This window comes from Stratiformator vulcanicus (genome assembly GCF_007744515.1).
Lineage (GTDB): Bacteria > Planctomycetota > Planctomycetia > Planctomycetales > Planctomycetaceae > Stratiformator > Stratiformator vulcanicus.
Genome location: NZ_CP036268.1, coordinates 2,108,756 through 2,339,441 on the forward strand (window position 1 = coordinate 2,108,756; position 230,686 = coordinate 2,339,441).

The 230,686-nt window shown below is 58.4% G+C and carries 197 protein-coding genes and 7 tRNA genes (1 of these 204 only partly in view); 87 read left to right on the plus strand and 117 right to left on the minus strand.

Annotated elements, in window-relative coordinates:
• Nucleotides 1-21: 21 nt before the first annotated feature.
• Nucleotides 22-2,499, plus strand: a complete 2,478-nt coding sequence (locus Pan189_RS08205) for a transglutaminase TgpA family protein (RefSeq protein WP_145363452.1) — start codon at nucleotides 22-24, stop codon at nucleotides 2,497-2,499.
• Nucleotides 2,500-2,560: 61 nt separating this feature from the next.
• Here Pan189_RS08205 and Pan189_RS08210 read toward each other — a convergent pair whose 3' ends face one another.
• The 6 genes from Pan189_RS08210 to Pan189_RS08235 all read right to left on the minus strand — a co-directional run bounded on the left by Pan189_RS08210 (nucleotide 2,561) and on the right by Pan189_RS08235 (nucleotide 13,812).
• Nucleotides 2,561-4,510: an ABC transporter permease gene (locus Pan189_RS08210; protein ID WP_145363453.1), complete on the minus strand. Its 1,950-nt coding sequence runs from the start codon at nucleotides 4,508-4,510 to the stop codon at nucleotides 2,561-2,563.
• Nucleotide 4,511: 1 nt separating this feature from the next.
• Nucleotides 4,512-5,531, minus strand: coding sequence for an ABC transporter permease (locus Pan189_RS08215; protein ID WP_310821243.1), 1,020 nt, complete (start codon nucleotides 5,529-5,531; stop codon nucleotides 4,512-4,514).
• 83 nt (nucleotides 5,532-5,614) lie between these two features.
• Entirely contained in the window at nucleotides 5,615-8,023 is a 2,409-nt protein-coding gene (locus tag Pan189_RS08220) for an ABC transporter substrate-binding protein (protein WP_145363454.1), read from the minus strand.
• Between the two features lie 190 nt (nucleotides 8,024-8,213).
• Nucleotides 8,214-10,448 carry a VIT and vWA domain-containing protein gene (locus Pan189_RS08225; protein WP_310821244.1) on the minus strand — a complete coding sequence of 745 codons (2,235 nt, stop codon included), beginning with the start codon at nucleotides 10,446-10,448 and terminating at the stop codon, nucleotides 8,214-8,216.
• A gap of 163 nt (nucleotides 10,449-10,611) precedes the next feature.
• A complete protein-coding gene (locus tag Pan189_RS08230) occupies nucleotides 10,612-11,790 on the minus strand; it encodes a VWA domain-containing protein (protein ID WP_145363456.1) in 1,179 nt (392 codons plus the stop codon).
• 114 nt (nucleotides 11,791-11,904) lie between these two features.
• Nucleotides 11,905-13,812 (minus strand): ABC transporter ATP-binding protein, encoded by a 1,908-nt coding sequence (locus tag Pan189_RS08235; protein ID WP_310821245.1) that lies wholly within the window; start codon nucleotides 13,810-13,812, stop codon nucleotides 11,905-11,907.
• Nucleotides 13,813-14,181: 369 nt separating this feature from the next.
• Here Pan189_RS08235 and Pan189_RS08240 point away from each other — a divergent pair, with 369 nt between their 5' ends.
• From Pan189_RS08240 to Pan189_RS08250, 3 genes are all read left to right on the plus strand, one after another.
• Entirely contained in the window at nucleotides 14,182-15,162 is a 981-nt protein-coding gene (locus Pan189_RS08240) for a sigma-70 family RNA polymerase sigma factor (protein WP_145363457.1), read from the plus strand.
• A gap of 88 nt (nucleotides 15,163-15,250) precedes the next feature.
• The gene (locus Pan189_RS08245; protein ID WP_310821246.1) at nucleotides 15,251-15,586 is read left to right on the plus strand and encodes a VOC family protein; all 336 of its coding nucleotides are present in this window, start codon (nucleotides 15,251-15,253) and stop codon (nucleotides 15,584-15,586) included.
• 146 nt (nucleotides 15,587-15,732) lie between these two features.
• Nucleotides 15,733-16,785, plus strand: a complete 1,053-nt coding sequence (locus Pan189_RS08250; RefSeq protein ID WP_145363458.1) for a ribose-phosphate diphosphokinase — start codon at nucleotides 15,733-15,735, stop codon at nucleotides 16,783-16,785.
• 23 nt (nucleotides 16,786-16,808) lie between these two features.
• Here the strand turns inward: Pan189_RS08250 and Pan189_RS08255 are convergent, their stop codons facing one another.
• The 13 genes from Pan189_RS08255 to Pan189_RS08315 form a co-directional block, all read right to left on the minus strand.
• Nucleotides 16,809-18,335, minus strand: a complete 1,527-nt coding sequence (locus Pan189_RS08255) for an ABC transporter permease (RefSeq protein WP_145363459.1) — start codon at nucleotides 18,333-18,335, stop codon at nucleotides 16,809-16,811.
• Nucleotides 18,336-18,395: 60 nt separating this feature from the next.
• Nucleotides 18,396-18,764 (minus strand): four helix bundle protein, encoded by a 369-nt coding sequence (locus Pan189_RS08260; protein ID WP_145363460.1) that lies wholly within the window; start codon nucleotides 18,762-18,764, stop codon nucleotides 18,396-18,398.
• A 99-nt stretch (nucleotides 18,765-18,863) separates the two neighbouring features.
• A complete protein-coding gene (locus Pan189_RS08265) occupies nucleotides 18,864-19,868 on the minus strand; it encodes an ABC transporter ATP-binding protein (protein WP_310821247.1) in 1,005 nt (334 codons plus the stop codon).
• 44 nt (nucleotides 19,869-19,912) lie between these two features.
• A complete protein-coding gene (locus tag Pan189_RS08270; RefSeq protein ID WP_145363461.1) occupies nucleotides 19,913-21,835 on the minus strand; it encodes a hypothetical protein in 1,923 nt (640 codons plus the stop codon).
• Nucleotides 21,836-21,891: 56 nt separating this feature from the next.
• Nucleotides 21,892-23,766 (minus strand): vWA domain-containing protein, encoded by a 1,875-nt coding sequence (locus tag Pan189_RS08275; protein WP_145363462.1) that lies wholly within the window; start codon nucleotides 23,764-23,766, stop codon nucleotides 21,892-21,894.
• Nucleotides 23,763-24,662: a DUF58 domain-containing protein gene (locus Pan189_RS08280; protein WP_145363463.1), complete on the minus strand. Its 900-nt coding sequence runs from the start codon at nucleotides 24,660-24,662 to the stop codon at nucleotides 23,763-23,765. Before Pan189_RS08280 ends, Pan189_RS08275 begins: the two co-directional genes overlap by 4 nt.
• A gap of 88 nt (nucleotides 24,663-24,750) precedes the next feature.
• Nucleotides 24,751-25,329 (minus strand): hypothetical protein, encoded by a 579-nt coding sequence (locus Pan189_RS08285; RefSeq protein WP_145363464.1) that lies wholly within the window; start codon nucleotides 25,327-25,329, stop codon nucleotides 24,751-24,753.
• Nucleotides 25,330-25,574: 245 nt separating this feature from the next.
• Nucleotides 25,575-26,621, minus strand: a complete 1,047-nt coding sequence (locus tag Pan189_RS08290; protein ID WP_145363465.1) for an AAA family ATPase — start codon at nucleotides 26,619-26,621, stop codon at nucleotides 25,575-25,577.
• Nucleotides 26,622-26,670: 49 nt separating this feature from the next.
• Nucleotides 26,671-29,730: a VWA domain-containing protein gene (locus Pan189_RS08295; protein WP_310821248.1), complete on the minus strand. Its 3,060-nt coding sequence runs from the start codon at nucleotides 29,728-29,730 to the stop codon at nucleotides 26,671-26,673.
• Nucleotides 29,727-31,562: an ATP-binding cassette domain-containing protein gene (locus Pan189_RS08300; protein WP_145366134.1), complete on the minus strand. Its 1,836-nt coding sequence runs from the start codon at nucleotides 31,560-31,562 to the stop codon at nucleotides 29,727-29,729. Before Pan189_RS08300 ends, Pan189_RS08295 begins: the two co-directional genes overlap by 4 nt.
• Nucleotides 31,559-33,022 carry a hypothetical protein gene (locus tag Pan189_RS08305; protein WP_145363466.1) on the minus strand — a complete coding sequence of 488 codons (1,464 nt, stop codon included), beginning with the start codon at nucleotides 33,020-33,022 and terminating at the stop codon, nucleotides 31,559-31,561. The genes Pan189_RS08300 and Pan189_RS08305 overlap by 4 nt, the downstream gene beginning before the upstream one ends.
• A 27-nt stretch (nucleotides 33,023-33,049) precedes the next feature.
• On the minus strand, nucleotides 33,050-34,081 hold the full coding sequence (locus Pan189_RS08310) for an extracellular solute-binding protein (protein ID WP_145363467.1): 1,032 nt from the start codon (nucleotides 34,079-34,081) through the stop codon (nucleotides 33,050-33,052).
• Complete coding sequence (locus Pan189_RS08315; RefSeq protein WP_145363468.1) at nucleotides 34,078-35,721, minus strand: hypothetical protein; 1,644 nt, start codon at nucleotides 35,719-35,721, stop codon at nucleotides 34,078-34,080. The genes Pan189_RS08310 and Pan189_RS08315 overlap by 4 nt, the downstream gene beginning before the upstream one ends.
• A 458-nt stretch (nucleotides 35,722-36,179) precedes the next feature.
• Here Pan189_RS08315 and Pan189_RS08320 point away from each other — a divergent pair, with 458 nt between their 5' ends.
• Entirely contained in the window at nucleotides 36,180-38,324 is a 2,145-nt protein-coding gene (locus tag Pan189_RS08320) for a serine protease (protein ID WP_310821249.1), read from the plus strand.
• Between the two features lie 96 nt (nucleotides 38,325-38,420).
• Here Pan189_RS08320 and Pan189_RS08325 read toward each other — a convergent pair whose 3' ends face one another.
• From Pan189_RS08325 to Pan189_RS08380, 12 genes are all read right to left on the minus strand, one after another.
• Nucleotides 38,421-40,124, minus strand: coding sequence for a hybrid sensor histidine kinase/response regulator (locus tag Pan189_RS08325; protein WP_310821250.1), 1,704 nt, complete (start codon nucleotides 40,122-40,124; stop codon nucleotides 38,421-38,423).
• Between the two features lie 335 nt (nucleotides 40,125-40,459).
• Nucleotides 40,460-41,548: a redox-regulated ATPase YchF gene (gene ychF, locus Pan189_RS08330; protein ID WP_145363470.1), complete on the minus strand. Its 1,089-nt coding sequence runs from the start codon at nucleotides 41,546-41,548 to the stop codon at nucleotides 40,460-40,462.
• A 98-nt stretch (nucleotides 41,549-41,646) separates the two neighbouring features.
• Nucleotides 41,647-42,045, minus strand: coding sequence for a YraN family protein (locus Pan189_RS08335; RefSeq protein ID WP_145363471.1), 399 nt, complete (start codon nucleotides 42,043-42,045; stop codon nucleotides 41,647-41,649).
• A 35-nt stretch (nucleotides 42,046-42,080) separates the two neighbouring features.
• Nucleotides 42,081-43,310: a DUF1444 domain-containing protein gene (locus Pan189_RS08340; RefSeq protein ID WP_145363472.1), complete on the minus strand. Its 1,230-nt coding sequence runs from the start codon at nucleotides 43,308-43,310 to the stop codon at nucleotides 42,081-42,083.
• A 170-nt stretch (nucleotides 43,311-43,480) separates the two neighbouring features.
• Nucleotides 43,481-43,933: a 50S ribosomal protein L19 gene (gene rplS / locus Pan189_RS08345; protein WP_145363473.1), complete on the minus strand. Its 453-nt coding sequence runs from the start codon at nucleotides 43,931-43,933 to the stop codon at nucleotides 43,481-43,483.
• 143 nt (nucleotides 43,934-44,076) lie between these two features.
• On the minus strand, nucleotides 44,077-44,790 hold the full coding sequence (gene trmD / locus Pan189_RS08350) for a tRNA (guanosine(37)-N1)-methyltransferase TrmD (RefSeq protein WP_145363474.1): 714 nt from the start codon (nucleotides 44,788-44,790) through the stop codon (nucleotides 44,077-44,079).
• A 134-nt stretch (nucleotides 44,791-44,924) separates the two neighbouring features.
• A complete protein-coding gene (gene rpsP / locus Pan189_RS08355; RefSeq protein WP_145363475.1) occupies nucleotides 44,925-45,311 on the minus strand; it encodes a 30S ribosomal protein S16 in 387 nt (128 codons plus the stop codon).
• A gap of 204 nt (nucleotides 45,312-45,515) precedes the next feature.
• Nucleotides 45,516-47,027: a signal recognition particle protein gene (ffh, locus tag Pan189_RS08360; protein WP_145363476.1), complete on the minus strand. Its 1,512-nt coding sequence runs from the start codon at nucleotides 47,025-47,027 to the stop codon at nucleotides 45,516-45,518.
• A gap of 187 nt (nucleotides 47,028-47,214) precedes the next feature.
• Entirely contained in the window at nucleotides 47,215-48,117 is a 903-nt protein-coding gene (locus Pan189_RS08365; RefSeq protein ID WP_145363477.1) for a hypothetical protein, read from the minus strand.
• A 176-nt stretch (nucleotides 48,118-48,293) separates the two neighbouring features.
• Entirely contained in the window at nucleotides 48,294-48,881 is a 588-nt protein-coding gene (locus Pan189_RS08370; protein WP_145363478.1) for a hypothetical protein, read from the minus strand.
• A 426-nt stretch (nucleotides 48,882-49,307) separates the two neighbouring features.
• Entirely contained in the window at nucleotides 49,308-49,706 is a 399-nt protein-coding gene (locus Pan189_RS08375; protein WP_145363479.1) for a hypothetical protein, read from the minus strand.
• 3 nt (nucleotides 49,707-49,709) lie between these two features.
• On the minus strand, nucleotides 49,710-50,882 hold the full coding sequence (locus tag Pan189_RS08380; protein ID WP_145363480.1) for a hypothetical protein: 1,173 nt from the start codon (nucleotides 50,880-50,882) through the stop codon (nucleotides 49,710-49,712).
• A 514-nt stretch (nucleotides 50,883-51,396) separates the two neighbouring features.
• Here Pan189_RS08380 and leuC point away from each other — a divergent pair.
• The 4 genes from leuC (at nucleotide 51,397) to surE (ending at nucleotide 54,869) form a co-directional block, all read left to right on the plus strand.
• A complete protein-coding gene (leuC, locus tag Pan189_RS08385; RefSeq protein ID WP_145363481.1) occupies nucleotides 51,397-52,818 on the plus strand; it encodes a 3-isopropylmalate dehydratase large subunit in 1,422 nt (473 codons plus the stop codon).
• Nucleotides 52,819-52,836: 18 nt separating this feature from the next.
• Complete coding sequence (locus tag Pan189_RS08390) at nucleotides 52,837-53,301, plus strand: retropepsin-like aspartic protease (RefSeq protein WP_145363482.1); 465 nt, start codon at nucleotides 52,837-52,839, stop codon at nucleotides 53,299-53,301.
• 56 nt (nucleotides 53,302-53,357) lie between these two features.
• A complete protein-coding gene (locus tag Pan189_RS08395) occupies nucleotides 53,358-53,969 on the plus strand; it encodes a 3-isopropylmalate dehydratase small subunit (RefSeq protein ID WP_145363483.1) in 612 nt (203 codons plus the stop codon).
• Nucleotides 53,970-54,128: 159 nt separating this feature from the next.
• Entirely contained in the window at nucleotides 54,129-54,869 is a 741-nt protein-coding gene (gene surE / locus Pan189_RS08400; RefSeq protein WP_145363484.1) for a 5'/3'-nucleotidase SurE, read from the plus strand.
• Here the strand turns inward: surE and Pan189_RS08405 are convergent.
• Entirely contained in the window at nucleotides 54,866-55,939 is a 1,074-nt protein-coding gene (locus Pan189_RS08405) for a hypothetical protein (RefSeq protein ID WP_145363485.1), read from the minus strand. The two genes, surE and Pan189_RS08405, sit on opposite strands and share 4 nt — an antisense overlap.
• Before the next feature lie 208 nt (nucleotides 55,940-56,147).
• Between Pan189_RS08405 and Pan189_RS08410 the strand changes: the two genes are divergently transcribed.
• Nucleotides 56,148-56,813, plus strand: a complete 666-nt coding sequence (locus Pan189_RS08410; protein ID WP_310821251.1) for a thioredoxin family protein — start codon at nucleotides 56,148-56,150, stop codon at nucleotides 56,811-56,813.
• 35 nt (nucleotides 56,814-56,848) lie between these two features.
• On the opposite strand, the gene Pan189_RS08415 is transcribed toward Pan189_RS08410, so the two are convergent.
• The gene (locus tag Pan189_RS08415) at nucleotides 56,849-57,280 is read right to left on the minus strand and encodes a hypothetical protein (RefSeq protein WP_145363486.1); all 432 of its coding nucleotides are present in this window, start codon (nucleotides 57,278-57,280) and stop codon (nucleotides 56,849-56,851) included.
• 135 nt (nucleotides 57,281-57,415) lie between these two features.
• Nucleotides 57,416-57,497, minus strand: a tRNA-Leu gene (locus Pan189_RS08420).
• 572 nt (nucleotides 57,498-58,069) lie between these two features.
• Between Pan189_RS08420 and Pan189_RS08425 the strand changes: the two genes are divergently transcribed.
• The 4 genes from Pan189_RS08425 (at nucleotide 58,070) to Pan189_RS08440 (ending at nucleotide 63,021) form a co-directional block, all read left to right on the plus strand.
• Entirely contained in the window at nucleotides 58,070-59,383 is a 1,314-nt protein-coding gene (locus tag Pan189_RS08425) for a beta-ketoacyl-[acyl-carrier-protein] synthase family protein (protein WP_145363487.1), read from the plus strand.
• A gap of 374 nt (nucleotides 59,384-59,757) precedes the next feature.
• Complete coding sequence (gene murC, locus Pan189_RS08430; protein WP_310821252.1) at nucleotides 59,758-61,206, plus strand: UDP-N-acetylmuramate--L-alanine ligase; 1,449 nt, start codon at nucleotides 59,758-59,760, stop codon at nucleotides 61,204-61,206.
• Entirely contained in the window at nucleotides 61,163-62,041 is an 879-nt protein-coding gene (gene murB, locus Pan189_RS08435) for a UDP-N-acetylmuramate dehydrogenase (RefSeq protein ID WP_145363489.1), read from the plus strand. Before murC ends, murB begins: the two co-directional genes overlap by 44 nt.
• Nucleotides 62,038-63,021, plus strand: coding sequence for a D-alanine--D-alanine ligase family protein (locus Pan189_RS08440; protein WP_310821253.1), 984 nt, complete (start codon nucleotides 62,038-62,040; stop codon nucleotides 63,019-63,021). The genes murB and Pan189_RS08440 overlap by 4 nt, the downstream gene beginning before the upstream one ends.
• 584 nt (nucleotides 63,022-63,605) lie before the next feature.
• Here Pan189_RS08440 and Pan189_RS08445 read toward each other — a convergent pair.
• Nucleotides 63,606-64,094 (minus strand): hypothetical protein, encoded by a 489-nt coding sequence (locus Pan189_RS08445; protein ID WP_145363491.1) that lies wholly within the window; start codon nucleotides 64,092-64,094, stop codon nucleotides 63,606-63,608.
• Between the two features lie 460 nt (nucleotides 64,095-64,554).
• Here Pan189_RS08445 and Pan189_RS08450 point away from each other — a divergent pair, with 460 nt between their 5' ends.
• The 3 genes from Pan189_RS08450 (at nucleotide 64,555) to Pan189_RS08460 (ending at nucleotide 67,170) form a co-directional block, all read left to right on the plus strand.
• On the plus strand, nucleotides 64,555-65,259 hold the full coding sequence (locus Pan189_RS08450; protein ID WP_145363492.1) for a zinc ribbon domain-containing protein: 705 nt from the start codon (nucleotides 64,555-64,557) through the stop codon (nucleotides 65,257-65,259).
• 215 nt (nucleotides 65,260-65,474) lie between these two features.
• Nucleotides 65,475-66,287, plus strand: a complete 813-nt coding sequence (map, locus tag Pan189_RS08455; protein ID WP_145363493.1) for a type I methionyl aminopeptidase — start codon at nucleotides 65,475-65,477, stop codon at nucleotides 66,285-66,287.
• A 154-nt stretch (nucleotides 66,288-66,441) separates the two neighbouring features.
• Nucleotides 66,442-67,170, plus strand: coding sequence for a CpsB/CapC family capsule biosynthesis tyrosine phosphatase (locus tag Pan189_RS08460; protein WP_145363494.1), 729 nt, complete (start codon nucleotides 66,442-66,444; stop codon nucleotides 67,168-67,170).
• Here the strand turns inward: Pan189_RS08460 and Pan189_RS08465 are convergent.
• Together Pan189_RS08465 and Pan189_RS08470 are read right to left on the minus strand one after the other, a co-directional pair.
• Nucleotides 67,139-68,278, minus strand: a complete 1,140-nt coding sequence (locus Pan189_RS08465; protein ID WP_145363495.1) for a hypothetical protein — start codon at nucleotides 68,276-68,278, stop codon at nucleotides 67,139-67,141. The genes Pan189_RS08460 and Pan189_RS08465 overlap by 32 nt on opposite strands.
• 118 nt (nucleotides 68,279-68,396) lie before the next feature.
• A complete protein-coding gene (locus Pan189_RS08470; protein WP_145363496.1) occupies nucleotides 68,397-69,512 on the minus strand; it encodes a hypothetical protein in 1,116 nt (371 codons plus the stop codon).
• Between the two features lie 350 nt (nucleotides 69,513-69,862).
• On the opposite strand from Pan189_RS08470, the gene Pan189_RS08475 reads away from it, so the two are divergent.
• The gene (locus Pan189_RS08475) at nucleotides 69,863-70,618 is read left to right on the plus strand and encodes a carboxylesterase family protein (RefSeq protein WP_145363497.1); all 756 of its coding nucleotides are present in this window, start codon (nucleotides 69,863-69,865) and stop codon (nucleotides 70,616-70,618) included.
• Here the strand turns inward: Pan189_RS08475 and Pan189_RS08480 are convergent.
• A complete protein-coding gene (locus tag Pan189_RS08480) occupies nucleotides 70,608-71,435 on the minus strand; it encodes a DUF1573 domain-containing protein (RefSeq protein ID WP_145363498.1) in 828 nt (275 codons plus the stop codon). The two genes, Pan189_RS08475 and Pan189_RS08480, sit on opposite strands and share 11 nt — an antisense overlap.
• A gap of 179 nt (nucleotides 71,436-71,614) precedes the next feature.
• Here Pan189_RS08480 and Pan189_RS08485 point away from each other — a divergent pair, with 179 nt between their 5' ends.
• Together Pan189_RS08485 and Pan189_RS08490 are read left to right on the plus strand one after the other, a co-directional pair.
• A complete protein-coding gene (locus Pan189_RS08485; RefSeq protein ID WP_145363499.1) occupies nucleotides 71,615-72,529 on the plus strand; it encodes an endonuclease/exonuclease/phosphatase family protein in 915 nt (304 codons plus the stop codon).
• 217 nt (nucleotides 72,530-72,746) lie between these two features.
• Nucleotides 72,747-73,898, plus strand: coding sequence for a S1C family serine protease (locus Pan189_RS08490; RefSeq protein WP_145363500.1), 1,152 nt, complete (start codon nucleotides 72,747-72,749; stop codon nucleotides 73,896-73,898).
• Between the two features lie 48 nt (nucleotides 73,899-73,946).
• On the opposite strand, the gene Pan189_RS08495 is transcribed toward Pan189_RS08490, so the two are convergent.
• A complete protein-coding gene (locus Pan189_RS08495) occupies nucleotides 73,947-74,306 on the minus strand; it encodes a hypothetical protein (protein WP_145363501.1) in 360 nt (119 codons plus the stop codon).
• A 380-nt stretch (nucleotides 74,307-74,686) separates the two neighbouring features.
• Here Pan189_RS08495 and Pan189_RS08500 point away from each other — a divergent pair, with 380 nt between their 5' ends.
• The 21 genes from Pan189_RS08500 (at nucleotide 74,687) to Pan189_RS08605 (ending at nucleotide 99,033) form a co-directional block, all read left to right on the plus strand.
• On the plus strand, nucleotides 74,687-76,360 hold the full coding sequence (locus Pan189_RS08500) for a sigma-70 family RNA polymerase sigma factor (RefSeq protein ID WP_145363502.1): 1,674 nt from the start codon (nucleotides 74,687-74,689) through the stop codon (nucleotides 76,358-76,360).
• A 287-nt stretch (nucleotides 76,361-76,647) separates the two neighbouring features.
• Nucleotides 76,648-76,720: transfer RNA gene (locus Pan189_RS08505), tRNA-Thr, on the plus strand.
• 107 nt (nucleotides 76,721-76,827) lie between these two features.
• Nucleotides 76,828-76,909 (plus strand) — tRNA-Tyr (locus Pan189_RS08510).
• Between the two features lie 136 nt (nucleotides 76,910-77,045).
• Nucleotides 77,046-77,116 (plus strand) — tRNA-Gly (locus tag Pan189_RS08515).
• Nucleotides 77,117-77,301: 185 nt separating this feature from the next.
• Nucleotides 77,302-77,373 (plus strand) — tRNA-Thr (locus tag Pan189_RS08520).
• Between the two features lie 175 nt (nucleotides 77,374-77,548).
• The gene (gene tuf, locus Pan189_RS08525) at nucleotides 77,549-78,745 is read left to right on the plus strand and encodes an elongation factor Tu (RefSeq protein ID WP_145363503.1); all 1,197 of its coding nucleotides are present in this window, start codon (nucleotides 77,549-77,551) and stop codon (nucleotides 78,743-78,745) included.
• Nucleotides 78,746-78,845: 100 nt separating this feature from the next.
• Nucleotides 78,846-79,001 carry a 50S ribosomal protein L33 gene (gene rpmG, locus Pan189_RS08530; RefSeq protein WP_145363504.1) on the plus strand — a complete coding sequence of 52 codons (156 nt, stop codon included), beginning with the start codon at nucleotides 78,846-78,848 and terminating at the stop codon, nucleotides 78,999-79,001.
• Between the two features lie 83 nt (nucleotides 79,002-79,084).
• Nucleotides 79,085-79,157, plus strand: a tRNA-Trp gene (locus Pan189_RS08535).
• 61 nt (nucleotides 79,158-79,218) lie between these two features.
• A complete protein-coding gene (gene secE, locus Pan189_RS08540; protein WP_145363505.1) occupies nucleotides 79,219-79,656 on the plus strand; it encodes a preprotein translocase subunit SecE in 438 nt (145 codons plus the stop codon).
• Between the two features lie 232 nt (nucleotides 79,657-79,888).
• Nucleotides 79,889-80,548, plus strand: a complete 660-nt coding sequence (nusG, locus tag Pan189_RS08545; protein WP_310821254.1) for a transcription termination/antitermination protein NusG — start codon at nucleotides 79,889-79,891, stop codon at nucleotides 80,546-80,548.
• Between the two features lie 89 nt (nucleotides 80,549-80,637).
• The gene (rplK, locus tag Pan189_RS08550; RefSeq protein WP_145363506.1) at nucleotides 80,638-81,063 is read left to right on the plus strand and encodes a 50S ribosomal protein L11; all 426 of its coding nucleotides are present in this window, start codon (nucleotides 80,638-80,640) and stop codon (nucleotides 81,061-81,063) included.
• A gap of 80 nt (nucleotides 81,064-81,143) precedes the next feature.
• Nucleotides 81,144-81,848 carry a 50S ribosomal protein L1 gene (rplA, locus tag Pan189_RS08555; protein ID WP_145363507.1) on the plus strand — a complete coding sequence of 235 codons (705 nt, stop codon included), beginning with the start codon at nucleotides 81,144-81,146 and terminating at the stop codon, nucleotides 81,846-81,848.
• A 97-nt stretch (nucleotides 81,849-81,945) separates the two neighbouring features.
• Entirely contained in the window at nucleotides 81,946-82,485 is a 540-nt protein-coding gene (rplJ, locus tag Pan189_RS08560) for a 50S ribosomal protein L10 (RefSeq protein WP_145363508.1), read from the plus strand.
• A gap of 104 nt (nucleotides 82,486-82,589) precedes the next feature.
• Nucleotides 82,590-83,006: a 50S ribosomal protein L7/L12 gene (gene rplL / locus Pan189_RS08565; protein ID WP_145363509.1), complete on the plus strand. Its 417-nt coding sequence runs from the start codon at nucleotides 82,590-82,592 to the stop codon at nucleotides 83,004-83,006.
• 457 nt (nucleotides 83,007-83,463) lie between these two features.
• Nucleotides 83,464-87,183, plus strand: coding sequence for a DNA-directed RNA polymerase subunit beta (rpoB, locus tag Pan189_RS08570; protein WP_145363510.1), 3,720 nt, complete (start codon nucleotides 83,464-83,466; stop codon nucleotides 87,181-87,183).
• A gap of 75 nt (nucleotides 87,184-87,258) precedes the next feature.
• Nucleotides 87,259-91,557, plus strand: coding sequence for a DNA-directed RNA polymerase subunit beta' (rpoC, locus tag Pan189_RS08575; protein ID WP_145363511.1), 4,299 nt, complete (start codon nucleotides 87,259-87,261; stop codon nucleotides 91,555-91,557).
• Nucleotides 91,558-91,725: 168 nt separating this feature from the next.
• A tRNA-Ala gene (locus Pan189_RS08580) sits at nucleotides 91,726-91,798 on the plus strand.
• Between the two features lie 145 nt (nucleotides 91,799-91,943).
• Nucleotides 91,944-92,822: a leucine-rich repeat domain-containing protein gene (locus Pan189_RS08585; RefSeq protein ID WP_145363512.1), complete on the plus strand. Its 879-nt coding sequence runs from the start codon at nucleotides 91,944-91,946 to the stop codon at nucleotides 92,820-92,822.
• 390 nt (nucleotides 92,823-93,212) lie between these two features.
• Nucleotides 93,213-94,073 (plus strand): hypothetical protein, encoded by an 861-nt coding sequence (locus Pan189_RS21310; RefSeq protein ID WP_310821255.1) that lies wholly within the window; start codon nucleotides 93,213-93,215, stop codon nucleotides 94,071-94,073.
• Between the two features lie 344 nt (nucleotides 94,074-94,417).
• Nucleotides 94,418-97,504: a PSD1 and planctomycete cytochrome C domain-containing protein gene (locus Pan189_RS08600; RefSeq protein ID WP_310821256.1), complete on the plus strand. Its 3,087-nt coding sequence runs from the start codon at nucleotides 94,418-94,420 to the stop codon at nucleotides 97,502-97,504.
• 65 nt (nucleotides 97,505-97,569) lie between these two features.
• A complete protein-coding gene (locus tag Pan189_RS08605; protein WP_145363515.1) occupies nucleotides 97,570-99,033 on the plus strand; it encodes a DUF1501 domain-containing protein in 1,464 nt (487 codons plus the stop codon).
• A gap of 13 nt (nucleotides 99,034-99,046) precedes the next feature.
• Here Pan189_RS08605 and Pan189_RS08610 read toward each other — a convergent pair whose 3' ends face one another.
• Together Pan189_RS08610 and Pan189_RS08615 are read right to left on the minus strand one after the other, a co-directional pair.
• The gene (locus Pan189_RS08610; protein ID WP_310821257.1) at nucleotides 99,047-99,331 is read right to left on the minus strand and encodes a hypothetical protein; all 285 of its coding nucleotides are present in this window, start codon (nucleotides 99,329-99,331) and stop codon (nucleotides 99,047-99,049) included.
• A gap of 108 nt (nucleotides 99,332-99,439) precedes the next feature.
• The gene (locus Pan189_RS08615; RefSeq protein WP_310821258.1) at nucleotides 99,440-100,915 is read right to left on the minus strand and encodes a BBP7 family outer membrane beta-barrel protein; all 1,476 of its coding nucleotides are present in this window, start codon (nucleotides 100,913-100,915) and stop codon (nucleotides 99,440-99,442) included.
• Between the two features lie 229 nt (nucleotides 100,916-101,144).
• On the opposite strand from Pan189_RS08615, the gene Pan189_RS08620 reads away from it, so the two are divergent.
• The 9 genes from Pan189_RS08620 to Pan189_RS08660 all read left to right on the plus strand — a co-directional run bounded on the left by Pan189_RS08620 (nucleotide 101,145) and on the right by Pan189_RS08660 (nucleotide 111,438).
• A complete protein-coding gene (locus Pan189_RS08620; RefSeq protein WP_145363518.1) occupies nucleotides 101,145-102,281 on the plus strand; it encodes a M20 family metallopeptidase in 1,137 nt (378 codons plus the stop codon).
• Between the two features lie 117 nt (nucleotides 102,282-102,398).
• Nucleotides 102,399-102,953 carry a 4Fe-4S binding protein gene (locus Pan189_RS08625; RefSeq protein ID WP_145363519.1) on the plus strand — a complete coding sequence of 185 codons (555 nt, stop codon included), beginning with the start codon at nucleotides 102,399-102,401 and terminating at the stop codon, nucleotides 102,951-102,953.
• 166 nt (nucleotides 102,954-103,119) lie between these two features.
• On the plus strand, nucleotides 103,120-103,617 hold the full coding sequence (locus Pan189_RS08630; protein WP_310821260.1) for a DUF2203 family protein: 498 nt from the start codon (nucleotides 103,120-103,122) through the stop codon (nucleotides 103,615-103,617).
• Nucleotides 103,610-104,218 carry an NADH-quinone oxidoreductase subunit A gene (locus Pan189_RS08635; protein ID WP_145363521.1) on the plus strand — a complete coding sequence of 203 codons (609 nt, stop codon included), beginning with the start codon at nucleotides 103,610-103,612 and terminating at the stop codon, nucleotides 104,216-104,218. The genes Pan189_RS08630 and Pan189_RS08635 overlap by 8 nt, the downstream gene beginning before the upstream one ends.
• 21 nt (nucleotides 104,219-104,239) lie before the next feature.
• Complete coding sequence (locus Pan189_RS08640; protein ID WP_145363522.1) at nucleotides 104,240-104,773, plus strand: NADH-quinone oxidoreductase subunit C; 534 nt, start codon at nucleotides 104,240-104,242, stop codon at nucleotides 104,771-104,773.
• 21 nt (nucleotides 104,774-104,794) lie between these two features.
• Nucleotides 104,795-105,067, plus strand: coding sequence for a hypothetical protein (locus Pan189_RS08645; RefSeq protein WP_145363523.1), 273 nt, complete (start codon nucleotides 104,795-104,797; stop codon nucleotides 105,065-105,067).
• 136 nt (nucleotides 105,068-105,203) lie between these two features.
• Nucleotides 105,204-106,442: an NADH-quinone oxidoreductase subunit D gene (locus tag Pan189_RS08650; RefSeq protein WP_145363524.1), complete on the plus strand. Its 1,239-nt coding sequence runs from the start codon at nucleotides 105,204-105,206 to the stop codon at nucleotides 106,440-106,442.
• 340 nt (nucleotides 106,443-106,782) lie between these two features.
• Nucleotides 106,783-109,887, plus strand: a complete 3,105-nt coding sequence (locus Pan189_RS08655) for a CHAT domain-containing protein (RefSeq protein ID WP_145363525.1) — start codon at nucleotides 106,783-106,785, stop codon at nucleotides 109,885-109,887.
• A gap of 93 nt (nucleotides 109,888-109,980) precedes the next feature.
• Nucleotides 109,981-111,438, plus strand: coding sequence for a sulfatase (locus Pan189_RS08660; protein ID WP_145363526.1), 1,458 nt, complete (start codon nucleotides 109,981-109,983; stop codon nucleotides 111,436-111,438).
• 6 nt (nucleotides 111,439-111,444) lie between these two features.
• Here Pan189_RS08660 and Pan189_RS08665 read toward each other — a convergent pair whose 3' ends face one another.
• Nucleotides 111,445-111,990 carry a DUF2617 family protein gene (locus tag Pan189_RS08665; RefSeq protein ID WP_310821261.1) on the minus strand — a complete coding sequence of 182 codons (546 nt, stop codon included), beginning with the start codon at nucleotides 111,988-111,990 and terminating at the stop codon, nucleotides 111,445-111,447.
• A gap of 90 nt (nucleotides 111,991-112,080) precedes the next feature.
• A complete protein-coding gene (locus Pan189_RS08670; RefSeq protein WP_145363528.1) occupies nucleotides 112,081-112,650 on the minus strand; it encodes a methylated-DNA--[protein]-cysteine S-methyltransferase in 570 nt (189 codons plus the stop codon).
• 177 nt (nucleotides 112,651-112,827) lie between these two features.
• Here Pan189_RS08670 and Pan189_RS08675 point away from each other — a divergent pair, with 177 nt between their 5' ends.
• A complete protein-coding gene (locus tag Pan189_RS08675; RefSeq protein ID WP_145363529.1) occupies nucleotides 112,828-113,571 on the plus strand; it encodes a hypothetical protein in 744 nt (247 codons plus the stop codon).
• Nucleotides 113,572-113,577: 6 nt separating this feature from the next.
• On the opposite strand, the gene Pan189_RS08680 is transcribed toward Pan189_RS08675, so the two are convergent.
• The 3 genes from Pan189_RS08680 to Pan189_RS08690 form a co-directional block, all read right to left on the minus strand.
• On the minus strand, nucleotides 113,578-115,494 hold the full coding sequence (locus Pan189_RS08680) for a hybrid sensor histidine kinase/response regulator (protein WP_145363530.1): 1,917 nt from the start codon (nucleotides 115,492-115,494) through the stop codon (nucleotides 113,578-113,580).
• 103 nt (nucleotides 115,495-115,597) lie between these two features.
• The gene (locus Pan189_RS08685) at nucleotides 115,598-116,176 is read right to left on the minus strand and encodes an ATPase domain-containing protein (RefSeq protein ID WP_145363531.1); all 579 of its coding nucleotides are present in this window, start codon (nucleotides 116,174-116,176) and stop codon (nucleotides 115,598-115,600) included.
• Between the two features lie 36 nt (nucleotides 116,177-116,212).
• Nucleotides 116,213-116,491: a circadian clock KaiB family protein gene (locus Pan189_RS08690; protein WP_145363532.1), complete on the minus strand. Its 279-nt coding sequence runs from the start codon at nucleotides 116,489-116,491 to the stop codon at nucleotides 116,213-116,215.
• Nucleotides 116,492-116,846: 355 nt separating this feature from the next.
• Here Pan189_RS08690 and Pan189_RS08695 point away from each other — a divergent pair, with 355 nt between their 5' ends.
• Nucleotides 116,847-117,254 (plus strand): VanZ family protein, encoded by a 408-nt coding sequence (locus Pan189_RS08695; protein WP_145363533.1) that lies wholly within the window; start codon nucleotides 116,847-116,849, stop codon nucleotides 117,252-117,254.
• Between the two features lie 50 nt (nucleotides 117,255-117,304).
• Here Pan189_RS08695 and Pan189_RS08700 read toward each other — a convergent pair whose 3' ends face one another.
• Together Pan189_RS08700 and Pan189_RS08705 are read right to left on the minus strand one after the other, a co-directional pair.
• Complete coding sequence (locus Pan189_RS08700) at nucleotides 117,305-118,705, minus strand: NADP-dependent isocitrate dehydrogenase (protein WP_375154910.1); 1,401 nt, start codon at nucleotides 118,703-118,705, stop codon at nucleotides 117,305-117,307.
• A gap of 240 nt (nucleotides 118,706-118,945) precedes the next feature.
• Nucleotides 118,946-119,563 carry a DNA-3-methyladenine glycosylase I gene (locus Pan189_RS08705; protein ID WP_145363535.1) on the minus strand — a complete coding sequence of 206 codons (618 nt, stop codon included), beginning with the start codon at nucleotides 119,561-119,563 and terminating at the stop codon, nucleotides 118,946-118,948.
• A gap of 196 nt (nucleotides 119,564-119,759) precedes the next feature.
• Here Pan189_RS08705 and Pan189_RS08710 point away from each other — a divergent pair, with 196 nt between their 5' ends.
• Nucleotides 119,760-121,298 carry a sulfatase family protein gene (locus Pan189_RS08710; RefSeq protein WP_145363536.1) on the plus strand — a complete coding sequence of 513 codons (1,539 nt, stop codon included), beginning with the start codon at nucleotides 119,760-119,762 and terminating at the stop codon, nucleotides 121,296-121,298.
• 60 nt (nucleotides 121,299-121,358) lie between these two features.
• Here Pan189_RS08710 and Pan189_RS08715 read toward each other — a convergent pair whose 3' ends face one another.
• From Pan189_RS08715 to Pan189_RS08740, 6 genes are all read right to left on the minus strand, one after another.
• Nucleotides 121,359-122,462 (minus strand): alpha/beta hydrolase, encoded by a 1,104-nt coding sequence (locus Pan189_RS08715; protein ID WP_145363537.1) that lies wholly within the window; start codon nucleotides 122,460-122,462, stop codon nucleotides 121,359-121,361.
• A 1-nt stretch (nucleotide 122,463) separates the two neighbouring features.
• On the minus strand, nucleotides 122,464-123,750 hold the full coding sequence (gene fabF / locus Pan189_RS08720; protein WP_145363538.1) for a beta-ketoacyl-ACP synthase II: 1,287 nt from the start codon (nucleotides 123,748-123,750) through the stop codon (nucleotides 122,464-122,466).
• Nucleotides 123,751-123,888: 138 nt separating this feature from the next.
• A complete protein-coding gene (locus Pan189_RS08725; RefSeq protein ID WP_145363539.1) occupies nucleotides 123,889-124,368 on the minus strand; it encodes a 3-hydroxyacyl-ACP dehydratase FabZ family protein in 480 nt (159 codons plus the stop codon).
• A 61-nt stretch (nucleotides 124,369-124,429) separates the two neighbouring features.
• Nucleotides 124,430-124,816 carry an acyl carrier protein gene (locus tag Pan189_RS08730; RefSeq protein ID WP_145363540.1) on the minus strand — a complete coding sequence of 129 codons (387 nt, stop codon included), beginning with the start codon at nucleotides 124,814-124,816 and terminating at the stop codon, nucleotides 124,430-124,432.
• Nucleotides 124,817-124,875: 59 nt separating this feature from the next.
• Nucleotides 124,876-125,628 carry a 3-oxoacyl-[acyl-carrier-protein] reductase gene (gene fabG / locus Pan189_RS08735; RefSeq protein ID WP_145363541.1) on the minus strand — a complete coding sequence of 251 codons (753 nt, stop codon included), beginning with the start codon at nucleotides 125,626-125,628 and terminating at the stop codon, nucleotides 124,876-124,878.
• 150 nt (nucleotides 125,629-125,778) lie between these two features.
• Nucleotides 125,779-126,279: a 3-hydroxyacyl-ACP dehydratase FabZ family protein gene (locus Pan189_RS08740; RefSeq protein ID WP_145363542.1), complete on the minus strand. Its 501-nt coding sequence runs from the start codon at nucleotides 126,277-126,279 to the stop codon at nucleotides 125,779-125,781.
• Nucleotides 126,280-126,889: 610 nt separating this feature from the next.
• Here Pan189_RS08740 and Pan189_RS08745 point away from each other — a divergent pair.
• Nucleotides 126,890-127,378, plus strand: a complete 489-nt coding sequence (locus Pan189_RS08745; protein WP_310821262.1) for a PilZ domain-containing protein — start codon at nucleotides 126,890-126,892, stop codon at nucleotides 127,376-127,378.
• 448 nt (nucleotides 127,379-127,826) lie between these two features.
• Here Pan189_RS08745 and Pan189_RS08750 read toward each other — a convergent pair whose 3' ends face one another.
• The 6 genes from Pan189_RS08750 to Pan189_RS08775 all read right to left on the minus strand — a co-directional run bounded on the left by Pan189_RS08750 (nucleotide 127,827) and on the right by Pan189_RS08775 (nucleotide 135,295).
• Complete coding sequence (locus tag Pan189_RS08750) at nucleotides 127,827-128,372, minus strand: class I SAM-dependent methyltransferase (RefSeq protein WP_310821263.1); 546 nt, start codon at nucleotides 128,370-128,372, stop codon at nucleotides 127,827-127,829.
• A gap of 390 nt (nucleotides 128,373-128,762) precedes the next feature.
• On the minus strand, nucleotides 128,763-129,197 hold the full coding sequence (locus Pan189_RS08755) for a secondary thiamine-phosphate synthase enzyme YjbQ (RefSeq protein ID WP_145363545.1): 435 nt from the start codon (nucleotides 129,195-129,197) through the stop codon (nucleotides 128,763-128,765).
• A 136-nt stretch (nucleotides 129,198-129,333) separates the two neighbouring features.
• Entirely contained in the window at nucleotides 129,334-129,522 is a 189-nt protein-coding gene (locus Pan189_RS08760) for a hypothetical protein (protein ID WP_145363546.1), read from the minus strand.
• Nucleotides 129,523-129,868: 346 nt separating this feature from the next.
• A complete protein-coding gene (locus Pan189_RS08765; RefSeq protein ID WP_145363547.1) occupies nucleotides 129,869-130,180 on the minus strand; it encodes a MazG nucleotide pyrophosphohydrolase domain-containing protein in 312 nt (103 codons plus the stop codon).
• The gene (locus Pan189_RS08770) at nucleotides 130,173-133,127 is read right to left on the minus strand and encodes a tetratricopeptide repeat protein (RefSeq protein ID WP_145363548.1); all 2,955 of its coding nucleotides are present in this window, start codon (nucleotides 133,125-133,127) and stop codon (nucleotides 130,173-130,175) included. Before Pan189_RS08770 ends, Pan189_RS08765 begins: the two co-directional genes overlap by 8 nt.
• A 437-nt stretch (nucleotides 133,128-133,564) precedes the next feature.
• Nucleotides 133,565-135,295: a GGDEF domain-containing protein gene (locus Pan189_RS08775; protein WP_145363549.1), complete on the minus strand. Its 1,731-nt coding sequence runs from the start codon at nucleotides 135,293-135,295 to the stop codon at nucleotides 133,565-133,567.
• A gap of 356 nt (nucleotides 135,296-135,651) precedes the next feature.
• On the opposite strand from Pan189_RS08775, the gene Pan189_RS08780 reads away from it, so the two are divergent.
• The 4 genes from Pan189_RS08780 (at nucleotide 135,652) to Pan189_RS08795 (ending at nucleotide 140,418) form a co-directional block, all read left to right on the plus strand.
• Nucleotides 135,652-136,398 (plus strand): family 16 glycoside hydrolase, encoded by a 747-nt coding sequence (locus Pan189_RS08780; RefSeq protein ID WP_145363550.1) that lies wholly within the window; start codon nucleotides 135,652-135,654, stop codon nucleotides 136,396-136,398.
• A gap of 398 nt (nucleotides 136,399-136,796) precedes the next feature.
• On the plus strand, nucleotides 136,797-137,600 hold the full coding sequence (locus tag Pan189_RS08785; RefSeq protein WP_145363551.1) for a hypothetical protein: 804 nt from the start codon (nucleotides 136,797-136,799) through the stop codon (nucleotides 137,598-137,600).
• Nucleotides 137,601-137,807: 207 nt separating this feature from the next.
• Nucleotides 137,808-139,433, plus strand: a complete 1,626-nt coding sequence (locus tag Pan189_RS08790; RefSeq protein WP_145363552.1) for a serine/threonine protein kinase — start codon at nucleotides 137,808-137,810, stop codon at nucleotides 139,431-139,433.
• A gap of 91 nt (nucleotides 139,434-139,524) precedes the next feature.
• Nucleotides 139,525-140,418 carry a peptidylprolyl isomerase gene (locus Pan189_RS08795; RefSeq protein WP_145363553.1) on the plus strand — a complete coding sequence of 298 codons (894 nt, stop codon included), beginning with the start codon at nucleotides 139,525-139,527 and terminating at the stop codon, nucleotides 140,416-140,418.
• 144 nt (nucleotides 140,419-140,562) lie between these two features.
• Here Pan189_RS08795 and Pan189_RS08800 read toward each other — a convergent pair whose 3' ends face one another.
• The 15 genes from Pan189_RS08800 to Pan189_RS08865 form a co-directional block, all read right to left on the minus strand.
• Nucleotides 140,563-141,180 (minus strand): hypothetical protein, encoded by a 618-nt coding sequence (locus Pan189_RS08800; RefSeq protein WP_145363554.1) that lies wholly within the window; start codon nucleotides 141,178-141,180, stop codon nucleotides 140,563-140,565.
• Nucleotides 141,181-141,420: 240 nt separating this feature from the next.
• Nucleotides 141,421-144,990 (minus strand): FtsX-like permease family protein, encoded by a 3,570-nt coding sequence (locus Pan189_RS08805; protein ID WP_145363555.1) that lies wholly within the window; start codon nucleotides 144,988-144,990, stop codon nucleotides 141,421-141,423.
• On the minus strand, nucleotides 144,987-145,676 hold the full coding sequence (locus Pan189_RS08810; RefSeq protein ID WP_145363556.1) for an ABC transporter ATP-binding protein: 690 nt from the start codon (nucleotides 145,674-145,676) through the stop codon (nucleotides 144,987-144,989). Before Pan189_RS08810 ends, Pan189_RS08805 begins: the two co-directional genes overlap by 4 nt.
• Before the next feature lie 78 nt (nucleotides 145,677-145,754).
• A complete protein-coding gene (locus tag Pan189_RS08815) occupies nucleotides 145,755-146,183 on the minus strand; it encodes an acyl-CoA thioesterase (RefSeq protein WP_145363557.1) in 429 nt (142 codons plus the stop codon).
• A gap of 79 nt (nucleotides 146,184-146,262) precedes the next feature.
• Nucleotides 146,263-147,870: a sodium:solute symporter family protein gene (locus Pan189_RS08820; RefSeq protein ID WP_145363558.1), complete on the minus strand. Its 1,608-nt coding sequence runs from the start codon at nucleotides 147,868-147,870 to the stop codon at nucleotides 146,263-146,265.
• The gene (locus tag Pan189_RS08825; protein ID WP_145363559.1) at nucleotides 147,867-148,151 is read right to left on the minus strand and encodes a DUF3311 domain-containing protein; all 285 of its coding nucleotides are present in this window, start codon (nucleotides 148,149-148,151) and stop codon (nucleotides 147,867-147,869) included. Before Pan189_RS08825 ends, Pan189_RS08820 begins: the two co-directional genes overlap by 4 nt.
• 283 nt (nucleotides 148,152-148,434) lie before the next feature.
• Nucleotides 148,435-149,751: an NAD(P)/FAD-dependent oxidoreductase gene (locus tag Pan189_RS08830; protein WP_145363560.1), complete on the minus strand. Its 1,317-nt coding sequence runs from the start codon at nucleotides 149,749-149,751 to the stop codon at nucleotides 148,435-148,437.
• 100 nt (nucleotides 149,752-149,851) lie between these two features.
• Nucleotides 149,852-150,388 (minus strand): hypothetical protein, encoded by a 537-nt coding sequence (locus Pan189_RS08835; RefSeq protein ID WP_145363561.1) that lies wholly within the window; start codon nucleotides 150,386-150,388, stop codon nucleotides 149,852-149,854.
• A gap of 202 nt (nucleotides 150,389-150,590) precedes the next feature.
• Nucleotides 150,591-151,397 carry a DUF1559 family PulG-like putative transporter gene (locus Pan189_RS08840; protein ID WP_145363562.1) on the minus strand — a complete coding sequence of 269 codons (807 nt, stop codon included), beginning with the start codon at nucleotides 151,395-151,397 and terminating at the stop codon, nucleotides 150,591-150,593.
• A gap of 129 nt (nucleotides 151,398-151,526) precedes the next feature.
• Nucleotides 151,527-151,676 carry a hypothetical protein gene (locus tag Pan189_RS21315; RefSeq protein ID WP_310821265.1) on the minus strand — a complete coding sequence of 50 codons (150 nt, stop codon included), beginning with the start codon at nucleotides 151,674-151,676 and terminating at the stop codon, nucleotides 151,527-151,529.
• 287 nt (nucleotides 151,677-151,963) lie between these two features.
• On the minus strand, nucleotides 151,964-153,541 hold the full coding sequence (locus Pan189_RS08845; RefSeq protein WP_145363563.1) for a DUF1559 family PulG-like putative transporter: 1,578 nt from the start codon (nucleotides 153,539-153,541) through the stop codon (nucleotides 151,964-151,966).
• Nucleotides 153,542-153,613: 72 nt separating this feature from the next.
• Nucleotides 153,614-154,924: a coproporphyrinogen-III oxidase family protein gene (locus tag Pan189_RS08850; RefSeq protein ID WP_145363564.1), complete on the minus strand. Its 1,311-nt coding sequence runs from the start codon at nucleotides 154,922-154,924 to the stop codon at nucleotides 153,614-153,616.
• 69 nt (nucleotides 154,925-154,993) lie between these two features.
• A complete protein-coding gene (locus Pan189_RS08855) occupies nucleotides 154,994-156,118 on the minus strand; it encodes an outer membrane protein assembly factor BamB family protein (RefSeq protein WP_310821266.1) in 1,125 nt (374 codons plus the stop codon).
• A gap of 29 nt (nucleotides 156,119-156,147) precedes the next feature.
• Nucleotides 156,148-157,350: an iron-containing alcohol dehydrogenase gene (locus Pan189_RS08860; protein ID WP_145363566.1), complete on the minus strand. Its 1,203-nt coding sequence runs from the start codon at nucleotides 157,348-157,350 to the stop codon at nucleotides 156,148-156,150.
• A 116-nt stretch (nucleotides 157,351-157,466) separates the two neighbouring features.
• Nucleotides 157,467-157,793, minus strand: a complete 327-nt coding sequence (locus tag Pan189_RS08865) for a hypothetical protein (protein WP_145363567.1) — start codon at nucleotides 157,791-157,793, stop codon at nucleotides 157,467-157,469.
• 141 nt (nucleotides 157,794-157,934) lie between these two features.
• Between Pan189_RS08865 and Pan189_RS08870 the strand changes: the two genes are divergently transcribed.
• Complete coding sequence (locus Pan189_RS08870) at nucleotides 157,935-158,819, plus strand: ThuA domain-containing protein (protein ID WP_145363568.1); 885 nt, start codon at nucleotides 157,935-157,937, stop codon at nucleotides 158,817-158,819.
• Nucleotides 158,820-159,028: 209 nt separating this feature from the next.
• Here Pan189_RS08870 and Pan189_RS08875 read toward each other — a convergent pair whose 3' ends face one another.
• Nucleotides 159,029-161,071, minus strand: coding sequence for a hypothetical protein (locus tag Pan189_RS08875; RefSeq protein WP_145363569.1), 2,043 nt, complete (start codon nucleotides 161,069-161,071; stop codon nucleotides 159,029-159,031).
• 290 nt (nucleotides 161,072-161,361) lie between these two features.
• Nucleotides 161,362-162,039 (minus strand): response regulator transcription factor, encoded by a 678-nt coding sequence (locus Pan189_RS08880; RefSeq protein WP_310821268.1) that lies wholly within the window; start codon nucleotides 162,037-162,039, stop codon nucleotides 161,362-161,364.
• Between the two features lie 312 nt (nucleotides 162,040-162,351).
• Here Pan189_RS08880 and Pan189_RS08885 point away from each other — a divergent pair, with 312 nt between their 5' ends.
• The 8 genes from Pan189_RS08885 to Pan189_RS08920 all read left to right on the plus strand — a co-directional run bounded on the left by Pan189_RS08885 (nucleotide 162,352) and on the right by Pan189_RS08920 (nucleotide 172,717).
• The gene (locus Pan189_RS08885) at nucleotides 162,352-162,906 is read left to right on the plus strand and encodes a YfcE family phosphodiesterase (protein ID WP_145363570.1); all 555 of its coding nucleotides are present in this window, start codon (nucleotides 162,352-162,354) and stop codon (nucleotides 162,904-162,906) included.
• Nucleotides 162,907-163,124: 218 nt separating this feature from the next.
• Nucleotides 163,125-163,775, plus strand: coding sequence for a MotA/TolQ/ExbB proton channel family protein (locus Pan189_RS08890; RefSeq protein WP_145363571.1), 651 nt, complete (start codon nucleotides 163,125-163,127; stop codon nucleotides 163,773-163,775).
• Complete coding sequence (locus tag Pan189_RS08895; protein ID WP_145363572.1) at nucleotides 163,772-164,593, plus strand: hypothetical protein; 822 nt, start codon at nucleotides 163,772-163,774, stop codon at nucleotides 164,591-164,593. Before Pan189_RS08890 ends, Pan189_RS08895 begins: the two co-directional genes overlap by 4 nt.
• Nucleotides 164,594-164,659: 66 nt before the next feature.
• The gene (locus Pan189_RS08900) at nucleotides 164,660-165,118 is read left to right on the plus strand and encodes a hypothetical protein (RefSeq protein ID WP_145363573.1); all 459 of its coding nucleotides are present in this window, start codon (nucleotides 164,660-164,662) and stop codon (nucleotides 165,116-165,118) included.
• A 174-nt stretch (nucleotides 165,119-165,292) separates the two neighbouring features.
• Nucleotides 165,293-168,007, plus strand: a complete 2,715-nt coding sequence (locus Pan189_RS08905; RefSeq protein WP_145363574.1) for a PSD1 and planctomycete cytochrome C domain-containing protein — start codon at nucleotides 165,293-165,295, stop codon at nucleotides 168,005-168,007.
• A gap of 75 nt (nucleotides 168,008-168,082) precedes the next feature.
• Nucleotides 168,083-169,489, plus strand: coding sequence for a DUF1501 domain-containing protein (locus Pan189_RS08910; RefSeq protein WP_145363575.1), 1,407 nt, complete (start codon nucleotides 168,083-168,085; stop codon nucleotides 169,487-169,489).
• 124 nt (nucleotides 169,490-169,613) lie between these two features.
• Complete coding sequence (gene asnB, locus Pan189_RS08915; protein ID WP_145363576.1) at nucleotides 169,614-171,539, plus strand: asparagine synthase (glutamine-hydrolyzing); 1,926 nt, start codon at nucleotides 169,614-169,616, stop codon at nucleotides 171,537-171,539.
• The gene (locus tag Pan189_RS08920) at nucleotides 171,536-172,717 is read left to right on the plus strand and encodes a glycosyltransferase (RefSeq protein ID WP_145363577.1); all 1,182 of its coding nucleotides are present in this window, start codon (nucleotides 171,536-171,538) and stop codon (nucleotides 172,715-172,717) included. Before asnB ends, Pan189_RS08920 begins: the two co-directional genes overlap by 4 nt.
• Nucleotides 172,718-172,824: 107 nt before the next feature.
• Here Pan189_RS08920 and Pan189_RS08925 read toward each other — a convergent pair whose 3' ends face one another.
• Complete coding sequence (locus tag Pan189_RS08925) at nucleotides 172,825-174,516, minus strand: sigma-70 family RNA polymerase sigma factor (protein ID WP_310821269.1); 1,692 nt, start codon at nucleotides 174,514-174,516, stop codon at nucleotides 172,825-172,827.
• A gap of 576 nt (nucleotides 174,517-175,092) precedes the next feature.
• On the opposite strand from Pan189_RS08925, the gene Pan189_RS08930 reads away from it, so the two are divergent.
• From Pan189_RS08930 to Pan189_RS08950, 5 genes are all read left to right on the plus strand, one after another.
• The gene (locus Pan189_RS08930) at nucleotides 175,093-176,238 is read left to right on the plus strand and encodes a citrate/2-methylcitrate synthase (RefSeq protein WP_145363578.1); all 1,146 of its coding nucleotides are present in this window, start codon (nucleotides 175,093-175,095) and stop codon (nucleotides 176,236-176,238) included.
• A 24-nt stretch (nucleotides 176,239-176,262) separates the two neighbouring features.
• A complete protein-coding gene (locus Pan189_RS08935; protein WP_310821270.1) occupies nucleotides 176,263-176,655 on the plus strand; it encodes a HEPN domain-containing protein in 393 nt (130 codons plus the stop codon).
• Nucleotides 176,656-176,679: 24 nt separating this feature from the next.
• A complete protein-coding gene (locus Pan189_RS08940; RefSeq protein WP_145363580.1) occupies nucleotides 176,680-176,994 on the plus strand; it encodes a hypothetical protein in 315 nt (104 codons plus the stop codon).
• A 23-nt stretch (nucleotides 176,995-177,017) separates the two neighbouring features.
• Complete coding sequence (locus Pan189_RS08945; RefSeq protein ID WP_145363581.1) at nucleotides 177,018-178,463, plus strand: sulfatase; 1,446 nt, start codon at nucleotides 177,018-177,020, stop codon at nucleotides 178,461-178,463.
• Nucleotides 178,464-178,589: 126 nt separating this feature from the next.
• On the plus strand, nucleotides 178,590-178,937 hold the full coding sequence (locus Pan189_RS08950; RefSeq protein WP_145363582.1) for a hypothetical protein: 348 nt from the start codon (nucleotides 178,590-178,592) through the stop codon (nucleotides 178,935-178,937).
• A 164-nt stretch (nucleotides 178,938-179,101) separates the two neighbouring features.
• On the opposite strand, the gene Pan189_RS08955 is transcribed toward Pan189_RS08950, so the two are convergent.
• Entirely contained in the window at nucleotides 179,102-179,743 is a 642-nt protein-coding gene (locus Pan189_RS08955) for a DUF2062 domain-containing protein (RefSeq protein WP_145363583.1), read from the minus strand.
• A gap of 317 nt (nucleotides 179,744-180,060) precedes the next feature.
• Here Pan189_RS08955 and Pan189_RS08960 point away from each other — a divergent pair, with 317 nt between their 5' ends.
• The 3 genes from Pan189_RS08960 to Pan189_RS08970 all read left to right on the plus strand — a co-directional run bounded on the left by Pan189_RS08960 (nucleotide 180,061) and on the right by Pan189_RS08970 (nucleotide 182,444).
• Nucleotides 180,061-181,293 carry a formylglycine-generating enzyme family protein gene (locus Pan189_RS08960; RefSeq protein ID WP_145363584.1) on the plus strand — a complete coding sequence of 411 codons (1,233 nt, stop codon included), beginning with the start codon at nucleotides 180,061-180,063 and terminating at the stop codon, nucleotides 181,291-181,293.
• Nucleotides 181,290-181,901, plus strand: coding sequence for a YcxB family protein (locus Pan189_RS08965; RefSeq protein WP_145363585.1), 612 nt, complete (start codon nucleotides 181,290-181,292; stop codon nucleotides 181,899-181,901). The genes Pan189_RS08960 and Pan189_RS08965 overlap by 4 nt, the downstream gene beginning before the upstream one ends.
• Before the next feature lie 105 nt (nucleotides 181,902-182,006).
• Complete coding sequence (locus Pan189_RS08970; RefSeq protein ID WP_145363586.1) at nucleotides 182,007-182,444, plus strand: hypothetical protein; 438 nt, start codon at nucleotides 182,007-182,009, stop codon at nucleotides 182,442-182,444.
• Between the two features lie 305 nt (nucleotides 182,445-182,749).
• On the opposite strand, the gene Pan189_RS08975 is transcribed toward Pan189_RS08970, so the two are convergent.
• Both Pan189_RS08975 and cysC read right to left on the minus strand, forming a co-directional pair.
• Nucleotides 182,750-183,106 carry a hypothetical protein gene (locus tag Pan189_RS08975; RefSeq protein ID WP_145363587.1) on the minus strand — a complete coding sequence of 119 codons (357 nt, stop codon included), beginning with the start codon at nucleotides 183,104-183,106 and terminating at the stop codon, nucleotides 182,750-182,752.
• Nucleotides 183,107-183,322: 216 nt separating this feature from the next.
• Complete coding sequence (cysC, locus tag Pan189_RS08980) at nucleotides 183,323-183,934, minus strand: adenylyl-sulfate kinase (protein WP_145363588.1); 612 nt, start codon at nucleotides 183,932-183,934, stop codon at nucleotides 183,323-183,325.
• Between the two features lie 203 nt (nucleotides 183,935-184,137).
• Here cysC and hisG point away from each other — a divergent pair, with 203 nt between their 5' ends.
• The 4 genes from hisG (at nucleotide 184,138) to Pan189_RS09000 (ending at nucleotide 189,441) form a co-directional block, all read left to right on the plus strand.
• Entirely contained in the window at nucleotides 184,138-185,016 is an 879-nt protein-coding gene (gene hisG / locus Pan189_RS08985; protein ID WP_145363589.1) for an ATP phosphoribosyltransferase, read from the plus strand.
• A 369-nt stretch (nucleotides 185,017-185,385) separates the two neighbouring features.
• Nucleotides 185,386-187,530 carry a COG1361 S-layer family protein gene (locus Pan189_RS08990; protein WP_310821272.1) on the plus strand — a complete coding sequence of 715 codons (2,145 nt, stop codon included), beginning with the start codon at nucleotides 185,386-185,388 and terminating at the stop codon, nucleotides 187,528-187,530.
• A 314-nt stretch (nucleotides 187,531-187,844) separates the two neighbouring features.
• Nucleotides 187,845-188,279 carry an adenosylmethionine decarboxylase gene (speD, locus tag Pan189_RS08995; protein WP_145363591.1) on the plus strand — a complete coding sequence of 145 codons (435 nt, stop codon included), beginning with the start codon at nucleotides 187,845-187,847 and terminating at the stop codon, nucleotides 188,277-188,279.
• Between the two features lie 88 nt (nucleotides 188,280-188,367).
• Nucleotides 188,368-189,441, plus strand: a complete 1,074-nt coding sequence (locus Pan189_RS09000; RefSeq protein ID WP_145363592.1) for a deoxyhypusine synthase family protein — start codon at nucleotides 188,368-188,370, stop codon at nucleotides 189,439-189,441.
• Nucleotides 189,442-189,606: 165 nt separating this feature from the next.
• On the opposite strand, the gene Pan189_RS09005 is transcribed toward Pan189_RS09000, so the two are convergent.
• Nucleotides 189,607-193,833, minus strand: a complete 4,227-nt coding sequence (locus tag Pan189_RS09005) for a class I tRNA ligase family protein (protein WP_310821273.1) — start codon at nucleotides 193,831-193,833, stop codon at nucleotides 189,607-189,609.
• 695 nt (nucleotides 193,834-194,528) lie between these two features.
• On the opposite strand from Pan189_RS09005, the gene Pan189_RS09015 reads away from it, so the two are divergent.
• The 3 genes from Pan189_RS09015 (at nucleotide 194,529) to Pan189_RS09025 (ending at nucleotide 198,009) form a co-directional block, all read left to right on the plus strand.
• Complete coding sequence (locus Pan189_RS09015; protein WP_310821274.1) at nucleotides 194,529-195,893, plus strand: trypsin-like serine peptidase; 1,365 nt, start codon at nucleotides 194,529-194,531, stop codon at nucleotides 195,891-195,893.
• A 336-nt stretch (nucleotides 195,894-196,229) separates the two neighbouring features.
• Complete coding sequence (locus tag Pan189_RS09020; protein WP_145363594.1) at nucleotides 196,230-197,492, plus strand: hypothetical protein; 1,263 nt, start codon at nucleotides 196,230-196,232, stop codon at nucleotides 197,490-197,492.
• A gap of 46 nt (nucleotides 197,493-197,538) precedes the next feature.
• A complete protein-coding gene (locus tag Pan189_RS09025) occupies nucleotides 197,539-198,009 on the plus strand; it encodes a tRNA (cytidine(34)-2'-O)-methyltransferase (protein WP_145363595.1) in 471 nt (156 codons plus the stop codon).
• A 2-nt stretch (nucleotides 198,010-198,011) separates the two neighbouring features.
• On the opposite strand, the gene Pan189_RS09030 is transcribed toward Pan189_RS09025, so the two are convergent.
• Entirely contained in the window at nucleotides 198,012-198,518 is a 507-nt protein-coding gene (locus tag Pan189_RS09030; protein WP_145363596.1) for a hypothetical protein, read from the minus strand.
• 172 nt (nucleotides 198,519-198,690) lie between these two features.
• On the opposite strand from Pan189_RS09030, the gene Pan189_RS09035 reads away from it, so the two are divergent.
• Nucleotides 198,691-200,160, plus strand: coding sequence for a sulfatase (locus Pan189_RS09035; protein ID WP_145363597.1), 1,470 nt, complete (start codon nucleotides 198,691-198,693; stop codon nucleotides 200,158-200,160).
• On the opposite strand, the gene Pan189_RS09040 is transcribed toward Pan189_RS09035, so the two are convergent.
• The 4 genes from Pan189_RS09040 to Pan189_RS09055 form a co-directional block, all read right to left on the minus strand.
• Nucleotides 200,129-201,409 (minus strand): acyltransferase family protein, encoded by a 1,281-nt coding sequence (locus Pan189_RS09040; RefSeq protein ID WP_145363598.1) that lies wholly within the window; start codon nucleotides 201,407-201,409, stop codon nucleotides 200,129-200,131. The two genes, Pan189_RS09035 and Pan189_RS09040, sit on opposite strands and share 32 nt — an antisense overlap.
• 86 nt (nucleotides 201,410-201,495) lie before the next feature.
• The gene (locus Pan189_RS09045; protein WP_310821275.1) at nucleotides 201,496-202,239 is read right to left on the minus strand and encodes a DUF455 family protein; all 744 of its coding nucleotides are present in this window, start codon (nucleotides 202,237-202,239) and stop codon (nucleotides 201,496-201,498) included.
• Nucleotides 202,240-202,399: 160 nt separating this feature from the next.
• Nucleotides 202,400-202,942: a PspA/IM30 family protein gene (locus Pan189_RS09050; RefSeq protein ID WP_145363600.1), complete on the minus strand. Its 543-nt coding sequence runs from the start codon at nucleotides 202,940-202,942 to the stop codon at nucleotides 202,400-202,402.
• A gap of 208 nt (nucleotides 202,943-203,150) precedes the next feature.
• A complete protein-coding gene (locus Pan189_RS09055; protein WP_145363601.1) occupies nucleotides 203,151-203,744 on the minus strand; it encodes an RNA polymerase sigma factor in 594 nt (197 codons plus the stop codon).
• A 195-nt stretch (nucleotides 203,745-203,939) separates the two neighbouring features.
• Here Pan189_RS09055 and Pan189_RS09060 point away from each other — a divergent pair, with 195 nt between their 5' ends.
• Complete coding sequence (locus tag Pan189_RS09060; protein ID WP_310821276.1) at nucleotides 203,940-205,178, plus strand: lactate racemase domain-containing protein; 1,239 nt, start codon at nucleotides 203,940-203,942, stop codon at nucleotides 205,176-205,178.
• Nucleotides 205,179-205,330: 152 nt separating this feature from the next.
• Nucleotides 205,331-206,803: a Gfo/Idh/MocA family protein gene (locus Pan189_RS09065; protein WP_145363603.1), complete on the plus strand. Its 1,473-nt coding sequence runs from the start codon at nucleotides 205,331-205,333 to the stop codon at nucleotides 206,801-206,803.
• A 111-nt stretch (nucleotides 206,804-206,914) separates the two neighbouring features.
• On the opposite strand, the gene dcd is transcribed toward Pan189_RS09065, so the two are convergent.
• Together dcd and nth are read right to left on the minus strand one after the other, a co-directional pair.
• Nucleotides 206,915-207,493 (minus strand): dCTP deaminase, encoded by a 579-nt coding sequence (gene dcd, locus Pan189_RS09070; protein WP_145363604.1) that lies wholly within the window; start codon nucleotides 207,491-207,493, stop codon nucleotides 206,915-206,917.
• Nucleotides 207,494-207,565: 72 nt separating this feature from the next.
• Entirely contained in the window at nucleotides 207,566-208,258 is a 693-nt protein-coding gene (gene nth / locus Pan189_RS09075) for an endonuclease III (protein ID WP_310821277.1), read from the minus strand.
• Between the two features lie 306 nt (nucleotides 208,259-208,564).
• Here nth and Pan189_RS09080 point away from each other — a divergent pair, with 306 nt between their 5' ends.
• Nucleotides 208,565-209,263, plus strand: a complete 699-nt coding sequence (locus Pan189_RS09080; protein ID WP_145363606.1) for an LON peptidase substrate-binding domain-containing protein — start codon at nucleotides 208,565-208,567, stop codon at nucleotides 209,261-209,263.
• 280 nt (nucleotides 209,264-209,543) lie between these two features.
• Complete coding sequence (locus Pan189_RS09085; RefSeq protein ID WP_145363607.1) at nucleotides 209,544-212,423, plus strand: FAD-binding oxidoreductase; 2,880 nt, start codon at nucleotides 209,544-209,546, stop codon at nucleotides 212,421-212,423.
• A gap of 46 nt (nucleotides 212,424-212,469) precedes the next feature.
• Here the strand turns inward: Pan189_RS09085 and Pan189_RS09090 are convergent, their stop codons facing one another.
• From Pan189_RS09090 to fusA, 28 genes are all read right to left on the minus strand, one after another.
• Nucleotides 212,470-213,060, minus strand: coding sequence for a hypothetical protein (locus Pan189_RS09090; RefSeq protein WP_145363608.1), 591 nt, complete (start codon nucleotides 213,058-213,060; stop codon nucleotides 212,470-212,472).
• Between the two features lie 102 nt (nucleotides 213,061-213,162).
• Complete coding sequence (locus Pan189_RS09095; protein ID WP_145363609.1) at nucleotides 213,163-213,873, minus strand: bL17 family ribosomal protein; 711 nt, start codon at nucleotides 213,871-213,873, stop codon at nucleotides 213,163-213,165.
• A 127-nt stretch (nucleotides 213,874-214,000) separates the two neighbouring features.
• On the minus strand, nucleotides 214,001-215,005 hold the full coding sequence (locus Pan189_RS09100; RefSeq protein ID WP_145363610.1) for a DNA-directed RNA polymerase subunit alpha: 1,005 nt from the start codon (nucleotides 215,003-215,005) through the stop codon (nucleotides 214,001-214,003).
• A gap of 142 nt (nucleotides 215,006-215,147) precedes the next feature.
• On the minus strand, nucleotides 215,148-215,528 hold the full coding sequence (rpsK, locus tag Pan189_RS09105; protein WP_145363611.1) for a 30S ribosomal protein S11: 381 nt from the start codon (nucleotides 215,526-215,528) through the stop codon (nucleotides 215,148-215,150).
• Nucleotides 215,529-215,630: 102 nt separating this feature from the next.
• Complete coding sequence (gene rpsM, locus Pan189_RS09110; RefSeq protein ID WP_145363612.1) at nucleotides 215,631-216,017, minus strand: 30S ribosomal protein S13; 387 nt, start codon at nucleotides 216,015-216,017, stop codon at nucleotides 215,631-215,633.
• A 30-nt stretch (nucleotides 216,018-216,047) separates the two neighbouring features.
• A complete protein-coding gene (rpmJ, locus tag Pan189_RS09115; RefSeq protein WP_145363613.1) occupies nucleotides 216,048-216,164 on the minus strand; it encodes a 50S ribosomal protein L36 in 117 nt (38 codons plus the stop codon).
• Between the two features lie 211 nt (nucleotides 216,165-216,375).
• The gene (gene map, locus Pan189_RS09120; protein ID WP_145363614.1) at nucleotides 216,376-217,260 is read right to left on the minus strand and encodes a type I methionyl aminopeptidase; all 885 of its coding nucleotides are present in this window, start codon (nucleotides 217,258-217,260) and stop codon (nucleotides 216,376-216,378) included.
• On the minus strand, nucleotides 217,247-218,614 hold the full coding sequence (gene secY, locus Pan189_RS09125) for a preprotein translocase subunit SecY (RefSeq protein WP_145363615.1): 1,368 nt from the start codon (nucleotides 218,612-218,614) through the stop codon (nucleotides 217,247-217,249). The genes map (Pan189_RS09120) and secY overlap by 14 nt, the downstream gene beginning before the upstream one ends.
• 96 nt (nucleotides 218,615-218,710) lie before the next feature.
• Nucleotides 218,711-219,211, minus strand: coding sequence for a 50S ribosomal protein L15 (rplO, locus tag Pan189_RS09130; protein WP_145363616.1), 501 nt, complete (start codon nucleotides 219,209-219,211; stop codon nucleotides 218,711-218,713).
• Nucleotides 219,212-219,330: 119 nt separating this feature from the next.
• Nucleotides 219,331-219,819, minus strand: coding sequence for a 30S ribosomal protein S5 (rpsE, locus tag Pan189_RS09135; RefSeq protein ID WP_145363617.1), 489 nt, complete (start codon nucleotides 219,817-219,819; stop codon nucleotides 219,331-219,333).
• Between the two features lie 101 nt (nucleotides 219,820-219,920).
• The gene (gene rplR, locus Pan189_RS09140) at nucleotides 219,921-220,292 is read right to left on the minus strand and encodes a 50S ribosomal protein L18 (protein WP_145363618.1); all 372 of its coding nucleotides are present in this window, start codon (nucleotides 220,290-220,292) and stop codon (nucleotides 219,921-219,923) included.
• Between the two features lie 104 nt (nucleotides 220,293-220,396).
• Nucleotides 220,397-220,942 (minus strand): 50S ribosomal protein L6, encoded by a 546-nt coding sequence (gene rplF / locus Pan189_RS09145; protein ID WP_145363619.1) that lies wholly within the window; start codon nucleotides 220,940-220,942, stop codon nucleotides 220,397-220,399.
• Between the two features lie 86 nt (nucleotides 220,943-221,028).
• The gene (gene rpsH / locus Pan189_RS09150) at nucleotides 221,029-221,424 is read right to left on the minus strand and encodes a 30S ribosomal protein S8 (protein ID WP_145363620.1); all 396 of its coding nucleotides are present in this window, start codon (nucleotides 221,422-221,424) and stop codon (nucleotides 221,029-221,031) included.
• Between the two features lie 126 nt (nucleotides 221,425-221,550).
• Nucleotides 221,551-222,111, minus strand: coding sequence for a 50S ribosomal protein L5 (gene rplE / locus Pan189_RS09155; protein WP_145363621.1), 561 nt, complete (start codon nucleotides 222,109-222,111; stop codon nucleotides 221,551-221,553).
• Nucleotides 222,112-222,157: 46 nt separating this feature from the next.
• A complete protein-coding gene (rplX, locus tag Pan189_RS09160; protein WP_145363622.1) occupies nucleotides 222,158-222,520 on the minus strand; it encodes a 50S ribosomal protein L24 in 363 nt (120 codons plus the stop codon).
• 1 nt (nucleotide 222,521) lies between these two features.
• Nucleotides 222,522-222,890 (minus strand): 50S ribosomal protein L14, encoded by a 369-nt coding sequence (gene rplN / locus Pan189_RS09165; RefSeq protein ID WP_145363623.1) that lies wholly within the window; start codon nucleotides 222,888-222,890, stop codon nucleotides 222,522-222,524.
• 55 nt (nucleotides 222,891-222,945) lie between these two features.
• Nucleotides 222,946-223,323 (minus strand): 30S ribosomal protein S17, encoded by a 378-nt coding sequence (gene rpsQ / locus Pan189_RS21665; protein WP_145363624.1) that lies wholly within the window; start codon nucleotides 223,321-223,323, stop codon nucleotides 222,946-222,948.
• Nucleotides 223,324-223,391: 68 nt separating this feature from the next.
• Nucleotides 223,392-223,613 carry a 50S ribosomal protein L29 gene (gene rpmC / locus Pan189_RS09175; RefSeq protein WP_145363625.1) on the minus strand — a complete coding sequence of 74 codons (222 nt, stop codon included), beginning with the start codon at nucleotides 223,611-223,613 and terminating at the stop codon, nucleotides 223,392-223,394.
• Nucleotides 223,614-223,678: 65 nt separating this feature from the next.
• Nucleotides 223,679-224,098 carry a 50S ribosomal protein L16 gene (gene rplP, locus Pan189_RS09180; protein WP_145363626.1) on the minus strand — a complete coding sequence of 140 codons (420 nt, stop codon included), beginning with the start codon at nucleotides 224,096-224,098 and terminating at the stop codon, nucleotides 223,679-223,681.
• Nucleotides 224,037-224,738: a 30S ribosomal protein S3 gene (rpsC, locus tag Pan189_RS09185; protein WP_145363627.1), complete on the minus strand. Its 702-nt coding sequence runs from the start codon at nucleotides 224,736-224,738 to the stop codon at nucleotides 224,037-224,039. The genes rplP and rpsC overlap by 62 nt, the downstream gene beginning before the upstream one ends.
• An 83-nt stretch (nucleotides 224,739-224,821) precedes the next feature.
• On the minus strand, nucleotides 224,822-225,163 hold the full coding sequence (gene rplV / locus Pan189_RS09190) for a 50S ribosomal protein L22 (protein ID WP_145363628.1): 342 nt from the start codon (nucleotides 225,161-225,163) through the stop codon (nucleotides 224,822-224,824).
• 63 nt (nucleotides 225,164-225,226) lie between these two features.
• Nucleotides 225,227-225,496 (minus strand): 30S ribosomal protein S19, encoded by a 270-nt coding sequence (gene rpsS / locus Pan189_RS09195; protein WP_145363629.1) that lies wholly within the window; start codon nucleotides 225,494-225,496, stop codon nucleotides 225,227-225,229.
• A gap of 56 nt (nucleotides 225,497-225,552) precedes the next feature.
• A complete protein-coding gene (gene rplB, locus Pan189_RS09200; RefSeq protein ID WP_145363630.1) occupies nucleotides 225,553-226,410 on the minus strand; it encodes a 50S ribosomal protein L2 in 858 nt (285 codons plus the stop codon).
• 95 nt (nucleotides 226,411-226,505) lie between these two features.
• Complete coding sequence (rplW, locus tag Pan189_RS09205; RefSeq protein ID WP_145366141.1) at nucleotides 226,506-226,784, minus strand: 50S ribosomal protein L23; 279 nt, start codon at nucleotides 226,782-226,784, stop codon at nucleotides 226,506-226,508.
• 114 nt (nucleotides 226,785-226,898) lie between these two features.
• The gene (rplD, locus tag Pan189_RS09210; protein WP_145363631.1) at nucleotides 226,899-227,591 is read right to left on the minus strand and encodes a 50S ribosomal protein L4; all 693 of its coding nucleotides are present in this window, start codon (nucleotides 227,589-227,591) and stop codon (nucleotides 226,899-226,901) included.
• A gap of 53 nt (nucleotides 227,592-227,644) precedes the next feature.
• A complete protein-coding gene (rplC, locus tag Pan189_RS09215; RefSeq protein WP_145363632.1) occupies nucleotides 227,645-228,364 on the minus strand; it encodes a 50S ribosomal protein L3 in 720 nt (239 codons plus the stop codon).
• A 130-nt stretch (nucleotides 228,365-228,494) separates the two neighbouring features.
• Nucleotides 228,495-228,824 carry a 30S ribosomal protein S10 gene (gene rpsJ, locus Pan189_RS09220; protein ID WP_375154911.1) on the minus strand — a complete coding sequence of 110 codons (330 nt, stop codon included), beginning with the start codon at nucleotides 228,822-228,824 and terminating at the stop codon, nucleotides 228,495-228,497.
• A gap of 461 nt (nucleotides 228,825-229,285) precedes the next feature.
• On the minus strand, nucleotides 229,286-230,686 hold the 3' portion of the coding sequence (fusA, locus tag Pan189_RS09225; RefSeq protein WP_145363633.1) for an elongation factor G. It continues 690 nt past the right edge of the window; 1,401 of the gene's 2,091 nt are visible here — the last part of the coding sequence; the start codon falls outside the window, past its right edge — the gene reads right to left on this strand; the stop codon is at nucleotides 229,286-229,288.

Sequence of the window (230,686 nt, forward strand, 5' to 3'; positions counted from 1 at the left end):
TCGCAACCTGATTGAATCGTTATGGCCTCCACCCTGGTCCTTAGTTCTCAGGAGAACGTCGCGCCAACAGACCGGGCCGCCGGCCAGCCGTCCGCGACGTTGAGGATGGTGCAGTGGCACGTCTTGGCTATCGTGTGCCTCGCCAATTTCATGCTATCGATTACGGAGTATCCGCTCGTTTCTTCAATGCTGACGATTCCGATCGCAATCGTGGCATTCGTTGTCACCGAGCGGATGAAATTATTCAGCTACTCCGCGACGGTGGCCAATTTTCTCTCCGTGCCCGCGCTCTTGTTGTGTGTCGGAAACCTGTTCTCAGGTAGCGTTGAAACGCGTATTCAGGCAGGGGCGAATCTGCTTGTGCTGCTCACTTGGGTCATTCTATTTCAACGCAAGGAAAGCCGGCATTATTGGTGGCTTGCCTCGCTCGCCATTCTGCAGATCGCAGTCGGAGCCGTGCTGACCACCTCGGCGGGTTTCGGCCTGCTCTTGGCCGTCGCGTTGTTCCTGGCAATCCGTACTGCCACTTATCTGGTCGCTCTGCGAATTGAAGAAGATTGCTCCGAACCGATACCAATTGCGGCGCCGAAAGGTGAGTCGGGTGAGCGACCAAGTGGCCGACAGATACTCGTTGCGGAGAATCGGGTTGTTCCGCAGAGCAGTGGTTTGCAGGCGCAGATCCGCTCGGCGGTTGGTGCGCTCTCGAACGCCGCAACAATTGTCTTCTTAGGATCGTTGTTCGCGGCCGCGGTATTCTTCGCTTTAACTCCGCGTGTCTGGATTGACCGACTCCCGATCGAACAGACTTATTCGTCGCTGGCCGGCCGGTCTTACACCGGCTACTCAGATACCGTGAAGCTCGGCTCATTCGGGGAAGTTCTTGAAAGTCCCAAACTTGTGCTGGAAGTGCGAGCTTTCGAGGGGAACTCAGACAATACCGTTAATCTGGAGGCCTATGCGTCCCGGCTTGGCCTCGACGAGCCCTACTTCCGTGGAGTAACCATGGACTCGTACGATCAGGGAGAATGGGTCTCGGGAATTCCCGAGACCGATGTCACCGACGTTCCGAGACGTCCTCCGGACGAATATGCTGATCAGTTCGTCCGGCAGGAAATTCGGCGTCACCCTATTAATGCTTCAACGGTTTTCGCTGTTCATCCGGTCGGGTTCATTCGGCTGGGTGACGATGTGAAAGATTCTCGAATCGTACGGCGCCGACTCGACTATTCGCTGGTTGGCGAACTCGGTTCCAAGGCCCGCAATCGACCTTACCAGTATGTCGCGTATTCTTCGGTCGACCTTGAGAGCGCCAAGCGACATCCGGCAATCGCAGCCGCAAAATTTTCCCCCGATCGATACCGTTTCGAGTCGGAGATATACACTCGGCTCCCGCCGGGTAAACTGCTTCGCCTTCGCAAGTTAGCTGAAGAGGTCGTTCTCAGTGCCGTGCGTGAAGACAATGCACGTGAACTGGCTGACATTCCTGCGTCTGAGCGGGCTGATCGCATCGTTCGTTATCTTCGTGATTCCGGCGACTATACATATTCGTTAAACATCGAATTAAGTCGTTCGGGTATCGACGAGGTTGAGGATTTTCTCTTTGAAACGCGCAAAGGCCACTGCCAGTACTTTGCTTCGGCATTGGCTTTGATGCTGCGAAGCGTTGACGTTCCGGCGAGATTGGTCAGCGGCTTTAAGGGTGGTAATTTGAATTCCTTTACCGGATCCTACGAGGTCCAGCAACGGCACGCGCATGCCTGGGTCGAGGCACGCATTGACGGGCTCTGGACGACGCTCGACGCTACTCCGGCTTCGTCACGCAGCGCTATTGTCGATGCGAACGCTCCTTATTTTGCCTACGCGAGAAATATGCTCTCAGTTGTGACGGATGCGTGGCAAGACTACGTCGTGTTGCTCAACCTAGAGAAGCAAAAAGAAGGCTTCTATAACCCAGTGGCGAATTCCATTCGCTCAGTCGCCAAGGCAATCAGTCCCGGCGAAGAGGCGGAAGACACCGAGCGGACAACGGCCGTGTCCGCGATGTTTAAAGCGCTGCTCGATCCCAACCTCTGGTTTAGTGGACGGGGGATCGTACTGCTAACGCTGCTGGCCGGTTGCATCACCTTGTTGACCCTGATCAGCCGACGCGTGATTGCATTTCATCGCCGGCGTCGGCGGCAACTTCAGCAGGGGCGCCAAGCGCGTACCGTCAAATTTTATCAGCGGTTCCGAGAACTCTGTAGCCGAATCGGCCTGAACCGTCCGGCCACGGCGACCGAGCGAGAGTTCCTCGCCCATATTAAAGCCGCGTTTAAAAGCCTCGGGCTACCTGAAGAGTTTCAGCCTGTTCCGGTTGCCCTTATTGATGATTTCTACGCCGTGCGTTTCGGCAACCGAGAACTCAGTGAGCAGCGTCTCGGGGAAATCGAAGGCGAATTAAATGCCTTGGAGCGCGGCATTGCCGACCGCCAACGTTCTGGACCGGCGAAAGAAAAGTAGCAGTCGCTGAGTAAGCGTCAATCGAAAATGGCTTGCTGCTCATTAGCTTTAAAGAAGGGCTTTATCGAGAGCCGCGCAATCGCGGGTCTGACACGTCCCGGAGTGTGTCGCCGACCAGATTGTACGATGTGATTGTCATGAAAATCGCAAAGCCGGGAAAGTAAATGAGCCATGATGCGATGCGGATGTAATCGCGGCCTTCTGCCAAGATTCCTCCCCAAGATGGGCGGGGCACCGTGATCCCGAGGCCGAGAAAGGAGAGAGCACTCTCCGTCAAAATAGCACCGGCAATGCCGAATGTTGCTGCAACCAAAACCGGGGCCAGAGCGTTCGGTAAGATGTGCCGGAAAATTAATCGCGATGCCGGGTATCCGAGAGCGCGACCGGCCAGCACAAATTCCTGACCACTGAGCCTTAAGAATTCACCGCGCACTAAGCGAGCGACTCCTGTCCAACCGGTTAATCCAATGACCACCATAATGTTCCAGATGCTGGGGCCAATAAAAGCCACGATGGTCAGGATCAGAAAAAAGCTCGGAAAGACGATGACAATTTCAATAACCCGCGAAAGTAGCATATCGACCCAGCCGCCGAAGAATCCGGCAACGGCACCGACAACAATCCCGATTGCGACATAGATACCGACCGCCACAATTCCCACCGACAGGCTGACTCGCCCGCCCCAGATCATTCTGCTGAGGACGTCCCGGCCAATCTTGTCAGTGCCAAGCCAGTGCGGTTTATCCCAGGTATTAACTACAACGTCGCTAGGCTGCACTGCCTGGTTATTCACTTGGTCTTCCGCTTCGTCTTTCTCGGGCCACCACGGAGGAGCACCGAACTTCTTATTGAGATTGTCTTCGTCAAGTCCGTACGGAATCAGCGGCCAAACGACCGATTGATAAACGATCGGCTTAGCATTCGCCGACTCCGCATCTGCCAATACGCCTTGTTTATAAGGTGAGCGGTCAACGCGATCGGGTACCGCCAGATACCACACGCCCGCAACGACTGCAGCCGAGACTACCGTCAGACTTAAAATTCGCCGGATCGTCCGGCCTCCGAACCACGGGAGTAGAGCGGCAATGAGGGCGAGCACGAGTCCGAACTCCACAATCAGCGCTGCTATATCGCCATAGATCAGCGAGTCGAACACCGGGAAGTGCCAGCGGTTCACCGGCTCGACCTGACGTGTCGAAAATCGACTGCGGAGATCGCGAGCGGCGCTCGACAATTCAGAATTGATGCCCCGAAGTTCGGATTCGATTGCGGTGAGGCTCGTATCAACCGCAGCAATTTTGCTCGCCGAATCATCGGCCGAGCGATTCTTAACGGCATCAACGACGGCCCGTAGGAAACTGGGCTCGCCATCGCGAGTGACCTTAATTAAACCCTGACGACGCTGCTCGTTTAGTGAGGCGGCCTCGTTATTGTCCGTTCCCAGGTCGATCCTTAAATCGGGCCACAGCCGGGTTTTTTCGAGTTCCGGCTCGATTCCCGTCAGCAATCGACGCAATTGCGTCGCGTCCATCTTCTCAAGGAGGTCGGCGAGTGGGTCGGCGACCTGGGGCAACTGCGTTGTGACTTCGCGAAGGTTGTCAATGGGCGCCTCGAGGGACGCCTCGAACTGAGAAACCTTGTCGCCATCTTCGACAGAGAACTGTGACCGTAAGCTCGAGAGTTCGAGACGGACTCCGCGCCATTCTTGATCAGGAAAGTCGTCAGCCGCGATCTTCGTGGGGAGCAACCGCAAAATCGTTCTGGCGTTTCGAACCGACTCCGACTGTTGAAATCGGTTAATACCGTAATAAGCCAATGGTCGATCGTTCGCGATGATCGGCGCGAGAATACTGATGGAGATCAGCAGAAAGATCACGACCGCTGAGACGACCGCCAAATATCGCTGCTTAAACCCTTTCCAGATTAAAGCCGATTGACTTTCTCCGAGCGGGATCTCGTTTCGAATTGAATCCGCCGTGGTGTGCACGGCGCCGGTGCTGGCGACTATCACGTTATTTCCTCCGCGATTCGAAGGAGACCTGTGGGTTTACCAGCACGTAGAGAATGTCGGAGATGAGGATTCCCACAAGTGTTAAAACTGCCGAGAGCATCAGCGTTGCCATGACCGCGTCGTATTCGCGTCGATATACGTTCTCGATCGCGAAGCGGCCCATGCCGCGAATTTCGAAAATGAATTCAATAATTACGCTGCCGCCCACTAAGAACGGCAGAAGACTGGCGAATAGTGTGATGACCGGGAACAGGCCGTTTCGCAAAGCGTGGACCAGCAGCACTCGTATTTCGGAGGCGCCCTTCGCTTTGGCGGTTCGAATGTAGTCCTGTCGAATCACGTCGAGCAGACCCACCCGCATTTGCCGCGACAGGTACGCCAGTGCGACGTACGTCAGGCAGATGATCGGGAGCGTCGCGTGATGCCACCAATCGGCTACCTGCCCCCAGTAACTCAGTTCCTCCCAGTCATCCTGATGCAGGTTGGCGACGGGAAAGCGGATCCACGCGGGCGTCTCGGGACCGGTCAGTCGCAGCCGGAGCATTTCGGCCGCCCAAAATGAAGGGATGCTATAAAGCACAAACAACGCGACGGTCGAAATACGATCACCCCACGACCCCTGTTTGGCGGCGCTATAAATTCCCGACGGGATCGCGATCAAATAAATTAATAGAAAAACAACGAAATTAATCTGCACCGTGATCCAGAGCGATTTGAACAGGTCCCCCCAAATCGGACGTTCGTCCTGAAAAAAGATCATTTCTCCGGTGAAGAGTCGTTTCAGGAAGAAACCGAATTGGACAGGTAGCGAATCGTCCAAGTGGTACTTTTCGCGGAACTTTTTAATCGCTTGCTCGACGCCACGGTCCGCCGCCATTCCACCGGTGGCCTGGCCGAGACCGCCGAACTTTTGCGATGACGGATCGCCCGGCGCGAGTTTAATGACGAGAAACGACACCACGAGGATTCCGACCATGGTCGGAAGCATCAGCAGCATGCGTCGGATGAGGTAGCTTAGCACGTCCGGACGATCGCCAGTTTAGGGCACAAACAGGTTACGACATGAGCTGAGAAGCGCGGCCCGAAGCATCGCGGGGCTTGCCATCAGTTTTGAAGCGATTCGGGGATATACCACTCGCGCAGATCATAACCCGGACGGAGTGCGTAGAACTTCACGCCGCGATACTTCTGGTGATAGACGCCGAGGTCTTGCGTTGTGAACATAAACATATAGGGCTGATCGTGATCAAGTTTGCGGTGCATGGCATGCATAATGGCGTGCCGCTCCTGCTCATCGAGCGTGACGCGAATCTTGGCGATCATTTCATCAACAAGCGGGTCGGCATAGGAGACGTGATTGCTGCCGCGCTTGTCCGGCCCTGCTCCGCTGCTGTGCCAGATTTGATAGGGATCGCCTTCCAGATTCATTGCCCAGCCGAGCCGGCAGACATCGAAGTCTTTCGCGGTGATTCGTTCAATAAACGACGCCCACTCGAGTTCGAGCACATTGACCTCGATCCCCACATCTTTGAGGCGCTTTTGAAATAGCTCGGCGAACGAACGTCCGGCGCTGCTGCCCTGCGGCATTAAAAGTTCGAAGGAGAATTTGTCCCCGCCTTTGTCGAGCCAGCTATCGCCGTCCGTATCGAGCCAGCCCGCATCGGCCAACAGGTCACGTGCTGCATCGAGATCGTAACCGACCGGCTGCACGTCGTGGTCGTAGCCCGGCCCCAAGACGTATTGATTCCCGGAAATGAGAATACCCGCTCCGTACTTCACCTTTTGTAGGTACTCGTCCGAGTCAAACAGCATTGATAAGGCGAGTCGCGTCCGGCGATCCTGAAACATCGGCCGGAGCATATTCCAACCGGCGTAGCTGTAATTCGGGTAATACCACCGGGCTTTCACGTAATTCTTCTTAATCCACTCCGGCGGCCCTTTCAGTTCTTCAAAGAACTTCTCGGGCGAAAGGTCGAGTCGGTTAATAAAGTCGACCTGGCCGCCTCGCAGCGCCTGCATGGCGGTTGATCCGTCGACAATAAATTTAACGCGAATCTGATCAAGATATCCGGCGCGGTTGTCCCGCCAATAGTCATCTCGTCGATCTAATTCGAGCGAGACACCGCGGTCCCAATCGCCAACGACATACGGCCCGACGCCCATCGGTGCGAGATTGTAGCGGTCGTCTGTATTAAAGAACTTGCCGAACGCTTTGCCCGTCACGCTGACCTTGTTCGACTGAGCTTCTTGCTCCTCGGTCAAAGGTTCGAGTGTCAGTTCTTTGCCCATCTCTTTGTAAAGGTCTTCAAAGAAATGCAGCGGCCCGCCGTATAACGCGATCGCCGCCGCAAATTCGAAAGCGAGAAAGTATTGCTCGCGATATTGCATCCGGACTGTCGTCTCATCGATCGCATCGCACAGCACGACATCGGCGTAATAAGTTCGCAGTGATTCCGCATCGACGTAGCGGCTGTTAATCGTGGCATACGCGAACTCGACGTCGGCTGAGGTATAGGGCGTGCCGTCACTCCAAGTCACATCGTCGCGAAGATAAAACGTAAAGATCGATCCACGGTGCACCTCCTGCACGTCGTCTTTAGAAAGGGTGAGTTCGCTCTCGCCCTTCTCGTTCAATAACAATGCAAGAGGGTGACCCGCCGTTTCGGTGGCGAGGGTATATCCCTCGTCGGTTTCCGACACCTTACCGTAGAGCTCGAAGCCGGTCCGCGCTTTGTAATCTCCTTCGGGGACGGCTGAGAGATCGAGCGAGCCGTTCTCGTCGGTCCACACGTGCAGTGTCAGACCCCCATCCGTCGGATAGAGCCCGACCCATGACCGGCCGGCGGGCGAGCCGTCGGCCTTTGTGACTTTCACTGCCGGGGCGATGATCTGCTGGTCATCATCCAGTTTGACCGAAACCTCGGAGTCATTTTCAGCCGGCTCATCATCGATCACCAACGTCAGTTCGTAGCCGGGGTAATCGGGAGCGAGTCGGATCGAATCTTCGATAGTCCAACTCTTGGCAATCGCGGGCTTGTATTCGAAGGTTTCCGGATCCTGGTCGGCGAGCCCGTCATGGATATAGGTGTGAATGACTTGCTGAACGGCGCTGGTTTCAACGATCGGATTGAGCGTTTTTGGCTCATTCGAGAAACGCACGTTGATCGATCCGCCCACGACCGGTTTGGTCGGATTGCCTTTCGCGGCGGGATTATATTTGTCGACCTCGACCGGTCCTCCGACATTGACGTCGGGGCCTGCCGTGTCGACTCGCGGGACGGGGATGCCGTCCACCTCTGTCATGAGCGGATAGGAGGTCAGGTCACCTTCATCGAACTCAGCCGAAGGCTTTAGACCGGACCCGCTGGACGAGGTCGGGTCGGCGCCTCCGGAGGCCGTTTTCGATCCACTGTCACCGCCCGGAGACTTGGCGGTTTCGCAACCGGAGACCAAAATCGCCGTTACGAGTGCGAAGGATGAGAACAGAGACGCCGAGACCCAATTCCGGGACATACGCGGTCAATCCGTTTTGAGCGAGTGTCGATCTTATTCGAGCGGCGCGGTAGCACGCCGCCTTGCGAGCTGTGCTATCTTGTCAGAGCGCTTGGGGCCGAACAACCCCGCGGGATTATTCGGCCCCCTCGAAAAATGTCACGGTCGCCCGATTGCCGACAGGTTATCGGTCCCGGTAGCAGCAAAGACCCTACTTGACCTCGTACCATTCTCCGTCGAGATTGACGACCACGTTACCCAGTGCAAGGTAGCGAGCGGCGAGGGCGTCTTTCTTCAGCAATTCGAAATAGGCGTCGCCGCCAAGCTCAACTGTGTTCAGTTTCGCGACCGCATGATTCGGGAACTCCGCCTGCTCCCAACGCCCGTTCCGCTGGTAGAAGGTGCGATCAGCAATGAACTGCACCGCATCGAGGGCGGACTTCTTTTGCCCCGACAAGCTAGACTTCGAGAGTTCGTCCGCGGCTTGGCGGTAGAGATCGCTCGCGTTCCCGCTGAGTGATGAGTTCTTGCGGGCCAGGGCCGCCGCTTTCGCGTCTTCGACATTCTGTTTTTGGGCTTTTCCGCGGTCAAGAGATGAGTTGAACTCGCTCGATTTGCCCCAGAATCGTCGCAAATCACGTCGAACCCGACCGGCCTGTTCTTCAGCCGCAGCAGCTCCGCCTGAAGTGCCGGGCCGCTCTTCGATCAGGAAGCTCGTGTACGGGGTGATGATCCCGTACCGCGTGGCCAACCCGACCACCTCCTCAATGATTTCAGCCGGCGCCGGGTCCTGTCCGGCCGCGATCGAGAGCAGTTCGTCGATGCGTCGCCCGGCCCACAAGCGGGGCAGGAAGGCATTGTCTTCACTGACGGCCTCTGCGCTAAACTCGACATCGTATTTTAGCACCTGTTCGCCGTCAGATGATTGTCCGCGGAGTACCACTTTGCCTGCTCCGCTGCCACGATATCGGCCCACAAGGATCAACTGCTCTCCTCGATAAAGGTCGGTCACGGTGCGCGGGTAGATGTCATACGTCTCGACGCCCTCGATCTCAACGCTCACATTGCTGAGGACAGGGGTGCCGACGCGATCAAAGAACGGCTTGATGAAGTCTTCGATTTTTTCATCGGGCAGCGCGTAGTCCGCTTCGCCCGAATTTTGCTTTGCGAGTTGGTCGAGCAAACGGGCATTCACGCCGTAGCCCTGCCCGAAGACGAACAGGCGAACTCCGTCGGAATTGAGTTTGGATGTCTCCTTAAGAATTTTGTCAGGCTCAAGTTCGCCAATCGTTGGCAAGCCGTCGGTCACGAATACGATCATTGGCGTGACGGCTGCGTCTTCCGTGCGGCCTGCGGACAATAGCAAAAGCGACTGGTCCAGCGCGTCCTTAATCGCGGTGCCGCCGCGGGCATGCAGGCGGTCGACGTAGTCCAGCGCCGTCGCTTCGGTCTCGTCATTCGACTCGACCAGACCGGACTTGGCCATCGAGCGAACTCCGGTATTAAAATCAACGATGTTAAAACGATCGCCTTCGCGGAGTTCCGATACGCAATACGTCAAGGCTTGCTTAAGCTGTTCAATTTTTCGGTCTTTGAGCATGGAGCCGGAGGTGTCGACACAGAATACGATATCCTTCGGAACGCCGGTTTGCAGCCAGTCGGGAGTCGCGGCGGAGCCGTGCCCCGGTGACAGCAGCAGCATGAATGACCCGTCTTCACCGGGGGGGTGGTGCGTCAGCAGTCCCGCTCCGAGCGCCTGCTTCGCCGACTTAACGTACAATACGAACGGATACTTCGGCAGGTAATCCTCCTCCGACCACTTCACCACGACATCCCAGTCCTTTTCTTCTTCAATCTCGACCGGGTGAGTCGGCGAATAGACCGCTTTGATTGGTTCTGCACTCTTAATGCGGACCTTGACGCCCGCCTTCTTTAACTTCTGCTGCAGCGGTTTGGGGTTCGTGTTAAGACAACGAACCCGCAGGAAGTCGCCGTGCCGCTTTAAGACGGTCGTGTAGCGCAAATCGACGGTCACGACCTGTCCGGCCGGGATGTTCGGCAGTTTGGTGCGAATTAACTGGTTGCCAAAATATTCGAGAAGCGCCGGCGAGCCGCCCTCCTTCACGATGTTCTTAAAGACTTCATTCGCTTCTTCAACCGGCAGAATCTCCGCCGTTGTTTTCGAACCGTCGACGGAAACGGTCAGGGCGTCGACCTGCGAGCCCGGTTCCAGTTCCATATAGCATTCGCCGCCTACGATCGCCCCGCCGTTGGGGTTTTTGAATCCGCAAACGTAGTGTTTCTCAGCGACGTTGCCGCGAATGTCGATCGCGACCTGATCGACCCAAACCTGCACCGGTTGGGGTGATCGAACGAAGCAGGCTGACGCATGATTCGATGCAAAGCTAATTGTCAGCGAGGCGGCAATCGCTATGAGAGTCCGCATGAGTGTGCTCCTGAAAACTGATTTGATAGTGCGGGGGTCAGGTTGACCCGCAACGCAAGCACGAATTTCTAACAGCAGCCTCCGCGCGTGATGCAATGGCTCACTTGGCGAGGCGCTATAACAAAATCCCTCGCTTGCGCGTCGGGCTAGTTTGCGATGCGATTTATTCGCTGAATTGGAAGCCGCGCGATTCGGCTTGCCGTCGCAGCGTGGTTGAAAGGGCTCCTTCCAAGGAATTTTCCTCTCCGTCTTCCGCCAAGCGTTTGCGTTCGCCTGCGACATACTCATTGCGCTGCTTTGAAAGCTCTTGAATACGTGCTTGAATCTTCGCCCGCTCTGCAGCTTTCTTCGCAAGAACTTCTTTCTGCTCTTCGGTCGACTTGCCTTTAAGCTCTTCGGGGAGTTCTTCAGCCTTAAGTTCGTCAAGTCTTACCTTGTTCTTATCGATCGCATCGACGAGGTCGCGGGCTGAATTGTCATAAAGGCCGCCCGCTTTAAATTGAGCTCGCTCTGCCGCTGCGGCGGGTGCCGCCAAAGCGGCATTCGAGTCTTGGGCTTCCTGATTCTGTAAGAATCGTTGCCGTTGTTTTTTTGCCCCGAAGGCCACGTAGGTCTTGTTCAGGTTCCCGCTCAGCGCTGACAGTTCTTTATCGTAGGGCGTATTTATGGTCGCGACGGCTTGATTCTGATCGATGTGCGAGTAGGTTCCGTCGGCGAGGACGGCTCCGTCCTTCCAACTCGTGCGGATGCCTTCTTCCTCAGGGCCGCAGAAGATCGTGTTGATAATCACCCCCTTGGCGATCGCTGCCTTGCAGGCTACCTTGTAGTCGACCGAGCCCTGCGTGAATGGCTCGTTCCCCGCGATCACAATTAACTTGAGATCGTTGTTGGCACTGCTCCAATCGAGCCCCTTCGTTGCGGCGGCGATTACTTGACCGCAATATTCGTCCCCGCCGTTGGTCGTGAGAGCGAAGAGCTCTTCGGAAATTCGATCGAGGTCATCGGTTAGCGACGTGATCTGCCTGAGATAACCCTCTCCGGGCGCCAAAGAGGATTTGCCGTATTCGTACAGGGCCACCCGCAGTTCCGGCGAGGCCCCATCGCGCTCGGCGGTGGCGAATTCATTGACGATCTTCCACAACTGCGCCTTCGCCTGATTGATCAGGCCGTCCATGCTGTTGGACGTGTCGAGCAAAATCGCGATCTCGATCTTCGGAGCTTCACTCACCGGGGCAGGCTTTTCAGCCGGATCATCCGAAATCGCGGATGGAGAATTCAGGCCGAAAACGGCAATCACGCCCAAGGCAGCAAGTGACGAGCGGAAACAGAGCGAAGCGAGCACGGCAACTCCTTTCGAGACGGGAAGGGTCGGATGGAGCCGTCCAGTATCGAAATCGCCGGAGGGCACCAATCATTCTGACGACCTAACGAAGCGAACAGTTCCCGCAAATCCGACTCAACCCGCTTTTTGCTCCGGTGACTTCGCTTCGAGCCGTTCTCGTTGCCGTCGGCGAATGTTCTCCAGGGAGTCGTCCGGAATCGCGGAGATCAGCCGCTTCGTGTACTCGTCCTTCGGTCGGGCGTAGACCGTGTCGGAGGGACCGTACTCGACGATTTTGCCCTGATTCATCACGGCCATCATGTCGGACATGAATTTGACGACGCTCAGGTCGTGGCTAATGAACAGGTATGTCAGCCCGCGTTTTTGCTGCAAATCCTTGAGCAAGTTGAGTACCTGTGCCTGGACCGAGACGTCGAGAGCCGAAACGCTTTCATCGCAGACAATAAACTCCGGCTCGACGGCCAGAGCTCGGGCGATACAGATTCGCTGACGCTGTCCGCCGGAAAACTCATGCGGATAGCGCTGCAGGTGCTCGGCTCCCAATCCGACCTCTTCGAGCAGTGCGGCGGCCCGGTCCCTCCGGTCTTTCGCGTTGGGGCAGAGGTCATGGACCGCCATCGGCTCGACAAGGCACGCCTCAACCGACATTCGCGGATTGAGTGAGGCGTAGGGGTCCTGAAACACGATTTGCATTTTCCGACGCAGGGTTCGCAAATCCGCCCCGCTGACCAACTCGGTTGATCCGCCGCGGTACGAGACGTTGCCGTCCGTCTTGTCGATCAATCGCAAAATGGCCCGGCCGGTGGTCGTCTTGCCGCATCCCGACTCTCCGACGAGACCGAGAGTCTGTCCGGCAAAAATATCGAAAGAGATATCATCAACGGCCCGCACATCGCCGGTACGGCGCCGCAAAATCCCGCTGTAGACCGGATAGTAGACCTTTAGCCCTTCCACGCGCACCAGCGGCGCCGTGTTCTCCGGCACGAAGCTGCCCGGTCCGTCGGTTGTCACCTGCGAGATTTCGTAGCCCAAGTCACGCACGGCTGACTCGGGGGGCCAAAGTCGTTTTGTTGGGGCCGAAGATTCATGCTCTTCGGGAGAATACGTTCGCTCGGTAATGCGAACCGGTCCGTCGGGATCGGAGGACGGCTCCACCCGCATAAAGTCGGCGACGGTCGGCAACCGTCCGAGCTTGCCATCAAGCCGCGGACGGCAGGCCAACAAACCCTTTGTGTAGGGGTGTTGAGGCGACGAGAAAATCTGCTCGACCGACCCGGTTTCCACGATCTTTCCACGGAACATGACAGCCACGTGGTCGGCGATCTCCGCGATCACGCCGAGGTCGTGGGTAATGAACAGCACGGCCATCCCGCGTTCGTCGCGCAGCTTGCGAATCAAATCGAGAATTTGCGCTTGAATCGTCACGTCGAGCGCGGTGGTCGGCTCATCGGCGATGAGCAGCTTCGGGTTGCAGCTCAGGGCCATCGCGATCATGACCCGTTGCTTCTGACCGCCCGACATCTCATGCGGATAGCTGTTGAGGCGCCGTTCGGGTTCCGGAATTCCGACCTCATGAAATAGCTCGATCGTCCTTTTGAGGGCTTCTTCCTTCGAGACATCGTTGTGCAGGCGGATCGCCTCTTGAACCTGCCAACCCGCTTTGTAGACGGGGTTCAGCGATGTCCCCGGCTCCTGAAAAATCATGCTGACATCGCTGCCCCGCAGCGACTGCATCTGGGGTTCCGGCAGCGTGACGATGTCCCGCCCCAGCAGCGAGACCGACCCGCCCGCGATTTTGGCTCCGCGTTCGGGGAGCAGCCGCATCACCGTCAGGGACGTCACCGACTTACCGGAACCTGACTCGCCGACCAATCCGAGCGTCTCCCCGCGACGGATCGTCAGGCTGACGTCGTCAACGGCTTTGGTCGTTCCCGACTCGCCATGAAAGTAGGTCTTCAGTCCGCTGATCTCGAGAATCGGCGGCTCATCTTCGCCGGCGGGAGGGGGCTGCGTCGAACTCACGGTCGAACTCACAGTTGCACTTCGGGATCGAGTGGGGGCCGCAGCCTTAAAGGCCGCGACGAAAGCGATTTTCGAAAGGCTGGATGGGGCGGGGTGTGAAGTCAACCCAGGCACGGGGCGAACCCTCCAATGGTCGACGCGAACAGCCCCTATTTCTCTCGCGTCTCCGAGAGTCGAACGTCGGCGAAATGTGCCGGATTTCGTAAATATGGATGTTTTGGACGTATTTTTGTTAAAGCCGAACCGCGGCCGCGGTTCAAAATACTGCGATCATAGGGGTTTTCTCCAAAAAAGAGAACGCGGGCTTGATCCACGGTTGAACGGTCGGTACTCTTGGTGTGGACGTTTTGAACGATTTAGGAGCTAGTCATGAGCAGTGCGGCAGTCGCTGATAAAAAGAGCGGTGCGCAGTCGAAGTCGAGTCGGCCGAAGCGAAAAAACTCGGCGGCCAGCCGCCTCCGAGCGCGTGCCGAAGAGATCGGCCGGACCGAAGTCGATTACATGTACAACAAAGAGTTTGACGTCGCGGATGTCCAAGTAGAGATCGAGGCGACGTCGTTACTTGATCCGGAGCAGCGGTCCCGCAAAGCGAAGCGGCCCCCCGGCTTGCCGTCGTATCTCGCTTCGCTATATGAGGTTCCGCTCTTGAGTGCGGCCCACGAAGCCGCCCTGTTCCGCAAAATGAACTACCTCAAGCACCGGGCGAATCAAGTACGAGCGAAATTGAACCTCTCACGGCCGTCGAAAGCGAAGATGGCCGAATTCGAGCGGCTGATGGATGAGTCAGAGCGAATTCGAAACAGAATCGCACGCTGCAACCTGCGGCTCGTCGTTTCGATTGCCCGCAAGTTCGCCGATCGCGACAACCCGTTTGATGATTTCGTCAGTGATGGGAACGTCGCTCTGCTTCACGCGATCGCCAAATTCGATTACGGTCGGGGATTTCGGTTCAGCACCTACGCGACGCACGCGATTCGTCGGATGTTCTACCGGCAGGTCCAGCAGAAGAAGCGACGCAACGATCGCGTGATGCTCGGGCCGGGCGAAATGTTGTCTGAAGCGGCCGATGGGCATGAGCAGATCCATCTGGACGCCCGGCAGTACGGCGATGTTTGCGACTTGCTCACGCAGATGAAAGATCGTCTCGACGAACGGGAGCAGGCGATCGTTGAAGCTCGGTTCGGACTGACCGATTCGGAGGAGGCCGAAACCCTGCAACGCGTGGCAAAGCGACTCGGCATCTGCAAAGAGCGTGTCCGGCAATTGCAGAACCGAGCGCTCGACAAGTTGCGAGAGCTTGCCGTCGAATTGCGAATTGAAGCCCCGGTGTTTCTTTCGCCGGAAAACTGACGGCCGCGTCAAACTGCTGCGTTCACGTCCAAAGGGCGGATCGGTTACAATTGCGTAGCCGATCCGCTTTTTTTCATGGAGATTGAAGATGACTGCCAATCCAGACCCGATGCCGATCGGCGAACTTGACGCGCTTCATCACGTCGCGATCGAAGCCGAAGACATCGCCGCAGCGGTCGAGTGGTACCGCAAGACATTCCGCTGTGATGTCACCTATCAGGACGACACATGGGCGATGCTGAAATTTGCCAACATGAGTCTCGCCTTGGTGACGCCGGGGCAGCATCCGATGCACATCGGCTTCGTCACGCCGGAGGCTGAGTCTTATGGCGAACTGAAGACGCATCGCGACGGAACAAAATCGATCTACATCTCCGACCCGACCGGAAACGCCGTGGAGCTCTTGGCCCCCATCAACGTGTAGCGGGATGGAATGTTCTCAGGTCAGCCTTGGCCTCGTTTGCGTCATAGCTCGTTTGTGTCATAGTCTGCCAGAGTTTATGACGGCGGCTTCGTCGCGGCGCATATAGTCGCCGTGTCCCGATTCTTGATGCGTAGCAGCGGCAAGCAGTGAATAATTTTCGGCTTTTCGGCCTCGAAGGCTCCCGGCGATTCGCCCAACGTGTCGCCAAGTATCTCGACGTTCCCGTTTCGAAGCATCGCGAAGACTTCTTCGCCGACCGGGAAACGTACGCCCGTAGCGAGGTCAATGTCCGAGCGTCGGACGTGTACGTCATCAGCTCGCTGTACGCCGACAAGGATCAGTCGGTTCCGGAGAAGATGGTCAAGCTGCTGTTCTTCGTCGGTTCGCTCGTGGATGCGTCCGCCCGCCGGATCACAGTGGTCTGCCCGTACCTCGCATTCGCCAGGCAGGATCGCAAAACGGAGAGCCGTGCCCCAATCAGCATCAAGTATCTGGCCCAGTGCTTGGAGGCCGTGGGCGCGAATCGCGTGTTGACGATGGACATTCACAATCTGTCCGCCTTTCAGAACGCATTTCGTATTCCGACCGACAATCTCGAAGCAAAGAATTTACTGGCCGACTATCTGTGCGGGGTCGATTCCGGACGCGACAGCGACGGCGTGCCGCAACCGGTCGAAACGCACCTGCCCGATCCCCTCATCAATAACCCCGACGATCTTGTCGTACTCGCGCCCGACAGCGGCGGCATGGGGCGGGCGAAACGCTTTCGCAATGCTCTCGAAGAGCGGCTGCAACTTCACAATAAAATCGATGTCGCTTATCTCGACAAAGAGCGGATGGACGGCTCAAATGTTAGCGGCAGCAAAATTATCGGAGACGTTAAAGGCAAGCGGATTATTCTGCTTGACGACATGATCTCCAGCGGCGGCACCGTGCGAATCTGCGTTGAAGCGGTGAAGAGTCACAAGGCGGAGATGTACGCCGTCTGCGCAACGCACGGCTTGTTCGTCGGGGGCAACGTCGAGAAAAATCTGGCCGACGTCCCGCGGCTGGTCATTACCGACACGATTCGGCCGTTTCGCCTGAAGCAATCGAAATGGGAGAATCGGCTGTTCGTCATTCCGACCTCGATGATGTTCGCCCAGGCCATTCGCCGCACGCATGAAGAGGGCGGCTCGATCAGTGACCTGCTGCAATAAGTGTTGCCGTCCGGCGGCAAGACCTATCGCCCGCCGAGAACGATCAGCCGACGCTGGATCGCTAGTTGTAGGGCAAACGCTGCTGCCGCGAGCATTACGACAAGGGGCAATGCCCCAGCCTGCGCGGAGTCGATAATCCCGGCGAACAAGACCGAAAAGAGTGCCAAAGGGCTGACGGCGTAGGTAGCGAAGATGGTCACCAGAAACGCCAGCGGGACTGCACCCCAGCGGACGAAGAGCGACATTAAAACGACGACATGCAGGAACACGATATAGTACGCCACACCCGCATAAAGGTACGAGCTCGATAATAGCTCCTGCGAACCTTCGGTCACGCGCGGCGTTGAGAACATCGCGAGAATTAAGAAGATCAGCACCGGCGTCAAGGTGGGCAGGACGCCCATGACTTTGCCAACTGCAATCTTTGCGATCGGGTTCGGAAGAAGCACCAACGCTTCGAGGTTGTGTCCGTAGACTTCTTCCTTAAATAAAGAGACGGCGACACGGCAGGTTTCGACGACCGCCGCAATGAGCGCCGCACCGACGAGAATGGCGCCAACTTCTTCGATATCGAATCGCCGCGACGAATAATAGACATACGCGTAAATAACGACGGCCAAGGCAACATAGGCGATGACCTTTAAGAGAATTAAAGGGATGCCGCCGCTGAGAAAATAGAACTCTTTCCACGCAAATGGGTCGCCCCATGCCCGTCCTGGGCTGAAAGCCTTAAACCGTCCGGGGCCCTGTGCGACGCGGCCCGGCTCAGCGGTTTCGTCTTCATGCCCTTCCCGGCTAAATAACATCCATGCGGTTAAGAAGAGCACGACGGCTACCACCAAGTTGCTCACGACTTGAGTTCCGAACGGCTGCTCGGCGAAGTTGGTCAACAGAATCTCGTTTAATCGCGTGATAACCGAGAAGTCGGAGACGGCCTCCGCGATCGGACTGATCGGGATGCCGAGCAGGATCAGCGGATTGCCGATCAGCGGCTCGATGACGATCGGCAGCCCGAAGTAGCCGGCCAGCACCACGGCGGAGAGCGCGACCGCCGTTCCCGACCGCTTACACAATACGCTGAAGAATAGCCCGACGTTGCCGACAAAGGCCAAAAAGGCAAGTAGCGATGCCGCTGCCGCCCAAATCTGCGGCATTAAAACTCCGCCCAAGGTGATCGAGAGCAAAAAGAACGGGAATTGCACCACCAACAATAGGCCCGCCCCCACGAGTCGACTCGTCGATTTGCCGAGCAGGATCGCGGAACTGCCGATGCCCGCCATTCTTAATAGACCAAGCGTGCCCTCTTCCTTCTCTTCGGTGATGGCGGTCGCAAAGAAACTCACCCCGGCCAGACTAATAAAGAACACGTTGAGATAGGCGATGCCGGTGAAGAAGTCGAGACCCGGAGCACCGACGGTCGCGATCCGGGCGATCATCCGCAACAGCGCAAACGCGATCATCGCCGCGAACGCGAGCCGAAAGGTATGCCCCTTCCAACCATTCGCATCGACTTTGAGACTGCGAGTAAAAAGTGCGAGAAGACCGCTCATGTGAGGTTGGAGGTAAGTGGTGAGAGGTAAGTGGTGAGAGGTAAAAACTTTACCTGTTTTTTACTGCTTGTTGCTGGGGGCGAGAATGCTTCGCCGCAGGCCACTGAGCATGCGGGCGATCTCCTCGGCGGCATGACGAAGCTTCGCCAGCTCGTCGTCGGAAAGCCATTGACGACGGGCGGCGAGCGTCACCTGTGAAATTGTTTCCATCAGCGAACCGTACGCGATTTCGATGAAACGTGCGTGATCCGTTTTCGACGTACGACCATCGCCTTCGGCAATATTCGAGGATATTGAAACCGCAGCGCGCCTAAGCTGGGCGGTAAGGCCAAATTTCTCGTCTCGCGGAAACCGGTCTGTCAGGTCGTATATACGGTCCGCATAGTCAATTGACTTCTGCCAAACGATCAGGTTCTCAAATTGAAACATTGCAATTTCTCCAAAGTGCTACATTCGAAGCAGTTGCTAGATGCTCTCTCACCCCTCACCTCTAAACTCTCACCCCTCACCTCTAAACTCTCACCCCTGTCACCTAACTCCCGTCTCCGTTAAACTCATAAAGGCGTCGTTAAGATGTCGGGTTTGGCGTTGGAAGGACTCGACGGGGAGGCCGAGGGCGAGGACGCGGGCCAGCAGGTCGTTGACCGTTATTGCGGTCCAATCGATCGAAATACGATAGGTCTTCGGCCGATGCTCGTCGGCTTCCGCCTCCAGCACGCCGTCGATCTCGAGAAGTCGCTCGGCGATGCCCTCTTCGGCACGTCCGAACGTCACGCGGTAGCCGGGGTTCTCCTCCGCTCCGGCGAGCAGTTCCTCCATCGGCCCGCTGTACTTCGTGACGCCGCGATCGATGATCGAGCAACTGTCGCACAGTTCGGCTAACTCACTCAGAATATGCGAACTGATGAAGATGGTTTTTCCCAGAGATCGCAATTCTCTAAGGATGTCCATCAACTCGATCCGGGCCCGTGGGTCGAGGCCGCTAGCCGGTTCATCCAGCAGCAGCAGGTCGGGATCGTTTACGAGCACGCGAGCCAGCGAAACGCGCTGCTGCAGGCCGCGGGACAGGCCGCGAATTAAGTGCTCTCGTCGACCGACCATATCGGTCAGGGTGAGCACGTCGTCGATCACCCGGTCGCGGTCTCTTAACGTCATGCCGTAGGCGGCGCCGAAAAAGTCGAGGTATTCTCCGACCGTCATCTGCCGGTACATGCTGAAGTGGTCCGGCATATAACCGATCCGCTTTCGCACTTCGCGTAAATCAGTGACGACGTCGAGACCGAAGACGCGAACCTTACCTGCCTGCGGCTTCAGCAGGGTGCAGATCAGCTTTAAGGTGGTCGTCTTGCCGGCGCCATTCGGCCCGACGAAACCGTGGATCGAACCTCGGTCAACGCGGAGGTTGACGCTCTCGAGAGCCCGGTGCTTCTTATAGATATGACCGAGGTTCGTAATCTCGATCGCCGGCGCGGCCGCGAGCGGGTCCTCGCCGAGAGCGTAGACCGGTTCGTCATCTTCAAGCATGGTGGACATAATAGTGACTTAGTTTCATTAAGAACTTAATTGGGTCAGGCGGCTTAACCGCCGCTCGTCTTCAAATGATAAACGAGGATGAGCCGACCCGTTTGGTTCGGCAGGATCGTCGAATCGCTTCCGGACCGATACCGGGCATAAAGTGCCTCCGGTAATTCAACTGGCACAAATAAACTGACCAGGCCGGCTTCTTGTTCGAAGACCGCCAGTTCATCCTCGGCCGTCATCTTCCGGGTCATCATACGACCGCTATTGTCCGTAGGGATTGTGCCGTCGGTGTTTCGCACCGGATAGGCACGTTCGTCGGCGGATCGAATCGGCAGGCTGCGGAGGATCGCGGGCTTGGTCATGGCGTCGAACGCCTGCTCCTCCGGTTTCTCGGATTCGACAAAGCTCCCGCCGCGCGCGTAATACTCCGACATCTCAGTCAACCGCAGCCCGGACGGCAACTTCTGACCTTGTGATGCAACGACTAAGCGGTCCGGCTCTCTTGAAACCGACCGCAACTGTCGCCCGACGACTGCATAGATCGGCCCGGTCGCGTCGGGAAAGTCTTCACCGATTGAGATCGCAAGCTGACGACCCCCTCCGGTCGGATTGACGTCGCCCACATCCAGACCGGGAAGTTCGATCCTTGTTCGCAGGGCAAAGGCCCGCGATGAGTAAGGCGGAATATCGACGAGAAATGATCCCAGATCGTCGAACGAGATCGTTCCGTTGACCTTCTCGGCATCTTGCGCGGTGGAATAGATGCGAAAGTCGCCTTCGTGAGTAATGTCGTAATCGCCGCCGAATGTGACGAATACGTTCGACCATTGGGTTGCTACAAACTCCCCGTCACCCATCGCCTCGGCAACGACGAGTGAGCGGACGGACGTCTGCTCGTCATAGCCCCGGCGTCCGACCATAAAGAATCCGAATCCGAAGATCGCCACCGCACCGAGGAGTACGCCGAAAGTATGGCGATAATCGCGTCGCTCTTTCCCCATTAAGAAACAACCGGGGAAGATGACGGCGAGATAGGCGAATGACATTAAGACAATCAGTCCCCAATTGAATTCGGGCCGAATCATATCCTTTAAGTTGGCCAGCACGCCGGATGTTGCATTGAAATCGTCGAACGAGTGTGGGGAATAGCGTTGGTCACTCTCTTGTTCCTCCTTGATTCGCCAAGTCTCCTCCTGCTCCGTCAGCTCCGAGGTTGCGAGATTTTCCTCAATCCACGACCTCGAGTTCAGTACCTGCGCGGTTTTGTCGTGCCGGTAGATCACGCCGGCCCCAATCCGCGACTTACTAACAGGCAGATTTAATTCCGAAAGCTCGCCGGGAAAGACAGGGTGCTCGCCATCGGGTCCTTGCAGCACATGCACCTCGCCCCCGAGACGAATCCAGTCGAGGAATGCCTGCCGCTGCCGTTCGTCCCACCGCGCAGGCATGTGGTCCAGAATCGCGACCCGCAGCGATTCGCAAGCGGCGACATCGTTAGGGAACAGCCTCGCGGGGAAGACCATACCGAACAAACCAAAGCCATCGCCTAAGTCACTTGGCGTCAGGAACGCCACAGAGGTGCGGACGTCATCGATCGGACCGAACGTCGCTTGACCGTCCGGCCATGACAACGCCCAGCGTTCCTGACCTGAGAGGGCGAAGACGTAAAATTGAACCCAACGCTCGGCCCCCGGCGAGAGATAAATCTGCCGGATTAATTTGGCCCCGATCTGTTGCCCCGACAGATTGGTCCGATAGAGGGCGACCTCGCCATCGAATGCCGAGGTCCCGGTGTTCTGCAGCCGGATCGAAACTGGCTGAAACCGATTCGGTACGGCTTGAAGACGCCCCCGGGTATTGAAACCCCAAATCTTGTCCACGACTTTTAATTGGGGATCGGCCCCTGCTTCACCCGCCATTAGCGCGATGCAACCGAGGATCACCGCGAGCCAACGAATGTCCGACAGCCGTAAAATCATGATCTTGATACCAGTCGCACGGTCAGCAATTTTTGGCAAAGCGATTTAGCGACGAACTACGTTGCCGCGGGCCTGCGGTGGAAATACCACCATTCGAATAGAATGAACACCAACGCCCCGACTGCAAAGTAAGGCCACAGCGGCAATTCCGCACCCACGCCCGCATCGCCGACTTCAACATCGATCTCACGGAATCGAAGATTGTCGGTTGAGTCAAGTCCGGTCTCGCGAGCGGACAATAGCGCCACGCCGATCGAACGTGCCCCTGCCGGGGTATCGATGCGATAGAGGCCTACAAGCGGCGCTCCCAATCCGGAGACCGATCCGGCCGCATCGGCCACGGCCGACTCCGTCTTGCCGTCCGGTCGGGTCACGGCCACGCGCTCGCCGGGGGGCACGGTCATCGTCGGCAAAAGGCCGGTTGAGTTCCCGCGGGCCTCATTCAGTTTCGCTTCGACGCGGGCCATTGTGACGAGATTGCTCGCCATAATCGGAAACCCGAGCCGATATGGCAGCGTCGACTGATTGATGTCGAACAGGAAGCGATAGGTCGGTCCAAAATTCTCGCGTCGCTTCACGATCAGCGGGCCGCGCCGGCCGGAGACGATCGGCTCGTACCCGAGCGCTTCGAAGTCGGCGTCGGCTACACCTTCGATTGCCTCCCATGCATTACTAATTTGCACGTCTTCGAGCGTCACGTAGGTCAGCAGCGGGTCGCCACGCAGCCAGTCGACAGGCGAGACCAGGTCGTCCGACTTGGCGACGATCGACCGGAGATCGTCCGGCAGAACATCAATGAAAACGCGAACGCGGGCGTCGGAGTCTTCGTCCGCAGCGTCATTTGAAACCAGAAGGTCGAATTCCTCCGGCACGACGCCGTCACCGGGAAACAGCCGGATGCCTTTTGAAACGGCAAGGGCCTGTCGAAAACTCTCCAACTCCGTCGGACAGTACACGTCGAGCGGCTTCGGCTTGGGCAGCGCGATCCAAGCTTTGTTATCGATTTCAATCGAATCGAATCCGGAAGGAACGACCGTCGCGGCCAGTTCGACGGCTTCTGATGTCGCGACCCGAAACGTGATTTGAGCCGGGGTTTCCGCTTCGGGAACGACGTCTTCTTCGACGAGCAATTCCTCGCCGTTCTTAACGACAATTGTGCCCGACGCCCGGTCGGCCCCGCCGACGGAGGCTTCGACGAAAACCTCCCACGCCGACTCTCCGACCGGCCGAGCATTGAATGATGTGAGTCCCAAGTTTCGACCGCCCGGCTCGACCTTCTGGATGACCAGATCGAACGGCAGGTCGACGCTGACTTCTTCCGGCAGATTTCCGTCGGTAATAAAGACGGCTTTCTTCACGCCGCCCGAACCGGCCGTCCGCGACAGGCCGACCGCCATGCGAAGGGCATCGGTCGGGTCGCTCTCGACCGGCGTGACTTTGAGGTCTTCCAAAGCCGATCTCAGCATGCGTTGGTCACTGGTGAAAGGCGTCAGTTGCCGCGCGGTCCGGTCGCCGGCGATCAATGAGACGACCTGCCCCGGCAGCAGCCCATCAATGACGGCGCGGGCCCGACGCTTGGCGATGTCAAGCCGTGTCTCGCCGCCCGATTCATCGAGCGCCGCCATACTGGCTGAGCAATCGATGATCAGCGGAATCGCTTCATCTCCCCGCGCCGCCGCACTGAGGACCGGCTGCATCGCGGCCAAGCAGATCGCCGCCAGAATTAAGAGTTGCAAAAGCAGCAGCAGGTTTTGCTTAAACTTTTGAAACGGCGAGTTGACCCGCTGGTCGTTGAGCACCTGCTGCCACAAGACGAGCGAGGGGACCAGCGCCCGGGGTCGCCGCAGTTTAAGGAAATAGAAGATAATCACCGGAATGGCCAGTAGGGCCAGCAGTCCGGCAATCGGGGCGAGGAAATTAAAACTGCTCATCGCAGCCACCCCCGCCGACGCAGCGTGTCGAACATCAGCGTTTCGATCGGCTCATCGGAACTGACCGGCAAGAAGCGACCGTTCCGCTTCGTGCATAGGGCGGCGACGCGTTCATTCATCGCGGCGAGATGTTCGTGATACATACCGACGAGGTCTTCGGCCGAGGTGACGTCGAGTGTCGAACCAGTTTCGGAGTCGATCAATCGGACGTCTCCGTCGACTTGAGGGTTCCGTTCATTCGGGCCGAGAATCTGAATCGCACAGACTTCAAGCCCCGCCCCGAACAAACGGTTGAGCGGCCGCCCCAGTTCACCCCAAGTTAAAAAATCGGACAACAAAATCGCCATTCCCCGGCCGGAGTGATTCCTCAGCACCGTTTCAACGGCCCGATCGATCATCGCGTTGCCTCCCGCGTCGAGACCCTCGACGAAAGAGAGCATCCGCCGCATGCTGACCCGCCCGGCGCATTGCGGCAGCACCTTCGGGGCTTTGTCAGCCGCCTGACAGCCGTAAATGCTCAGCCGCTCCCCGCCGAGCAGCGTCATCACGCCGAAGGAGGCCGCAAGCTGCCTGGCCAATTGAAATTTTCCCTCGAAGCTCATCGAGGTCGACCCGTCGACAATCACAACAACGTGCATTTCTTCTTCATGTCGATACAGCTTCACGTAAGGTCGATTGAGCCGGGAGAAGATGTTCCAGTCGACCCGCCGCATATCGTCGCCGGCGACGTAATCGCGGTAGTCCTCGAACTCCGTACTCGCCCCGCCCCGCCCCGCGAGATGTTCGCCCCGACTGTGATTCGTCAACCGCTTCCGCGGCGCAAGCCGCAACCGCTCCAATCGCGTCAACGTCGCGTTGGTAAGGAGAGAGCTAAGTTGTGCGGTCGATGCGGGCATTAAGAGTCGAGAGTCCAGGGTCGAGAGTCGAGGGCTGAGGAAGTTACACTAGCCCGACGCGCAAGCGAGGGACTCAATTATTCCGGTTTTATCGTATCACGTCGTCGCGGCTTCTAAACGGAACATCGTGCGCTGCGGCACGCCGAGTTACCTCGCCGATGAGTGTCTCATTGTCACCATAGGCGATGCGTCTCGGGATGACCGTGGCCAAAGCTCTCGTCGGCGTGAGTACGGTGCAGGCATAAACATGATCTTTGTCATCGACGACCGCGGCAAGGCGGTCCCAATTGCAAGCTCGGGATAGTCCTCCCATCGAGAAGGCGATCTGTGTATCGGTCAGTCGAATGACAGCCGGTCCAACGACGGCATCGCCGTTCGGCCCCTTCGCCGCCTTCTTGAACACTGCTCTTGCTCGATAATTGGCCCACGGCGAAAAGAACTGAGCGAAGACAAATGCCGTAAGGAGGAATGCGGCGAAAATAGTGACCGCGTAAAGACGTTCCTCGGCGCTGAAATGCCAATCGAAGATTACTGAATTTAGCAGGTAGGTTGCGGTTAGCATCAGCAATGTTCCAGCGATCATGATACCAATCAAGCGAACGCGTCGATGTCGTCGGCTGGCGGAGCGAAAATAGTTATTAAACGCGAGATGGTCGTCGATTGTCATTTCAAATTCCACTACGATCTCCGTTGTATCGGTCTCGGTTGAAGGCGAGGTTCTCAAAATTAATCCGCGTAACGTAAGAATCAGAATTGGTGGTTGATAGTGTTTTGATTCTCAGGTGGAATTGATTTCTCTAAGGCTTGCGGTTTACGGGGCCACACAAGCCCGACGCGCAAGCGAGGGGCGTTGCCAGCAGGGTGCCATTGGCGAGCGAATCCCTTGCTGGCGCTGCGGGCTTGTGTAGACGCTCACACCGCATACGTGGGCTCCGCGCTCAACGCCTTCGATGCGTCCTGAACCAGCTTCGCCACCGAGACTTCTTCTGCTTGGCCATCATAGTTCAGCAACACGCGGTGCTGCAGCACGGGAACGGCGAAGTGGCGGATGTCGTCCACGGCAACGTGAACACGTCCATCGGCCAGGGCGCGCACTCGGGCCGCCTTGATTAATCCCTGCGCGGCACGCGGGCTCGCACCCCAGCGGACATATTGTTTGACTTCATCAGCGGCATCGGGTGTGTCGGGATGCGTCGACATCACAAGTCGGACGGCAAAGTCTCGGACTGATTCCGTCACGACCATTTTGTCGAGCGTCTTTCTTAATTCGACGATCTTGTGGCCGTCGAGTATTTTGTCGAGATTGATCGGCTCTTTAAGAATCGTGCGGGTGACGATGTCATTCAATTCGTGCCGGTTTGGGAACGGGACGTTGACTTTAAATAGGAATCGGTCGAGTTGGGCTTCGGGTAGGGGGTAGGTTCCCTCCTGCTCCAGCGGGTTCTGGGTCGCCATCACGAAGAACGGCTGCTCGAGAATGTGAACCGTTCCGCCGGTCGTTACGGAGCCTTCCTGCATCGTCTCAAGCAGGGCCGACTGCGTCTTCGGTGAGGCCCGGTTGATTTCATCGGCAAGTAATAGCTGTGTGAAGATCGGGCCAGGTTTAAATTCGAGTTGATATCGCCCGTGGTCGTCGGCCGCCATGACCGTCGTGCCGATGATGTCAGCCGGCATCAAGTCGGGCGTAAACTGCACGCGGCGGAACTCAAGGTCGAGCACGCGTGAGAGCGCCTTGACGAGTTCCGTTTTACCGAGTCCCGGCACACCCTCCAGTAGCACGTTGCCGCCGCAGAACAGGGCCACGAGCACGCCGTCGATGACGTCGGCTTGACCGACCATCACGCGAGCGACCTCGTCTCGGACTTTGGAAAATGTGCCGCGAAACGCTTCCGCCTCGTTCGCCAGGGCGGAGGTGTCGGTCGAAGCGGTCTCAGTAGGGGCGAAGTCGCCGTCACTCATCTGGTTATCCCTCGGAGAAGCTCTCGGATGTAGGTCTGAAATGTAAATCTTATTCGGATTGGTCGGCATCGCCGCCCTGCTGACGCCGTCGCTTCGCTTCGAGAAGGCGACTCATCGTCGAGCCGTCTTCGTTCGATTCGCCGGGCTTCGGCTGCGGTGGGGGCTTATTCGTCGACTGTGGCATGCGCGGCCGTTGCGATGGCGGTGACTGCTTTTGGGACAGCGGCTTGCCCTCGCGCGTCGGTGGTGTGGTCGTCGGTTTCTGACCACGTTTGCGGTCGAGCAGGCGGTCCATTGTCGCGGTTCCCGACTTGCGGCGGTCCATCCCGAACCAGCCTTTGACGGTCATCCAATCGAGTTGCACCCGCCGGACCGCGACATCGAGCGGGAGCAGAATCGCGACCGCCAGAAGCAACCAGTCGAAGATCGGCCGGGTCGACTTTCGCGTCGCTCGCTCGGCGGGATAAATCTGTTCGGAGGTCGCTTCAGGCGTTAATACGCTTCCCCCGGTGCGCTCGGCGATGTCGGACAGCACAATCGGGTTGGAGCGGAAGCGGGTAAATTCCGGAGAGTAAGGCACGATCAACCCCCCGGCGACGCGGTCGGTCCGCTTGCCGGTCCCTTGGCCGATCGCCATCACCTGATAGCGGCCTTCCCCCCACAGCGGCATTCTCGCTTCATAGCGTCGCGGTCCGACCTGTCGTAATTCGATCGATTCGGCCTTGTCATTCGGTCCCCGAACCAGTGCCGTGACCGAAATCGGATCGCCGCTCGGGTGATAATCCTCAATGACGAAGATTGCTTCATTCCCCTCCGAATCGGCGGACAGCCGCAGTTGCGTGTCGGTCTGCGTTCGTGACAGGTGCGTGACGACCTGTTCCACAAAGGGCTGAAAGCGGTCCCACGTCAACCAATCGCGTCCCCAGTTGGACGACAGATCAGACGCAAACGCCCCGGAGCGACCGATCCCGTATTGCCAGACGCTCAGCAGCGGATCAAGTTCGCCGACGTCTTCGGCGTCTTTGTTCGGGGCGCGCATTAAGAGTCGAGCGGGGAACCCCTTCTGGCTGGAGAGTACATACCCGTGGATCGGCGGCGGATCGGAAATACCCTTCAGGACCGGATGCAAGCCGTCTTCAATCTGCGGCGTGACCGTCTCATTCTCGATCATGCTCCGCTCTAATGTCTTCGCTTCCTTGATGAAGATTGAAGGCAGGCGATTGGCGTTCTTGGGATAGTAGAAGTTCCCTTTGGTCAATGAAGCGATGTCCTGCAGCGAACCCGTATCATTAGGAGTGTGTGGGAAAACTGCGACGGTCGAGATGCTGATCTTCTCAGCGACGAAATCTTGCATTAATTTCGGGGCGGGGATGGATGGGTCGGCGTCCGAAATGATAATCATGTGCTTTGTCGCCGCGTCGCTCTTCTTTAAACCCTGCAGGCCGAGCCGCATTGTTGTGTCGAAGCTTGGCATGTCGCCGATTTGGGCGTTATTAATCAATTTGGCAAGCCGCGGCAGTTCCCCCGCGGGAGTTAATTCGAACAGCCACTTTTCCCCGCCCTGATAGTCGTAGACAAGCACGCCGACTTCGTCCTTGTCGCTGAGGACGCGAATCGCTTCTTTGGTGATTCGTTTCGCGTAGGTGTTGCCCTCCGGGAATTCGCAGGTATGCAAGATGATGGCGAGCGCGCCCTTGGGAAGCACTTTGCGATTGGTGACGTCCATTGAAACCGGCAGCGCGGCTTCGACGAGCGTATTGTGATAACCGCCCGGTCCGAAGCTGTTCGGCCCGCCCAGCATTAAGAATCCCATCCCCAGATCGCGGACACTGTCATGGACCGCCTGGAGCTGCCGGGCGTCGAATGCGTCGGCGCCGACGTTGGCAAATATTAAGAGGTCGTAAGGCAGCATCGCCAGCGGATCGTCCGGCAGGTCGTAGGCGGAAATTAATTTCACGCCGCGGCGTCCTTCGCGGATCGCGGCGACGAGTTCCTTCCAGTCGCGGGCATCGCCATCCGGGTCGGTCACAATTGCGACGACCCCTTCGCCTTGAAGCCTGAGCGCGTTGACCACCTTGTTGTTGTGCTCAACCCGATCCTCGCCCTCGGGCGGAACGATGACCGCTTCGTATTCGTAGTAGCCCGGCTCACGCAGTGAAATCGGAAGCGTGATTCGGTTCTTGCCCGCTTCAAATTCGACGGGAATTTCGGCCAGCTTTTCGCCGTTTTCTCGCACGACGAGCGTTCCGGAACCCGCCTTGAGCGACGACAGCACAACGGCTGCGTCGTAGGTCTCGCCGCGTTTGACATAACGCGGTAATTCCAGCCGCTCCAGCCAGACCTCGTTTTCATAAGCGTATTCGATAGGGAGAACATCGACTTCGATGCCGCGGGAATTCAGTTGTGCGATGACCGAGTCGAGGTCGCCCTGCGTTTGCGCCCCGTCGCTCATCAGCACAATCCGCCCTGGCTGATCGGCAGGAATCATCGCAGCCGACAGTGAAAGCGACGATGCGAGGTCGGTTCCGCCGCTTTCAATCAGCGATCCGACTTGCGGCAACTCGCCCGGTAATACCGTTCGCGGCGGCAGTTCCACGGCGGCGTTGCGTCCGAACACGATCATCCCGGCCTGATCGTCGGACGGCTTTTGATAGACGGTGTCTGCGAAGAACTTTCGGCCCGCTTCCAAGGTGCCGGGGTCGATCGACCCACTGACGTCGAGCGCGTACATCACGGCGAGGTCGTCGCGGAGCCGCACGGCGCGGGGTTCCGCGATCGCGGTAATTAACAGTCCCGCGACCGTCAGCCGCAACAATAGCGCGACCGCCGCGCGTGTCTTCGTCGCGCCGGAACCGCCGGCGACGGAGAGCCACCAGATCCAGGGAAAGATCGGGGCGAGATAGAGCAGCCGCCTCGGCCAAGCGAAATCGATCCGGTCGGTCGCAAAGAGGTACCCGAGTGTTCCGTAGAACGCAGCCAGAAACAGAGCGAGCGGCAACACGTCGGTCCAGCCGACCGCACGTCGCGGAGCGGGAAACACCCACGAAAGCAGTGACCGGATCGCTTTGATCGGTCCGTTGGATTGTTGATTGGTCAGACCCCGGCTCAACGGATCAGCTCCACGATGCGTCGGTTTCCGGTATCGGCCACGACGATCGTGCCCTTCGAGTCGACCGCAAGACCCCACGGCGTGGCGAATTGGCCTTTGCCGCGCCCGGCCGAGCCGAACGCTCCGGTTCGAACGCCGTTCGGGTCGAGACGCGAAACCCGTCCCGCGGCATATTCCACGACATAGAAATCACCTTCAGGCCCCATCTTCAACTCATACGGGTAACCCAATTCGGCCGCCGATTCATCCCCGAGCGTACCGACGTACTTGCCGTCGCCGGAGAAAATCTGAATCCGGCTATTGAACGCGTCCGCGACGTATAGCCGATCGTCGCGCCACACCAATCCGCTCGGTCGTTGGAATTCACCCGCCTCGGTGCCCGGTGTTCCGAACTCCAACACGAAATCACCTTCGAGCGTCAGCTTTTGAATGCGGTCGTTACCGCCGTATTCGCCGACATACAGGTGCCCGGTGTCGTCTCGCTCAATGGCGACGGGGAAGATGAACTGCCCCGGTTCCTCGCCGCGAGATCCGACCGTCTTAAGTACCTCGCCTTCCGGCGAAAAATAAACGAGCCGGTAATAGTGCGTATCCGTAACGATGATCCGGCCGTCATCAAGGAGGCAGAGTCCTTCCGGATTACCCGCTTCGGAATCGGGCATTTCCCACTGCCGGATCAATTCCCTCTCCGAGTCGAAGACAAGCACTCGGCCCGCATTGTCGAGCACGAACCGCTCGTCGTTCGGGCCGATTGCGACCGCCCGCGGGGCCGGAATGAGCGATCCGCTCGGCGGCAAAACGAAGGATCGCTCTTCAGAGATCGGGATCTGTCGAATCGTCTCACTGTCACACCCGAGGCAACTGATGGCCAATAGCAATCCGGTCAGAAAACGCAATGCGATCTTCATCCCCGGGCGGAGCTGTTCTCGCGGCGGACGGTGATAGAAGTCGGCGACCTCACCCGATCCACTGTGTTTCATTTGCGATCGGGTGATGACGCCGTGCGACCGTGTCGAGATGACCTCGATCGGCGACTCGCCGTCGGCCGCAACATCCAGCATCGCGGGGCGAACACCATGCCCTGGGCGGGTATCATGACTGCCCAAAAACTTTCTGGCCTGTTGGTGGCTAATCCAATTGATCGGGCCGAGCAGCCAACCGCTGTCTCGATCGGGTGGGTCGTGATAAAGATCTTCGACGGTGCCGTCATAAACGACCCGTCCCGAGTCGAGCCCGATGGCCCGGTCGCAATGCGCAAGAACCCGTTCTGGTTCATGTGTCGCCATGACGAGCGATGTCTGATCTTCCCGGAGCTTCATGTCGAATCGCTCCCAGTAGCCCTCGCATCGAGCGGGATCGACGTGCGAAAGTGGCTCGTCGGCGATGAGAACAGAAGGCCGCCACGAAAGAGCGCGGGCGAGGGCGACACGGGATCGTTCACCACGCGAGAGTTGGTCGGCTTGACGCTCGGCGAGCGCGTTTAAATCGAACAGTTCGAGGAAATGGTCGATCTCGCTCGACGCGTTCGATTGTTCGGTGAGCCCCAATTCCAAGTGCTGTCGGACGGTCATGTGCGGCCACAGTCCGTCATCGGGCGGCACCCAGGCGATGGGAAGACGTGATTTTTCGAACGACGCGTCAAGCCGTTCGACCCGCCCCTGTTGAGGCCGTTCGAATCCGACGAGGAGGTTGAGCAGTGACGTCTTGCCCGATCCTGACGCGCCGATGATCGCCGTCCGGCCCGCGGGAATGTCGAGCGTGACATCTTTCAACCGCGCGGACGTTCGTACCGGCAGCGAGACGTGGTCGAGATGCCACAGGTCACCAGTCATCGACGCAGCCGAGCGAGAAGTCGCGGAGTCAGGAAATCGACCAAAAAGTAGATCAGCAGTGGAATCGCAACGCACAGTGCGGCCCTTAGCGACAACGACGCATTGTGGCCGTAGTGCATAAAGTTATACAGCCGCACCGCGGGGGAAACGACCGAAACCGGTGCGAGGACCGCCGCCGCATTCACGTCGCTGTAAGCCCACCATGCGAGTAGGCCGATCACCATGAATTTCGGTCGGCTTCGCAACTCCCACAAGAGTCGGCGTGCTCGTGCCCGCACGCTCCGATCGGGCGCCGCAAGCGCGAGTGACGCCTCTCGGATCGAGGATCGTCGCGCCGTCGCGTTGATCACCAGTTGCAAGAGCACGGCCCGCGGGAGCAACCAGACGGCCCACGCGACAACGAGCGGAACGATCGTGTCATAGAACCCCCTCAAGGCGCTGCTGCGAAATAACTCCGCCAACACGATCGACAGCGATAGAGAACCCATTAACGCCACGCCGCACAGAGCCGACAACGAAGTCACGCTCGCAACACGCCCCCATCCGCGGGGAGCGAAGTTCAGCAATTGCACGATTGCGAAAGCGACGACCGCCGCGATGAGGCTCAGGGCCAGAGTCTCAAAAATATCGACGATGAACCGGGTGTAGAGCGACGAATCTTTGATCGCTGCGGGCAGGGCCGCGGTCGATTCGATGATCGTGAGCGCGACAGGAATAGCCATCGCGATCACGCCGATGCCGAGCAGGCTCCACGCGAGGATCGGGCGGTGCCGTGAACCTTGGAACTTGCTGTCGCCTGCTATCGCGTCGGCGAAATCGTCTCGTGCGGAAGAAATTTGCGCGAGCCAAAACATGAGTGGCAGCAGAATCGCAAATTCGACCAGCACGGGCGCAGTCATCAAACTCCACACGGAGACGGTCGGCCCTCTTAGCGACCACTGCTCGAAAAGCGTCACACTCCAACTCACCAGACCCATCAGCGAGGGAATATCGTATTGCTGAAATGTCCAGATAAACGCGATCGCCCCGGGAGCAAGCAACCGTCCCACCGGCCCGCGAATGACGATGCCGAGATGCTCCATCATCGACCGAATGCCGAATCGGGCGGACCCCTTGGAAAGCGACGCCACGTGAACGCCGGCCGCGCTGATGCCGGACGCCGGCGATACTGCGAGCACGGCTGCCGCAAGTGCCGAGGCTTTGATTGCGATCAAAGCCCCGCCGAGGACTTCATTCCACAGCGGCCTCGTCAACAGCGAGAGCCCGAAGTTGGCGTAACCGTACGCGATGAGCCAATCAGGGATGAGAATGATTCCGGTGATCAGTCCCCACGCGATCCGTCGAACGGTCGGGTTCGAACGCGTGAGAACCGGCTCAAACAGCGCGGCCGCGGCTGTCGCGATCGGCGTGATCGCGAGTGCTCGCAGCAGGGTCCACAATGTCGCCACAGCCAGAGACAACAGCTCTTCCTCTCTGACCGCGAACGACTATTCGGAACTCAGCCAAGACAGTACGGCCTCGCGATTTTCCGCCAGTCCGCTCAATGCGATCCCCCGCTTCACCAGCGGCATCAACTCGAGGACCTCCGCCGACAATTGCGTTTCATCAACCGATCCAAGTGGAACCTGACGGGCTCTCGATCTCGATAATTCGAGTTCCACCTGTTCGGAGAGGAGAAAGTCGACCAATCGTTTGGCGGCCGGAAGGTTGGAGGAACCTTTGACGATGGCAACGCTATTGGGGATCGCAATCGTACGTCGCCTGTTCCCGTCAGCTTCGATTTCAACAGGAACGAATGACACCGGCTTTCCCGCATCGACAGCGAGGAAATAGTCGTCCGTGTCGGTCCATCCAAAGGCTGACTTGCCTTCAGCGACGAGATTCTTAGTCGTCGAATTCCCGGCGACGACTTGCGCGCCGCGGCGAGACAAATCCTCGTACCACTGACGCAATTGGTCCGGCCCCCAAACGTCGTGCAACACGCTGAAATGTGTCAGCGTCGTGCCGAACATCGGCTTGGCGAGTACGAAGTCGGTCGGATCGGCTGCGAGCCGCTCGTCGATTGCTTCCGTCGACGCGGTCATCAGATCGGTGTTTACAATGTAAACCCGAAGCCGCGCCGCAAATCCGGCCCAGTGGCCGTCGGGATCGCGATAACGTCCCGGAATCCTCTCGAATCCCGGTCCCTTGTAGGCGTGAAACAAACCCTCTTCGGCCAGCGCGACTGTGCCAAGAACCTGATTGTTCCAGAATACATCGCAGCGTGGTTGGTCTCGTTCAGATCGGATCAGCGCCACGAATCCGACGGACTTGTTCGCTTCGGTGTCGAACTTCACGTCGACATGAATGCCGGTTTCCGCTTCGAAGCGGTCGAGAACTTGCTGCGAATACAGCGCATCGTGCGAGCAATACACCACGAGGCGATTTTGTGCCTTGTGAGTGCAGCCGCCCGAAAACCCGATGACCGCCAATCCCGCAACGGCGGTAACTGAAATCAGCGCCGCGTAGCGTTGGCTCATTCGTAGCCTACGTCCGTGTTCGCTCCGGTCGGAACCGACAGCGTATCGAAATATTTGCGGATATCATCGTGATATCCGGGCGGAACTTGTTCTTTCAGGATCGCTTCGCTGACACCGTCGCGCACGGCTTCGATTTGCTCATCGTAATTGACGACGGCTGCGTTCTCCCGACCCTCCCCCTTTGTTTTGAGGGAAAGGAGTAATTTGCCGGCGAGGAGCGCCGACTTTGAGTTCTCCGGCGTGTAGTCGGTTTCGACGGAATCGTCTTCAGCCGCGATACCACCTCTGCCCTGACCGCGTCCGCCCATGCCGTCACCGTCGCCGCCATTGCCGTTACCCTTTCCCATTTTGGCGAGCATTTCAGCGTAACGTTTCGCATAGTCGGCCATTGACGAGCAGCCTTCACAACTGCCGCCGTCGAGTTTTTCAGCACTGTTGAGTTTCTTCGCCATCTGCATCGCTTTCAGCGATTCCTCCAGCGACTCCAAATCGCGGATCGACTGCGCGAGCGATTCGAATTCCATCCCCGAAAGTTCCATCTCCTCGGCGAGGGCGGCTAGTTCCTCGGAATTCATGCCCTGCTCGGCTTGCGCGGAAAGTTGCTCGGATGCCTTTTTCATCATGTCTGCTACCTGCTGCGCTCCCGACTCACGAGCGAGCTGCTCCATCCGTTCCATCCGCCGACGCAGTTTCTGCAGCGTCTGCTCTTTCTCGACCGGGTCCATCGAGTCTTTGTCGCGGGTCAATCGCTCGAGCTCTTTCTTCATTTCAGAGAGCTCTTTCTGCAGCGACTCCGTTTTGCCCTTCTTCAATTCGTCCGACATTTTTCGCAGCATCTCGTCCTGTTGGCCGCGACCGATCTTCTGGGTCCCCTGCTCCCGGCGCATCTTCTCGGCCAGTTTTTTCTCGGCCCGAGCCCGCCACTCGTCGCTGAATTTTTTCTGCTGCATCGCGAGTTGCCGGGCGTTCTTCTTGACCTGCGTGGGGTCTGTCTTGCGGAAGAAGTTCGACAGCTCCTTCGTCAGCCGTTCGATCTGCTGGGAGTTTTCCGCCTCGGGTGCTTCGCGTTTGAGCTCTTCGAGCCGCGACGTCTGTGCCTCCCGCCGCTGGGCCAGTTCTTCTTTCTTTTCCTCAGCAGCTTTCGCCTGCGTGATCTTGCCGAACGGATCCCACATCGGGGCGAGCAGTGTCGCGCCGACCACGATCAAGGCGGCGGTGACCCCTTTCACCAAGCCTCGCCGCGGATCAAACGGCAATGCCTTCACGACGTTCGCATTGGCCGAGGCCTGTTCCGCCGAGGCGACAACGAGCGGGCCGAAGCCGGCGTTCGCTCGTTCGAGCTCGGTCAGAGATAGGAACAGGTCTTTTGTCCCGGCTGCCCGATCGACCACCCGAGCCCCGTCCGGGGCGGTCGGCCGTCGAAAGAACAGGCCCGCGATCATCGCCGCAACGATCGGCGGGGCAATCAACGCGCCGATGAGAATGGCCTCGGTCTGCTTGGGGTACCACCACAATAAAGGAATGCAGCACAGGGCAATGCCGAAGCAGCCGAGTAACGCATTGACATACAGCCGACCGAACCGGGCCACGGCGATTCGTCGCCGGGCGGTCGCGATGACGCGCGTGCTGTTCGTCCCCATGCCGGACTCCCTTAAGGCTACAGGCGGCTGAAATCGCCAAATCAGAACTCGACTTCAATCGTACAGTAGAAACCGCCGGGGCGGCAATTGGTTCACTTCGGAATGTTGCAATCCGTGATTTTCTTAGAATTCCGTCTCGCCCTAGCCGCAGTTCTCGGCAGGACAGCCCGCAGCCGATCGACTTCTTCTGAAGATCGACTCAGCCAACTTCACAAAAAGATGAGTAAGCCGCATACCTTCGCCGGTTTTCGGAACCGGATTCCATTTTGGACAACCTTCGAACGTCCACCTGAAAAAATAGTGCGACCGGCTCCATGCGGGGGTATGCTGAATTGGCTGCGCTCGCGGTCCAAGTCAACGGCACCGATACGACGTTTTCCGCCCGGCAGGAGCGGCGGCGTCGGAAGCATGGACGCATGCGGTGTCGCTCGCGTCACCCTCGTATCCCGAGGCCATTCATGCTTCGTCCTTCCGCTTTGAACAGCCGCATCTATTCATCGCTTGCCGCGATTCTCGCTTGCCAGTTGATTTGCTCACAAGCGCTGGCCCAGGGGCCGGTCGCCATTCCCGAAGATGGCCGCGTCACTGAGACGGAGGCGATTCCCAGATCACCGATGCCGGAGCGTCCCGCCGGCAATCTCGGCGGCCTCGTCAAACCGCAGCCGAAGGCGATGAAACCGGCTGAGGTCTACAGGCATCTGCTGAAGTCATCGGCGATGGTCTACACCAAACAGAACGAAGAGGGCTATGCCGGAACCGGTACCGCCTGGCTCGTCGATCGGGAGCGAAAACTGTTCGTGACCAATGAGCACGTCGTCGCTGACGTCGCAAAAGCGATGCTGTTCTTCCCGAAGTACGAGGACGGCTATCTCGTGGCCGACCCTGAGAAGTACATGATGTACGAGAGCGTGCCGGCGGAAGTACTTGACGAAGACGGCGACTACGACCTCGCGCTGCTGCAGGCCAAGTCGATCCCCAGTGACTTCGTCGATCTGACCGTGGCCAAGCGGCCGATCTGGCCGGGTGAAGAAGTTTTCACAGTTGCGGGGCGGCCTAGCGGCAGCCACGGGATGTGGGTGTTCGGCGAAGGCAGTGTGCGGCAGGTTTCGCGAGGACCCTTGGCAAACGGATCGATCACGCACGTGATGGAGTCGGACATTCCGATCAATCAGGGAAACAGCGGCGCGGCCGTTGTCGACGAGCAGGGACAGGTCGTCGCCGTAGCCGAGGGCTTTCGCACCAAGGCCCGTGGGACCAGCCTGTTCATCGCCGCCCGCGCCGTGCGCGAATACCTCGACCTCGTGCTGCCGCTGGTTGATCCCGCAGATGCCGATGCCATGGTTACGGCCGGGGCCCGCCACGTCGAGCAGGGGCGCATTCAAAAAGGCTTGGAATTGTTCGCCGATGTTCTCGGCCAAGATCCGCAGCGGGTCGACGCTCTGGCCGAACGCGGGTGGGCATTTCTGCAACAAAACGATCTCGATAGCGCCGAACAGGACTTTCTGGATTCGCTGAAGTTAAACCCCACGGTGCCGCTGGCTCACCAAGGGCTTGGAGACATTTACGGTCTGCGCGGCGAAACGGATAAGGCGATCGATTCTTATACCAGCGCGATTCGAAACGAGCCCACCGCGGGCTTTCTCTATAACTCGCGCGGCGTCGAGTATTATAAGAACGATTACAACCTCGCCTTGGCCGACTTCTCACGGGCGATTAAGCTCGACCCGACCGACGGGCAATTCTATGTCAATCGAGGCTTGGCTCACCGCGAACTCGGAGATCTGACCAAGTCGATCGCCGACCTACAGATCGCGGTGAAGCGGGCACCTCTTGATGACGATTTTCATAACGAACTCGGCATCAGCCTCTTTCAGGCCGAGCGATATTCCGAGGCAGCGGAATCTTTCTTCCGGGCAACAAAGCTTGATGATCAAAATGCGATTTACTTCCAGAATCTTGCCGACAGCTTCTATCGACTCAAGAAGTACGATGCGGCCCTGACCGCGCTCGACAAGTCGGTGAAAATCGACGGCGAGAGCGCCTACGCGTTCTATATTGCCGGCCGTTGTTTCCAGGCACTCGATAAGATGGAGTCGGCCGCTTCGATGCTGCTGAAATCGGTCGAGTTGGATTCTGAAGATGCCGACGCGCATCAGGCTTTGGGCGAGGTCATGCAGTCGCTCGGGCACAGCGACCGCGCACAGGTCGCCTTCCGGAAGGCCGCCAATTTAAACGGCGAGCAGTACGTTGCCGCCTCTGACGCACCCGCGGGTAATCAGCGGGTCGCCCGTAAGCCGGTCGGCGGAAATCATCCACTGAAAGGGGCATGGTCGCTCAATCAGCGGGTCAACGGAGTCTTGGTCAAAGCCGTTACCGCCATCGACGGTCAGGGAAATTATCTGACGGAGTTTTATTCGACCGACGTGAACGGAAACGACGAAGTCACCCGTGAACGCGGGACAATTACGGTCGATGGTCGATACATCGTTATCGACGCCGACGGTCAAGACGCGATGCGACATCAGATGCAGCTTCAAGGCGAGAAGCTGTTCATTAAATACAGCGACGTCAATCAGTGGCTCGTCTGGCGGAAGCAGAATTAAGCCAGCCGTGAATCCGCTTGCGTTCGTAAGCACTTAATTAACGAAGTGCCGAGACGGAATCGTTCGCAAAGCCGGTGAGAGCGGTCGCGATGCCAATTAATCGCGACCGACTGCCGGCTGTTTGCTCGGATCAACCGCTTTTTCGACCTCTTCGAGCAATTGGTCGAGGCGGAATGGCTTATACAAAACCGAACTGAGCCCGGCCTGCCGCGCTTTCACGATGCAGTGGGCCGGGTCGTAGCCGAAGCCGGTCATCAGGATGACTTGTGCATCTTCGTTAATTTCGCGGAGCCGGACGAAACACTCGTAGCCGTTCATGTCCGGCAGCCGAATGTCGACGATTACAGCGTCATAATGGAAGCTGCGCGTCATGAGAAGCGCTTCTTCTCCGTCATGCGCGGTTTCGACGTCGCAACCGAACCGCCCGAGCAGCGTATGTGCGGCTTGGCGAACTGATTCGTCGCTGTCGACGACCAAAATTCGTTTCTCGCGCAATAGCGGTCGCTCCGGACGACTCGGAAGGCTCTTGACCGCATCTTTCGGCTGCATCGTCGCGCCGACTTTTTGTATCAACTGTTTGATGTCGCGGGTGTGCTTCAGGACCCGGGTCAATCGCTCGCAGACCGTCGGTTCATGGCCGATGTAACGCTCGAGAATCCATGCCGCATCATTGAGGATTTCGTCGACCGGTCCGGCGACCTCTCGCATAATCAGCTCGGTGCTTTCGGTCGCAGTTGAAACCTTCTCGGCGACAAGCAATTCAAGCGTGTTCAAAGCGACTGCGACTTCGCGGGTGAACAACTCGAGAAACTGAAGATCGTTCTCATCGAAAGCATGAGTGTGGGGACTTTCGACGTTAAAGACGCCCAGAATTTCATCATGCAGTGTGAGAGGAACCGTCAGTGAACTCCGGGCACCTTCTGCCCCAGGGAGATAGAGCGGGTCCTCCTCGGTGTCTTCACACAAATAGCTCTTCCCGGTTGCCGCGACGAATCCCGTGACACCATTTCCGGTCGGATCGGCAAAGAGTCGCCGCGACTCGGCTTCGGGACGCATGCCCACGCTCAGCAGCGGGTCGAGCCGACGTGACTTCGGGTCGAGCAGGCGAATCTCGGCCGTCTCGAATTCGAGCAAGTCTTGCGTGTAATGCAGAATGCGGGCTTTGAGCAGTTCGATTCGATCGTCGACCGACATGTCGACAAGGTCGGCAGGAGCCAGATCACCAAGGTCGAAGCCGGCCTGATGGATTGCGTGCAATTTCTGACGCTGCAGCACTTCATCGGAGACGTCGTGAACCACCGCGGCGAGATTGCCCGGATTATCTCCGTCGTCGAGGATCGGTCGAGCGTGTACCTCGAAGTATGTTTTCTCGCCGACTCGCAATGTGCTTTTGGCGGGTTCGCCGGTGGCAAGGGCGGTGTGAAACGGACAGAAATCGGGCCCGATCAACTCCGGATTGCCGAAGCAGTCGTAGAACGCCTTACCGTACCCGTCGCCGGCCGTCCCGCTGAGCCGCTGAAACTGCGAATTCGACCAGAGGATCTGCAGGTCTTGATTGAGCAGCACAAAACCGTCGGGGAGTTGCTCCAGCATCCCGCCGGCGTGAAGCAGCGAGCCGGGGCTGGAGGCATCGTCACCGGTGAGAAATATTCCCGCGAATGGCTCCAAGCGGAGCATCGCCAGACCGTCCTCGAACGTCGACGGGTGGACGACCTCGTAATGATCGCCGAACCCCGCGAGTGCGTCAGAGGACGCTGTGCCGTTTTTTCCGAAAACCAATAACCGCGGCCGATCGGTCACGGGCCTCACCCAATCGAAAATAGCGCGAACAACAGCAGTATAGAGACTGCCCAATTTCCCGACAACGAGAGATATCACAGGGCCGACGCCTTATCATGTGTTGATGTATCGGGTTGCGCCGAGCTACGCGTTGCAAAGTTGTGGAATTCTCAGACATCGACACGTTTGTATAGAGCAGATTCCTGCTATCTGTGGCGGCTTTAGGACGCACAACGCCTGCAAATTCTTACGAATCGCCGCCGGAAACCGCTCTACTTACGGGGTATTTGCATTAGCCCAACCCGGTCCGCCACAACGCGTCATCGCCGGCGACGAAATCAACTCGGTCGAACGCATCAGACGTTGAATAGGAAGTGGCAGACGTCCCCGTCTCGCATCGAATAGCTCTTGCCCTCGACCCGCATCCGTCCGGCCTCGCGGATCGCTTTTTCCGATTTCAGTTCTTCGAGATCGTCGACGGAGTAGACTTCGACGCGGATGAAGCCGCGCTGAAAGTCGGTGTGAATGACGCCCGCCGCTTCCGGAGCGGTCGCCCCGATGGGAACCGTCCAAGCCCGAATTTCCTTCGGTCCGGCCGTGAAGTAACTCTGCAGGCCGAGTGTGCGATAGGTCCCGCGCGCGAGTACGGCCAGCGCCGGTTCCTCCAACCCGACACTCTCGAGCATCTCGGCCCGATCGGCCTCATCGAGTTCAGCCAGTTCGGCTTCGAGTTGACCGCACACGGGGACCACCTCGCCTCCCTCCTCGGCGGCACGCTGACGGACGCGCTCGACCAGTTCGCTTTCGCCGGTCAGATCGTCTTCACCGACATTGGCGACGTACAGCACCTTCTTCGCTGTGATGAGTTGCAGGCTCTTCAGTGTTTTCCGGTCCTCGGGGTCGGCAAATTCCATCTGCCGCGCCGGTTTGCCTTCGTCCAGATGGGCTTCGATTTTCTCCAGGAAGGCGACTTTCGCTTTGGCGTCTTTGTCGCCACTGCGGGTCAATCGCGCGGCCTTATCTTTGGCAGAACCGACCGCCTGCAGGTCGGCGAGGATGAGTTCGGTCTCGATCGTTTCGATGTCGCGAATCGGGTCGACCGAACCGTCGACGTGGGTGATCTCGCCTTCGAAGCACCGGACCACATGCAGAATCGCGTCGACTTCGCGAATGTGCGATAGGAATTTATTCCCGAGGCCTTCTCCTTCCGAAGCGCCTTTGACCAGCCCCGCGATATCAACGAGTCGCAAAATCGCGGGCACGACCTTTTCGGTCGGAATGTGCGCTTGAATCTCGCCGAGCCGCTGATCGGGAACGGCGACCACTCCGACGTTCGGCTCGATTGTGCAGAATGGATAATTCTCGCTGGGAATGCCTGCGGCAGTCAGCGCATTAAATAGCGTCGACTTCCCGACATTCGGCAGTCCGACAATACCGGCTTCCATGGATGAATAAGGCTAGGGGCTAGGGGCCAGAGGCAAGCGGAACGACCAAAACCGTGGCAGCCTTTACTCTAGCCACTAGCCGTTAAGCACTCGCCTCCTTAGGAATACATGCCGTCGATGCCCGTGGGCTCGAACGCGTTGGGATAGTAATCGATCTGCGGTCGTTTCGCGCCTTCGGGCCAAGTCACGGAAATCACGTCGAATCGGGAGGGGCGGTCGAGCCAGTTCCGCTGCTTGAGGTACGAGATCGCGATCCGCGTGAGTTGCCGACGTTTGGCCGCTGTCACCGCTTCGGCCGGATGCCCCTTGTCCCAGGATCGTCGGGCCTTCACTTCCACGAACGCGATCGTTCCGTGATCGTCCGCAATCAGGTCAACTTCGCCGAGTTGGCTGCGATACTGGCGGGCGATAATTCGCAGTCCACGAGCCTTCAGGAATCGAGCCGCAGCCCGTTCGCCACGGTTGCCGAACACACGATTGACCAACCCGCGAAGCATCGTCGTTCTCTTGCTAAACGCTCAGATCGGGACGCTCAAAATCCCGCCAGCCGCGAGTCAACGCCCAACTGTTTTAACTGGGCCTCGTCCGGGAAGTCACGCACCCGGTATCGCGGCGGATACAGGTCTTCGACCAGCTCCATGAGGTTGCCCACTTCGGCTCGAACGGAATCAAACCGAGCCGCCGCGAGCGGCGGTGCATCTGCTTTGTCTTTGAGCAGCAGATATTCTGCTTGCGGAAGGATGGAGTCGACCCCCTTGGACCAGAGCGCGAGTTCAATCGACTCTCCGCTTTCCTTCGCTTTGAGCGCGATGTAGTTGGCGAAAAAGACATCTTCGCCGCGTTGCTCGTAAAGCTCTTGTAGCAAAGGAAGCTGATCATTGTAGGTGCTCGCGAGATAGCCGGTTTGAAGCTCCCTCAAGCGCGAGTAAGAGGGATGCCCAACGGGGAAATCCCAATCTTCCCAATGTCCGTCTTCAAAGATGAGGGGGAAGGGACTCAGAGGCCGCGGTTCTTCCGTCAGTGCCGTCTCGCCAAGTTCAACCAATAGCCGCAAGCCCTCGGAATCTTCGGAGCCGGTGAGAAACAGGCTGTCGCGATTTCCGACCAGCACCACCGGTCGGCCCTTCAAATCAAGTCGCTCGAACTGTTCGACGAGGATCAACCGGGACGAGTCGTAGTGGTCACCGGTGTTGAAGATGTAGAAACCTTCGCCCGTGCCCATCAGCGCGAAGGGAATCTGCTCCAACTCATGCTTCGCCGCTTCCAATGCTTCGTAAATTGTGATCCCCCACGACTCCAACCGTTCGTCGGGGATCGACTGCATCGCACGCGGTAGGTCGTAGACGAGCCCGAGATAAAGGTGCTCGCCGAGCGGCATCAGCGGGCCGCCGACATCGCCGGGGCCGCCCTTGAGTCGGCTCTTGAGCCGGGGCAGATCGAGTCCGGCCCGCGACCATACCTTGGGGCGGATATCGGGCTTGGCGTCTTCCCATTCCTCGGGTGGTTCGAGCCGAGCAGATAGAATCGCCCGCACAATCGTGTCGATATGCTCTTTGCGAGCCGAGCGATCGAGCGTCCGATGCTCGGCGTAGAAGTTGGCCAGATTGACGACGTGGTCAGGTTGCTCGACCACAATCGAAAACTGCTCGCGATCGTACGCCGGATCGAGTTCGGCCCCGGCTTGGCGAAACCGTCGACAGACCGCTTTCGCGAATTCGTCGGGCGACGGAGGTCGGCCGAGAAGTCGCCCGAGCAGTCCCATCGTTCGCCTTTATTCAAAGCAGATTCACGAAATCCAATTGGGCTAAAGCGACGGCCGACGTTCCGGTCCGCAACTGGCCGACGCTTAGCCGTTCGCGCGAGCGATAAGCGATTCAGCCCGCCGGGGCCGAGGCCCCAGGCGAGACTGCGCTACTCGCATTCGCAACACGATCAGCCGGCCGATTCTGCTTTTTTCTTCTTCTTCGGTTTTTTACCGGCCCGCTTCACCGTCTTCTTGTGGGCGGTTGCTTCAGCGGCTTCAGCTTCCCAAGGCTTCGGCTGACGCTCACGCAGCCGGACCGCTTTGCCGATTCGATCTCGCAGATAGAACAGCTTGGCTCGTCGGACATGGCCGTGCCGTTTAATCACCAATTCGGCGATCTTCGGGCTGTGAACCGGAAAGGTCCGCTCGACACCTTCGCCGGAAACAACGCGACGGACCGTGAAACTCTCGCGGGTTCCACTGCCGCGGCGGGCGATGATCGTGCCGTTGAAGATTTGAATTCGCTCTTTGTTGCCTTCGAGAATTCGGCAATGCACGTCGACCGTGTCGCCGACGGCGAAGTTGAGCTTCTTTTCCCGCAGGCTCGGCTGCTCGGCTGCGTCGAGAAGTGGATGTTGCATGATTGGCCTTTCCGGCGTCGGTACTATCGACCGGCTTTTCTGTAATGTCGTAACTCTAATCAATTTGTCCGCCGAAGATCGAGCATCAAAGATCGGAGATAGCGTTCTTCAAATCGCTAATCTCTGTCTTCAAGCTCCCACCTTCAGCCTGCGTCGTCTTGCGATTGCTGTTGAATCAAATCCGCTCGCCGTTCCTTCGTCCGTTGCAGGCTCTGTTCTGCCCGCCAGCGGGCAACCTCTTCGTGGTTTCCCCCGATGAGGACCTCGGGCACCGTCATGCCGCGGTACTCGCGTGGTCGCGTGTACTGCGGGTATTCGAGCAAACCCGACTCGGAAAAGGAATCGTACTTACTACTCGTTTCGTCTCCCAACACGCCCGGCAAAAGCCGGACGACGCTGTCGATCACCACCATCGCCGCGACTTCGCCCCCGTTGAGGACGAAATCACCGATGGAAACTTCTCGCGGCTTCAAACCCAATCGAATCCGCTCATCAAATCCTTCGTATCGACCGCAAAGCAGGATGACCCGTTTCCGGGTCGCCAGTTCGGCGGCCAATTGCTGGTCAAGTCGTTCTCCCTGCGGTGTCAGTGAGATTAACTCGTCCGGCTCGTCGTTTTCATCGTCAACCTGCCTGACCGCCTCGACACAGTCGAAGACGGGCTGGCAGCGGATCAGCATCCCCGGCCCGCCGCCGAAAGGCCGATCGTCGACCTTATTGTGCTTGTCGTCGGTGTAATCTCGGAAGTCCCAGCGATGAACTGAGACCAGTTCGCGATCAATCGCCCGCTTCAAAATGCTCTGCCCGAGATAACTCTCGAACATTTCGGGGAAGAGCGTGCAGACGTCGAATCGCATGTCGGTTGAGGAGGTCAGGGATCGGAGATTGAAGATTCGCAGGCAGAACCGGCTTCAAACTTCGGGGCTAGTTGGCCCGGACCGTTTCTATATCCAAACTCCCATCTCCAGTTCGAAAGCAGCTCGAACTGCACTCAGCTCTCGCCGCCTTCGCTTTCCCCTTCCGCGGTTGCTTCCGCCGTCTCGCCTTCGCCCGACTCTGCCGCTTCTTCGGCCGGCTTCTCCGGCTCCTTCTGCGGTGTCAGCGGCGGAGGCGTCTTCACGCTACCGAATTTGTTGGTGCGGACCTTCTTGATAAGCACGGCGACTTTTTCGGTCGGCAATGCTCCCCGCGACATCCAGTGGTCGATGCGCTCCATGTCCAGCGTCACACGGGCCGATTTGTCACGGACCATCGGATCGTAATGACCGACCTCTTCAATCGCCTGACCGTTCCGCTTCTGGCGAGAGTCCATGATGCAGATGCGGTAATACGGGCGGTGGGTTCGCCCCAGTCGTTTCATTCGGATTCGAACTGCCATTGGGTATCGCTGCCTTCTTCAAAATTACGAAGTACTGACGTGTGTTCTCACTGAAATTTCATGGTCAAATTAGGGCGTTGATGAAGGACCCGCCTTCGATTTTGTCGCCCCTGCGTTGATCCACCGGCTTCAAACTTCTGTCACTCATCCTCTGTCTGATCTCGCTGGGCACTAGCGAACGACTCGCCGACGTCCGGTACTCGCTCACCGCTTCTTCTTCCGCTGTTTCTTGGCTCGCTGACGTTCTTTCTTCTTCTTCTCTCGCAAACTGGCTTTGTCCTGCGGGCCCCGTTTGCTGCGCTGCTTGTCTTGCGCGATTCGACCGCCGGGGTTGGCGGCCGCCTGACCGGCCATCTCCTGCACGGCCTTCATTCTGTCTCGCATGCTGCCTTTTTGCGAGATGCCCTGCATCGCGCCGGCCATGCCTTTGAAGTCTTTGAGCAACTTATTGACGTCGGCCGGGTCGCTACCGGCTCCGCGGGCTATGCGATTGCGTCGGCTGCGGTCGATTTGGTCCGGGTTGCGACGTTCGTCGGGAGTCATCGCGTCGATGATGCCGCCGACGTGTCGCAATTCCTTTTCCATATCGACGTTGGGGTCGAGGTCGGCCATCTGACCCATGCCGGGAATCATTTTCATGATGCTCCGCATGGAGCCGAGCTTCCCGATCATCCCCATCTGCTTGCGGAAATCGTTGAGGTCGAACTTGCCCTCAGCCATTTTCCGCTGGGCGTCTTCAAGCTCTTCGCCATCGAACTCGCGCTGGGCCTTCTCCAGCAGCGTGCCCATGTCCCCGCCACCGAGGATCCGCTGCGCCATTCGCGTCGGGTGAAATGCCTCAAGTCCGTCAAGCGTTTCGCCCGTTCCGATGAACTTAAGCGGGACACCGGTCACGGCCCGAATCGACAACGCCGCACCGCCGCGCGTGTCACCATCGGTCTTGGTGAGGATCACGCCGTCAAGTTCGAGGGCATCATTAAACGCGATCGCGCTGTTGACGGCATCCTGACCCGTCATTGCGTCGGCAACATAGATGGCCGAATCGGGAGCGCATTTATTGTCGATCTGACGCAGTTCGCGCATCAGGTCGTCATCGACGTGCAGACGACCGGCCGTATCGAGAATGACGACCTGGGCCCCGGACTTCCTGGCGTGCTTGACGCCGTTGCGGCAGACCTGAACCGGACTGCTGCTCGCCGGGTCCTCGGCGTAGACTTCGACGTCGAGCTGACCGCCGAGCGTCTTGAGTTGTTCGATCGCCGCGGGTCGCTGAAGGTCGGCCGCGACGAGGACGGTTTCAAGCTTCTCCTGCTTGAGCGCCCGCGCGAGCTTGCCGCAGGTGGTCGTTTTACCCGAACCCTGCAGGCCGCACATCATAATGACGGTCAGGCCGTCGCGCTTCACGCCCAGTTCAGCCGACGTGGGTCGCGGCGAGAACTCCGATTCCCTCGGATCGCCGCCGAGCAGGAGTACCAACTCCTGATAGACGATCCCGACAATCTGTTCGCTCGGGCGGAGCGACTTAAGCACTTTGTCGCCGACGGCCTGCTCGGTGACCCGCTTCATAAAGTCGCGGGCGACATCGTAGTTGACGTCCGCTTCGAGCAGCGCCTGCCGAACCTGCTTCATCCCCTCGCGGATGTTCGCCTCATTGAGGCGTCCACGGTTGATGGAGGAAAAGGCGTCGTTGAGTTTTCCGGTGATCGAGTCGAACATCGGACCAGTTCGGCACTTAGGTCAATCGTCGGCAACCGGCCGACAACAAAAGAGTTCCCGCGGGGCAGACCGGGATCGCGAATCCCGAGCGGGGAATCACGTAGCATATCGGGGGGGATTCGATCGGGCAACGGAACCGACAACATCGCAATGCCGTTTCGCCGCGACCTTCGGAAAGCGCCGCGAACTAACGCCCCTTCGCCGCCAATAGGCTTGGGTCGTGTACATCGGCGAGGACGGCATCGGCGAACTCTTCGCGGCCCTGCTTTCGCAGCGCCGCAGCCAAGTGCAGTCGCCAGGCATCGGCGACGTTTCGCGTGTCGGCCCGTTCGATGATTCGCCCGGCGCACTGCTCGACGCGGTCGTAGCGGTCGGCATGGGCGAAGGCCATCACGGCGCGCTGCAGCAGATTGAACTCCGAGTGGTAGTCGATCTTGCTCGGATTCGCCGCATCGAGGTTCGGCAGCAGATACGCCTCGGCGACAAGTTCGGCGAGTACATAGTCCTTCTGCTGAAGGACCGCCGTCGACATGATGCGGGTCACGATCCCCAGCCCGCTGCGTCGAACTCGCAGGTCGTCCTGCGCGAATAACTGCTCGGCGATGCCAAGGTGGCGGGCCATGATCAGGTAACGGTCCTTCTTCTTTTTCGCCGCGGCGAACTCCTTGACCGCGTGCCACGGGTTGGCGGGCTCTCCCTCGGGAATGCTCACCCGAGGCAACTTCCGCAGCCCGGTCTCCCGCAGCAAATGCTCTTCCACCTGCCGCTGCACCTGTGCCAACTCAGCCCCGGCGAGCGGAACGAGGGGAGCGGGCTTGGGCGCGACCGGCTCCGGCAACGGCTGCGGTTCATCCAACGCCGGCTCAACCACGGCAACCGGTTCGCTCGTCGCTTCCTCCGCCACGACCTCTTCCGGCTCCGCGACCGCCGGCAGCTCAATCATCCCCGCCGGCTCAGCCACCGGCGGCGCCGGCTGCACGACCGAAGGCGCACCATTATTAGTCGTCGGGCGAGCCAAGTGAATCGCGACACCGCCGATGAGACAGAGGGCGATGACTGCGATCAGGTTTCGGAGGGAGGGGGTGAGCATACGTGGTCAAATAATTGAGGAAATGGCGATGTGACGTAGCCAGGTTCAAATTAAAAAACACGGCGGCATATACATGCAGCTATAAGATATCCGTGTCCCGATTAGCCTCCCGCCAATCATTTAAAATGAAAGCTGACACACTATTGAAGACGGCAATTTCGGCTGCACATGAATTGTTACTCGCCTTTGATTCGCTCAATAAGGACATAGCCACGGCGTTCTTCACTGTCAGGCACAATATCTTTGATTTTTAGTCGGCGTACGACTTCACCGCGTTTTGCGAAAGTGATTTGATCGCCGATTCGAAAATCTGTCACCACACGGTATTTAGAATAGTCTCTTACGCCTCCCGGGACGGGATGCAGGATTCGAAGTTCCACGCGATGATTATTTTCAATCTTCTCAGGTGAAATAAGCGATCCGCCGAGACCACCCACGAAATCGATTTCTGCGTATGCCGGTAATGCATATTGGCCGGGTGGCAAAGCTTCACCGTTTCCTTCAGTCCGCGAAATCTTCAAATAGTTGTTTGCGCCGCCTCCGCTGATGAGGTCGACGCGGTAAGAATAATCTAGTATCGGGATCGTCTCTCCGGCTTTTGCTACATATAAGCGTGTTCCAAATGTGTCATCGGATGCGGATTTGACCCAATCGGACACTTCACCTCGCGCCTTGTACGCGTTAATCGAAAATCCGAAACTCGCTTCTTTGCGACTATCTGTTCCCGCGACTGATCCGAAGACACCAGGGAAAATTTCATCCAATTCACCTCCACGAAATGCGCTAGGAGACGTGACAACTCCGCTCTTGTACTCATCTTCGCCGAGACAACTGTTATGGGCGAGCAAGTAGAATGCGATGACGCAAACAGAGTGTTGTATGAGAACAGCCTTAGGAGTCATCTTTTTCCTTATTCTAAATTTCCAATAGTGTAAAGTCGACGATCAGTTCGTGTAGCTTAGTGTCCCGAACCCGGACGCGATGTCCAGTTTTATGTGGATTCGTCAACTCAATACTGTCAAATCCCGCGTTTGGTGATGCGACGAAGCCGTTAACAACATATTCATGCGACCTGTATAGTGTGTCGTCACTTGCCTCAAACTCGATGTCCGGCTCTTGGGGCAGCCCATCTGCTCGTGTGCCGACAGTGATCGCCCAGGAATGTCCTTGAGAGACGTCAAATATGTGAATCAAAATGCGAAACCACTAACATCGGTCTTAGTGTGCTCGTGGACTTCTGGGTTAAAGTCGAGCGGTCCTTTGAATTCAAGATACTTTTTCCAAAGCAATACCGTTTCGTCCCACAGTTCGTCTAGGGTGATGTCGCCGTTTTTTTTATGGATAAAGCTCGTAAAAGAATCGGCGTCACTACCGATCATTCCAGCGTACGTCGAGTAGCGGCTCCGACGCGCTGGTGACGAATTCGGGAATGCTTGCGCGCAGCGATCTTCGAGCATATCAATCAGTAAGAGTTTCTCATCGAGTGCATTCGGGGATGACGCATACATTCGCGGCCGCTCCAGCGAATTCGCCTGATACGCCTGCATTTCCCGTGCGATGTAGGTGAAAGGTATGTTTTGCGTTTCCATGTCTTAGCCCGTGAATGGGTCGGTTAAATCAAAACCGGTTGTCGGCTGAAGATTCAATGCTCGCAGCATTTTCAGATAGGCGGCTTGAGTCATTCCCTTCGGCCCGGTGAGGGCATCGTAAATTCTGCCGTTTGACAAGACTGCCTGGTGAAACCCCCGCCGAGAAAAAAGAGTTACACCATCTTTCAGAAAGAAGAATTGCGCACCACCTGCATCGCGAATCTCAATGATTCTAGCATTCGCCCCCGTCGCGACGAACATTTCTCTGACTCGGTAGGCAACTTCATTACAACGCATCGCCTGCGGAGGAATCTTATTGAAAAGTTTCGTCATGTAGCCGGCAACAGGGGCCAAACCGGCCAAGCTGCCTCGTGTCAAGAGCGCAATTTGAACTCCGTTATTCCGTGCCACTTCCGCAATCTTCACGGCCGTCTGCCAGTTGCCGCGACGAACAGCATGCCAGAAGGTTTGCGTGACACTATCCAACGCCACGAAATCACTGCCAAGCTTCGTGCCAGTCGGATCGATAAGTGTAGCCTTCAAATATGAGTAACCGTAGGTGTCTGCTGGTTCGGCTAGGTTTCCGTAGAGCGAAGAAGATTGAAAATCGATTGACGACACCGAGAAGGGGACGCCCACCGGGACCGGAGCCTGTCGATCTTCGTCGTGCCAAATTTCGAGCGGTGGACCAGTGACGGACAGCAACAAAGAACACCCTTGCATCCCGTCTGGAATTGTTAGGGTCAACGCAAACAACGTAGGCAGGTCGTCTGTCGTTGCTGGGCCAGCGATCGGAGCGCCGGGGGTTTTTGCCTCCAAATGATCAACAATTGTCGAATTCAGATCGACTCGCTTGAGTTCATCCAAGTCCCCACCAAACGCGATCAACGTCACCCCGTCGACATCCTTGTTTCCTGTATAAAACAAGTTCCGGTAGTCGATTGTGATACGATAGCTGTGGCCCGGTTCGAATTGTTTGCCGGCATATTTCAGCGATTTGCTGAGAGTGCTGAGCGGCTGGCCGTTCGCGGTGTTGTCGAAGTCTTCGTCCGAGTCGCCGGTGCCGAGGTCTTCCCACGTGAATCTCACGCCGTCATCGCTGAAGGCGGCGACTTCGACGTTTTTCGAGCCGGAGACCGTCAGCTCGACCGAGAGCGTCTGCCACTCGACCTGCATACTGTTGTGCCCCAGCGCGGTTTGCGTCCCCGCATCCTTCCCCGATTTCGCCAGATTGAAAAGTTCTTGGGCGACCGCCTTGACACAATCGCGATCGGCCCCGTCGCCGAGCGAGACGAGCAGGTCGCCGCTCGATCCGCCAGGGACCGTCGAGGCGAAAGCGTTGGCGGAGACGGTAAACGTTACGACCGCACAGGCAGCGGCGGCAATCAGGATTCTTCGCATCACGGACCCGGGAATAATTAGCGGTGGGAACTTTGCAGGAGGTGGGCGATACTCTTGTGTAGTGGTCGGATATGCAAGTGGAAAAATATGAAGTTTTGATTTGTGCAATATCTTCCGCTTACGGGATGCGGTGCGGTTGCTGCGGAAGGCGTGACGATCCCGGCGTTGTCCGCTGCCGTTTCGCGGGTCGAGCGGCTATACTGGGAGGAGCCGACTTCCTCGGGGCGATGTCCTCGGAGGGCACGGTCGAATTCCGTTCTGTTCGCCACTGAAACTACGCAGAAACTCCATGTCCGACCGACGCAATCTGTTCAACAAAGTTTGGGACCTGCACGCCGTTCACGAGTTGCCGAGCGGGCAGACGCAGTTGTTTATCGGCCTGCACCTGATCCACGAGGTGACCAGCCCGCAGGCGTTCGGCATGCTTCGCCAGCGCGATCTGACGGTGAAGTATCCCGACCGCACCATCGCGACGGTCGACCATATCGTGCCGACGGAGAATCAGGCCCGGCCCTTCTTCGACTCACTCGCCGAGGAGATGATGGTCGCGATCGAGAAGAACTGCGACGAGTTCGGCGTCCGGTTGCTCGACATCGACAGCGGCGATCAAGGCATCGTGCATGTCGTGGGGCCGGAGCAGGGGCTGACGCAGCCGGGCATGACGGTCGCGTGCGGTGACAGTCACACGAGTACGCACGGGGCGTTCGGGGCGATCGCCTTCGGCATCGGCACCAGTCAGGTCGCGCAGGTCCTCGCGACGCAAACGCTGCCGATGAATCGGCCGAAGGTCCGGCGGATCGAAGTCAACGGCGAACTTCGCCCCGGGGTGTTCGCCAAAGACGTGATCCTGCACATCATCCGCAGGCTCGGCGTGCAGGGGGGCGTCGGTTACGCCTACGAATACGCCGGCGAGGTCTTCGACGCGATGACGATGGAAGAGCGGATGACGGTCTGCAATATGAGCATCGAAGGCGGGGCCCGTTGCGGCTACGTCAATCCGGATGAGAAGACGGTCGAATACATCCGCGGACGGAAGTTCGCTCCGCAGGGGGATGACTTCGAGGTTGCCGCGAGTTGGTGGACGAGTCTCGCCTCGCCCCCCGATGCGGAGTTCGACGACGTCGTGACCTTCGATGCGGCCGACATCGAACCGACCGTCACTTGGGGTATTACGCCGGCCCAGTCGGTCGGGGTGAAAGAATCGGTCCCGGCTCTTGATGACGTCCCGGACGATGATCGCACCGTGGTTGCCGAGGCCATTGAATTCATGGGCTTCGAGCAGGGACAACCGATCGCGGGGACGCCGATCGACGTCGCCTTCATCGGTTCTTGCACGAATGGGCGGATCAGCGATCTCCGGCAGGCCGCGGAGATCGTGAAGGGACGCAAAGTGACGGATGGCATTCGGGCGATCGTGGTCCCCGGATCGCAAAAGGTCCGCGAAGTCGCGATGGCCGAAGGGCTCGACAAGATCTTCGAAGAGGCCGGCTTCGAATGGCGGGAAGCGGGTTGTTCGATGTGCTTGGCGATGAACCCCGACAAGCTGAAGCATCGCGAGGTTTGCGCTTCTTCGAGCAACCGCAACTTCAAAGGTCGTCAGGGCCATCCCACCGGCCGCACCCTGCTGATGAGCCCCGCCATGGTCGCCGCCGCGGCAATCGAAGGGAAAGTGACCGACGTGCGTGAGCTGATGGAGATGGCGGAGGTTTGAGCCGAAAGGGAGTTAGCTATGTTTGAAACCGAAAAATTTGAACTCCCCGTGCGAGTCAACGAGATAGGGCGCGTTGTTGTGCCGGCAATATTCGAAAACCTCGACGATTTACTTTCCGTTCGCCATGGAACCATGGACGAGCAAGACATCAGGCGGATGAAAATTTCTGAGGCGCTTGTTGATACGGGAGCGTCGCGAATTTCAGTGCCGATCGAATTTATTGAACGACTTGGCCTTAAGCGTCACAAGGAAGTGTCGCTACGAACTGCTAACGGTTGGAGAAAAACGGGGATGTACGAACTCGTGAAGGTCAGCGTTTTCGATCGAGAAACGTTCTCCGAAGTCATTGAACTCCCTTCCGGTTCACCCGTCCTGATCGGTCAGTTGCCGCTGCAGTCGATGGACTGGGTGATCGACATGAAAAATGAGTGCCTTCGTGGCAATCCGGAACACGGCGGGGAGTGGATGGATGAAGTTTGGTAATGCTTGTCCCAGCTTTTTGGGCCGTCAAAACGAACTAACCAATAACGATTAACGACATGAGCGATTCCTCCATTACCTCGATCACCGGCACCGCGATTCCGCTGTTGCTGGATGATATCGATACCGACCGGATCATCCCGGCGCGGTACCTCCGCTGCGTTACGTTCGACGGGCTCGGCGAGCATGCGTTTCGGGACGACCGGGAGTCGCGGGATGATCATCCGTTCGATCATCCGCACCATGCGGACGCCGAAGTGCTCATCGCCGGTCGCAATTTCGGATGCGGCTCGTCGCGTGAGCACGCCCCGCAGTCGCTGATGCACTGGGGGATCGACGTGATCGTGGCGGAGTCGTTCGCCGAGATTTTCTTCGGCAACTGCACGTCGCTCGGCATTCCCTGCGTGACCGCAGCGCGGGCGGACCTTAAGAAGCTGGAAGAATTCGCGAAGGCTTCTCCGAAGACCGAGTTCACCGTCGACCTTGAAACACTGACCGTCAAGGCGGGAGACATCGAAGTCTCCTGCCACATGCCCGATGGCCCACGCAAAGCGCTCATGACCGGCCAGTACGATGCCCTCGGCCAGCTCCTCGAGACAGCCGACGACATTGAAGAGACGGCGCAGACGCTGCCTTACATGACTAACTTCGCTCATCCGACGGTTTCCTAGAAGCGATTTCAATACCATCCAGAGGCGCAAGCCGATGGTCGATCAACCAGCGATTTTCCCGACGGCTGGCGCCTCGGGCTTGTATGACAGACGAATTGAAATTGCTTCCAGGCTGAGGCAAAAGTAAGAACCGATCATTCTCAGGCCGACAATCTCGCGATGAAGTTCCTGCTGACAAATGATGACGGCTACGATGCCCCCGGTCTGGCTCTACTGCGTAGAGCGGCTGAGCAATTCGGGGCGGTCACGTCGGTCGCGCCACTGGAACATCATTCCGGCTGCGGGCATCGGGTGACGACCGATCGGGAATTATCGCTCGTCGATCGCGGCTCGGGTGACTTCTCCCTCGACGGGACACCGGCCGACTGTGTTCGGATCGGGTTGTCGCACGTGGCCTCCGATGCCGAATGGGTGCTGGCCGGCCTGAACGATGGCGGCAATCTCGGAGTCGATACTTATATTTCCGGAACGGTCGCCGCCGCCCGCGAAGCCGTGTTGATGGGTCGTCCGGCCATTGCGTTTTCTCGCTTCAAACGCGGACGAAGCAACGAATGGGAGCGATTGAACGATTTTCTGCCCGGCGTACTTGAGCGACTGAGAGATCGGCCGTTGCCTTCCGGCCATCTTTGGAACGTGAATTTCCCCGATCTGGAGGACCTCAGTTCCGAAACCCGGATGGTCGACTGCCATTTAGAGCCGGCGCATCTTCCCATCGATTTCACCCGCAAAGGCGACGCCTTCCGGTATCGCGGAGTCTATTCGGAACGACCGCAGACACCGGGTAGCGATGTGGCGGTCTGTTTCGCCGGGAACATCGCGGTTTCGCTGATTCCGGTATTGGCTGCCCCGATGTCGACTCCCGGACATGAGGCAAAATTCGAACCGGGTAAGCAGAGCTAGGTCCGGGGCAAATCGGCTTCGCTTGTCTGTTCCGATTGGATTTTGGCGAGAAACTCTTCGGGCGACTCCTGCGGAATGTCGCGAAGCGAATCGAGTTCCTCCTCCGACGCCGTCGTGAGCCGTTCGATATGCTCCTGCTCAAACTTTCGGTCTTCGCTTCGAAATCGCCACAGGAAGACGGCGATTGAAAGCAGCGCCACCACCACGAAGCCGACGACGTACGGGGTGATATCGAAGCGTTCGATGGGTGTTGCGACCGGAGCCGGGCGGCGTTCGATTGTCTTGGCGAGGACTAATGGTGCGACGTGCAATCCGCCGTTCGAAGCATAGCCCTGTCGCTTGAAGACGTAGCCGACGGCTTCGATGTCGATTCCGTCGCCGACCGACTCCCCGACCGGAATATCGGATGCAAGGCCGGTCGCGATCAAATGCACGGGATTGTTGCCCGATTCGGGAGTGAAAACCCAGACGTCGAAAAGCTGTTCGGTCGTCCGTTCGGCTTCGCTATCTCGAAGCTTGAAGGGGGCAATCCGCCTCGCGGTTCCCGAAACGCGAATGAGTCGACCGCGATAGTGATCGGTTTCGATCATCAGAACCGGGAAGGAGACATCGGTTGCGGCAGCCGACTTCAGAACGGTGTCGTCGCTGGCCCGCAAAATATCGAGGGTCTGCAGGTAGGCGTCGCGTTCGTCGTTTCGAATGTTGAGCGTGTCGTCCTCGACGCCGGCGAACATGGCAGCCGGTAACTGTGACAATGCCCCGCGCTTCGTGCGATCAACAACTTCGATTGCGGAAGCCGGCAAAGACCGCTCGCTGACAAATTCGCCGCCGCTGGCTGCACGGACGCCGTCGAGCTGCACGTTGAATCTGACATCGTCGAGCGCAGGACCCGCTTGTGCGGTGACGGGGTTTTTCTGCTCGGCGGGGAACATCCACCACCAGAAATCGGCCTCGGCGGTGACCTTCATCGCGATCAGAATGAACGCCAGCCCACCGACGAGTCGGAGCAGCCGAAATTGATCACGGCGATTGAGCCACGGGTTCTGAGATCGGTTTGAGCGAAACCGCATCGGTGAATTTTTTGTATTTGGTTGCGGAAGGCCGCGTGCGGCCCAGAATCGAAGCGTTAATTCGATCGTATGCTGCCGGCACGCCGCCTTCAATCAGCAAAGAGATTGCAGAAAGTGCGGACGCAGAAATGCTCGACCCCGATTTTTTGACGATTATTCTTCGCGACGATTGTTCCGATGTTCGTTCCGCTTAGAGGGAAGATCGCTGATGAAAGCTGTAAAGCCGCCGCGAATGTCGATCTGCGTCGTTCGGCACGTCTTGGCCACTCTTGTTTGCGCGGCGAGCTTGGGGAGCGTGACCGGAAACGCGTGCCGGGCCGGAGAGTACAATCCGACGCTCTCGATCGGAGACGCCGCACCTTTGTGGAAGCCGCTACCCTCGGCCGACCGTAAACAATTCGGAAGCAAAGATTTCGCCGAATCGAAAGTGTTGCTGGTCGCGTTCACCTGCGAGACATGCCCCTACGCGACCGATTACGTGAAGCGGCTGACGGCATTTTCCGAGCAGGCGGCAAATAAGAAGTGGCCTGTCGCGATCATTGCCGTCAATTCGAATGCGACGCCTCGCGATCAAATCGACGCGATGAAGCGTCGCGAGCCGGCCTATCCGTTTCCCTATTTGAAGGACGAATCCGGTGAACTCGGGAAGGCTTTCGGAGCCACGAGGACCCCCGAGTTCTTCGTGATCAATGCCGAGCGTAAAGTCGTCTACATGGGTGCATTCGACGACAGCACCGATCCCGAAAAGGTCACTCAATCCTACGTGGCCGATGCCGTCGCCGCGGCATTGAAGGGGGAGTCGCCGGAAGTGACGGAGACCGTTCCGATCGGCTGCAACATCCGCTATCCGCGCCGTCGCCGGCCCCGAGATTGAGCGACGTCATCGACTCTCTTGAACCTGCGATCGGATTAACGGTCGACAATCAGCGGATCGGCGCCACGACGAGACCGCAGCCAATTCAAGGTGCGAAGGACTCGTGGGATCGAAACGAGCCGACGCTCTGCCGCCCGTTTTCCGGGGAAGTCGACGAGCGTCAGCCCGATGACCAGCGCGACGAGACCTTGCCCCGGTCCGATCAGCATGACGACCGCGAGGCAAAGCACGAGAATGCCGAACAGATTCTTGAGAATCCGCAGCAGTAGTAGCCCGTGATGTCCGGCCCGCCAATGGTCCCACGGTGACGTGGCCTCGCGGACAAAATAGTCGGCCGGTAGCGCGGCGATCACCCACGGAACCGACACCAGCGTACCAATTCCGAGGACAGCGGAAGTGATCACAACGCTCCACACCGTTGCCGGGTGGGCGGTCATCCAATCCGTGATCTGCTGCCAGACTTCCACAAGCGACAGCTCACCGAGCGATTGGTGTCGGAAGAAATGGAACTGCGACTACTGAGCGAACGTCGTTGAAAGTCGAACCAACCGGTTCAGATTACGTTGGTCGAAACCTGGTCGGCTCAAGTCGCGGTCAAAAATTGGGGCTGACAGGAATCGAACCTGCACTCCCGAAGGAACGGGAACCTAAATCCCGCGCGTCTGCCAGTTCCGCCACAGCCCCGTGGCCTGTTTGCTCAATGGAATCCTATTCTGGAAGGCGTTTTGACGAAAGCGAGAAGCTCTGCCGCCGAAAATGTTTCGAATTCGCAACGACGGCGGAACAGGCCCTTTCCGCAAGGTTGACCTCATTAACCTATGTTACCAATGGCTTTACGCGATCGTTTGCATCGAGCCGTGTTTACGAGAGTCCCCTTACTCTCCGCAGAATCCGCAAATTGCCCCGGAACTGCTTGACTTCCCGGGCTTACCTACATGTAATTTAGTTGGGTCAAGGCACACGGAACCTTCCTTTGAAATCTCGGGATTACGTGAATCGCCAAAACTGTTAAGACGTGTCAAATCGTGACTTGGTTCGCTTCGGTTGGTCATCGAATGCGTTCTAACGATTTGCTCAGGTTTTCTGAGCAGGTCACTTCGGAATGACGATTTGTACGGTGTTGGCATCGGTGATTCGCCTGCGACTTGGTCGGTCGCGGTTATTTCGTGATTTCGGTCCTGTTTTCGGGGCCACCTTCCACTGGGTCTTCTCCAACGAACGACAAGGCCGTGTCTTGTCGATCGGGAGAATTGGGTATGTCTGGGTCACATTCTGTAGTCGGGTCAGAGCCGCGGCGCGTCGTCGTCAGCGGGATCGGGGTCGTTTCGCCGATTGGTATCGGCGTGGACGCGTTCTGGGATAGCCTCGCGGCTGGTCGGTCGGGCATCGGATATCTCTCGGCCTTTGCGACTGAGCACCTGCCGACTCGGCTTGCCGCCGAAGTGAAAGATTTCGATCCGCTCCGCTTGATCCCCGAGAAGCGCAAATATCTGAAAGTGATGTCGCGAGACGTCCAATTGGGCGTGGCCGCGGCGACGCTGGCCATGGAAGAGGCGGAACTCGTTAAGGGTGACGTCGATCCCGCGCGTCTGGGCGTCGTCTTTGGTGCCGGTCGGATGTCTCCCGACCCGAGCGGACTGTTCCGGGCCGTCTCGGCGTGCCGCGCAAATGGTTCTGACGAACTCGACCTGTCACGGTTCGGCAGCGAAGGGCTGGCGGAAATCGAGCCGCTTTGGCTGATCTCGCAATTGCCGAACATGGCGGCCTGTCACGTCTCCATTGATTACGACGCCCAAGGCCCGAATAACACGATCACCTGTCGCGAAGCCTCTGCTCTGCTTGCCTTGGAAGAATCCGTCCACGCGATTCGTCGAGGTCGGGCTGATGTCATGATCGTGGGTGGTTGCGGGTCGGCGATTCACCCGGTCGATATCGCTAAACTCAGCCTCTACGACAGCCTTTCGCGACGAAGCGACGATCCGGCTCATGCCTGTCGCCCGTTCGATTTCGAGCGGGACGGAACGATCGTCGGTGAAAGCGCTGCGGCGTTTGTCGTTGAAGATTACGAACATGCTCGCGCCCGTGGAGCCGATATCTTCGGCGAAATTCTCGGCGTAGGCTCCGGGTGTGACGGCAAAGGCTTCGCCAACGGAGCGTCCGGCATGGGATTGGTCCGGGCCATCAATTCGGCCATCCGCCAGGCACAGATTGGACCGAAGGACCTGGGGCATATCAACGCCCATGGCAAGAGCACCCAGCGTGATGACCTCGTCGAAGCGCGGGCCTATCACCGCGCGTTGGGCGATTCGGCCGATGTGTTGCCTCTGACCGCTCTGAAGAGCTACTTCGGTCACTGTGACTCAGGTAGCGGGGCTGTGGAATTGGCCGGAAGCCTGCTCGCGATGAGGCACGGGGCGCTGCCTCGTACGCTCAACTACGACACGCCCGATCCGCGATGCCGACTTAATGTCGTGCATGACGAACCATATCGGTTGCGAACATCCGCCGCATTGACGGCGAATCGGACGTCATCGGGTCAGAGCGTCGCGGCCGTCGTCCGCGCCGTCTGATCTCGGCAATCCGATTGATCTCGACAGCCGGATCGTTTTCTAACCCTGATACGAATGCTTGCCAGCAAGCTCAGCGTTCTGCCGAAGGCTAATGAGCCGCGAAGGCGTGCTCTGAGTTGGGCATGTCGAAGGGTCGATTTGGTCGCGATCTGATGAATTGCGATCGACGCCGAAGTTCAGGCCAGCCAAGATTGCCCAGTTTGCCCGACCGCAACGACCGTCGCGACCGCGGGAATCGTCGGAGTGGTCGCGATCGTTTTGATGATCATGTTTAATCCATCCGGCCCGACCGTCGATAACACGAATCGCAGTCGGACGGTCGGAGGTTTCCCGTCCGTCGTCACACGATGCTTTTATGGAAGACGCCGCCACGGATGGTGACCGACAATACTCTCCCTGCCCCGATCGATTTCTCAGCCGACAGCCTCTCGAAGCGAGGCGGCGCGGCTCATCTCGTTGGCATTGGTGGCGCCGGGATGAAATCACTGGCGGAACTACTGGGCGACGCCGGTTGGACGGTCACGGGCTCCGATCTTGATGAGTACACATTGTCGGCGATGCGCGACCGGGGGCTGCGAGTCTTCGACGGCCATGACGATGCGAATCTGCCGGAATCGCTCGACCTACTGATTCACTCATTCGCCGTCGACGGTTCGAACCCGGAGCGTGAAGCGGCGGCTCGCAAAGGGATCCCTCAGTTATCATACAGCGAGGCCATCGGGTCGCTGATGCGATCTCGCACCGGGGTGGTTGTCGCGGGAACGCACGGCAAGAGCACAACGGCCGCAATGACGGCCCTCATCCTGCGGCACGCCGATCTTGATCCCTCTGCGGCAATCGGTGCGGCACTGAAGCATCCAGCCGGACCGCGTCCCTTGGGATGGTACGGCACCGGTTCGAAGTTCGTCGCTGAAGGCTGCGAGTACGGGTCGAACTTTCTGTCGCTGCATCCGACCTACGCGGCGGTCCTAAATGTCGAACATGACCATCCGGACTGCTTCGCGAGTTTTGACGAGGTGCGAAGTGCATTCGCAGCCTTCGTTGCCCAAGTCTCAGCGGACGGTGCGGTCGTCCTGAACGCAGATGACTCCAATTGTGCCGCGTTGGCCCGCGAGGCGCAGTGCCGCGTTGTCAACATCTCGAATCGGCCTCACAGCGGATTGTGGATGGGCGACATTCGACCGACCCCTGAAGGCCAACGGTTCCGGGTGTTTGAAGGCGATCGATTTCTGGGCGAAATCCCGCTGCAAGTCCCCGGTGAGCACAACGCATTCAATGCACTCGCCGCACTGGCGCTTTCGCTGGAATGTGATGTCCCGTTTGCGACGTCCCGCGAAGCGCTGTGGGGATTTGAAGGATTGTCTCGTCGATTCGAAGTGCGCGGATCGTGGCGCGGGCGGATCCTTATCGATGACTATGCACATCACCCGACGGCAGTCGCCGCGGCGATCCGGACCGCCCGAGTGATGTATCCGGAGCGTCGCGTGTGGGCGATCATGGAGCCGCATCAGGTGTCGCGCTTGGATATGTTCTGCGACGACTTCGCGACGGCGCTATCGGCGGCGGACGAGGTCATCGTCGCGCCGGTTTTTCGAGCTCGCGAGTCGGATTCCGATGCGGCTCTTTCGGCTGAGCGATTGGTGTCGCAAATAAATCGCAGTGGCACAGCGGGGTGTCTGATCGAGTCGCTTGACCGCATTGTGACGACTTTGGACGATGCTACCGCGCCGGGTGATGTGTTATTGACGCTCGGAGCTGGAACGATCGACCGAGTGCACGATGCCATTTCCCGACGACTTCGCCGACATCACGTTGCAGGATGAGCCGCTGGCTCCTCACACCTGGCTCAAAGTGGGCGGCCCCGCCCAGTTCTTTGTCGAGCCGAGGGAGGTTGATGAGTTGCAGCAGATCGTCCGGGCCTGTCACAAGCAGAGCATCCCGGTCCGTTTGCTGGGTGGTGGCTCCAATCTCTTGATCTCTGACGACGGCGTCAGCGGAGCGGTCATCCGATTGCCGCGTGACAACTTCGGCTCGTTCGAAACGGAAGGGGGCCGAGTCCGTTGCTCGGCCGCGATGCCGTTGTCGCACCTGGTCTCTCGGACGGTCAAGCAGGGGCTCGTCGGGCTGGAGGCATTGACCGGCATACCCGGGACGGTCGGCGGGGCACTGCACGGCAACGTTGGAGGGCGACAGGGTGACATCGGTCGCTTCATCAGACGAGCGACCGTCATGACGATTGCCGGCGAGATATTTACCCGCACGGCCGATGAACTCCAATTCGGTTATCGCGAAAGCAGCCTTGATGAACTCGTCATTCTCGATGCCGAGTTGGAACTCGGTACCGGCGACCCGGACGAGATCGCCAAGCGGATGCGAAAAATTTGGATTGCGAAAAAGACATCGCAGCCGTTCGCTTTCCAATCCGCAGGTTGCATCTTCAAGAATCCAAGAGGCAAGAGTGCCGGAGAGCTGATCGATCGGGCCGGTCTCAAGGGGACGCGGATCGGCGGAGCGACGATCAGCGACCGTCACGCCAATTTCATCATCACGGACGACGGGGCGACGGCAGACGATGTCTCTCGGCTGATTGATTTGGCTCGCTCGAAAGTCGCTGACCAGCTCGGCGTCGAACTCGAAGTTGAAGTCAACCGTTGGTGACGTCGGCGGAAATTAAACGCCTCGCGCAGATATTGCGGAGTCGTCGCGTCGTCGTGCTTGCCGGCGGTTGCTCAGCCGAACGCGAAATCAGTCTGCTCAGCGGAGCGTCAATCGAAGTCACTCTGCGTAGAGCGGGAATCGCAGCAGACGTTGTCGATCCCGGGACCGACGAATCCGAAGCGTTTCGAGTAATCGATGAGCTTCGATCAAGCCGCCCTCTCGTTTTTGTCGCACTGCACGGGGCGTTCGGCGAGGATGGCCGGATTCAACAGCGTCTGGAGCGCAACAAGGTTGCGTTCACCGGGTCGGCTTCGGATGCATCGCGGATCGCTTTCGAAAAGTCGCGGCTGAAGACCCGTTGGGTCGCCGAAGGGGTTCGCACCGCACCCTTCGCGGTCATTGGTCACGATTTCGTAGACCGTCTTGATTTGGATTCAATCTGGCGGCAGTTCGGCGGCAAGGCACTGGTCGTCAAGCCGACCGCTTCGGGATCGAGCCTGGGTGTCGGGCGGGTCGATCGGTTCAGCGACTTCGCTCCTCGAATTCACGATGCCCTTCGCTTTGGATGCGAAGTAATGGTCGAGCCGTTTCTTGCGGGACCGGAATGGTCCGTCGGCTTCTACGACTCGGACTGTATCGGCGTGAACCGGATCACCACGGACGAGACGGCTGGCCTATTCGACTATACTCGCAAGTATTCCAGCGTGGCGTCCCCGTTCGAGCCGATGTCGCCGTCCGCGTCGGGCATTCCCGTGGGACTGATCCCTCTCGCAAAGGATGCAGTCCGCTCGGCGGGAGCGCGGGGGATGTCACGTGTTGACGTGCGTGAGGATTCGTCCGGGCAAATGTTCGTCTTGGAAATAAACACCGTCCCCGGCTTCTCAGCAAAGAGCCAGTACCCGCGGATGGCTGAAACGTCCGGCATTGGTTTCGAGTCGCTCTGCATTCGGGCGCTCGGCGATTGCATACTCGGACATTGAGGCAATTGCCTTGTGCTTTCCGGTAAACGACCGGGGCGAAGCACCGCTATGTCGCGGCGTGATGCGTCGGCAGCAGCGATTGCCGGCTCCTATGTCGAGCTCAGGCATGAAAACGCTCGCGCCGATCGAGTGTCGATCGTTTGCTTGTGGGTCGAAGAGTCTTGGGGTCGGCACTGGCGAAAACGCCTCTCGCGATCGGCCCGAACAAACCGGAACTCCAACCAAAAACGGCAGAGTTGAAAAGTCGAGCCGCAATACAACCGCTACAACCGGACTAGGTGGAATCACAGGGGGACGAAGGCGCGAAATCAAGCGTTGGGACTTCGGACACCGTTTGCATCGGACGAAAACAGAGACAGACATGGCCCACATTTTCAGACGGGCCCTCTCGGGTGTTCCTGGTCGAACCAAGAACACAAGTTCCGGGAGTTCCTCACGGCCGTTTCGTTCCCGCGAAAAATTCGAGGAGTACACGGAGAGATGAAGTACCTGACCCTGACTGCTGCGATCGCGCTGTGTTGTGCCGGATTTGGCACAGCTGACGCCGGTTTGCTCGACATGTTCAGCAAAGACAAAGGCTGCGGCTACGACTGTGCCCCGGCTTGCGAACCGACTTGCTGTGCTCCCGTTGAGCCGACCTGCTGTGCTCCTTGTGAGCCGACCTGCTGCGCTCCCTGTGAGCCGACCTGCTGCGCTCCCGTCGAATGCTGCCCCACCGAATGTGGTGGATGCAGCCTGAAGAAGAAGTTCAGCCTTCCGAACCCTTTCAAGGGTCTTGGCGGAATCTTCAAGAAGAACAAGGGCTGCGGCTGCGACTGTGCGCCTGCTTGTGAGCCGAGCTGCTGTGCTCCTGTTTGTGAGCCTAGCTGCTGTGCTCCTGCTTGCGAGCCGACCTGCTGCGCTCCTTGTGAGCCGACCTGCTGTGCTCCTTGTGAGCCGACTTGCTGCGCTCCGGCTGAGCCGACCTGCTGTGCTCCTTGTGAGCCGACCTGCTGTGCTCCCTGTGAGCCGACCTGCTGTGCTCCGGCTGAGCCGGAATGCTGTGCTCCTTCGGCTTGCCACTGAGCCTGCATAGGTCACTGACTGCTGATTGCGTCACGTGATCGGCCAACTAACTCTTGGCCCTTCGCGAACGAAACCCGTCGGTTCGACCGACACCCGTGGGGCCGTGCCCGGGAAGGTCCCCCTCCCTTCCCGGGCCGGCGCTCCCGGACCGATGCCCGCTCAACGGCGTGTCACGGTCGGCCACGACGCTACGACGAACTGATCACTTCCCAACGACGCCGGAACCGCAATGGCCCGGCGTCTTTCTTTTTGCGCTCGTCGATGATCGATAGCGGCAATGGCCTTGCTTGGCGAAGTCGGAAGCGACTCGCGGCCGGACGATCAGACGCGCGTGACTTTCGACGCGAATGCGTCCATGATGGCCCTCGGGGCGATTGATCATTTCAAAGTGAGTCCATTGACTGGACGCCATGATAGCTCGACCGGCCGCGATGACCTTGCCGGCTGCTCTCGTGACGGAGTGACTTGATGAGTGAGACAGGCAGCGCGCTACGGCGGTTGCATCAGATTTTGACAGCAATGCACCGCATTCGGAGCGAGATCGATCGCGGCCCGAGACTCGTTCGCGTTAAGAAAAAGCTGGCGACGGAGAAAGCGGCTCAGATCGATGAACTCAAGGGCAAACTGACCGACGCTCGCAAGTTTGCCGATCAGAAACAGTTGCAGCTTCGATCGAACGAGGACAAGATTCTCGCGCTGAAAGGGAAGCTGAACGAGGCTTCGAGCAATCGCGAGTTTGACGCGGTCAAGTCGCAGATGGAGGCCGACCAAATGGCCAACAGCGTCCTCGAAGACGAGATACTTGAAACTCTCGAGCGGGTTGACCTGCTGGGAGAAAGCATCAGCCGCGTCGAGGGCGAGAAGCAAGAGGCGGAAGAAGAGGTCAAGAAATTTGAAGCGGAAGTGAAGGCGAAGCAGGGGGACCTGGAGAGCGAGCTGGCCCAATTAGCGCTTGAATTGACCGAGGCGGAGAAAATCATTCCGGACAAGCTGCGCGTCGACTACCGTCGCTTGATCGAGACGCACGGAGCGACGTCGCTGGCACCGGTCGAAAACAAAGCCTGCACCACCTGTTCCACGATGGTTTCGCCGCAAATCGCGATAGATCTCAACGTCGGGAAATTTGTGTTCTGCCGCTCCTGCGGGCGATTGCTTTACAATCCAGAAAGTTGACGTTGTCTGGCGGCGGGCACGATCCGCTTATGTCAGCGAGTGGGACGACAGGCCCTCTCGCCATTTGGGTTTGCGGAGGCATTTCGACTCTGCGTTCCCGTCAAACGTGCCGTTCAAATTGGAATGCTTGCAGTTTCCGTCGCCGCGTTGCACCGCCGGGGGACCTGCCTCAGAATAGTCCGAACTCCATTCCGGTCCGCAGGGATGTACGACTGATGACGCAGCAATTGGCGCCCCCCGCCGGAGCCCCGATCTATTCCGGGGTGGAAATCGAAAAGCTCCGCACCGCGTGCCAGTTCAATGCCGAACTGCTCGATCATCTCCGCGGGTACGTGCTGCCAGGGATTTCGACCGAAGAACTCGACGAGATCGCCTACGACTACACCGTCGACCATGGTCACAAGCCGGCCTGTCTGGGATATCAGGGATACCCGAAGACGATCTGCACCAGCATCAATGACGTCGTTTGCCACGGGATTCCGAACGAGCAAGACGTTCTCAAAGATGGTGACATCGTCAACATCGACGCCACGACGATTGTCGACGGTTGGTACGGCGACAGCAGCGAGACCTTTCTCGTCGGCGAGTGTGCGAAGTCGTCACACCGTCTCGTGCAGGCGGCGTTTGATGCGATGCATGTCGGCATCAGGGCGGCGCGACCGTACGGGACGATCTTCGACATCGGTCGCGCGATATACCTGTTCGCGAAATATCGCGGCTACAGCGTCGTTCGTGAGTACCAAGGCCACGGCCTTGGGACCGAATTCCATCAGGAACCGGGAATCCCGCATTATCCGCATCCGTCCGGAGCCAAAGAAATCCTGCGACCCGGCATGGTCTTCACCATCGAGCCGATGCTCAATCAAGGCCGGTGGGAGACTCGCAAATCGGGCAATCACGAATGGTGCATCCGGACGACCGATCGCAAACTCTCGGCCCAGTTTGAGCACACCGTGGTCATCACCGAAGAAGGGGCCGAAATCCTGACGCAGTCTCCCTTTGGTCCGAAACCGGGATATCGGTTTTGAATGAGCTGTCGGCTCTTAGCTATCAGCTCTCGGCATCTGGCGAAGAGTAAATTGACATGAGGCAGTTGATCGACCTTCGCGTGGCCCCTGCGTGCGTGCGATTTTTCAATCTGAACACCATCCTCTTTTTGCTGACGGCTGAGAGCTAAAGACGATGTTCCTCGACATTCACTCCCACATGCTGCCCGGTGTCGACGACGGCTGTGTCAATCTGTCTGAGTCGATCAGGTGTGTTCGGACATTGATGGACCACGGGTTCGGCGGGACGGTCTGCACGTCTCACATGTGCGTGGCCGAACTTCCCACGATCACACCATCGTTCGTGCATGAGCAGGCCACGTTGTTGCGGCAGGCGCTGCGGCGGGAGGGCCTCGACTATCAAATTTTCACCGGCGGTGAGGTCCGTCTGCAGCCGTTGACGGTCAGTTGGTTTCAGCAGCACGGCGTGCCGTCATTGGGAGATGGCCGCTGCGTACTCGTCGATACGTGGTCGCACTGGGAAGACTATTGCGATGAAGCGATCGACTATTTGGAAGACAATGGCTACCAACCGATCCTGGCCCACCCTGAGCGCATGCCGATCGATGAAGCCGAATGGCATCGGTTGATCGACGATCTGAGCGAGCGTGGCGTTTGGCTGCAGGGGAACCTGAAACCGATCGGCGGCCGAGATATGCCGGGACTGCAGGAGCGGGCCCTCAGATTGCTCGACGAGGGACGCTATAAGGTCATCGCGCTCGACATGCACCGGCCCAAAGGGCTGGCGGAACGACTGGTCGGACTTGATGTGATCCGCGATCGCTTCGGCGAAGATCTCTTAAGCAAGCTACTTGCCGATGCCCCCGCTGAGATCATCGCACCGGCGGCAGAAAGTCATCGCTGAACGACGTCCGCGGGCGTTCTGAAGCCGGTCGCCAGTTCTCGTCATCAATCTCCACATGTGGCGTCGATTGCACGTTATTAGGAGCGGAGCGCAGCGATTGCGATGAGTTGACGAGCGGTTTGTCGTCGAGCGCCGCGAATGGATTGACATCGCCTTCGGTCGCGGACGCGAGGGTGTTCGATGTTTCGGTCGGGCAGGCGGTGCCGCAACTCCCAGTGCCGCTTCCGCAACTCCCGCTTCCGCAACTGCTCGCCGGTCCGCACTGGCAATTGGGACCGCATTTGCAGACTGGCGTGCATTGGCAACCCGCGGCGCGACCGGCGGCCGGGGTGCAACTGTTGGAAGGCCAGACAGTCGAAGCGCCCTTGCCGAATGCCGTGCGATCGACCGGGTGGGGCGATCTCGGCTGAATCGACGCCGTGGTGTTTCGGTTCTCTGTCCGGAACATTCCGGCCGATTGAACCACCGGCATTGTCTGACCGGGCTGATATTGGCTGGTCTGCATACGCTCGGCCTGATGACCGGTTTGTTGAATCCCGCTCGACCGCGGCTGCACTTCGGCAACGCGTTCGAAAGTGGCATCGAAATCGGCGAACGGGTTCGATTCGGTCGCCGCGGGCGGGCGCTGGGTGCTGCCAGCCGCAGCGACAGCCGGCGGAGCCGGACGCATGGCCGTTTGACGCGGTGGTGCGGCGGGCATATCTCCCCACGTTTTGACTGCGACATGACGAGACGCGGTTGTCGGATACGCTGATGACGGGGTCACGGACGACGGAATCTGTTCGGCGGCTCGTTCATTCTCACGAGCGAAAGCCGCGGCCATCGACGCGTTCGATCGAGTGGCTTGGAACTCTGCGGTCTGCGGCGTGGGAGTGTCGTCCAAAGCCACACGCGCGGCAGCCCCCGAACTGCCTCCGTTCATCATTCCCGGATCGCGAAACGGATCGCCGAGCGCTTCGCGTTTTTGCGCAAAGCCGTATGGCAGTCGACCGGCAGAAAACGGCATTGGTGTCGTGCATCCGACGCCGGCGATCGTTCCGACCGCGAGCACCGAAAGGATCGCGAAGCGACGGGTCAATTGGTTCGGCATGTTATGGCGAACGTTCATGCACTCTCTCCCGAGCCGATTGTCGGCTTGTTGGTTTCACGCGGCTGCTCGATTGGCAGAAGATGCCGCAGTGGTTTCGTTCTTTGTTTTTGTTGTCTGTCGAAGATTCGTCGTGGGCTCATTCGCCCGGACCGTGTCGCTGGTTGAAAACGGCCGGGTCAAACGGATCGACGGCCGAGTCTGTTTGAAACGAACGTTGCAAAGCGGAATCGGGCGCAGCGGAATTCGATCCCGTTGGGTTCGATTCCAATGACGCGGCGGTCAGCCCGGATCGGCTTACCTGATCGTCAGGTTTGGAATAGCTGGCAGAGATGACGCCACTTGCCTGAACCGTCTCCGTCGTTTCCGTCGGCGGGTCGGGCAATTCTTTTGCGGCAGCGATCGCCCATTTCGTCAGTGTTTTCCGAATCGATTGGCTGTGGGCCCCGCTAATCGGTGTCGACCGGCTTCCGCCGTGCGCATTGAACGCGCCGGTCAGCAGCGGACTCTGTTTCGGATCGGTCTTGTTCAGTTGGCTCAGCACGGCCGCAAGGTTCGACTCGGTCGACGATCCGCGTCGACGTTCACGAAGGGTCGTGCGGTCGAGATAGAATTCGCTGTGGTTCGGTCGGCCGTGGCACGACGCGTTAGCGCAACTGTTGAGCAAAATCGGCTGAATCGTTCGCGTGTATTCTTCCGCCAATTCAGTCGGTAATCCGCCTGCCGAAACGGTCCGCGTTATGAAGGGGTCGAAGGCGGTGCGAAGCGGCTCACGATATCGCTGCCCGATTTGATCGTCGTCCGCGAGGATCGTATCGAGCCTTTCAAGCATTCGCTTAATGTCTTCGCGATGCGGTTCGAGCTCCAAAGCCCGCCGCAGTTCGATCACGGCCTCGCCGTAGAGTTCCGCTTTGACGCACCACCGGGCGAGGGCCGCCCGCCGACTCGCGGTCTCCGGCTGAACTTCACGCGACAGCCGTTGGTAGACGGCATGTTTCGTCGCCGCCGCGAAGTAGACGTTGACCCGCGGCACCGTCATCGTGCCGTTGGGGCGGATGACTTCGTAGCTGTCGTGGCCGGCGATCAGGCGTCCTTCGATCAGACGCTCCGACTTCAGCAGCAGCACGCCGTCAACCGTCACGCCCAATGGCGCGAAGTCGTCAGGTGTCGATTCGTCGGCCGCGGCCATGTTGGCGACGATCATGCAAAGCATGAACGACACCGCATGAGCGGTGAGCGATGGATGAAAGCGCATGGCGATATCGGTCTGGAGACCGTTCGAAAGCGCGGCGAATTGGAAAGGGGAAATCAGTCAGAGAGAGGAGCCGGAAGCTAGTTCGATCGGCCGCTACGCGTCAAGATGGAATCGCATGTCGTTACTTCCGCGGCGAAAATCGTGCGTTTGATTGACGAGCGATCTCTTCGAAGTCGGTGGCTTAATCGGCTCAAGGCTATAGGAGTGTGATGGACCTCACGTCGACTACGATCGAGATTAACGTGAAGGCCGCGAAGAGACGGCGCAGTATTAGTTGAAGCTTTGTTGAGCGGAATCCCTTGCTTGCGCTGCGGGCTTGTTGAAAGAGATCGGGGAAGGGGGCGACACGTATGAATGAGACGACAGATTATCGCTCGCTGATTGAAGTCCGGGAGATGCGTAATTTATTGCGCACTGACGGACGCAATTACCGCTATCTCTTTGCTGGCGCCGAGAAGATCGAACCGGAGCGGAAATACCCGCTCGTGTTGTTTCTGCACGGGTCGGGAGAGCGCGGCGACGATCCGACAGTGATGATCGAGAAGTATTTCTTCGCGCGAATACTCGCGCCGGAGTTCCGCGCGAAGCATCCGTGCTTCGTGATCGCGCCGCAGTGTCCGGCCGACGAAAAGTGGACGCAGACCGATTGGGCAGCTCGCGAGTCCGTACCGCTAAAGGCGGCTGTCGGCCGGAATTTGCGAGCGGCGATAGAAGTCGTCGAACTCGAAAGACATCAGCAGCCGATCGATATGGAACGTATCTATCTGACCGGCCTGTCGATGGGCGGGTATGGAGCGTGGTATCTCGCGATGGTCGATCCCGCTTACTTCGCCGCCGTCGCCCCGATCTGTGGTGGCGGCGACGAACGCGAAGCCGGAAGAATCGCCCATTTGCCGATCTGGGCCGCGCATGGTGATCAGGACGACATCGTCCCTGTCGAACGCTCACGAAAGATGGTGTCAGCACTGAAAGCGGCTGGCGGCGATCCGGTCTACCGCGAATATCGCGGCGTCGGTCATCGCAGTTGGGAGCCGGCCTATTCCGAAGACGATGGCCTACTGGAATGGATGTTCCGTCAGCGTCGCACTAAGGCGGTCATTCGCTGACGTTGCCGGGCATTAACGCGGCGGTGCTGCGGACATAGATCGGGATGCGGACCAGCGGATGTCGATCATCGTCGGTCTTGGCCGTCAGGAATGCCTGCACGTCGCCTCCGTCGTCGATCGGTTCAGCCCTGACGATCAATACGTGTCTTCCCGGAGCGGACGCGGCGCCCGCTTCGACCACTTCCGCGGAGACGGCCGGCGACGAGGAAATGACCTCGATCACGCGAAACGGTTCTTCGCGGTGATCCGTGATGACGAGCTGCTGCTCGGTCGCTTCGGTCGCATTCTGATAAAACGTCATGCCCCGAGGTTCGACAGTGATGTCAGGACGATCGATCACAAATTTCAGATGGACGCGCGCCGATTGCATCGGGGCGTCATCTGTCTGGGCGGTTCGGTAAAACACGTCAGAGTAGTAATGCTTCGCGCCCGGTTTTTCGTTCAGCGTGTCGACACGGAGGATGACCTCTCCCGTCTCACCCGGTGCGATCTCGCCTTCGGGATACTTGGGAGCGAGACAACCGCAGCTCGGTTTCAATTGTTCAATTTGAACCGGCTCGTCGCCACGGTTCGTAAATCGATATCGGGCTGCCAACGTCCCCGCGCCGCGAACTTCCGTGGCGTTCACGAGATATTCGTCGAACGCCAGCGACTCGCGATCGAGCGGTTCAACAACCGCCGCCGCTTGACTGACGCCAAACTCGGCGACCACCGAGCACACAACGGGAGCCAGCGCTCCGCCGAGCAGACACGAGAACAACATAATGGTTGTTCGTCTCTCGGTGTTCGGCTTGTTGGAATCGAGTTCACTGCTCATCGGTTGGCTCCGCAAAAGTTTCAGGCAGCGGAGTCGTACCAAACGGAGGCGGAATCGGTGAAGGTGAATCGCGATTGAACTCCGCAGCAGACGCTGGCGGGTCGCGGCGCTGTCGGCGAAGATGCCGCCGGACGCTGACCCGTCCACTGAATTAACGAATCGACGATGGATCGACTCAGATGCCGGATCAAACGGAAAATCCCGCCGAAAGTGATGCGAACGTCCCACGGCGAGCACGGCGGGATTCGATTCTGTTGACGTGCGGACTGATCGCAGGAGCGGTTGTCATGTTCGTGATCGATGGCTCACAGCGGAAACCGGCAGAGCCGCGGAGTTGGTTCTCGCAGAACGAATCGGCGATTCCCGCGGATCAATCGCTGAATCTGGTGAGTTTCAACATTCATTACGGCAAAGACGACATCGATTCGGCTTCGATGCCGAGCATCCGAGAACTGATCGCCGCACAAGATCCTGATGTCGTTGTCCTGAACGAAGTACCCAACCCCTTCGGACGAAGCGGCTCGACGGTCGACCGGCTCGGCGAATTGTTGAGCCTCAACTCTTTTTTTCTGCCGGTCGAGCGCCGATGGTGGCACGATCACGTCGGCAACGCATTGCTTCTCGAATTCATACCGAAATCGATTGTCCAAATTCCGCTCCCCTGTTCTCGCGAAAAGGGGTTTCGGGGGGCAGCCGTGACGACGGTGCCTTGGGGGGAGCGTGAGTTTCGGATCATCTCCGTCCATGCCGATTCGCAAGAGGACAACTCGGAGCACCTTCGCATTTTGGGCGAGTTGTTCATGGCCACCGAGACGCCCTGTATTCTGGCCGGTGATTTGAACGCACAAATCGGCGACGAGATTCTCTCCGAATTGATCGCTGCCGGGGCGATCGATGCGGCGACCGAAATGGGCCTCGAGCAGGCTGATCAGTTGATCGATCACATTTTAGTGCGAGGGGTGACTGTCGAAGATGCGGGCATGGAACAGACGACGGCCTCCGATCACCCGCTGCTGTGGGCCCGACTGGCACTTCCGGCACGGGCGATCGAATCCGATTCATCGGCAGGCTCAACGCAGTTGCCCCCGCGGTGACTCCCCGCTGTTCGGACGGTAACGGCGGGCGAAACTCTGACGGCCCTTTGCCGGGGCGGAAGGTCCGTGGCGGGAAATTCCTCAAGTTTTGATTGCCCTTTGTCAATCTCCGGCCAAAATGACTAACGGCACCGAGGATGGGCTACCGGCGAGACGACAGTCGCGGGTGTGACGGATGGATCCGCCAACAGGTTTTCTGAGCCGATGAGGGGATTTTATGTCACGAGGCTTCACGCGACTGCTGACCCGGGGAATCGGGAGTGTGCTGACACTGGGTGTCGGAATCGGCCTCGGGATCGTGATCGGGCAGGGGCTGGCCCCCACTCATGCAACGACATTGTCGTTTGATGAAGCCGCCCGGCTCTACGCGGATCTCGATGGGGAAACCCGGCCGCTTGTTGACGGTGGCACCGCTTTGGCAAAGGTCGCCCGGCTGACCAGTCCGGCGGTCGTGCATATTCAAAGCCGTCGCAAAGATTCCCGTGGAGGGTCGGTCGAAGAGACCGGATCGGGCGTGATCATGCGGCACGAAGCCGTCGACGGAGCGATCGTCGTCACAAATCGTCATGTCATCGCTGGCAGCGCCGCATTGGCAGACATCTCCGTCGGTCTCTCGGACGGCCGCACCGTGATTCCTGTTCGAACTTGGGAAGACGCGGCATCGGACATTGCGGTGCTGCAGTTGAAAGACCCGAACGTCCCCCCGGCGGCCTGGGGTGATAGCGAGGCGCTCGATATCGGGCACTTCGTGTTGGCACTGGGCAGTCCGTTTGGTTTGAGCCAGTCGGTGACCCTCGGCATCGTGAGCGCCAAGGGGCGGCGGTCGCTGGAACTCGGCTCTGATTCGGGCGTCCTCAATAAGGATTTCATTCAGACCGATGCCGCGATCAATCCCGGCAACAGTGGCGGGCCGCTCGTCGACCTGCGGGGCCGCGTGATCGGAATTAACACGGCCATCGCCTCGAACAGCGGCGGCAACGAAGGGATCGGGTTCAGCATCCCGAGCAATCTGGCTCGCCGCGTCGTCGATCAACTCGTGACGCACGGGCGGGTCAACCGCTCGTTCCTCGGCGTCAAACTCGATCCCGATTTCAATCCGGAGACGGCCCGCCGCTTTAATCTCGATCGAGTCCGCGGAGCACGCGTGGTTCTCGTCTACGACAACACGCCCGCGGCGAAGGCTCGCCTGCAGCGCGACGACGTCATCCTGCGGTTTGGTGAGATCGACGTTCAGGACGAAAACCACCTGATCAATCTCGTCAGCCTGACGCCGGTCGGCAAGCGGATTGATCTGAAGGTCTATCGCGACGGTCGAATGATGACGCTGCGGGTCGAACTCGCCGATCGCGCTTCGCTGGCAGAGAAATAGAAGTGTGCAAGAGGGGGAGAGTAGGCGATTTCGGGCGAAGCGATGGAGTTACTCGCCCGAGTCGCCACTCGTTCGTGCTCGGCGGACATCGATGAAGCTTTTGACGCACAAAGCAACGAAGACCGCGCAGATCACGAGCATCGCTGCCTGACTGGCGACGGCCGTCGGACTGCCGAATCCTCGACCGATCCACGCCCCGATCGGTGCCAGCGCACCGAGCAGGCCGAACAGTACCGCTGCATGCATCGCGTGCATCCTGAACGATTCTTTCAGCGCGATGGCCCCCGGGATGCCAATCAGCACCCCGGCAATGGCCGGGATTAAAGAAGTTTTCGCTCCGGTCGCCGCGAATCCGACGATTCCGACAAGAATCAAAAGGGCGGCTGCAATGAGGGCGATCCGAGGCATCTGATCCTGCTTTCGTGACAACGGTGGGGCGGGCCGAAGTTGGGTGTGGCCCCCAGATCGTAGTAAGTCACCGATCCTTCGGCCAATCGCGGTACGAATTTCGCTGAAATTCGATCTCAAGTAACGCCAGAAAGATCGAGCAAAATTTCTTGTCCGTCATCGCAAAGGCGGTCTGTCGCCTCAAAACATGTTGGAACAACAACTTGCGGCGACTGTTCGTCCAACAGACGTACATGAATTCATTGCACCTGCAACAAAATTCCTCGCTCGCGAACGTTTTTGCAAACCAACTGTCTGAATTATGCGTATTGATACTGAGGGCGGCTTGAGGAGATCGTCGTCTGACCAGGTGCTTGACACCCTCGGCAAGGATCAAACTGATGAGTAATTACCAAATACAAGCTGTCGAGTCGCTGCTCGCGGAGTCGGACGACGCACTGACTGCGCTGCGTCGATTGGAGCGCGCTGAGCGTCTCGCCGGGAAGCTCGATTCTGATTCGAAGTATCAGGCCGCCGATCTGATTGCCGAAATTGTGGGCGATGAGGCGGGCAAAGACCGTTCGGACTCGGATGTCGAGCACGCGATTGAAGGCGAACTGGCGATCCGCGATTTGCGACGTTTTGTGGAAGATATGTCTGAGACGGTGAACCAGTCGTCTGACGAGGTCGGCGAAGACGTCTTCACGGTCGATGATCTGAGCCGCGAGTTTCAGGTTTCGACAAAGACGATCGATCGTTGGCGCGATCGCGGGCTCGTCAGCCGGCGGATGAAGGTCGGCGATCGCCGGCGCGTGGCTTTCACACGTTCGTCCGTCGATCGATTCGTCCGAAATCACCCCGACGAGATCGAACGAGGCCGAAGGTTCACTCAACTGACCGGGAGCGAGAAGGACGAAATCGTTGACGCGGCCCGAGCCTTGGCCCGCGAGGGTGGGTGCCCGGCTGAGGTGAGTCGGTCACTCGCCAAGCGATTCAACCGCTCCCCGGAGACAATTCGCTACACGATTCGCCAGCACGACGAGAAGGGGAATGGTCCCGCCGTATTCCCGAACGCCTCGTCGAAGCTGACCGACCAGCAGAAGCAGGAGATCGCATCGAAGCACCGGCGCGGGGTTTCGATCGAACGACTGGCGAAGCAATTCTGCCGGACGAAGTCGAGTGTTTATCGGATCGTCAACGAGATTCGCGCCGAGCGATTACTCTCGGAGCCGATCGACTACATGGACTCGCCCGAGTTCCACGAGGTCGGCGCCGATGAGTTGATTCTCGGCGAGCCACCCGACGTGAAGAAGAAAAAGGGTGTCTCGAGAGCGCCTTCCGGGTTGCCTCCGTATCTCGCGAGTCTGTACACGATCCCGTTGCTGACTCGGGAGGAGGAGCAGTATTACTTCCGCAAATTGAACTACTTGCGGTACCGGGCGGCCGCTTTGCAGGCCAAGTTGATGGATGATGCGCCGAAAGCATCGGAAATGGACGAGTTGGAGCACTTTCTCAACGAAGCGAATGACGTCAAGAATTTCCTGATTCGCAGCAACTTGCGGCTTGTCGTTTCGATCGCGAAGAAGCAGGTCAGTGCGACCAGCAACTTCTTCGAGATGGTCAGCGACGGGAATATGTCGTTGATTCGAGCGGTTGAGAAGTTTGATTACACGAAGGGCAACAAGTTCTCGACCTATGCGACTTGGGCGATCGTCAAGAACTTCTCACGGTCGATTCCGGCCGAGCACAAACGGCTCGACCGTTACCGAACCGGCAAAGAGGAAGTCTTTCAAGGTTCGCCGGACGACAATGTCAGCCAGTACCAGCAGGAGCTGCGAAATACGCAGCAGCACGGTTTGGTGATGGACATTCTCGGGCGTCTCGACGGACGAGAGCGTGACATCATTAAATTTCGGTATGGTCTCGACTATCACGAAGAGCCGCTGACGTTGGAGCAGGTCGGCCATCGCTTCGGCGTGACCAAGGAGCGGATCCGGCAACTCGAATCGCGTGCGCTGCGGAAACTCCGCAAAATCGCGCAGGACGAACGCCTCGACATTCCCGGAATCGTCTGACTTTTCCGGCCGAGAAGTTTCGCAAGTCGCTACATAAGCCGTTGGGATTGATCACGTCAGATCGATCTCAGCGGCTTTTCTCGATGAATCTCTCCGCGTGTTGCCGGGGCGGTCGTGTCGTGATCGGTTGGATGGCGGTGAGACCGATGTGAACCGGCTTGGTCCGCTTTGTGTCCGTGACGAGATGCGCGAAATTGCGACGTATCGACTGTCATACGAACGGCTTCCGGGTTGCGTCAGTTTGCACGTTCGCTATAGTGTCGAGCCTCCGCCGGAGGACCGAAGCCGCTAGCGTAGCTCAATTGGCAGAGCTCCGGTTTTGTAAACCGGAGGTTGTGGGTTCGAGTCCCACCGCTAGCTTTCCTGCGATTTTGACCGATGCGGCTGTGGTCGTTCGGTCAAAGGTTCAATGCAAATTAGAGACGATATTTCACGACTTTGCGGTTTTGAATCGAGGGTCGGAACACGGGGGTGTTCCAGAGCGGTCAAATGGGCCAGACTGTAAATCTGGTGGCTCAGCCTTCGGAGGTTCGAATCCTCCCACCCCCACTCGAAGATTGAGAGTTGATTGCCGAGAGTCGAGAGAAATGCCTTGGATTGTCCGAGTCTTTTTTCGGCAGCGATAATTATCGAGACAGTCCGTCACGAGTTTCGTGCGGCAGCACGGATCATCGGGCGAACGCCCGCGGGTGTAGCTCAATGGTAGAGCCCCAGCCTTCCAAGCTGGTTGTGAGGGTTCGATTCCCTTCACCCGCTTTAGCAGTAGTGACGAGTTGAAGTCGTCCCGCCACCCCGTGGCGCGGGCGACTTGGATTGCTGAGCAGAAGCGACGTTGGGCAGATGCAGTGGTCGGTGTGGCGGCGGTTCGAAGAAAAAATGGGTCGCGACGCTTTTCGCGATCGATCGCTTCGGGCATGATGTCGCGCTCGATCGCAATCCGCGCTGCTGTAGCTCAGGGGTAGAGCGCGTCCTTGGTAAGGACGAGGTCAAGGGTTCAAATCCCTTCAGCAGCTTTCGGTAGTCGTGGTCGAATCGGCCAACCGGTCTGCGGGCGGCGAATCGAAGACAAGGCGGGGTAGGATTGGCTTCGGAGGTCGAAGCACCCTGTCGATATATCGAGATTTCCCCCGGCCTTCCATCGAAGTTGCCGGCTGACCGCAGTGAAGATGAAGAGCGAGAAGGGTAATTATGGCTAAGGAAGTCTTTGAGCGGAAAAAGCCGCACGTTAACGTCGGCACCATCGGACACATCGACCACGGCAAGAGTACGCTCACCGCGGCAATTGTGATGGTGCAATCCAAAAAAGGGCTTGCGCCCGCGATTTCGTACGCGGACATCACCAAGGGTGGTACCGTGCGTGACGAAACCAAGACCGTCACGATCGCCGTCAGTCACGTCGAGTATGAGTCGGAAACCCGGCACTACGCTCACATCGACTGTCCGGGACACGCCGACTATGTCAAGAACATGATCACCGGGGCCGCCCAGATGGACGGGGCCATCCTCGTCGTTGCGGCCGACAGCGGCCCGATGCCGCAGACTCGCGAGCACATTCTGCTCGCCCGTCAGGTCAACGTCCCGGCCCTCGTGGTCTTCATGAACAAGGTCGATCTTGTCGACGATGAAGAACTGCTCGAATTGGTCGAGATGGAAGTTCGCGAGCTCCTCGACAAATACGGGTTCCCGGGCGACGACGTTCCGCTGACGCGCGGCAACGCCAAGGCGGCACTCGAAACACCGGAAGATGAATCGGCCAACGCCTGCATCCAGGAGCTGCTCGACTCGCTCGATGCGTACATTCCGGAGCCGGAGCGTGACACCGACAAGCCTTTCCTGATGGCGATCGAAGACGTCTTCTCGATCGAAGGTCGCGGTACCGTCGTGACCGGCCGAATCGAGACCGGCGTCGTCAAAGTCGGCGAAAAAGTCGCGATCATCGGTCTGCGAGACACCCAGGAAACGACTGTCACCGGGGTGGAAGCGTTTCGGAAGACGATGGATCAGGGCGAAGCCGGCGATAACGTCGGCGTGCTGCTGCGTGGTACGAGGAAGGACGAAGTGGAGCGCGGTCAGGTTCTGGCTGCTCCCAAGACGATCACGCCGCATACCAAGTTTACCGGCGAAATTTACTGTCTCAGCAAGGAAGAGGGCGGTCGCAAGACCCCGTTCTTCAGCGGTTACAGCCCGCAGTTCTATGTTCGAACGACTGACGTGACCGGCGAGGTCAAGTTGCTCGGCGGCGCAGAAATGTGCATGCCCGGCGATAACGTCGAAATCGAAGTGGAAATGCAAAAGCCCGTCGCGTTGACGGACGGCAGCCGCTTCGCAATTCGCGAAGGTGGCCGGACCGTCGGTTCGGGCGTCGTGACTAAGATTCTCGAGTAGAATTCGTTGTGGAATTGAACCGAGGCCCGTTCCGGTGAACCGGGGCGGGCCTTTCGGTATCTTTATTGAGCCCAGTGGTACACAGAGTCGGATTGAAGCGATGGCCCGAGAATACGTCTGGTTGCAATGCACTGAGAGCAACCATTTGAATTACCGCGTCGAAAAGGAAATGCGCGGGACCGAGCGGCTGGAGCTAAAGAAATACTGCAAGTTCTGCCGCAAGCACGTTCCGCACAAAGAGTCACGGAAGAAGTAGCGGTTAGCGGTTAGCGGTTAGCGGTTAGCGGTTAGCGGTTAGCGAAGCTAATGGCTGATCGCTGAGAGCTAATTGCTCGTTAGACGGGCGTAGCTCAATTGGCAGAGCAGCGGATTCCAAATCCGCAGGTTGGGAGTTCAAGTCTCTCCGCCCGTGTTTTTCATCAGGATGCGCGAAGTCGGCTTGCGATGCCGACGCTAAGGGATTTGAGGCCGAAATGGCGAAAGCGAAAGCGGTTGGATCAATCTGGTCCGCACTTCTATCCGCCAATCTTTATAAGCGGAATCAGGGCCGGCTTGTCCGTCAGGTGACGGTGCTCTCGTTGTGCGCCGTGATATTCATCGGGTGTTACATCCTGAGTCAGGGGCCTTTGGCCGATCGATTCGACGAGACTTGGATCAGCGTCGGGATTCCGACACTGCTTGCGGTGGTCGGGGCCTGGATTGCGTTTCGGGTGGTCAACTATCCGAAGTTCGCCGACTTTCTCGTGTCGGTCGAAGCCGAGATGGACAAGGTCAGTTGGCCGTCACGGGCCGAACTCTACCGGTCCACAATCGTCGTCATTGCCGTGATGTTTCTGCTCGCGGGGATGTTATTCCTGTACGACACGATTTGGCTCTGGCTATTCCGTGCCATCAACGTGGTCAAGTTTTGACCGACTGCTGACATCGCACGTATGGCGCTTATTTCGCGGTCGACGGGCGAATTGCGTCGAGGTATTCGGTACGGGTTTTCGGTTGCGAGCCGTATTTCCGTCGATCCGGTACAATTCGGCAGTCCCGGTCGGTTGAATTTCGAACGACTTTCGGCCAGCATGTCGAACTTTCCCCGCTCCGCACTGCGGAGGCGGTCTTGGCCGACCTTTTGCTGCCGGCGAAAAGATTCTGATGGATGAGACTCCAGACTCCGGAACGACCGACGAAGCTGCCGCCTTGCAAACCGAGGATGTGCAGACCGAGGTCGAACAATCCTCTGACTCCAGCGAGCCTTCCGGTTCGCCCGAGTCGGAAATGCAGTGGTACGTTTTGAAGGTGACCAGCAACCGTGAAAAAACGGTGAAGCAGGCGCTTGAGAAGCGGATCAAGCGTGAGGGTTTGGAAGAATTTTTCGGGGAGGTACTGATTCCGACTCGAAAGATTGTCGACTCCAAAGGCGGCAAGAAACGGACGCTCGAGGAAAAAGTTTTCCCGGGCTACATGATGATTCAGATGATCTTGAACGACGACTCTTGGTACCTCGTGCGGGACACCACGGGCGTCGGAGACTTCACCGGTGCGGTCGGCGAACCGACGCCGATGAGGCCGGAAGAAGTCGACCGAATGCTCGGTCGCAGGCGAGATGAAGAGAGCGGTGACGCTGAGCCGACGAAGGTCAAAATTGATTTCTCGGTCGGTGAGATCGTCAAGATTAAAGATGGCCCGTTCGAGAGCTTCGAGGGGACCATCGAAGGGGTCGACGACGTTCACGGGAAGGTCGTGGTCCTGATCGAAATTTTCGGGCGTCCTACGGAGACCGAACTCGACTACTGGCAGGTCGAGAAGGTCTGACGAGGCGCGCTATCTCAACAACGGGACGGCTTCGGCAGGGCTGTCCGGCACAGATGGCGGGACTACTGCCGGTCTATTGAAAGCTGATCATGGCGAAAGAAATTACAGGGCAGGTCAAAGTGCAGATCCCGGCCGGGCAGGCGACGCCCGCGCCGCCTGTCGGTACCGCGCTCGGTCCGCTGCAGGTCAACATCGGCCAGTTCGTGCAGCAGTTCAACGAGCGGACGCGGGAGATGTCCGGCACGACCGTGCCGGTCGTCATCACCGTTTATAAAGACAAGTCGTTCACGTTCGAGGTGAAGAGTCCGCCGGCGGCGGTGCTGCTTAAGCAGGCGGCTTCGATCGCCAAGGGGGCGGCCAATCCTCTTACGGATAAGGTTGGGACCGTCACAGACGCCCAGCTCGAAGAGATCGCGAAGACGAAGATGAGCGACCTCAATGCCGGGTCGATGGATGCCGCGAAGCGAGTCATCGCGGGGACGGCACGCAGCATGGGGATTCACGTCGTCGGCTGAGTCGGCGGCAGCTGAGTCGGCGGCAAAGGCGATAGTGGAACTTATTAAGACGCGTCACGGCAGAATCGGGTGTAGAAGAGATGGCGAAGACTTCCAAGAGAATGAAAAACCTGCGGCAGAAGGCCGAAGAGGTGGGCACCGTCTCCCTCGCCGATGCCGTCTCCGCTCTGCTGGGATTGCAGGGCCAACTTCCCAAGAACGTTCCGCCGGCGAAGCCTGATCAGGTGGTCGAATTGGCGGTTCGACTCGGGATCGACGCCAAGCAAGATGAGCAACGCGTCCGCGGGGCGATCGTGCTGCCGCACGGCATCGGCAAGTCGCAGCGGGTCATCGTTTTCGCGCAAGGTGACAACGTTGCGGTCGCTGAGGGGGCAGGGGCGGATAAGGTTGGCGGCAAGGAATTGGCCGACGAAATTAAGGGCGGTTGGCTCGACTTTGACGTCGCCATTGCCACTCCGGACATGATGGGCGTCGTCGGTCCGCTCGGTCGCGTGCTTGGCCCCCGCGGATTGATGCCGTCGCCCCGGGCAGGAACCGTCACGCCGAACGTCGCTGACGCCGTGCGCGAGTACAAGGCGGGTAAGGTCGAATTCAAAAACGACAAGGGCGGAGTCGTGCATTGCGTCATCGGACGTATGACGTTCGAGCCGGAGCAATTGGTCGGCAATGCCGAAGCCATTCTAAAGCATATCGAGTCAGCTAAGCCTTCGGCTCAAAAAGGCATCTATATGCGGAGCGTCACCGTGACCGCGACCCAGATGCCGGGGATTTCGGTCGCGCTATAGGCGGCCTGTTTCATGGTAATAAATATTCCTTCGCAAAATTGAGCTTGGGGCGGGTCGACCGAACCGGTTCTGTTCGACCAGCCTCTCGGAGAGAATGATGAGTAAAGTCATCAAAGGCATGATAATCGAGGATATCGTCGATCGCCTCGACGGCGCGACCGATTTGCTCGTCGTAGACAGTTCCGCCCTCGACGCGAACACGCAGAATTCGTGGCGAAGGTCTCTTCAGGAAAAAGAGATCAGCGCCCTTTCGGTGCGGAACACGCTGGCGCGGCGGGCGTTGGAGCGGGTCGGCGTCAGCGGGATTGATCCCGTGCTGGAAGGCCCGTCGACGCTCGTGTACGGCGGCCAGGATATTGTCGCCCTCTCGAAAGAGATCACGAAGTGGGCGAAAGATATCGAGAAGCTGCATATCAAAGGCGGCTCTGTCGAAGGGCAGTCGCTAGACGAAGCCGGCGTCGTGGCTCTGAGCAAGAGCCCGAGCCGGGAAGAAATTCTGTCGAAGATCTCAGGGCAGATTCTCTCTCCTGGAGCCAACCTCTCGGCGGCGATGCTCGGGATCGGCGGCACTCTGGCAGGTCAAATTAAACAGATTGCAGATAAAGACGACGCGGAAGGCGAGGCCGAAACGGCCTGAGCCGGCTGCGGCGAGACATTTTCAATCGTCGGGCGTGGGGCTCCGGCGGATGTTTTACTCGAAGGCTTCACCCGGAGCCCACTCAACACTAAGGGGAATTGACTATGGCGACTGACGCACCCGTGCAGGAATTCAGCGACGTGACCAAGGAACTCGGCGACAAGATCGTCGGCCTGACCTTGCTCGAAGCGAAGAATCTTTCGGACTACCTCAAGGAGGTTCATGGCATCGAGCCGGCTGCCGGAGGTGCCGTGATGGCGGTTGCCCCTGGAACGGGCGATGGCGGCCCCGCTGAAGCGGCCGAAGAAAAGACCGACTTCGATGTCATGCTGACCGACATCGGCGGCGAAAAGATCAAGATGATCAAAGTCGTTCGCGGTGCGACCGGCCTTGGGCTCAAAGAAGCCAAAGAGCTCGTCGAAAGTGCTCCGAAGGCGATCAAAGAGGGCATTCCGAAAGAAGATGCCGAAAAGCTCGTCAAGGAAATCGAAGATGCGGGCGGCAAAGCCGAACTCAAATAGGTTCGGTCTCGCCGATCGGTTATCGCTGTCAACCGAGCGCGACGGGCAAGGTGCGTGCCATTTTGCCCGTCGCTGCTTGACTTTTCAGTGAAGTCGATCAAAATCGGTTCGGGTAGCGACGGTTCTCCGCGTCTTCGGGTGGGTTTGAGGTCGATTTGTCGACTCACCGCTGCAGGTTTTGTTTCGGCATCAGCCGGCTAAGATCACTGGGGTTGCTTCTGCAACCCTCGGGGTGGATGGGACATTCTGTCCGCAATATCTGCAACTGCATTGCCCGCTACATCGCCGATTGCTCTGTTCGAGACACTTGTTCCCGCTCTCCGGCTGGTGCGCTGACTGCTCGTGCAGTCGGCACCAATAAAATAGGCTCCGTTTTCGCAGCCGGCGAAACGCGTCCGTCGCCTCTTTCGCTCCGAACTCACCGACACCGACGTCGTGCTCATCAGGTAAATATCGCATGCCGATCCCAGCGACACGGATTCAGTATTTTGACGACAAGCGGAATTTCGGCAGTATCGATTCCGACTTTGAACTCTCCGATCTGACGAAGATTCAAACTGTTTCGTTCGATCGATTCTTGCAACTGGATATCTCGTCGCGAGAGCGGAAAGACCAAGGTCTCGAAGAGATCTTGCGCGAGGTGTTCCCGGTCGAAAGTTACGACGGCCAGTACAAGCTGGAGTACGTGAAGTACGAGCTTGGAAAGCCCCGTTATTCGCCCGAAGAGTGTCGCCAACTCCGGCTCACCTACGGCCGGCCGTTCCGCGTTTGGATGCGGCTCGTCAAAGAGCAGCCGATCGAGGAAGAGGTCTATCTGGGCGACATTCCGATTATGATCGGCGGCGGTGAATTCATCGTCAACGGGGCCGAGCGATGCGTCGTGAGCCAGTTGCACCGCTCACCGGGCGTCGATTTCATCCTCAGCAGCGAGCCCGGGGACGCGAAGACGAATCACTCGTGCCGGGTGATCCCGGAGCGCGGCAGTTGGATCGAGTTCCTCGTCAGCAAAAAGCAGACGCTGCAGGTTCGTATCGATCAGAGCGGTAAGTTCTCGGCGATGACGCTGCTGCGAGCGATGGATCCGAATTTCAGTACCGACCGCGCACTCGTGGAGTTATTTCACAAAGTCAAAGATACCAAGGTCGGGGGAGCCGCGTTCGTTGAGGAGATCACCGGCAAGTATGCCGCCGAAGACATCGTCTATCCCGCCGGGCACGAGCGCGAAGGCGAGATCATTCTCGAATGCGGGCACGTCATTTCGCAGAAGATCGCCGAGGAAATCTCTGAGTCGGACATCAAGAAGATCGGTCTGATCGTTGACGCGAAAGATGAGTTGCTCGTCAATACGATCGCCGAGGACGGCACGTCGAGCTACGAGGAAGCACTGCTTCGAATTTATCAGCGGCTGCGACCGGGCAACCCGCCGGCGCTCGACAAAGCCCGCGATCTGTTCTTTGAGAAGTTCTTCGACGTTAATCGCTACCGTCTCGGTCGCGTCGGGCGGTTCCGGATCAACCGGAAGTTCAATCAAAACGTTCCCGACACGGAGATGATTCTGCGGTCGGAAGATCTGATTAACTCGATCCGCTACCTCTACAACCTCCGCCTCGGCGAGGGTGAGGCCCATGTCGACGACATCGACAATCTGGGTAACCGCCGCTTGCGGACGATCGATGAACTCGCGTCCGAAGAAATCCGCAAAGGCTTCCTGAAGCTCCGCCGCACCGTGCAGGAGCGGATGAGCCTCAAGGACGTCGAGGAGATGACGCCCCGCACGTTGGTCAATCCCAAGAGCGTTTCGGCAGCGATCGAGTATTTCTTCGGTCGCAGTGAACTCTCGCAGGTGGTCGACCAGACCAACCCGCTCTCGACGCTGACGCACGAGCGGCGGCTTTCGGCACTCGGTCCGGGCGGTTTAAACCGGAAACGAGCGGGCTTCGAAGTTCGCGACGTTCACCTCTCGCACTACGGTCGTATCTGTCCGATTGAAACGCCGGAAGGTACGAATATCGGCCTGATTTCGAGTCTCGGGATATTCTCGCGGGTTGACGATTACGGCTTTCTGATCACTCCTTATCGCAGAGTCAGCGACGGCACGCTGTCGGACGAGATCATCTGGCTGCGGGCCGATGAAGAGTCGCAGCACTTTATCGCGCCATGCGATACGCCGGTCAAAGACGGGACGATCACGGAGAACCGCGTCTATGCCCGTCACCAAGGTGAGTTCGTTTGGGTGACGACGCCGGAGGTCGACCTGCTCGACGTATCGACGTTCCAAATGATCGGGGTCTCCGCGGGGCTGATCCCGTTCCTCGAACACGACGATGCGAACCGTGCCCTAATGGGATCGAACATGCAGCGACAGGCGGTTCCGCTTTTAATCGCGGAGCCACCGCTCGTGGGCACCGGGTTGGAGAAGGCCGTTGCTGAGAACTCGGGGATGATCCACAAGGCTGAAAAAGCCGGGACAGTCACCTACGTCGACTCGACCCGTATTGAAGTCGATAACAAGCGATATGACCTGCGGAAGTTCGTGGGCCTCAACGAGAGGACCTGCCTGACGCAAAAGCCGATCGTCAGCGTCGGCGACAAGGTTAAGAAAGATCAGGTGCTCTGCGACAGCGCCGCGACTCGCAACGGAGAACTCGCGCTCGGGCGCAATGTTCTCGTCGCCTTCATGTCGTGGGAGGGTTACAACTACGAAGACGCGATTATTCTCTCCGAACGACTCGTAAAGGAAGACGTTTACACGTCGGTCCATATCGACGAGTTCGACGTCGAAATTCGTGAAACGAAGCTCGGCAAGGAAGAGTTCACCCGCGATATTCCGAACGTCAGTGAGAAGGCTCTGCGTCATCTCGACGAAGAGGGGATCGTCCGCATCGGCACGCGAGTCAAGCCGGGCGATATTCTCGTCGGTAAGGTGTCACCGAAGGCCAAGGCCGAATTAACACCGGAAGAAAAGCTCCTGCACGCGATCTTCGGGCGGGCCGGCGAAGACGTGAAGAACGAATCGCTTGAGGTACCCAGTGGCGTCGACGGCATCGTCATTCACCAGGAGAAGTTCTCGCGGCGGATGAGCCTCTCGGAGATCGAGCGGAAGCAGTTCGAGAAAGAACTCAAAGAGGTTGAGAACGAAGGTGCGAACGCGATCGCGACAGCTTTTAAAGAATTTCTCGACGTGTTCGAGAAGACGATCGATCAAAAGCTTTCGGACGACGACGGGCGGAAGCTGCGTGAAATTGAAGACGATAAATTCGTCTCCGAATACGCGGTCGCGTTTAAAGACAAAGTCGAAAATCTTGACATCCGCTCCCCGGAGAAGAAGACTGCCGTCCGCAAGCTGATGCGAGAGGGTTGGCTGTCGGTCGAAGAGGTCATCGACGAGCGGGATCGCAGGCTTAACAGCATGAAGCGGGGCGACGAACTCCCCAGCGGCGTGCTGCAGATGGTCAAAGTCTACGTCGCCAGCCGTCGGCAGATTTCGGTCGGCGACAAGATGGCCGGTCGACACGGAAACAAGGGTGTGATTTCGAAGGTGTTGCCGATCGAAGACATGCCGTTCCTCGAAGACGGTACTCCGATCGATATCATTTTGAATCCGCTCGGCGTTCCGAGTCGAATGAACGTCGGTCAGATTCTCGAAACGCACCTCGGATACGCCGCGTCCAAGACCGGCTTCCGCGCGATCTGCCCGGTCTTCGATGGAGCCGAAGAAGAAGTGATTCAGCAATGCCTGCGAGATGCCGGGCTGCCCGATGACGGGAAGAGTCAGCTCTTCGACGGACGCACCGGAGAGCCGATGGAGCAGAAGACGACGGTCGGCCAAATCTACATGCTCAAGCTGCACCACCTTGTCGACGACAAGGTGCATGCCCGGGCGACGGGGCCGTACTCGCTCATCACGCAGCAGCCGCTCGGTGGTAAGGCCCGCTTCGGTGGTCAGCGATTTGGAGAGATGGAAGTCTGGGCCCTCGAAGCTTATGGGGCGGCTTACATCCTTCAGGAATTGCTGACAGTTAAGAGCGATGACGTCGAAGGCCGGACCAAGATTTACGAATCGATGGTCAAAGGCGAAAACACGCTCGAAGCCGGAACGCCGGCGAGCTTCGACGTGCTGAATAACGAAATCCGCGGGCTGTGTTTAAACATGCAGCTTGAGAAGGCGTCGGTTTAATGTGGTTGCCACCGCTTTAAACAGAGTTCCAGCTAGCGCTGACGCAAACACCCTCCCGTTTAAAGGGAATATTGAATGAGTACAGTCGAAGCAGCCTTCGATCGCGTTAATGATTACGGTTCGGTGAAGATTAATCTCGCCAGCCCGAATGACATCCGCGGGTGGTCGTTCGGCGAGGTAAAAAAGCCGGAGACGATTAACTACCGGACGTACCGCCCCGAGCGTGACGGTCTGTTCTGCGAGCGAATTTTTGGTCCGGAGAAAGACTGGGAATGTGCCTGCGGCAAGTACCGCGGGATGAAGTACAAAGGTCTCATCTGCGACCGGTGCGGCGTCAAGGTTACGCATAGTCGTGTCCGCCGGAAGCGAATGGGGCATATTGAACTGGCAGCACCCGTCGTTCACATTTGGTTTTTCAAGAGCATGCCAAGCCGCTTAGGCGCGCTGCTCAATATGAAGACGACCAGCTTGGAGAAGGTCGTTTACTTCCAGGATTACGTTGTCGTCGATCCTGGCGAAACGCCGCTGAAGTCAAGACAACTTCTGACTGAGGAAGAAAAACGCGAAGCCGACCGCGCTTATGGAGAAGGCGCGTTCGATGCCGACATGGGTGCCGAAGCTGTTAAGAAGCTGCTCGTCGGTATCGACCTTGTGGCCGAGTCGACGCAATTGCGCGAAGACCTGAAAAACACCGGCAGTCAGCAAAAAATTAAGGATTACATCAAGCGGCTGAAAATTGTCGAGGCCCTGCGCGACAGTGACAACCGCCCCGAGTGGACGGTACTCGACGTCATCCCGGTCATTCCGCCGGACCTGCGTCCGCTCGTGTTACTCGATTCGGGTAACTTCGCGACGAGCGACTTAAACGACCTCTATCGTCGAATCATCAACCGGAACAACCGGCTGAAAAAGCTGGTCGACCTGAACGCGCCGGAAGTCATCGTCCGCAACGAAAAGCGGATGTTGCAGCAGTCTGTCGATTCGCTGTTCGACAACAACCGCTGTAAGCGACCGGTGCTCGGTTCTTCGAACCGACCCCTGAAATCGCTGACCGACATGATTAAGGGTAAGCAGGGCCGGTTCCGTGAGAACCTGCTCGGTAAGCGAGTCGATTACTCGGCCCGTTCGGTGATCGTCGTCGGCCCGGAATTGAAACTCCACCAGTGCGGTCTGCCTAAGAAGATCGCGCTGGAACTGTTCCAGCCGTTCATCATTCGTCGGCTCAAAGAACTCGGGCATGCCGATACGATTAAGAGCGCCAAGCGGATGCTCGAGCGCCGCGACGAAGAAGTGTGGGACATCCTCGAAGAGGTGATTACCAATCACCCGGTGTTGCTCAACCGCGCCCCGACGCTGCACCGCATGGGTATTCAGGCGTTTGAGCCGACGCTCGTGGAAGGGAACGCGATCCGCGTGCACCCGCTGGTCTGTAAGGGCTTTAATGCCGACTTCGACGGCGACCAAATGGCGGTCCACCTGCCGCTATCCATTGAAGCGCAGGTCGAAGCGACGACGTTGATGCTGTCGACCAACAACATCTTCAGCCCGGCGGACGGCAACCCGATTATTGCGGCGACGCAGGATATCGTCGCCGGATGTTACTATTGCACGATTGCTAAAGAGGGACGACTTGGCGAAGGGATGACGTTCTCGTCGCCACAGGAGGTCTTCTTCGCGTTCGACCAGGGTAAGGTCATTAAGCACGCAAAAATTAAACTCCGCTTGCCATCTGACAAGCAGGTCAAAGGCGAGGGCGCTGAGACTTATCAGCCGGGTCGGCCGCTCGAAACGACCGTGGGTCGGGTGATCTTTAATGACATCCTGCCCGACGGCATGGCGTACTATAACCGCACGATGAAGTCGAAGGATCTCGCTCGGGTGATTTCCGATTGTTACCTTGAAATGGGGCGTCGGCACACGATCAACCTGCTCGATCGCATGAAGGATCTCGGGTTCCACGAAGCGACCCAGAGCGGTGTTTCGTTTGCGACAAGCGACCTGCGAACGCCTGATGTCAAAGAGAAGGCGATCGGAGATGCCGAGAAGGAAGTCTTGAAGCAGCAAAAGCTTTACGACCGCGGAGTCATTACGAACCAGGAACGCTACAACAAAGTTCTCGACATTTGGACGCATGCTCGCGAAATCATCACGAACGCGATGCTCGAAGGGATGCAGAACGATTACCGGGACGACGGGAAGTACGTTAATCCGGTCTTCCTGATGGCGGACTCGGGAGCACGGGGTGGTAAAGAGCAGATGCGGCAGCTCGCCGGGATGCGGGGGCTGATGGCCAAGCCGTCAGGTGAGATTATTGAGAACCCGATTAAGGCTAACTTTAAAGAAGGCCTGACGGTTCTTGAGTACTTCAGTTCCACCCACGGGGCCCGCAAGGGCTTGGCCGATACGGCACTGAAGACCGCGGACTCGGGGTATCTGACGCGGAAACTGGCCGATATTTGCCAGAACATGGTGATTACGCAGCACGACTGTGGCACGACGCAGGGTGTGACCAAGGGAGTCGTCTATCGCGGGGAACAGGTAGAGGTCAGTCTGGCGGAGGCCATCCGCGGTCGCGTCAGCCGGACAAATATCGTCAACCCGATTACGGACGAGGTCATCGTCCGTGACGGCGAACTGATTACCCATGAGATCGCCGATAAGATTTCGGAACTCGGATTGGAGCGGATTCAGGTTCGAAGCCCGATGACGTGCGAATCGCGGCTGGGCCTGTGCCGGCTGTGTTACGGGATGGACCTGTCAACCGGATCGATGGCCGAAGAGGGCTTGGCCGCCGGGATCATCGCGGCCCAGTCGATCGGTGAACCGGGGACGCAATTGACGATGCGGACCTTCCACATCGGTGGCGTGGCAACGACCGACATCGAAGAGAAGGACATTCGGGCCAAGCGGGCCGGTGTGGTCCGGCTCGCCCGCGTCCGTAGTGTGGTCAACAATGAAGGTAAAGCGGTCGTATTGACCCGAAACGGTGAGCTGATCCTCACCGACCAGAAGGGACGAGAGCTCGAGAAGTACGACATCCCGAATGGGGCGACGTTGCTCGTCTCCGAGGGGCAGGAAGTAAAGCAGGGCGACGTGCTTTGCGAATGGGACCCGCACTCGGTGCCTGTGATTGCCGAAGTGGGCGGTCGTGTTCGTTATGAAGACTGCGTTGAAGGCCAGACGCTTCGTACCGAAAAGGAAGCGAGCGGCCACATTCGTCGAACCGTGCTCGAACACAAAGGCGATCTGCACCCGCAAATCGTGATCGAAGACGGCGACGGGAAGATCCTGGACTTCTATTATCTGCCGGAACGGGCGAGTATCGACGCTCAGGAAGGCACGCAGGTCACGGCCGGTACGATCATGGCGCGTAATCCGCGTGAATCGACCGGTAACATGGACATCACCGGTGGTCTGCCGCGTGTGACCGAACTCTTTGAGGCCCGTAAGCCGAAAGAACCGGCGGTTATTGCCGAGATCGACGGTGAGGTCGAGTTCGTGCCGGAGAAGAAGCGCGGCAAACGTGTGATTATCGTCCGCGGCGATGACGGCACGGAAGTCGAGCACATCATCCCGCCGGGCAAGCAGGTTATGGTTCATGCTGGCGATGCCGTCAAAGCGGGCGATTCGCTCGTCCGCGGTCCGCTCGTTCCGCACGACATCCTTCGCGTCAGCGGAACGGACGCGGTGCATGAGTATCTGCTGCACGAAATTCAAAATGTGTATCGGGCACAGCGGGTCGAAATCGACGATAAGCACATCGAACTCGTCGTCTCGCAGATGCTGCGGAAGGTCAAGATTGAAGATGTCGGCGACACCAGTCTGTTGCCGGGCGTCCTGACCGATAAACTCGAATTCCGCAAAACGAACGAGGAACTTCAGACGTGCCTGAAAGTCTCTGAGCCGGGCGATACCGACTTCGAAATCGGTGACATTGTTCCGATCGAAACGCTCGAAGAAGTGAATAGCCAAGTCGAGGCGGCTGGTCAGTCGCCGGCATCGACGACGTCTCCGCGTCCGGCGGTTTCAAGCACCCAGTTGCTCGGAATCACCAAAGCGGCGGTGCAAAGCGAAAGCTTCATCTCGGCGGCGAGCTTCCAGGAGACGACGAAAGTGCTGACCGAAGCGGCTCTCGCCGGCAAGATCGACACGTTGATCGGGCTGAAAGAGAACGTGATCCTCGGGCACCTTATTCCTGCCGGTACCGGTTTCCACACCCATCAGGACGCAGAGGTGCGGATTCGACCCGAAGCGATGGAAGAACTACGGGCAGAGAAGGAGCGAATTTTGGCGGCCCGACGCGACCTGCTTTCCGAAGGCGAGTCGGCTGCCGATGGTGAGCCGGGCGAGTCTTCAGTGCTCGACCAGATGTAGGACGCCATCGGCTGGTCATCTGCCATCCATTGATTTGAAACGACGGGCGAACCTTTCGCCCGTCGTTTTCGTCTAACCGGTGGTTGGAAATCGCTGGAGCCAGCGGTACGATCGAGTTGCTGATCGATGGAGAACTCCGTCTCAAACCGGTTTCTTCGAGTGGAATAAGGGGCCGTAGCTCAGTTGGGAGAGCGTCGCGTTCGCAATGCGAAGGTCGTGGGTTCGAATCCCATCGGCTCCACTTGGCCGCCCCGAACGGGCGGCTTCTTTCTTATTACGCAGGTCGGCGAAACTGCCAAGCGTGACGAGGCTGTGGCTCTCAACGGCCGGACTCACTGCGGCTCGGACGCACCGACTTCGACCCACCTTGAAGACGAGAGGATCGCATGATTCGCTTTTGGCAGAGCTTCGGGGCGCGGTCGACGTTGCTATTGATCCTAGTCCTGTTTGCTGTCGGATGCGGGGAGCGTGTTGAACGTTTGACGCCGCCCGAAATTCCGCGTGCACCGCTGGCCCCGCCGGTGACGTCCGGCAAGACGGTGGCGGAGTTGCGGGAGGAGTTGGGTGCGAATGAGAATGCCCAATTCACAAAAGTGGGAGGAAAGATCGTTGAAGCCCAGTTGTTCCAATCCGGCGTCACAGACATCGCACCACTTGAGGGCCTGCCTCTGAGAGTCTTGGACATCGGCGGTCTTCCTGTCGAGTCGATCGCTGTTGTCAGTGGGATGCCTCTGGTCGACCTCACCCTCGAGGAGACCAAGGTCGCTGACCTATCTCCGCTCGAAGGGATGCAACTCGAAATTTTCAAAGCGCAGAACACGCCGGTGGCCGACATTTCGGTTTTGAAGACGATGCCGCTGCGGCAGCTCAATCTGATGGGGACTCAGGTCGCGGACTTTGAAAGTCTCTCGGAGATGCCGCTCGAAACGTTGTGGCTGCCGCAGACGAAATTCGCGGACCTGTCGAAGCTCTCCGGACTTCGTCTGGCCAGTCTTGACGTTCAAGACAGTCTGGTCAGCGATCTTGCTCCGCTGTCGGACATGAAATCGCTCCGCCGGCTCAATATCGCGGGAACGAAAGTAAGCGATTTGACGCCGCTCGAAGGATTGCCGCTGGAGCGGCTGATTTTCAGTCCTACCGAAATCGCCAAGGGACTCGACACGATCCGCAGCATGAAATCGTTGCGGGAAATCGGGGATTCCTTTCAGACGCGGCTGCCGCCGGAGCAATTCTGGATGCAGTTCGATGAGTCCGACAATCTGTAGCGATAGCCGGACCGGAACTACTTCGCGCCCGAAGAGAACGCGGACGATCGCTTACTGTGAAATTGAGTCGCGTGCTTGACGTGGTGGACGGTCATTTCAGCCTCCCGCTAAACCGGTATGTCCTGCATAAAACGCTCTGATTGCTGAAAAGGACGACGGGACCTGAGCAACCGTCAGTTCCGTTCGTTCGGCCGGTCCGGCATTGTCGATACGAAAAACTGCGGCCCGTCCGAAAATGCCCGTTGAAGATCAGCGGAAGTGGACGTTACTGTAGTTGACGAGGCAATTGTGTAGCGCCGCCGATGTATCCACGTTCCGGGGTTGGAACGCCGGTGCAAAGCCAGCGGTCCGCCGTTCGGTCGACCCGCATCTCGAAAATCGGATTTTATTATGCTTGCACGCAAATCGATTCTTGGCGCCGTCGCTCTGGCGGCGGCATTCGCGGCGGCATCTTCCGCCGACGCGGGCGGTCGGCGATATGTGACTGAGCCGTCCTACACACCCGGCGACGAGACCGTCACGATGTTTGACGGAATGGAGTCGGGCGTTATCGAAGCGAAGCTCGTCGCGCGAGATGAGACGGGCGGCAACCTCTTTATAACGAACAAATCGGATCAGCCGCTGAATGTCGAATTGCCCGAATCATTTGTCGGCGTACAAGTGCTCAAGCAATTCGGCGCCGGTGGCGGCTTAGGCGGTGGCGGATTGGGCGGTGGCGGCCTGGGAGGTGGACTCGGCGGTGGTGGCGGACAGGCGGTTGGTGGCGGCGTGGGCGGTGGACTTGGCGGCGGCCTCGGCGGTGGTGGCCTCGGCGGCGGTTTGGGCGGAGCCGGTGGCGGGGCGGGAGGATTCTTCTCGATACCCCCGGACGAAGTCGCCCGGGTGCAGTTCAAATCGGTCTGCCTCGAATATGGCAAGCCGACTCCCAATCCTCGGATGACCTACATTCCCGTCCCCGTCGAGAAATTTACCGACAGTGAAGCACTCCAAGAGTTGATCGCGCTGATCGGAACGAAAGAAGTTCCGCAGCAGGCGGCTCAAGCGGCAGCGTGGCACCTTTCTGACGAGATGTCGTGGCAGCAGTTGGCAACGCTATCGGTCAACCAACTCGGCGGATTCGGACCGAAGCCGTACTTCTCGCACCGTGAAATTCGTGGCGGCCAGCAGGTGATTTCAGCCGTTGCGGCGCGACTGAAGTCGGATGAGAAGACCGACAAACCTGTTTCGCCGCGTGTCCGATCGATTCGCTGAGTCGAATCGGTCGCAGCTAGATTCTGTACGCGAAGCCAAAGAGCCGGGCATGATGCCCGGCTCTTTTTTGTTTGGTTTCAGGCGACTTGGAGGGCGCGCTGAACGTATCTGGCGTCAAATTGCGAATTGAACTTCTGCGACTCGGTATAATCCCTGCAATAGCGGCACGATGCGTGACGGTGTCGTCGCGGCTCAAATTTCCGATCGTCCAATCAGCGGTCTTTGATGATACTCGGTTGCGGTGGTAGAATTTCGTCATAGCGACGATCGAAGCAATGGCGGAGCCGACCGGCTCGCCGGTCGACTTCACTGATATTCTTCCTTTCTTTGGAGCGGAAACGCCCATGCGTTGCGGACCCCTTTTGTCAATGTTCGGCATCGCGTTACTGGTCGGCGCGAACGTGACGGCTGCGGCGGACGAAAAAATCGACTTCGCCGGGCAGGTCGCTCCGTTGCTGGAGGCAAAGTGTTTTGATTGCCACGCCGGCGGCGAACGCGAAGGCGGTTTGCGATTAGACCGCCGTGAGGATGCGTTCAATGGTGGCGACAATGGTCGGGTCATCAGGCCCGGTGCAGCGGCAAAAAGTGAATTGATTTCGCGCGTCTCGGGTACGAGTGAAGGGGATCGGATGCCGCCCGGTGATCCGCTGTCGGCTGAACAAATTGAGTTACTCAGAAAATGGGTCGAGCAAGGTGCCGAGTGGCCGGAGGACTCTTCGGCCGTCGAGGACAGCGTCGACCATTGGTCGTTTCAACCGATTGAACGACTCGCGCCGCCCGAGGTCAGCAGCGAAACGGCCCACAGCCCCGATGATATGCATCCTGTCGACGCGTTCGTCCGGGCAAAGTTAAATGAGAATGGAATTTCGCCGTCACCGCAGGCGGATCGGATCACTCTCATTCGCCGCGTTTATCTCGATCTCCTCGGGTTGCCACCGACGCCTGCTGAGGTAGACGAATTTGTCGCGGACCCGTCGCCGAACGCCTACGAAAAATTGATCGACCGTGTGCTCGCCTCGCCCCATTTCGGCGAGCGGTGGGGCCGCCACTGGCTCGATAAAGCCCGCTATGCCGACAGCGACGGTTATGAGAAAGATCGACCGCGCAAGAATGCCTGGCGTTACCGCGACTGGGTGATCGATGCCGTCAACGAGGATATGCCGATCGATCAATTCACGATCGAGCAACTCGCGGGCGACCTGCTTCCGGAAGCGACGCCACTTCAGCAATTGGCGACCGCTTTTCACCGTCAAACTCTGACCAATAATGAGGGGGGCGTCGATCAGGAAGAGTACCGTGTTGCCGCGGTATTCGATCGAGTAGAAACGACCGGTGCGGTGTGGCTCGGACTGACGGTCGGCTGCGCCCGGTGTCACACGCACAAGTTCGATCCCCTCACGCAGCGGGAGTATTACGAACTCTACAGCTTCTTCGACAACGGGGACGAGAAGACCACGACGGTCGCGAAGTCGGAAGACGCGGTGAGGCAGTATGAAATCGCCAACGCGAAGCACAAGCAAAAACTCGCCGAACTGACGGCCGAACTGCATCAAGCTCGTGAGGAAGTCCGCGGCGAATTTCAGACATGGCAGGCCGAGCGATTGACGGAACTAACTTCGCCGCAGTCGGCCCGCTACCACCTGTTCGACAACGTCGTCGCTGCCGGCCCGGCAGGACTCGAGTTCGAGCGTCTGGCAGACGGGTCGCTGCTCGCCTCGGGCAAACGTTGGCACGAGGCGGCCTACGAGGTCGCCACTGATATCCCGGCTGACGTCACCGTAACGGGGCTGAAACTCGAAGTCATGCCGCATGAGAGTCTGCCGGGTGGAGGACCCGGGCGCGGCGATAACGGGGCGTTCATGCTCAATATGGTGACGGGGTTCGTGACCGACATGGATGGCAAACAGACGAATAAGGCGTTCACCGTCCATAAGCAGCAAGCGTCGAAATCGCGGAAGGGGCTGGGCGCCGACAAGCTCTTCACGAAGGGGAATGAAAAGGGTTGGTCGCTCGATTCCGGTGAAACCGGCCATATTGTGCTTCCATTCCGCGAACCGCTTGAGCTGCAAAAAGATGAGCGATTGCATGTGACGATGCACCAGTATCACGGGGCGTTTCACCTCATGGGGCGATTGCGGTTGTCGTACATGACGGGCGACTACAGCGCGAGCGAACTGCCGGAACGGATTCGGACGGTGCTGTCGAAACCGCTTCAGCGTCGAAGCGAACAGGAAAATGGAGATCTGTTTGATTATTTCGCGTCACGGCATCCGAAGACCGACGCGATTGCCAAGAAGATCGATGCCTTCAAGAAGAAAGCTCCGGAGTCGCCTTACCTCAAGGTGCGGGTCATCGGACAGCGGGAGAAAAAACCGCGGCAGACCCACATGTTCCGGCGCGGCGATTTCCTCCAACCGCTCGATCCGGTTAATCCGGCCGGTCCGGCGGCGCTGCCTTCGCTCAAACCCCGCGACCCTGCGACGGGAGCCGACCGACTCGACCTCGCACGGTGGTTGGTTTCGCCGGAGAACCCGCTGACCGCTCGCGTGTTTGCGAACCATGTGTGGTTGCACCTGTTCGGCACCGGCATCGTGCGAACGCCGAACGACTTTGGAACGCAAGGCGAGCGACCGACGCACCCCGAACTGCTCGACTGGCTCGCTTCTGAATTGCGGGACAATGGTTGGAGCCGCAAGGGGTTGATCCGCACCATCCTGCTGTCGCAAACGTATCGGCGATCGTCAGCCTACCGGCCGGACCTTGAAGAAATCGACGCGACCAATCTGCTGCTCGCGCGTCAGAATCGTTTCCGCGTCGAAGGAGAGATCATCCGTGATGTGTCGCTTGCTGCGGCGGGTTTGCTCTCGCGGAAAGTCGGCGGCCCAAGTGTGTTCCCCCCGATGCCGGCCGATGTCGCGGCCCTCAGTTACGCCAATCAATTTAAGTGGAGTGCGAGCGACGGCGAGGATCGATACCGGCGGGGGATGTACACGTTCTTTAAGAGGACCGCGCCGCATCCCAACCTGATGACCTTCGACTGCCCCGATGCGAATACGACGTCGGTCTCACGGCTGACATCAAACACGCCGCTGCAGGCGTTGCAGACACTCAATAACGTTGTTTACTTGGAAGCCGCGCAAGCGCTCGGTGAAGTGATGCAGCAATCGTCCGAGCAACAAGCGGAGGCCATTGAAACCGGCTTCCGTCGGTGCGTGGGCCGAGCGCCGAGCGAGTTTGAAGTGCGTCGACTTAAAGAACTGTACCAGTCTTCGCTGTCATACTACGAGCAGAATTTGAAGTCTGCGGCGGAACTGGTCGGCGAGGAAGAAGGGAAGAGCGAGGCGGAAAATAAAGCGGTGGCCGATCAGGCCGCGTGGATCGCCGTCGCTCGCGTGTTGCTGAATCTCGATGAATTTCTTGTTCGTAGCTGACAGCTGACAACTGACAGCTGACATCATCGCCTCCGAACTCATACGCACCTTTTGAGCGATTCTTAATGATCGGTCCGCAACTCCTTACTTCTCGCCGCGACTTCTTAACGTCGACCGCAGGGGGACTGGGTCTCGCCGGCCTTTCCTCAATGCTGGGACAGGACATCGCGACCGCCGCGTCGACGCCGCAGCCCGGTGATGTGATTCATCATCCGCCGAAGGCGAAGTCTTGCATCTTCATTTTCATGGCCGGGGCCCCATCGCAGATTGACTTGTTCGATCCGAAACCAACCCTCAACAAATTAAACGGCGAACCGCTCCCCGAATCGCTGACGAAAGGCGTCCGCTTCGCCTTCATTAAGAAAGAATCCGCGACATTGATGGGCTCGTCGCGGAAGTTTCAACCGTGTGGTGAATCGGGCGTCGAGTATTCCGACTTGCTGCCGCACATCCGCAAACATGCCGACGACATTCTGCTCGTGCGTTCGCTTCATACCGAGCAATTTAATCATCACCCGGCCCAGTTGATGATGCAGTGCGGCCGGGGGACATTCGGGCTGCCGACGATGGGGTCATGGATGACGTACGGCCTCGGCAGCGAAACGAAGAACTTGCCCGGTTATGTCGTGCTGACGGCAGGGCGCGGTTCGAGCGGGGGGGCGTCTTTGTGGCAGAGTGGATTTCTGCCTTCGAAATACGCGGGCGTCCGCTTTCGTGCGTCGGGAGAGCCGGTGCTGAATTTGTCGAACCCCGACGGTATTCCGTCCCGAATTCAACGCGAGGGACTCGACGCACTCGGTGATCTGAATCGCCGTCACTACGACATGATCCGGGATCCGGAAATTGAAAGTCGCATCGCCAATTACGAGATGGCTTTTCGAATGCAGACCGCCGCGCCGGAGCTGATCGATCTTTCGAATGAAACTCAGGAGACCCTCGACCTCTATGGTATTGATCGCGAGAAACCGAAGCATCTAACGGGAGGACGCGGCGGACAGAATAATCCGATTAAAGGTTTCGCTCGTAGCTGTTTGCTCGCGCGGAGGCTCGTCGAACGGGGTGTGCGATTCGTCAACGTGATTTACGCATCGTGGGACCACCACGCAAACCTCGACAAAGAACTCGCCTATAACAGTTACGCGGCCGACCAGCCGATCGGCGGGTTGCTCAGCGATCTAAAACGTCGCGGAATGCTCGACGAAACGATGGTCGTATGGGGGGGCGAATTCGGTCGGACCCCGTTGGGAGAGAACCGCCCCGGCTTTAAAGCCGTGACCGGTCGAGATCACCACCCGTTCGCCTTCTCAATGTGGATGGCCGGTGGCGGGCTTAAAGGCGGCCAAGCCTACGGGCAGACCGATGAGATCGGCTGGAACATTACCGAGAACCCGGTGCACATCAATGATCTTCACGCCACGATGCTCAATCAATTCGGAATTGATCATGAGCGGCTGACGCATCGCTTTCAGGGTCGCGACTTCCGTCTGACCGATGTGGGCGGGAAGGTCATCCGCGATTGGATCGCCTGAGGGGCAGGAGGGCTCAGGGAAAGAGTTTGTTCTTCGCCCGCCAGAGCAAGTACGGCACTAGGCCGACCGTTGATCCAACCAGCAGAATCAAGTGGCGGTGACCCGACGGGTCGTTCGTCGCGTTGACCCTATCGCCGCTCCAAGACCGGATCGCCCAATAAGCGAAGATCGCGATTGGGACAAGCAGCGACCAAACAGGCCAATCCCGGTAGTGCCCGCGGGCGAATTCATACAGCATTAAGCCGAGTAGAAAAACCGGCAAGATGCCCAATTCGAAACTGCGAGACGCGGCGTACATGCCGGTAGTCTTAGCGAAAGGTCGCCGCCGGTCAACACGGCTCAAAATTCACTCTCTCAGTGCCGAAATATTCGAAAGCCGGCGCAAGCCGCTCAGGCTCGACTTGGCTTACCAGGGGCCGAATTCGAGGCCGACGCTGATCCCGTCCAGCGACATGACTTTCACCGACTTGCCCGGGGCGAAGTTAATACCGGTGACCGAGTCGCTTCCGTTGTTGATATTACTGATGAAAGCGCGGCCGCCGTTGGCGGTTGTGATGTCATAAGTCGTGTTGTCCGCCGGACGGACAACGTGTGAGAAACGCATTAAATCGTACCCGATGATTAAGCGGGCCTTGGGATTAATTTTGATGCGGGCGTAGACGTCGAATTCGAACACGGGCGAGAACAGGAAATCATTGCGAGACCGGTTGCTGCTGAAACCGAGGAAATTGGTCGCGATGACCCGTGATTTAACATTGTTTACGCCGAGCAGCACCGACGGCTCGGTCCCGAGCGTCAACCACTTGTGAATTAATTCGAACCGAGCACCGACGGTGGGACCCCAGATATTGTTATGGACGTCCGTGGTGATTCCGGTCACCGTTCCGTTGGTTCCATTAAAATTGATATACTCGGCACCCTGCTGCTCTTGGACTGCACGGTAGGCGAATCCGAATGTCGGCTGAATGTGAAATCCGTCGCCCGGCGGGGAAAGCGGATCGATCACGAAGTCGAAGTCGAGTCCCCAAGCATCGGCCGCGTAAGAGTAGACAGCACCTTCCGTGAAGACCGGCAGGATGTCTGTTGGGAAAAGGTTGGCAGTGACGGGGAGTGCCACTGCCGGGGGAGTCGCTCTGGCATATTCGAATCCCCGTTGCTCGAGGACGAAACCGGAAAACTCAAAGGCGGCACCAGTGTTGAGTGGCACACCGAAGGTTCCGCGAATGCCGTTGGTTCCAGACAGCGACACGAGGCCGAGATCGTTTGCTAAGCCATTGGTTAAAGCTGTTCCATCAGATTTAATGACCGAGTTGCCGAGGTTGAATGTGGTCGTCGGGTCGGTCGGCACCGAAGTTCCCTGCGCGTAAAAGAATTGCGCGCCGTACGCATTGTTCGGGGGATCGGTCCAGCCCCAATGCAGATACTCGATACGGCCCCAGACTTCCGCCGGCTTGAACAAGCGGTAGCCGAGGAAGTGAAAATCGGAAGGCGGCACGAAGAGCTTTTTTTCCTTCGGCATCGCCATCGTCGGCATTGTCGACGTTTGCTGGATTGGCGGACAATATCCGGAGTTCTGCTCCGCATGGCCGCCTCTGAGCTGGTGAGTGCCGATGCTCCACGTTTCGCCGAGCGGCTGCGGAATTGGCATGACCGGTGGCCAAGGCGAAGCCGGGTTGATCAGAGCGGAATCGCCCAGATTATAGGGCTTCCAGGTGACCTGTTCGACTTCCTCCGAAGTGGAGCCGCCCAAATGAATGACGCCTTCGTCGGCCGACTGACCGTACGTGGCGGTTGCCGCGCAAAATATTGCGCCGGCAATAAGAATGCAGTGAAGCGGGCAGCGGGTCATCGTCCGTTCCTCAAGTAAGACAACTCGCGACACGAAGACCCGCACTCCACACATTCGAGGAGCGCAGGCCGGTGGTGAGGGTCGTATCAGGTCTATCGGTCATTCTCCCGGTTCTACTTGTCCGAAATCGTCATGCTGAAACGATCGGACCGGTTCCAACGAAAGTTCCGGCCTTCTGAGCCCATTGGGCCTTCGGGCGCAAAGGGTTATGATTCGCGAATACTTGACTGGCGAAGAAAATAACTGGCATAGGATCGATCACATGACGGCCTCGGACTTCGCGCGCGAATTGATTGCGTTTCCCAGCGTAAGTCGTGCGTCCAACGTCGCCGTTAGCGAGTATGTTCGGGATCAACTACTCGAACTGGGATTCGAGACCGAATGGGTCGAGTACCGAGACCCGGCGGGCGTCGTGAAGGCGAATGTCGTGGCACGCCGCGGCGAAGGGAGCGGGGGATGGGCTTATTTCGCCCATACCGATGTCGTTCCCGCCGATGACTGGGGCATCGATCAGCACGGCCCCTTCGAGCCGACCGTCTCTGGTGAACGCCTCTACGGGCGGGGAAGCTGCGACATGAAGGGGTCGCTCGCCTGCGCCCTCGCCTCGGCGGCGTTCACGCAATCGGAGAAGCTTCGCGCGCCGCTCTATTTCGTCGTCACGGCCGACGAAGAGGTCGGATTCATCGGCGCCGAAGAAGTCCGAAACAAATCGCAACTATATCGAGAGCTCGTCGAAGCGCAGCCGGCGGCAATCATCGGTGAGCCGACGGAGTTGCAGATTGTCCATGCCCACAAAGGCTCCTGCCTGATTCGAGCCACAGCCCGGGGGGAGGCGGCCCATTCGAGTTCGGCCGCCGGACGGAACGCGAATCACGATTTGATTCCCTTCCTGCAGCAGATGAAACAGCTGCACGACGAAACGGAGACTGACGCGCGGTGGCATGACGAGAGGTTCGACCCGCCGACGTTGAGTTGGAATATCGGCATTCGCGATCACAACCACGCGATCAACGTGAAATCTCCGCAGAGCGAGTGCCTGATCTACCTGCGACCGATTCCGGGTCTCGATATCGCTCCACTACTTGAGCGCGTCCGCGAGGCGGGTCGGGAGTCGGGAGTCGAGATCGAGATCAAATCGCGTGGCGATGGACTCAGCGTTGCGCCCGATCATCCTTACATCCGCGAGCTTCTGGAACTCGCCAACGGCGACCGTGCACAAACGGTTTGCTACGGGACGGACGGAGCCATCTTCGGCGAAGACCTGGAGCGGATCGCCGTCTGTGGCCCGGGCAGCATCGCGCAGGCTCACACGAAGGACGAATGGATCGCTCTGTTACAGCTTGATGCCGGAACCGAACTGTTTGCGAACCTCATCACGCGCTACTGCATCAATTGCTGAAGCGGGCCGTCGCCACGCGACGTGCGACCCGGCGTCGCACGCGAGTTTGGGTTTGTGGCTTGGCAGTCACTGCATATACTTCGATCAATCCTGGAGCCAACGAGTCGAAGGAATCCGATGCGGGAGTGGTGGGAAAATCTCTGGTCGGCGGTGACGACAGTCGCGGCGGGCATGGCGGTGACGCTGCGGACGATGCTGCGGACCTACGCTCGTCGCGCTCACACCGAGGTCTACGAGTACCCGGAGGTTCCCGTGCCGGTGAAGGCTCGCTATCGCGGGTTTCACCGATTTGACCTCACGACCTGCATCGGCTGCGACAAGTGCGCGGTCGCCTGCCCGGTCGACTGCATCTACATTGAGAAATCGAAGAGCCCCGCCGGCAAGGGCTTCCGAGTCGATGGATTTTTGATCGACTACTCGAAGTGCATGTTTTGCGCTCTTTGCGTCGACCCGTGCCCGGTCGACTGTATTTTTATGGGAGCTAATTTCGACCTGAGCTGCTACAGCCGTGACGGCTGCGTTGTCGATTACGCCAAGTTGCCGCTGGAGATTGCGTGGGGGCGTGCGACGCTGAATCCCTCCGCGGTCGCGGAGTCGAAACGAATCGCCGAACCGGTTTGGATCAAAGGTGAGCCGAATCCTCTCGAAGAAGCCGCCGCGGTCGAAGCGTGACTGGTCGAGTTCTTTGTCTTCTCCTGTTGGACTGGACCGCGGGTTGGAGCGGGGAGTAGGTTGCACTGATGATTCGATTGCATCGATGAGTCAGTTGCAATTATTGAGTTGGTCGAAAACGATTCCAGCAGCGCCGCATTCCGCAGACCCGTTAAAAAAGACCCGTATGTCCGACAAATCGTCGAGCCACGAATCAATGACATTGGCCGGTGCCAATCGCCGATTGCCATTGGTTCGTAAAATCGCAGCGGACATCGTCGCGCTCTCGCACGATCTGGCTGATCGCGAGGATCGTCTCAAAATCCTGCGTCGCCGGGGACGTAAGCAATCGACCGGCTCGTTTCACAGTGACGAGTTGGACTCCATTGAAGAGATCGTTCAACGGGACCAGAAGACGCTCGAACATTACGTCGCAGAGCTATCAGAGGTCGGAGGAGAACTCCGCGATGCGTCGCTTGGAATCGTCGAATTTCGGGGCGACTGGCCGGAACATGACGGTCCTGTCTTTTTCGGATGGTTGCACCCGAACGACGAGATCACCTATTGGCGGCCGGAACGGTCTAAGCTGACGGATCGTCGGTCGGTCTTTGAAGACAGCGTTGCCGGTCGCGAGGAATTTGGCGACGCAGACAGCCCGGAATCGAACGGGAACACGGATGGCTGATCTCGTCCTGCACCTGCTGATCTTTATGGCGGCGGCGATCATCGCGCTGCTCGTGCCGTTGACGATTGGTCGTTTCGTTCGGCCGACGTTGCCGAATCGCGAGAAACAATCGATCTACGAATGCGGCGAGCCGACGATCGGATCGAACTATCTGCAATTCGATCTCCGATTCTATGTCGTGGCCCTGCTATTCATCGTATTCGACGTCGAAGTGGCGTTCTTCTTCCCTTGGGCGACGGTCTTCGGTCCGGCTGTGCAATTGGCGGATGAGCGGCTGCCGCAGGCCGTGGCCACCGTCGAGGGAGAGCCAACTGCGCGGGCGATCCTCAGTTCGGAATTGACGGGTATTCCGCTTGGTCAATTGGGAGAAGCCGAACTGGTCGATGCCGCGACAGGATTAAAGCTTGCTTGGACGGCGTTCGCCGACGTGGCTGTGTTCTTCGCGGTTTTACTTGTCGGATTCGCTTACGTTTGGAGCCGTGGCGATCTCGACTGGGTCCGGACGGCAGCCGATCGCGTCAAGAATGCGGCCGTCGATCGAAGGGGGGTCGGCTACAATCGCGAGCAATCCCCTGCCAATGTCGAAACGACACCTGTTTGACAGGCTTCAGGAATTGAACTGATGGCGATTGAGGAGATATTCAGCACGCTGCAGTCGAAGTTCGGCTCGGACATCGTGCTGAAGCTTGCGACCGACGCAAAAGATCCTTGGATCGAAATTGCAGCGGAACGCGTCGTCGACGTCGCGTTTTTTCTGCGAGATGACCAACGCTACCGGTTCGATCATCTCAACGATCTGACGGCCGTTGATTATTGCGAGCCGGATGAGAAAAAACGGTCGCGATTTCCGTTCGAATTACACGTCGCAGTCGTGTATCACCTGACGAGCTACGAGACGCGAAAGAGTCTCGTATTGAAGGTGCTGCTGCCCCGCTGGAAAGACGATACGCCGGGAGAGTTGCCGGAATGTCCCAGCGTCTCTTCTGTCTGGTCAATCGCCGACTGGCATGAGCGGGAAGTCTACGACCTTGTGGGAGTCCACTTCACGGATCACCCCAACCTCCGTCGCATTTTGACGTCGGAAGACTGGGTCGGGCATCCGCTCCGTAAAGACTACGAGTTTCCGCTCGAGTACCACGGAATTCGTTGCAAGTAGATTCTCAACGGAGCCGCCGCCATGCCGCCCGACGACGAAGGCAGTGACGCCCCGACTGGCGATCCGACGCTGGAGATGGCGACCGGCCTGCTGAAAGACGGTCATAAGATCGCCGCGATCAAGGTCATCCGCGAAGGCTACGGCGTGAGCCTGAAAGAGGCGAAGCAGGCGGCTGATCGGATCGAGGGCGAACTTGGAATCACGCCGACCAAAGTCGGATGCGGGGGGACGGCAGCGCTACTGCTGGTGTGTGTCGGATTGTCCGCGGCGTTAGCAACGGCAATGCCCTGGTGACCACGAAGGTCACGAACTATGGACGATTTCATCTGCCGTAAGGTGGAACCGCATGCATTGGGGCGTAGGATACGCCAGCGGCGCAAGTGTCGCGGAAACAATGGCGTCCTGACGAACTCTCATCCCCTGTTTTCTCATGCCGGTACACGCTGAAGACCCTCGTGTGATCGAGTTCGACGTCCGCACGGACGAGATGCTCATCAATATGGGGCCGCAACATCCCAGTACGCACGGCGTACTGCGCTTACTGCTGCGCACCGACGGCGAAGTCGTGCATGAAGTCACGCCGCACATCGGTTACCTGCACCGCTGTGCTGAGAAGATCGGCGAGAATCTCTCGCCCGCGCAGTGGATTCCCTACACCGACCGGATGGACTATCTGGCCGCGATGAACATGAATCTCGGGTGGTCTCTGTGTGTCGAGAAATTGCTCGAAATGCAGGTGCCCGAGAAGGCGATGGCTCTGCGGGTCGTGATCGCCGAGTTGGGACGCGTCGCCAGTCACCTCGTCGGGATGGGAGCGTACGGGCTCGATCTCGGCACATTCAGTCCGTTCCTTTATGCCTTCCGCGAGCGGGACATCATCCTCGACCTGTTCGAAGAAGCGTGCGGCGCTCGGCTGACCTACAGCTACCTCACGATTGGCGGGGCGACGCATGACCTCCCGCGCGAGATCGAGATACCGCCCGGGCTGGCGCAACTAAGTGGTATTAAACAGGGCAAAAAAATCCAGTGGGTTGATGCCGTCCGACTGTTCTGCGATTGGATGCAGCCGCGGATTAAGGAGTATCACACGCTGCTGACGACAAACGCGATCTTCATCAAGAGAACGGCGGGACTCGGCGTTCTTTCGCGTGATATGGCGATTGACCACGGCTGCACCGGTCCGGTCCTTCGCGGCAGCGGTGTTGATCATGACCTCCGGCGCGACGGGGAGTCGGTCTACACCCGAATGTATGACGGATATGACTTCAAGCCGAACTTCGCGCCTTATGAACTCATGCCGTCGGGCGTCGAGATTGGTGACAATTGGTGCCGCTTCTATCAGCGGATGCTGGAAGTCGCACAGTCACTGGATTTGGTGCGGGCTGCGTTGGACCGTTACGAAGACGCGGATGGTGAGTACCGAGTTCCTCACAAACTGATGGAGAAGTTGCCACGCGACGAGGCCTATCTCGAGACCGAGTGCCCCCGCGGGCAGATGGGCTTCTATCTGATCGGCGACGGTTCGCCGGTGCCGCTCAGAACGCGAGCGAAGAGTTCCAGCTTCTGTAATCTGTCGGTCGTCGGCCCGCTCTCGGTGGGGTGCCTCGTTGCCGATATCCCCGCAATCGTCGGCTCTCTCGACGTCGTGATGGGCGAGATCGACCGGTAGAGCCGAGCAACCCGGTGATCTGCGGCGGGTCACGAACTCACAACGCCAGTCCCAGACCGTTGGAGGTGCTAGCAACGGTCTGATTTCGTCTGATAGACAAGCCCGAGGCGCCAGCCGTCGGGAAGATCGCTGATTGATCGACCATTGGCTTGGCCTATGGCTGGTATTGAAATCGCTTCCAGCGGCTCGGTTTTAGCCGATCCTCTGTAATCTTCAGACGCAGAGTCTTCTCAAACGAACTATCAAACTTCACGGACTCAACTTCAAAAGAAATTGATCTTCCAGCGTCACACCGGGATAAGAAGTACGTCTAGTAACTTCTGTTCATTAAGGGTTCCCGGTGGCGAAATCGCTTGAGACGCTCTCTCCGTACGAATTGACCTCGGTCGAAGTCGATCAACTCCTCCGGACCAATCCGGATGATGCTCGCCTCAAGGCCCATTTCACGGCTGAGGAACTTCACGAATTGCGGAATCTCGCGGGGGCTGCGCAGCAGTCGACCCGCGGTCGCAAGCGAGTGGTCTATGTTCTCCCTGGGATTCTTGGTTCAACGCTGGGCGTCACCAGCGGGGGGAATCGGGACACGATTTGGCTTGATCCGCACTCCATCCGCAATGGCGACCTCACCAGCTTGGCCATGCGAGGGCGTTCTCGGGGCCGCGTCGAAGTGTATGGACAGTTTCCCGGCCTCTACACGCGACTGCGTTGGACGCTCTGGTGGAAAGGCAACGATGTCCGAGATTATGCGTACGATTGGCGACTGAGCATCGACGAGCTCGGCGCAGAACTACTTGAGGCATTCGATTCAGAGGAGGCCGACGAACTTTACGTTGTCGCGCACAGTATGGGAGGACTCGTCGCGCGATCTGCTTACGCGCAGGCTGATGCCGCGATGCGTAGGCGAATCAAGCGGGTCATCATGCTCGGTACGCCAAACCGGGGTTCATTCTCAGTCGTGCAAGTGCTCGACGGCAGCAATGCGACGGTTCAGTTTGCCGGCTGCCTCGACGAGCAGAACGAGACCGAAGATTTGGTCTCCGATATCTTTCGGACATTGCCCTCGATCTATCAGATGCTGCCCCATCGCGACGTCTTCAGCGCTATCGACTTATTCGATACCGATGCGTGGGGCGAAGCGAATCCGATGGGGACGAGGTTGCGCGAGGCGACCGACGTGCAAGAGTCGCTCGCTCCGGCTGATGACAAGTTTTTCCTGCTCGCCGGCGTCGACCAACCGACGGTCGTCTCGGCGTCTCTCAACCAAGAGGGCCGATTCGACTATCAGGAACACGAGACCGGAGGTGATGGAACCGTCCCTCTTGATTTCGCGTTGTATGACGGCATCGATAGCAATACGAGGACCTTCAAAGCTACGCACAATGGTTTGGTAACCAGCAACGACGTGATCAACTCCGCTGCAGAGATCATTGAGCACGGGCGGACGCAGCGTGGACTGGCCTTGCAAACCCGACGTGGCGAAGAGGTGACGACCCGAGGGCTGACCTTCGCTGCGCTGCAAGCGGGAACCTGCTATGGCGGCCGTCGCGGGAACGCGATTACTGACGCCGAAGCCGTTTCGTTCTTTCGGCGCGGCCTCATTTCCGTTCCGGGCGACCGGCTTCCCGCCCCGGGACGCCAAGGCAATAGTGCTGAAAACGAATTCGAAGAATACGGACGAATTCGGAACCTCGTCGTCGGACGTCGAAGCGACTTCCGGCTCGAGTTAGAACTTCAGCATGGCGACCTGTTCGACGTTCCTGTGCGGGCTTACGTGCTCGGTATCTTTGAAAACGTCACGCCCGGTGGACCGGCGAGACAGGTCGATGAGTTGACCGGCGGGGCCGTCACCGAGTTTCTCGAACGACGACTGCTCAACGCCGACATGGGGCGGATCTTCATGATGCCCGTGGGTCGGAATCCGCTATTGGCCGAGTTCGTGGTCTTTGCCGGCCTCGGCAGCTACAGCCAGTTTCGGTCAGACCCGACCTCCGCGGCATCGGTTCAGAAGTTTGTCGCAAGAAATATTGTGCGAACGCTGATTCAGTCCGGCATTGATGAACTGGCCATGCTCCCAGTCGGGGCATCGAGTGGTGCCGACGTCCGATCGACCATCGACAATCTTTTCCAAGGATTTGTCGAGGCGGTCCGGAACGGGACTCGGCAGCAAAAGTTTCGCCGCGTCGTCATGTGCGAAAGCGATGATGCCCGCTACGAAGAAATGCGGGAGCACGTTCTCCGCCGGTCCACGACGTCAAACACTTTGAAAGACGTCGAGATCACGATTGATGAAGTGGAGTATGGAGACCGGAATAAGTCTCGTAGCCACCGTCAATTAATCACCGGCCAGGAACAGCCGGTCTATTTGACGGTCCGGATGCCGGAGGGTTTCGACAGCTCGAAAGGATCGAGCATTGTTCGCGTCGAGTCGTCACTGCTGACCTCGGGGGGGAAAGCAACCGTCTTTAACAGAGCGAAGGATGTAAATCGGCGTGAGCTGGACGACTTATTTGCCACGCTGGATGAACTCAAAGAGAACCCCGGAACGAAATTTGACGTCGAAGATTTCGGACGCAGATTGTGCGAGCTCATTTTCGATCGCGAAATTCGCGAGGCGATGGCGAATGAAGCGATCCTGGACAAGCATCTGGTCGTCATTCACGACTCGGCCGCATCACGGATTCCCTATGAAACGATGCTCAGTGGCGACGACTTTCCGGTTCTCGGTGAGGGCTTGACGCGACGATATCTCGCCGAGAATTTGTCCGTGACGAAATGGCTGCGAAAGGTCGGACCTTCTGAAGAGATGAAGGTGCTGCTGATTTTTGATCCGACGGACGATCTTCCCGGCGCCGAGAAAGAAGGCATTTGGATTTACGACGTCCTGCGAAAGCTTCCGGGGGTTAAGGTCGAAATTCGGCGGGAAGAGAAGGCGACACTCAGTAAAGTCAGAGAGGATCTCAATTCCGGCGAGTTCGACGTCATGCATTACGCCGGGCACAGTTTTTTCGACCCGAATGACCGGGCTAATTCCGGGCTCGTGTTGGCCGACGGCGTACTGCGGGGTTCCGACCTGCTCGCACTCGAGCGCCTCCCCGCGTTGGTGATCTTCAACTCATGCGAGTCGGCACGCATTCGCCGACGCGATGCAGAGAATGGTCCGAGCGTGCAGCGGCAGCTTCGTGAAAACGTGGGCGTGGCCGAAGCCCTGTTTCGTGGCGGCATCGGCCAGTTCATCGGAACGTACTGGCCGGTCGATGACTCGGCGGCCGAAGTCTTTGCGCGGACGTTTTACGGCTCCGTACTCGGGCGTGACGAGGAGACGGCGAGCGTCGGACAGGCGGTCGCCGCCGCGCGACGGGCGGTTCATGAGGTCCACTCATACGAGTGGGCTAATTACGTCCATTACGGCGAGCCACACTTTCAATTGCGAACACGCTCGCCGTAAGCCCGCGGGCTAGAGCCTTGGGGTGGTTGACGACGCCCGTCGCTTCGATCATGTTCGGGATCCCTATTTTGCCGATGACTTAGAAAGTGCTCCATGACGCTCGCTCGAATTCCAGCCGTTGTTTTCGTGGCCATCGCTTTAGTGGGATCGTCGCTGCCGACTGATGCCGGTGATCGTCCGAATGTGTTGTTCGTGATTTGCGACGACCTCAATACCGACCTCGGTTGCTACGGTCGAGATAACGCCAATACGCCCAATATTGATCGCCTCGCTGCCTCGGGGGTCCGCTTTAAGAATGCGACCTGTCAGTTTCCACTGTGCGGGCCGAGCCGAGCCTCATTTATGACCGGGCTGTATCCCGACCAGACCGGCATCAAGAGGAACAGCATCCGGATTCGCGAGACACTGCCCGAGGTCACGAGCATGTCTCAGCACTTCCGGAACAACGGCTACGAAGCGGTGCGAATCGGAAAGATTTATCACTACAACGTACCGGCTGCGATCGGTACCCCGGGGCATGACGACCCGGCTTCGTGGGATCAGACCTTCAATTTCCGCGGTCGTGATAAAGACGAAGAAGACATTATCAATACGCTTTTGCCGGGAAGATTCGGAGCGACTCTAAGCTGGCTCGCCGCGGAGGGAAGCGATGAAGAACAAACCGACGGGATGAGCGCGACGAAGGCGGTTGAACTTCTCGAAGGTTACGGCGAGAGCGGACAACCATTCTTCCTCGCCGTCGGATTCTTCAGGCCGCACACGCCGTTCGTCGCTCCGAAGCACCACTTTGAAGATCATCCGCGGGATCAGGTCGTTGTGCCGCAGGTGCCGGACGCTGAGTATTTTGAGAGCATCCCCAAGCCTGCCGTACGATGGCTGAATCAATTTAAGGAGCAGAAGAATCTGAAGCCGGAAGTAGCGCAAGAGATCATTCAGGCCTATCGCGCTTCGATTACTTTTGCCGATGCCCAGGTCGGACGCCTCCTCGACGCGCTGGACCGTAGCGGACTCGCCGAAAATACGATCGTCGTGTTCACTTCGGACCACGGTTACCACATGGGCGAAAAGGGGCATTATCAAAAGCGGACGCTTTTCGATCGCGGGTCGCAAGTTCCTTACATCGTCCGAGCGCCCGGCTGTCAACAAGGCGTTTCCACCGAGGCTCCCGCCGAGATGGTCGACTTTTACCCCACGCTCTCTGAACTCGCGGGGCTCGATACGCCCGATTTCGTTTCGGGCGTCAGCCAGGTTGCCGTCCTCAAGGCACCGCAAGACTCGGTGCGACAGGCGGCCCTGACGGAGCTCTACGGTGGATACAGCATTCGTACGCCGCGCTACCGTTACACGTCTTGGGGACAGGACGGCGAAAAGGGAACCGAATTGTATGACCACGAATCGGATGCTGCAGAAGCTGTCAATCTGGCGGGGCATCCCGACTACGAGCAGACAGAAAAACGCTTGGCAAAACTGCTCGCCGAGCGCGTTGCCGCCGCGAAAGAGATGCCCCCCAACCTGAAGCGAACACCGCTGAAGAAAAAGCGGCGTGGTTGAGCCGGGTTACCGTAGCTCAAAAAGCGTTTGCGACCTGACGATGGCGTATTCGTCAGGAAACGTGTGAAACGCATGGACGAGTAGCGAAGTCGGTTCTGCGGAAACGCGGGCCAGACTGACCGGTTCGGCGTGCATTCGATTGCCGGGATGAAACCGATAGGCCACATCGGCTCGGCTGGCATCAAGCAGCATTTCCTCGTGCAGCCGCGCGAAGACTTCCGAGTCGAGACGCTCGATCTGATAGCTCGCCTGATAGCTCAAGTCGTTACCAAACTCTCGCTCATCATTGCGGAGTCCGATGATGCGGCGATTCTTGAGGCAGTCACGCTCAGGAAGCGTGATCGTTCCGATGCCGATGACCTCGGTCACGGTCCGCTCCTCGTTCCGCAGCGAGATCACATGCCCGGCATCGGCGAGCACGACGCTGCCGCTGTACGAGGGCTGCTCGAACCGCAACGTGGCCCGAGACTCGATCAGCTCCGGGTGAACACTGCGGTCATAGAGTTGAAAGACCAAGTCGCTAACGACCGGCCGAACAGTACCTACCGCCACTCTCTTGCCTGCTTTGAATCGGTGATTTGACCCGCTTGTCGCCAGAATTATAGGTCATGACTGACCCGGGCGAAATGAAATCAACGGGCGCTAGCGGGGAGTCGAAAAAAGTCGCGGAAGGTCGGGATTGCCGCTTGACTCCAACTCCAACAATCGTTTCTTCAAACTAGTACCGCCGAAGCCCGAAAATCCGCCCAAGCGACCGTCGGAGGCGAGAACCCGGTGGCAGGGCAAAACGATCGGCAAGCGATTCAATCGCATCACATTTCCAACCGCTCGGGCCGCCTGAGGAGATCCGGCTTCCGCAGCGAGAGAACCGTAGGTGGCAGTGCGTCCGTAGTCGAGCCGGGTAAGTCGGCGGACTACCTTGGCGGTGAAGGGCGGAAGGTCGGTGCAGTCGAATGACAAATCGAGAAACGAAATCGGCTCCCCGGAGAAATAGTGCAGCAGACGTTCCGCCAGAATCTCTTGATCAACGTCGAGCCGGACGCCGGGCGTCTCAAATCGCTTCTCCTCGTTCAATTCGGCCAAGGCGGCGGAGCGTTCGGCATGACCGATGACGATATCGGTCACTATTCCTCTCGAACCCGCGATCGCGAACCATCCCAGCGGCGATTCGACGACCGTGTGATGAGCCTGCGAACTCTGTGCTGCCGGCATGATGGCTTCTCTCAAAGATGAAAATCATGGAATTGCTGAGACAATCACAATTCCTTCTCGGGCGAACGTGGTGACCGAGCGGCACTTTGACCGGCTATGACCCGACCGATAAGATAGCGGACCCGCGGATTTAGCCAATCCCCACTCGCTTTTCTCACATACATATCGGGGACACCGATGGACGTCTACGGCTCATTCGCCGACGACTTCTACGTGAATATGAACCTCAATACCGAGATGCGTTTGCCCGACGGTCGGGAAACGATTCTCGCGTTCTTGGAACGGGTTCAGAAGCAATATCCGGTCTTGAGAAATTTTTACACCCGGGACAATGGCGACTTCGTCCTCGAAGAGGATAAGGACAAGGGCCATCAGCGTTGGGTCACCCTCGAACCGCGTCGGATTTGCAGCGGATATATCAATCCGGAATCGGTCGACGCCGCGGTCGAGCAGCATCTGCTGGTTCTTCAATTGGTACCGTACATGTTGAGTGTCTCACCGCTCGACTGCGAGGCGCTCGATTACATGATGGGCTTCGACTTCAATTATCGAGGCAATCATGATGAGGTCGTCGCGGAAGCCCTCGGCACGGGCACCGCGCTCGACGGAATGACCGACATCCCAGGCTCGAAAATTTTGAACTTCGAGCCCAACATCACCGTTGCCCTCGATGAAGACTGCCGGACTCAGGCGCGGCTGTTGGTCGAGACTCGCACTAACGCCTATCAAGTGCGGCGATCCGAATTTCCCGAGGATCAAATCAGCATTTACTTCACGGTGCGGCAGTACGGGAGTCTGGATACCGGTGATACTTACGAAGACCGGCTGCTGACGCTCAAGCAGCACGCCGAGGACTTGATGCAGCAGTACGTCGTTGAGGCGGTGCTCAGGCCGCTGGCTCAGGCGATCGCGACGAAGTAAGCGCCGTCAACCGTCTTCGCCGTTGGCGGTCTGCAGCGCGGCTGCTTCGTCGAGGACGCGGCCGAGTTCTTCGAGATTGATCGGCTTGGTCAGGTGCACGTCGAATCCTGATTGCCGCGATTGCAAGAGATGGTGCTTCTGTCCGTAGCCGGTCAAGGCGATTAAGAACAACTCTTCCGGTGGGCGGGATCGGCGAACTCTTTTCGCGACTTCCCAGCCGTCCAGTTTCGGCAGCCCGATATCGACGATCGCGATCCGAGGCTCACGTCGCTCGATCTGGTGCAACGCCTCCTCGCCGTCGGATGCTTCGATCACATCGTAGCCGAGACTCTCCACGTTGCAGCGGGTCACGTAGCGAAGTGCATCGAGGTCTTCGACGACCAGGACCGTCTCCGAATAATCATTCCGCCTTGCTCGGGGTTTCGGGGCGACCGATTCTTCCAAAGGCTGCGACGGATCGAGCAGGGGAAACGTGAGTCGGAATGTCGACCCGCGCCCCGGACCATCACTCGATGCCACGATCGAACCTCCGTGAAGTTCGGTCAGCTTTTTCACGACGGCCAAGCCGATCCCGAGTCCGCTCTCCTTAGTGTGTGTCCGATGTTTCAATTGAACGAACGGGTCGAAAATGCTTTGAAGATTGTCGTCTGCGATTCCGTCGCCATTGTCCCGCACCTGCACCAGGATCGTTCCGGCGGCGACTTCGGCGGAGACGTGAATCGATCCTTCATTTGGCGTGTACTTGGCGGCGTTGCTGAGCAAATTTGAGAAGACCTGCCGCAGCCTCGACTTATCGCCGTCGACCGGGGCGGTGGTCGCTGGCAGTTCGACGGTTAAGGTCTGTGATTTCTGCTCGAACCGTGGATCAAGTTCCCGCGTGATATCCTGGAGCAGTTCGATCATATCGAACGGCGACGTCTCGAGCTTAATTTTTCCCTGCCAAACCCGTGAGATGTCGAGCAGGTCATCGAGCAGCCGTTTCATGTGCTGCACCTGACGTCCGATCGTTTCGATCGTAAAGGTCAATTGCTCGTCGAGCCCCGACATCCGACGTTTCAGCAATTCACTCGCGTAAGACATTGTCGCGAGCGGATTTCTTAATTCGTGTGATAAGGTCGATAGGAATTGATCACGCTGCCTTGTCGATTCGACCGCGTCGTCGAGGTCTTGGCGATAGTCGGTTACGTCGCGCAGTGTCTCCAGGTAGGCGGTCTCTCCGGCCCACTCAATTTCGCTGTAGCGGATCTCGACGGTCAGCGTTTCAAACTCCGTTCCGCGTTCTCGAACGATGTTGACTTCACACGAATCTTCATCGGCGGAAGGGGAGCCGAAGTCCGATCCGACCAGTTCCTCGTGCGATCGTCCCAGGAGCATTTCGGCCGATCGATTCGCAAATAAAACCTTGCCGGTCTCATTGACGACAAGCATCCCGTCGATGTTTTCATCAATAAGCCGGCGGACCTCGCTCTCCACGAGCCGCGACGATTCGCCGATAGAGTTCCGTGCGATCGCCGAATAAAAGGCGTGGCGGAGGACCGAGTGCGAAATATTATCGCAGGCGACATACTCGACCGCGCCGGCGTCGAGTGCCGTCGCCGCATGGAGACGATCAGGAATGACCGTCAACAGCGGAATCGAGCGATGCCGATCGGCGATGCCCAATATGATTTTGGACACCCATCGCGAGTCGAAGGCGCATAGGTCCAAGGCAATAATATCGCAAGCCGCTTCTTTGAGCCGACTGGTGATCTCAGCATCGAAGGCTTCGAGAAACTTTCGAGAGTCTTGACTGGCGTGGACTTGTACCTCGACCAAATCGAATTCGTCACGAAGCTCATCGACGAACGATTGCAAACCGGTTTGCGCGATCGGCCGGTTCGCGAAGTACAAGATGCGTGGATGTTGGTTCGTCGACTCCGTCATCAGTTCAAACTCACCGAACCAATTGCAATTCTAATTCATTCTTCAGCGAACTGCCGCGAATTATCGCGATCCTTCTGCCGTCAACTTCAATTCTCAGTGGGCATTAATCCGAACAGGACCGGCGGCGCGTTCTTGATGACGTCACCAATATTGATGCCGTTCCCGTCGATTGTGAACTCGCGGAGCGATTGCGAATCCGGACGATTTCGCGACGAATGATTCCGTCGTCACTAGATTGCAAAAATAGTGCGGCGAGCGAGTCGAGTACGACAACGTCCGCATCAATCTCATCAATGGCCTGCTCGATCTGGGCGAGGACGCCGGACAGGTCGTAGCTGCCGGATTCACTCATGACCTCATGATCGATTGAGGCATCGATGAGAATGAGTCGTCCATCGGCTTCGAACTGCCGCAGACTCCAATCAAAGCTCTGAACGTTCCGGATGATATCTTCCGGTTTTTCTTCGAACGACACGAAGACGGCATTCATGCCGCGATCGGACTGCAGGTGAAAGAGGGTCTCGGCGCAGAACAGGGTCTTGCCGGAACCGGAGGAACCCGAAATGAGCGTGCTTCGCCCTTTGACGAGACCGCCGCCGCTGATCTCGTTGAAGCCGGAAATACCGATCGGAAGTCGTTCAATCGGCTCGACGGGACGGAGTCTGTTCGAAGTTGCGTCCATTAAAATGCCTTAATCGCTTAACGCTTCGACCGAACCTTATTCGACGCCCCGGCGCGGAATTCCCAGCCCTTCGAAAAAGCGAGCGGCGTCAGAAAGATCACCGATGACCTTCCGCTGAGGAAGCGGAGTCACGCGCACTGCCATTGGTGTGGCAATCACTCGGTGCTGACGAGCGAGGGCGGGATTTTTCAGAATGTCGATGACTTCGACGGCACATTGCTCGCCAAGTGAGTCTTCGCACAGGCGTTCCAAATTGCTCACGGCGCGGCGGCTCAGATTGCTATCGCCAGCGATGAATAGCAGCAATTCGAACATGCACGCCTAAGCCGTAGGGCTGTAAGGGACGTTGATCGTTACACTGAGTGGCTATTCACGACGGCAAGTGCGAATCGGAGGGATGCGAACCCAGAATTAGCCAACAGTTTACCAGCAGGTGATTTTAGCAAAACCCGATGCCGTCATCGGCCGCTTGATTTGAGGGTTTCCCCTAGTTGTTTGCTGATTCAGAGTTGCGACTGGGCGGCTGTACAATCTGCGGTCGCGTCCCGTCCGTCGCGATCCGGAGCCAGATCGGCACTGTTGTAGCTCACGCTGGAAAATTCGCTTGCATCGATCCGATGCCGACCAATGATCGAGGAAGATTTCGACCGCCTGCACGTTCGCCAAATTCATGCAAGACTCGTCAAGTCACGTTGGCCATCGCGCCTTCCGCAGCCTCTGTCTGACGGGACTGTTCGTCTGGTGGGCGCTCTGCGCCGTCGCGACCCATATGCCGTTGCCAGACGGCCCCGGCGGTCCCGATATTCCCAATCTGGACAAGGTCGTCCATCTTGTCATGTATAGCGGACTGGCGTTGCTGTTTATTGGAGCGATCGGCGGCTTGCGGCCTCCGACGACTCGAAATTACATCATGACCGCACTCGTGTTGGCGGCTTACGGGATTGTCGACGAACTAACGCAAATTCCTGTCGGTCGAACCGCCGACCCGATCGACTGGCTGGCCGACCTTTGCGGAATCGCCGCCGGGTTATTGATCGCCCGATACGGATTCGCAGCGCTAGCGCCGGCCGAAGCGTAACGATCTGCGGAGCGCTCCCTACCGGTCGCGGCGAAACGGATAAGCAATCGCTACTCGCCTTGGCCCAGTGAGTAGCCGCGTTCCCCGTCGAACATGCAGAGGTGCTCAGTCTTGATGAAGTCGAGACCGGCCTCTTCGCATCGGTTCAAAAGACCAATGATCTGCTTGTGCGTCACCGGACTGTCTTTCTCCGCGGCATCCGAGATGAAGCGGCAACGCCAGTGATCGGTGCAGAAGGTTTCGGGGAAACCACCGGGCCAAACTTTGACCCCGCGATTCGTGATCATTTTGATCTTAATGCCGTCTGAGGAAACCTCTTCGAGCTTCTTGCCCAGTTCCTCCGGCGTGCAGGTGGGGTCGTCGATGAAGACGTCGACGCCGACCAGTTCCTTCTTCTCGTTGGTGCGGGGGCTTGGCTTGATCTCGCCCAGTCCGGCTGCTTCCCTCGGGTAACGCTTCACCGTCAGCGTTTCGGGTTCTTGTCCGAGCCGCGCGACGACCGCTTCGGCAAACTCTTTTGTGCCGACTTTTTCTTTGCTGTGGCTGTCGGTGTAAATGTCGTACGTGTGGATGCCATCTTCGATCGTCTTGAGCCACGCGTTGTGGATGCGTTCGGCGATATCCTGCTGGCCGAGATAGACGAGCATCTGAATGCCGCCATGCAGCAGGCCGGTCGGGTTGGCCAGATTCTGTCCCGCGCGACGCGGCGCTGAACCGTGAATCGCTTCGAACATCGCGAACCCGTCGCCGATATTCGCCGAACCCGCCAGGCCGACCGAACCGGTGATTTGAGCGGCGACGTCGGAAAGGATGTCGCCGTACAGGTTCGGCATAATGATGACATCGAACTTCTCGGGCGTATCGGCGAGCTTGGCGGCCCCGATATCGACGATCCAGTGTTCGTTTTCGATGTCCGGATAATCGGCAGCGACTTCGTCAAAGACCTTATGAAACAGACCATCGGTCAGTTTCATGATGTTGTCTTTGGTGAAGCACGACACCTTGCTGCGGCCATTGGCCTTGGCGTATTCGAATCCGAATCGGCAAATCTTTTCGCAGCCGGGGCGCGAGATCAGTTTGAGGCACTGCGTGACCTCGCGGGTCTGCTGGTGCTCGATGCCGGCGTAGGTGTCCTCTTCGTTCTCCCGAACGATCACCACGTCCATCACCGGATGCTTCGTCTCAACGAAGGGGTGGTATGACGCACAGGGTCGGATATTGGCGTAAAGGCCGAGCGTCTTACGGATCGTGACGTTGAGGCTTTTGAAGCCGCCCCCCTGCGGGGTCGTGATCGGGGCCTTGTAGAACACCTTGGTGCGACGCAGCGAATCCCAGGCAGAGGGCTCGATGCCGGAGGTATGGCCGCTTGAGTAGACCTGTTCGCCGATCTGAATTTCTTCAATATCGAGCCGCGCCCCGGCCTCCTTCAGGATATGAAGGCTCGCATCCATGATTTCCGGGCCGATGCCGTCGCCTTTGGCTACGGTAATGGGACAAGCTTCGCTCACAGGTCAATTCCTCTCAGTGATGTCGAACAATTATCATTTTCAAATCGATCACGTCGGCGACGGCGTAACCGGTCGAGCCAGTTTCGTCGGACGCAGACAATACCACAAGACTGCGGGCAACTCACGCGTCGGGATCGCGTTCGATTTCAGCATGTGGCCCTCGCAGCCACAATCTTCGCCCAATCAGCAAGGTCGGGAAAATCCTGTTCGGAGCTGTTCGATCTTCGATCGGGCCGCGCACTTCGGCAAATGATCGTTCACCATCCCCATCGCCTGCATGAATGCGTAAGCGGTCGTCGGGCCGACGAATTTCCAGCCCCGGCGTTTGAGCTGCTTGCTCAGTTGCTTCGATTCGTCGCAGGTGGAGCGAAGTTGCCATTTCGACGCCGGCACCAGCTGCGGTTCGAATTGCCAAACGAATGACGCCAGCGAGCCACACTCTTCGACAAGCTCGATCGCCCGCCGGGCGTTGTTGATCGTCGATTCGATTTTGCCGCGATGACGGACGATGCCCGCATCGCCGAGGAGCCGGTCGACATCGCGGTCGCCGAAACGGGCGACCTTCTCAAATTCGAAGTTCGCGAACGCCGCGCGAAAGTTCTCGCGCTTGCGGAGGATCGTCAGCCACGACAAACCGGACTGAAATCCTTCCAGACACAGTTTCTCGAACAGCCGCCGGTCTTCGGCGACTGGAACTCCCCATTCTTCATCGTGATAACTCCGATAGAGTGGATCGTCGCCGCACCACCAGCAACGCCGAATTCCGTCTTCGCATCGAACGACTTTGGCGACCGCTTCCATGGGCAACTTTCTTAATCACGAATTTCAATCGAATGGCCCGCAAAGCTGCCGTCAACTTGCCAAGGGCATCCGACTCCGGTCAGGATAGTGACCGATAGTGACCGCTCAGGCGATCTGTCTTTGTCCGAGCACAATCTTCCGCACATATTTTTTCAGCTCTGTTCAGCATCATTGTTCGCTCATGATCTCGATCGCTATGAAAATATCGCCTCTGGCGCTGCTCGCCGCTTTCACTTTCTCCGCGCTCGCTTCGGCTGCGGACCTCACGGTCGAAAAGATCGACGACCGTCGTCCGAAGAACGTGATCTTCGTGCTCTCTGACGATCACCGCTTCGATGCGATGGGCTTTCTCGGAAAATATCCGTGGCTCAAGACGCCGAACATGGATCGGCTCGCCTCCGAGGGCGTCCATTTCCCCAACGCGTTTGTCACAACCTCGCTGTGTTCACCGAGCCGGGCCTCGATCCTGACCGGCCAGTACATGCACAAGCACGGAATCGTCGACAACAACGTCAATATTCGATCGGGCACGCGGCTGTTCCCTGAATACCTTCAAGAGGCCGGCTATCAAACCGCCTTCGTCGGCAAGTGGCATATGGGCGGGCATGGAGACGATCCGCAGCCCGGCTTCGACCATTGGGTCAGCTTCCGGGGGCAGGGGCACTACAACCCGGGTCGGGGGATCATGCTGAATATCGATGGCAAACGGACCCCGCAGAAGGGCTACATTACCGATGAACTGACCGACCATGCGATCAACTGGCTCGACGAGACAAAGCGCGATCAGCCCTTCTTCCTCTACCTGTCGCACAAGGCTGTCCACGCCGATTTTTCACCGGCCGAGCGGCATAAGACTTTGTACGAGGACGTCGAAGTCGAAACACCGGTGACGCAGGCCGATACCGAAGAGAACTACCACCTCAAGCCGAGGTGGGTCCGCGACCAGCGCAACAGTTGGCACGGAGTCGACTTCCCCTATCACTCGACGCTCGACGTGAAGGAATACTTCAAGAACTATTGCCGGGCTCTCAAGGGCGTCGACGAGAGCTTGGGACGCGTTTTGCAGTGGCTCGATGATGAAGGCGTTGCGGACGACACGCTCGTTCTCTACATGGGTGACAACGGCTTCCTGTTCGGCGAGCACGGGCTGATCGACAAGCGGAACGCTTACGAAGAATCAATGCGGGTGCCGCTGTTGGGCCGATGTTCCAGTCTGTGGAGTCCCGGGCAGACCGTGGAAAGCGTCGTCGCCAATATCGATATCGGCCCGACCGTACTGGCGGCCGCCGGGGTGAAAACCCCGCAGCAGATGGACGGGGCCAGCTTTCTCGATCTTCAATCGATTCAGGCCGAGGACTCCGACTGGCGGGACTTCCTGCTCTATGAATATTACTGGGAATTCAATTTTCCGCAGACGCCGACCACGTATGCCTTGCGCGGCGAGCAGTACAAGTTCATCCAGTACCACGGCATCTGGGATTGCGACGAACTCTACGACCTGAAGGCCGACCCGAACGAACGCGACAACCTGATCTTCGAGCCGGAGCACAAGCAACTTGTCGATCGGCTGCGGAAACGGCTTTACAAAGAGCTGTCTTCGAGGGGGGCGGCACGGGTTCCCTTTAGCGAAAAGGAGAACCACGGGCGCGGGTTACGAATCGACAACGGCAAGGGGGGCGGCGACTTCCCGAAACCGTTCATCCGGGATGAGCCGGTCAACCGCAACGCAAGCTGAGGCTGGTCGCGGCCGCACTGGCGAATGGCAACCTTCCTAACCGGTACCGGGTCATCCGGCTCAAGCGGTGGTGACGTTTTCGGTCGCTTTGCAGGTGGAATGAGCTGAGGCGTTGGATGCGTCAGCTTCGTCACCCGCGATGTGGTCGTCGACGGCGCTCGTGGCGAATTCGGCGACTCTGCGGTCGTATTCGTCCGGGTTGAGGTCGCGGGCCTGATTGTGTTTGGCCTTTTTCACGACCCATACTGTCGCCCATTCATCACCGATCCGTCGAGCCAGTTTCTGGGGGATATCGGTTGGAATGTAGCTATCGTTTCCGTCGGCAATGATGAGCGTCGGTGTGCCCTTCAAGTAGGGAAGCTCTTGCTCATGAACGACGTATCGCACCCCTTTGCGGTACTGGCTGACGATGCGGACGAGTTTCATTGTGCTGGCGAGGTGCCATCGGGGAAGGCCGCGAATAAACCATCGGGGCACATACAACTCGGCCCATCGATAAGTGAAATACATGATCATCGCGTCGATCGACATCACACCCTCGCAAATGACCCGATCGACGAAGCCGAGTCGAGCGGAAGCGATCAGAGCCGCACTGCCTCCGCGACTGATGCCGAATGCGACCAGAGGTTTGCCTTCGTAGTCCGGTATTTTTCGAGCGAAGCGAAGCACGGCCGCGGCGTCGCGAATCTCAAATTCGGTCGGCCAGTGTGACGGCTTGTAGTCGGGTTCGTAGTCGCTGTCACCCTGATTGCGAAAGTCGACCGTCAACAGGTCAAAGCCTGCCTTCCGCAGTCCCGCCGCGTAGCGGACCGCCGACCAGCGTGATCCGGCGAACTCGGGAAAGAACACACCGATCCCGACGGCGTCTCTCGTCGTGTCATCACGCGAGATCAGATTCGCCGCGAGCCTCCGATCGTCACGTGTCGTTATGTCTCGCGGCGTCGCACGGTCGACCGGCGATGATTCTTTGACGTTAAACGGTGGCTGCCGCTCGAACATCGGCAGCGCCATCGTGACTGCGAAAATGCGGAAGCCGATGTCAAGAGCCAGCAAGACTCCCAACACGACGAGTAGCGCGATTTGCCAATAATCCACGACAAGCACGACCCGTTCTGAGTGACCCCGGAAGCCGGTTTCGCGTTGGCGAACCGCCGACCGATCCATGTCAGTCTTTGAAGCGCGAAAGAATCAAAGACACGTTCTGTCCGCCGAAACCGAAGCTGTTCGAGAGCGCGTGGTCGATTTTACGCTCGCGTGACTCATTGGGAATATAGTCGAGATCGCAATCGGGGTCGGGAGTCGAATAATTGATCGTCGGAGGGAGGACACCGTCCTCGATCGCGAGCAGACAGGTGATCGCTTCGACGCTGCCGGCGGCCCCGATCAGGTGACCCACCATGCTCTTGATGCTGGAGACCGGCACGTCGTAGGCCTTCTCGCCGAGGGCACCTTTGATGGCCAGAGTTTCGACGCGGTCGTTGACCTGGGTGCTGGTGCCGTGAGCGTTGATATACCCCAAGTCTTCCGGATTCAGACTCGCATCTTCCAACGCCATTTTGATCGCAGCGGTCGCCCCGCGGCCTTCGGGGTGAATATCGGTAATGCGGTAAGCATCGGCGGTCACGCCGTAGCCATTGATCTCGCCGAGAATCGGGGCCCCGCGCTCCTTGGCCCGCTCCAAGTCTTCGAGGATCAACATGCCGGCTCCTTCGCCGAGCACGAACCCGTCACGCTCTTTGTCGAAAGGCCGACTGGCGGTTTCCGGTGACTCGTTCCGTCTTGACAGAGCGGTCAGCAGACTGAAGCCGGTGATGCCGAAGGCGTGAATCATCGTGTGAGCGCCGCCGGAGAGCATGACGTCGGCATCACCGCGACGAATGATCTCAGCCGCTTCGCCAATCGCCTGGCTACTGGCCGCACAGGCCGTCAGACAGTTGAGATTCGGTCCCTGCGCGTTGAATAAACTCGCGAGGTGACCGGCCGTCATGTTCGGCTCTTGGTCGAGCTCTTCCTGCGGATTGAGCTGCTCCAAGCCGACCTTTGTGAAGGTTTCGACATCCAGCTCACCGTTCTTTTCAGCCTTCGCGACCATCTCCATAAAGGTTTTGAAGTCCTGCTCACCCTCGCCGGCCCCGAGGTAGACGCCGAAGCGGGCGGGATCGAGGGAGCTGTCGTCGCCGATTCCCGAATCGCCGACAGCCTGCATCGCGGCGCCGATCGCGTAGTGAATATTGCGGCCCGAAAGTTTGAAGCGGTCGATGTTGTCGAGGTACTTCGAGAGCTGGTACCCCTTTACCTCGGCGGCGAAGGTCGTCGGGAAGTGCGACGCATCAAAATTCTTGATCGGCGCGATCCCGCATTTCCCTTCCTTCAGCGACGAGAAGAACTCGGCCGGGGTGTGCCCGGTCGGTGTGATACAGCCGATTCCCGTTACGACAACGCGCCGTCGCATGTCACTGCTCCAAAAGCTTGATGAGGTGTCTTCAGTTTACGCGAGCAGGCCGGGAGGGGGGAAGTCGTGCTTGGCGACAGTCACTGGGAGCGCGACCGCGGTCAGTTTATCGAATCACTTTTCTGTTGTTCCAAGCTCTCAAAGCGAACTTTCAAGTGATTTGCTCGCGTCGATGGCATCTTTGAGCCCCGGAGAAACGAAGCGGTCAGTATTGACCCCGGAGAAGGTGTGGTCGCTTTCATCCAAATGCGCGAACATGATCTCGCCTTCCGCCACGACCTCGTCTTTGACTCGGGCCACGCATTCGACCGTTCCGCCTTCATTGCGGGCGTCCAGCAGTGTGACCTCGTAAAATAATGTGTCGCCGGGGCGAACCATGCGGTGATAGGTGATCTTCGGAACCTTCGCCAGCACGACGATGTGCTTGAAGTCGTTCATCTCCGCCAACACCATTCCACCGGCTTGCGCCATGCCTTCGAGCATGAGCGAACCGGGCATCACCGGGAAACCCGGGAAATGGTCGTGCAGGTGATCTTCGGCCAGGCTCACATTCTTTACGGCCACGGCCCGTTTGCCGCTTTCGAATTCATCGAACCGATCGATCCAAATCCAGCGCATGAACTACTCCCGAAAACCGAATTCGCAACAGCGACCGCTCGTGCCGATCGCGTGCTGAAACTCAGCCGTTAAGTTTCTTCTCGAGGAAGTTGACCATCATATCGACGGTAAACAATTGCTGAATGTTTTCGACCTGCGGGTCTGCCCGCAATTGATCGACATTGGCGTGCGGCATCCGCTTTTCGAGTTCGTCGAGACCGGCTTCAGTGACTTTGCCGTCCTGTACGAAGGTCGGGTCTGCCGCGAGGCTCTCCGGGAATAATTCTCCCCGGGGAATTTTGATCGAAAAGCCTTTCTCAAGTCGGAAGACGATGTCGAGGAAGTCGATCGACTCCGCACCAAGATCTCCCACAAGTGTCGCCTCGGGCGTCACTTCGTCATCGTCGACCCCGAGGGCATCGACCAATACTTCCTGAGTCGTTTCAAAGATTTCGTCGCGAGATGGCATGGGGTGTTCTCCAATTGCAAAAAGTGTTCAGTAGCTATTTATGTTCTCGACAGGTCGGACTAAATTCCGCCAAGGGTGAGCCCGCCGTCGACCGTAATCGTGTCGCCCGTGATATAGGACGTTCGCTCGTCCGCCAGAAACAGAACCGCGTTCGCGATGTCCTCAGGTTGCCCCAGTCGCCTGACGGGGATTTCCTTGATGATCTTGTCTTCGGCCGCGTTCCGGACATCGACGGTCATATCGGTCGCGATAAAACCCGGGGCGACGGCGTTGACGGTGATTTTCCGCTTTGCAACTTCGACGGCCAGGCACCGCGTGAAGCCCTCGACTCCGCCCTTACTTGCCGCGTAGGCGGCTTGTCCCTGATTGGAGACGCGGGCGGCAACGCTCGACATATTAATGATACGTCCGTAGCGGGCCGACATCATTGGTCGCATCACGGCGTTGCAGAAGTTGTAAACACTGGTCAGGTTCGTCTGAATAACCTCGAGCCACTTTTCTTCCGACATGGTCGCGACAAGTGTGTCTCGCACCACGCCTGCGTTGTTGACCAAGATGTCGATCGTCCCGAACTGCTCGACGACTTTCTCGACGACTGCATCGGCTTCCGCTTTCGACTTCACGTCGCACTGAAAGCCGTGCGCCTCGCCTCCTGCGTCCTTAACGGAAGCAATCAATTCGTCCGCGGCCTCTTTGTTCGAGTGATAGACGAATGCGACCTTGGCACCCTCGGCGGCGAAGCGTTCGACGATCGCGCGGCCGATGCCCCGGCTACCGCCGGTGACGAGCGCTGTTCTTCCTTCCAAAATCATAAACTGTTTCCCTTCCTTCGCGATTGATGATCCGACGTCATGTCGGCCGTGATGTTCCAGTGGAGATATTTCGGCGGTGATGTATCTGAAAACAATTGGCGGTTGACGGTCATCCCGTTGACCCGCCCGTGAACCAATGACCGTGAACAATCATGTTTTTGAATGACGGGAGGCCGGCCAAAGTCGGCCGAACAATTCCCGTTGATCTAGAATTCGTTCCCGATCAACGACCGCGAGTTCGTCGCGTCGGTCTTCGTTTCGATCGGCGAGATTGAAATGGGCCAAGGTAATTCGACAGGAAACCGCCGTCTTCCCTTCGACTTCGCTCGTGGCCTTAAACGTCGTTTCGCCTTCGCCACGTTTTTGCATCGCGAGCCTGACGATCAGCTTCTGGCCCGGAGAAACGAAGTTATTGAACTTGGCGGCGCGGGCCTGTTTGAGCAGGACCGTACTCTCGGCGAAGTCGTCAGTCGCACGAATCAACCACGCGCCCGCTTGAACGAGCGTCTCCACCATCAGCACACCGGGCATGACGGGGAACGCCGGAAAGTGGTCGGCCAGATATTCTTCTGCCGACGTAAGATACTTTTCCGCAGCGATCGATTCGCCGGGAACGAGTTCGGTAATACGATCTACGAGTTGAAACTTCATTCGAAGGCCTGGCTCCGGCCCTCAACCTAACGGGATGGCTGCAGGGGTGAGTGGAGGATTTATGAAGGCGGAATGGATTGAGTATATCTTCTGCTGCGGAAAGTGAACAAGCCACGTAGTCTGACGCGTTGCCATAAAGCCTTTTCAACAGGCAGGTTACAGGAGGTATGCTGAGAATAGGGGTTTTACGGTATTCGGGAGGCCGCTACGGCTATCATCGGAAGGCGAAGCGGTGTTCAAGTCATCATGCCATCGACGGCACCAACGGGGCAACGGCTGGAGTATTCGGCAGTCCTTTGAACACCAGTCAACTCTCAACTCGCTTCAATCGAATCAGATTCTGACGCCGCTCGCCGGGTTATGTGTCATTTCCGCCTCTGATTTCGGATCGGTAGGCGAGACGACGTTGGCGCCGAGTCGATGCTTCAGAAAGAGTGCCATTTTGCCCGGTCGCGCCTCGCCAAACCTCGCCTTCGTTGACCAAATGACTGCACCTTCGAGTATTCGCCATCTTCGTCGACTCGGTCTTCGCGACGCGCGTTGCGAAAAACAAGACCGTCAAGGACCTTTCGCACACCGCGACGATCTGCTTCTCGATGAGTCGGTCGCGATGTCGGAAGAGCCGGTGTGCGATTGGAGTACCGCCCCGGTCATGCTGGCTCAAGACGACCGCAGTGAGAACGAGCAGGAGCAGACGCAACTTGATGGAGACTCATTTTCGTCCGAACGTCGCCAGTTCCCGCGTCATGGAAGCGGATGCATGGTCGCGGTCTGCCGCATCCCGCCGAAGTCGGACGACTTTCGACGCCAGTGGGCTTTTCGAGATCAGCGGCTCCGCGGCTCGCTCGTCGATCTGAGTCTAGGTGCGGCCGCCTTGTTGCTCGAAGAACCGCTCGAACCTGAGGAATCGGTCCTCGTCCGGATCATCCATCCGATCCGTGATGCTCACGTCGATCGACCGGCCGATGTTCTTCGCTGCATCTCAGTCAGCGATCGGCTCTTCAAGATCGTCTGCAACTTTCGCGAAAAACTCGATCTCGAGCAGGTGCGAACATTCGGCTTCGCCATCGAAGGCGATGCCGGCGATATCACCATCTGAACGGCTTGAAGGTTGAGGCGAAAAGCGAAAAGAAGAGAAGCGATCGAACTCCCCGGCTTTCAACGCATCGACTAAGACCTTGCGTTTGGAAAGAGGACATTTCATCGCTCAGGCATCACTCAATCGATACCGGGTGACCCGGTTCCTGTAGATGGGTGGCCCGGTTCCTATAGAACTGGGCGGCGAAGCAAGGCAGCCGCGACTGGTAAAGAGCGGATCTTCTGACGGCAGCTTACTCCATTGCAGCGATGGAGATTGCAGCAATGGAGGCTCGTCTATGATCCGCTTCCTGCCGGGCGCGGCTTTCGGACCTGACGAGGAGCGAGCTAATTGGGGCCCCGAGATCTCTTGTCGCTGCGCGACCCGGACGTTTACCGTCCGGGCCAACCGGTCTTAATCAATACTTTGAATGCCGTATTTGGGCATGGGTCCGCATGCTAAGCGTGCTTCAACCTTTACGGCAAAAATATATTAACTCTTCCGGTGCAATGCCGTATTTCTTGACCGTCGCCGGACTAAGTTGTGATCCCCAATCGTCGACGGTGACGTCAAAACCGCTTTCGGCAAGGCGGTCGGCGTAGTCGGGGCCATATCGTCTGACATGGTCATGTTGGCCGAACCGTTTCAAGCGCTCGTCGGGATCGGTGACACTTGGGTCCTCGTCCGTGATGTCCGCAGTGATAGGAACTTGCAGAATTGCCCAGCCGTCCGATTTGAGGACGCGTCGAAACTCGCGCATCGCCTGTCGATCCTCGGTGACATGCTCGAGCACGTGGCTGCAATAAATGATGTCAAAGGAATTGTCCGGAAATTCAATTTGTGTGATGTCCATTTTGACCATGGCGTGCGGAGAATCCAGGTCTGCTGAAAGATAGTCGATGTTCGGAACTCCCTTTAAAATAGCAGCGATATGCGACTCCGGTGCGACGTGTAACAGCCGTTTGGGGCGACCGTCGAATAGATCAGTCCGCTCTCGAACGTATTTGACAAACATTCGATGCCGCTCCAATGAACGACACACCGGACATAATGCCTCCGGCCGCGGAACAATCCCGTAAGTGTGAAAACGATTGAGCCAACTGCCACATACCGGGCAATTACGACGGAAGCCGATATACCGTGGCTTAAGAAGTAGCCGCCTGATCCAGACGATCTGGTCCTCACCGAGTGCATTCTTGACAAATTGTTTCATGGGCAGTCTGGTCATTGAGGTAAGGCGTAAACTGCGCGGGTGGCCCGATTCCTATAGAACTGGGCAGCGCAGCCGCAGGAGGTCTCAGGGTGCGACCAGTATCACGTCGCCGCACCGCATTGCCAACTCTGCCCGGAGACCTCTTGTCTCTACGCGATCCGGACGTGTAGCGTCCGGGCCGTCCGATATAAACTACTCCCCGATCACCTTAATTAGAATCCGCTTCTTCCGTCGACCGTCGAACTCGTAATAGAAGATGTGCTCCCACGGACCGAGGTGCAATTTGCCGTCGGTGATCGCCACGACGACCTCGCGGCCCATGACCTGCCGCTTGTGGTGAGCGTCGGCGTTGTCTTCGCCGGTGCGGTTGTGGAGGTAACCGCCGGACTTCGGGTCGCTGCCCGCATCGAACGGGGCGAGGCCTTCGAGCGAGCGCTCGTAATCGGCATGCAGGCCGCTTTCGTTATCGTTGATGAAAACCGAAGCGGTAATGTGCATCGCATTGATGAGCACCAGGCCTTCTTTGATTCCGCTGGCGGCGACCTCGGCTTCGACTTCGTTGTGGATCGAGACGATCTGCCGGCGCTGGGGGATGTGCTTCCAAAGTTCTTTGGTGTGCGACTTCATGTGGTTTTGCAGGGCTGAGACGTGAGGGGGATGAGTGGCGAGAGGATAAACAATCGTGAGCGCAGCAAAAACGCCGTGGCGGGTCGACCGGGAACGGTCGTCGCGACGGCGTTTGGGCGGCGGAGTGAGAGAAAAACTACGGTGACCGCTCCGTATCGCCCTGGAAGACGATGTCGGCGATCTGGTAGGCGGCAAGCACGATGCCGCAGATGCTGATTGCACCAAACACGATCGCGACGGCGGGATCAAATTTTGTGGTGAGCGTCACCCCGGAGACCACCGCGTCTCCGAATACCAGTCCAATTGTTCCGGCGATTCGACCCATCATATCCTCCTGCGACTGAAGGGCGGTCTGTTGTCTTCAAGCGTCGAACGAAATCCGCCGCTTTCTACTGACAGGCTAAGCATGCGATCGGCCATCGACCAGCAGAATTTGTCGAAATTTGTGAAGGCGTCCCAAGGTTCGGGATTGCAATCAAATTGGGGTTGCGAATCGTGACTGGGGGCGATCTACGAATTGGTAGATGAAATCGGACTGCGTCAGGCTTCTACGCGTTGCGCGGTGGAGCATTACAACGGATTCGGCGGCATTTGGTTGGGTCCCTTGCTTGCGCTGCGGGCTATTTTGATCGCGTCCCTTGCTTGCGCTGCGGGCTTGTTTTGACGCCTCGTTATGGTTTTCGTTTGGTGTCGCAGGCGCAAACGAACTGGGCGCAGCGGGGGCAGCCGGAGCCGTATTTTCTTCGGACCGCGTCGGTGAGATCGACTTCGGCGACGTTGGCGAGCGTGACGAGCCAGGCGAGAACGTCGGCGAATTCGAGCGCGACTTCCTCGCGGTTGCCGGACCGGAGGTCGGAGGCAAGCTCGCCGATTTCCTCCATCAGCCACATGAAGGTGCCGTCGATCCCGCGGGCGGCATCCTTGGCGCCGAACATCTCGCGAATCGACTGCTGCAATTCCTCCAGCGTGATCTGCTCACTCATCTTCAGATACTTTCAGGCGGTCAATGTTTCGCGTCAGCGAGCGCAGTCGGGGCCAGTGGGGATGCAGGCTCTTCAGCCGATCCAGAATGGCCTGAGCCTGAGGGATTTGACCCGCCTCAGTGTGAAGTTCGCAAAGCGAGGAGAGGATCGCGCGGTCGTCCGGTTGGAACTGATCGGCGAGCGTCATCGATCGGATCGCCCGGTCGAGGTCGCCGGCCTTACGGGCAGCCCGTCCGGCGATCCAGTGAAGTTCGCTGTCGGTCACGTCGATCTGCATCCCGCCCAGTGCGAACTCGCGGGCACGATCGAACTTTTGCATTTCCAGCGAAAGGTACGCAGCTCTTTTTCTGGCGAGCAGATCGTGAGCATCGCGAGCGCAAAGTTCGGTGAAGTGCTCCAGCGCTGCCGCCCACAGGCCGATTTCGAATTCGAGTTCGGCTGCCTGCCGCAGATAGTCGGGCGTGAGCGGGAACTTTTCGGCGGCGAGCGAATAGAGTTCAGCCGCATCAACGACGTCCCCCTGATTCCGCCTGAGTTGGGCGAGGGTGATCAATATCTGCCGGTCGGGCGAATCCTTGTCGAGCGCAACTTCCAGTCGATCGAATGCTTCGCGGGTCCGGCCCTCGAAGAAATCGATGGTCGCTCGAAGAACGATCGCCTGCGCGACGTCCGGCTTTTCGGCGAGTAGCTTGTCAAGGATTTCGGCGGCTTCGTCGAATCGCCCCTGTTGGAAAGCCATCTGCGCCGCACGAATTTGCGAGGCGGCGACTTCCGGCAGGTCGCTTTCGTCGTATTGAAGAGGACCGGCCCGAGACGAGAGTTGCTCCACGATGTTCGAAACGTATTCCTGATAACCTTGTTCGAAGTCGTCGAGCGTGATTCCGAAGACCTTCTCAACCGCAGCGGCATTGAGCAGGCCGATGCGGTAAGCCTCGATCAGGTCGATGAGGTGTTGTTCGCCGAAGCGTTCGGCGATGTATTCCGCGTATAGCTCCGCCTGGCAATACGCGAATTGGCGATCATCAGATGACTTCGGTCTCAAAAAACCTTCGTTCAAATTATTAAGGTTCCTGTAATCGCCGTCGTTCCAGCGTTCAATCAGCAATTCGTTCCAAGAGTCGGGTCGCGCGAAGCCTTCGGACCAGACGGCGAGTGCTTCGGTATACCAGTGTGGAATGCGGAAATCAGTTTGCTGAAGATTAATGACGTGCACGAACTCGTGCAGGGCGACCTGGGCCCAATTAAATTTCTTGCTTAGATCGTTCGGTGATGTGATCGCGATGATGTGTCCGGTTGAGGCGCCGACGGTGTCAATGCCGGGCAGCCCGACCATGCGGGCGCTGAACCATGAGGAACCCGAGACGCCGTAAGTCGAGCTGTAGATTTCAAATGGTGTCTTTTCGGTTGGTTCGAAGCCGAATTGCCGGACGAGCCGGGGATAGATCGTCTCGAGATATTCCCCGAGCATCTCGGCGAGCAGAGCATCGTGATCGGGGTCAAACCGCAGGATGAAGTGATCGGTTTCGAGGGTCTCTAACTGCTCGACGACCTTGACGACTTTCCGCAGATTGCTGACGCGGACATTAAACGGGTCGCTCTGAAATGCCTCATCGAGCGTCCCCCCGGCGGAGGCGACATCGCCGATTCGCATTTGCAACTGGCCCAGTGCATTTTTCGCCGGGGCATGTTCCGGCATCACGCGTACGGCCGTCTGATAGGCCGGCCGGGCAAGCAGATACTGCTTTTGAATTTCAAAAGTGCCTCCGAGCGTTTCAAAAAACAGCCCGGCTCTTGGATTTCGGCGGACCACTTGTTTGACGACGCGAGCCGCTGCGGGGGAAACGCCGTCCGGGGTCTTTAATCGGTTCTCCGGACCGATCCCGTTTAAAAAACTCGTCCAAACATCAACCAGAGTCGTCTGATCGCTTTGCTGAAGATCGGCGTTGAGCAGTCGAAGCGCGGCCAGCCGACCGAGTACGCTTTGATCTTTTGGCCGCCGATCGACGGCTTGCTCGACCAATGCCAAGGCCTTGGCTCTGTCGCCCTCGAATAGTCGGACATCGGCGCGGATGCAGAGAGCTTGGGCGTTTTCGGCATCGATCGCCTCGACTTGATCGAGTAGTGCTTCGCAGCCTTTAAAATTAAGCGAGATTAGCTGAGCTTCGGCTAGTGAGAGCAGAGCCGGCACGGCCTTCGGATTCATTTTAAGGGCCGCGGTCAGTTCCTCCACCGCTTCGGCCGAGTTGTATTTTTCTAACAGGAGCGTCCCGGCAAGCCAGTGACCGCGCCAGTCGTCTTTATTTGCCTTCGTAATGTCGCGGGAGAGCTCGTTCACGACGAAGTCGTACATCGGAGAGACGCTCCGCCAGCGGGCATAGCGGAGCGCTCCATTCGCGACAAGCAGCAGTTCGTCGGGTTCGGTTGGTTGGCTACGGTTATAGTGCCGGATGAAACCGCGACATCCGCGCTCGGCGTCCTCCAAATCTCCCCGTTCGGTTTGCAATTCGACGCGGGTCCAGCGGGCTGACAGATTGCTCGGGTCGCGATCGAGCGCTTCGATCACAAATTGCTCAGCGGCATCCCAGGCTCCCGCATCGAAGGCGAATTCGGCGAGAGCGGCAAATTCTGAAGCAGCGCGGTCCTCGAAAGGGACCGACTCCAACAGTTGGCGGGCATCGTTACGGCGGCCGGTCATCCGCAGTACCGTGACCTTACCGATCCGGGCGAGTACCGCTTGATCGGAATCGCCGGCTTTGAGGAGGTCGTCGTAGGTCTCGACTGCCTGTTGATACTCCCCGCGCAGGACGAGTCGGTTCGCTCCCTCAAGGCTGACGGCAGACTCGTCGGCGAAACTGATCGATGCACCGCAAAAGATCAGCAGCGCGAGCCAATGTGTCGGCGAGGAACACACCGCGGGAACAAGACTGATTGACGGTCGAAGACTCACGGCATCCTCCGCTTCGGCACGGATCGCGAAATGGCCCGATCCGTCAAGAATAGACTGCTGCTCATCCTACCCGAAAGCGAGTCGCAGGCAGAGTAGTGGGTCAGTTCGCAGGGATCAGGAGTTCCGGAGGGTGGCTGTGGACGGCGTTTTTACGACGCCCACAGAGAACTTGTCTCTGGCTTCGTCAAGCAGTCCGAATTTGCGAGTACGCGTTCCGGGGGCGGCGAAAGCGCCGTCCCCGGCCACCCACGAAATACACAACTTGCTTTCGAAACTGACCCACGACCGCAGACAGCCCGATCGGGAACGCGGAAGAGAATTCTGGAAGATGAATTCCGTGTTGGCTGCGGAATCTGCTGTGATGTCCGTAGCATAACCCGATTGACGATCAGATCTCAGAGGTCTGAAGCCCAATCAAGTCGTGGCGGAGAACGGCTTCATCGCAGCTGCGGTTCTTTCGCCGCCGCGTCGACCGCTGAAACGTCTCCGAAGGTGCAAACGCGGTTGCGACCGCTCTGCTTGGCGTGATAGAGCGCCTCGTCAGCCCGTGCGATCAAATCGACGGCCGTTTCGCCATGCATCGGCAAACTGGCGACGCCGACGCTCGTGGTGACGGTGACCGACTTCCGTTCGAATTCGAATGCAATCTCAGAGATCGCCTTGCGGATCGACTCGCCGACCCTCACGGCTCCCGGAAGTGGCACGCCCGGGAGGATCACCGCGATCTCTTCCCCGCCGTAGCGTGCGATTACGGCGCGATCGGTCGAGCGGATACTCATGACCTGCTCGCGAACGACCTGAGCCGCAACGCGAAGGACTTCGTCGCCCGATTGGTGACCGTAGGTGTCGTTGACGGCTTTGAAGCGATCGAGATCGCACAGCAGGAGCGACACGTCTGTTCCGCAGGTCTGCATTTCAGCGACGTGCGCGTTGAGCTGTTGATCGAATTCCCTGCGATTAGCCAGTTCGGTCAGTCCGTCCTGTCGCGCCTGGCGTTCCACGATGGCCTGATTGACGACCTTAAAGATCGTTTCGCCCAAGTACTCGGAAGCCCATTCGCCGAGTTGCTGGGCCGTCGTTTCGAACGACTCTTGCCCGCCTTTGGTGAGGCAGATCATGCCCAGCCGCTTTTCGCCTTGGCGAAGGGGGAAGACGAGCGCGTGCCGAATGAGCGTGTGAATACCGAACTTTTTGAGAGTTTCGGGTGCGAGCGTTCGAGGTTCATCCATCCCGAGGCAGAACCGGGCGATGCGGTCTTCATGTTCGATCCAAACGCGGTCGAGGCCCTCAGGTAATTCGCTGCCGCATCGCATGAGGGCTTTGCAGCTCGCCGTCTTGCCCAGGGGAGGGAGATAAAGCGTCGCGCGATCAGCGCCGACTTTCTCTCGCAGCCGTTCCGAGAAGGCCGTTATCATCCGGACGGGCGAATCATACGTCCGATCGGTGACCGTTCGCAGTTCCATCATCTCGGTGATAGCCCGGAGTTCCCGCTGCTGGCTCTCAAGGGTTCGCGTTTGCCTCAATCCCGCGGCGACGTTGAGCATCAGTCGCTGCGCTAACTCGATTTGCTGCGGCAGTGGGGCGCCGGCCGGGTAGAGCTTCGTTGTGACGAACACACCAACCGGATCAGCCGGCGTTCCGACAACCACAAAATAGAGCGTCTCCGCTTTCGCCTTGTCGGGTCGATCAAGGTGATCGACAAACTCATCGAACGCGGCGTCCCCGCGAGTGACAGGTTCGACGCCCTCAGTGCAGATCTGATCAAACAGGTCATCGGTTAGTGTCAGGCGAGCTTGAGAAAAGCTCGTCAGGCCCCGCGACCAATGACAGGAAAATCCGTTCGATCCCTTTTCGATCAACGCGGCATACCCGTTCTCGGTCCGCGGAACGAATCGACGCAACAGTACATCGAGTGCTTTGGCGAGATCAGTTTGAGAAACGAATTCGCGGAGGATGTGATTTTCGAGCCGGGTGAGGGAGCGGTCTTTCTTCGCTTCCCCGAGTTCGGATTCCAAGCCGGCCAGATCCTCTTTGATGGTCAGTTCATTACGGCGAAGCCGACCGACGCGGTTCATGTGCACCAGATATTGCAGAAGAACGACAGCCGCGAGCGCTACGGCGGAGCCGCCGTAGACGAGTTCGCTGAATTCTCCCAGTAGGCCGGTCATTCGGTAGGGCCCTTCGGCTTGGCGGGACGCGAGCGGAGTCGCGTAGTTGCGATGGGATTGGTTTTGATTTTCAATTGACCCCCTGCGGCGTCGCGTCTGAATGGAGACGAAAGGACGGACGCGCCGGCGGAAGGTCTTAGTGCGAGATCGCGACTTGGCATTTACCAAAATGGCAACCTCGCCCGAAGACAACCTAGCTCACGTTCGTCCGGTCCTGCGGCGTTTTCTTTGAACTCAGTTCTGTTGACTTCACGCATCAACAACGGCGGCCTTCGTGCCTACGATAACCGATCGAATCGTAACAGGCGGTCAGACCGGCAGCCTACGCAAATTCGTCCCAATGGCAGAAGTCAGATATGCCCTTCACGCCCGGCCTGTCAAAATTCGCATCCCATTTTCGGCTCTTAAGCTACGGCCTTTGCGGATGGGCAATACTCGGGATTACGCAAAGCGGATTCGCCGACTCTCCCGATGGGACCGTCCAAGCAGCAGAGCGATCCGAGCAGACCGAGGGTGCTGATCCGAAGGAGTGGAACGATCTGCTCGATAAGCCGTCGCTGAAGAAATGGAAGGTCTGCGATGTCGCCGGGGGCGGTGAGATCACGAAGAAACCCGGTCGGCTGACACTAGGCACCGGGGTCGACCTGACCGCCGTCCGATCGCTCGAGAAGCTCCCGAAAATTGACTACGAGGTGCGGCTCAAAGCTCGCAGGGTCTCGGGAAGCGACTTCTTTGTCGGGCTGACTTTTCCCGTGGACAAGTCGCATTGCACCTTGATTTTGGGCGGCTGGGGAGGGGGTGTCGTCGGGATTTCGAGCCTCGACGGGTACGACGCGTCCGAGAATGAGACCACCTCATATCGAGAATTCGAGAACGAACGTTGGTACGACGTTAGGCTGCGGGTCACTTCCAGTCGCATCACCTGTTTTCTTGACTCCAAAGAATTGATTGACGTCCCGATTCGCGACAAACGCCTTTCGATCCGAAGGGAAGTCGAAGTCTGCAAGCCATTCGGTCTGGCGAGCTGGGTGACGACGGCGGAAATCAAAGATATGAAGATTGGTCGCCTGCCCGGTGTCGTCGATCCGGCCCGAAAGGATTAGGTCGACTTCAATTCCCAAAACGGAACTGCGGGGATCGCGCCGTCCGTCGCGGCAGGATCACGCGCTGAGATCAATCATTACCCTCTGGAGAAGTCGATCGCGAGGCTGAAGTCCAGCCGCTCCTGATAGGTGTTTCCAAAAGCCGACCGGCGTAGTGATTGCTCGACGGGGTGCGATCCGTAACTGCGGGGAAGTGTGCAATTTATGAAATGTACAGCACGACTTCGCAGCAAATGGGGAGATTTTGTTCCGATTGTTGAACAATGCCGGACTATCGAAGGGCTTGGCACTGCAACTGCATCTTCGTTGTCCGATCGCGCTGCGGCTGCTCCGAAGAATTTCGGCCGTCGGCGACTTAAAAGAGCCAACGCCTGATTTCATTTGACTGAGTAATTTTGATGCCACGAGACTTGCCAATCGACGACGCTTTGGGACGGCCGGCCGTCACTCCGACCGACCTCATCCTCGCGGCGGCAACGCTTTCAAAAGAAATTGATCAGACATTGGAGGCTGATCAACAGCGTCGTGATGTCGCGGCTCGATCGGCTTGGTCAAGCTTTCGAGTGCTGGCGAATGCTTACGAGAGTGTGCTGCGGCGCCATTGTTCGACGGCCACGCTGCTCGAGCTCTTTACGGTCGACGCCGCCGCGCGGGTGACCGCATCAGCCTTCATCGCTCAAGATCGCAACGCATTGCGACGTCGGGCGGCGCCCGTCGCGATAGCGATCGTCGACGAACTGGAACTTCCAAAGAACACTGCGCTGCATGCCCTGCTGGCGGATGAACCGGCCGGTCTGGATCGCCAACTCGGTGACCGCTTTCGGCGGATGTCGGAGCGTTGGACCGATGTGCTGTCGGGCCATTTGGTGACGCGATTTCTGGCTGAAGAATTCGTATTTGATGTCGATCGCGCGGCCGATTTCGGAGGTTACGAATATCAAATCGGACAGCGGCAAGGGCTCGGCACAGCCTGGCCGATCTTGCTGACCGGTTTGGAATTGGCGTGGAAGCGAGCCGTCGAAGATTGTAATTGGAAGCCGAGTGCCGGTACGCAGAATCTGCTCGTCCGGGCTGAACAGTCGATTCAAGATTGCGTTCTGTTGGCCGACACCCCCGTCCCGCTCAATCACGGCCCGCATCGGGACCGGGATGGACTCTCGCTGGGTGCCCCTCCCCTGAATCGGCCGAACAACGAGTCATAAGTCTCAGTAAGAGCAGTGTTTGAGAGTCCTCGCGATTCGGTGGTGTCTGAGACTTCTACGCATCGCACGGGTGATTCTACCGAGAGGGAAAAGCCTGAAATCATGACAGGCTGAACGGTTTCCCCTGATTTGAAGCGAACTCCTCGGCTGTTTCTCGTCGTATTCGAGGAGTTATCTCTGCGATTATCGCTTCATCATTAAGATTCAATGTCCCTCAAAGAACAGTCGTCCCTGCAGCTCTCTTATGAGGGCTTCTGGCCGGAGACGTCGACCCTTTCGTTTTCGCCGGTGTTGCTTCGCCGACGGCTGCGGCTGGCCGCGGTCTGGCTATCGCTCGTCGGCGCGATGCTCGCGTTGGCGTTCGCATTCGAAAGCCTGACCTCCAAGGCGATCTGCGTTATCGGATGCGTCGGCACGCTCGGCACAAACTTCTACTTAGGGGCACGCCCCATCAAGAGCGTCTACTGGCTGCGGATGATCGAGCGTGTCTTGTTCGGGTTCGCGGCAGTGCAGGCGATCAGCCTGCAAGTGACGCTGACAATACGCTACGGCCAAGATGTGGCTCCGGGCGAAACTCCACTGGTGACGGTCGCCTTCTTCGGCGGCTGGGGCTACCTGATTTTGCTCTATGGGATGCTGGTTCCGAACACGATCAAGCGGGCCCTGATTGTCTGCACTGTCGCTTGCGCGATCCCGATCGCCACGTTCGCCGGACTGGCGGTTTTTCTCGAGATCGAGCCGACGCAGTCAGAGAAGTTCATCGTCGGCCTGACGGCGGCATTCCTACTGCTGACCGCTTTGACTGCGGCGTTGGGTTTGGCTCGCATTCGCCAGTTCGCCGACTCGCTTCAAGGCCTGCAAGAGATCAATGGTTACCGCCTGATCGAACAAATCGGGTCGGGCGGGATGGGGATGGTCTATCTGGCCGAACACCGCGTCATGCGTCGGCTCAGTGCGTTAAAGCTGGTCCGCGAAGATCGTGATCGCGACGGTCGGATGGCCGCTCGCTTTGAGGAGGAAGTCCGTCAGACCGCGCGGCTGACCGACCCTCACATCATTCAAATCTACGAATACGGCCACGATGTCGAAGGTCGTTTCTTCTACGCGATGGAGTACCTGCTCGGTCACGATGTCCAAGAGATCGTGAGGCGGTTCGGGCCAATGCCTCACGAGCGAGCGATGTTCCTGTTCGGGCAGGTCGCCAGAGCCCTCGCCAGCGCACACTCGGCATTGGTCGTCCATCAGGACATCAAACCTTCGAACATTTTCTTGACGCAGTGCGGCGGCGACTTTGATTTCGTGAAAGTCCTCGATTTCGGACTGGCCTCACGTCGCGGGGAATTGCGGATGTCGAGCAGCCTTGCCGGAACCCCGTCCTACATGGCGCCCGAGCAGTTCTCGCCCGACGGGCATGTCGACCCGCGCTCAGACATCTATGCCGCAGCGGCCGCCACTCTTTTCATGCTGACCGGTTTTCATCCCGAGACGAGTTCCGGGACGCACAAGTGGAGTCGAAAACAAGCTGCCAAGAGTATCAAGAACCAATTGCAGGTGGCGGCCCGGCGAACGCCCTCCGAGAGCATCCGCGTTTTGAGAGACTGTTTGGCATTCGACCCGAAGGCTCGCATCCAGACGGCAAAAGAACTACGAAAAGCGATTCGCTCGGCTTCCTGCCCGGACGCATGGGATCACGACATCGCCCGCGATTGGTGGGAAGGGATTGCCGAACGCGTCGATGGGAAAGACATCCCGCGCCCGAAAATGGCGGGCGCTCTCTCCGCGGATCAAGACCTGATCGGTGCGACAAGCCCCACCGTTGAGATGGATCGCTGAACGTCGAAGAGGTTTGCTCACGCCGGCCCCCGTTGGTGTAATGCGTGGCGGGTAGTTCTCGTCCCGCGATGCCTTTTGCAGCAACAACCTCATGGCTCAGCGACTGCTCGGTTGGCTGGTAGTGATCGCGGTCGGACTTCCCGCGCCTTTCACGAGGGCGGCGGAGGAACCGGTCGCTCTGGTCAACGGGGAACCGATCACCGCGGCCGACATCACGTTTGAGCGGAGCCTCCGAAAGGTCGCAGGTTCCGACGCGGACGTCCCCCGCGCGTTGATTGTCGAAGAACTGATTAGTCGCGAACTGTTGCGGCAATTTCTGAAAGACCGGCGCGCGATCCCCGAAGTCGAGCAGATCGACCGTGCCAAGACACGATTCATCGAAAGGCTCACGGCGGGCCGGCCGGAGGCGCGGGCCCAGTTGGAACAGCTCGGACTGACTGACGCACGGCTTGAGACGGCGGTCGCCGTCTCCCTCGGATGGGAAACGCACCTGCGCCGGGTCATCACGGAAAAATCGCTGCGTGACTATTTCGAAGCGAACCGCCGACGTTTCGACGGCTCACGCCTGAAGGTTCGGCAGATATTTCTCGCCAAAGGATTTGACGGCGTACCTCCTGCCCAAACGCAAATGCGACTCGAGCAGATTCGACAAGAGATCAATGGCGACGGCGATTCGTTCGCGGCGGCGGCGTTAAAACACTCCGAAGCTCCATCATCCGCCGAAGGCGGTTCACTCGGATGGATCAGCCCGTTCGGCGATATTCCGTCCGCCATCGCGCCGGCTGTGTTCCGGCTCGGCGCGGGTGAAATCAGCGAGCCTCTCGAATCGCCGCTCGGCTGGCACCTCGTTCTGGTCGAACAGATCGAAGAGGGTGAGCTCAGCCTCGAAGACGTTCGCCCGATCGTACGTGCCGAGTTAGCCCGCCAGCTGCGATCCCAATTGGTCGCCGAGCAACGGCGGTCGGCCCAAATCGAGCGGAATTGATCGAACGAGACAGTGCCTGACGTGACGGTCGCATTAGAAGCAGTTTCAATTCGTCTGTCATACAAGCACGAGGCGCCAGCCGTCGGGAAAATCGCTGGTTGATCGCCCATCGGCTTGCGCCTCTGGCCGGTATTGAAATCCCTTCTAGGAACTCTCATCACCCGACGACGCCGTGATCGAGGTCCCTGAGGCGTCGGCTTGGTCGGTCGACTCCGCGACCGGCACCGGCTGGACGGGCTTGGGGCCGTCTTTGGGTTTATAGATCATCACCATGGCCGCCCCCGCCGCGGCGAGGACGAGGCCGAGATAGAATCGCGGATCGGTCGGGGTCGCCCCGGTCGATTTGTGAATCCAACTGAAGATGGTGATCGTGGCGATCGTGTTGATGATCGGCGCCCCGGCGAACACCAGCGGCGCGACGTAAAGCGGTCCCTTCGGTATCCCTTCGGCCTTCGCGGCCGTGACCGCGTAAATTACGCACAGTGCGCCCACCGCGCCGAGCGTTCCGGCCAGAATGCCCCAGCCCGTTCCTTTAAGACCCCAGTTGGCTCCCGGTTTCTCGGTCGGATCGCCGAACACGAAGATCAGCAGCAACGGGAAGACGACCGCCGTGATGAAGTACGCGACCCCCACGAACAGGAACGCCCGCATATTGCTCTTCAGGCTGTCGGCCGCCTCATGCACACTCGGCACATACAGTCCCCACGACAGGGCGGCTCCGAGGATGAAAGGCAATACAACGAGCCACTGCTTCGAAATCATGAATTATCTCCGGGGAGTTGAGTCGAGAGTCTAGGGTCGAGAATTGAGAGCGTTGAGCAACAAGCCGCGCACGTAGTAAGCGGATCAGGTTGTGCCCTTCGCTGAACGTTACGCGATATCCAAGATGCGAATCCCTTGCTTGCGCTGCGGGCTTGTTTTGGCTGAGGATATTTCGATCGCGCTGCGTGGTTTCGTTCGCTGATTCTATCGGGCGTTGTCCGGGGGACCACCGCAGGGGGATCACTCGCCGCGGAGGGTACCGACAATCGGGGTTCGTACCGCCGCCCGCACGGCCGCCAATGACGCGAGCGATCCGACGACAAACACCGCGAGCAGCAGCAGGGCCAGCGATCCCGTCGGCACATCTGCCCCAGACGATACAAGGTGCGGAGCGAGCGATAGCAGAGCCGACGCCGTTCCCGCAACGAGCCCCCATCCGAGCAGAAGCGAATTCTCGATTAGAACGGCAATCGCGATACGCGTACCGCGGAAACCGACCGCCCGCATCAATGCGATTTCCGATCGCCGCTCTAACACATTGCGCAGCATCACCACGGCGAGCCCGACCGTGCCCAATAGCAGTCCCAATCCGCCCAGTGCTTGAAACGTCGACAGGTAAGTATTTTGCACCGCCAAGAAGTCGGCGATCCTGCGGGAAACCGGCTCGGTATCAAATCCGTACGGCGCAAGCTTCGTCTCGAGCAGCGTTGAGAGTTCGCTCTGTTCGTCCTGCGGGCCTTCGATCAGGAACCACCCGTAGCCGCTTAGATCGGGATAGAGCTCGTTGAAACTCCCTTCGCTCATCACGAGTGTGCCTTGAAACACGCTGCCGACAAACATCCCGACGATCTGCAGCCGGTATTCCGGATTCTCTTCCGAAGGGACCGCGATCGTGTCGCCGACGCCCTTTTTCAGGCTGTAGAGCAAGGTGTTCATATCCCCGAAGACCGGATAGACCGGCTTGCCGTCGATGTCGGGCAACGGTGTTTTCAGCAATTGCCAGGGTTCATTCGACGACGTTGCGGTGAAGGCAAAGCCGCCGCGCTCGATCATGCGGTCGGATGCACCGAGGACCGTCGGCAGCGACGTGCGGAACAGATTGAGACAGCTCGCATCGTCACCGGGTCGAATGCGAAAGCCGTAGGCATCGATTCGGTCGAACAATTCACGATTCGCCGGATCCTTAAGCTGAATCCCGAGCTTCGTTCGACCTTCCTCCGTATTGACGTTGTAAGGGAGCGGCACCGAGGAGCGACTGAGCAACAGGAAGCCGCCGTTGCCGGAGTCTTTTCGCGGCGTTTGTTCCGTCGGGTCCATCCGCGCCGCCGCGACCGCAACGAGTACGAATGTCGCCGAGGCGACGAGCGCAGTTGTCATGACGCTCCGCTGTTTTTCACGCACCGCGTTGCGGGCGCTCAACTGGCGAAGGGACGAGAGTGGACTTCCGCTGCCGCGCTCCAACCACGCCGAGAGCGCCGCGACCGAAGCCGTCAGCAGCAGCATCCCGGCGACGAAAAAGCTCAGCATCGCCCAACTGATCCCGCCGAAGGCTTCGACGTCGGGAATCAAACCGATGAGGGTTCCCAGAATCAGACACGCTCCCCCAACAGCGGAACCGACCGCCAGCAGTCTTGAAGTTCCGCTACCGCCCGATTCGCTGGCCTGCGACTGACGACTTCCGGCGAGAAGTTCTCTTAACGAAAGCGTCCGGAACCTCCGCAGTCCCCAATAGACCGCCAGCAGAGCGAGTAGTGCTGATCCAACAAATCCGATCATCAAACTCAGCGGTGTCGGAGACAGGAACAGGAACCGCGTCCCGATCGCGCCAACCCACCATGTGCGCAGCCCGTAGATCATCAGCCACGCGTAGCCCAGGGCGGCCAGCGTTCCGATGGCGCCACCCAGCAGCACAACGACCGCCCCTTCCATCAGGAGCAGTCGTCCCGCCGACTTCGTTGTGAATCCGATCGCTCGCAGCAGACCTAATTCTCGGGTCCGCTGTTCGACGCCGAGTCGGAACAGCAGGCCGATCAGGATCGCCGCCGAGAGGATCAGGAAGAAGCTGAAGCCCACGAACAGCCCGGCGAAGTCCTGCGTGCCCTGCGCCGCTCGCAATCCCTCCAGTTTGACCGGTCGAAATGCGAGACCGAGCTCCCGCGGCTCGATCGCCGTCAGTAACTCGCGGCGAAAGAGTTCGGTCGCCTCTTCAACGCTCATCACGTCGGGGATCGACACGCGAAACGAAGTCAGCGTGCCGTAGCGGCTTTGAAATAAATCCTGTGCGAAATCGAGCGGTAAAAATAATTTCGGCGTCGCTCGATATTCCTCCCAGTACGCTTCGTCTTCCGGCGTGACGAGGTCGAGGTCCATGTCGAAGGGCTGCTCCCAGTCCCCGAACGTGTCGGCATCGGTGATGCCCTCCAGTGCCGGGGTCAGCGTGCGGTCGGCGGCAATAGTGCCCTCCAGCTTGACGATCCCGGACACCCGAAAGCGGTGTTCCTCCTCGGGCAAATCGCCCTGCGTGCCGACGGTGTAGAATTTCACCGTCACCTCATCGCCGACCTCGACCCCCAATTGCTCGTTTGCAAGGAACTCGTTGAGAACGACCTGTTGTAGCCCCGACCGGGAGGGAGGGGATTGGGTCGCGGGTTCGCCGTCATTCGAGGATTCCGACCCTTCACTGATCCGCTCCTTACCAGTCGCGGCTGCATGGCCTTCGAGATAATCGAACGGGCCGAAGGGTGGTGGTTGGTCGAATTCGATTCCCGCGGCGACGGAATAGGCGGCGAATTGCTCCGGGTCAGCGGCGTTCGCGATCTCATTGACGAGGTAGACCAACACCGGTGATTGCTTCAGCCCCAGTTCCTCCGCCGCCTGCTCCGCGGCAGCAACGACCCCCGGTTCCAGAATCAAGCGCCGACTCTCCAACGCGAGGTATCCGAATTCCTCATTCGGCACGATGCGGAGATCGAGGTCGTCGAGCGTGAGAGCGAACTTGAGGGCGGAATTGGCTTCCGGCAACAGAGCGTTCGCCTTCTTGGCGTCCAGCCACTCACTGTCGTTGGGCGGGCTTTCGGGATGAATGGCTCCGAAGAGTGCGTTCACTCGCGCTGGTTTCGCCGTCGGATTCCGCCTCGTCGCCCGCACCGCGGCGAGGCCCAACTCGCTCTGCAAAGTGTCGAGCGTGGCGAACACAACCGGCGGAATCTGCTGCCCCGGATTTAAACCGAATCGCCCCGCCCCTACGCCATCCGGGATGATCGCCGAGACCGTCAGCGCGATTTCTCTCGCCGTTTCATCACGGTCGCCGAGCAGGCTCTCGCGCGGTATCTCCGACGGGAGTTCGAGAGAGACGATAACCTCGTCACCGACCGAAGCCTTCAATTCCTCGGCCACTCGCTGGTTGAGAACGACTTCGAAGTCGCTTGGCAGCTCAATCGCGCCGGTCTTCAAGAGCGACCAGAGCCGCTCGTCGACTCCGTAGACGTTGACGTTGCCAATCGTGTTGATGAGGTCGTCCGACTCGCGGCTCACTCCACCAACCATCGCGATCGCCGGGGCCAAGCTCGCGTCGTCGTCAATCTGCCAACGGTCGGCGAGGTCTTCAGTCACGAACCGCGTGCCGCTCATCGCAAAATCGACATTGCCCAACCGGTCGAGGGTGATCTGCCGCAAGCTCGCTCTGACCGAGTCGCCCACAATCAGCGCGCCGCCGATCACCGCGGCGCCCACAGCGACACCGAGCAGCACCGCGAGATTCGTCCGCCAGAAGTGGCCGAGGCTGTGCAGAACCAGATTGAAGCGGGTCACGATCGGACCCCGGCTTCCGGACGGACGAGCTTCTTATCCTTGAGCGAGAAGCGAAGCGGAAATCGCTCGGCCAGTTGGAGGCTGTGCGTGACGCAGACGAGCGTCGTGCCGCGTTCTTTGCCGAGGGCTAACAGCAGGTCGCCGACGTTGTCGGCCGTCGCCGTATCAAGATTGCCGGTCGGCTCGTCCGCGAGCAGCAGGTCGGGTTCGTTGATGAGTGAGCGGCACAACGCCACGCGTTGCCGTTCTCCGCCGGAGAGTTTTGCGGGCCGGTGATCGATCCGATGCGACAGGCCGACGCGATCGATCAGTTCCGTCGCGCGATCCTGATCGGACTTGCCTGCCTTGCCGAACGCGAGCACCGGCAGCAGCACATTCTCAATCACCGTGCATTGCGGCAGCAGGTGATGGTCCTGAAACACGAACCCGATTCGCTCGTTGCGGAACTTCGCCTGCCTCGACTCGCTCCAGGCGTAGGGCGTCTCGCCGAACAGATTCACCTCGCCCGACGTCGGCTGCTCCAGCAGGCCGAGCACGTACAGGAACGTGCTCTTGCCCGACCCGGACGGCCCCGTGATGACGGCGGCCTCGCCGTCTGCAAGTTCGAAGTCGACCCCACTGAGAATCTCCAGTGGTCCGGCTGCCGATTCGAAGGTCTTATTGAGATTGCGAACGGAGATAGACACGGCGGACTTATTGATTGCGACGCGGGAGAACAGATGCCATTCATCTTCGCCGCCTCCGATCGGACTTCAACCGTGTCGTCAGGCGTCCGTCGAGGCTTCTTCGATTTTGGACAGATAGCTGTCCGGGATGGCGATCGACTCCATCGGCTTGCCGCGAGTGAAGTGGCAGCAGACGGTTTTCATGGTGCCGAGGGCGACCAGCTCATCGCCGCGGTTGAAGTGGATGTCGAGCGTCAGCGACTTCACGCCGATCCGCTGGACACTCAGCGTGATCGCGACTTCGTCTTCGAAGTAGAGCGGGGCCTTGAAGTTGCACTTCGCGCTCACACGCGGCCAGCCGACGATCGAGCCGTCGGGCTGCTTCTCCATGATCGACAATCCCAGCGACCTGAAGAACGCGTGCTCGACGTCTTCCATGTACCGGTAGAAGTAGGAGAAGTGAACGATCCCCGCCATGTCGGTCTCACAAAACGCGACCCGGCGGGTGGTAGTAAACGTCGAAGCCATTAAGTGCGAGGGAGTAAGGAATTGAGAACAAAGGCGAGCCGGAAGCGTCAGCGCCCGGAGCGTAGAGTCGTTCTAAGTTCTAGCGCTCCGGAAAGAACTTCGCCAGCGTCGCCTCGGTCGGTTTCCATTTTTGCGTGGCGAGCGAAACGATAATGAGCGCCAGCGTCGAGCAGACGACCATCGTGAAGACCGGCATCGTCGGGTAGGTCGTGCCGGCGATAGTGAAGTCGAGCGTGTAGCGCTCATCCTCGGCGAAGCCCGATTTCCAGAAGAGATAGACCCAACTCGAAATCGCCGCCAATATGCAGGCATAAGCCCCCGGCTTCGTCACGCCCCGCCAATACAGGCACCCGAACACGAGCGGGAACAGGGCGCTGAAACCGCTGAAGCACCATACCCCGAGCACAAACACGGCCCGCGGTTCGAACAGACTGAAGAAGTAGGTCAGAGCCACGATCGCGATGATAAAGCAGCGTGCCAGCACGACGGTTTGCTTGTCGTTGAAGCGATCTTTTCCGCCGTAGTGGACGGCGATGTCTTCGGTGAACATCGTGCCCAAACAGAGGAACTGGCTGTCGAGCGACGACATAATCGCCGCGAGGATTCCCGCGGTGAGAAATCCGCCCAGCACTGGCCCGGCGAGCTTCTTCACGAGGAACGGCAGGACGAGATTCTGGTTGGCCTGAATCGGCGGCGGAATCTGAATCAAATTGCTCGTCGCCCAAGCTCCAACCAGTACGCAGGGCACCCACACGATCATGATAAAGATCGGGTGCGCGATCACCGGCAGCTTAAACGAGGCGGCGCTCTTGGCCGTCAACCAGTGCTGAAATAAGTGAGGGAACATGCCGACCGACAGCGGCACGAATAGGTATGTCAGGAATGCCGACTGCGAGATCCCAATCCGTGTCGCCTTCTCTTTCGGGATCGCTTCGCTCGCCTTTTGGAGTGCGGCGAACAGGGAAGACTCCCCGGTGAGTTTCGTGGCGATCACATAGAACGTCACCATCCCGAGAATCATGAACACGATCGTTTGGAAGGCGTTCGCCCAGGCTGTTCCTCTCATGCCGCCGAAGAACACGTAGATCAGCACCACAACGCAGATCGTGAGCGAGGCCAATTCGCGGGGCACTCCGCCCTTCGAACCGGTGGCCATCGTGCCGGGAGTGCCGTCTTCCGCGGCGTCTCCGTTTTCCAGAAACGAGGGAAATGTCCCCGCTTCAAACGTGCCCTGCGTGACCCCGTTGATCACCCCGCCGGACGCCATCACGCCGATCAGCAGATACGGAATCACGAGCGTGACGAGAATCGGAAACAGCAGCAGTCCGATCTTGTCGCTTTCGAGCCGGTCGCGAAAGAACTGAATCTGCGTCGTGTAGCCGTACTTCTTACCCAGCGACCACAGTTTGATGCCGAGCAGAAAGAAACAAAGCGAATGGATGATCCCACTCGACGACGCCAGCATCCCGTAGACGCCGATCCCCCGGCTGAACGATTCGCCGGTCGAACCAACAAGGGCAAAGGCCGTCATGGTCGTGCCGAAGATGCTCATCAGGAGCAGAAACGGCCCGATCGAATGACTAGCCAGCATGTAGTCTTTGCTGGTGCCGCGAAATAGCGTGCTCGCGAAGATTCCGAGGCCCAGCAACAGCGACAGGTAGATGCCGATAATGATTAGCTGTGTCACGCCGGCGCCCCCGCTTCTGCATCACCGCCCGGATTGACGGGATTGGCTCGGAATGAACCTGCCTCCGGATTGACCTCGGCCACGGTTTCTTCGATCAGGTCCTGAGGCCAAGCGAATTTCGTCGCCAGAAACCACGTGAACGCCGCCGCAACGGAAATGCAGGCGTGATAGAACAACCCGATCGGAATAAACCCGAACACCAGCGTGGCATCGTCCCAGTACCAGACATCCTGGTGCAGAACGATCAGCAGGACCACCAGGCCCCAAACAACGTAACGCATCACGGTGAGCGACTCTCAGCTAATGTGACTTGGCAATGACCGACAATCATCGTGCGGGCACAGCCCGCCCTAAGGGTCGCGAGTCTACAGCAACGGAGGACGCTGTAAAACTCCGCCGGTCTGCGTCGCCGCTTGAGCCGCTCAGGCGGTCCAGACGATGCGATTAGATGGTTATGCCCGAGAGCCTTCCGCTCAGAGATCGCACTCCGCTCAAGCACCCGTTCAGCAATCAATATCGCCATGCGATGTTTGCTGAACCAGATGAGAGAACAGGCCGCGCTGACTATGACGTCGCAGCCGCCGGTGTGTCCACCAGTTCCCGCAGTTCGGGCACGTCTTCGCTCATGCAGCGGAACATGTCGTCGAGACCGGGTTTGAAGACGTCGCCGATTAGAATGTCGACGATGCCGTCCTTAAATTCGGGGTGCTTCTTGAGGAAGCCGCCGATGCTGAAGTCGTCGCTGTAAAACGCGTAGACGAGTCGGCGGAAGTTCTGAACGCCTTCCTTGTAGCAGTGTTGCCAGCCCCCCAATTTCTCGGCGGACAGGTCGTTCGCTTCCAAAGCTCGCACGACAGCATCGGCTCCGTATTCGCCACTTTTGAGTGCGAGGAAGACGCCGGAAGAGTAGACCGGATCGATGAATCCGTACGCGTCTCCGACCGAGACCCAGCCTTCACCCGAGCCTCTTGACGAGTAATAGCTGAAGTCTTTCGTCGTGAAGAACTCTTTCACACGCGTCGCGCCTTCGAGCCGTCGCATGATGCCGGGCGACTTCTCGACCTCCTCCATGTAGGTTGCTTCGGGTGACGTGCGGTGCTTGCCGAACATATGCGCCATGTCGCCGGTGCAGCCGACGCTCGTGATGCCGTCGGAGAGCGGAATGAACCAGAACCAGGTCTTCTTGTCGGCCCCGGCAATGATCAGGGTGCAACCTTCGTCCCGTTCGCCGGGATCTCGCTTCGCATCTTTCCAATAGGTCCAGATGGTGCCCTTTTTCAGCTTCGGATCGGGATCACGCAGGCCGAGCCGGTTGGCGATGAACGCCGACTGCCCCGTCGCGTCCATAATCACCTTCGATTCGATCTCTCGCACGACGCGATCGTCGCCGTGGCCCAGCCGCACCTTCACACCCGCGGCACGCTCGCCGTCCCATAGGACGTCCATCACGTGCGCATCGGTGCGAACCGTCGTTCCTTTCTCGCGGGCGTTGTCGACGAGCATCTTGTCGAACTGGCCCCGCTCGACCTGCCAGGTCACGCTGCTTTCGCAGTCTTTGTAGGTGTCGAAATAAAACGGGGCGGACTCCTTGCCCGTCTCGTTCACGAATTGAACGCTGTATTTCTTGGGGAAGGCAGAATCCTTGAGTCGATCGATCAACCCGAGTCGTTTCAGGGACCAATACGTCTCCGGGATCAGTGACTCACCGACGTGAAATCTGGGAATTGCCTGCCGCTCGAGCAGCAAAGTCGAATAGCCCGCCTCCGCGACGATGGCCGCGGAGGCAGCCCCCGCGGGACCGGCGCCCAGTAAGATCACATCATACGAATCAGACAGCTCGGGCTGAGGCCCGTTGTCGATTGTCGGCTCCGTTTGAATCATTCTTCGAACCCGAGTCTGCAAACCCTGTTGATACGGCGGCTTGCCCGGCATTTCAGCGCACCGGCAACCCCTACCTAATGATATCGGTCATTATCGATTCTTAGGCAAGTGGGGCGGAGATTTCCAGCAAATCGACGGCCGGCTTACCGTCGCAAAAGATCGTCGCGAGCCGCCCGTACACTTCGCGACCGACCTCGCATTCAAGAAGTGATGCCAGCCGCGGGCCGATTTCAACGCGAAGAAGGGCACCCAAGTCAACGTGTCGTAACACGTTGTGTCGAATGAGTACCCGCCCCAGCGGCGTCTCCTTCGAGAGAATCTCTTTGCGAACGTCGTCGCCGACCCATGAGAAGTCGAACTTCACCAGTCCGTATTGGACGACCTTGTCCGTCCCCGTTTTCGTCAGCGTGATCTCGCGATAATAGACGTCGCCTTCGAGTCGCTCGCGGATCACGTTCACGTCGACCGTCGACTCGTGCTTCGCCTCCATCGCGACCGTCATGTGCTCGTCGTGCGCGAGCAGGCAGCGATAGTTCTCGGGCACCATCGCCGCGGGGACATGTTCGGCGTGACGAATCAGCTCTCCGCTATCGGCAAACATCCCGATCATCGCGTCGAGTTCAGTGAGTGCGTTCATCAGCATTCTCCGGTCGGGAAATATCTTCCGACACGAGCAGTGACCTATCCTCTGGGACGGCGACCAGAAGCATTCCGCCTACAAATCCGAAAGGACCGCCGCCTCAACCCGCTCAGCTCTCGGGCTGTTCGCAAACGAAAGCATCGCCGAACCAAGGCTCATGAGCAACGCCTCCGCAGTCAAATTAGCACTCGCGCGATCTTCAGAAAGGACTGCCGCCATTACCGTCCTGCGGATTCGCCAGATTCGAAAGCACCTCGCGGTCGATGTCCGGCGAGAGCGTTTGGACCGCTCCGTCCGCGAAGACGAAATTCACCACCCCGTCTCGCCAAGCTGCGCCATAGGCGTTCGGTCCGCCGCCTAAGCCATTAGCCGGATCTCTTTGAGTTCCCGGCTTCGCCCACGGCGGATACGCGGCATTGATTTCGCCGATTATGAGGGTATTTGAGAGGCCGTCGGTGATAGCCCTGATACGTGACACGCGGTCGTCGGTAAAGACTTGAGAATTCGCTTCGTAATTGCTGATTCCATAGCCGTTGACGACTTCATCCGTGCTGACGCCGGGATTCAGGAACACCGGCATCGGTTCTGAGAAAACGGCCTCGTTGACCGGCGAATCCCAAGGCTGAGTCTTGTCGATCGACTCATACAAGAAGTCGTAGTCGAGGAAGGGGAGCATCTGCGACCGCCAGCTTCGGGCGGGTGGATTTTCGATCCCTTCGGTATAGGTCACGTCGTTCCCGGCCGGACCGCTCGGAAATGCCTGGCGCAAGTCGTGGAAGTTATGCGCCGCGAGTGCCTGCTGCCTCAGATTGTTTTGGCTTTGCGCGCGCCGTGCCGCTTCCCTGGCCGCCTGCACGGCAGGAAGCAGCAACGCGACTCCGCAGCAAGCAACGATGCTCAGCCCGCCGACGGCCACCGAGAGAATCACGACAATGATGACCGTCGAATTTGAACTCTTCTTCTTCGCCGGACGTCTGGGCTGTTGGTCTTGAGAATCATCAGACATCGTTCTGAGCTCGCTGTTGATCGAGGTGACATTTGTCGCTTATGGCACGAGTATGCGTCGGCGGCGCGAAAATGTCATTCGAAAAACAGTTCGATTCCAACAGAGAACGAACCGAAGATTTGCGGAAGCTCAGATCACCGAAAACGACGGGTCGAGCGACACGGCTCCGATCTCTGGATTCTGATTGTCTTGTTCGCCCTCCGGCAGATCACCAGGGCCGAACAACGCCAAGGAGTAGGCCAGCACCGCCACGACTCCGAGGCCGAGAACGGCGATCACCCCGCACGTCAGCAGCGCACCGCTGTTCGATTTGGCCGGGAAGTTCGGGTCCCGCTGCGGAGCGTGAGCATTGCTCTCGTTCGCCGGGATGACATCACCCGGCTGTTCAGGAAACGGCGGCTGGGGTTCTGCTTGCGAGATATTCGATTATTTATGAACGAAGACTTAGTTGCTCACTCAATTAAATGAGCAGTCGCTCGAATTGCCCACCGGTCAAACCCTCAATTCTCGCTAAAGATTGCACCGACCTTCTACCCGCTCGTCGCACGACAAAACCGTCGACTCAATTAATACGTCGGCGTGTCACCTGCTGCCGGTGTAGATATATGTTTGAGCGCCTGCGAAGAAATATTGTAGGTCATTTTCATCACCCGCCCGTCGGCAAGCAATATGAAGCAAAATTCTCCATTGCCGCCCATTTGATCGGGATTTGATCCGAATCCGAGGGCCGGATCACGCGAGGCATTCGGGTCGCCCCAAGGGCGAAAGTGCGAATTGACTTGGCCCATCATAATCGTGTTGCTGGTACCGTCCGAAATCGTCTGATAGCTGGGGCTTACGACTTTTCCGTCAACTTCAATTTTGAACAAGCGGCTGTTCGGTGCAATGTGCGACAGAGCATACCCCTTTGGGCCGACAGCGGACTGATCCGGCCATTGGTAAAAGTTCTCGATTCGTGTGCCGTAAGCACGCCGGTTTTGCGATGAATCCCACGACGCGTTGCGGTCAATCGCGTTGAATGTCGTTTGCTGTCCCAAGTGCGGAAGCAGTGAAGCGAACACGCTGAGCTTCGAAGTATCAGCCGCGTCGGGTATTTCCGTTGGTCCGCTTGGGAAATGACCATGAACATTATGGTGCGCATGGGACGCTTTACCGATCTCCTTCAGCCGCTCCTTACCATCAATTGGTCGACCACCATTCGGACGGAGTCCCTCTGGAATTGAAGCCGAAGTTTGAGCTGTTGGATTCACTTTTGCGTCCAAGCTCGCCACATCGAATTCGTTTCCGTCAGACGGATTGGCAAGGTAACCCAGAACTCGTCGGTCAATGTTGTTTGAGATCGGACGGACCGAGCCGTCGCCCAGGGTGAAGTACACGACATTCTCCCCGGCAATCGTCCAGGGAGAGCCGAAGCGATCTGGGCCGCCACCAAGTCCGATGGCGGGATTGCGCGCTGTGCCCGGCTTTCCCCAAGCGGGAAGGGCGGCATTGACCTCTCCGATGAATAGCGTGTTCGATGCGCCGTCGGTGATTTCCTTCCGCGACATCACTTTGTCGGACCGGAAGACCAGCGAATTTGCCTCGTAAGTGCTGACGCCGTACGGCCCGGGAGTGCCATCCGGGTTCAGGGCCGGATTCACAAATTCCGGTATCGACTCGGCGAACACAGCCGCATTTTGCGGGGCATCCCACGCCGCGGTTTTGTCGATGCGGTCGAAGAGGTCCGGATGACCGACGAATGGAAGCAGGTGCGTTCGCCAACTTCGGTCGGCTTCATCTGAGCGAAACAGTTTTTCATTTCCAGCCGGCCCCGAGGGTAGGACGACATAGACGTCCTGAAAGTTATGCGTGCCGAGGGCGACCTGCTTCAGGTCGTTCCTGCTGTGAGATCGTCGCTCCGCCTTGCGCGCCTGCGTCATCGCCGGGAAAAGAAACGCCCCGCAGCAAACCAGCATTGCCAGCCCGCCGCCTGCCACGATCGCAATGATAATGACAGCCGGGTTTCGTCCGCTCTTCTTTCGCTTGCGGCCTCCCGATCGCTTCTTCGAGCTATTTCCCCCCGGTTTTTTTCGGCGAGGCGGTGGGGCACCGGGTTGCGATGGGCGGCGGCGGCGACGCGGGGGCAGACCGGAATCACTGGGCATGGCACTTTGAGAAATCGAACCAGAAGCAAGAGATGGATCAACGATCGATTATGCCTTGCGGGGAGCCGCTCGTCACGTGTAGCGCACTGATCGGTGCTGCGGCTCAAAGTACTCGGTGAGCAGGCTGTCGACCTGCAATAGGCCTTTGCGGGTGAGCACGATATCGTCCCCTTCGACATTCAAGTAGCCGGCGCGGCTCTGGTTTGCCAGCGGCTCGGCAAATTCTTCCAGCGGATCGACGCCGAACTTGTTTTTTATGGGGGTCGTGGCGACGCGTCCCTCTTTCATCTGCAGAATGAATTCGCGGATTAATTTCTGGTGCTCTGTGGGGCGCAGTGCCCGGTTTACCGGCAGTTCGCCCGACGCGACGACCTCCATATAATCTTCAATGCGGTCGTAGTTCTGATAATGCACGCCTTGCAGATGCCCGAACGAACTGACTCCGGTTGCCAGCAGGTCTGAGCCGCGGAACAAATTGTCGCGATAGATAAAGCGATCGGTCTCGGGATTCTTGACGACTTCGTTCCCGCTTGAAACGTGATAGCCTCGCTCCAAGAGGTAATCGATCGCTTCGTTCATCCAGCGGCGTTTTAACTCCCAGCCGGCGATCGGTGACGTTACGCCCGACTCCTTCATCTCTTTGGAAATCACCGTGTTGTGCGGCAGTTCCATTTGATAAATGGTGATGTTGTCAGGGTCCATCTCTGCGGCTTTCTCAACGCATTGCATCCAGTTCTCATCAGTTTCGCCGATCATCCCGGCGATCAGGTCGATATTCACCTGCGGAAAGTCGGCCGCTTTAATCCACTCGTAAGCCTTGAATACTTCCGGCGACAGGTGCGCCCGACCGTTCGCTTCGAGGATGGTGTCGTTAAAGTTCTCGACGCCCAGTGAAACTCGCGTGACGCCGATTTCCTTCATCGTCTGAACTTTGCCCTCGTTCAGCGTGCCTGGCTCGCACTCGAAGGTAACCTCCTGCGCGGTCTCCCAATTCAAGTGTTGTTGCAGCCGATCTCGCAGCGAAATTAATTGCTTCGAACTGATGTAGCTGGGCGTTCCGCCGCCGAAGTAGGCATAGTCGAGGGTCCGATCACGAGCGACCGGTTTCGCCGCCAGCAATTCGAACTCTTTCTCGAGAGCATCGACGTAATCTTGAATCGTCTTCGCGTTCTGCTTCGTGTAGACGCGGAAATAGCAGAACTTGCAGCGCTTCCGGCAAAACGGAATGTGCATATAGAGTCCGAACGGCACAGTACGGTCGGGCTCGGAATCGAGGGTATCGTGGATTTCGCTGACGTACTCGCTCTTCCACTGGGAAAACGGCGGGTAGTTCGAAACGAAATAACTGCCGATCTCGGTCTTTGGCGCGGTGTCAGTGGACATGACTGGTTCCGATAAGAAGGAATCGCTCTTCTGTAATTAAAATCTCAGATCGCGTTCTTGTTGCGATGTTTATTCACCCAAGCACCACAGACGTCCGGTCGCGCCTTCGGTACCGATGACGAGAGACTTCTCGGCGATAGCCGGTGAGGCTACGACTGAATTGCGCAGGTTATGCTCTTCGAGCACTTCGCCGGTTTTAAGGTCGATTTCATAGAGCTTTCGATCAGACGACCCGACAAAGACACGGTTTCCCGATATCACGGGAGAACTATCGACCCGGCCGCGGGTCAACACTGACCAGATTTTCTCTCCGGTCTTGCGATCGACGCAATAAATCGATTTATCGCGTCCACCGATAACGACCCGGTCGTCACTGACTGCCACGCAGGAGTGAATCGGGAGTTCGCGATCGCTCCCTTGAAAGGTCCAGACGTTCTTTTTCTTTCGCCAGTCGATTGCGACGATTTCGCCGCGATAATTTCCTAGATAAAGCAGCCCGTCGCGGACGGCCGGAGACGAGATGAGATAGGTTCCCAACGGCATCGCAGCCACCTCGGCGCCGTCTTTAAGATTAATCACCCTCAGCGTTTCATCGCAGCCGGCAATAAAGGTTAAGCCCCGATCGATCGCGGGAGTGCAATGGACGTAGCCGAGTGTCTCGACCTGCCACAGCTTTGCCCCGCTCGCCGGGTCGAAGCAGTAGAGATTATTGTCATATGATCCGACGACGAGCCGTCCTTCCACCACCGTCGGTGAGCTGATGATTTCGGCGTCTGTTTGATAGGACCACTTGCGACGACCGCTGTCTGCCTCCACGGCATGAATCACACCGTCCTCATCGCCGATATAGACAAGTCCGTCAAAGACTGCCGGAGAAGATTTATAACCGGGGGCAAAGTCGTCGGGGCCGGCATCGGGGTCGCTTCGATACGACCAGAGTTCGCTGCCGTCCTTCAGGTCCAGACATTTGAGATCGCCCGACAGAAACGCCGCGTAGACTTTGCCGCCCTTGATCGCTGCGGTTGCTTCGACCCCGTCGGGTGCATCAATTGACCAGTGGACCTTCAGGTTCTTGGGCAATGTGTCTTTGGCAATCCCCTGCAATTGAGGGTCCTGCCGGAATGACGACCATTGCGCGGCGGCCGGAGAAATGAAAACGAAGGCGGCAGACAGGACCGCTACTGCTGTTGTCACTCGCCCCCGGCCACTCGACTCTCGCCACTTTAATAAGCCCATCGATATACCTCTTCGAGTGATTTTGCGTCGACGGGCCGGGGGTTGAATTTCCCCGTCCATTGTTCGGCGGCTTCGGCCGCGAGTGTCGGGATCATTGATTCTTCCACGCCGAGCGTCCCGAGATTCGTCGGGAGTCCGGCGTGTCGCAGCAATGATGTGAGAAACTCGGTCATCGCAGAAAGTGGTTCTGTATTGTGATCTTCAAGGAGGCCTGTGTCAGTCCCGAGTTCTTGATAAAGATGGCCGGCGGTCTCCCAATTAAACCGGACAACATGCGGCAGCATGAGGCCGATAATAACCCCATGCGTCGTGCCGTAGTGAGCCGTAATTGGATTAGCCAGTGCATGGGTCGCCCCGAGCATCGACGATTCAATCGCCGCGCCCGCGAAGTGGGCTCCCAACAACATGGCGCCACGGGCATCAACGTCATCCGGGTTCTGCACCACTCTTAAAAAATGGGTCGCCAATAGTTCCCAAGCCCTGCGGGCGAACAACGACGACATGCCGTTTCGGGGTTTGGTGACATAGGTCTCCATCGCGTGCGCGATCGCGTCGAGCCCCGTTGCTACGGTGACGGAGCGCGGCATGCTGACCGTTAATTCCGGGTCAAGGATCGCCGCGACGCAGGCCGCTTTGCGATCGCCGCAGGCCATCTTCTGGTGGGTCTTGGCATCCGCAATGAGGGCGAACGATTGCGCTTCGCTTCCGGTGCCCGCGGTGGTCGGGACGGCGATCATCGGCAGCATGGGGTCTTGAGCCTTGCCCACGCCCCAATAGTCCTGCATTCGCCCGCCGTTCGAGAACAGGAAGTTGACGCCCTTCGCGCAATCCATCGCGCTGCCGCCTCCCAAACCGACGATAAAATCGACGGCGTGCCGTTTCGCGACCGCGAGTCCGCGATCGACGTCTTCGGTGGTGGGATTCGGATTGATCTCGTCGAAGATAACCGCGTCGATACCCGCCGCTTCGAGTGACGATTTCCCGCGCGCGGTGTGCCCGGCGTCGCGCACTCCGGGGTCGGAGCAGACCAAGACTTTCGTCCCGCCGTACTCTCGAACGAGCGAGCCGAGGCGGTCGAGTCGGCCTTTCCCAAAGATCACACGGGTTCGCGGCTGCCAATCGAACCCGTCACCGGGGGCGAAACGCTCATCGTGATGCGAATCATCTTTGGCCGCGGCGGGCTGCGTCATGGCGGGAACGGTCAGGCAGTGTGGTGGGCGGCGAAGCAGTCACTCGTTCTTCAGACAGCCATGATTGTACGTTGGCGCGGCGGTCCGGACAAATTGCGCAGGGATCGGCGTCACATTCATGTCGTTCTCCCGGCCCGGTCCGCTGCGAGGTCGCGCGACAATGCTTCGATCCGGTGAGCGATGCGAAGGGCTCTTTCCCGGCCCGGCTTTCCTAGTCCCGCACGGTCGAAAAGAATCGACGTCGTGGGCTGACTTGGAAATCTCGGTTTGATGTCCGAGAGCTCTCGGGCCAGATCGTCGAATTCGGGTCGGTGGCCGTCCGGGATGCCCGGCGATGTCGCTACGGCCGCAAAGTCATCGGCCACATTGATGACCGCGTGCCGTGCGTCGGGGTAGTCGGAAATTCGGCGCGCGATGACCGCGAGCTGGTCGGGCAATTCCATGCGATCCCACTCCTTTCGTGTGGATGCCGAATTCGAGCCGTCGCGTGACTCTGACCCGGCGCTGCGTCTATCATGTCAGCCGATGTTGATGATTCCGTCCGGCCGTCACAACCAAATTCGACCAATTTCAAAGTGTCTCGCATGTCCAAGAAATTTTCAGCCCGATGTCTGGCCACGCTGCTCGCATCCGTCGTGGTCGCCGCCAGTTTGATGCCCGCCGTGCCAGCCTTTGCGGGTGAGACCAACGAGAAGCCGCGAATCCTCTTCCTGACGCAGAGCGCGGGCTTCCGTCATGGGTCGGTCACGCGCAAAAAAGAGCTTTCGCCCGCCGAGATTGCCATCAAGCAACTCGCCCAAACCAGCGGCGAATTCACCGTCGACTGTACACAGGACGCCGAACTCGACATCACGCAGGAAAATCTGGCGAATTACGACATCGTGATGCTCTACACGACCGGAAAGTTGCCGATCGGCGATGAAGACCTCGATTATTTTCTCGGCGACTGGCTCAAGCAGAAGGGGCATGGCGTGATCGGCGTCCACTCGGCGAGCGATACCTATAAGAAATACAAGCCCTACTGGGACATGATCGGCGGCACATTCGCGGGACATCCTTGGACGAGCCGGGCCACGGTTTCCTTGACCGTTCACGACACCGAGTTTCCGGCGATGAAACCCTTTGTCGAAGAGTTCGGCAAAACCGTCGAGTGGCAGGACGAAATTTACCAATACAAGAACTGGCAGCCGGAGAAGGTCCGGGTATTAATGAGCATCGATATGGCAAGTACCAAGATCAAGAAGCCCTATCACGTTCCGGTCGCGTGGGCGAAGGAATACGGCGAGGGCAAAATTTATTACAACAATCTCGGACACCGCGAGCAGACGTGGACGAGAAAGCCGTTCCTCGATTCGATCGTGATGGCCGTCAAATGGATCAACGGCGAGGTCGACGGGGACGCGACGCCCAACCCTGAGGTCTCAGCCGCCGAAGAGGCGAAAGCCAAGAAGGCGGTTGAGGGGAATTGATAGCCGGGTCAAGAACGCGCCTCGCTTCCGGTCATTTCGGGAGCGAGGCTCCGACTGAGAGTTTTTTCGATTCGTCTGTCATACAAGCCCGAGGCGCCAGCCGTCGAGAGAATCGCTGGTTGATCGACCATCGGCTTGCGCCTCCGGCTAATATTGAAATCGCATCCGGGACGTGCTCTGATCGCCGCGACAGAAAGCTGCGTGCCGCCCTAATCGAACGACTCCGGAGTTAATGGCGAGATCGGCGGCGGCGGGGGATTTGATCCGGTGACCACAAATTCTTTGCGGGAGATCGTCGTTCCGCTTGAACCGTCCCGAGTAATGATTCGAAACTTCAGGCAGCCGAACGGAATCTCTTCGCAGAGATACGTCTCAATGCGGTGCTCGTTTCGGTTATCGCCATTCGTCTTAGAAATCGTCGCGGCGGCGAACCGGCAGCGAAACGCATCTTGCCGGAGATCGGTCCGTAAATAGCGATTTGTCCCCGGAAGCAATTCATAACTGCCCGGAACCATTTGCAGGAACTTCAGAACCCGTTCTCGCTCGGGCTGCTCCGTCGGCGTGATTAAGAATTCTTCCGGGGCAGACCCTCCCTCGAAGAGTTCTCGATCGACCGCGAACTCCATGCGGTCGGGCAGATTGGAACCGCTTCCGGCAGAATTGACTTTTAATTTTTGGATGACACGCTCATCCCGATTTTCGATGCCGAGCGAGGTCAACCGAATTTGGACGGACGACCCGTCCTCGTTGACGCTCGCAAATGTCACCCAAGGCTTCGACTCGTCACTTTGATCTGCGGCTCCCGGCAGCGATGGGAACCAGGTGGTGATCGTTCTCGGTAAGGGTTCGAGAGGCGTCGAATAATCGATGAGTCCGGCCGATTCCATTTCGCGGTAGAGCCAGGAATGCCGCCACGGATTATCAACCGACGACCAAGCCGAGGCGACGGAAGCCCCCAGTAGGAGTGCCGCGATGAGTCGGGTGCGGCGGTCTTCGCCCCACGCATCCAACGCCGGGATGAGCGAAATTGTCCAAAGCGGAATCATCCAAAGCGCCCAGCGAAGGGCGCTGCTGTTGCCGCCGTAATTGTAGTTCTCAGTTCGCATTAGATAGAAACCGAGAACAACCACCGTCAACGCGGCGGTTACGGCGGACAGGGGCATCAGCGGATGGCGGCGATCTTGCCAAAGTCGAAACCAGCCGAAGAACGTGATCGCGAAAATAGGTGTGAGAGAGATGATGCCGTGATGGCCGAGGATGCAGTGAAATAAATACATCGGCGGCGAATCAAGATTGCGGTCGATCCCTTGCGGATTGAGCCAGTAGCTGGGCACGCCCTCGTGGACGTAGCGGTAAAGCTCGGTGCCGTAATACGCGTAAAACGGTTTCCATCCACCGGTTTGGATGCGGAGCGACACGAAGTAGGTGATTGCCACCACGGCGGCAGCGGGCGCGGCATAGAGCAGAGTCCGCTTCCAATCCTTACTGGCCATCGCAGCGAAACAGATCGCACACCACGCCAAAGCTGGTAGTTCGTTGGCGACGGTTGCCGCCGCAAAGAATCCGACCGCGGCAAAATAGACGGCACTGCGTCGACCGTCGCTATAGATCGATAGCAGCGCGTAAATGGAAAAGACGAGCGTCATTGCCGCCGGCGTGTGGTTGTTCAGAACGACCGAGAATGGCGACAGGAAGGTCCCGAAGGCCAGAACTGCCGGCACGATCAGCCGCGCCGTTGATGATCTCGCATACCGATCGACGATTCGGCACGTCAGCCACAGAGCCGCAACCAACGGCAGCAGGTTGAGGATCGTCAATACATGTCGCGTCAGCAGCGTCGGTGACTGTGTGAGCGTGCGGTCGAGCGCCTGGCGATAGCCGGCGTAGATTCCTGCTGTGACCAAAGGGAGCAGTGGTGGTTTGCTGGAATAAAAGTGACCATCGACGAGTACTCGGTCGATCGTTCTCCATCCCGAATCCCTCTGCAGCCTGTCAATCTGAAAGGAATTCCGCTCCACCAGCGACCAGACCGTCGCCCAGCGCGAGCGATCATTCGCGCTTTGGAGCGGCTCGGCGTTCCAGATGGCCGCGGCGTGCAGTCCGGCAGCGACCACAATCACGATCAGGTAATAGTACCCGAACCGAATCTCGCCACCGGTCGGTGCCGAGGCGGGCGAGCCATCGGAGTGAGCCGATTCGGACGCACCGGGAATGTCTGTCATGCCGTTGAGGGAGCCGGAGGAGGGACGCATTTCAACCACTTCACTACAGCGACACCGCAACGTCAAACGGTGAATTTGAAGAGGGAGCGAATCGATAGCAGTTCGCAAACCTGCTTTCCGGCTGTAACGAACGGCGAGACTTTGACCGCTCCGGTCGTCCCACTTTTTGGCGGCATCGCGATGCTGCTAGCTCATTTCTCGTCCGCAACCGGCCCGAGTTCAGCGGGCGGCGATACCGCAGGGATTTGTGCACATCCCCTTTACTATTGCCAGCTGAGCATCGTGGTCACATCGCAAAACGTGCGTTTCCGATGTCTCGGTCAATCGTTGCCGTTCGGGTCGGCTGCGGTGCCGCCGCGTACTTCGACTGCTTTGCGGATGAGATCGGGAATAGAAGGAGCCCGCATTTTTTTCATGATCTTGGCCCGATGGGCCTCGACCGTCTTGAAGCTCACGCCGAGTTGATCACCGATTTCCCGGCTCGACAGTCCCTCGACTACCAAGTCCATCACTTCACTCTCCCGCGCGGTGAGCGATTCGTGCATCTGCCGGACGCTCATCACCCGCTGTCGGCGAGCCACGCATTCGCGATCCTTTTCGATCGCCCGCTGGACCTGTTCGATCAATACTTGATCGCTGACCGGCTTGGGCAGAAAATCGACCGCGCCTTTTTTCATCGAACGGACGGCGGAAGAAACCTCGGGATATGCCGTCAGGATGATAATCGGCATATCGATTCCGCGTTCGCGGAGGCGATCGAGAACTTCAATGCCGCTCAATTCCGGCATTCGCAGATCGAGCAGAATGCACCCGGGGACGTTCGGGTCCAACGTGCTTAAGAACTCCTGCGGAGAGAGAAACGTTTCGACCGAGATGCCGACCGACTCGATCAGAAACTTGTTCGAGCGAAGCACCTCGCCGTCATCGTCCACGATTCGAACGATGGCTTCGGGAGCGTCCAACATGCAAAGTTCGTCGCGTTCGGCAGTATTCGTCATGATTCCAAAGCGGCAGTTCGACAAGAAATAGCGATAGGATGGGATCGGTCCGACTCGCACCGCCTGAAAAACACAGGTCTACCGATCAGGAGCGACTTGCCATATAGACGCCCAGTGAAGAGAACGCTGCGATCTGTCTTATGATCGCTCACAACGAAAAATTGAGCATATCGAGAGGCGGGGCCGATTGCGAGTTTCCCATCAGAGATCACAATTGAATCGATCGCAACGAATTTGGGTCTTTGGTAAAGATCAGTGAGTCGGCATTGGTCGCTAATCGATCCGTTTGCATGACGTCGCTCGGGGAAGATCATGGCTCGCCAGCCGGAGTTTGCTCCAAAAGAACAAATGAAAATTGCCGTGTTCGCTGATACGCACGATCACGTTTCGATGACGCAGCGGGCGATCAATTTCTTCAATGCAGCTGAGGTCGACCTCACGATCTTTGCGGGTGACCTTGTTTCTCCGATTCTGACGCCGACGCTGCGTCGGCTGAGCAGTCCGCTCGTCGCCTGTTTTGGAGACAACGAGGGCAATCGAATCGGGATCACCGGAGGCCTGCGAACCGTCGGCACGATTGCCCAAGGACCAATCGGCGTTCGAACCGAAGGGGATTTGCGGATTCTGATTACCCACCAACTCGAGCTATGCCGGGGCTTTCTCGACGACGCCCGGATCGTGATCTGGGCCCATACGCATCGCCCCGGCATCTCCCGCGACAGTTCCGGTCGGTTGTTCGTCAATCCCGGGGAAACCTGCGGGTGGGTCTTCGGTCGCCCGACGGTGGCTTTGATCGAGACCAACCCGAATGACCCGTCCGCGACCGTCGCCCGCATCATCGACTTGGAGCCTGAGCCCTCACTCTAAAGCAGGCAGACCTCGCCTGCGGATTCCGCTCAAGCGGTCCGACGGGACCGGTCGGCATCGGTTTTGCACGATGAAGTGCCGAGTTCGGGTGGACGGATCGGGCACTTCCCGCGATAACTCAGCACACCGTACAGAGTTTCGTCCGCGCCCGACTCGCCGGCGTGGAGGTCCCGCTCCGCCCGTTTTCTATTCATCGAGCGTTGGAGTCTTTCACCATCATGCCAGTTTCGCTCGATTCGCTGTCCGGGATTTCGACGCTTGTCATTGCCGGATTTTGTGGTGCGCACGTTCTCGCATTCGCAGTTCTTTCGATTTGGGCGGGCCGCGATCTGCGGGTGATCGCTTCATCTCTGGACCAGTTCACGCGGAGCCTGCGACATCGCAGCATTCTCGAAGGCACAGCGGGGCTCGCCGACCAGATTCAGGCATTTCTCGCCGACGTCCGGGAGGTGCTCGACAACCCGAAGGCGGTCGAGGAACGACGGTCGCTGCTCGACCGAATCAAGGTGCTCGACGAGAAACGCGGCTATCTCAATTCGCTGTCGTTCGAAACGGCCTGGAACGTCGCCCGAACGATGATCGAGGCCTACCCCTTGGCCGGCGTGCTCGGAACGATCCTCGCGATCGGTTCTGCCTTGGCCGGTGATGCTTCGACGGGAGATGCGTCGGCCGTCTCGGTCATTGTGGCCCGCTTCGGCGACGCGATTTGGTCGACGTTCGCGGGACTGACCGCAGCCATCCTGCTGATGTTTCTGAGCAGCATCCTTGAACCAAGATTTGCCCGCTTGACCGAGAGCCGGGCCAATGTTCGCGACGTAATCGCACGCGCGAAGCGGGAACTGACGGTGAGCGGGGAGAAGCCGGAATGAAAATTCAGCGTCTCCACTTCCAACTCACGCCGCTGCTCGATCTGCTGCTCATCGTAATATTTGCGCAATATCTCGATGTGCAACAAACTGCCGATCAGCAGTCCGAATCGGTCACCGCACAGGTCGCCGCCGAACGGGCCGAGATGGACACTCAGTTGAGCCGGAAGCTGGACGAGTTGGAACAGCGATCGCAAACGACATTGGTCGTCGAAGGAGAACTCTCGCAACGCAAGGCGGAACTCGAACGGCAGATTCAGAAATTAGCCGAAGATCGAGCCGAGCTCGAAGCCCGACAGCGCACGGCCGGCAATTTGCTCGCGAAATTGTTCGACGTGCCTCAAGAGGTGATCGCCGAGGTCTTCCGTCCTCGAGAGCCGCCGGGCGTACCGCAGACCGCCGAAGAGGTGCAGCGGTTGAAGGACCAACTCGAACGCTTGGCCAATGATAAGGGTCGAGAGATCGTCGAGTTTCTGCTCACGTACGATGAACTCCGCAAGCGAGCCGATATCTGGAGCGTGCATATCAGAGAGACCGGCGAGATCGTGCTCAAAGCGGGCGAATGGTCGAACGTCATCCGGGCAAAGACGCCCGACGAATTCGCGTCGAAGATATTCACGAACTACAAGACCCTACCGCAGCCGAAGAACCTTGTGGTGGTGCTCGTCTCCTACGGCGATGCCCGCGCCGACGCTCGTAATGCGGTTCTCAAGGGGCTGCCCATGGCACTCAAAGAAATGCGAGACGACCGGCTCGGACGAACACAATTCGAATATGCGATTTTGGGGTTCGACCCCGGAGACGGCCCGACGGTGCCATAGTAGACTGATATCATCGGGGACTCTCCGCCGACCTCAGCCATTCTCAAAGCAACTGGAAAGACAGCCATGCGACGTTTGCAGATCGGTATCTTCGCGGCCGCGGTCATTGGCGTGGCCGCGCTCCTGAACGGCTTGATGAACGGTTTCGGCTTGGGAGAGGGGGATGGCGGAACGACCACGGTCACCGAGCAGACTTCGACTTCGGAAACCGAAAGTGAATCGGTGGCCGACGATCCTGACGTTGAGTCAAGTGAAATCGCCGAGTCGGACGGCTCGCTCGACGTTCTGATCGACGACCGCGAGTTCTTGGTCCGAGGGGCCGATTCCGGGTCCTGGGTACCGATCGACCTGTCAAAGTTGGTCTCGCTTATTGCGGAACAACCGGGCGATGACGGTCTGAAAGCAACGATCTATCGCACCCCAGCCGCTCGCGCTGCGGCTGAGGAGGAACTCCAAGCGGCGATGAGCGAAGCCGGTATTGAGGACTCCGCGGTCGATCAGTCGGAGAAATTTATCGAACGCTGAACGCCTGATTGAAGTAACCGCGGCGCTATTTCTCACCGTGAGGCGAGATTCCGATTCGACGTGCTGTCGCATCGGAGTTACCCTATAGATAGCTTCGGAGCGGCGATCCTCCCGGACGGGGACGGGCAAGCATTCCGAATTCTCATCAACGATTTCGCTCGCGACGTGGTCAGAATGCATCGCTATCGCTTTTTCGCGAACCCCTGGCTCTCAATCGCAGCGGCAGCCGCGATTGCGGTGGCGATCTTCGTTTCGGGAGAGGCACTTGCGGCAGAGCCGATTTCGAAGGCTGATCGGCACTTCACGCTGCAAGTGCTGCCGGTGCTCAAAGCGAAGTGTCTCGCCTGTCACGGCGAGGATGGGGACGACCTGAAAGGCGACTTTGATCTGTCGTCCCGTGCCGCCTTGCTCAAAGGTGGAGAGTCGGGCGAGCCGGGCATCGTCCCGAAACAGCCCGACGAGGGCACAATGCTTTCGGCGATCCGCTGGGAAGGCTACGAGATGCCTCCCAAGGAGAACGATCGGTTGTCGGTCGAGCAAATCGCTGCGATCGAACGCTGGATTCGCGAGGGAGCTGTCTGGCCGAACGCCGACATTCAGAAACGGATCGTTGAGGATTCATGGAAGTCCGAATCGTCAGATCAAGGCGTGATCGTCGCGACATCGGGCGGGCTTTCCGATGATTGGACCTACCGCCGCTATCAGCCCAAAGACCTGTGGGCTTACCAACCGCGAGCGAATCCGGCAGTCCCCGAAATCGCATCGGCTGCAGGTGCGATTGAGCACCCGATCGATGCCTTCTTGCAACGCCGCATGTCGGAGGCCGGAGTGACTCCGGCAGGTCCCGCGGACCGGGTCGAGTGGATCCGCCGAATCACCTTCAATGTGACCGGCCTGCCGCCGACGCCGGACGAGGTAACGGCGTACGTCGAAGATCGGTCGGTCAACGCCGATCAAAGGGTCATTGATCGGCTGCTCGCGAGCCCTCATTACGGTGAGCGAATGGCTCAGCATTGGCTCGATGTCGTGCGGTATGCGGACACCGCAGGCTATGCGAATGACTTCAGTCGCCCCAACGCATGGCGCTACCGCGATTACGTCATCCGATCGTTTAACTCCGACAAACCGTTTGATCAATTTATCCGAGAGCAAATCGCCGGAGACGAAATCGATCCGGACGACCCGGAAATGCTGATCGCGGTTGGGTTCCTTCGCATGGGACCTTGGGAGCACACCGGGATGTCTGTGTTCGCGGAGACGCGGCAGCTATTCCTGGACGACGCGGTCAATACCGTCGGGGAGACATTTTTGGCGACGAACATGAGTTGCTTTAAATGTCATGATCACAAATTCGATCCGCTGCCGACTCAGGATTACTATCGGATGCAGGCGGCGTTCGCACCGGTCCAACTCGCCGATCGCCCGGCCCCATTTCTGCCGGAAGAAAATACGACCGGCATGTCGGATCAACGCCGACGATACGAGCAGCTCGCCAAGAATGACGGCACCGAACTTATCATTCCGCCGGGAGCTGATGAAAAGTTAAAGCGGGAATTAAGGAAAGATTTTAAGAGAATTCAAAATAAAAACCGGGAGCAACATCGACGGACATTGCTGATGACCCAGCCGCGGGCTTTCAGTGTTTATAACGGTCCGTTAAATCCGAAATTTCGCTCGACGAAGTCGATCCACGAGGTCCCCAACAAACGTAGTGGCGAAGTCCAGCAGGTATCGATCCTCGTGGGAGGTTCGATCGCTTCACCGAGCACGGAGGTTGAGCCGGGCGTTCTCAGCGCGGTCGACCGCATGATCGATGAAGAACGGAATTCGAGCCTCACGAATGAGATGACCGGTCGGCGGACCGAGCTCGCCGCGTGGATTGCTAGCGACGCCAATCCGTTGACCGCGCGCGTCTATGTGAACCGCATCTGGCAATGGCACTTCGGTCGTGGATTGGTCAATACGCCGAACAACTTTGGGGTCACGGGATCAGAACCGACCCATCCCGAACTTCTTGATTGGCTGGCGAATTACTTCATCGAACAGGGCTGGTCGACCAAGGCGGTGCATCGCCTGATTCTGACGAGCGACGCCTACCGACGCTCGACGTCGCACCCGCAACGTGACGCCGTCGACAGTGTCGATCCGAATAACGAGTTGCTGAGCTGGTTTCCTCCACGACGGCTGACCGCGGAAGAACTTCGTGACTCGATGCTGGTCGTTTCCGGAGACTTAAACGCCGAGATGGGCGGGATTCCAATTCGTCCTGAAATTAATCGGGATGTCGCCTTTCAGCCGCGGATGATCATGGGCGGGGTGGCTCCGGCCTATCAGCCGTCGCGAACTCCGCTCTTGCGGAACCGACGAACGATCTACGCTCAGAAGATTCGAGGACTTCGCGATCCGATGCTGGAGGTGTTCGATCAGCCGACACCCGATCAATCGTGCGGGCGTCGTAATGCATCGACCGTCACCCCGCAGGTCTTTGCTCTATTTAATAGTGAGAGCGTCCACCATCGGGCGCTCGCGTTCGCCGTTCGTCTGATCGACGAAAATGCTTCGCCGAAGCAACGGATTCAATCGGCATATCGGCTCTGTTTTGGTCGTGAACCATCGAAACGGGATTTAATGGCCTGTCTCGACCACATCGGCCGATCACAGGTTTATCATTCCGCGAAAACACCGCCGCCGATCGAACTTCCGACGGAACTGGTCCGCGAACGGCTCGGTGAGCAGTTCGGGCATCAGATGCAGTGGCTCGAACAACTCGACGTCTATAAGAATTACGAACCGGACCTGACTGCCAATATGGCAACGGCAGAGCAGCGAGCTTGGGCGGAACTATGCCTCGTCCTCTTGAACTCGAATGAATTCGCCTACGTGTATTAAGTCCGGTCGGTAAGTCTTACTCGGCCGCCTGATACTTTGCGGTCAATCCCCACAACACCTTAATGGCTCGGTTCAATGTCTTTGCCGCGTCGTGACTTTCTCTACGGCCTCGGTGCCACGCTCGGCACGGCGGCCTTGAATTCGTTCACTCAGGCTGAGGACGCCCCCTCGGCAATCGAAGAGGCCGGGCCGCTTGCCGCGAAGCAGGGACATTTTGCAGCCAAGGCGAAGTCGTGCATCTTCATCACGCTCGCGGGCGGGCCGAGTCATATCGATACGTTCGATCCGAAGCCCGTGCTGCAAAAACTACACTTAAATGAATTTCGGCGCGATGACAAATTCGCGTCCGCGATGAACGGGGGCAAGCGCTATTACGTGGCCAGCCCCTTTCGAACGCGCCAGGTCGGACAGAGCGGCCTGTGGATGTGCGACCAGTTCGGCCATCTCCCGAAGGTGGCCGACGAGCTCTGTATTTATCGCGGATGCCAAGCTGAGTCGGTCAATCACCCGACCGCCCTTTATCACATCAACACCGGAAATCGCTTCGGCGGTGATCCGGCGATCGGGTCGTGGGTGACCTACGGACTTGGTTCGCTGAACCAGGATTTGCCCGGATATCTGGTGATGCCCGGCAGGGTACTACCGCAGGGCGGGGCGGCGAATTGGTCGAGCGGATATCTGCCGGCTAATTTTCAGGGGACCCCCTTGCGGCCGCAGGGAAGCCCGATTCTCGACCTCAATCCACCCCCGGGTGTGTCCACGCGGACGCAGCGAAGAAATCTCGATCTGTTGGCCGAGTTAAATGCGGCGCATCAGCAACGACATCCGCAGCACGAAGATTTATCGGCTCGCATGGCGAGCTATGAACTCGCTTTTCGAATGCAGATGACCGTGCCCGAGATTCTCGATATCGGCGGGGAAACATCCCGCACACTCAGAGACTACGGCACGGAAGACCGAGTCACCGGCGAGTTCGGGCGGAAATGTCTGTTGTCCCGAAAGCTCATCGAGAAGGGCGTTCGATTTGTGCAGATTTATCAGGAAGGCTGGGATTCGCACGATTTCATCGCCGACGCGCACGGTCGGATGATCCGCACTGTCGATCAGCCGATCGCCGCTTTGATTGCCGACCTGAAACAACGCGGTTTGCTCGACGAAACGCTCGTTGTTATTTGCGGCGAGTTCGGCCGCAGTCCCGACAACGGTGTTCGATCGGGGGGCGTCTCGTACGGTCGCGATCACAATGCGAATGCGATGTCGGTCGTGTTCGCCGGAGGAGGCGTAAGCGGAGGGCGCTATGTCGGCGCGACCGATGAGATCGGCGGCTCCGCCGTTGAAGTCGTCCATCCCATCAAAGACCTGCACGTGACGCTTCTGCGGATGTTGGGACTCGACGACAACAAGCTGACCTACTTTCACGCGGGGCGGTTCAAACAACTCTCGCAGGTCGGCGGCGAGGTCATCGACGAGCTGATGGCATGATGCCGCGGGGATGAAACTACGTGTCCGGCAGCGGACCAAGCGGCTTGCGAATCACCGGTGTGTGGCCGCATGATGCCGCGACCTGAGCGCGTGACATCTTTTCGCCCCTGCGGTTTTCGATTTAATGTGCGGCATCAGCGGCTATTTTTCACCGGGCGGCGGGCAGTCTGCCGAGGCGATGCGTTCGGTTGCCGGTGCGATGGCCGACACTCTTTCGCACCGCGGACCCGATGGCAGCGGGACGTGGGTCGATCCCGACGCGGGCATCGCACTCGGCCATCGCCGGCTATCGATCATCGATCTCTCGGAGGCCGGCGCTCAGCCGATGCCCTCCGCCTGCGGGCGATATGTGCTGAGCTACAACGGAGAGATCTATAACTTCTCCGAACTGCGGGACGAACTCGAGTCGGCCGGTCGACGATTTCGCGGGCATTGCGACACCGAGGTGCTTCTCGAAGGCATCGCCGAATGGGGTATCGAGGCGACGCTGAAAAAATTGATCGGGATGTTCGCTTTCGCTCTGTGGGACCGCGAAGAGCGGACGCTCACGTTCGCTCGCGACCGCTTGGGGATCAAGCCGCTTTACTATGGCTGGGCCGGTCGAACTCTGCTCTTCGGGTCGGAGCTGAAAGCACTAAGAGCTCACCCTGAATTTGGTGCCGACGTGAATCGCGACGCCGTCGCCCAGGTCTTGCGGCACGGTTACATCCCGGCTCCCCTTTCGATCTATGCCGGAATCTCAAAACTGATTCCCGGAACGATCATTGAATTTTCGGCCGAAGAGCGCGATCCGTCCCCCCGAGCCTATTGGTCGCTGTCGGAGGTAGTCGAAGAGGCCTCCCGTCGAGCTTCCGGCAACGATTCCGAACGGTCGGATCGAGAATATTGCGATGAGCTTGAGACCCTGCTGACCGATGCCGTCGGCAAGCGGATGATCGCCGATGTTTCGCTCGGAGCGCTCCTATCGGGCGGCATCGATTCCTCGTTGGTCGTGGCGTTGATGCAGAAGCAGAGCGGTCGGCCCGTGAAGAGTTTTTCGATCGGATTTTCTGAAACGGAATACAACGAAGCACCGCACGCCGCGGCGGTGGCGAAGCACCTCGGGACCGACCACACCGAACTCTACGTCGAGCCACGAGACGCCCTCGACGTCATTCCGAAGTTGCCGGAGTTGTATGACGAACCGTTCGGCGATTCCTCTCAGATTCCGACCTATCTGGTTTCGGAACTGACCCGGCGATCGGTGACGGTTGCACTGTCGGGTGATGGCGGGGATGAGAGTTTCGGCGGCTACGAGCGTTATCGGGTGACGAGGGATGCGTGGAACATTCTGCGGCTCGCTCCGGGACCGGTCAGGCAAGCGGCCGCGTTGCTCGGGCGGCTCGGAACCGGCCGGGTGCCAGGTCGCATTCCGAAGCGGATCGTGCGACGGCTCAGTCGGGTGGGCGTCCGGACGGTCGGCGATCTCTACTGCGCCCAACTTCAGCATTGGACGAACGCGACCGACGTCGCCCTCGAATCTCGAGACACCCGCACGTTCGCATCGGACCCGGGCTTGTGGCCGGACGCGCTGCGTTATCCGGAAACGTTTCTGTTTGCCGATACGCTCAGCTATCTGCCAGATGACATTCTCGTGAAAGTTGATCGGGCGAGTATGGCCGTGGGGCTCGAAGCACGTGTCCCGCTGCTCGATCATCGCGTCGTTGAATTCGCGTGGCAGATGCCATCGCGATTGCGGTGGGATCGCCGCGGGCGCGGGAAGTGGCCGTTGCAAGAGATTCTGGGGCGCTACGTTCCGACCGAATTATTCGACCGCCCGAAGAAAGGCTTCGGAGTCCCGATCGATCATTGGCTGCGCGGGCCGCTCCGCGAGTGGGCCGAGGAACTGTTGCGTGAGGATCGGCTCAGGGAGGAAGGTTACTTTGATCCGCAGCCGATTCGCGAGTTGTGGCGGCGGCACTTGGCCGGCGACAATTGGCATTATCTGCTGTGGAACGTGTTGATGTTCAACGCGTGGCTGGAGCGGCAGCGATCGGGCGTTGCGGTATGAGTGGCACGATCGAAGGTCAGCAGCGCGTCCGCGTGATGGTTGTTTCGCACGCCCTGACCGGGGGCGGGGCGGAGACGCAAATCCGGGCGATTTTGCGGCATCTCGATCGATCGCTGTTTGAGCCGTTTCTCTATCTGTTTCGCGGCGAAGAAAAACTCGGAGAGCTAATTCCGGACGATATTTCGGTCGACGTATTTTGCGGCCCCGGCTCGTCAGGCCGCCGGTGGCGTCGAGGAGTTTCTCGCTTCACGTTGGCGAGAGATCTCGCCGCAACGTGCCGCCGGCACCGCATCGACGTTCTGTACGATCGGCTCATCAACACCACGCTGCAAACGGCTCCGGCCACCTGGCTGAGCGGTATCCCGCGCGTCTCGGCTTACAGCTCTAATCCGGATGCCGATTTCGCTTCGCGGCTCAAACCGTTTCCTCGCGTGCAACGCTACGCTGCGCGAAAGGCCTATCACTCGGCCGCGACCGTCACGGCGAATTCGGAATGCCTGCGGCGGAAGGTGATCGAGTTCTTTGACCTGCCGCCTGATCGGGTGGTGAATACGCCAAACCTGATCGACTTCGCTCAGATTCAAGCGAGCGTCGAGTCAGCGGATGAGATCGATCGATCTGACGGCGCGACTCACCTTATTTGCGTCGGTCGGTTGCGCTCCGAGAAAGGCCAGCGTGATCTGCTTCACGCTCTAGCACTTTTGCGAACAAGGGGTGACCAGCGACCGATGCGGCTCCATCTGCTTGGCAACGGCCCCGACGAAGCAGACCTGCGCCGTATCGCATCCGCCGAACAAATTGACGACCGCGTCGAGTTTCACGGTCACGTCGAGAATCCCTTTGAGATATTGGGTTCGGCCGATCTCTTCATTCTGCCATCGCTTGATGAGGGATCGCCCAACGCGCTACTTGAAGCGATCGCTGCCGGCGTGCCGGTCATTGCAACCGATTGCCCGTGCGGCCCGGCGGAGATTCTGGACAACGGTCGGCTCGGGCGGCTCGTGCCGGTCGGCAGCCCCGTCGCGATTGCGGATGCGATCAGCGACTATCTGGACGACCCCCAAAGCTGGCGATCACGGACCGATGCGGCTCGGACGTTCGTCGAGCAACGCCACACACCCCGCCATGCGATTCGCGTGCTCGAAGAGGTGCTCCTTGATGCCGCCAATCGCGGCTGATTTTTCCCGACCGCGCATAAAAAAACGAGGGGCAGAGCCCCTCGCGGCCAATCCTTGGCCAAAGTGGTGAGAAATCCTTTTCTCACAAGCCTCACTTTGAGTGCTTGTCAGGCGGCCATGGGCATTGCTTCCTGCTCTTCGGCCTGCTTGGCGGCGATCGCTTGGAGCATCTCCGGATCGATGAAGCCCTTGAGCTGGCCGCTGCGCGTGTCGTGCTGCAGTTTTTTGAGCGCCTTCGACTCAATCTGCCGGATGCGTTCCCGCGTAACTTTGAAGATGCGCCCCGTCTCTTCGAGCGTGTAGCTGTAGCCGTCGTTGAGGCCGTAGCGGAGCTTGATGATTTCCCGCTCCCGCCAGGTCAGGCTCTTGAGGACGTGGTCGATTTTGTCCCGCAGCATCGAGTGCTGGGCTCCCATCGACGGCGCCGTTTCGTGGCCGTCTTCAAGGAAGTCGCGGTAGCTGGAGTCTTCGCTCTCGCCGACCGGCGTGTCGAGGCTGATGGGGTGCTTCCAAGTCTTCATGACCCGTTCGACATCTTCGGTCGCCATGTCACAGGCGGCGGCGATCTCTTCGTTCGTCGCCTCGCGGCCGGTCCGCTGGCGGATCGCCTCGGCCTTCGCCTTGAGCGTCGAGATGTTTTGGAACATGTGGACGGGGATGCGGATCGTCCGGGCATGGTCGGCGACGGCCCGGGTGATCGCTTGGCGAATCCACCACGTGGCGTAGGTGCTGAACTTGTAGCCGCGGCGGAATTCGTACTTCTCGACGCCCCGCATCAGGCCGGCGTTGCCTTCTTGGATGAGGTCGAGGAATGACAGGCCGCGGTTGCGATACTTCTTGGCAATCGAAACGACGAGCCGCAAGTTGCCGCCGGAAAGTTTCTGCTTGCCGACGGTCCAGCGATCGATTCGCCGTTGAATTTCGGTGCAGCGAGCTTGGAAGTCTTCCGGCAACTCGCCGACCATTAGAACCAGTTCTTCCCGCTCCCGGCGGAGGGCCGGCATCTCGTGGGCACGGCGGGGATCACTGGGAAGCCGCAGCAATTCCCGATCAATTTCGAGGAATCGCTCGGCGATCTGCTGCATCCGCTTGATGAGCGGCTGCAAGCGGTGCGTTCGCAGGGAAAGCTCTTCGGCCAGCGTGCACATTTTGCGACGGCGGCGAACGATCCGTCTTTGAATCTGTTCGCGTTCCGAATCACTTTCGGCGGTGCGAAACGCGGCGAAGTCGCTCGTGTTCATCTCGAGCAGTGCCTTGAGCGTCGGCAAATTGGTCGGCAGGCGACCGGCGATTTGTTCTTTTTGGGTGTTTTCCGTCTCGCTGATGCGAAGCGTCCGTTCGAACGGCAGGTCCCCGGCGACCACCTTGTCAAAGATTTCGACCGCCTGTTTCAGGATAAAGTCCGATTCCATTGCCAACCGGCGGAACCATTTTCTGGTCGACTCGACCTGCTTGGCGAGAAAGATTTCGCGTTCCCGCGACAGCAACGGAATGTTTCCCATTTGGGACAGATACATGCGGATCGGATCTCGCGACGACAGCGCCTGCGTTTCCATTTCCGACTGCATCGTGCTGGGTTGTTCTTCCTTCTTTTCGATTTCGAATTCGGGTTCCGGTGGGGCGTTCGGATCGTTTCGCAGGTCGAGACCGAATTCCTCGCAGGCGTAGATCAGGCGATCCATTGTGGTCGGGTCGCCGCCTTCGTCGGGCAGCATCGCGTCGATCTGCTGGAAGGTGACGTAACCCTGAACGCGGGCTTGTTCCAGAACGGGAGCAATGTCTTTGTCGAATTCGTACACAGGCCGGTCTCCTTACCAACTCAGGTCGAAAAAAGTGGGTCTCTCCAGACTACGAGCGAGATTTCGAAAGACGCACGCCGAGGGCGCGAACATTGGAGGCAGCGTTCCGGCAAGCGAAGCCGGAGCGAAGGCCGAGATCGGCCACACCAGCGATTGTCGAATGAGATCGGTCAAATCGCATGTCCCGCCTCCTTGCGGGGATTCGCGGCATCGCCGCGTGTCCGTCGAAATCGGTCCGGCCACACAGGCCTGACTCGTCAGTTGCCGATCACAAGGCTGAATCTTTCAATCCGAGTGATCGTCAATGGCAAACGCCATCCGAACGGGCGAGGATGCTACCCGAGAATTCGGCGAGCGCCACAACATTTTCTCCTGAGCGATCCATTTTTTACATATCCAACTTGGCTGATCTATCTCGCGCGGCCGGACTAAGTTCTTGACGGTTTCTGAACATCAAGCGGGGCAACGCCTTCCGCCCGCTACTCGATCAGGCGTTCGTTGCGGCGGTACCCTGCGGTGATATACTCAGAAGGTGCGGCGAAAGACTCTTTCAACCGGGAATTGGAGCGGGAATCGATGAGTGCGGAAGCGGGTAAAGACCAAGCAGTCGTCGCGAAAGGGCTCAAAGGCATCATGGCGGCCGACAGTTCCATCTGTCTGGTCGACGGCCAGCAGGGGAAGCTGCTGTATCGCGGCTACAACATCGACGACCTCGCCGAGAAGAGCAGCTATGAAGAGGTCGCCTATTTATTGATGAAGGGCGAACTCCCGGACGCCGTTCAGCTCGATAAGTTCGATGATCCGCTTTCAAAAGATGCGAAGCTTCTCCCCGAAGTGATGGCGTTTCTGAAGAACTCTCCGCTCGACGTCCCGCCGATGTCGCTGTTGCGCAGCGCGACGTCGGTCGCGGGGCTTTACGATCCGACGGCGGAAGATAATTCGGTCGACGGAGCGTACTCGAAAGCGATTCGCCTCATCGCGAAACTTCCCACGATGGTGGCCGCGATCCATCGCTTGCGCGAAGGCAAAGAACCGATCGATCCGGTCGCCGACAAGAGCGTCGCTTGGAACTTCGTGCATATGCTCAAGGGAGACGAGCCGACCGGCGATGAAGTGAAGGCCGCCGATCTGATCCTCATTTTGCACGCCGAGCACGGCTTCAATGCCAGCACGTTCTCGTCCCGCGTCACGATCGCGACCTTGACCGACTTCTACTCGGCAATTACCGCCGCTATCGGCACGCTTAAAGGGAAACTGCACGGCGGAGCCAATACCGCGGTGCTCGAAACGCTGATGGACATCGGCAGTGTCGAAGCGGTCGAACCCTACGTGGAGAAAGGACTCGCGGCCAAAGAGAAATTTATGGGCTTTGGTCACGCGGTCTATCAGGTAGAAGACCCGCGGGCCAAGCATCTGAAGGCACTCAGCAAACGTCTCGGCGAAGAGCAGGGCAATACCAAATGGTATGACATGTCGGTGAAGATGGAGGAACTCGTCACGCCGGCCATCAAGAAAAATTGCAACGTCGACTTCTATTCCGCCAGCGTTCAACACTACCTCGGCATCCCCAAGGATCTCTTCACCTGCATCTTTGCGATGAGTCGCATCGCTGGCTGGAGCGCCCACGTGCTCGAACAGCTCTCCGACAACAAAATTATCCGCCCGAAGGCGCACTACGTCGGAGCGGAAGAGCGAAAGTATGTGTCAATTGGCGAGCGGTAGGCTGTGGCGGAGAATTCACGAAATGTGCGACTGTACCGGGGATTGGCAGTGCGTCGCCGCGAGGACGCGGATGTTCTCGTTGCGGCGGAACGGTACAGCGGAGCAATCTATCTGGGTGGATATGTCGCCGAATGTGTTCTGAAAGCTTTGATTTTGCGGCATACCGCAGCCGGCCAAGAGACGCAGGCGTTGAATGAAGTCAAATCGATCGGACACAATCTGGAACGGCTGAAGACGCGGGCGATAGAGACGGGCTCCGTACATTTTCCTGCGGAAGTCATACGCGCTCTCAACTCACTCAATTATTGGTCCTCCGAACTTCGCTACGACTTAAAGACTCCGGGCAGAAAAGATGTCTCTGCATTCTTTCGGGCTCTGAAAGTCATTGGTGAATGGTCCGAACGAGTCAGTTGGTGATGTTTGTTTTCGAAAGGTCATCAGATGCCGGTAATTGAACGCGCGGAAAATAGGGGCGTGGCCGCAGATGCCATCGACAATGCCCTCACACTGCGATTTGGCTCAAATGTTGAAGTTCGCGAACGCCATCCGCTTTCTCTATGGATCAGGGTGCAGTCGGAAGAGTTTTCATCGCTTGATCGCGAAGGGCGTGAGGATTTATTCTGGGCAGCCCTCGAGAGCGTCGATTCTGAAATGGTCCAAACGATCTCTTCGACCCGACTCAAGGCCCCAGGAGAAGAGACGAGTTTTAGCGACTATATTTTTGACAATCCGCCTTCGTCAGAAACTTTGAATTAAGATCGATCAGACAAGGTTCGAACATGTCATTTAAATTCGTCCCACCCGGTTCGAACCTGAAAGTAGCGGCTTTGGCGCTTAGAAAGCGATTGACGCAGTCCAGCGTTTTCGCCGTTGCTTTAATTGCTTTCCTTGAAGTGCCGCTGACGGCAGCCGATCGCCCGAATGTCCTGTTCATCGCGATCGATGACCTCAACGATTGGGTTGGGCCGCTGAAGGGGCATCCGGACGTTAAGACGCCGAACATCGATCGGCTGGCCAAACGCGGCGTGACGTTCACCGACGCTCACTGCCAGTTTCCGCTGTGTGGTCCGTCGCGGGCGAGTCTGATGTCGGGGATGCATCCCGACACGCTCGAAGTTTTTTGGCATCAAGGCGGCAAGCCGGAGAACCTGATGCCTCGGGTTGCTGAACTCGGCGGGGTGCTGCTCGATCAGCATTTTCGCAACAACGGCTACGCGGTCTTCAGCCGCGGGAAGATCTATCACTCCGGGCATCCGAATGCCAAAAAGTACTTCGACGAGTGGGGCGGCCACGCCGGGTTCGGGCCGAAGCCGAAGCGGAAGTTCGCCTGGGACAGCGATTTTACGCAGACCGACTGGGGCGTCTTTCCCGATGACGTCACGCGGATGCCCGACTATCAGACCGCCGAGTTCGGCGTTCGCAAACTGGGCGAGGCTCGCGACAAACCGTTCCTGCTGATGGTCGGTTTCGTCCGCCCTCACGTGCCTTGGTACACGCCCCAAAAGTGGTTCGACCGATTCGATCCCGACGCGCTACAGATGCCGCCATATCGGAGCGACGATCTGGATGACCTGCCGCCGATGTCATCGGAGATCAATCGAATGCCCGGGTCACCCACGACCGAGTGGGCGAAGGAATCGGGTGAGTGGAAGCAGATCGTGCGGGCCTATCTCGCCTGTGTGAATTTCGTCGATGAGCAGGTCGGTAAGGTGCTCGATGCCCTCGATGAGAGCGACTACGCGGACGAGACGATCGTGGTGCTGTGGTCCGATCATGGCTACCACATCGGCGAAAAAAATCGCTTTCAAAAGCATTCGCTGTGGGAACGCTCGACCCACGTGCCGGTGATCCTGGCTGGGCCGGGCATTCCGCAAGATGATAAGTGTGATCAGGTCGTGGGGCTGATCGACATTGCTCCGACGCTTGCCGATCTTTGCGACCTTCCGCCGAACAAACGCTGGGAAGGCCGCAGCCTGGCGCCGCTGCTACGCGGCTCGAATCCGAAATGGGATCGCGGCGTCTTGACGACCTGGAAGGAAGGCAATCACGCCGTGACGACCGAACGATACCGTCTGCTGCGATACCACGACGGAACCAAGGAACTTTACGATCGCGAGGCCGATCCGAATGAGTGGGTGAACCTCGCGGAGCGTTCCGAGTCCAAAGAGGTGATCGTCGAACTTGGCCGCCGCATGGATTCGCTACTGGGTCGCACACGCGAGTAAACGGATTTGGGAAATCAACTTCTTCATCAATGTCTGGTGTCAAGCCTTTGAGATAGCGACTGCGAGAGCTTGAATCCCTTGCTCGCGCTGCGGGCTTGTGTCTCATAATTTAATTGAACGACTGCGATGGCCAAGTGCGACGAGGGTTATCTCTGCGAAGTGTGCGGCGAGCCGGTGAAGGCGATCGTTGAGAGCGATCTCTATCTGCGGTACGTCATCGGCGAGATCGATGTCGCCGAGCTTGCGGCCTCGCCCGAGCGGCATCAGCGGTGCAATCCGACGATGGCCCAGTTCATTGTCGACGAGAAGTTCGAGCCGGTCACGGTCGAAGGACCGTTCTCGAAGGCGGAGCTTGACCGGGACGACGTCAAAGCGCGAGAGGAACTGGTAACCCGCGGCTGGCGGCGACTGCGGGAGGTCCGAAAGCTCGGATTGCCGATCAGCGATTATCCGCTGGAATCAGCGGCGCGGTAGGACTGACATGTGTGGCACGGACACCGTCCGTGCGGCGCAGCCGCCAGAGCATCCAGCTACCGACCACAATTTACATTGGGCGCCGGACTGGTAGGGATATCTCTGCCTGAATGCTCTGGTCGCTGTGCGACACGGACGGTGTCCGTGCCACTCAGGAGCCATTTCTACGCGGCGTCTTCACCGGCGCGGACGAGCGATTTTGGTTCGTCCGCCGATGGACTCTCTGTCCTACGTCGCTCCCGCACTTTTTTGCGGTGCGCCTCGCGTCGCTTCTGAGCGGCTGCTCGGAACCCGATCAGCAGATAGTAGATCGCCGGATAGGCGATAACCGCCCCGATGGTCGCCACAATCAACGAACCAATGACCAGGGGCCAGCCGATCTCAATGAACAGCTTCCAGACGGTCGCCCACCATTCGGAAAACCCCGAATACTGGAAGGCCTTCGCAAATTCATCGCGCGTCAAGTCGCCCCCGGTGAAATACCAGCCCACGCAGTAGCTGAACCAGTAAATCGGGATCGTGGTGATCGGATTGGAGATGTAGCAGGAGACGATCCCCGCTCGGCAGTTGAAGTCGAATGGCCTGCGGCAGAGGTACCAGATCATCCCGACAAGGATCATCTGCACGCCGACGGTGGGGGTCAGTCCGACAAAGATACCGACCGCGAAGCCGAGGGCCACTCGATGGGGCGTGTCATCGAGCGACAGCAGGTAGCGCACGATCGTCCGCGGGTTTGCCCAGCCGAATCGCCCCAGATCGGGAGACTTCGACCGCCCTGATTTTGGGGGGGATTGCTCTGCCGCCATAGACCGTCAGCCCAAAGGGTCTTTGTTGTCTGCCGGATTATAGTTCGGACATCGTGTGGGGGAGGAGTCAGTTCGAACGATTGGCTTACCCAATTTTCCCGGGTTCGTTCAACGCGTCGATCCGAAAAACCACACCACCGTCCGTGAGCGGAACATCCGGACCATTCTGCGACTTGGGTAGAATCGAATCAAACAGGCAGGGGACGCGGCGAACTCACGACAAAACGATGCCAATTGAATTTGCGTCGCGTGCCGCCGTACCATAAAGGGTCGACCGACCAATTTCTGCCCGAATCCTCAAATCTTGACGCCCGCTGATGAAAATTAGCATTATCGCGCCGCTGGTCTTGCTCGCGCTGGCGGCTGTTTCTTTGGCAACCGTCGCGGTGTTGCCGACCGACGGCCCCGCCCGTTCGACGCCGGTCCCTCCGGAGGCGGGGGGCGACGCATCGACGACTTCGGACGCCAAGCTGAGCCAGCGAGCGACTCGTGAGCCAATCACCGAGGCTCCGGCGGCCGATCCCGACGGGATGGTTTGGATTCCGGGCGGCAGCTTCGAAATGGGAAATCCCGAACCGGGCGACACCCAAAAGGATGAAATTCCGGTTCATGCCGTCACGCTCGACGGATTTTGGATGGATGCGACCGAGGTGACCAACGCCGAGTTCTCCCGGTTCGTGGAAGCGACCGGCTACAAGACCATCGCTGAAACGAAGCCGAAGCGGGAAGACTTCGCGGGGCAGATTCCCGACATTTCGACGATCCCGGAAGAGAATCTGGTCGCCGGTTCGATTTGCTTCAACTCAGAATTTGACCCTTCGACGATCGACAAGTCGCAGCCGTTATGGCCGTACGCCATTTGGCAACACGTCGAAGGAGCGAGTTGGCGAGAACCTGAAGGGCCGGGTTCCTCGATCGACGACCGCATGGACCATCCGGTCGTGCATGTGGCCTACGAGGACGCGGTGGCTTACTGCGAATGGGCGGGCAAACGATTGCCGACCGAGGCCGAGTGGGAATATGCCGCCCGCGGGGGGCTTGATGACGTCGCCTATCCGTGGGGGGACGAGCGAAACCCGGACGGGCAATGGAAGCACAATATCTGGCAGGGTGAGTTTCCTTATGAAAACAAGGTCGAAGACGGCTATCGGACGAGCGCTCCGGTCAAAAGTTTTGAGCCCAACGCCTACGGCCTTTACGACATGTCCGGCAACGTTTGGGAATGGTGCCGCGACTGGTATCGCCCCGACTACTATCAGCGGAGCCCGATTTGGAACCCGTTCGGACCGGCCGCGAGCTTCGACCCGCAGGAACCGATGATCCCCAAACGTGTCCAGCGCGGGGGTTCATTCATGTGCAGCGACAACTACTGTATTGGATACCGCGTTACCGCCCGGATGAAGGGCGATCCGATGACCGGCACCTTCCACTGCGGGTTCCGCTGCGTTTTGCCGGCCGACGGAGCCGAGCCGGACCGGACGGCGGTGTCCGAAAATGAGCCGGATGCCGCAGGTCGACTTGCCGACGTCTCAGGCGATTCACGTTCATGACGGTTCGATTCGAACTCTCCGCTGAAGATGTCGCTGAGTTCAGCGTCTATCTCTACAGCCGGTCGCCTGAGGGCCGAGCCGCCCGCTCACGGCAGTTGCGAACGGCCATCACATTCGCCGTCGTGGCCGCGCTGTTGTTTGCCGGATTGCAGTGGATTCAAACGACCGAATCGGCCGGGCTGGCGACCCTGTTTTCGACGGGGGGATCGATCATGGCAATGCTCGCCTTCCTGGTCTTCCTTGGATGGCGGCGAACCTCAATGAGTGCTATCCGCAGCGCCGCAGAGCAGTTGGCCGGAACGAAGAATGCCCTGATCTCTGTCGAAGGCCCCTACGAATTGACAGTCGATGATCGGGGGGTGAGGCAGACCGCTGACGGGCTTGATGATTTTCTGGCGTGGCGACGTCACGCCCGCTTCGACGAGTCCGATTCGCACTTTTTTCTCCTGAGGACGTTTCACGCGATGAATAACGCCGTGGGAGCCACCGCTACAATCATTCCGAAGCGGGCCTTCGATTCCCCCGAGTCGATCGATCAATTCGCTCAATACGTGCGGCAACGCCTTGAGGATCAGGCGATCGATCTCGATGATTCCGACTTCTCCTGAGCGCGACCGCAGAACTCATTCTGCCATGAAAGTTGATCGCGGCACTTACTTGCGTGAATTGCGGTCGAACCCCTTCCTGTCAAACTCTGCTCATTTCGTGATTCGATGATCGATCTCTACCCGATCGCGTTCGGCCTGTTTCTTGTCGTTTTGGGAATCGCATTCCTGCGGGGCCATTGGAAAACCTGGCAAAAGCACAGGTCGACCGACGACGCGGATTCCGCCGAACTCAAATTCCACCGCTCTCAATTTCGCCGCCGCGTGCAAACTTCGGCGTTGATTATCGCGATCGGGATTCTGATCCCGGTCGGTGACCTCGTGTTCGTCCGAAACGCCGATCCCCTGCTGTTCGGATTTTTCTGGGTCGGCGTACTCGTGCTCGTCATCTGGGTCGTCGCGATGGCAATCGCCGATATCGTCGCGAGTCGGCTCTACACCAGAAATGCGATTGAAGACATCGAGCAGCGCAAACGCGCGCTGGAACAGGAAGTCGCGGCGCTACGCCGGGAGCTTCACACGCCTCAACGGAACGGGCGGGAGTGAATAAATGTCGGAAGTGTCATCTTCAACGACTTCAAACCTGCATTCGTCGTGATTCCATTTTTGATTCGAGCATCACTGGTCGGCGAAATAAAAAGCCGGACGCGTCCGGGCGTTATGCCGCGGCATCATCCGCCTCCGGCAATCAAGCCTGACGGCTTGGCCTGTCGGCGGGACTAACGAGAGGGGGTCGACCGTTCCTCTACCCGATGCGAGTTGGTTGCGCGCCGGGTGGCCGGGGACGGCGCTTTCGCCGCCGCCCACAGGCACCCATTTGAGCTTCTGACTCGTGTCGCAGGGGGTCCGCTTTAGTTCGACCCACCCGCTTCGAACTCTGGCTCTTCGCCTGTTCGCTCGTTGCGGGCGGATTCGGCCTCAGCTTCTTCCTTCATGTATTTCGCAAGCTGAGTCTTTTGCCGTTCCGTCAGCAGGCCGAGGATTTCGGTACTTTGCTTCGATTTAAGCTCGGCGATCTGCTTTTCGAGTTGATAAATCTGTTTTTCGTATTTGTCTTGAATGTCGTAGATCTGCTCGCGCTGCTCCAAGCCGATTCCAATTTTGACGAAATGGTCCGGGAGCCTGCGACGGAGTTTGACTTCTTCGGCCATGCAGACGGGAATGGCGGCGGCCGCCACGAGCGCAGCAAGAATCGTCCAGCGAAGCATCTTAGAGTTCCTCGATTTGTTGGGCCGAAACGCAACATCCCTGCCGTATTGTCACTCCTGTACATACGAGTGACATTCTTGCCGACGAAACGCAAGCGCGAACTGAACGTCACGACGAAAAAAGGCGAGGCATTTTCATGCCCCGCCTTTTGTTCGGCGTATCAAATGATTCGTATTCTGACGGCAAAGCTAACCGACCGAGAAACCGAGAAGTCATCAGGCGGAGAAGTAACCCTTCTCTTCCAGATAGGTCATGACCTCACCGGCGAGTTCGTCGATCCCTTTGGAATCGGAGTCGAGCACGATTTCGGCATTCTCCGGAGCTTCGTACGGATCGTCGATCCCGGTGAAGCCTTTGATCTCCCCAGCACGGGCTTTTTTGTAGAGGCCCTTCGGATCGCGATCTTCACAGGTTTCTAATGACGCTTTGACGTAGACCTCGACAAATTCGCCCTCATCGAGCAACGCTCGGGCGGCATCCCGATCGGCCCGGTAGGGCGAAATGAAGGCGGTCGTGGTCACGATCCCCGCGTCGACGAACAGCTTGCCGACCTCGCCGATGCGACGGATGTTCTCGGCCCGATCCTCAGCGGAAAATCCGAGATTTTTATTCATACCGTGCCGGATGTTGTCTCCGTCGAGCACGAATGAGTGAATCCCTTTTTGATGCAGCAGGTGGTCGACGGTGTTGGCGACAGTGCTCTTCCCGGCGCCGCTGAGTCCGGTGAACCAGAGCAGCGCGCCTTTGTGTCCGTTGAGTTTGGCACGATCGTCTTTGTTGACGGAGTGCTCGTGCCACGTAATGTTGGTCGCAACCTGATCAGCCATACGTCTGTCTTTCCCTGCGGTAGGTGCCGAGATCGTGATCCCGGCGAAGTTCGGAACGCGTGGCTCGAATATTAGGCGAACTCCCCTCCAGGTGAAAGCGGACCGATGTTTGCGGGGGACCGCTTGCCCGGTCCGCTGCAATTTCGGATAAGCGGGGGCTGAGCCGCTCAAACTGTTCTCTTCTCGTATTTTGATCGCCGATCATGCCCGCCGAAGTACTCAAACTTGGAATTCCCGCAGGGAGTCTTCAGGACGCCACCGCCGAGTTATTTCGCCGCGCGGGGTATCGCATCACCTTCTCTTCTCGCTCGTACTATCCCCAAATTGATGATGAGGAGATCGAGTGCCTGCTGATCCGCGCTCAGGAGATGGCCCGCTACGTGGAGCAGGGCGTCCTGGATGCCGGAATCACCGGCCTCGACTGGGTTCGTGAAACCGAGGCCGATGTGACCGAGGTTTGCGAACTGGTCTTCTCGAAAGTCAGTCGGCGCCCGGTCCGCTGGGTGCTATGCGTCCCGAAAGACTCGCCGGTTCAAAGCGTCAGGGACCTCGAAGGGAAGCGGATCGCGACTGAAGCGGTCGGGCTAACGCAGGCCTATCTCAAAAAGCACGGAGTAACGGCGAAGGTCGAATTCAGTTGGGGGGCGACGGAGGTCAAACCGCCGAGGTTGGCCGACGCAATTGTGGAGGTCACCGAAACGGGAAGTTCGCTTCGGGCAAACGATCTGCGAATCGTCGATGAGGTTCTGCAGAGCACGACCCGGCTGATCGCCAACAAGGGCGCGCTCGCTGATGATTGGAAGCGGCGAAAGCTCGACGACCTGTCGTTGATGCTGCAATCGGTCTTGCGTGCGGAAGGCAAAGCCGGCTTGATGATGAATGTTCACAAGGATGATTTGAAAAAAGTGCTGGAGCTGCTTCCGGCACTCGACAAACCGACGATTTCCTCACTGGCCGACTCCGACGGCGTTGACGTGATCACAATCGTCGAAGAGCGGGTGATTCGCTCGATCATTCCGCAGCTGAAAGCGGCCGGGGCTCGAGGCATTGTCGAATACCCGATTACCAAGCTGATTGACTGATCCCCGATGTCGGGGACCGCAGACAGGTGGAAGACGTAAAGGCTTTATCAATAGCCGCTTACGTCATTCGGCCGGCTCCCCCCACGTCGCGAGTCGCTGCTTGGGCGATTGTGGCGTTGGATTCAGTGAGTTGAGGTCGCTCGCTCGCTCTAACGGTCCACCGAGCTTGGAATCACGGCTTCTTCACTCAAAATCGCGCGAAGTGCTGCGATTGGTTCACGTGGCACAATCTGCCTAACCGATACCACCGATTAGTGCGTTTCAGTCCGCATGTCCGCGGCGACGGCCCGTACGGTACGCCGCGGGACAATCGCGCAGAGATATTTCGGGGCGGAGTCGCGACTCAATCGGAACATGGGAGAAGAAGGCATGCGACTAGGTAGAATCGTGCTCGCCATCGGCGGGATCCTCACAACGGCCGGAGCCGTCGCGGTCGCTCAAAACGGCTACACGCCGGGCGGCTACTACGGCCAAGCCACCACGCGCAGCGATGCCTCGTTTGCTCGCGGCAGTGCGACGGGGACCTCTCGCTCCGACTTGAAAAACTACAATCGCCAACTGTTCGGCACTGAGCGGCCGCAACCGAAGACGGCAGCCGCTCCGGCGGAAGGCCGTTACACGTTGCGATCGTCGAACGTCCGTCAGGCGGCCGCCACGACCAACGACACCGCCTCCAAGGCGACCAACGCCGGCTTCGAACAGTCCGCCGGGACCAACCCGTACGGACAGATCGAAACCATCGGCTACAAGGACGGCTCGAATCCGTTTGCCGGACGCAATCCGTTCGCAGCGCTCGAGTCGGAAGTGCAGTCGCGTCGGCCCGTCAAAGAAACGATTCGTCAAACGTCAGCAGCGCCGGAATTCGATCCGGCAATGCCCGCTCGCGACGACAGCCCGCGGGTCAATCGTTTGACGATTACCCCGCCGGCGACCGGCAGCGTGACCCGGCAGGCCGCTCCTCGAAATGAAGTCATCGACTTCGGCGTTGACGCGTTCGAACCTGCGGACACCACATTGCCGCCGCTGTCTGAGTCGATGCAGCCGCAAGATGTGCGGACGCCTGCGTTCGGTACAAACCTGCCGACGCCCCAGCCTTCAACCACTCTGCGAACGACCAACACCACCGCCCTTTCCGACGCCGCCTCAGCGACCGGGACTCAGGAAGCTTCGGTTTCCGTCAAGTGGGTCCGCCGCAGTGAAATCAACGTCGGGCAGGTCTGCGAGATTGAACTCGTCGTCAAAAACGACGGACCGTCCACCGCGACGGGCTGCGAAGTCGATGCCTTCTTCCCCGCCACCGTCCGGCTGAGCGAAACCAAGCCCGCCGCGGCCGATGCCGGTGATCACGTCACTTGGACCATCGGTGAACTCGCCGGTGGAGAACAGAAGTCATTCCTCATCTCGCTCGTCCCGAGCGTCCGAGGCAGCCTCGACGTCGCCGCCTACGTGCGAACGACAAACGTGGCCGGCGAGCGATTCTCGGTTCAAGAACCGATGCTCGCCATGACGCTCAAAGGACCCGAGCGGGTCGTGGTCGGTGATCCGGCAACGCACACGATCGTCGTGTCGAATCCGGGTACCGGAACGGCCAAGAACGTGACCGTCGAAGCGACGCTGCCCGAAGGCTTGGAACACGCCAAGGGGCAGAAGTTGGCCATGAACATCGGGTCGCTCGCTCCGAACGAAACCCGAGTGATTCGGCTCGCACTGGCCGCCACCAAGGGTGGTCCGCAGCCGATCGAAGTCCTCGCAACAGCCGGTGAGACGCTCAGTCGCACCGCCTCGAACGATGTCTTTGTGGTCGCTCCGAGCCTGCGGCTCGAAATGGACGGACCGGGACTGCGATACGTCGGACGAACCGCGAAGTACACATTGCGAGTCACCAACGACGGCTCCGCTCCGAACAACAATGTCCGGGTTTCCCACAAGGTGCCCAGCGGCTTCGAGTTCACCAAGACCGACATGAGCGGTCGCTACGATGAACTCAACCGCATGGTGACCTGGTTTGTCGGTCGACTCGACGCCGGCGAAACCAAGGAGCTTAGTCTCGAATTGACCGCTTCGGAAGCAGGCGTGTTCGAGCACCTCGCCGGTGCGATTTCCGAACACGGGGCCCGGGCCGAGACGTCGGTGCAGACCGAAGTCGACGGCATCGCCTCACTTGTTCTCGAAGTTGTCGATCTCGACGATCCGGTCGAAGTCGGCCGCGAGACGGCTTACGAAATCCGCGTGAAGAACGTCGGAACCAAAGAAGCGGCCAACGTCGACATCTCCTGCAAATTGCCGGAAGGCGTGATGCTGCTCGATGCCCGCGGACCTTCAGCCCACAAGGCCACCGGTCAGGTCATCTTCTTCCGACCGCTCGACAACCTTGGTGCCGGCAAAACCGCCGTGTTCCAGATTCACGTCAAAGGCTCGATCGAAGGCGACCAACGCTTCCGCGTCCGCCTTGCCAGCGACTCGATCACCGAGCCGCTGATCTTCGAAGAACTGACGAAGTACTACGGCGGCTGATCGGAATCAGCGAACGCCGAGAACGCTCAGGGCGGGCCGATCAAACGATCGGCCCGCCTTTTTTCGCTGCTTCGCCAAAATTTTCAGCGACGGTGGCCAAAAGAGGATTTCTTCCGGACGACCGGCGCCGATATTATTCGCGGCGGAATTGTTCATTGAAGGTGGGAGTTCGGCCCGTCGCATTTTGGTGGCGCTGAATTTTCTGATGTGGCTCTTGCATCACGGTCGGTGCAATCCCACAATTCCGCAGTTCTCACGCGACCGGCAGTGCTGGCCGGTTCGGTTCCGTTTGATGCTCTGGGAGGGTTTATGCGTTGGGAAAAGGTAATCACGTACTGATTGATTGTCGGAATGTGCCGCGGGATGTTTGCCTCGACGACGGGCGAATGCTGGAGGTCATGGCTCGCTCGGCTGCAAAAGCCGGGATGCACGTGATCTCGCAGGTCCGATATCACTTCGGCCACAACTCCGCTCCCGGCTACACCTGCGTCGTATTGCTCGATGAGAGCCATTGCTCGGCTCACACGTACGCCGATCTCGGGCTGATCGCCCTCGACGTGTTCACCTGCGGTGACACCGACCCTCGCAAGATTCTCGAGCACATGCGCGAGGAACTCGACTTGGGTGACGTCACCGTCCGCACCCTGCCTCGCTTCACCGGATCGGATATGCTTCCCAACGAAGCCACCGTCACCGAGTACGACGCGGACGAGGCTCCCGCAATGCAATACGCGGAAGCTACCTGTTAAGCCGCGTTGCTGCCAAACGAGCGTTTTCATCGTAGGGCGGGCACAGCCCGCCCTGCGTTTCTCCACTTCACGCTCCGCCCTTCGCATCATGTCCCGCGAACTTCACGACGGCCGCTCCGACGGACTCCGCCCCTTAAAGACCCTCGACCTTGCCGAGGTAAACACGTTTCCCGACCTGCTCAGGGCGATGGGAGATACAGCGTTCTCCGGGCGACAACTCGGCGAGTCGTTTGACGTCCTGCTGGAAATGGCACGAGATACCGACTGCAAGGTCGTGCTCACGCTCTCCGGAGCGATGACCGTCGCGAAGCAGGGCCGCATCTTCTGCGAATTGATCGATCGCGGCATCGTTCACGCCGTCATCTCAACCGGCGCCCTCATGGCTCACGGCTTGACCGAATCGATCGGCTTAACGCATTACCGCTACGACCCATCGCAGTCGGACGAAGACCTGTTCGAGAAAGGCTACAACCGGGTCTACGACACACTGGAGATGGAGTCGAATCTCAACGATGTCGAACGGGTCGTCTCGCAAACCCTGCGGACCGAGCAGCCCGAAGACGGCGTCTGGTCGTCTGCCCGACTATGCAAAGCGCTCGGGAAAGCGCTCTCCGAAATGGACGAGGGGCCGGGGATTCTTAAAAGCGCCTACGAGCAGAACGTCCCGGTCTTTATCCCCGCCTTCAGCGATAGCGAAGTCGGCCTCGACGTTTCGACCTGGGCGATGGGCCTCGCGGTGAAAGAATCGGGCAAGTCGCCGTCTGATATGACGCCCGAAGAGATGTTCCGAGCAGTGCCGCCCTTTAATCCGTTTCTCGACCTGCAGGAATACGCCCGCTTCATCGGCGAGAGTGACCGCATCGGTATCTTTACGATCGGCGGCGGCGTCCCCCGCAACTGGGCCCAGCAGGTCGCGCCGTACTACGACATCACGAACCATCGCATCGGCACCGAGTTCAAAGCCCCCCGCTTCCGCTACGGCGTCCGCATCTGCCCCGAACCGGTCCACTGGGGCGGCCTCTCCGGTTGCACTTATTCCGAAGGCGTGAGCTGGGGCAAATTCGTCTCCCCCAAAGAAGGCGGCCGCTTCGCCGAAGTCTACGCCGATGCCACCGTCGTGCTGCCGATCCTGTGCAAAGCAATCTTCGACGAGCTCACTTAATATCTCACGTTTAGCCGCGCCGCAAGGAAGCGGATCAGGAATGAGCCGCCATCGCTGCAATGGAGAAAGTGGCCTCCAGATGATCCGCTCCTTACCAGTCGCGGCTGCCTTGCGGCGCCGCCCCGTTTTATAAGAACCGGGCCGCCCATGAATGCGGGAAGCTCTTTACTTTCCGCTCTTCACCACCGCGAGTCTTGCCTTCGCATCCCCGACATTAACCGACTTCATATCGTCGCTCGCGGCATCTTCGATTGCATCCGCCAGCGTTTCTCCGCGGATATAGTCGCCCCATTCGGCTAAGGCCTTCTGCACTGTTTTCTCATCGGACTGCACCTGAATTTTAATTCGGTCTTCAATCTCCAAACCCGCATCCTTCCGCATCTGCTGCACCTGTCGGACGAAGTCGCGGGCGATGCCTTCGCGGGTAAGTTCCGGCGTGAGGTGCGTCGACAGCGCAATCTGAAGATCGCCATCGTCCCCCGCTACCCAGTCGGTCGACTGCTCGGTCCCGACCAGCACGTCGTCCGGCTCCAGGTTCAATTCATGCCCCGCGAGCGTTAAGGCGACGGGCAACTTTGCCCGCAGCGGGGCGAGTAGGGCCGGATCGAGATTCGGCAGTTCCTTGCGAATGACGCCCAACAGCTTTCCGTACTTTGGCCCGAGCGTCTTTAGGTTCGGCTTGAAGGTATATTGCACCAACTCGTCGAGGCTTTCCGCTCGGTTTAACTCCTTGATATTTAATTCGTCGGCGATCACGTCTTTCAACGCTTCAATCGCGTCGGCTTCTTTGTCGGTCGCCGAATATCGAAGCTCGGCTAACGGCTGACGCACACGCTGCTCCGCCTGCTCTCTTAAGCGATGCCCCAGCCGCACCACCCGCTGCGCGGTCGCCGCGCTGAACCTTAAAGCCTCGTCTTCCAACGACTCATCGGGCGACGGGAACCGGCACAGATGCACGCTCTCCGGGGCCGAGTCATCCCAACTGGTGACGAGATTTCGATACATCCGCTCCGCCAGAAATGGGAGCGCCGGAGCCAGCACTTTCGAAAGCTCGACGAGCACGTGATGCAATGTCTGATAGGCGGCCAGCTTGTCCGTATCGGCACCATCGGCCCCGCGCCAGAATCGTCGGCGATTGCGGCGGATGTACCAGTTCGACAGGTCATCAATAAAGAATGCGGCCGCGTCGCAAGCGGCTTGAGCGTCGTACGCTTCATAGGCTTCCGTCGAGCGGCGAATTAAGTGTTGAAGTTCCGACAGAATCCAGCGATCGCCTTCAGTCAGATCGGCATGCGGCAGCTTCTTGGCGGACGGATCGAAGCCGTCGAGACGGGCGTAGTTCACGAAGAACGCGTAGCTGTTCCACAAAGGAATTAAGATTTGACGCCGGGTTTCGTCAGCGGGGGTGCTGGTGACAAGACAGGTTTCGAATCCGTCCTTCGTCTCCTTGATCAACCCGTCGGGCGTCTTTAATTCAACAGACTTCTTTGGATGTCGTAGCCCGAACCGTAGATCATTTGCGGGGTTCTGAGATAAATACATCCAGCGCAGCGTGTCGACTCCGAGTTGCTCAGCCGCTTCTTCAAACCAAATCGCGGTGCCGTCTGATTTGTGCATCGGTCGTCCGAACTCGTCCGTGACGAGACGGTGGCCGAGCAGCGTCTTAAAGGGTCGCTTTTCCTTGGGGTCTTCGGTCTCGTCGTGCCGCATCATCGTGGAGAGCGACAGCAGCGAATAGAACCAGTTGCGGAACTGCCCGGGGAAGCACTCCGTCACGAAGTCGGCGGGGTACCACTGCTCCCACATTTCGCGATTGTGATTGTAACCCATCGTGGAGAACGGCGTGATACCCGCGTCGAGCCACGGGTTGCCCACGTCGGGGACGCGTTCAAGAATCGCCCCGGTCTTCTCGCTCTTAATTTTAACGGCGTCGATCCACGGCTTGTGCGGCGTGTGCCCTTCGAGCACGTCCCAGCCCTCGACGGCCCGATCCTTTAACTCACCGAGTGACCCCATCACCTCGAAGTCGGTCGGGTCATCGGGATTGATCCAGATCGGCAGCGCCAGCCCCCAGAAGCGTTTCTTGGAGACCATCCAGTCGCGCATGTTGGTCAGCCACTCGGTCTCGCGCTCCTTGCCCTGAATCGACTCCGGCAGCCATTCAATTTCCTGCACGACGTCCTTAATCTCGTCACGCCAGTCCATATTAATGAACCACTCGTCGACGAGCCGGAAGATTAATTCCGTCCCCGTCCGCCAGCAATGCGGATAGATGTGCGGATAGACCTCGTCCGCAAAGTGAAAACCCTTTTCCTTCAGCCGCTCAATAACAAGGTCCGCCGTCTCCGGATCGGTGGCGTCGCGTCCGGTGAATTCGCCGAAGCCGTCGATGAAGCGGGCTTGTTCGTCGAGCGGGGCGATCGCGACGAGGCCGTTCTCTTCGCCGAGCGTGTGGTCGACATCACCACAACCGGGAGCGGTGTGAACAATACCGGTACCCTCGCCAGCGGTGACAATCGGGTTGCCCTTGTTGTCGCGGCCGCCGTTGATGACGCGGTGGCACTCGACGCCTGAGGCCGATTCATTTTTCTCCAGGCAGACGATCACCTCTCGGAGAATAGCCACAAATCTTTCCACAATCGGCCATATCTCTGAATTGCCAGCGCGGGCTTCCTCGATCAACATTGCGAGAGAGTCGATATCTGAACGATATTCTCCCCCTCTAAGGCCTTTATGCAGTCGATCAAAATTTGATGCAGATTCCTGCAGAGTTGGCTGGTCAGCTTGCTTCTCCCATTCGAAAAACGCGAAATCGAAGGCAACGAGGTTCAGGAGCGAATTCGAGAAAGACCCGACAACCTCGAGCAGGCCGCTCGTTTCCGCAATTAATGCTCGTATTTGCGACTGTTGGAGGGGATGTTTGCCCTCAACCGCTTCGACGAAGTCGTAGAAAGCCTGCTTGCCGCCACGCCAGTAAGATAAGCCAGGCTTTTCCTTCTGCTCGTTCTGCGCCTCCAACTCATCAAACGGCCCCCGATACCGCAGGCCGATTAAGTCCGCCCCCTTCACCGTATCCAACTCTTCAAACCCGCCCTGTTCCTTAAACATTTGGGCGAGCGTCTTCAACTTGGCGACGCCCTTCGGCCACTTCCATTCCGGGCGTCCGAAGCCGTCTTTGAATTCGCTGGCGAGGCGTTGGTGATGAAGGTTGTCCTTCGCGAAGTAATAGACCGCCCCGTCCCGCTTGGCGCGGACCTTGATGTAATCGAGATCCGGATTTATCGCCGCCGCGACGTTGCTGGTGAGGGTCCAAGGCGTGGTGGTCCAGACCAGCAGGTATTCTTGAGCTGCCGCAGGCCCAAAAGTCGGCTGTGCCGACTCTCCCTGGGGAGAAGGTGCCCGAAGGGCGGATGAGGGGCTGCGGGGGCCTTTCGAATCTGTCTCACCGTCGGATGCTCGTTCGCTGACGGCCGATTCGCTCTCAGAGCGGCGATGTTGAGCGGGCGCCGCCGTGTTCCCCTCACCCCCGGCCCCTCTCCCCAGGGAGAGGGGGGAAGTCGCGTCATCAGCTGCTTTTTCTTGGCTGATGGCTGATGGCTGAGAGCTGACAGCTTCATCCCGCAATATCGGGAACCGCACAAACACGGCCCGGTGCGTCGTCAACCGGCGGCCGTCATTCACCTCCATCTGCGAATACGCGCTGCCCGTGCGGCCGCCCCAGGGCATGACGTCGTAGCCGCGGTAGACTTTACCGCGGTCGTAGCACTTCTTGAGGAAGGTCCAGATCGTCTCGTTGTTCTCGGTGCTGAAGGTGAAGTAGCTGCCGCCCCATTCGGGGTTGCCGAGCTTGGCGACGATCTCCTCGGCGGTGCCGGTGGCTTCCTTGCCCGAGGGAGTGGTGACGGTGAGTTCGTCGTCGGTGCCGATGTGGTCGGCGAGCTTGCGGAGCGTGGCCGGGGCGTCCCAGTCCATCCAGTAGCCGAGGCGGATCGACTGTTCGGTCTGCCGGGCGGCGAAGCGGAGGACACGCTTCTTGCACTCGTGCACGAACCTGTCGACGCCGAACTCGCGGATGTCGTCCTTGGTTTGGAGGTTGAACTCCTTTTGCACCTCGACCTCGACCCACAGCCCCTGACAGTCGAAGCCGTTCTGGTAGCGCAACTCGGCCCCCCGCATCGCGTGAAACCGCTGGTAGGCGTCCTTGTACGTCCGGCCCCACGCGTGGTGGACACCCATCGGATTGTTGGCGGTGATCGGTCCGTCGAGGAACGACCACTTCGGCCCACCGGCGTTCTGCCGGCGGAGCTTGGCGAAAATGTCTTTCTCGGTCCAGAACTTCAGAACCTCGTGCTCGCCGGCAAGGAATCGGGCGTCCGTGACTTTTTGGAACATGGCAGCGTTGGTAGTCGTTGAGCGTGCGTCCCGACGGCTGGGGCCTCGGGCTGGTCGTCGATTGGTGTGAAGCAAGTCGCAAATCGTAACGGGGCTGAGAGAAGCGGGAAAGGATGGGTTCGGGGAGGGCTGGTGAGCAAGAAGCGATCGATTCTGACGGTTCCCCAATGGCAGGGATGCGGGACATCGACGGAATTGTCGTTATCGAAGTCTGCGGTGCTTGACAGGTTGTCGATAAGTGTTCAGTCTGAACGTGATTGCCCATTGTCGCTTGAAATCGCGTACGCGACGACTCCTTTCCGATCGGATGATACCTCCTCGATAGTCCGCAAGTCATCATCATGCCACGACGTGCCCTCCCTCCCGAGTCTGCCCGCAGAAGTCGGTCGAAATCGCCAAATCGTCGACCGAGTAGGAAATCGAAACAGCCCGATTCGAGTGAACTGACCAAGGTGGTCGGGATTGTGACTATCGGTATCGTTTGTGTTGCTGTGCTGATTGTGGGCGCAAATATTGTAATGAAGTTTTCTTCGACACCTTCAGCGCCCCCGGCTGTGACCACGTACCGACCTCCGGGGCAGCCCGTAGCGACGCAACAGCCCACTGCAGTTGAAGAACGAGGGGTTGTTTCGCTGGGTGAGCGTGGCGAAAGTTCGTCGTCGGGATTTCGAACTGGGCAGACCATCTTTCTGACCGTGAAATCGAACGTTTATGGCGCGACGTACGAAATCATCGACGGTGAGACCGAGGGCGTCGTCGAAGCGAAAACCGCAGAAAAAGATGAAGCAGAAGCAGCGTTGACATTTGAGAAGCCCGAGTCGATGACGGTCCGAGTCAGCCTCGGGAACGAGATGACTGATCGGATCGACGTTCCTGTTGCAAATACCGATTCGATTGAGCTGAACTTCGATGATCTGCAGGTCCAGAACATCCGCAAAGCGGCGACTTGTCTCATTAAGATGCCTGACGGGGGCTTCGGGTCAGGTTTTTTGTTTGAGGATCGCCAAACGATTGTAACGGCCGCGCACTGTGTCGTCGCTCGTGACCCGAAGGATTTGCTATTCGTATTTAACCCGGAAGAGGACCACGAGGAGACGGTGAAGGGGGCTGAGTTGATGTATTTCGACTCTGCGCAAGATGTTGCCGTGCTGGTATTGCCTGAACCAATGGGAGATCATCGGCCTTACTTCCTACGCGGGGGCAAGCCAGAGCTTGACGATGCAGTAGTGGTGCTCGGCAATCCGGGTCGCGACGGCAAACCGGATCCAACCTATTCCCGGCAGGCGGTCATCAAAGGTGCTCGCCCGGACGAACTTTATCTCGACATCGAAGTGAAGCCGGGCTACAGCGGAGGACCGGTTTGTCGAGCGGAAAATCTTGAGGTTCTGGGCATCACGAGCTTTAAAATCGTAGGCAATGCGGACTACGAGGAGATCGGTCGAAGCTTCGCCAAGTCTTCGGAAATTGCCGCGGATGCCTGCGAAAACTTCTGGTCGACATCGGAAAGTAACCGCGAACGTCGAATCACGCGAGTCACCGAACAATACGAAGGCCGTTTCGGTTTTAACTCGGCACGGGAGATCGCGGCGAAGCTGTTCCTCGACGGCTACAACCTGAACTACGTTGCTCGTCGTGTGGCTTCAAGCTACCGAGGCACGATCGGGGTGACCAAGATTAAGTACGCGCGGGCACGACGGTCTACGCGTGAGCGATACGTCGAAAACGAACGCCGTCGTTTTCTCGGGAGCGAGGCTCAGGAAATAGCGACCAAGAGTCGCGAAAAAATCGATGAGGTACTCCGGTTTAAGACCGAATCGGCCTATCACGAGGTGCTGGCTGAAGAGTCGTTACCCGAGTCGATCAAAGGGGAATTGCGAAGTCTCTATCAGATGTACGTCGACATCAAAGCGGATGCCGACAAACTCTGCGATCCGACGTTGGGTGCACTGACGGGCCTGTCCGACGCTGAATTTCGCAAATTGACCCGCGACCGGCGCCGAGATCTGGCAGGCAATTTTAACGACGTTATGAATCAGATCGCGGGATATATCGAAGAGTAATTACGGACGGCTGTCATTGTGATGGCAGCGGGCCCACATTTCTCGAATCCCGCTCCGGCGAGACCTGCGGTCGATTTTGTTCGGATTAACATGAGCGACGCGGTCGTAGACAACTCGCTGTTGCGGTCATGGACATCCAGCCTTTCTCGGGTGAGTAACATGCATCGGATGCGCCTGCCCCACCCCTTATGAGAAGAGCATTGGATGCCTGACCTGCCGCCACGGCGCCATCGTTCGAAGTCTTCCGAAACTGAGTCAGCGCGACAGCATCGCACGATTTCATCCGCCCTAAATAAGAGGGAGAAGGATTCGAGGCAGAAGGCGTCGGATTGTGGCATGCTGCATTGGGTGTGGGTGACGTTGGCGTCGGTTGCGGCCGTTGTCCTGCTACTTTGCGGCGGCGGCGGGTATTGGTTTTACCTTCGTCCTCAATGGGCCTTAGATGCGGAGATCGCGCGGATTCGCGCGGCGGGAGAGCCGATCACTCCGGAGGAGATGCGGGCGTACCATAGGCAAATGGTCGGATCGGACCCTATTGGGCAGGGTGAATGGGTGGTCGTTGATGAGTCCGCGGAGCAGGCATTCGTCGATGCCGAGCGGAACTACGAATACCTGCTTTCACCTGAGGAAGTCGATGATCCGGAGGCGTATGTCGCCGCTCTACGATCGACCTCCGATCAACTGCGTTCAACGATCGATCGGTTGATTAATTTCGATGATCGCGGTCGATACATATTCGCTGAGATTGGTTACGACAGCTTGGATGATTTGCCGCAAGAGTTCTGTGAAGACCTGAGATGGGCAACGCGACTGCTCGCGGTGGAGTGCTATCGAGCGACGGTCGACGATAGGCCGGAACGTATCTACGATGCGCAGTTCGCAATCTTGCGAATGATTAGTGCGATCGGGCGGACACCGGAGCCGATCGTGCAATTGATTCGCGCCAATCTCGTCAGAATGCTGCAGCCGTGCGTCGAGCGAACGGCTGAAACATTAAACGATGATCAACTCTTGTCGATTCAAAATAAGTTGAAGTCAATTAAGTTCAAAGATATGGCGACGGAATCGCTTATCTGCGAGCGATCGAGAACCCTGTTTCTACTTCGAAATACGTCACCGGCCGGTGACCGACTCTTCCTGTTAAGGTCATTGAGAAAGTATTTGGGCGCTACCAGGCTTTCCATCAGAGAATGGAACATTGCATTCGATACCGCATCCCATGAGGTTGCACATGACACGGGTTTTGGCGACGGAGGCATGTTGCTTCTCATTGGGGCGACTGAGACTCTCGCGAAAGCTTTCGCTCGGGCGGAAGCCTATACAAGGGCGATGCGCGTTTTCGTCGCGGCGATTCGCATTGAGAAATTAAACGGAAGATGGCCGCAGGAAATGGGAGAGTTGGTTCCTCGATTTCTGCCGGAGCCTGTTCTCGATCCTTATACGGATCAACCATTTCAAATTCTTGTTGAGAATGATCAACTTGTCGTTTACGGGGTCGGGTCGAATGGCATCGATGACGGTCGCGATCCCTCCTTCGGCAGCGACGGAGAACCGCTTGACATCGTCATTCAGCAGCAATCGCTGCCCGGCGCAGATTAAAGGTTCAGTTTGCCAAGCTGAATATTTTAGGACTCATCAATCACCAATGTCATTCCTCCACATCGTCCTGCATCGTCCGGACATCCCTCAGAATGCCGGAAATATCGGTCGCACTTGTGTGGCCGTCGGGGCGAAGTTGTGGTTTGTGCGGCCGCTCGGATTTCGATTGGACGATCGTTATCTGAAGCGGGCGGGGATGGATTATTGGCAGCATCTTGACTGGGAAGCGGTCGATGATTGGCGGGAGGTGCCGCGGCGGTATCCCGAGGCGACGGTGTGGTGCGTTGAGAACGGCGGCGGCCGCACGATTTGGGAAGCGACTTTCGAGCGAGGCGATATCCTGCTGTTTGGCAGTGAGTCGAAGGGCCTGCCGGAGTCGATTCTGGCGGAGCATCGGGCGACCACAATCGAGTTGCCGATGCGGCCGGAAGTGCGGAGCCTCAATCTCGCCAGCACCGCCAACACCGTTGTTTATGAAGCGGTGCGGCAGTTCGGTGGTCAGATTGATTTGTCTTGAGATTAGTAATGCGCCCGATACTGCGGCGATTTATAGTTCGCCTGTTTGCTGGCCCATTGCCAAAAGAAGATGCAGGCCAACGTGATGGCCGTCACAGCGATTAAAAAGATGACGAGAACGAAGTTGCTCTCGGTCCCCGCGGGACGTGATGATTCTTCGACTCCCCATAGAAAGACAACCTCAATACTGTCTCCGACGCTCAGTGAATCGCGGCCCGGCGGTGTCCAACTTTTGCCAACGACCTCTTCGCCTCGCCGGTTGGCTTCATCTTCGGTTTCTATCGAGAACCTCACCCGTCTTAAGTTCTCGTTGTCTTTGCCTTTCGGCTGCGAAATGCTCGTCACTTTGGCATCCGCACGGGTTCCAAAGACGCGATAGCGGACCTCTTTCAGCCCGTAGTATCCAACGAATAGGCTGAGGACGAGCACGAATCCCCAGAAGCGGACGGCCCGCATCATGCGGCGCTCATCTTCGTCGTAGCGGAGGCGGTCAAATAGTAGATTTAACATGGTCGGTCAGGTAGGGCCGAGACTTCTGGAAAACGTATCGACGGTGTGCTGAGATGGTGATCGCCCGTAGCATATTTTGCAACTCAGAGAATCATGCCGTCCCTTGTGTTCGCTGCGATTCGTCGACTAGGTTGAGCGTGATCGCTCAAGGAAATATTGATAGGTTCTGCCCATGCTTCGTCTCATTGTCGCGTTCGCGTTTCTAGGTCTGTCGCATCAATTGGTGATGGCTGCCGAGCGACCCAGCGTGGTGTTGTTTCTGGTCGACGATCTCGGATGGACCGATCTTGGTTACGCCGGCAGCGACCTTTATCAGACCCCGAATATTGACCGGCTCGCCGCGGAGGGCGTGCAATTCACGAATGCATATGCGGCGTGCAATGTCTGTTCGCCGACACGCGCCGCCGTGCTGACGGGGAAGTATCCGGCGCGTTTGAATCTGACCGACTACATTGAGGGGCACACGTGGATTACGAACCGCAAACTCGAACTTCCTGACTGGACAAAGAAGCTGCCGATTGAAGAAGTGACGATCGCGGATGTCCTCTCGGAAGCAGGCTATCAAACCGCGCACATCGGCAAATGGCACCTGTCGCCGCGGTCGGTCGAAGGACGGATTGGCTACCTGCCGACCGACCAGGGTTTTGACGTGAACGTCGGCGGCGGACACATGGGGCTGCCCGGATCCTATTTCTATCCGTACGGTCGCGGGGGACGGCAGGTTCCGTACCTTCCCGAAGGCGGAAAGAAAGGCGACTACCTGACCGACTTGCTCGCCGGGGAAGCGTGCAAGCTGATTGAAAGCTGGAAGGACGAACCGTTCTTCATTAATTACTGGTTCTATACGGTCCACACGCCCATTCAGGGCAAGCCGGATTATATCGAGAATATTTCACCAACTGTTAAGAGAGAGTCCGTGCATCACAACGCGGGTTATGCCGCGATGGTTCGCTCGCTCGATGACGCGGTTGGAAGAGTACTCGACACATTGGAGCAAAACGGCTTGGCTGAGGAGACGCTAATTATCTTCACGTCAGACAACGGAGGCTTGGATAAATCAGGCAGAGGCCCGACGAGCAATCATCCGCTTCGTCAGGGAAAAGGCACCGTCTACGAAGGAGGCGTGCGCGTACCGGCGATCATTAAGATGCCTGGCATTACGAAGGCCGGCGGCGTGTGTCATGAGCCGATTATTTCGGTTGATTACCTGCCGACGGTCCTCGAACTTCTCGCCCTGAATGAAGAACTCCCCGCCGAGGTCGACGGCTCAAGTCTTGTTCCGCTCTTAAGAGACCCGGATGTTAATTTAGAGCGAGAAGCCATTTATTGGCACTATCCTCACTATCACGCCGTGGGAGCGCGGCCTCACGGGGCGGTGCGGTCCGGGAAATACAAGTTGATTGAATTCTACGAGGACGACCGACTCGAACTTTATGATTTAGAAACCGACATTCACGAAGATCACAATCTGGCGATGGAGCGACCCGCGATCGCACAGCGGCTCTATCACTTACTTGACAGGTGGCGGGGCGAAGTCGGTGCCCAAATGGGCGCGCCGAACCCCGAGTACGACCCGTCGCAGGCGACCGGTCGGAAGACCGATGCCGGGATTACGCCGCTTCCGCCGGTCCGGGAGCATTAACCGGTGCTCGGGCCGAATCGGATTTCGGCCGCACGAACAACTTGCCATCGAGCAGCCGCTCAATCCACCGGCCCATGACGAAATGGCGATACGTCACAAGGCAGGTGGCCCCGACGAGGGGCACGGCGATGAAAAACTTCAGCGTCGCGGCAATCGGCACAAAATAGAGCGCGGTCGCAACCGCGCCGACGAGGCCATGATGGAGGAGATAAGTCCAATAACTGGCGCGGGCTAGGAAGCGGCAGCGCTCGCTCTTTCCAAAGTTGCCGAGCGAGAATAATCCGAGATGCCCGAAGGTTGCCGTGGTGGCGAATGCGGCGAGGAGCAATGTGCGTAGATGATCGGTCGTTGCAAGGCGGTCGCCCGCCAGCGTCTCGTGAACGACTGGCAATAGCAGCACAAAGACGGCTGCCGCTGCGGAAAGATAAACGATCCAACCTTTGCGCAGCGCGGCAAGCGGGTCATCGCAACGATGTAGAAGCAGGCCGAGACCGAAAAATAAGGTGCCGTGCAAGAACTTCGGCGGATAGGGCTGAAAGTCGTGCTGAAATCCGAGGTAGACCTCTGGCGACCAGTGAAAAATTGCGAGGCATCCGGCGAAGGCAACTAGCGGAGCAAATCCGAATGCGATCGGTTTCGAGAGAAGGTCGGCCACTCGCAAGTGCATCGAAATTCCGCGTTTTCGCAGCATCGCCGAGGCCGCCGAGATGGCCGCGACGCACAGGCAAAGCCGGAAGAGGTACTGGAGGTACCACAGGTGACTTGGCCCGAACAAATGGGTCTTGATGTCGTGCGGAATCGTCATCCGAAAGACTTCTCGCCACGTCGCCTGCTGCGTGAGGCCGAAGCCGACGCACCAGATGACGAGATCTGCGAAGACAAATACGATGCCGATCGTGAGCAGGGGAATGAGCAGGCGCTGCGTGCGGCTGGTGATCAGTTTCCACGCCCCGCGTTCCGCCGTTTGCGCAGCGAGATAGCCGCTCATCAGAAAGAAGACGGCCATCACCCAGCCTTCGATCCACCAGAAGGCGGCATTGGCCAGCGGACTCGGCTGATCGATCGGCACCGGCCAGACCAGCCCCGGCATCGGCCAGATGCAATAGGCGTACGCGGCGTGAAGCACGATGACCGCACCGGTCGCCCAAACGCGAATCGCGTCGAACTCAGGAATGCGACGAGATGTGCGCAATTCGGAATTCGATTTCGGGTGCGAAATCGAGACGGTCGTCACGTCGGGTTCGGCCATCCCTGCTAGCGCCGCAAGAGGAATCGGATCGGTACGCTGCGGAAGCTAGGAAAAAGCGGACTCGGCGCGTAGATCACCTCTCTCGTTTAGCCGCGACCGTCAGGGAGCGCGCTGCCGCTCAACCGCGCAATAAACTCCTCCCCCATCCCCGCCGCGCGGCGGGGTTCGTCGTGGAATTGGTCGCCGATGGCTTTGTCCGCGCGGAGCGGGTAGTGGAGGTGCTGGTTGAAGACCTCCCAGTCGTCGCTGCCGGGCGGCTTTAGCTTTCGCAGCCAATCGAGGCCGAAGCGCACGTGTTCGATTTCGTCACGGTGGATCGCGCGCATGATGCCGGCGCTTTTTTTGTCGCCGGCGTCGAGGAAGTACTGCTCAAACTCCAGTGTGTGGTCGAGATTGCGGCCCTCGAACACCAGCGGCAGCGTCGCAAGATAGTCGAGCACGCACTCGCAGGCCTGTGACTTTTTCCAGATGTAGCAATTCACCGGCAACGAACCGAACGGCTGGCCGAGTTCTTCGGCGCGGCGGAGGTGCATCAGGGTGTGCTTTTGCTCGTCTCGCATCACGTCGATCAGCCCTAGTCGAAACTCGGGCGGGGCTTCCGGGAAGGCGTGCAGGACGAACGCCATGACCTCCAGCGCCTGCAGTTCATGATTGGCCATCACGTGGTGAGCAATCGCCTGTTTGGCCGGCTCACGAAGGGCGGGACCCTTCGGCATGGCGGGGGCGGTTTTGGGAGCGGCAAACTGAAGGTTGTCCGGCCGGGCCGGCTCGACCGGGCGACGTGGCGGCCCCGGCGAGTCGTCGGTAAGCGGCAATTCGGGAGGCAGCAATTTTTGTTCGAGCGACGGGCTTTGCAGTACCCGTTCGGCAAAGGCGGAAAGCTCCATGGATTCCTTCGGCAATTCCAGAGGGGCTCGGCGCGGTTGCGACATTAAATCCTGTGTCGCAAACGGGGGCCGGAGATCGTCGGACAAACATTGGAGAGCGTCTTCAACCGCCGAGTTCTTTCTTGAGCGCGGCGAGCTCGTCATCGACCGATTTTCTTCGGCTTTGCTCCTCGGGAGACATCGTGGCGGCGATTGCAGACGCGGCCGGCGCGGCGTCGGCGGTGCCGGATAGCTCGGCCTGCTTGCGACGGGCATCGTTCATGCGTCCCTCCAGAGCTCGGAGGGTCGTTTCCAGATGGACTCTCGTCTTCTCCGCGGCCCGCTGCTCCTGTTCGAGTCCCGCGATGACGTCCTCGACCTCTTGCTTGCGCATCAAGGCCAGGCGAGCGGCCTCCTCGTCTCCATCGGCGATGCGTTTGCGAGCCTGTTCCATCCAGATTCCGACTTGAGCTTGTTGCTCTTTAATCTCGCCCTTGAGCCGCTCGACGTTCGCCGAAGCCGTCGTGACGCTGCGGCGCGCCCCGGCGATCCCCTGTTCCATTTCGGCGAGAATTTCCGAAAGCGCCTCCGCGGGATTCTCCGTCTTGCCGATCAGGTCGGAGAGATTGCAGGTGACGATATCGGTTAGTCGACTGAAATAAGGCATGATTCAACTCTCCTCGCCCGCCGTATGGTGCGGACGTGAACGGTCCTGTGAGCGATTCGGTTCACCGGCGCGGGCCTTAAAACGGCATTGTGGCCGAAAAAGCCATTCGGGTTGTAGTGATCGCGCGGACTGGTGGGCGACCTCCGCTCGTCGCTGGGAATCGAGTGCGAGGGGCCGATCAGTCCGACAAGTTCCCGGCCGTTTCATCTCACGTCTCCTGCCGCTCAGAGGGATCGGTCAGCCCGATTCGGGCCAGGCGAGCCTGCAATTTTTCGCGGGCCAATCGCAGGCGACTCTTCGATGTCGCGACCGACGTGTCGAGGGCGTCGGCCACTTCCGAGAGCGTCAAACCTGAGTAGTGATGCATCGTGAAGGTCAGCCGCTGTTCTTCGGGCAATTCTTCAAGCATGTCGTCGACGATCGCTTTGAGTTCGCGATGTCCCGCTTTGACTTCCGGCGGCAGCAGTCCGTCAGAAATCAGCGTCAGGATGTTGACCTCATCGTCCGAGCCGGGGCGGACCGAATGGACCAGTGCGTCATTGGTGCGTCTCCGGACGGTATCGATCAACAGGTTACGGGCGATGCGGAACAGCCATCCGCGGAAGCGGCCCTGAGGTAGGTAGTCCCACGATTGATTGTAGACACGCAACAGCGTCTCTTGGCTGAGATCTTCGGCCAGTTGACGGTCGCGGGTGTTTTTGAAGAAGAATCCGATTAGCGGGGACTGATAGCGCTCGACGAGCTGCGCGAACGCATCGCGTGCCCCGGACTGCAGGCCGATCATCAAATCGTCGTCACTCATCCGGGAAGCTGCGTCGGCGATTGGTTCGGGATTGAACAAGGCTGGGAAAATCGTTGCGGTCCGGTCCTTGCGGCCAATCTCTCGATTGCTGCCGGACTGCAGACGCTTAACATAAGGTGAAAGAGCAGGCGCCCCAACAGAAGCCGTGGGCGAATTGTCCGTTGTGATTCCCTCCTTCATTGAAGCCTCAACATTTTGCTTCCTGAAAACACGCATCAGTATTCGATTCACTACGGAACGGATCGGTGCCTTGAACTCGACCTGCCTGTCGAACAGGTGACGGGCCATTTTACGGGGCCCGCAAGACTTGCCGACGTGACGGCGACGCTCGAATCGGCGCTCGACGATCCGGTCGAATTTCCAAAATTGGAGGAATCGGTCATCCCCGGCGATCAGGTTGTCGTGGTTGTCGATGCTCGGACCCCGCACCTGCCGGAGCTGACCGCAGCCGTTATCGAACGATTGGTCCGAGCGGGGATCGATGCGGATGGAATCACGGTCGTGCCGAGTTCAAAGACGATGGCCGACAGCGGAGACGTTGCCGAGAGCACTGAAGATGCGCGGTACCAAAACATCAAGCATGATCCGGGATCGGAGGCGGCCTGTCGCTATCTGGCTTCAACCTCGACTGGGGAACGCATCTATCTTTCGAGCCATGTCATTGATGCGGATGTCGTGATTTCGATCGGCCTGACGGCATTCGATCCGCTGTTGGGCTACTGCGGCACGAACAGCGTGTTTTACCCATGGCTCTCGAACGTGGAGGCGATTCAGCGAATCCGAGGTGCGGGGCATCGTGAACTCGGTCCCGACGACGAACGTCCTCTCCGTCAGACCGTTGACGAAATCGGATGGTTGTTGGGGACGCAGTTCACCGTCCAAGCGGTCGCCGGGGCAGGGGGCGGTATTTCCCAACTGCTGGCCGGCGGCACGGAACCGGTGTTCCGCCGACTGAAGCGTTACCAAACGGAAAGTTGGAAATTGTCTCAGCCCGAGCGGTCGGAGACCGTCGTCGTGGCGGTCGACTCGGCACTGGGCGACTCCCCCGGGCAGGCGTGGTCTCGCCTCGCTGCGGCCGTCGACGTTGCCCGCAGGTTGGTTTGTCGGGACGGTCGCATCGTCGTGCTGACCGATCTCAGCGAGGAACCGCCCGCAGAGATCGCGGCGCTGGCACGTTTCGATCAACCGATTGACGTCGTCAGTGCCCTCAAAAGAGAAAACGCGGCGGTTGACCTCGGCGACACGTCGCGACTCGTTGATGCGCTCGATTGGGCCCGGGTCTATCTGTTGAGTCAGCTCGGCAGCGACCTCGTCGAAGACCTCTTCTTCATCCCGCTCGAGCATGAAGACGAGGTTCGCCGCCTGCTCTCGAGCGAAGACGAAATTCTGATCGTCGGTTCCGCTCAGCACGCGTTCGGCGAAGTGCTCGACTGATCGAAGTTCCCCAATGCCCGTTTGCATCGCTGCGGACCGGGGGAGTACACTTCGACATACTCTGATAGGTTCGTCAGCGAAAATTCGACGACACGAAGATTGTCATCATCTCGCTGATCCCGCCCACTCCAACAGCTCTCAGGTGTATTGTGATGTCGAATCCAACAAATACCGACCGTCGGAAATTTCTCGGCCAGTCTGTCGCCGCCGCGGCAGCCGCTTCCCTCGCGCCCTTCACGTTTCCGACCGCACTGGCCAAAGCGAAGCAGGACGTCAACAGCACGCTTCGCGTTGCGGTCCTCGGTCTGCGCAGCCGGGGTAAGACTCACCTGAACGGCTTCATCAATCGGAACAACTGCGAGGTGGTTGCGGTCGTCGACCCCGACGAAGGTGTCGGTCAGAAGAAGGGTGTCGAAGAGGTCTACAAGCGGACCGGTAAGCGGCCTAAATACTACAACGAGTGCCGCGCGGCCGCCGACGCTCAAGACATCGACATCTTCAGTGTGGCGACACCGAATCACTGGCACGCGCTGCAGGCGATTTGGGGCATCCAGTCGGGCAAGGACGTCTATGTCGAGAAGCCGGTCAGCCATAACGTCGAGGAAGGTCGCCGGATCGTTGATGCGGCCCGCAAGTACGACCAAGTCTGCCAATTCGGGGCGCAGTGCCGGACGATGAAGGGCACCCGCGAGATGGTGCAGTACGTCCTGAACGGCGGCATCGGCGAGGTCAAGCTCGCTCGCGGTTTGTGCTACAAACGCCGCAAGAGCATCGGCCCGGCCGGCTCGTATGGCGTGCCGCAGGGCGTGAATTACTCCGAGTGGCTCGGCCCTGCACCGATGCTTTCAGATGTGCCGCGAAAGCAGTTCCATTATGACTGGCACTGGCAGTGGCCGTATGGCAACGGCGACCTCGGCAACCAGGGTATTCATCAGATGGACGTCGCCCGCTGGGGCCTCGGCGTTGAGAACATCGGTGACTCGGTCGTCGCGTACGGCGGCCGGCTCGGCTACGAAGACGCCGGGACGACGGCCAACACGGAGGTTTCGATTCACACCTTCCCGAATGGCAAAAAGCTGGTCTTCGAAACCCGCGGCCTCGAGACGGACGCCTACAAGCAGGCGAAGATCGGGGTGATCTTCTACGGAAGTGAAGGCTACGCCGTTCAGCACAGCTACGGTCGGTCGTCCGTCTTCGACAAGGATTGGAATAAGGTCAAGAGCTTCGGCGGCGGTTCCACGAATGACCACTTCGACAACTTCGTCGAAGGCGTTCGCAATCGAGACCGCACGGTCCTGAATGGTGAGATTCTCGACGGCCATCTCTCCAGTGCCCTGTGCCATCTCGGCAATATTTCTTATCGCCTTGGCGAGGAGTCGAGCGAATCCGAGATTCGCGGAGCTCTTGATGGCAACGATGAAGCGGTCGAAACCTTCGACCGCACCGTCAGTCATCTCAAGAAGAACGGCGTCGACCTTGGGAAGACACCTCTGGCCTTGGGGCCGAAGCTGATGATCGATCCGTCGAAGGAGAAATTCGTCGGCGTGCGGTCCGAAGAAGCCAACCCGATGCTGACTCGCGAGTATCGCGAGCCGTTCGTCGTCCCTTCAGCAGAGAGCGTGTAATCGGAACGATTGTAAGGTTGATGAGACAACGACAGCCGTTGCTCGCAATCGCAGTCGTTCACGTGAAAAGAAGGCCCGTGGTTCCGGCGAACCGCGGGCCTTTTTAGTCGCTCAGCTTAACCCGGAATCGAAATAGGGTTCATCATCGAACGTGAGCTCTTTCTGCGGATCGGGGAGCAGTTCTTTGTAGAGCAGGCTCGGTTGGATATCGCGGTTGTTTTGATACTTGCCGCCGGTGTATTCGCGAATGTCGCCTTCGACGGTGTGAAAGAAGATTTGGGCGATCTCGACGCCCGGATAGATGCGAATCGGTTGGACGGAGAACATTTCCAAAGTCCAGTAGCCTCGGAAGCCGACGTCACCGAAGCCCGCAGTCACATGCACGAACAGACCTAGTCGGCCGATGGACGAGCGGCCTTCCAGCATCGGTACCAAGTTGTGCGTTTCCGTCATTTCGACGGTACGGCCGAGATAGAGCCGCTGCGGGGCGAGGAGCAAACCTTCTTCGGGAATGATCTTCCTCGTCGCGTTATTGGGCCGCCGCATATCGAGTTCGATGTCGTCGTAGACCATCAGCTCGTTGTGCAGCGTCAGATTGTAGCTGTTCGGATTGAGCCGACTTTCTTCGAACGGATCGATCTTGATATCGCCGCCGAGGCGCGCGTGAATTTCGGGGCCGGTCAGAATCATTGACAGAGGTGATCGGTAAGAGGTAAGTGGTGAGGGACGTTAAAGCTCTATGTTATTGAAACGACAAAGGGATCATTCGAGCGGGTCGAGGCCGACGCGTGGGCAGACCGAAAGCAGTGGGCAATCGGTGCAGGCTGGCTTCCGGGCCTTGCAGATTTGCCGTCCGTGATGAATAAGCCGGTGCGAGTAGTCGATCCAGTGTTTCTTCGGCAGCACGGCCATCAGATCACGTTCGATGATCTCGGGATTCTTACTTCGTGTCAGGCCGAGCAGATTGCTGATCCGCTTGACGTGAGTATCGACGACCACGCCACTGGGGATGCCGAACGCGACCCCGAGTACGACGTTCGCGGTCTTACGGCCCACGCCGGGCAGCTTCACTAATGAGTCCAAATCCTGAGGGACTTTGCCGTCGTGGTTTTCAACCAGCCCGCGTGCCATGCCGAGAAGGCTCTTGGCCTTTGAGCGAAAAAAACCGCACGACTGGACCAGCTTTTCCACATCGGCCTGCTTCGCACGAGCGAGTTTCTCGGGCGTCGGGTATTTCTTGAACAGGGCGGGGGTCGTCAAGTTGACCCGCTCGTCGGTGCATTGGGCCGAGAGGATTGTCGCCGCCACCAGTTCATAGGGATTGCGGTGCACCAGCGCGCATTCGGCATCGGGATAGGTTTTGGCCAACCGACGCACGATCGTGCCGGCCCGCCGGCGCTGGTCACTTGAGACGCCCGCATCACTGGACTTCGACTTCGCGGTTGCACGCGGCAACTGAATTCTCCGTGATTTCCGAGCAGATAAGGCAGTACGATTCCGCCGTGAGAGTCTAGGCGAAGAGCAGGTGCGATACGAACCTTCGGCGCAATCGAAATTTCGAGGGGCGGCGAGGTCGTGCATTGCAGTCACGATAGCCGCGCATTTGCCGATTCAGTGATGCCGATTGTCGCGTTGCTGACGCGGATCGATCAGCCGCAATAGAGAAATACCGAGCAAATAGTCTGTCCTTCAGTGGTCCGGCGCATAAAATTGACGGATTCCAGCGGAGTATTCGAAGACCACTCATCGATTTTTCAGACCATGGAACACCCGTTCGACCTGTCGAGCCAACTCGAGAACTTTTCCGGTCGGGTACCGTTGTTCCCGCTGCCTAATGTGGCGTTCTTTCCGCACGTGCTGATGCCGCTGCACATTTTTGAGCCTCGCTATCGGCAGATGACGGCTGACGCGTTGGAGTCCGATCGCTATATCGCGATGGCGGTTTTGCAGCCGGGCTGGGACGACACGCCGGAGTTTCACGAGCCTGAGATCTACGATCACGTCTGCCTCGGAAAGATCGCGGCCGAAGAGCAACTTGAGGACGGCCGCTACTACCTGATGTTGCAGGGGCTAGCGCGAGCCAAGGTGCTGTCCGAGGAGACGAACGATCTGCCGTACCGCGTGGGTCGGCTCGAAGTTCAACAGGATCGGGCTCTCATCCCGTCACAAATTGACCGCGTTTCGCGTCGGCAGGAATTGATCGCACTTTTTCAGAAAAAGTATCCGAAGGTCGAACTGAAAGGCGTGATCGAGTCGGCGACCGACCCGATCGTCTCCCTGGGACTCGTTTGTGACGTCATCGCCTCAGCGCTGGGATTGTCGGGACCGATGATTTACAAGATGCTCTGCGCCGATGACATTGACGATCGCAGCGAGATTATTCGCGAGATCCTCATCAACGAGGTCGGGCCGACCGGACCGCTGAAACCCGAATTTCCGCCGAAATTCAGCTCCAATTAGAGCCTGTGGCGGCTTCTGCGCACAGAAACTCATCGAGTTTGTATTAATCGAAGCCGGAACCCGCTACTTGACCGGGTATTCAATCACCGTCTTCGATTTGCCGGTCGTACTCGACCTCTCGTCGCGAGACGCGTTTTCTTTCAAACGCCGCAACGAACATCGTAGCGCTCCGCTTTTGTTTTTCTCTTCACCCAACTAATTTGACGGTTGGCGGCACTGAGCAACTTTCCGACGAATCATCGTTCGTCGACTTGGTCTTCTTTCGGTATCGAGTCCTCGTTTGGACGATCTACGACAACGCCTCGCGGACGAGTTGAGCGGTGATCTGCGAGGTGAGATTCGCACCGATCCGGTCACCCGATCGATGTATGCGACCGATGCGAGTTTGCATCGGGCCGTCCCATTGGGTGTTGCGTTTCCGTTCGACATCGACGACGTTCGCGCGATCGTCCGGTTCGCCAACGAAGAAGATACCCCCCTGATCGCTCGGGGAGCCGGAACTTCGACGACCGGAGCAGCGCTGGGACCGGGCCTGATAGTCGATTTCTCCCGTCACATGCGGCGCATGCTCAGCCGCGACGACGAATACGTCGATGTCGAACCCGGGGTCGTTCTGAGTGAATTGAATCGTCAGTTGCGTTCGACCGGCCATCGGTTCGGCCCCGACCCGGCCAACGCCGCGGTCACGACGGTTGGCGGAATGATCGGTGTCAATTCGTCCGGCTCGCGGTCCATTGCCGTCGGCGACGTGAGGCGTCACACCGCAAGAACCAACGTCGTCCTCAGCGATGCCGAAGTGCTACGCACCGGAGCAGATCGATCCGACGACGGAGGACAACATCATTCGGCGAGCGGAATCGTCACTCGGATGGAGTCGCTGCTGGGCGAGCGTCAGGAGTTGATTGAGAGATTGCAGCCGCAGCGCGAGCGTGACAGTTGCGGATATTTTCTTCGCCTGAAGACAACTGGCGGGCCTATCGACCTGACACCGCTACTGGTCGGGTCAGAAGGAACGTTGGGGCTTCTGACGCAGGCCCGGCTTCGCATTGAGCCAATACCGCCTCATTCGGCGGTCTCGCTCGTGCTGTTCGAGTCGCTCGACGATGCGCTCGCCGCAGCGGTGTGTGCCGCTGATTTTCCCATATCGGCTTGCGACCTATTCGATCGTCGGCATCTTTCACTGGTGCGTGAAACCGAAATCCAGTTTGAAAAATTAGTGCCGCGTGCTGCCGGCGCCGCGCTGTTGATTGAAACCGAGGGCGAAGAAGCGGGCGATGTCGGCCGCCGCATGGCTGACGTTTTGCACGCCATCGAAGATGTCGCGGCAACGGCCGATGTTGCCGCGCAGGCCGTTTCCGGATCGAAGACGGCCCTGAGTGTGGACGACCTGTGGTCCATCCCTCGGAAAATCATCCCCCGCCTGACCCGGCTCGGCGGCGAACGGCGCCCGGTCCCCATCGTCGAAGACATCGCCGTCCCGCCGGCCGCGCTGCGCGACTTCGTCCGCAACGCGCAGAACGTGTTTCAGCGTTATGAAGTGACCGCGACGATGTACGCCCATGCCGCGCACGGTCAGATTCACTTCCGCCCGTTCTTACCCGGCCCCGGCCCGGAACGTGACCGGCTGCTTGAGGCGATCCCGCGCGACCTGTACGCCGTCGCAATTCGGCACGGAGGAGTCATCAGCGGTGAGCACGGCGACGGACTGTCACGCTCCGCGTTTCTTCGCACGCAACACGGCGAACTCTATCGCGTCTTTCGCGAAGTCAAAGACATATTTGATCCGCACAATCTGATGAATCCGGGAAAAATCGTCACCGATGATCCCCACGTGACGATCCGACGGCTCCGCCAATCAGTTGACTCTGAAGCCCTGCCGCAACTTCAACTTCGCTGGTCGGCGCCCACGGCGACTCAAGTTGCTGCCGATTGCAATGGCTGCGGCAACTGCAAGAGTCGAAGTGATGCCGGTCGGATGTGTCCGGTATTTCGAGCCGACCCTGCCGAAGCATCGTCACCTCGCAGTAAGGCCAACGTATTCGAAAGTTTCTTGAGGGGAGATGTCACGGCGACCGACCTTGCGTCGCCGGCCGGTCGCGACCTGACCGACCGCTGCTTTCAATGTCTCCAATGTCGCAGCGAGTGTCCGGCCAACGTGGATATCCCGAGCTTGGTGATCGAAGCGAAGGCGGCGCAGATTGCCGTCGATGGAGCCGCGTGGCCCGATTGGGCATTGAGCCGGGTCCACGGGATCGGCGACCTCGCCACCGCCACCGCGTTTCTTAGTAATCCTCTGTTGGCCAATTCCACCGTCCGCTGGATGTTGGAACGGACACTCGGCATCAGTCGGCATCGTAACCTGCCGCGTTTCGCCCGGCGTCCGTTTCTTCGCATCGTCCCCCGTAAGAACCGCGAGCAGGCCACGAAATCAGGTGACGACTTTGCCGCCGCCTATTTCGTCGATCAGTTCGCGAACTTTTTTGAACCCGAGATCGGTCTCGACCTTCTGCGGCTGCTCGACGCGGTCGGTGTTCGATGCGTCGTACCGGCCGGACAGACCGCTTCCGGCTCTGCGATGCTGGCTATCGGCGATATCGAAGGAGCACGGACTCTGGCCGATCAGAACGTCCGTGTTCTCGGCCCGCTCGCGCGGCGCGGCTTGCCAATTATTTGCACAGAACCATCGGCCCTTATTTCGCTCAAAGAAGAATATCCGCGGCTGCTGGACCATCCCGATGTCGCGGTGATCGCGAAGCATGCCGTCGACGCCGGAGTCTTTCTGCGCGAGTACGGCGATCAGCTCAGTCGGCTCAATTCCGACAGCCTTTTAGATACGACGATCGCCCATCACGAGCCGTGTCATTCGCGCACGCTTCAGACGCAACGGCCCTATGTCGACCTGCTTCGCTATCTCGGCTCCAACAAGGTCGAGGCGATCGACGAAGGCTGCTCAGGCATGGCCGGCACGTACGGGCTGACCGCGCGCAATTATGATTCGTCGCTGGCAATCGGTCGACCCTTAATTCAACGCTTAAAATCAGGAGCGTTCGATGTGGGAACATCCGAGTGCAGCGCCTGTCGCATGCAGATGGGGCACCGCTCGGGGCTGAAGGCGGTCCACCCGATCCGCCTGCTCGCCCGGTCTCTTCCAAGCCGGTAGGAGGAGCGTTGACTCTCGACGGAGCGATCGCTTCTTCGCGATTCGCTCACGCGGAGCTTCGTTCATCGACTGCGATCAGTTTCGGGATCGGTACTTTCAGACCGACGACGCCACCGTGCCGCGTCGCCAAGTCATCGAATGACGAGGCCAGAAAGCCGACGATTGATTTGGACGGGCGGCCCTTCAAATACTGCTTGGCCAACTCCGCCATGTGTGCATCGTAATTGGCCTGGCTGCCGGTATGCGCGAAGCAGCGTCCTTCGAAGCGACGAATATCGCCGTTGAACTGCGGGCTGATGTGATACAACTCGTGCAGTGTGGTGACGAGCTTTTCCTGCGGCGAATGATCGAGGAATCGCGGCAGGTAAAATGTCAGTAGATAGAGCAGTTCCTGCTCGCCAGTAAATATCCGCTGCACCGTCCAAGTGCGACCCCGCCGGCGCTCGGTCAACACGCCGCCCGCGAACCGCATGGGGGTCAGCTTCGCCTGCAGCCCGTGCGGCACTCGGCGTCTCGCCTGCGCGTACGTGACGCCGACGGCATCCATGCGGATGTGCTGAAACTCCGGGATGCGAAGACAAACGTCTTCACAGAGACGGCGCATCGCGGCGCTGAAATCGAATGGCGTATTCGGCATGGCGAAGTCAGGATCGGTCTGCGGACAATGCAGAGTTTTACCTGTGCATCGTTTTTCCGCAATAGCGATCACCGCGCCGCCGGGGGCGCGATCAATACTCGCCTACGACTTCTGATCCTCATCTTCCGCTGCCGATTCAGTCTCATCGGCTTCTGCTTCGGACGCGGCGGTCGCTTCCGGTGAATCGGTCGAGTCGTCGACTTGTTCCGTCGATTCGGCTGATTCGTCCTCGGTCGTCTCTTCCTCGTCGTCAGTCACCAGCGGCGCCTGCGACGGCGCTCGGCGAGTACGATCTTTCACGCCGACGAATTCGATCAACGCCTGCTGACCGTTGTCGCCAAGGCGACGTTCTGCCAGACGAACGACACGGGTGTAGCCGCCGTCGCGTTCGGCGAATCGTTTGACCAACTCATCGAATAGAATGTCGACCGCGTCATGATCTCGCAGCAACGAATAGGCGCGACGGCGAGCTGTGATGGACGGAGCTTTCGCTTCGGACCACTTTTGCCACTCATCGCTTTGCCGCCACTGTCGCCAGGCGTCCGAGTTGCGTTCGGCATTGGTCGCATGTTCGGCCGCGGCTTCTTCGCTATGCTGCGCTTTCTTTGCGATTGTGATCAGCCGTTCGACAAACGGCCGCAATTCCTTGGCTTTGGGAACCGTCGTAACGATGCGACCGGGAACCTTCGGCCGGTCCGGATCATCTTCATCGATTCGCACCGACTTGATGAGGCTCGCCGCCATATTGCGGAACATCGCTTTACGATGCGAAGGGTTCCGATTCAGTTTTCGACCGCGAATTTTATGTCGCATGATTCCGTACCGTCGATGAGCCGCTCGACTTGAGCATGTAAATTAGATTGTCGATCAAAGGCCGTTGGACGCAGCCGCCTTGATAGGAGCCGTGGTCCGTCCGGTCTTCAGTGGTGACCGGCGTTCGTCAGGTTGATTGCGGGACACGCATCCCGAGTCGAAGCCCGATTTCTCGCAGCCGTTCGTTGACCTCGGTCAGTGTGGTCTCACCGAAGTTGCGGACGGTGAGCAGTTGGTCTTCTGACTTGGAGACGAGATCGCGGACGGTATTGATGCCCTCCGACTCCAGGCAGTTCGTCGCCCGAACCGACAGGTTGAGCTCGGCCAGACTTTGGCCCAGCTTCTCTTCCAGTTCGAGGTCGACCGGGGCATAGCCGGTCTGATCCATCATTTGCTTCAGGCCCGCTTCCGGCGGCAGTTCCGGTCCCGGCTCGCGGTAATTGATGAACGGGTTGAGGTGCTTCCGCATGATCTTCGCGGCTTCAACCAACGCCAGTTCCGGCGTCACCGTTCCGTCCGTCCAAATCTCGAGCGTCAGCTTGTCATAGTTCGTTCGCTGACCGACGCGGGTATCCTCAATAAGGTACTTCACGCGGGTCACGGGCGAGAAAATGGCATCGAGTGGAATGATGCCGATCTCTGACTCGCCGGCACTCGATTCAGCAGCTGGCAGGTAACCACGGCCGTTGTCGACCGTCAGTTCGATGCTCAGCGGAACGTCGTCGGTCATCGTTGCGATGACGAGGTCTTTGTTGATGACCTCGACCTGGCTGTCGGTGATGATGTCCGCACCGGTGACGACGCCGCGCTCCTGCTTTTCAATGCGAAGCGTCTTGGAGGTCGGGCTGTCGTTGCGGAGAACCAGCGACTTCAGGTTCAGGCAAATATCGGTGACATCCTCGACGACGCCGGGGATGGTCGAAAACTCGTGCTGCACGCCTTGAATCTTAACCCGCGTGACCGCACTGCCCTCAAGACTTGAGAGCAAAATACGACGCAGGCTGATGCCGATCGTCGCACCAAAACCGCGCTCGAACGGCTCCGCAATGAACAAGCCGTACGTTGGCGTCGACGAATCGGGTTCAGGTGATACGCGACTTGGTAGTTCCAATCCTCGCCAGCGAATTCGCATCGGCTCAGCTCCCGACAATTTTATAAGGATTGCCCGGCGACGACACGTCCGGGCAAAGTTTCATTCGTTTGCAGCCGCATCGGTGGTGAGGCTCGACCCGCAACCCTGCGACCGTTCCCCGCACCAAAATCACGCCGATCAATCAGACGCGACGCTTCTTCGGGGGGCGACATCCGTTGTGCGGCAGCGGCGTGACGTCTTCGATTGCCTTGATCGAGATGCCGGCCGAATTGAGCCCCTGAATCGCGCTCTCACGCCCGGAGCCGGGGCCTTTAACGCGGACTTCCATTTCCTTCACGCCGAACTTTGCTGCCCGTTCCGCGCACGTTTCCGCAGCACGCTGCGCGGCGAACGGAGTGCTCTTCCGGCTGCCCTTATAACCGACCGTGCCGGCGGACGCCCAGCAGAGGACCTCACCGTTCGTGTCGGTGATAGTCACGGTCGTATTATTGAACGTCGCCTTTACGTGGGCGATCGCCTTCGTAATACCGCGCCGAACTCGTTTCTTCTTTGTCTTGGCCACTGTTCGCCTCAAACGAACTCAGGGAATCGGCCCAACGGCCGAGCAATGGAAAATCAAATCGAATCGCAACACACCAAGCGAACTCCGAAGGAGTCTCGCCGATTAGTGCCGCATATCTTTGACGCCCTTCTTACCGGCGACAGTCTTCTTCGAGCCCTTGCGGGTTCTTGCGTTCGTCGAAGTCCGCTGACCGCGAACGGGGAGTCCCCGGCGATGCCTTAGACCTCGATAGCAACCAATATCACGCAGGCGGGCGATGTCTTGCTGAACTCGCCGCCGTAACGCACCTTCGATCACGTAATCACGATCGAGCGTGTTGTTAATTTGCGAGATTTCGTCTTCGGTCAGTTCGTGTGACTTCCGACGCGGGTCGATATCGAGCGAATAGCAGATATCGATCGACGTCTTCGTGCCGATTCCGTAAAGGTAGGTCAACGCGACGTAAACCGGCTTATTGTTCGGAACGTCCACACCCTGAATACGTGGCATCTCAAAAGCTCCTTCGCCTACTCGGGCGTATCAGCCTTGGCGTTGCTTGTGACGCGGATTCGCGGAGCAGATCACGTAGACCTTGCCCCGTCGGCGCACCACCTTGCACCGCTCGCAAATTCGTTTAACGCTTGCTCTTACTTTCATTGTCGTCTCGCTCGGAACCAATACCGGTACCGCAAAAATCATCGAATGTAAGCCGAATACAAATCGGCTCGTAGGCGACGCCGCACCTTGGAGGTGGACGACTCGGGACCGCAGCCGCGCGAAGTTCTGCAATATAAACGTGTTGCGGTCGAAGTCTCAAGTCAACCGAATGCTGTCGGCGACGGAATTCCAAGTCCGCAGGCACGTCTCATCACCTCAAATCGAGCGGCTCACCCACCCCTTCCGTCAGAATTCGCACGCCGTCACGGGTCAGCGCGACCGTGTGCTCGAAGTGGACGCTCGGCTCATCGTCGGCCGTGACGACGGTCCAGTCATCATCACAGAGTTCGACTTCCGCCGTGCCGCCGTTGATCATCGGTTCAATCGCGAGCACCAATCCCGCACGCAGGTCAAAGTCTTCCTCGGCAAATTCTCCGCCGACGAAGTTCGGCACCTGCGGGGCTTCGTGCATCTCGCGTCCGATCGCGTGCCCGACCAGTTCCTTCACGACTCCGTAGCCGTTCGATTCGGCGAGTTCCTGCATCATGGCTGCGATATGCGTCCACTTCTTTCGGCGGGGCAGTTCGCGAAGTGCCAGTGCAAGCGTCTCGCGACCGACTTCCATCAACCGTTCGGTCGCAGGATCGATCTCACCAACCGTGTAAGTCCACGCGGAGTCGCCGCACCAGCCGTCGAGTCGGCAGCCGGTATCAACGCTCACAATGTCGCCGGATTCCAGCACACGTTCGGTCGGGATGCCGTGGACGACTTCTTCGTTGGTTGAAATGCAGGTCACAGCCGGAAAATCGGGGCCGCCTTCTTCGGGGCAGGGTACGCCCAGGAAGAGTGGCGTGGCCGCGTTTCGCAAAAAGACTTCTTCGACGGCAGCGTTCAGTTCCGCTGTCGTGACGCCGGGGCGAACGAGTCCTCGAACTGCGGCGTGAGCTTCGGCCACCAGTTGACCGGCGCGGTACATTTTGTCGATTTCGCGCCGGCTCTTCAGAACGATCGGCTTGCCGGGCTCGCGGCGCTTCCGCGGTTCCTGCGTCTTCTTCGCTTTCTGCTTGATTCGCCGGGGGAGCTTAGTTTTCGGCATCGAGCAGCCCCGAATAATTCCGCATCACGAGATGGCTGTCGATCTTCTGCACGAGGTCGAGCACGACCGACACGACGATCAGCAGTCCGGTGCCGCCATAGAACTGGGCGAGCACGAACGGGATGTCCATGTAAGCCGCGACGAGCGTCGGGATGATGGCCACGATCGAGAGGAAGGCCGCACCGACGTAGGTGATCCGCAGCATGACCTGTTCGAGGTATGCCGCCGTCCGGGTGCCGGGGCGATAGCCGGGAATAAAGCTCCCGTAATCTTTGAGGTTCTCTGCCATATCTTTCGGATTGAACGTGATCGCCGTCCAGAAGTAGCAGAAGAAGTAGATCAGTACGATATACAGAATATTGTAAATGAAACCTCGGTCGCCGAAGATCCGCGCGATGCCCTCGATTAACGGGATTTCTTGTCCCCACCCGGTTTGAGCGATCGAGTTGAAAATCAGATAGGGGAAGATCAGCAGGCTGGAGGCGAAGATGATCGGCATCACGCCGGCCTGGTTGACGCGAAGGGGGAGAAACTGCCGCTGGCCGCCAGCAACGCGTCGACCGCGTACGTGCTTGGCGCTTTGAATCGGGATGCGGCGCTGGCCCTGCGTGATCAAAATCACCCAGACGACGACAAACAGGAACAGCCCGGTGAGCAGCAGCAGTTTTTCAATCCCGTACTGCGTACCGATCGCGAGACCGTTCTGGATGGCGGGCTGAATGAATTCGGTATATCCGGCGGTCGGCATCTGCGCGAGAATACCGGCCATAATCAAAAGACTGATCCCGTTACCGACCCCGTAGGCATCGATCTGCTCGCCGACCCACATCAGGAAAATCGTCCCGGTGGTCATTGTGATCGTACAGACGAGATAGAAATAAACGTTGTTGAACTGCTCCATGATGAGACTCTCCCCCTGGCCCAGGCCGGAAGAGAGGCCGACAATCCAAGCGTAGCTCTGCACCAGACAGATCAGAACGGTGGCGTACCGAGTATACTCATTGATCTTCCTGCGCCCGGCCTCTCCTTCCTTTTGCAGTTGCTCCAAAGGCGGATAAACACTGCCGAGCAGCTGAAAAATGATCGATGCCGAAATGTAAGGCATGATCCCGAGGCCGAAGATCGTGCTGTTACTGATGTTCGATGCCGAGAACAGCGAGACGACCTGCATCACCTGACCGAAAGCGTCGTCGCCGCTCTTCGCGTCGGTGATGAACTCTTTAAGTTGATCCTGATCGATGAACGGGAGGGGGATGTTGAACCCCATCCGATAGACGGCCAGAAGCAGCAGCGTGAGCAGAATCTTCCGGCGCAATTCGGGGATGCGAAAGATCGTGATCAGTTTACTAAACATGACGGCGGGCGTCCTGCGAGGTCGGTCGTGCGTCGGAAAGCGGTGAGCGGAAGACTATCGAAATCGCTGTCATCCTGAAATTGCGATTCACGGACTTCAATCGTCGGACTCGCCGGTCGCATCCGGCGTCGCGATCGAATCGACCGGCTTCTCAAGCCGCTCGATCGTTCCCCCGGCTTTGGTAATCTTCTCTTCGGCTGACTTTGAAAAACGGTGCGCCTTGACGGTCAGCTTCTTGGACAATTCGCCGTCGCCTAAAACCTTGACGATTTCAAAGCGACCGAACGCGAGAGCCTTCTTCTTCAGCGACTCCGGATCGACGACTCCGCCATCCTCGTAGAATTCGTTCAATTGGCGAACATTGACGACCGTAATCCGTTTTTGGAAGTAGGCGTTGCTGAAGCCGCGCTTGGCCACCCGCATGAACAACGGCGTCTGGCCTCCGGCAAAGCCTCGCTTCAACGACGATCCGGCTCGGCTGAAATAGCCCTTGTGACCGCGACCGGACGTCTTGCCGTGCCCCGATCCAGGGCCGCGGCCGATCCGCTTGCGCTTCTTATTCTTCTTGATGTCACGATGGATGTCGTCGAGAATCATGCCGAACTTCCTGTTTCCGCGGCGAAGTGCCGCTCAATAATGCCTGCTTCGGCTATTGCCACCGAGTCTCTCGTGCCAGCAACAGTGCGATTTCAGCTCGTCTTCTTTTGACCGCGTCTCTACTTCAATTCGACGCCGCGAAGCCGTGCGATGGTCTCGCGTGTCCGAAGTTGTTCCAAGGCGTTGAACGTCGCTTTGACGAGGTTCATCGCGTTATTTGAGCCGAAGCTCTTAGTCAGAATATCGGTGATGCCCGCCGACTCAACGACGGAGCGGACCGCTTCGCCAGCGATAATGCCGGTACCCGGACTGGCCGGAATCAGAAGGACCTGAGAAGCGCGAAACCGGCCGACGACTTCGTGCGGAATTGTCGTTTCGACGATCGGAACGCTGATCGTATTTCGCGAGGCCTGCTTGGTGGCTTTATCGACGGCGAGCGGGACTTCAATTCCTTTACCGTAGCCGTAGCCGACCTTGCCGTTCGAATCGCCGTTGACGACAAGTGCGGTAAAGCTGAAGCGACGGCCTCCCTTCACCACGCAAGCACAGCGGCGGATCTGGACCACCTTTTCCGAATTGTCCCGTCCGCCTTGATTATCTGATGCCATCGTCGTTTCTCTGAAGCCGAATCACGGCCGAAGGTCATTCCGAATAGTGGACAGGACCGGCAGGCCAAAACTGTGGCGTGTTCGAATTTTCGCTGACTCGTCTAAACGTTCAAGCCGCCATCACGAGCCGCGTCGGCGAGCGCTGCGACGCGACCGTGATATCGATAGGAACCCCGATCGAATACGGCAGCCGTTATTCCATGTTCTTTCGCCCGCTCCGCCAACAACTTGCCGACTTTCTGGGCCGCGTCGATGTTTCCGGCGAATTTACCAACGCCGGCAATGTCCGGTTCCACCGTACTTGCTGAGACGAGCGTTTTGCCCGCCACGTCGTCAATGATCTGAGCGTAAATATGACGATTGCTGCGGAAGACCGAAAGTCGGGGCCGACCGTGAGCATCCTTGCGGACGCGGTTGCGAACCCGATAGGTCCGCCGCTTCGTCGTCTTTTGGCTGCGTTTGAGGGTATTCATATTGGGCCTCTTCGCCGATCAAGCTGTTATCAGTCAGAGCTGTTGGCTCAGGATTTCGAAACGGTTGTCTCGGAGATATACGACATCGCCGGAAATGCCACGGGTTAACCGCCGGCCGTCTTGCCGGCCTTACGCCGCACGTTCTCGCCGAGGTATCGAATTCCTTTTCCCTTGTATGGCTCCGGTGGCCTGACGGCACGGATATTGGCGGCAAATTGACCGCACTTATGCTTGTCCGGGCTGGTAATCGTGATGTGAGTTGGGTCGCTCAACTGGCAATCGACGCCGGCAGGGACATCGAGGGTGACGGTGTTCGCGAAGCCGACCTGCAAACGCAGCTTCTGGCCGTTCAATTGCGCGTTGTAGCCGACGCCTTGGATTTCCAGTTTCTTCTCGAACGGCGTTTGCACGCCGGCGACCATGTTGTTGATCAAGGCCCGCGTCAGGCCGTGAAGAGCACGATTGGCCCGCTGGTCGTTGGGGCGCGACACGACGACCGACTTTGAGTCGTCATCGTATTTGACGGAGATCGATGCCGGCGGATCGAACGTAAGTTCTCCCTTCGGTCCTTTGACCTTGACCGTACCTTTCTCAATCGTCACCGCGACGGCGTCGGGCACCGAGACGGGTTTTTTGCCGATCCGAGACATGGGTTGAAACTCCGCTGACTCTCTTCGCGGCGGGTGATGGCCGCCGGTGATTTCAATTGATCTTCAAGTGGCCGACAGGGCCGGTCTTAATAAACGGTGCAAAGAAGTTCGCCGCCGACGTTTTCCCGTCGGGCCTCACGTCCGCTCAAAATGCCTTTGCTGGTCGACAGGATCGCAATTCCGAGACCGTTAAGGACCCGCGGCGTATCACGGACCTGCACGTACTGACGTCGCCCGGGCTTGCTCTCACGTTCGATCGCCTGGATCACCCGCTCACCGTTCGCACCGTATTTCAGTCGGATGCGGAGCACGTTGCGCGGTTGGTCTTCAACCACTTCGTAGTCCCAGACATACCCTTCGCGTTTGAGAACCTCGGCAATACCGACTTTCACCTTCGACGTCGGAATATCGACGTAAGGCTTTTCAATTGAGACGGCATTGCGGATTCGCGTCAGCATATCCGCGATCGGGTCGGTCATCATCTGCGCTGGTCCTCCGGTTTCCCGGACGGCGTAAGCCGCTGTGTTCGGAACTGGCTGTTTAGTCGGGTGAAGCGGTTGAAACGCGTCACATTAAGGCGAGTCGCCCAGGTGGCGAACCGCACGTCGTCATTTCTTCGTCTTTTCGTCGTCGGTTCGCAGCGGCAAGCCGAGCGACCGCAGCAGTGCGCGGCCCTCTTCATTGTTCTGAGCCGAAGTCACGATTGTGATGTTCATTCCTTGAACGTGCGGAATCTTGTCCGGATCGATTTCCGGAAAGACCAATTGCTCGGTCAAGCCGAAGCTGTAATTGCCGCTGCCGTCGAATGCCTTCGAGTTTAACCCCCGGAAGTCCCGCACCCGCGGTAATGCGAGCGTGATCAGTCGGTCGAGGAACTCGTACATCCGCTTGCGACGCAATGTGACGCGGCAACCGACTTCGGTGCCCTCACGAAGCTTAAAAGCCGCGATCGACTTTCGAGCCCGCGTGCGCTGCGCTTTCTGGCCGGTGATGACCGTCAGCGACTCGACGCACTGATCAAGGATCTTCGAATCACGGGCGCCTTCACCGACGCCCATGCTGACGATGATCTTTTCCACACGCGGGACCGCGTGCAGGTTGGCTTTGCCCAACTCTTCTTTGAGTTGAGGGACCACCTTTTCTCTGTATTGTTCCAGAAGTCTGGCCATAACCGTTTACTCAGAGTCGAACCGGTTCGATCGGCGACAGGGGACGTTACGAAGTTTTGGCATACCGCGATTTAGGCGGGCTGACCGTCCCGGCCGAAGCCAGGCATTCTTTGTGGCGGCAATATCGTTCTTTGGCGCCGTCGTCCGTGTATCGATAGCCGAGCCGGGTCGGCTTTGAACACGTCGGGCAGTAATACATCACGTTCGAGGCGTCGATCGGCAGCTCGATCTGCAACCGTCCGCCCTGAGGGCTCTTGGGATGGCCGCGCTTCACATGCTTGTAAGCGCGATTAATTCCCTCGACGACGATTCGCCGACCGTCTTCTTCGACCGAGACGACATCGTGCGGATCGCTGGTTTGATGAGCGCCGCCGACAACGACGACCGGATCGCCTTTACGAATCTTCATGTCACACGACCTCGCTGGCGAGGCTGATAATTTTCATAAACTTGCGGGCACGGAGTTCACGGGCGACCGCACCGAAAATGCGGGTTCCGCGCGGTTCACCTTCATTGCTGACAAGCACGCAGGCGTTCCGATCGAACCGCACGTAACTCCCATCTTCGCGACGGGCTTCCTTTTTCGTTCGCACGATGACCGCGCGGGTCACCGTACCTTTTTTCACCACCGACGCGGGAAGTGCCTTTTGCACGCTCACGACGATAATGTCGCCGAGACCGGCGGAACGCTTCTTCGTTCCGCCGAGCACCTTGATGCACTTGACGACTTTCGCGCCGGAATTGTCCGCCACGTCGAGTTCAGATTCCATCTGGATCATGGGACGACCCTTTCACCTTCCGCTGTCTTGACCTACGCGATTTGCGATGCCGACGTTATTCGCTCTCGTCGGCCTGTGGTGCCTCGGCAGCGGGTTGTTCTTCCGTTACTTCGTCGCCGGACACTTCCGGCGTCGTTTTGTTTTCTTTGGTTTCTTCGATCACTGCGGTGGAGACGTCGACCCGTTCGGTCCGCTCTCCCTCACGCACGACTTTCACCAACTCCCATCGCTTCAATTTCGACAGCGGGCGGGATTCGATGATTTCGACGAGATCGCCCATTTGCGAATCGTTGTTTTCATCGTGGACGTGACAGACGGTGCGACCTTTGACGATCTTTCCGTATTTCGGGTGACGAAAGCGACGTTCGACCTCGACCCGGCGGGTCTTCAGGTTCTTATCGCTTTTGACAATGCCTCGGAGTGTTCGCCTCATCGCCGCAGATCCCGTCGATTTTTTATCGTTATTCGCTGTGTTAATTCGCTGAGAAAAACCTGCGTGACCTAAGCTTCGGTCGCCGACAGCTCACGTTCGCGTTGAATTGTCAGAATCCGAGCAATTTCCCGCCTGAGCTTCTTCAGGTTCGACGGCGCGTCGATCTTCTCGGTCGCCGCCTGAAACCGAAGCCGAAACAGCTCCTGACGAGTCTGTGTCAGTTCCGTTTCCAACTGGTCGTCGCTCATTTCGCGGAGCTGACTCGATTTAGTTTGCTTCGCGTCTGCCATCGCTGAGTCATTTTCCGAAGGAACGAAATCCGATGCCCGAAACCCGGACGATCGGGTCGCGTAAATTAAATCACCGGTCGTCGTTCGACGAGCCGGACCTTAATTGGGAGCTTGTAAGAGACGCGGGCGAAACAATCTCGCGCCGCTTCCTTACTGACACCCAACACTTCAAACATCACGGTGCCCGGTTTGACGACCGCCACCCAATGGTCTGGATCGCCTTTACCCTTACCCATTCGAGTTTCGAGCGGGCGGGCGGTGACCGGCTTGTGCGGGAAGATGCGGATATACAACTTCCCTTCGCCGCGAATGTACTGATTGATCGCGATCCGTCCCGCTTCGATCGTTCGAGCGGTTACGTATCCGGGTTCGAGAGCCTGCAGGCCGAAGTCGCCGTAGGCGACCGTGTTCCCGCGGTTCGCGTTACCTTTTATACGACCTCTTTGATGCTTGCGGTGCTTTACCCGCCTGGGCATCAGAGCCATCGGTATTCTCCTCGTCTGCGTAGTCGCCCAAATCGATCCACACCTTCACCCCGATGACGCCCTGCGCGGTTTTTGCTTCCGCCAGGGCGTAATCGACGTGACGACGCAGAGTCGACAGGGGGACCGACCCCCGGGACGCCTTTTCGTTTCGGGACATTTCGGCACCGCCGAGACGCCCGGACAATTCCACTTTCACGCCGTGAACGCCCGATTCCATCACTTGGTCGAGCGACCGCTTGAGCGCGCGGCGGAAGCTGCCTCGCTTCTGCAATTGCTGGGCGATGTCTTCGGCCACCAAAACCGCACTCTTGCTGGCGTTGGGCAGTTCAATGATTTTGACGTCCATCCGTCGACCGGTCAGGTCTTCGAGCTCGGCTTTGAGCCGATCAATGTTCTGACCTTTCTGGCCGATCAAAATTCCCGGACGAGCCGAGTGCAGAAAGACGACAACCGAATCGCGCGTCCGCTCGATCACGATTCGAGAGATCGCGGCGTTCTGGTTTTTTGACTTAATGTAATCCCGAAGCTTCTTGTCTTCGACAAGAAGATCGCCGAACTCCTTCTTGGAGGCGAACCACTTACTGCGATGAGGTTCGGTAATTCCAATGCGGAATCCGGTCGGGTTTGTCTTCTGACCCATTGTTGACCTTAGTTGGTTGACCTTAGTCGTCAGAGTTCGTGTGTAGTCGTGAATAATTGCTTCGAATGGTTCGCCGCGGCGAACTACACGTCCGGTGTTTCCAAAGCAACGTGAATGTGAGCCGATCGCTTTTTAATGAATCTCGCTGCACCTCTGGCGGCCGGACGCAGCCGCTTGTAGGCAGGCCCGCCGTCAACGCGTGCTTCGACCACTTCCAAAGCTTCCGGGTTTCGAATATCTCGGTCGTCCGCATTCGCGATCGCGCTTTTTAAGACTTCTCTTAAGAAACGTGCCCCGCGATTGTGGACATATTTTAACGCATCCATCGCTTCCCCGGCTTCCATACCGCGGATCAAGTCCGCGAACGGCCGCACTTTGCGGGCGGAAATGCGTGCGTATTTGTGACAGGCTTTGACGTTCGCCATGGCTTAATATTCCGGCCGATTTATCCTGACAAAGAAGCGGTGCGCCTCAAGGATCGGATCGGTTTAACGTTTCCCTTTGGCCCCGTGTCCGCGGAACGTTCGCGACGGCGCAAATTCGCCGAGCTTATGTCCCACCATTTCTTCAGTGATATAGACGCTGACGTGCTGCCGCCCGTTGTGCACGAGAAACGTGTGCCCGACAAAGTCGGGTGAGATCGTGCTCGACCGCGCCCAAGTCTTGATCGGAATTTTCGTGCCGTCATCGTTCTGCTGTGCGACTTTGTCGTACAGCTTCGGATCGATGAACGGACCTTTTTTGAGTGAACGCCCCATCTGGCTCTCTCAATGACGGCAGCGAATTTCAACGCTGCCAAAATAACGTGGTGAACTCAAACTTTCAGTTGGCCGTAGCGCCGTGAACGCCGGCGACGCACGATCGCTTTCGACGAATTCTTTCTGCGTTTTCGCGTCTGCCCGCCCTTGGCCAACTTGCCGGTCGGGCTGCAGGGGTGACGACCGCCCGCATTGCGGCCTTCGCCACCACCCATCGGGTGAGCGACCGGATTCATGGCAGTTCCACGAACTTTCGGGCGACGACCCATCCAACGGCGTCGACCGGCCTTTCCAAGGCTGATCGCGCTATGTTCGCTGAATCCAACAGCACCGATTGTGGCTCGGCAGTGACTCGGGAATCGCCGAACTTCGCCGGACGGTAACGTGATCTGGGCCCATTTCCCGTCGCGGGCATTCAAGACCGCTTCGGTTCCGGCACTGCGGCATAACTGACCGCCCTTGCCGGGACGCAGCTCGACATTATGGATCGTAGTTCCGGGCGGGATGTGCGAGAGCGGAAGACAATTGCCGACCTCGGGATCCGATTCCGGGCCGTTCATGACTTTCATGCCGGCAGTCAGCCCCGCCGGGGCGATGATGTATGACTTCTCGCCATCTTCATATTGGATCAGAGCGATCCGTGACGTCCGGTTCGGATCATATTCGATGAACAGAACCTCAGCCGGCACGCCGTCTTTAATTCGACGAAAATCGATGATGCGATAAAGCTTCTTATGACCGCCACCACGATGCCGGACAGTAATCTTGCCCTGGTGGTTGCGACCGGAATGTTTCTTCAAGCGGACCGTCAGCGACTTCTCCGGCCGCTTCTTGCGGTCGGTGATTTCGGCGAAGTCTGCGACGGTCCCGGCTCGGCGGCCGGGGCTTGTCGGTTTGTAAGCTCGTATTCCCATGATTCTTAGCTTTCAGCGATCGGCTGTCAGCGATCAGATTCGTTTTCGTTGCCGTCGCCCACGACTCACATTAAGTCGAGGATCGAACAGCGTTCTTAAAAGAATGCGATGCGGTCTTCTTCGTGCAGTTCAACGATCGCTTTTTTCCACTTGCGGGTATGGCCGATCGCCATCTTATGGCGTCTCGGCTTGCCCTTCCGATTCTGCGTGCGGACTTTGACGACACGCACGCTCCAGATTTCTTCAACGGCCCGCCGGATGTCGGGCTTTTCGGCCCGTGCATGGACTTCAAAAGTGTAGGCGTTAAACCGTTCCGAAAGGTGAGTGCCCTTTTCCGTGACGAGCGGACGGATGATAACCTGGTACGGATCCATGCCCGTACCTTCCGGACGCTTTGCCCTCACCTCGCCGGCTGTCGAAACCGTTGCCTGATTGTCTGCCATGTCGAACCTCGTCGATCCGTTCTTCCGCAAAAATGCGTTTGCCGATTACGCCGCCGAACCTTCGGGCTGCGTTTGTGCTTCTTCGTCTCGCAACGGCTTCTTGCCGAGCATCCGATCGAGCGCGTCACTGGTGATCAGCAAATTTCGTTGCCGAAGCAGATCGTACGCGTTCAGATCACAGGCTGGCGAAGTCTCCAACGTGGCGATGTTTCGAGCCGAACCCCAAAGCACCGGGTCATGAGACCCGATCACCAACAGACAGCTTTTTTCGGAAAGCCCCAGCGCCTCTAGGGCGGCGGTGACCGTTTTTGTTTTGTATTCCGAGCAGGGTAGGTCCTCGATGACCGTCGCCTGATCGTCAATGAATTTACTCAGCAGCGCCATCCGCGTGGCCAGCCGAACGGCCTTCTTGGGCAGCCGATAACTGAAGTCTCGAGGGACTTTGGCGAAGGTGTGACCACCACCCTTGCGGATCGGGCTTCGCTTCGAGCCGGCCCGGGCATTACCGGTGCCTTTCTGGCGATACATCTTCTTTTTCGAACCGGCGACCATGCCGCGCGATTTTGTCTGAGCCGAACCAAGGCGTTTGTTGGCGAGATACATCACCACCACGTCGTGCAGCAACTGTTTGTTGATGCCCGCGGCCAGATCAGTCGATGCGAACTCGTACGAGCCCGCATCACCGCCCGAAGCGGTTTTGACCGGCACCTTGATATCTTGGCTGATTGTCTCAGTCATTGTTAATCACCGAGCTAAGGACGATCGTCCGGGCCCGAACTTAAAAACCACGTTTACTTTTGCTCGGCCATCCGCTTCATGCGGTTCTTAGTGCTGTGTCGCAGCACGACATAGCCGCCGTTGGGTCCGGGTACACCGCCACGGACCAATACCATGTTTTGATCCGCATCGACCCGCACGACCTTCAGGTACCGCACAGTGCGGCGATCATTGCCATACTGCCCGGCCATCTTCGTGCCCTTAATGACGCGAGACGGGTCCGCACTCTGGCCGATCGAGCCGACCTTGCGGTGGACCTTCTTCACGCCGTGCGTCGCCCGTTGGCCGGAAAAATTGTGTCGTTTCATAGCTCCGGAGAAGCCGCGACCCTTGCTTGTGCCGATCACGTCAATCCGCTCGACACCGTCAAAATGCGCCGCGGTCAACTCTTGCCCGAGTTCCAAGCCGTGCTCTTCACCGTCAGTGCGAAATTCCCGCAGAATCCGCTTTGGTTCACAATCAGCCTTAGCCGCAAGCTCGACTCCGGCCGATTGGCGGGTCTTTTGACGCTTACTGGCGATGTTGGCGACGTGGCCTCGTTCGCCACGGGTGGCGACTCGTCGCGGCTTGTCATCGAACCCGATCTGCACGGCTTCGTAACCGTCGCGATCCGCTGTTCGTAGCTGCGTCACAACGCAAGGACCGACCTCGATCACCGTGACCGGCAAGATCGAGCCGTCTTCACCGTAGACCTGCGTCATGCCGACCTTCTTGCCGAGCAATCCGACGGGCATGATGTCAATCCTTTCGAAGCGGCGCGGAAACAATCCGCAGTGTATTGCAGGTGGCAGCAACAACGGGTTCGCCGCAGCCGCTACCGATATTTGATCAGAGAAAGAACCGAAGACCGGCTCCGTTCAACGATCAGTTGGCCGACATGGCCTTAATTTTGATCTCAACCCCTGCCGGCAAAGACAGCTTGTTGAGTGCGTCAATCGTCTTGCCCGTTGGCTGAATGATGTCAATCAATCGCTTGTGAGTCCGAATCTCGAACTGCTCGCGTGACTTCTTATCAACGTGCGGACCGCGAAGAACGGTGTACCGTTCAACCCGGGTCGGCAACGGGATCGGCCCGTGCACGATCGCGCCGGTCTTCTTTGCGGTATCAACAATGTCCGCCGCCGAACCGTCCAAGACCGAGTGGTCGTAGGACTCCATTCGAATTCGGATTTTTTCCTGGTTCACCGCGACCACCGTGCGAAAGTGAAATCGAAACGCCAAGGGTATGAGCCGAGGGGCGAAGCCCATCGGCAACATTAACCGGAATGACAGGTTCCGGAGTATCAGGTCACATCACTTCGAGTAACCCGATCCGCCCCTCAGGCGGCTGCAAGCAACTCTGTTCAAACAAATACTGACCGAAACGGTCAATCCCCGCGTCCTGTCACACAAGTCGCGAGAAAAACCGAAACAGTCAAACCGGACGGGCTTCCCGTTGGAAGGCGTTCGGCCCGACGCAGATCACTCGAACTCGGCGATCGGTCTCGGGGCGGCGGATTTTGACGAGTGCAGGCGTTTGACGCAAGCGATCTGACACAGATTTTCAAACGATCGCGGAGGAAAAGTCGGTAATGGCTGTTTCTGTGTCTCAATGAAGGTGGTTTCGGCGATCGATCACACGGCCGTCAACGCCCGGTGGCGTGCCCAAACGGCGATCAGCCCAGCATCTCTTCCAAAATGTCGCGCGGAGCTTCATCGTATTTGAGAAGTTCCATCGAGTACGTCGCCCGACCCTGTGAGAGGCTGCGGACTTGAGTGCTGTACCCGAACATTTGGGAAAGCGCCGCCTCGGCGTCGATCACAACAAGGTCACCGCGCGTTTCGGTGCCTGTAATCATCGCCCGGCGGGCTTGCAGGTCGGCTTGGATGTTGCCGAGGAATTCGCTCGGTGTGACGACTTCGAGCCGCATTTTCGGTTCCAGAAGAACGATATGCTCTTCGATCAGCGCTTCGCGGACCGCTCGGGCAGCGGCGGCTTGTAGGCCGATCTCCGAGGGTGTTCCACCGACCGGGGTCTTCACCGATTGAATCGTTGCGAGAATGTCATAGAGCGGATACCCGACGATCCCGCCCCCCTTCAATTCATCGAGTACGGCCTGCTTCAACGTCGCTGACTGCTCGTTTGAGAGGTCTTTTGATTTGTCGATAGCGGAAAGCGGTTGGTCTCCTGCTCGGCGTTCCAAAAGCAGTTCGACCACCGTCTGTTCGCTGACGCCTTCACCCGGCTGGGATTTTTCAAACTCCCCGGTGCCGCGTAATTTTGCACCCGACTTGATGGTTTCCCGGTAGCTGACACGCGGCTTGTGGACGCGGACGTCGAGTTTGAAGTCGTTGTGCAGCCGGTTGCGGATGACCTCCAGGTGCAGTTCGCCCATGCCGCTGATGATCGTCTGCCCGGTATCTTCGTTGACGCGTGAATCGAAGGTCGGGTCCTGTTTGGCGAGTCGGGCCAGGACATCGTTCAATTTTTTCCGTTCGGCACTCGATTCCGGCTCCACCGCCATCGAAATCACGGTTTGCGGAAAGTGAATCGATTCCAACAGAACCGGCTTATTGGCATCGCACAGCGTGTCTCCGGTGACTGCGTCTTTGGGGCCGACAAGTCCGACGATATTGCCGGCGTGGGCCTCGTCGATTTTCGTTCGCTGCGATGCCTGAACCTGCCAAATTTGACTGACTAACTCCTTCTTCCCCGTGCGGGGGTTGAGCAACCGGCTGCTGCTTTTGAGCGTTCCCGAGTAGATGCGGAAGAAGTACAGATCGGCGTGCTGCTCCGCCACGATCTTGAACACGAGACCGGCCACCGGTTCATCCGGGTCGGTGTGCCGAATGACCGGCCCGGTTTCTTTCTTTGACATCGGGTTCGTCCCCTCGACCGGCGGGCGGTCGAGCGGGCTCGGCAGGTACGCGGCGACGCCATCGAGCAGAGGTTGAACACCGATGTAATCGAGCGATGAGCCACTGAAGACCGGGTGGAAAGCGCCTTCGAGCGTCCCCTTCCGCAGCAGCGTGCGGACTTGATCGGACGGAAGGTCTTCGGATTCCAGGTACGCTTC

Bases quoted from the DNA above. Each gene is read 5' to 3' on its own strand.
- Pan189_RS08205 (WP_145363452.1), top strand. From the start codon at position 22: ATGGCCTCCACCCTGGTCCTTAGTTCTCAGGAGAACGTCGCGCCAACA.
- Pan189_RS08220 (WP_145363454.1), bottom strand. From the start codon at position 8,023: ATGTCCCGGAATTGGGTCTCGGCGTCTCTGTTCTCATCCTTCGCACTC.
- Pan189_RS08225 (WP_310821244.1), bottom strand. From the start codon at position 10,448: ATGCGGACTCTCATAGCGATTGCCGCCTCGCTGACAATTAGCTTTGCA.
- Pan189_RS08240 (WP_145363457.1), top strand. From the start codon at position 14,182: ATGAGCAGTGCGGCAGTCGCTGATAAAAAGAGCGGTGCGCAGTCGAAG.
- Pan189_RS08245 (WP_310821246.1), top strand. From the start codon at position 15,251: ATGACTGCCAATCCAGACCCGATGCCGATCGGCGAACTTGACGCGCTT.
- Pan189_RS08255 (WP_145363459.1), bottom strand. From the start codon at position 18,335: ATGAGCGGTCTTCTCGCACTTTTTACTCGCAGTCTCAAAGTCGATGCG.
- Pan189_RS08260 (WP_145363460.1), bottom strand. From the start codon at position 18,764: ATGTTTCAATTTGAGAACCTGATCGTTTGGCAGAAGTCAATTGACTAT.
- Pan189_RS08265 (WP_310821247.1), bottom strand. From the start codon at position 19,868: ATGTCCACCATGCTTGAAGATGACGAACCGGTCTACGCTCTCGGCGAG.
- Pan189_RS08270 (WP_145363461.1), bottom strand. From the start codon at position 21,835: ATGATTTTACGGCTGTCGGACATTCGTTGGCTCGCGGTGATCCTCGGT.
- Pan189_RS08275 (WP_145363462.1), bottom strand. From the start codon at position 23,766: ATGAGCAGTTTTAATTTCCTCGCCCCGATTGCCGGACTGCTGGCCCTA.
- Pan189_RS08280 (WP_145363463.1), bottom strand. From the start codon at position 24,662: ATGCCCGCATCGACCGCACAACTTAGCTCTCTCCTTACCAACGCGACG.
- Pan189_RS08285 (WP_145363464.1), bottom strand. From the start codon at position 25,329: ATGACAATCGACGACCATCTCGCGTTTAATAACTATTTTCGCTCCGCC.
- Pan189_RS08290 (WP_145363465.1), bottom strand. From the start codon at position 26,621: ATGAGTGACGGCGACTTCGCCCCTACTGAGACCGCTTCGACCGACACC.
- Pan189_RS08300 (WP_145366134.1), bottom strand. From the start codon at position 31,562: ATGACTGGTGACCTGTGGCATCTCGACCACGTCTCGCTGCCGGTACGA.
- Pan189_RS08310 (WP_145363467.1), bottom strand. From the start codon at position 34,081: ATGAGCCAACGCTACGCGGCGCTGATTTCAGTTACCGCCGTTGCGGGA.
- Pan189_RS08315 (WP_145363468.1), bottom strand. From the start codon at position 35,721: ATGGGGACGAACAGCACGCGCGTCATCGCGACCGCCCGGCGACGAATC.
- Pan189_RS08320 (WP_310821249.1), top strand. From the start codon at position 36,180: ATGCTTCGTCCTTCCGCTTTGAACAGCCGCATCTATTCATCGCTTGCC.
- ychF (WP_145363470.1), bottom strand. From the start codon at position 41,548: ATGGAAGCCGGTATTGTCGGACTGCCGAATGTCGGGAAGTCGACGCTA.
- Pan189_RS08335 (WP_145363471.1), bottom strand. From the start codon at position 42,045: ATGCTTCGCGGGTTGGTCAATCGTGTGTTCGGCAACCGTGGCGAACGG.
- Pan189_RS08340 (WP_145363472.1), bottom strand. From the start codon at position 43,310: ATGGGACTGCTCGGGCGACTTCTCGGCCGACCTCCGTCGCCCGACGAA.
- rplS (WP_145363473.1), bottom strand. From the start codon at position 43,933: ATGCAACATCCACTTCTCGACGCAGCCGAGCAGCCGAGCCTGCGGGAA.
- trmD (WP_145363474.1), bottom strand. From the start codon at position 44,790: ATGCGATTCGACGTCTGCACGCTCTTCCCCGAAATGTTCGAGAGTTAT.
- rpsP (WP_145363475.1), bottom strand. From the start codon at position 45,311: ATGGCAGTTCGAATCCGAATGAAACGACTGGGGCGAACCCACCGCCCG.
- ffh (WP_145363476.1), bottom strand. From the start codon at position 47,027: ATGTTCGACTCGATCACCGGAAAACTCAACGACGCCTTTTCCTCCATC.
- Pan189_RS08365 (WP_145363477.1), bottom strand. From the start codon at position 48,117: ATGCTCACCCCCTCCCTCCGAAACCTGATCGCAGTCATCGCCCTCTGT.
- Pan189_RS08375 (WP_145363479.1), bottom strand. From the start codon at position 49,706: ATGGAAACGCAAAACATACCTTTCACCTACATCGCACGGGAAATGCAG.
- Pan189_RS08380 (WP_145363480.1), bottom strand. From the start codon at position 50,882: ATGCAGGTCGAGTGGCAGACGCTCTCGGTCGAGCTGACGGTCTCCGGC.
- leuC (WP_145363481.1), top strand. From the start codon at position 51,397: ATGTCCGACCGACGCAATCTGTTCAACAAAGTTTGGGACCTGCACGCC.
- Pan189_RS08390 (WP_145363482.1), top strand. From the start codon at position 52,837: ATGTTTGAAACCGAAAAATTTGAACTCCCCGTGCGAGTCAACGAGATA.
- Pan189_RS08395 (WP_145363483.1), top strand. From the start codon at position 53,358: ATGAGCGATTCCTCCATTACCTCGATCACCGGCACCGCGATTCCGCTG.
- surE (WP_145363484.1), top strand. From the start codon at position 54,129: ATGAAGTTCCTGCTGACAAATGATGACGGCTACGATGCCCCCGGTCTG.
- Pan189_RS08405 (WP_145363485.1), bottom strand. From the start codon at position 55,939: ATGCGGTTTCGCTCAAACCGATCTCAGAACCCGTGGCTCAATCGCCGT.
- Pan189_RS08410 (WP_310821251.1), top strand. From the start codon at position 56,148: ATGAAAGCTGTAAAGCCGCCGCGAATGTCGATCTGCGTCGTTCGGCAC.
- Pan189_RS08425 (WP_145363487.1), top strand. From the start codon at position 58,070: ATGTCTGGGTCACATTCTGTAGTCGGGTCAGAGCCGCGGCGCGTCGTC.
- murC (WP_310821252.1), top strand. From the start codon at position 59,758: ATGGTGACCGACAATACTCTCCCTGCCCCGATCGATTTCTCAGCCGAC.
- murB (WP_145363489.1), top strand. From the start codon at position 61,163: ATGCCATTTCCCGACGACTTCGCCGACATCACGTTGCAGGATGAGCCG.
- Pan189_RS08445 (WP_145363491.1), bottom strand. From the start codon at position 64,094: ATGCAGGCTCAGTGGCAAGCCGAAGGAGCACAGCATTCCGGCTCAGCC.
- Pan189_RS08450 (WP_145363492.1), top strand. From the start codon at position 64,555: ATGAGTGAGACAGGCAGCGCGCTACGGCGGTTGCATCAGATTTTGACA.
- map (WP_145363493.1), top strand. From the start codon at position 65,475: ATGACGCAGCAATTGGCGCCCCCCGCCGGAGCCCCGATCTATTCCGGG.
- Pan189_RS08460 (WP_145363494.1), top strand. From the start codon at position 66,442: ATGTTCCTCGACATTCACTCCCACATGCTGCCCGGTGTCGACGACGGC.
- Pan189_RS08465 (WP_145363495.1), bottom strand. From the start codon at position 68,278: ATGAACGTTCGCCATAACATGCCGAACCAATTGACCCGTCGCTTCGCG.
- Pan189_RS08470 (WP_145363496.1), bottom strand. From the start codon at position 69,512: ATGCGCTTTCATCCATCGCTCACCGCTCATGCGGTGTCGTTCATGCTT.
- Pan189_RS08475 (WP_145363497.1), top strand. From the start codon at position 69,863: ATGAATGAGACGACAGATTATCGCTCGCTGATTGAAGTCCGGGAGATG.
- Pan189_RS08480 (WP_145363498.1), bottom strand. From the start codon at position 71,435: ATGAGCAGTGAACTCGATTCCAACAAGCCGAACACCGAGAGACGAACA.
- Pan189_RS08485 (WP_145363499.1), top strand. From the start codon at position 71,615: ATGCCGGATCAAACGGAAAATCCCGCCGAAAGTGATGCGAACGTCCCA.
- Pan189_RS08490 (WP_145363500.1), top strand. From the start codon at position 72,747: ATGTCACGAGGCTTCACGCGACTGCTGACCCGGGGAATCGGGAGTGTG.
- Pan189_RS08495 (WP_145363501.1), bottom strand. From the start codon at position 74,306: ATGCCTCGGATCGCCCTCATTGCAGCCGCCCTTTTGATTCTTGTCGGA.
- Pan189_RS08500 (WP_145363502.1), top strand. From the start codon at position 74,687: ATGAGTAATTACCAAATACAAGCTGTCGAGTCGCTGCTCGCGGAGTCG.
- tuf (WP_145363503.1), top strand. From the start codon at position 77,549: ATGGCTAAGGAAGTCTTTGAGCGGAAAAAGCCGCACGTTAACGTCGGC.
- rpmG (WP_145363504.1), top strand. From the start codon at position 78,846: ATGGCCCGAGAATACGTCTGGTTGCAATGCACTGAGAGCAACCATTTG.
- secE (WP_145363505.1), top strand. From the start codon at position 79,219: ATGGCGAAAGCGAAAGCGGTTGGATCAATCTGGTCCGCACTTCTATCC.
- nusG (WP_310821254.1), top strand. From the start codon at position 79,889: ATGGATGAGACTCCAGACTCCGGAACGACCGACGAAGCTGCCGCCTTG.
- rplK (WP_145363506.1), top strand. From the start codon at position 80,638: ATGGCGAAAGAAATTACAGGGCAGGTCAAAGTGCAGATCCCGGCCGGG.
- rplA (WP_145363507.1), top strand. From the start codon at position 81,144: ATGGCGAAGACTTCCAAGAGAATGAAAAACCTGCGGCAGAAGGCCGAA.
- rplJ (WP_145363508.1), top strand. From the start codon at position 81,946: ATGAGTAAAGTCATCAAAGGCATGATAATCGAGGATATCGTCGATCGC.
- rplL (WP_145363509.1), top strand. From the start codon at position 82,590: ATGGCGACTGACGCACCCGTGCAGGAATTCAGCGACGTGACCAAGGAA.
- rpoB (WP_145363510.1), top strand. From the start codon at position 83,464: ATGCCGATCCCAGCGACACGGATTCAGTATTTTGACGACAAGCGGAAT.
- rpoC (WP_145363511.1), top strand. From the start codon at position 87,259: ATGAGTACAGTCGAAGCAGCCTTCGATCGCGTTAATGATTACGGTTCG.
- Pan189_RS08585 (WP_145363512.1), top strand. From the start codon at position 91,944: ATGATTCGCTTTTGGCAGAGCTTCGGGGCGCGGTCGACGTTGCTATTG.
- Pan189_RS21310 (WP_310821255.1), top strand. From the start codon at position 93,213: ATGCTTGCACGCAAATCGATTCTTGGCGCCGTCGCTCTGGCGGCGGCA.
- Pan189_RS08600 (WP_310821256.1), top strand. From the start codon at position 94,418: ATGCGTTGCGGACCCCTTTTGTCAATGTTCGGCATCGCGTTACTGGTC.
- Pan189_RS08605 (WP_145363515.1), top strand. From the start codon at position 97,570: ATGATCGGTCCGCAACTCCTTACTTCTCGCCGCGACTTCTTAACGTCG.
- Pan189_RS08610 (WP_310821257.1), bottom strand. From the start codon at position 99,331: ATGTACGCCGCGTCTCGCAGTTTCGAATTGGGCATCTTGCCGGTTTTT.
- Pan189_RS08620 (WP_145363518.1), top strand. From the start codon at position 101,145: ATGACGGCCTCGGACTTCGCGCGCGAATTGATTGCGTTTCCCAGCGTA.
- Pan189_RS08625 (WP_145363519.1), top strand. From the start codon at position 102,399: ATGCGGGAGTGGTGGGAAAATCTCTGGTCGGCGGTGACGACAGTCGCG.
- Pan189_RS08630 (WP_310821260.1), top strand. From the start codon at position 103,120: ATGTCCGACAAATCGTCGAGCCACGAATCAATGACATTGGCCGGTGCC.
- Pan189_RS08635 (WP_145363521.1), top strand. From the start codon at position 103,610: ATGGCTGATCTCGTCCTGCACCTGCTGATCTTTATGGCGGCGGCGATC.
- Pan189_RS08640 (WP_145363522.1), top strand. From the start codon at position 104,240: ATGGCGATTGAGGAGATATTCAGCACGCTGCAGTCGAAGTTCGGCTCG.
- Pan189_RS08645 (WP_145363523.1), top strand. From the start codon at position 104,795: ATGCCGCCCGACGACGAAGGCAGTGACGCCCCGACTGGCGATCCGACG.
- Pan189_RS08650 (WP_145363524.1), top strand. From the start codon at position 105,204: ATGCCGGTACACGCTGAAGACCCTCGTGTGATCGAGTTCGACGTCCGC.
- Pan189_RS08660 (WP_145363526.1), top strand. From the start codon at position 109,981: ATGACGCTCGCTCGAATTCCAGCCGTTGTTTTCGTGGCCATCGCTTTA.
- Pan189_RS08670 (WP_145363528.1), bottom strand. From the start codon at position 112,650: ATGCCGGCAGCACAGAGTTCGCAGGCTCATCACACGGTCGTCGAATCG.
- Pan189_RS08675 (WP_145363529.1), top strand. From the start codon at position 112,828: ATGGACGTCTACGGCTCATTCGCCGACGACTTCTACGTGAATATGAAC.
- Pan189_RS08680 (WP_145363530.1), bottom strand. From the start codon at position 115,494: ATGACGGAGTCGACGAACCAACATCCACGCATCTTGTACTTCGCGAAC.
- Pan189_RS08685 (WP_145363531.1), bottom strand. From the start codon at position 116,176: ATGGACGCAACTTCGAACAGACTCCGTCCCGTCGAGCCGATTGAACGA.
- Pan189_RS08690 (WP_145363532.1), bottom strand. From the start codon at position 116,491: ATGTTCGAATTGCTGCTATTCATCGCTGGCGATAGCAATCTGAGCCGC.
- Pan189_RS08695 (WP_145363533.1), top strand. From the start codon at position 116,847: ATGCAAGACTCGTCAAGTCACGTTGGCCATCGCGCCTTCCGCAGCCTC.
- Pan189_RS08700 (WP_375154910.1), bottom strand. From the start codon at position 118,705: ATGGATGCGAGCCTTCATATCCTGAAGGAGGCCGGGGCGCGGCTCGAT.
- Pan189_RS08705 (WP_145363535.1), bottom strand. From the start codon at position 119,563: ATGGAAGCGGTCGCCAAAGTCGTTCGATGCGAAGACGGAATTCGGCGT.
- Pan189_RS08710 (WP_145363536.1), top strand. From the start codon at position 119,760: ATGAAAATATCGCCTCTGGCGCTGCTCGCCGCTTTCACTTTCTCCGCG.
- Pan189_RS08715 (WP_145363537.1), bottom strand. From the start codon at position 122,462: ATGGATCGGTCGGCGGTTCGCCAACGCGAAACCGGCTTCCGGGGTCAC.
- fabF (WP_145363538.1), bottom strand. From the start codon at position 123,750: ATGCGACGGCGCGTTGTCGTAACGGGAATCGGCTGTATCACACCGACC.
- Pan189_RS08725 (WP_145363539.1), bottom strand. From the start codon at position 124,368: ATGCGCTGGATTTGGATCGATCGGTTCGATGAATTCGAAAGCGGCAAA.
- Pan189_RS08730 (WP_145363540.1), bottom strand. From the start codon at position 124,816: ATGCCATCTCGCGACGAAATCTTTGAAACGACTCAGGAAGTATTGGTC.
- fabG (WP_145363541.1), bottom strand. From the start codon at position 125,628: ATGATTTTGGAAGGAAGAACAGCGCTCGTCACCGGCGGTAGCCGGGGC.
- Pan189_RS08740 (WP_145363542.1), bottom strand. From the start codon at position 126,279: ATGAAGTTTCAACTCGTAGATCGTATTACCGAACTCGTTCCCGGCGAA.
- Pan189_RS08745 (WP_310821262.1), top strand. From the start codon at position 126,890: ATGTCGGAAGAGCCGGTGTGCGATTGGAGTACCGCCCCGGTCATGCTG.
- Pan189_RS08750 (WP_310821263.1), bottom strand. From the start codon at position 128,372: ATGTTTGTCAAATACGTTCGAGAGCGGACTGATCTATTCGACGGTCGC.
- Pan189_RS08755 (WP_145363545.1), bottom strand. From the start codon at position 129,197: ATGAAGTCGCACACCAAAGAACTTTGGAAGCACATCCCCCAGCGCCGG.
- Pan189_RS08760 (WP_145363546.1), bottom strand. From the start codon at position 129,522: ATGGGTCGAATCGCCGGAACAATTGGACTGGTATTCGGAGACGCGGTG.
- Pan189_RS08765 (WP_145363547.1), bottom strand. From the start codon at position 130,180: ATGAGTGAGCAGATCACGCTGGAGGAATTGCAGCAGTCGATTCGCGAG.
- Pan189_RS08775 (WP_145363549.1), bottom strand. From the start codon at position 135,295: ATGACCGGCCTACTGGGAGAATTCAGCGAACTCGTCTACGGCGGCTCC.
- Pan189_RS08780 (WP_145363550.1), top strand. From the start codon at position 135,652: ATGCCCTTCACGCCCGGCCTGTCAAAATTCGCATCCCATTTTCGGCTC.
- Pan189_RS08785 (WP_145363551.1), top strand. From the start codon at position 136,797: ATGCCACGAGACTTGCCAATCGACGACGCTTTGGGACGGCCGGCCGTC.
- Pan189_RS08790 (WP_145363552.1), top strand. From the start codon at position 137,808: ATGTCCCTCAAAGAACAGTCGTCCCTGCAGCTCTCTTATGAGGGCTTC.
- Pan189_RS08795 (WP_145363553.1), top strand. From the start codon at position 139,525: ATGGCTCAGCGACTGCTCGGTTGGCTGGTAGTGATCGCGGTCGGACTT.
- Pan189_RS08800 (WP_145363554.1), bottom strand. From the start codon at position 141,180: ATGATTTCGAAGCAGTGGCTCGTTGTATTGCCTTTCATCCTCGGAGCC.
- Pan189_RS08815 (WP_145363557.1), bottom strand. From the start codon at position 146,183: ATGGCTTCGACGTTTACTACCACCCGCCGGGTCGCGTTTTGTGAGACC.
- Pan189_RS08825 (WP_145363559.1), bottom strand. From the start codon at position 148,151: ATGCGTTACGTTGTTTGGGGCCTGGTGGTCCTGCTGATCGTTCTGCAC.
- Pan189_RS08830 (WP_145363560.1), bottom strand. From the start codon at position 149,751: ATGATTCAAACGGAGCCGACAATCGACAACGGGCCTCAGCCCGAGCTG.
- Pan189_RS08835 (WP_145363561.1), bottom strand. From the start codon at position 150,388: ATGAACGCACTCACTGAACTCGACGCGATGATCGGGATGTTTGCCGAT.
- Pan189_RS08840 (WP_145363562.1), bottom strand. From the start codon at position 151,397: ATGTCTGATGATTCTCAAGACCAACAGCCCAGACGTCCGGCGAAGAAG.
- Pan189_RS08845 (WP_145363563.1), bottom strand. From the start codon at position 153,541: ATGCCCAGTGATTCCGGTCTGCCCCCGCGTCGCCGCCGCCGCCCATCG.
- Pan189_RS08850 (WP_145363564.1), bottom strand. From the start codon at position 154,924: ATGTCCACTGACACCGCGCCAAAGACCGAGATCGGCAGTTATTTCGTT.
- Pan189_RS08860 (WP_145363566.1), bottom strand. From the start codon at position 157,350: ATGACGCAGCCCGCCGCGGCCAAAGATGATTCGCATCACGATGAGCGT.
- Pan189_RS08865 (WP_145363567.1), bottom strand. From the start codon at position 157,793: ATGGAATTGCCCGACCAGCTCGCGGTCATCGCGCGCCGAATTTCCGAC.
- Pan189_RS08870 (WP_145363568.1), top strand. From the start codon at position 157,935: ATGTCCAAGAAATTTTCAGCCCGATGTCTGGCCACGCTGCTCGCATCC.
- Pan189_RS08875 (WP_145363569.1), bottom strand. From the start codon at position 161,071: ATGCGTCCCTCCTCCGGCTCCCTCAACGGCATGACAGACATTCCCGGT.
- Pan189_RS08880 (WP_310821268.1), bottom strand. From the start codon at position 162,039: ATGACGAATACTGCCGAACGCGACGAACTTTGCATGTTGGACGCTCCC.
- Pan189_RS08885 (WP_145363570.1), top strand. From the start codon at position 162,352: ATGGCTCGCCAGCCGGAGTTTGCTCCAAAAGAACAAATGAAAATTGCC.
- Pan189_RS08890 (WP_145363571.1), top strand. From the start codon at position 163,125: ATGCCAGTTTCGCTCGATTCGCTGTCCGGGATTTCGACGCTTGTCATT.
- Pan189_RS08895 (WP_145363572.1), top strand. From the start codon at position 163,772: ATGAAAATTCAGCGTCTCCACTTCCAACTCACGCCGCTGCTCGATCTG.
- Pan189_RS08900 (WP_145363573.1), top strand. From the start codon at position 164,660: ATGCGACGTTTGCAGATCGGTATCTTCGCGGCCGCGGTCATTGGCGTG.
- Pan189_RS08905 (WP_145363574.1), top strand. From the start codon at position 165,293: ATGCATCGCTATCGCTTTTTCGCGAACCCCTGGCTCTCAATCGCAGCG.
- Pan189_RS08910 (WP_145363575.1), top strand. From the start codon at position 168,083: ATGTCTTTGCCGCGTCGTGACTTTCTCTACGGCCTCGGTGCCACGCTC.
- asnB (WP_145363576.1), top strand. From the start codon at position 169,614: ATGTGCGGCATCAGCGGCTATTTTTCACCGGGCGGCGGGCAGTCTGCC.
- Pan189_RS08920 (WP_145363577.1), top strand. From the start codon at position 171,536: ATGAGTGGCACGATCGAAGGTCAGCAGCGCGTCCGCGTGATGGTTGTT.
- Pan189_RS08930 (WP_145363578.1), top strand. From the start codon at position 175,093: ATGAGTGCGGAAGCGGGTAAAGACCAAGCAGTCGTCGCGAAAGGGCTC.
- Pan189_RS08940 (WP_145363580.1), top strand. From the start codon at position 176,680: ATGCCGGTAATTGAACGCGCGGAAAATAGGGGCGTGGCCGCAGATGCC.
- Pan189_RS08945 (WP_145363581.1), top strand. From the start codon at position 177,018: ATGTCATTTAAATTCGTCCCACCCGGTTCGAACCTGAAAGTAGCGGCT.
- Pan189_RS08950 (WP_145363582.1), top strand. From the start codon at position 178,590: ATGGCCAAGTGCGACGAGGGTTATCTCTGCGAAGTGTGCGGCGAGCCG.
- Pan189_RS08955 (WP_145363583.1), bottom strand. From the start codon at position 179,743: ATGGCGGCAGAGCAATCCCCCCCAAAATCAGGGCGGTCGAAGTCTCCC.
- Pan189_RS08960 (WP_145363584.1), top strand. From the start codon at position 180,061: ATGAAAATTAGCATTATCGCGCCGCTGGTCTTGCTCGCGCTGGCGGCT.
- Pan189_RS08965 (WP_145363585.1), top strand. From the start codon at position 181,290: ATGACGGTTCGATTCGAACTCTCCGCTGAAGATGTCGCTGAGTTCAGC.
- Pan189_RS08970 (WP_145363586.1), top strand. From the start codon at position 182,007: ATGATCGATCTCTACCCGATCGCGTTCGGCCTGTTTCTTGTCGTTTTG.
- Pan189_RS08975 (WP_145363587.1), bottom strand. From the start codon at position 183,106: ATGCTTCGCTGGACGATTCTTGCTGCGCTCGTGGCGGCCGCCGCCATT.
- cysC (WP_145363588.1), bottom strand. From the start codon at position 183,934: ATGGCTGATCAGGTTGCGACCAACATTACGTGGCACGAGCACTCCGTC.
- hisG (WP_145363589.1), top strand. From the start codon at position 184,138: ATGCCCGCCGAAGTACTCAAACTTGGAATTCCCGCAGGGAGTCTTCAG.
- Pan189_RS08990 (WP_310821272.1), top strand. From the start codon at position 185,386: ATGCGACTAGGTAGAATCGTGCTCGCCATCGGCGGGATCCTCACAACG.
- Pan189_RS09000 (WP_145363592.1), top strand. From the start codon at position 188,368: ATGTCCCGCGAACTTCACGACGGCCGCTCCGACGGACTCCGCCCCTTA.
- Pan189_RS09005 (WP_310821273.1), bottom strand. From the start codon at position 193,833: ATGTTCCAAAAAGTCACGGACGCCCGATTCCTTGCCGGCGAGCACGAG.
- Pan189_RS09020 (WP_145363594.1), top strand. From the start codon at position 196,230: ATGCTGCATTGGGTGTGGGTGACGTTGGCGTCGGTTGCGGCCGTTGTC.
- Pan189_RS09025 (WP_145363595.1), top strand. From the start codon at position 197,539: ATGTCATTCCTCCACATCGTCCTGCATCGTCCGGACATCCCTCAGAAT.
- Pan189_RS09030 (WP_145363596.1), bottom strand. From the start codon at position 198,518: ATGTTAAATCTACTATTTGACCGCCTCCGCTACGACGAAGATGAGCGC.
- Pan189_RS09035 (WP_145363597.1), top strand. From the start codon at position 198,691: ATGCTTCGTCTCATTGTCGCGTTCGCGTTTCTAGGTCTGTCGCATCAA.
- Pan189_RS09040 (WP_145363598.1), bottom strand. From the start codon at position 201,409: ATGGCCGAACCCGACGTGACGACCGTCTCGATTTCGCACCCGAAATCG.
- Pan189_RS09050 (WP_145363600.1), bottom strand. From the start codon at position 202,942: ATGCCTTATTTCAGTCGACTAACCGATATCGTCACCTGCAATCTCTCC.
- Pan189_RS09055 (WP_145363601.1), bottom strand. From the start codon at position 203,744: ATGAGTGACGACGATTTGATGATCGGCCTGCAGTCCGGGGCACGCGAT.
- Pan189_RS09065 (WP_145363603.1), top strand. From the start codon at position 205,331: ATGTCGAATCCAACAAATACCGACCGTCGGAAATTTCTCGGCCAGTCT.
- dcd (WP_145363604.1), bottom strand. From the start codon at position 207,493: ATGATTCTGACCGGCCCCGAAATTCACGCGCGCCTCGGCGGCGATATC.
- Pan189_RS09080 (WP_145363606.1), top strand. From the start codon at position 208,565: ATGGAACACCCGTTCGACCTGTCGAGCCAACTCGAGAACTTTTCCGGT.
- Pan189_RS09090 (WP_145363608.1), bottom strand. From the start codon at position 213,060: ATGCCGAATACGCCATTCGATTTCAGCGCCGCGATGCGCCGTCTCTGT.
- Pan189_RS09095 (WP_145363609.1), bottom strand. From the start codon at position 213,873: ATGCGACATAAAATTCGCGGTCGAAAACTGAATCGGAACCCTTCGCAT.
- Pan189_RS09100 (WP_145363610.1), bottom strand. From the start codon at position 215,005: ATGCGAATTCGCTGGCGAGGATTGGAACTACCAAGTCGCGTATCACCT.
- rpsM (WP_145363612.1), bottom strand. From the start codon at position 216,017: ATGCCACGTATTCAGGGTGTGGACGTTCCGAACAATAAGCCGGTTTAC.
- rpmJ (WP_145363613.1), bottom strand. From the start codon at position 216,164: ATGAAAGTAAGAGCAAGCGTTAAACGAATTTGCGAGCGGTGCAAGGTG.
- map (WP_145363614.1), bottom strand. From the start codon at position 217,260: ATGCCGAAAACTAAGCTCCCCCGGCGAATCAAGCAGAAAGCGAAGAAG.
- secY (WP_145363615.1), bottom strand. From the start codon at position 218,614: ATGTTTAGTAAACTGATCACGATCTTTCGCATCCCCGAATTGCGCCGG.
- rplO (WP_145363616.1), bottom strand. From the start codon at position 219,211: ATGATTCTCGACGACATCCATCGTGACATCAAGAAGAATAAGAAGCGC.
- rpsE (WP_145363617.1), bottom strand. From the start codon at position 219,819: ATGGCATCAGATAATCAAGGCGGACGGGACAATTCGGAAAAGGTGGTC.
- rplR (WP_145363618.1), bottom strand. From the start codon at position 220,292: ATGAATACCCTCAAACGCAGCCAAAAGACGACGAAGCGGCGGACCTAT.
- rplF (WP_145363619.1), bottom strand. From the start codon at position 220,942: ATGTCTCGGATCGGCAAAAAACCCGTCTCGGTGCCCGACGCCGTCGCG.
- rpsH (WP_145363620.1), bottom strand. From the start codon at position 221,424: ATGATGACCGACCCGATCGCGGATATGCTGACGCGAATCCGCAATGCC.
- rplE (WP_145363621.1), bottom strand. From the start codon at position 222,111: ATGGCCAGACTTCTGGAACAATACAGAGAAAAGGTGGTCCCTCAACTC.
- rplX (WP_145363622.1), bottom strand. From the start codon at position 222,520: ATGAAGATTCGTAAAGGCGATCCGGTCGTCGTTGTCGGCGGCGCTCAT.
- rplN (WP_145363623.1), bottom strand. From the start codon at position 222,890: ATGATCCAGATGGAATCTGAACTCGACGTGGCGGACAATTCCGGCGCG.
- rpsQ (WP_145363624.1), bottom strand. From the start codon at position 223,323: ATGAGGCGAACACTCCGAGGCATTGTCAAAAGCGATAAGAACCTGAAG.
- rpmC (WP_145363625.1), bottom strand. From the start codon at position 223,613: ATGGCAGACGCGAAGCAAACTAAATCGAGTCAGCTCCGCGAAATGAGC.
- rplP (WP_145363626.1), bottom strand. From the start codon at position 224,098: ATGGCTCTGATGCCCAGGCGGGTAAAGCACCGCAAGCATCAAAGAGGT.
- rpsC (WP_145363627.1), bottom strand. From the start codon at position 224,738: ATGGGTCAGAAGACAAACCCGACCGGATTCCGCATTGGAATTACCGAA.
- rplV (WP_145363628.1), bottom strand. From the start codon at position 225,163: ATGGCGAACGTCAAAGCCTGTCACAAATACGCACGCATTTCCGCCCGC.
- rpsS (WP_145363629.1), bottom strand. From the start codon at position 225,496: ATGGGGCGTTCACTCAAAAAAGGTCCGTTCATCGATCCGAAGCTGTAC.
- rplB (WP_145363630.1), bottom strand. From the start codon at position 226,410: ATGGGAATACGAGCTTACAAACCGACAAGCCCCGGCCGCCGAGCCGGG.
- rplW (WP_145366141.1), bottom strand. From the start codon at position 226,784: ATGGATCCGTACCAGGTTATCATCCGTCCGCTCGTCACGGAAAAGGGC.
- rplD (WP_145363631.1), bottom strand. From the start codon at position 227,591: ATGACTGAGACAATCAGCCAAGATATCAAGGTGCCGGTCAAAACCGCT.
- rplC (WP_145363632.1), bottom strand. From the start codon at position 228,364: ATGCCCGTCGGATTGCTCGGCAAGAAGGTCGGCATGACGCAGGTCTAC.